This is a genomic window from Citrobacter sp. C348 (assembly GCF_047467975.1).
GTDB lineage: Bacteria > Pseudomonadota > Gammaproteobacteria > Enterobacterales > Enterobacteriaceae > Citrobacter > Citrobacter gillenii.
Genome location: NZ_JASJUJ010000008.1, coordinates 55,723 through 251,124 on the forward strand (window position 1 = coordinate 55,723; position 195,402 = coordinate 251,124).

At 51.9% G+C, this 195,402-nt stretch carries 179 protein-coding genes and 4 pseudogenes (1 of these 183 only partly in view); 99 read left to right on the forward strand and 84 right to left on the reverse strand.

Going from position 1 to position 195,402, the window contains the following annotated elements; genetic code table 11:
• On the forward strand, positions 1 to 568 hold the 3' portion of the coding sequence (locus QNN86_RS15635; protein WP_117343075.1) for a Mal regulon transcriptional regulator MalI. It extends 461 nt beyond the left edge of the window; the window shows 568 of its 1,029 coding nt (coding positions 462-1,029); its start codon lies off the left edge, out of view; the stop codon is at positions 566 to 568.
• A 68-nt stretch (positions 569 to 636) separates the two neighbouring features.
• Here the strand turns inward: QNN86_RS15635 and QNN86_RS15640 are convergent, their stop codons facing one another.
• Entirely contained in the window at positions 637 to 2,145 is a 1,509-nt protein-coding gene (locus tag QNN86_RS15640) for a YdgA family protein (RefSeq protein WP_117343123.1), read from the reverse strand.
• Positions 2,146 to 2,252: 107 nt separating this feature from the next.
• Entirely contained in the window at positions 2,253 to 3,428 is a 1,176-nt protein-coding gene (gene manA, locus QNN86_RS15645; RefSeq protein WP_414211599.1) for a mannose-6-phosphate isomerase, read from the reverse strand.
• Between the two features lie 263 nt (positions 3,429 to 3,691).
• On the opposite strand from manA, the gene fumB reads away from it, so the two are divergent.
• Positions 3,692 to 5,338, forward strand: coding sequence for a class I fumarate hydratase (fumB, locus tag QNN86_RS15650; protein WP_414211601.1), 1,647 nt, complete (start codon positions 3,692 to 3,694; stop codon positions 5,336 to 5,338).
• A 142-nt stretch (positions 5,339 to 5,480) separates the two neighbouring features.
• Positions 5,481 to 6,884 (forward strand): class II fumarate hydratase, encoded by a 1,404-nt coding sequence (fumC, locus tag QNN86_RS15655; RefSeq protein WP_414211603.1) that lies wholly within the window; start codon positions 5,481 to 5,483, stop codon positions 6,882 to 6,884.
• Here the strand turns inward: fumC and tus are convergent.
• The 4 genes from tus to QNN86_RS15675 all read right to left on the reverse strand — a co-directional run bounded on the left by tus (position 6,881) and on the right by QNN86_RS15675 (position 10,632).
• The gene (gene tus / locus QNN86_RS15660) at positions 6,881 to 7,810 is read right to left on the reverse strand and encodes a DNA replication terminus site-binding protein (protein ID WP_414211605.1); all 930 of its coding nucleotides are present in this window, start codon (positions 7,808 to 7,810) and stop codon (positions 6,881 to 6,883) included. The two genes, fumC and tus, sit on opposite strands and share 4 nt — an antisense overlap.
• Positions 7,811 to 7,883: 73 nt before the next feature.
• On the reverse strand, positions 7,884 to 9,185 hold the full coding sequence (gene rstB, locus QNN86_RS15665; protein WP_279276878.1) for a two-component system sensor histidine kinase RstB: 1,302 nt from the start codon (positions 9,183 to 9,185) through the stop codon (positions 7,884 to 7,886).
• A gap of 248 nt (positions 9,186 to 9,433) precedes the next feature.
• Entirely contained in the window at positions 9,434 to 9,913 is a 480-nt protein-coding gene (locus QNN86_RS15670; protein WP_182269861.1) for a hypothetical protein, read from the reverse strand.
• The gene (locus tag QNN86_RS15675; protein ID WP_182269860.1) at positions 9,913 to 10,632 is read right to left on the reverse strand and encodes a winged helix-turn-helix domain-containing protein; all 720 of its coding nucleotides are present in this window, start codon (positions 10,630 to 10,632) and stop codon (positions 9,913 to 9,915) included. Before QNN86_RS15675 ends, QNN86_RS15670 begins: the two co-directional genes overlap by 1 nt.
• A gap of 246 nt (positions 10,633 to 10,878) precedes the next feature.
• On the opposite strand from QNN86_RS15675, the gene QNN86_RS15680 reads away from it, so the two are divergent.
• From QNN86_RS15680 to QNN86_RS15705, 6 genes are all read left to right on the forward strand, one after another.
• Positions 10,879 to 11,559 (forward strand): EAL domain-containing protein, encoded by a 681-nt coding sequence (locus QNN86_RS15680; RefSeq protein ID WP_279276876.1) that lies wholly within the window; start codon positions 10,879 to 10,881, stop codon positions 11,557 to 11,559.
• Between the two features lie 149 nt (positions 11,560 to 11,708).
• Positions 11,709 to 14,471 carry an autotransporter outer membrane beta-barrel domain-containing protein gene (locus tag QNN86_RS15685; RefSeq protein WP_414211611.1) on the forward strand — a complete coding sequence of 921 codons (2,763 nt, stop codon included), beginning with the start codon at positions 11,709 to 11,711 and terminating at the stop codon, positions 14,469 to 14,471.
• A 57-nt stretch (positions 14,472 to 14,528) separates the two neighbouring features.
• Positions 14,529 to 15,134, forward strand: coding sequence for a hypothetical protein (locus tag QNN86_RS15690; RefSeq protein ID WP_414211613.1), 606 nt, complete (start codon positions 14,529 to 14,531; stop codon positions 15,132 to 15,134).
• Between the two features lie 342 nt (positions 15,135 to 15,476).
• Positions 15,477 to 15,929 (forward strand): SgcJ/EcaC family oxidoreductase, encoded by a 453-nt coding sequence (locus QNN86_RS15695; protein ID WP_414211615.1) that lies wholly within the window; start codon positions 15,477 to 15,479, stop codon positions 15,927 to 15,929.
• A gap of 289 nt (positions 15,930 to 16,218) precedes the next feature.
• On the forward strand, positions 16,219 to 17,049 hold the full coding sequence (locus tag QNN86_RS15700; protein WP_414211617.1) for an aminoglycoside phosphotransferase family protein: 831 nt from the start codon (positions 16,219 to 16,221) through the stop codon (positions 17,047 to 17,049).
• Between the two features lie 121 nt (positions 17,050 to 17,170).
• Positions 17,171 to 18,199, forward strand: a complete 1,029-nt coding sequence (locus QNN86_RS15705) for a HoxN/HupN/NixA family nickel/cobalt transporter (RefSeq protein WP_414211620.1) — start codon at positions 17,171 to 17,173, stop codon at positions 18,197 to 18,199.
• A 57-nt stretch (positions 18,200 to 18,256) separates the two neighbouring features.
• Here the strand turns inward: QNN86_RS15705 and QNN86_RS15710 are convergent, their stop codons facing one another.
• Both QNN86_RS15710 and rstA read right to left on the reverse strand, forming a co-directional pair.
• Positions 18,257 to 19,609: a cation:dicarboxylate symporter family transporter gene (locus QNN86_RS15710; RefSeq protein WP_414211622.1), complete on the reverse strand. Its 1,353-nt coding sequence runs from the start codon at positions 19,607 to 19,609 to the stop codon at positions 18,257 to 18,259.
• Positions 19,610 to 19,850: 241 nt separating this feature from the next.
• A complete protein-coding gene (gene rstA, locus QNN86_RS15715) occupies positions 19,851 to 20,594 on the reverse strand; it encodes a two-component system response regulator RstA (RefSeq protein WP_181619375.1) in 744 nt (247 codons plus the stop codon).
• Between the two features lie 117 nt (positions 20,595 to 20,711).
• On the opposite strand from rstA, the gene QNN86_RS15720 reads away from it, so the two are divergent.
• Positions 20,712 to 21,047, forward strand: coding sequence for a GlpM family protein (locus QNN86_RS15720; protein ID WP_182269853.1), 336 nt, complete (start codon positions 20,712 to 20,714; stop codon positions 21,045 to 21,047).
• Here the strand turns inward: QNN86_RS15720 and folM are convergent.
• From folM to ydgH, 3 genes are all read right to left on the reverse strand, one after another.
• Positions 21,044 to 21,763 carry a dihydromonapterin reductase gene (gene folM, locus QNN86_RS15725; protein WP_135912079.1) on the reverse strand — a complete coding sequence of 240 codons (720 nt, stop codon included), beginning with the start codon at positions 21,761 to 21,763 and terminating at the stop codon, positions 21,044 to 21,046. The genes QNN86_RS15720 and folM overlap by 4 nt on opposite strands.
• Before the next feature lie 37 nt (positions 21,764 to 21,800).
• A complete protein-coding gene (locus QNN86_RS15730) occupies positions 21,801 to 23,183 on the reverse strand; it encodes an amino acid permease (protein WP_414211625.1) in 1,383 nt (460 codons plus the stop codon).
• Between the two features lie 186 nt (positions 23,184 to 23,369).
• Positions 23,370 to 24,314 (reverse strand): DUF1471 family protein YdgH, encoded by a 945-nt coding sequence (gene ydgH / locus QNN86_RS15735; RefSeq protein ID WP_096757111.1) that lies wholly within the window; start codon positions 24,312 to 24,314, stop codon positions 23,370 to 23,372.
• A 525-nt stretch (positions 24,315 to 24,839) separates the two neighbouring features.
• Here ydgH and pntA point away from each other — a divergent pair.
• On the forward strand, positions 24,840 to 26,369 hold the full coding sequence (gene pntA, locus QNN86_RS15740) for a Re/Si-specific NAD(P)(+) transhydrogenase subunit alpha (RefSeq protein WP_096757110.1): 1,530 nt from the start codon (positions 24,840 to 24,842) through the stop codon (positions 26,367 to 26,369).
• A gap of 10 nt (positions 26,370 to 26,379) precedes the next feature.
• Positions 26,380 to 27,768, forward strand: a complete 1,389-nt coding sequence (gene pntB / locus QNN86_RS15745; protein ID WP_414211628.1) for a Re/Si-specific NAD(P)(+) transhydrogenase subunit beta — start codon at positions 26,380 to 26,382, stop codon at positions 27,766 to 27,768.
• 79 nt (positions 27,769 to 27,847) lie between these two features.
• On the opposite strand, the gene QNN86_RS15750 is transcribed toward pntB, so the two are convergent.
• A complete protein-coding gene (locus QNN86_RS15750) occupies positions 27,848 to 28,882 on the reverse strand; it encodes an AI-2E family transporter (protein ID WP_181619378.1) in 1,035 nt (344 codons plus the stop codon).
• Between the two features lie 415 nt (positions 28,883 to 29,297).
• On the opposite strand from QNN86_RS15750, the gene mdtJ reads away from it, so the two are divergent.
• Together mdtJ and mdtI are read left to right on the forward strand one after the other, a co-directional pair.
• Positions 29,298 to 29,660 (forward strand): multidrug/spermidine efflux SMR transporter subunit MdtJ, encoded by a 363-nt coding sequence (mdtJ, locus tag QNN86_RS15755; protein ID WP_181619478.1) that lies wholly within the window; start codon positions 29,298 to 29,300, stop codon positions 29,658 to 29,660.
• Positions 29,647 to 29,976: a multidrug/spermidine efflux SMR transporter subunit MdtI gene (mdtI, locus tag QNN86_RS15760; RefSeq protein WP_040233868.1), complete on the forward strand. Its 330-nt coding sequence runs from the start codon at positions 29,647 to 29,649 to the stop codon at positions 29,974 to 29,976. The genes mdtJ and mdtI overlap by 14 nt, the downstream gene beginning before the upstream one ends.
• Positions 29,977 to 30,011: 35 nt before the next feature.
• On the opposite strand, the gene QNN86_RS15765 is transcribed toward mdtI, so the two are convergent.
• The 3 genes from QNN86_RS15765 to QNN86_RS15775 all read right to left on the reverse strand — a co-directional run bounded on the left by QNN86_RS15765 (position 30,012) and on the right by QNN86_RS15775 (position 33,045).
• Positions 30,012 to 30,833 (reverse strand): trypsin-like serine peptidase, encoded by an 822-nt coding sequence (locus QNN86_RS15765; protein WP_414211631.1) that lies wholly within the window; start codon positions 30,831 to 30,833, stop codon positions 30,012 to 30,014.
• 269 nt (positions 30,834 to 31,102) lie between these two features.
• Entirely contained in the window at positions 31,103 to 31,423 is a 321-nt protein-coding gene (gene asr, locus QNN86_RS15770) for an acid resistance repetitive basic protein Asr (RefSeq protein ID WP_115259947.1), read from the reverse strand.
• A gap of 137 nt (positions 31,424 to 31,560) precedes the next feature.
• On the reverse strand, positions 31,561 to 33,045 hold the full coding sequence (locus QNN86_RS15775; RefSeq protein WP_414211634.1) for a carboxypeptidase M32: 1,485 nt from the start codon (positions 33,043 to 33,045) through the stop codon (positions 31,561 to 31,563).
• Between the two features lie 178 nt (positions 33,046 to 33,223).
• On the opposite strand from QNN86_RS15775, the gene QNN86_RS15780 reads away from it, so the two are divergent.
• On the forward strand, positions 33,224 to 33,913 hold the full coding sequence (locus QNN86_RS15780) for a CPBP family intramembrane glutamic endopeptidase (protein WP_181628572.1): 690 nt from the start codon (positions 33,224 to 33,226) through the stop codon (positions 33,911 to 33,913).
• 32 nt (positions 33,914 to 33,945) lie between these two features.
• On the opposite strand, the gene QNN86_RS15785 is transcribed toward QNN86_RS15780, so the two are convergent.
• Complete coding sequence (locus QNN86_RS15785) at positions 33,946 to 35,199, reverse strand: MFS transporter (protein ID WP_414211637.1); 1,254 nt, start codon at positions 35,197 to 35,199, stop codon at positions 33,946 to 33,948.
• 96 nt (positions 35,200 to 35,295) lie between these two features.
• On the opposite strand from QNN86_RS15785, the gene QNN86_RS15790 reads away from it, so the two are divergent.
• The 3 genes from QNN86_RS15790 to bioD all read left to right on the forward strand — a co-directional run bounded on the left by QNN86_RS15790 (position 35,296) and on the right by bioD (position 38,365).
• The gene (locus tag QNN86_RS15790; RefSeq protein ID WP_182269846.1) at positions 35,296 to 36,195 is read left to right on the forward strand and encodes a LysR family transcriptional regulator; all 900 of its coding nucleotides are present in this window, start codon (positions 35,296 to 35,298) and stop codon (positions 36,193 to 36,195) included.
• A gap of 128 nt (positions 36,196 to 36,323) precedes the next feature.
• Positions 36,324 to 37,544, forward strand: a complete 1,221-nt coding sequence (gene mlc / locus QNN86_RS15795; RefSeq protein WP_115259946.1) for a sugar metabolism global transcriptional regulator Mlc — start codon at positions 36,324 to 36,326, stop codon at positions 37,542 to 37,544.
• Between the two features lie 125 nt (positions 37,545 to 37,669).
• Positions 37,670 to 38,365 (forward strand): dethiobiotin synthase, encoded by a 696-nt coding sequence (bioD, locus tag QNN86_RS15800; RefSeq protein ID WP_414211640.1) that lies wholly within the window; start codon positions 37,670 to 37,672, stop codon positions 38,363 to 38,365.
• Here bioD and clcB read toward each other — a convergent pair.
• From clcB to QNN86_RS15825, 5 genes and pseudogenes are all read right to left on the reverse strand, one after another.
• The gene (clcB, locus tag QNN86_RS15805) at positions 38,321 to 39,610 is read right to left on the reverse strand and encodes a voltage-gated ClC-type chloride channel ClcB (protein ID WP_414211642.1); all 1,290 of its coding nucleotides are present in this window, start codon (positions 39,608 to 39,610) and stop codon (positions 38,321 to 38,323) included. The two genes, bioD and clcB, sit on opposite strands and share 45 nt — an antisense overlap.
• Complete coding sequence (gene dmsD, locus QNN86_RS15810) at positions 39,610 to 40,224, reverse strand: Tat proofreading chaperone DmsD (protein WP_414211644.1); 615 nt, start codon at positions 40,222 to 40,224, stop codon at positions 39,610 to 39,612. Before dmsD ends, clcB begins: the two co-directional genes overlap by 1 nt.
• Positions 40,225 to 40,266: 42 nt before the next feature.
• A pseudogene (locus QNN86_RS15815) lies at positions 40,267 to 40,692 on the reverse strand (DmsC/YnfH family molybdoenzyme membrane anchor subunit); the annotation flags it as partial.
• 72 nt (positions 40,693 to 40,764) lie between these two features.
• Positions 40,765 to 43,203: a selenate/tellurate reductase subunit YnfE gene (gene ynfE, locus QNN86_RS15820; RefSeq protein WP_414211646.1), complete on the reverse strand. Its 2,439-nt coding sequence runs from the start codon at positions 43,201 to 43,203 to the stop codon at positions 40,765 to 40,767.
• 148 nt (positions 43,204 to 43,351) lie between these two features.
• Entirely contained in the window at positions 43,352 to 43,657 is a 306-nt protein-coding gene (locus QNN86_RS15825) for a DUF1161 domain-containing protein (protein ID WP_181619385.1), read from the reverse strand.
• 106 nt (positions 43,658 to 43,763) lie between these two features.
• Between QNN86_RS15825 and QNN86_RS15830 the strand changes: the two genes are divergently transcribed.
• The gene (locus QNN86_RS15830; protein ID WP_181619479.1) at positions 43,764 to 44,474 is read left to right on the forward strand and encodes a YnfC family lipoprotein; all 711 of its coding nucleotides are present in this window, start codon (positions 43,764 to 43,766) and stop codon (positions 44,472 to 44,474) included.
• Positions 44,475 to 44,479: 5 nt separating this feature from the next.
• Here the strand turns inward: QNN86_RS15830 and speG are convergent, their stop codons facing one another.
• Positions 44,480 to 45,040 (reverse strand): spermidine N1-acetyltransferase, encoded by a 561-nt coding sequence (gene speG, locus QNN86_RS15835; protein WP_115258532.1) that lies wholly within the window; start codon positions 45,038 to 45,040, stop codon positions 44,480 to 44,482.
• Positions 45,041 to 45,077: 37 nt separating this feature from the next.
• The gene (locus QNN86_RS15840; protein ID WP_181619386.1) at positions 45,078 to 45,419 is read right to left on the reverse strand and encodes a DUF1283 family protein; all 342 of its coding nucleotides are present in this window, start codon (positions 45,417 to 45,419) and stop codon (positions 45,078 to 45,080) included.
• A 153-nt stretch (positions 45,420 to 45,572) separates the two neighbouring features.
• Here QNN86_RS15840 and QNN86_RS15845 point away from each other — a divergent pair, with 153 nt between their 5' ends.
• From QNN86_RS15845 to QNN86_RS15865, 5 genes are all read left to right on the forward strand, one after another.
• Entirely contained in the window at positions 45,573 to 45,899 is a 327-nt protein-coding gene (locus QNN86_RS15845; protein WP_181619387.1) for a YnfA family protein, read from the forward strand.
• Between the two features lie 107 nt (positions 45,900 to 46,006).
• Positions 46,007 to 47,221 carry a starvation-sensing protein RspA gene (gene rspA / locus QNN86_RS15850; RefSeq protein ID WP_096757093.1) on the forward strand — a complete coding sequence of 405 codons (1,215 nt, stop codon included), beginning with the start codon at positions 46,007 to 46,009 and terminating at the stop codon, positions 47,219 to 47,221.
• A 13-nt stretch (positions 47,222 to 47,234) separates the two neighbouring features.
• Entirely contained in the window at positions 47,235 to 48,254 is a 1,020-nt protein-coding gene (locus QNN86_RS15855) for a Zn-dependent oxidoreductase (protein WP_414211650.1), read from the forward strand.
• A 53-nt stretch (positions 48,255 to 48,307) separates the two neighbouring features.
• On the forward strand, positions 48,308 to 49,687 hold the full coding sequence (locus QNN86_RS15860; RefSeq protein ID WP_117343094.1) for an MFS transporter: 1,380 nt from the start codon (positions 48,308 to 48,310) through the stop codon (positions 49,685 to 49,687).
• Between the two features lie 155 nt (positions 49,688 to 49,842).
• Entirely contained in the window at positions 49,843 to 51,309 is a 1,467-nt protein-coding gene (locus tag QNN86_RS15865) for a mannitol dehydrogenase family protein (protein ID WP_414211652.1), read from the forward strand.
• A gap of 76 nt (positions 51,310 to 51,385) precedes the next feature.
• Here QNN86_RS15865 and ydfZ read toward each other — a convergent pair whose 3' ends face one another.
• The 3 genes from ydfZ to ydfG all read right to left on the reverse strand — a co-directional run bounded on the left by ydfZ (position 51,386) and on the right by ydfG (position 53,299).
• A complete protein-coding gene (ydfZ, locus tag QNN86_RS15870; RefSeq protein WP_096757090.1) occupies positions 51,386 to 51,589 on the reverse strand; it encodes a putative selenium delivery protein YdfZ in 204 nt (67 codons plus the stop codon).
• A gap of 190 nt (positions 51,590 to 51,779) precedes the next feature.
• Entirely contained in the window at positions 51,780 to 52,466 is a 687-nt protein-coding gene (locus QNN86_RS15875; protein WP_115258527.1) for a GntR family transcriptional regulator, read from the reverse strand.
• 86 nt (positions 52,467 to 52,552) lie between these two features.
• Positions 52,553 to 53,299: a bifunctional NADP-dependent 3-hydroxy acid dehydrogenase/3-hydroxypropionate dehydrogenase YdfG gene (gene ydfG, locus QNN86_RS15880; protein ID WP_096757088.1), complete on the reverse strand. Its 747-nt coding sequence runs from the start codon at positions 53,297 to 53,299 to the stop codon at positions 52,553 to 52,555.
• Between the two features lie 71 nt (positions 53,300 to 53,370).
• Between ydfG and dcp the strand changes: the two genes are divergently transcribed.
• Complete coding sequence (gene dcp / locus QNN86_RS15885; protein ID WP_414211655.1) at positions 53,371 to 55,416, forward strand: peptidyl-dipeptidase Dcp; 2,046 nt, start codon at positions 53,371 to 53,373, stop codon at positions 55,414 to 55,416.
• 151 nt (positions 55,417 to 55,567) lie between these two features.
• Positions 55,568 to 56,488, forward strand: a complete 921-nt coding sequence (locus tag QNN86_RS15890) for a diguanylate cyclase (protein WP_414211657.1) — start codon at positions 55,568 to 55,570, stop codon at positions 56,486 to 56,488.
• 268 nt (positions 56,489 to 56,756) lie between these two features.
• Here QNN86_RS15890 and mgtS read toward each other — a convergent pair whose 3' ends face one another.
• The gene (gene mgtS, locus QNN86_RS15895) at positions 56,757 to 56,852 is read right to left on the reverse strand and encodes a protein MgtS (protein ID WP_096757085.1); all 96 of its coding nucleotides are present in this window, start codon (positions 56,850 to 56,852) and stop codon (positions 56,757 to 56,759) included.
• 243 nt (positions 56,853 to 57,095) lie between these two features.
• Positions 57,096 to 58,283, reverse strand: a complete 1,188-nt coding sequence (ydeE, locus tag QNN86_RS15900; protein ID WP_115258524.1) for an efflux MFS transporter YdeE — start codon at positions 58,281 to 58,283, stop codon at positions 57,096 to 57,098.
• 198 nt (positions 58,284 to 58,481) lie between these two features.
• Between ydeE and eamA the strand changes: the two genes are divergently transcribed.
• Positions 58,482 to 59,381 (forward strand): O-acetylserine/cysteine exporter, encoded by a 900-nt coding sequence (gene eamA / locus QNN86_RS15905; RefSeq protein WP_096757083.1) that lies wholly within the window; start codon positions 58,482 to 58,484, stop codon positions 59,379 to 59,381.
• A 31-nt stretch (positions 59,382 to 59,412) separates the two neighbouring features.
• On the opposite strand, the gene marB is transcribed toward eamA, so the two are convergent.
• From marB to marR, 3 genes are read right to left on the reverse strand one after another with little or no spacing between them, the layout of a single operon-like run.
• Entirely contained in the window at positions 59,413 to 59,631 is a 219-nt protein-coding gene (marB, locus tag QNN86_RS15910) for a multiple antibiotic resistance protein MarB (protein WP_096757082.1), read from the reverse strand.
• 30 nt (positions 59,632 to 59,661) lie between these two features.
• Complete coding sequence (marA, locus tag QNN86_RS15915; protein WP_138140554.1) at positions 59,662 to 60,045, reverse strand: MDR efflux pump AcrAB transcriptional activator MarA; 384 nt, start codon at positions 60,043 to 60,045, stop codon at positions 59,662 to 59,664.
• Between the two features lie 18 nt (positions 60,046 to 60,063).
• The gene (gene marR, locus QNN86_RS15920) at positions 60,064 to 60,498 is read right to left on the reverse strand and encodes a multiple antibiotic resistance transcriptional regulator MarR (RefSeq protein WP_096757081.1); all 435 of its coding nucleotides are present in this window, start codon (positions 60,496 to 60,498) and stop codon (positions 60,064 to 60,066) included.
• A 256-nt stretch (positions 60,499 to 60,754) separates the two neighbouring features.
• Between marR and QNN86_RS15925 the strand changes: the two genes are divergently transcribed.
• Positions 60,755 to 61,420: a MarC family NAAT transporter gene (locus QNN86_RS15925; RefSeq protein ID WP_096757080.1), complete on the forward strand. Its 666-nt coding sequence runs from the start codon at positions 60,755 to 60,757 to the stop codon at positions 61,418 to 61,420.
• A 53-nt stretch (positions 61,421 to 61,473) separates the two neighbouring features.
• Here the strand turns inward: QNN86_RS15925 and QNN86_RS15930 are convergent, their stop codons facing one another.
• Positions 61,474 to 62,664 carry a sugar transporter gene (locus QNN86_RS15930; RefSeq protein WP_414211661.1) on the reverse strand — a complete coding sequence of 397 codons (1,191 nt, stop codon included), beginning with the start codon at positions 62,662 to 62,664 and terminating at the stop codon, positions 61,474 to 61,476.
• 150 nt (positions 62,665 to 62,814) lie between these two features.
• A complete protein-coding gene (ptrR, locus tag QNN86_RS15935) occupies positions 62,815 to 63,690 on the reverse strand; it encodes a putrescine utilization regulator PtrR (protein WP_414211663.1) in 876 nt (291 codons plus the stop codon).
• 102 nt (positions 63,691 to 63,792) lie between these two features.
• Between ptrR and sad the strand changes: the two genes are divergently transcribed.
• From sad to QNN86_RS15965, 6 genes are all read left to right on the forward strand, one after another.
• A complete protein-coding gene (sad, locus tag QNN86_RS15940; protein ID WP_414211665.1) occupies positions 63,793 to 65,181 on the forward strand; it encodes a succinate-semialdehyde dehydrogenase in 1,389 nt (462 codons plus the stop codon).
• A 117-nt stretch (positions 65,182 to 65,298) separates the two neighbouring features.
• Positions 65,299 to 66,225 carry a glutaminase B gene (gene glsB / locus QNN86_RS15945; protein WP_096757076.1) on the forward strand — a complete coding sequence of 309 codons (927 nt, stop codon included), beginning with the start codon at positions 65,299 to 65,301 and terminating at the stop codon, positions 66,223 to 66,225.
• Positions 66,225 to 66,584 carry a DUF4186 domain-containing protein gene (locus QNN86_RS15950; RefSeq protein WP_117343108.1) on the forward strand — a complete coding sequence of 120 codons (360 nt, stop codon included), beginning with the start codon at positions 66,225 to 66,227 and terminating at the stop codon, positions 66,582 to 66,584. The genes glsB and QNN86_RS15950 overlap by 1 nt, the downstream gene beginning before the upstream one ends.
• Before the next feature lie 81 nt (positions 66,585 to 66,665).
• Entirely contained in the window at positions 66,666 to 67,193 is a 528-nt protein-coding gene (locus QNN86_RS15955; RefSeq protein ID WP_117343109.1) for a GNAT family N-acetyltransferase, read from the forward strand.
• 106 nt (positions 67,194 to 67,299) lie between these two features.
• Positions 67,300 to 68,751, forward strand: coding sequence for a tagaturonate reductase (locus QNN86_RS15960; protein ID WP_414211668.1), 1,452 nt, complete (start codon positions 67,300 to 67,302; stop codon positions 68,749 to 68,751).
• Between the two features lie 215 nt (positions 68,752 to 68,966).
• Complete coding sequence (locus QNN86_RS15965; RefSeq protein ID WP_275943280.1) at positions 68,967 to 69,881, forward strand: bestrophin family protein; 915 nt, start codon at positions 68,967 to 68,969, stop codon at positions 69,879 to 69,881.
• Positions 69,882 to 69,886: 5 nt separating this feature from the next.
• Here the strand turns inward: QNN86_RS15965 and QNN86_RS15970 are convergent, their stop codons facing one another.
• Complete coding sequence (locus tag QNN86_RS15970) at positions 69,887 to 70,270, reverse strand: GFA family protein (protein ID WP_115258515.1); 384 nt, start codon at positions 70,268 to 70,270, stop codon at positions 69,887 to 69,889.
• A 325-nt stretch (positions 70,271 to 70,595) separates the two neighbouring features.
• Between QNN86_RS15970 and QNN86_RS15975 the strand changes: the two genes are divergently transcribed.
• Both QNN86_RS15975 and QNN86_RS15980 read left to right on the forward strand, forming a co-directional pair.
• The gene (locus QNN86_RS15975; protein ID WP_414211671.1) at positions 70,596 to 73,313 is read left to right on the forward strand and encodes an autotransporter outer membrane beta-barrel domain-containing protein; all 2,718 of its coding nucleotides are present in this window, start codon (positions 70,596 to 70,598) and stop codon (positions 73,311 to 73,313) included.
• Positions 73,314 to 73,681: 368 nt separating this feature from the next.
• Complete coding sequence (locus tag QNN86_RS15980) at positions 73,682 to 74,191, forward strand: CaiF/GrlA family transcriptional regulator (RefSeq protein WP_414211673.1); 510 nt, start codon at positions 73,682 to 73,684, stop codon at positions 74,189 to 74,191.
• Between the two features lie 104 nt (positions 74,192 to 74,295).
• On the opposite strand, the gene tam is transcribed toward QNN86_RS15980, so the two are convergent.
• From tam to QNN86_RS16005, 5 genes and pseudogenes are all read right to left on the reverse strand, one after another.
• A complete protein-coding gene (tam, locus tag QNN86_RS15985) occupies positions 74,296 to 75,054 on the reverse strand; it encodes a trans-aconitate 2-methyltransferase (protein WP_414211675.1) in 759 nt (252 codons plus the stop codon).
• A gap of 151 nt (positions 75,055 to 75,205) precedes the next feature.
• On the reverse strand, positions 75,206 to 75,949 hold the full coding sequence (locus QNN86_RS15990) for an SDR family oxidoreductase (RefSeq protein ID WP_279276854.1): 744 nt from the start codon (positions 75,947 to 75,949) through the stop codon (positions 75,206 to 75,208).
• 22 nt (positions 75,950 to 75,971) lie between these two features.
• On the reverse strand, positions 75,972 to 76,442 hold the full coding sequence (locus tag QNN86_RS15995; protein ID WP_414211677.1) for a YhcH/YjgK/YiaL family protein: 471 nt from the start codon (positions 76,440 to 76,442) through the stop codon (positions 75,972 to 75,974).
• A gap of 26 nt (positions 76,443 to 76,468) precedes the next feature.
• Positions 76,469 to 76,711: pseudogene (locus tag QNN86_RS16000) on the reverse strand (NAD(P)-dependent oxidoreductase); the annotation flags it as partial.
• Complete coding sequence (locus tag QNN86_RS16005; RefSeq protein WP_414211679.1) at positions 76,668 to 77,156, reverse strand: SLC13 family permease; 489 nt, start codon at positions 77,154 to 77,156, stop codon at positions 76,668 to 76,670. The pseudogene QNN86_RS16000 and the gene QNN86_RS16005, both read right to left, overlap by 44 nt.
• A 380-nt stretch (positions 77,157 to 77,536) precedes the next feature.
• On the opposite strand from QNN86_RS16005, the gene QNN86_RS16010 reads away from it, so the two are divergent.
• Positions 77,537 to 78,070, forward strand: a complete 534-nt coding sequence (locus QNN86_RS16010; protein WP_414211681.1) for a GNAT family N-acetyltransferase — start codon at positions 77,537 to 77,539, stop codon at positions 78,068 to 78,070.
• Between the two features lie 304 nt (positions 78,071 to 78,374).
• Here the strand turns inward: QNN86_RS16010 and QNN86_RS16015 are convergent, their stop codons facing one another.
• From QNN86_RS16015 to QNN86_RS16025, 3 genes are all read right to left on the reverse strand, one after another.
• Positions 78,375 to 78,674 carry a hypothetical protein gene (locus tag QNN86_RS16015; protein ID WP_249417882.1) on the reverse strand — a complete coding sequence of 100 codons (300 nt, stop codon included), beginning with the start codon at positions 78,672 to 78,674 and terminating at the stop codon, positions 78,375 to 78,377.
• Positions 78,661 to 78,789, reverse strand: a complete 129-nt coding sequence (locus QNN86_RS16020) for a hypothetical protein (RefSeq protein WP_255432753.1) — start codon at positions 78,787 to 78,789, stop codon at positions 78,661 to 78,663. Before QNN86_RS16020 ends, QNN86_RS16015 begins: the two co-directional genes overlap by 14 nt.
• 250 nt (positions 78,790 to 79,039) lie before the next feature.
• Positions 79,040 to 79,579 carry a phage baseplate protein gene (locus tag QNN86_RS16025; protein WP_414211779.1) on the reverse strand — a complete coding sequence of 180 codons (540 nt, stop codon included), beginning with the start codon at positions 79,577 to 79,579 and terminating at the stop codon, positions 79,040 to 79,042.
• Between the two features lie 106 nt (positions 79,580 to 79,685).
• Between QNN86_RS16025 and QNN86_RS16030 the strand changes: the two genes are divergently transcribed.
• Positions 79,686 to 79,940, forward strand: a complete 255-nt coding sequence (locus QNN86_RS16030; protein ID WP_117342769.1) for a hypothetical protein — start codon at positions 79,686 to 79,688, stop codon at positions 79,938 to 79,940.
• 344 nt (positions 79,941 to 80,284) lie between these two features.
• Here QNN86_RS16030 and QNN86_RS16035 read toward each other — a convergent pair whose 3' ends face one another.
• Positions 80,285 to 81,310: an alpha/beta hydrolase gene (locus tag QNN86_RS16035; RefSeq protein ID WP_249360999.1), complete on the reverse strand. Its 1,026-nt coding sequence runs from the start codon at positions 81,308 to 81,310 to the stop codon at positions 80,285 to 80,287.
• 274 nt (positions 81,311 to 81,584) lie between these two features.
• On the opposite strand from QNN86_RS16035, the gene QNN86_RS16040 reads away from it, so the two are divergent.
• The 7 genes from QNN86_RS16040 to QNN86_RS16070 all read left to right on the forward strand — a co-directional run bounded on the left by QNN86_RS16040 (position 81,585) and on the right by QNN86_RS16070 (position 86,714).
• Positions 81,585 to 81,797 (forward strand): hypothetical protein, encoded by a 213-nt coding sequence (locus tag QNN86_RS16040; RefSeq protein ID WP_249417883.1) that lies wholly within the window; start codon positions 81,585 to 81,587, stop codon positions 81,795 to 81,797.
• 11 nt (positions 81,798 to 81,808) lie between these two features.
• A complete protein-coding gene (locus QNN86_RS16045) occupies positions 81,809 to 82,060 on the forward strand; it encodes an aldo/keto reductase (protein ID WP_249417891.1) in 252 nt (83 codons plus the stop codon).
• Positions 82,061 to 82,074: 14 nt separating this feature from the next.
• Entirely contained in the window at positions 82,075 to 82,755 is a 681-nt protein-coding gene (locus tag QNN86_RS16050) for a heavy metal response regulator transcription factor (RefSeq protein ID WP_181505808.1), read from the forward strand.
• A 15-nt stretch (positions 82,756 to 82,770) separates the two neighbouring features.
• A complete protein-coding gene (locus QNN86_RS16055) occupies positions 82,771 to 84,228 on the forward strand; it encodes a heavy metal sensor histidine kinase (protein ID WP_414211685.1) in 1,458 nt (485 codons plus the stop codon).
• A gap of 64 nt (positions 84,229 to 84,292) precedes the next feature.
• Entirely contained in the window at positions 84,293 to 84,772 is a 480-nt protein-coding gene (locus QNN86_RS16060) for a cupin domain-containing protein (protein ID WP_146716819.1), read from the forward strand.
• Positions 84,750 to 85,511 carry a carboxymuconolactone decarboxylase family protein gene (locus tag QNN86_RS16065; protein WP_414211687.1) on the forward strand — a complete coding sequence of 254 codons (762 nt, stop codon included), beginning with the start codon at positions 84,750 to 84,752 and terminating at the stop codon, positions 85,509 to 85,511. The genes QNN86_RS16060 and QNN86_RS16065 overlap by 23 nt, the downstream gene beginning before the upstream one ends.
• Before the next feature lie 138 nt (positions 85,512 to 85,649).
• Positions 85,650 to 86,714: an alpha/beta hydrolase gene (locus QNN86_RS16070; RefSeq protein WP_414211689.1), complete on the forward strand. Its 1,065-nt coding sequence runs from the start codon at positions 85,650 to 85,652 to the stop codon at positions 86,712 to 86,714.
• A 52-nt stretch (positions 86,715 to 86,766) separates the two neighbouring features.
• Here QNN86_RS16070 and QNN86_RS16075 read toward each other — a convergent pair whose 3' ends face one another.
• The gene (locus QNN86_RS16075) at positions 86,767 to 87,639 is read right to left on the reverse strand and encodes an aldo/keto reductase (protein WP_117342775.1); all 873 of its coding nucleotides are present in this window, start codon (positions 87,637 to 87,639) and stop codon (positions 86,767 to 86,769) included.
• 220 nt (positions 87,640 to 87,859) lie between these two features.
• Between QNN86_RS16075 and QNN86_RS16080 the strand changes: the two genes are divergently transcribed.
• A complete protein-coding gene (locus QNN86_RS16080) occupies positions 87,860 to 88,759 on the forward strand; it encodes a LysR family transcriptional regulator (RefSeq protein WP_117342776.1) in 900 nt (299 codons plus the stop codon).
• Positions 88,760 to 88,846: 87 nt separating this feature from the next.
• On the opposite strand, the gene QNN86_RS16085 is transcribed toward QNN86_RS16080, so the two are convergent.
• The 3 genes from QNN86_RS16085 to QNN86_RS16095 all read right to left on the reverse strand — a co-directional run bounded on the left by QNN86_RS16085 (position 88,847) and on the right by QNN86_RS16095 (position 90,972).
• Complete coding sequence (locus QNN86_RS16085; RefSeq protein WP_414211692.1) at positions 88,847 to 89,638, reverse strand: carboxymuconolactone decarboxylase family protein; 792 nt, start codon at positions 89,636 to 89,638, stop codon at positions 88,847 to 88,849.
• Between the two features lie 24 nt (positions 89,639 to 89,662).
• Positions 89,663 to 89,818, reverse strand: a complete 156-nt coding sequence (locus QNN86_RS16090) for a cyclophilin-like fold protein (RefSeq protein WP_161959027.1) — start codon at positions 89,816 to 89,818, stop codon at positions 89,663 to 89,665.
• A gap of 104 nt (positions 89,819 to 89,922) precedes the next feature.
• On the reverse strand, positions 89,923 to 90,972 hold the full coding sequence (locus QNN86_RS16095; protein ID WP_137363299.1) for an NAD(P)-dependent alcohol dehydrogenase: 1,050 nt from the start codon (positions 90,970 to 90,972) through the stop codon (positions 89,923 to 89,925).
• 462 nt (positions 90,973 to 91,434) lie between these two features.
• Between QNN86_RS16095 and QNN86_RS16100 the strand changes: the two are divergent.
• Positions 91,435 to 91,707 (forward strand): annotated as a pseudogene (locus QNN86_RS16100) (aldo/keto reductase); the annotation flags it as partial.
• A gap of 34 nt (positions 91,708 to 91,741) precedes the next feature.
• Here the strand turns inward: QNN86_RS16100 and QNN86_RS16105 are convergent.
• The gene (locus QNN86_RS16105; protein ID WP_146716824.1) at positions 91,742 to 92,635 is read right to left on the reverse strand and encodes a LysR family transcriptional regulator; all 894 of its coding nucleotides are present in this window, start codon (positions 92,633 to 92,635) and stop codon (positions 91,742 to 91,744) included.
• Positions 92,636 to 92,783: 148 nt separating this feature from the next.
• Between QNN86_RS16105 and QNN86_RS16110 the strand changes: the two genes are divergently transcribed.
• Positions 92,784 to 93,575 carry an SDR family oxidoreductase gene (locus tag QNN86_RS16110; protein ID WP_414211695.1) on the forward strand — a complete coding sequence of 264 codons (792 nt, stop codon included), beginning with the start codon at positions 92,784 to 92,786 and terminating at the stop codon, positions 93,573 to 93,575.
• Between the two features lie 203 nt (positions 93,576 to 93,778).
• Here the strand turns inward: QNN86_RS16110 and QNN86_RS16115 are convergent, their stop codons facing one another.
• The 6 genes from QNN86_RS16115 to QNN86_RS16140 form a co-directional block, all read right to left on the reverse strand.
• Positions 93,779 to 94,261, reverse strand: coding sequence for a GNAT family N-acetyltransferase (locus QNN86_RS16115; protein ID WP_181619406.1), 483 nt, complete (start codon positions 94,259 to 94,261; stop codon positions 93,779 to 93,781).
• The gene (locus QNN86_RS16120; protein WP_168246960.1) at positions 94,252 to 94,548 is read right to left on the reverse strand and encodes a DUF1778 domain-containing protein; all 297 of its coding nucleotides are present in this window, start codon (positions 94,546 to 94,548) and stop codon (positions 94,252 to 94,254) included. Before QNN86_RS16120 ends, QNN86_RS16115 begins: the two co-directional genes overlap by 10 nt.
• A gap of 112 nt (positions 94,549 to 94,660) precedes the next feature.
• Positions 94,661 to 96,643, reverse strand: coding sequence for an alkyl/aryl-sulfatase (locus QNN86_RS16125; protein ID WP_414211698.1), 1,983 nt, complete (start codon positions 96,641 to 96,643; stop codon positions 94,661 to 94,663).
• A 208-nt stretch (positions 96,644 to 96,851) separates the two neighbouring features.
• The gene (locus QNN86_RS16130) at positions 96,852 to 97,469 is read right to left on the reverse strand and encodes an outer membrane beta-barrel protein (protein ID WP_181619408.1); all 618 of its coding nucleotides are present in this window, start codon (positions 97,467 to 97,469) and stop codon (positions 96,852 to 96,854) included.
• A 109-nt stretch (positions 97,470 to 97,578) separates the two neighbouring features.
• Complete coding sequence (locus tag QNN86_RS16135; RefSeq protein WP_181619409.1) at positions 97,579 to 98,208, reverse strand: winged helix-turn-helix transcriptional regulator; 630 nt, start codon at positions 98,206 to 98,208, stop codon at positions 97,579 to 97,581.
• 279 nt (positions 98,209 to 98,487) lie between these two features.
• Positions 98,488 to 99,675, reverse strand: a complete 1,188-nt coding sequence (locus QNN86_RS16140; protein WP_414211700.1) for an OmpP1/FadL family transporter — start codon at positions 99,673 to 99,675, stop codon at positions 98,488 to 98,490.
• Between the two features lie 849 nt (positions 99,676 to 100,524).
• Here QNN86_RS16140 and QNN86_RS16145 point away from each other — a divergent pair.
• The 5 genes from QNN86_RS16145 to QNN86_RS16165 all read left to right on the forward strand — a co-directional run bounded on the left by QNN86_RS16145 (position 100,525) and on the right by QNN86_RS16165 (position 110,776).
• On the forward strand, positions 100,525 to 105,864 hold the full coding sequence (locus QNN86_RS16145; RefSeq protein ID WP_414211702.1) for a peroxidase family protein: 5,340 nt from the start codon (positions 100,525 to 100,527) through the stop codon (positions 105,862 to 105,864).
• A 10-nt stretch (positions 105,865 to 105,874) separates the two neighbouring features.
• A complete protein-coding gene (locus tag QNN86_RS16150) occupies positions 105,875 to 107,614 on the forward strand; it encodes a type I secretion system permease/ATPase (protein ID WP_137400132.1) in 1,740 nt (579 codons plus the stop codon).
• Positions 107,615 to 107,616: 2 nt separating this feature from the next.
• Positions 107,617 to 108,951, forward strand: a complete 1,335-nt coding sequence (locus tag QNN86_RS16155) for an HlyD family type I secretion periplasmic adaptor subunit (protein ID WP_181619412.1) — start codon at positions 107,617 to 107,619, stop codon at positions 108,949 to 108,951.
• Positions 108,952 to 109,108: 157 nt separating this feature from the next.
• Complete coding sequence (locus QNN86_RS16160) at positions 109,109 to 109,396, forward strand: VF530 family DNA-binding protein (protein WP_096757060.1); 288 nt, start codon at positions 109,109 to 109,111, stop codon at positions 109,394 to 109,396.
• Between the two features lie 12 nt (positions 109,397 to 109,408).
• Positions 109,409 to 110,776 (forward strand): glycoside hydrolase family 10 protein, encoded by a 1,368-nt coding sequence (locus tag QNN86_RS16165; RefSeq protein ID WP_414211705.1) that lies wholly within the window; start codon positions 109,409 to 109,411, stop codon positions 110,774 to 110,776.
• Positions 110,777 to 110,794: 18 nt separating this feature from the next.
• Here the strand turns inward: QNN86_RS16165 and QNN86_RS16170 are convergent, their stop codons facing one another.
• The 3 genes from QNN86_RS16170 to QNN86_RS16180 all read right to left on the reverse strand — a co-directional run bounded on the left by QNN86_RS16170 (position 110,795) and on the right by QNN86_RS16180 (position 113,161).
• Positions 110,795 to 112,063 (reverse strand): type II toxin-antitoxin system HipA family toxin, encoded by a 1,269-nt coding sequence (locus tag QNN86_RS16170; RefSeq protein WP_181619415.1) that lies wholly within the window; start codon positions 112,061 to 112,063, stop codon positions 110,795 to 110,797.
• Positions 112,056 to 112,370, reverse strand: coding sequence for a helix-turn-helix domain-containing protein (locus tag QNN86_RS16175; protein WP_181619416.1), 315 nt, complete (start codon positions 112,368 to 112,370; stop codon positions 112,056 to 112,058). The genes QNN86_RS16170 and QNN86_RS16175 overlap by 8 nt, the downstream gene beginning before the upstream one ends.
• 152 nt (positions 112,371 to 112,522) lie before the next feature.
• A complete protein-coding gene (locus tag QNN86_RS16180; RefSeq protein WP_181619417.1) occupies positions 112,523 to 113,161 on the reverse strand; it encodes a helix-turn-helix domain-containing protein in 639 nt (212 codons plus the stop codon).
• A 198-nt stretch (positions 113,162 to 113,359) separates the two neighbouring features.
• Between QNN86_RS16180 and QNN86_RS16185 the strand changes: the two genes are divergently transcribed.
• Together QNN86_RS16185 and QNN86_RS16190 are read left to right on the forward strand one after the other, a co-directional pair.
• Positions 113,360 to 113,698, forward strand: coding sequence for a DUF3302 domain-containing protein (locus tag QNN86_RS16185; RefSeq protein ID WP_096757054.1), 339 nt, complete (start codon positions 113,360 to 113,362; stop codon positions 113,696 to 113,698).
• A gap of 2 nt (positions 113,699 to 113,700) precedes the next feature.
• Positions 113,701 to 114,840 carry an HlyD family secretion protein gene (locus tag QNN86_RS16190; RefSeq protein WP_414211708.1) on the forward strand — a complete coding sequence of 380 codons (1,140 nt, stop codon included), beginning with the start codon at positions 113,701 to 113,703 and terminating at the stop codon, positions 114,838 to 114,840.
• Between the two features lie 48 nt (positions 114,841 to 114,888).
• Here QNN86_RS16190 and QNN86_RS16195 read toward each other — a convergent pair whose 3' ends face one another.
• Positions 114,889 to 116,832: a methyl-accepting chemotaxis protein gene (locus QNN86_RS16195; protein ID WP_414211710.1), complete on the reverse strand. Its 1,944-nt coding sequence runs from the start codon at positions 116,830 to 116,832 to the stop codon at positions 114,889 to 114,891.
• A 156-nt stretch (positions 116,833 to 116,988) separates the two neighbouring features.
• Positions 116,989 to 117,318 (reverse strand): acid-activated periplasmic chaperone HdeB, encoded by a 330-nt coding sequence (gene hdeB, locus QNN86_RS16200; RefSeq protein WP_414211712.1) that lies wholly within the window; start codon positions 117,316 to 117,318, stop codon positions 116,989 to 116,991.
• 399 nt (positions 117,319 to 117,717) lie between these two features.
• Between hdeB and QNN86_RS16205 the strand changes: the two genes are divergently transcribed.
• From QNN86_RS16205 to QNN86_RS16235, 7 genes are read left to right on the forward strand one after another with little or no spacing between them, the layout of a single operon-like run.
• Positions 117,718 to 118,584 (forward strand): MurR/RpiR family transcriptional regulator, encoded by an 867-nt coding sequence (locus tag QNN86_RS16205; protein ID WP_115258497.1) that lies wholly within the window; start codon positions 117,718 to 117,720, stop codon positions 118,582 to 118,584.
• Positions 118,585 to 118,598: 14 nt separating this feature from the next.
• The gene (gene ddpX, locus QNN86_RS16210; protein ID WP_182269817.1) at positions 118,599 to 119,186 is read left to right on the forward strand and encodes a D-alanyl-D-alanine dipeptidase; all 588 of its coding nucleotides are present in this window, start codon (positions 118,599 to 118,601) and stop codon (positions 119,184 to 119,186) included.
• 16 nt (positions 119,187 to 119,202) lie between these two features.
• Positions 119,203 to 120,765 carry an ABC transporter substrate-binding protein gene (locus QNN86_RS16215; RefSeq protein WP_279278089.1) on the forward strand — a complete coding sequence of 521 codons (1,563 nt, stop codon included), beginning with the start codon at positions 119,203 to 119,205 and terminating at the stop codon, positions 120,763 to 120,765.
• Between the two features lie 48 nt (positions 120,766 to 120,813).
• Positions 120,814 to 121,836, forward strand: coding sequence for an ABC transporter permease (locus QNN86_RS16220; protein WP_181619422.1), 1,023 nt, complete (start codon positions 120,814 to 120,816; stop codon positions 121,834 to 121,836).
• Positions 121,833 to 122,729 (forward strand): D,D-dipeptide ABC transporter permease, encoded by an 897-nt coding sequence (gene ddpC, locus QNN86_RS16225; protein WP_182260347.1) that lies wholly within the window; start codon positions 121,833 to 121,835, stop codon positions 122,727 to 122,729. The genes QNN86_RS16220 and ddpC overlap by 4 nt, the downstream gene beginning before the upstream one ends.
• Positions 122,726 to 123,712, forward strand: a complete 987-nt coding sequence (locus QNN86_RS16230) for an oligopeptide/dipeptide ABC transporter ATP-binding protein (RefSeq protein ID WP_182269815.1) — start codon at positions 122,726 to 122,728, stop codon at positions 123,710 to 123,712. Before ddpC ends, QNN86_RS16230 begins: the two co-directional genes overlap by 4 nt.
• Complete coding sequence (locus tag QNN86_RS16235; RefSeq protein WP_414211716.1) at positions 123,705 to 124,643, forward strand: oligopeptide/dipeptide ABC transporter ATP-binding protein; 939 nt, start codon at positions 123,705 to 123,707, stop codon at positions 124,641 to 124,643. Before QNN86_RS16230 ends, QNN86_RS16235 begins: the two co-directional genes overlap by 8 nt.
• 27 nt (positions 124,644 to 124,670) lie before the next feature.
• Here QNN86_RS16235 and QNN86_RS16240 read toward each other — a convergent pair whose 3' ends face one another.
• Entirely contained in the window at positions 124,671 to 125,561 is an 891-nt protein-coding gene (locus QNN86_RS16240; RefSeq protein ID WP_414211718.1) for a LysR family transcriptional regulator, read from the reverse strand.
• Positions 125,562 to 125,703: 142 nt separating this feature from the next.
• Here QNN86_RS16240 and QNN86_RS16245 point away from each other — a divergent pair, with 142 nt between their 5' ends.
• From QNN86_RS16245 to QNN86_RS16270, 6 genes are read left to right on the forward strand one after another with little or no spacing between them, the layout of a single operon-like run.
• Positions 125,704 to 126,411 (forward strand): CoA transferase subunit A, encoded by a 708-nt coding sequence (locus tag QNN86_RS16245; RefSeq protein WP_182269812.1) that lies wholly within the window; start codon positions 125,704 to 125,706, stop codon positions 126,409 to 126,411.
• A gap of 2 nt (positions 126,412 to 126,413) precedes the next feature.
• Positions 126,414 to 127,070: a CoA transferase subunit B gene (locus QNN86_RS16250; protein ID WP_414211721.1), complete on the forward strand. Its 657-nt coding sequence runs from the start codon at positions 126,414 to 126,416 to the stop codon at positions 127,068 to 127,070.
• Between the two features lie 10 nt (positions 127,071 to 127,080).
• On the forward strand, positions 127,081 to 128,286 hold the full coding sequence (locus QNN86_RS16255) for an acetyl-CoA C-acetyltransferase (RefSeq protein WP_414211723.1): 1,206 nt from the start codon (positions 127,081 to 127,083) through the stop codon (positions 128,284 to 128,286).
• Positions 128,276 to 129,199: a 3-hydroxyacyl-CoA dehydrogenase family protein gene (locus QNN86_RS16260; protein ID WP_414211726.1), complete on the forward strand. Its 924-nt coding sequence runs from the start codon at positions 128,276 to 128,278 to the stop codon at positions 129,197 to 129,199. Before QNN86_RS16255 ends, QNN86_RS16260 begins: the two co-directional genes overlap by 11 nt.
• 43 nt (positions 129,200 to 129,242) lie before the next feature.
• The gene (locus QNN86_RS16265) at positions 129,243 to 130,637 is read left to right on the forward strand and encodes a GntP family permease (RefSeq protein WP_279278087.1); all 1,395 of its coding nucleotides are present in this window, start codon (positions 129,243 to 129,245) and stop codon (positions 130,635 to 130,637) included.
• A gap of 11 nt (positions 130,638 to 130,648) precedes the next feature.
• Entirely contained in the window at positions 130,649 to 131,419 is a 771-nt protein-coding gene (locus QNN86_RS16270) for a 3-hydroxybutyrate dehydrogenase (protein ID WP_279278086.1), read from the forward strand.
• 42 nt (positions 131,420 to 131,461) lie between these two features.
• Here the strand turns inward: QNN86_RS16270 and QNN86_RS16275 are convergent, their stop codons facing one another.
• Positions 131,462 to 131,893, reverse strand: coding sequence for an OsmC family protein (locus QNN86_RS16275; protein WP_096757037.1), 432 nt, complete (start codon positions 131,891 to 131,893; stop codon positions 131,462 to 131,464).
• Positions 131,894 to 132,121: 228 nt separating this feature from the next.
• Here QNN86_RS16275 and sra point away from each other — a divergent pair, with 228 nt between their 5' ends.
• The 5 genes from sra to QNN86_RS16300 all read left to right on the forward strand — a co-directional run bounded on the left by sra (position 132,122) and on the right by QNN86_RS16300 (position 136,914).
• Positions 132,122 to 132,262 (forward strand): stationary-phase-induced ribosome-associated protein, encoded by a 141-nt coding sequence (gene sra / locus QNN86_RS16280; RefSeq protein WP_181619429.1) that lies wholly within the window; start codon positions 132,122 to 132,124, stop codon positions 132,260 to 132,262.
• Positions 132,263 to 132,441: 179 nt separating this feature from the next.
• Complete coding sequence (gene maeA, locus QNN86_RS16285) at positions 132,442 to 134,139, forward strand: malate dehydrogenase (protein ID WP_181619430.1); 1,698 nt, start codon at positions 132,442 to 132,444, stop codon at positions 134,137 to 134,139.
• Positions 134,140 to 134,448: 309 nt separating this feature from the next.
• Positions 134,449 to 136,164 carry an ABC-F family ATP-binding cassette domain-containing protein gene (locus QNN86_RS16290; RefSeq protein ID WP_414211730.1) on the forward strand — a complete coding sequence of 572 codons (1,716 nt, stop codon included), beginning with the start codon at positions 134,449 to 134,451 and terminating at the stop codon, positions 136,162 to 136,164.
• Positions 136,165 to 136,351: 187 nt separating this feature from the next.
• Positions 136,352 to 136,630 (forward strand): type II toxin-antitoxin system RelE/ParE family toxin, encoded by a 279-nt coding sequence (locus QNN86_RS16295; RefSeq protein ID WP_181619432.1) that lies wholly within the window; start codon positions 136,352 to 136,354, stop codon positions 136,628 to 136,630.
• Complete coding sequence (locus QNN86_RS16300; RefSeq protein ID WP_096757032.1) at positions 136,630 to 136,914, forward strand: HigA family addiction module antitoxin; 285 nt, start codon at positions 136,630 to 136,632, stop codon at positions 136,912 to 136,914. Before QNN86_RS16295 ends, QNN86_RS16300 begins: the two co-directional genes overlap by 1 nt.
• Before the next feature lie 105 nt (positions 136,915 to 137,019).
• On the opposite strand, the gene fdnI is transcribed toward QNN86_RS16300, so the two are convergent.
• The 3 genes from fdnI to fdnG are packed head-to-tail and all read right to left on the reverse strand — an operon-like array spanning position 137,020 to position 141,614.
• Positions 137,020 to 137,676, reverse strand: coding sequence for a formate dehydrogenase-N subunit gamma (gene fdnI, locus QNN86_RS16305; RefSeq protein ID WP_096757031.1), 657 nt, complete (start codon positions 137,674 to 137,676; stop codon positions 137,020 to 137,022).
• Complete coding sequence (fdnH, locus tag QNN86_RS16310) at positions 137,669 to 138,553, reverse strand: formate dehydrogenase N subunit beta (protein ID WP_115258486.1); 885 nt, start codon at positions 138,551 to 138,553, stop codon at positions 137,669 to 137,671. The genes fdnI and fdnH overlap by 8 nt, the downstream gene beginning before the upstream one ends.
• A gap of 13 nt (positions 138,554 to 138,566) precedes the next feature.
• The gene (gene fdnG / locus QNN86_RS16315) at positions 138,567 to 141,614 is read right to left on the reverse strand and encodes a formate dehydrogenase-N subunit alpha (protein ID WP_414211734.1); all 3,048 of its coding nucleotides are present in this window, start codon (positions 141,612 to 141,614) and stop codon (positions 138,567 to 138,569) included.
• A gap of 288 nt (positions 141,615 to 141,902) precedes the next feature.
• Between fdnG and yddG the strand changes: the two genes are divergently transcribed.
• The 3 genes from yddG to QNN86_RS16330 all read left to right on the forward strand — a co-directional run bounded on the left by yddG (position 141,903) and on the right by QNN86_RS16330 (position 144,848).
• Positions 141,903 to 142,784 (forward strand): aromatic amino acid efflux DMT transporter YddG, encoded by an 882-nt coding sequence (gene yddG / locus QNN86_RS16320; RefSeq protein WP_414211736.1) that lies wholly within the window; start codon positions 141,903 to 141,905, stop codon positions 142,782 to 142,784.
• Positions 142,785 to 143,244: 460 nt separating this feature from the next.
• Positions 143,245 to 144,324, forward strand: a complete 1,080-nt coding sequence (gene ompD / locus QNN86_RS16325) for a porin OmpD (RefSeq protein ID WP_414211738.1) — start codon at positions 143,245 to 143,247, stop codon at positions 144,322 to 144,324.
• A gap of 143 nt (positions 144,325 to 144,467) precedes the next feature.
• Entirely contained in the window at positions 144,468 to 144,848 is a 381-nt protein-coding gene (locus tag QNN86_RS16330) for a GFA family protein (protein WP_096759399.1), read from the forward strand.
• Here the strand turns inward: QNN86_RS16330 and QNN86_RS16335 are convergent, their stop codons facing one another.
• Positions 144,849 to 146,336 carry an MFS transporter gene (locus tag QNN86_RS16335; protein ID WP_181616960.1) on the reverse strand — a complete coding sequence of 496 codons (1,488 nt, stop codon included), beginning with the start codon at positions 146,334 to 146,336 and terminating at the stop codon, positions 144,849 to 144,851.
• A gap of 117 nt (positions 146,337 to 146,453) precedes the next feature.
• Between QNN86_RS16335 and QNN86_RS16340 the strand changes: the two genes are divergently transcribed.
• The 7 genes from QNN86_RS16340 to QNN86_RS16370 all read left to right on the forward strand — a co-directional run bounded on the left by QNN86_RS16340 (position 146,454) and on the right by QNN86_RS16370 (position 156,338).
• Positions 146,454 to 147,032: a TetR family transcriptional regulator gene (locus QNN86_RS16340; protein ID WP_115258482.1), complete on the forward strand. Its 579-nt coding sequence runs from the start codon at positions 146,454 to 146,456 to the stop codon at positions 147,030 to 147,032.
• Positions 147,033 to 147,239: 207 nt separating this feature from the next.
• Positions 147,240 to 148,625: a NarK family nitrate/nitrite MFS transporter gene (locus QNN86_RS16345; protein ID WP_414211741.1), complete on the forward strand. Its 1,386-nt coding sequence runs from the start codon at positions 147,240 to 147,242 to the stop codon at positions 148,623 to 148,625.
• A gap of 55 nt (positions 148,626 to 148,680) precedes the next feature.
• Positions 148,681 to 152,421: a nitrate reductase subunit alpha gene (locus tag QNN86_RS16350; protein ID WP_414211743.1), complete on the forward strand. Its 3,741-nt coding sequence runs from the start codon at positions 148,681 to 148,683 to the stop codon at positions 152,419 to 152,421.
• Entirely contained in the window at positions 152,418 to 153,962 is a 1,545-nt protein-coding gene (gene narH, locus QNN86_RS16355) for a nitrate reductase subunit beta (RefSeq protein WP_181616963.1), read from the forward strand. Before QNN86_RS16350 ends, narH begins: the two co-directional genes overlap by 4 nt.
• Complete coding sequence (gene narW, locus QNN86_RS16360; protein ID WP_137363319.1) at positions 153,962 to 154,657, forward strand: nitrate reductase molybdenum cofactor assembly chaperone; 696 nt, start codon at positions 153,962 to 153,964, stop codon at positions 154,655 to 154,657. Before narH ends, narW begins: the two co-directional genes overlap by 1 nt.
• The gene (gene narI, locus QNN86_RS16365; RefSeq protein WP_096757016.1) at positions 154,654 to 155,334 is read left to right on the forward strand and encodes a respiratory nitrate reductase subunit gamma; all 681 of its coding nucleotides are present in this window, start codon (positions 154,654 to 154,656) and stop codon (positions 155,332 to 155,334) included. The genes narW and narI overlap by 4 nt, the downstream gene beginning before the upstream one ends.
• Positions 155,335 to 155,441: 107 nt before the next feature.
• Positions 155,442 to 156,338: a PhzF family isomerase gene (locus QNN86_RS16370; protein ID WP_414211746.1), complete on the forward strand. Its 897-nt coding sequence runs from the start codon at positions 155,442 to 155,444 to the stop codon at positions 156,336 to 156,338.
• 51 nt (positions 156,339 to 156,389) lie between these two features.
• On the opposite strand, the gene nhoA is transcribed toward QNN86_RS16370, so the two are convergent.
• On the reverse strand, positions 156,390 to 157,235 hold the full coding sequence (gene nhoA, locus QNN86_RS16375; RefSeq protein ID WP_137363321.1) for an N-hydroxyarylamine O-acetyltransferase: 846 nt from the start codon (positions 157,233 to 157,235) through the stop codon (positions 156,390 to 156,392).
• Positions 157,236 to 157,392: 157 nt separating this feature from the next.
• On the opposite strand from nhoA, the gene QNN86_RS16380 reads away from it, so the two are divergent.
• Both QNN86_RS16380 and QNN86_RS16385 read left to right on the forward strand, forming a co-directional pair.
• On the forward strand, positions 157,393 to 157,965 hold the full coding sequence (locus tag QNN86_RS16380) for a flavin reductase family protein (protein WP_096757013.1): 573 nt from the start codon (positions 157,393 to 157,395) through the stop codon (positions 157,963 to 157,965).
• A gap of 208 nt (positions 157,966 to 158,173) precedes the next feature.
• The gene (locus tag QNN86_RS16385; protein WP_414211749.1) at positions 158,174 to 160,150 is read left to right on the forward strand and encodes an alkyl/aryl-sulfatase; all 1,977 of its coding nucleotides are present in this window, start codon (positions 158,174 to 158,176) and stop codon (positions 160,148 to 160,150) included.
• Positions 160,151 to 160,189: 39 nt separating this feature from the next.
• Here the strand turns inward: QNN86_RS16385 and pptA are convergent, their stop codons facing one another.
• Positions 160,190 to 160,417, reverse strand: coding sequence for a tautomerase PptA (gene pptA / locus QNN86_RS16390; protein WP_414211751.1), 228 nt, complete (start codon positions 160,415 to 160,417; stop codon positions 160,190 to 160,192).
• A 22-nt stretch (positions 160,418 to 160,439) separates the two neighbouring features.
• Entirely contained in the window at positions 160,440 to 161,375 is a 936-nt protein-coding gene (locus QNN86_RS16395; protein ID WP_249418969.1) for a LacI family DNA-binding transcriptional regulator, read from the reverse strand.
• 388 nt (positions 161,376 to 161,763) lie between these two features.
• Between QNN86_RS16395 and QNN86_RS16400 the strand changes: the two genes are divergently transcribed.
• Positions 161,764 to 162,960, forward strand: a complete 1,197-nt coding sequence (locus tag QNN86_RS16400; protein WP_181491396.1) for an L-talarate/galactarate dehydratase — start codon at positions 161,764 to 161,766, stop codon at positions 162,958 to 162,960.
• A gap of 74 nt (positions 162,961 to 163,034) precedes the next feature.
• Complete coding sequence (locus QNN86_RS16405) at positions 163,035 to 164,345, forward strand: MFS transporter (RefSeq protein ID WP_117342807.1); 1,311 nt, start codon at positions 163,035 to 163,037, stop codon at positions 164,343 to 164,345.
• A gap of 148 nt (positions 164,346 to 164,493) precedes the next feature.
• Here the strand turns inward: QNN86_RS16405 and QNN86_RS16410 are convergent, their stop codons facing one another.
• From QNN86_RS16410 to QNN86_RS16435, 6 genes and pseudogenes are all read right to left on the reverse strand, one after another.
• Positions 164,494 to 165,267: an amino acid ABC transporter ATP-binding protein gene (locus QNN86_RS16410; RefSeq protein WP_414211754.1), complete on the reverse strand. Its 774-nt coding sequence runs from the start codon at positions 165,265 to 165,267 to the stop codon at positions 164,494 to 164,496.
• Positions 165,251 to 166,177 (reverse strand): amino acid ABC transporter permease, encoded by a 927-nt coding sequence (locus QNN86_RS16415; protein WP_117342809.1) that lies wholly within the window; start codon positions 166,175 to 166,177, stop codon positions 165,251 to 165,253. The genes QNN86_RS16410 and QNN86_RS16415 overlap by 17 nt, the downstream gene beginning before the upstream one ends.
• A 9-nt stretch (positions 166,178 to 166,186) precedes the next feature.
• Positions 166,187 to 166,696 (reverse strand): GNAT family N-acetyltransferase, encoded by a 510-nt coding sequence (locus QNN86_RS16420; RefSeq protein WP_096757005.1) that lies wholly within the window; start codon positions 166,694 to 166,696, stop codon positions 166,187 to 166,189.
• Between the two features lie 9 nt (positions 166,697 to 166,705).
• Positions 166,706 to 168,964, reverse strand: a pseudogene (locus QNN86_RS16425) (NtaA/DmoA family FMN-dependent monooxygenase).
• A 25-nt stretch (positions 168,965 to 168,989) separates the two neighbouring features.
• Positions 168,990 to 170,111 (reverse strand): amidohydrolase, encoded by a 1,122-nt coding sequence (locus QNN86_RS16430; protein ID WP_181616972.1) that lies wholly within the window; start codon positions 170,109 to 170,111, stop codon positions 168,990 to 168,992.
• A complete protein-coding gene (locus tag QNN86_RS16435; RefSeq protein WP_414211757.1) occupies positions 170,111 to 171,109 on the reverse strand; it encodes an MsnO8 family LLM class oxidoreductase in 999 nt (332 codons plus the stop codon). The genes QNN86_RS16430 and QNN86_RS16435 overlap by 1 nt, the downstream gene beginning before the upstream one ends.
• 496 nt (positions 171,110 to 171,605) lie before the next feature.
• Between QNN86_RS16435 and QNN86_RS16440 the strand changes: the two genes are divergently transcribed.
• Both QNN86_RS16440 and ansP read left to right on the forward strand, forming a co-directional pair.
• Positions 171,606 to 173,147 carry a methyl-accepting chemotaxis protein gene (locus QNN86_RS16440; protein ID WP_115258464.1) on the forward strand — a complete coding sequence of 514 codons (1,542 nt, stop codon included), beginning with the start codon at positions 171,606 to 171,608 and terminating at the stop codon, positions 173,145 to 173,147.
• Positions 173,148 to 173,293: 146 nt separating this feature from the next.
• Entirely contained in the window at positions 173,294 to 174,736 is a 1,443-nt protein-coding gene (ansP, locus tag QNN86_RS16445; protein WP_096756999.1) for an L-asparagine permease, read from the forward strand.
• Between the two features lie 43 nt (positions 174,737 to 174,779).
• Here the strand turns inward: ansP and QNN86_RS16450 are convergent, their stop codons facing one another.
• The 4 genes from QNN86_RS16450 to QNN86_RS16465 all read right to left on the reverse strand — a co-directional run bounded on the left by QNN86_RS16450 (position 174,780) and on the right by QNN86_RS16465 (position 178,089).
• A complete protein-coding gene (locus QNN86_RS16450; protein ID WP_096756998.1) occupies positions 174,780 to 175,001 on the reverse strand; it encodes a YgdI/YgdR family lipoprotein in 222 nt (73 codons plus the stop codon).
• A 137-nt stretch (positions 175,002 to 175,138) separates the two neighbouring features.
• Positions 175,139 to 176,200, reverse strand: coding sequence for a YncE family protein (locus QNN86_RS16455; RefSeq protein ID WP_279278072.1), 1,062 nt, complete (start codon positions 176,198 to 176,200; stop codon positions 175,139 to 175,141).
• 209 nt (positions 176,201 to 176,409) lie between these two features.
• On the reverse strand, positions 176,410 to 177,444 hold the full coding sequence (locus QNN86_RS16460; protein WP_414211762.1) for an NADP-dependent oxidoreductase: 1,035 nt from the start codon (positions 177,442 to 177,444) through the stop codon (positions 176,410 to 176,412).
• 69 nt (positions 177,445 to 177,513) lie between these two features.
• Positions 177,514 to 178,089 carry a helix-turn-helix domain-containing protein gene (locus QNN86_RS16465; RefSeq protein WP_096756995.1) on the reverse strand — a complete coding sequence of 192 codons (576 nt, stop codon included), beginning with the start codon at positions 178,087 to 178,089 and terminating at the stop codon, positions 177,514 to 177,516.
• A 37-nt stretch (positions 178,090 to 178,126) separates the two neighbouring features.
• Here QNN86_RS16465 and QNN86_RS16470 point away from each other — a divergent pair, with 37 nt between their 5' ends.
• Together QNN86_RS16470 and QNN86_RS16475 are read left to right on the forward strand one after the other, a co-directional pair.
• Positions 178,127 to 178,645: a GNAT family N-acetyltransferase gene (locus QNN86_RS16470; protein WP_181616976.1), complete on the forward strand. Its 519-nt coding sequence runs from the start codon at positions 178,127 to 178,129 to the stop codon at positions 178,643 to 178,645.
• A complete protein-coding gene (locus QNN86_RS16475; RefSeq protein ID WP_279278071.1) occupies positions 178,642 to 179,091 on the forward strand; it encodes a DMT family transporter in 450 nt (149 codons plus the stop codon). Before QNN86_RS16470 ends, QNN86_RS16475 begins: the two co-directional genes overlap by 4 nt.
• A gap of 87 nt (positions 179,092 to 179,178) precedes the next feature.
• Here the strand turns inward: QNN86_RS16475 and QNN86_RS16480 are convergent, their stop codons facing one another.
• Positions 179,179 to 179,412, reverse strand: coding sequence for a YdcY family protein (locus tag QNN86_RS16480; RefSeq protein WP_181616978.1), 234 nt, complete (start codon positions 179,410 to 179,412; stop codon positions 179,179 to 179,181).
• 17 nt (positions 179,413 to 179,429) lie between these two features.
• The gene (locus QNN86_RS16485; protein WP_414211766.1) at positions 179,430 to 181,028 is read right to left on the reverse strand and encodes an ABC transporter substrate-binding protein; all 1,599 of its coding nucleotides are present in this window, start codon (positions 181,026 to 181,028) and stop codon (positions 179,430 to 179,432) included.
• Positions 181,029 to 181,310: 282 nt separating this feature from the next.
• Here QNN86_RS16485 and QNN86_RS16490 point away from each other — a divergent pair, with 282 nt between their 5' ends.
• From QNN86_RS16490 to QNN86_RS16500, 3 genes are read left to right on the forward strand one after another with little or no spacing between them, the layout of a single operon-like run.
• Entirely contained in the window at positions 181,311 to 182,621 is a 1,311-nt protein-coding gene (locus QNN86_RS16490; RefSeq protein ID WP_181616980.1) for an SrfA family protein, read from the forward strand.
• A gap of 4 nt (positions 182,622 to 182,625) precedes the next feature.
• Positions 182,626 to 185,607 (forward strand): virulence factor SrfB, encoded by a 2,982-nt coding sequence (locus QNN86_RS16495; protein ID WP_414211768.1) that lies wholly within the window; start codon positions 182,626 to 182,628, stop codon positions 185,605 to 185,607.
• The gene (locus tag QNN86_RS16500; RefSeq protein WP_414211770.1) at positions 185,604 to 187,763 is read left to right on the forward strand and encodes a virulence factor SrfC family protein; all 2,160 of its coding nucleotides are present in this window, start codon (positions 185,604 to 185,606) and stop codon (positions 187,761 to 187,763) included. The genes QNN86_RS16495 and QNN86_RS16500 overlap by 4 nt, the downstream gene beginning before the upstream one ends.
• Before the next feature lie 8 nt (positions 187,764 to 187,771).
• On the opposite strand, the gene QNN86_RS16505 is transcribed toward QNN86_RS16500, so the two are convergent.
• Positions 187,772 to 187,945, reverse strand: coding sequence for a GhoT/OrtT family toxin (locus QNN86_RS16505; protein WP_096756988.1), 174 nt, complete (start codon positions 187,943 to 187,945; stop codon positions 187,772 to 187,774).
• A 191-nt stretch (positions 187,946 to 188,136) separates the two neighbouring features.
• Between QNN86_RS16505 and yncL the strand changes: the two genes are divergently transcribed.
• Entirely contained in the window at positions 188,137 to 188,232 is a 96-nt protein-coding gene (yncL, locus tag QNN86_RS16510) for a stress response membrane protein YncL (RefSeq protein ID WP_135321876.1), read from the forward strand.
• A 357-nt stretch (positions 188,233 to 188,589) separates the two neighbouring features.
• Positions 188,590 to 189,174: a helix-turn-helix domain-containing protein gene (locus QNN86_RS16515; protein ID WP_279278067.1), complete on the forward strand. Its 585-nt coding sequence runs from the start codon at positions 188,590 to 188,592 to the stop codon at positions 189,172 to 189,174.
• A 20-nt stretch (positions 189,175 to 189,194) separates the two neighbouring features.
• On the opposite strand, the gene QNN86_RS16520 is transcribed toward QNN86_RS16515, so the two are convergent.
• A complete protein-coding gene (locus QNN86_RS16520; RefSeq protein WP_279278066.1) occupies positions 189,195 to 189,638 on the reverse strand; it encodes an acetyltransferase in 444 nt (147 codons plus the stop codon).
• A gap of 366 nt (positions 189,639 to 190,004) precedes the next feature.
• Between QNN86_RS16520 and QNN86_RS16525 the strand changes: the two genes are divergently transcribed.
• Both QNN86_RS16525 and QNN86_RS16530 read left to right on the forward strand, forming a co-directional pair.
• The gene (locus QNN86_RS16525) at positions 190,005 to 190,229 is read left to right on the forward strand and encodes a hypothetical protein (RefSeq protein ID WP_346769877.1); all 225 of its coding nucleotides are present in this window, start codon (positions 190,005 to 190,007) and stop codon (positions 190,227 to 190,229) included.
• Positions 190,230 to 190,436: 207 nt separating this feature from the next.
• Complete coding sequence (locus QNN86_RS16530; protein WP_414211774.1) at positions 190,437 to 190,790, forward strand: hypothetical protein; 354 nt, start codon at positions 190,437 to 190,439, stop codon at positions 190,788 to 190,790.
• Positions 190,791 to 191,092: 302 nt separating this feature from the next.
• Here the strand turns inward: QNN86_RS16530 and QNN86_RS16535 are convergent, their stop codons facing one another.
• Both QNN86_RS16535 and QNN86_RS16540 read right to left on the reverse strand, forming a co-directional pair.
• Positions 191,093 to 192,823 carry a SulP family inorganic anion transporter gene (locus tag QNN86_RS16535; RefSeq protein WP_279278064.1) on the reverse strand — a complete coding sequence of 577 codons (1,731 nt, stop codon included), beginning with the start codon at positions 192,821 to 192,823 and terminating at the stop codon, positions 191,093 to 191,095.
• 389 nt (positions 192,824 to 193,212) lie between these two features.
• Positions 193,213 to 194,079: an arylamine N-acetyltransferase family protein gene (locus QNN86_RS16540; RefSeq protein ID WP_182269786.1), complete on the reverse strand. Its 867-nt coding sequence runs from the start codon at positions 194,077 to 194,079 to the stop codon at positions 193,213 to 193,215.
• Between the two features lie 243 nt (positions 194,080 to 194,322).
• Here QNN86_RS16540 and QNN86_RS16545 point away from each other — a divergent pair, with 243 nt between their 5' ends.
• On the forward strand, positions 194,323 to 195,237 hold the full coding sequence (locus QNN86_RS16545; RefSeq protein ID WP_279278063.1) for a LysR family transcriptional regulator: 915 nt from the start codon (positions 194,323 to 194,325) through the stop codon (positions 195,235 to 195,237).
• The last annotated feature ends 165 nt before the right edge of the window (positions 195,238 to 195,402 follow it).

Sequence of the window (195,402 nt, forward strand, 5' to 3'; positions counted from 1 at the left end):
CTATCTGGATGATGCTGACACCGTCAGACCCGACAATATGCAGGCTGCGCAGCTGTTAGTTGAGCATCTTGTCGGGCATGGTCATCAACGAATCGCCTGGTTAGGGGGACAGAGCTCCTCTCTGACCCGTGCAGAACGCGTGGGGGGATATTGCGCCACGCTGCTTAAATTTGGACTGCCTTTTCACAGCGATTGGGTACTGGAGTGCGCCTCAAGCCAGAAGCAGGCCGCAGACGCCGTGACGGCGCTACTACGGCATAACCCGACCATCAGTGCGGTGGTGTGCTATAACGAAACTATCGCCGTTGGGGCTTGGTTTGGCCTGATGAAAGCAGGGCGACAGAGTGGTGAAATTGGCGTTGACCGTTATTTTGAACAGCAGATCTCGCTAGCCGCCTTTGCCGATGTGGCAGAGAACGCTCTGGATGATTTACCGATTATTTGGGCCAGCACGCCTGCGCGTGAAATGGGATATACACTGGCTGAACGCGTACTCCAGCGAATCAGCAGTGATGAGGGGCATTCGCGCAATCTGACGTTATCCGCCAGACTGGTGACGCAAAAGTAATGCGCCAGAGGTAAAAAAGCCCGATAAATCGCTTTATCGGGCTGTGGCGGACATCACGCAGATGGAAATTACGGCTGCGGCATGGCCGGGGCATCTGGTGCGGAAAGTGTTGGCATACCAAACATGCCGACAAACTCATCCAGCGGCATTTTTTGGCCGTTGAGCGTCACCTGACCGTTTGCGTACTGCAGGCTGGAGCCGATGGTGTTGTCCTGTACCGTCGTGATGCGGAACATTTGACCCATCGCAGCAAGACCATTGACCTGCTGTTTCGCCATACCTGCCGCTTCTTCCTGCTGATATCCTTCCAGTTTGGCAATCTGGGTCATGAACTCAGTTGCCATATCCATCGGGATCGCCAGCTTTGCGTCCAGTGATTTCACTGAGCGATCCACTTCCTGGGCCAGCGTTTTTGGTTCTTCCTGGTTCGCATTCGGGTCTTTCAGGAACAGGGACAGATTAAAGCTGGTCTCACCCTTGGCATTTTTCCAGCTCAGTGGCGCAACGGTAATAACCGGCTCACCCTTCATCAGAATAGGCAGAGCGCTGAAGAACGCTTCGGTCACTTTCTGCTGATACAGTTCCGGGTTTTGCACTACGTCAATCTGTGACATCAATGCTTTGGTTTGGGCACTATACTGCTGGCTGAACTGATGTAATGCTTCGCCATCAATCTGGCCTACTTTCAGCGTCAGCTTACCGCTACCCAAATCTTGACCCTGCAATTTCAGGCTGTTGATCGTGTAATCCAGCTGGCTGTTGACGGTTTTACCCTCGTTAACCAGGTCTGATTTACCGTCGATGCCCATGCCTTCCAGCACCGCCAGCTCTTTGCCTTCGACGGAAATAGACAACTTATCAAGGGACAATTTCTGATCGCCAATACGCTCACCAAAGCTGGCAACCGAGCTTGAGCCATCCGTCTTCAGATTATTAAAGGTAACTTGTACTTTTTGGTCGTACTCGTTAACCGCATTGACCACGCCGCTTTGCGCTTCACCGGTCAGGGAAACCGCGTTACCGTCTTTGTCGGCGCTGAGCTGGAATTCGCCTCCGCTAAAGGCTACTTTCTCATCGCCTTTTTCGTAACTCAGCGGCTTGAGAGATATGTCAGAGCGGGTATCGCCGCTATAGCCCACGCGGGAATTGATGATGAAAGGTGACTCACCCTTGGCAATGTCAAATAACGGTTTGGTGACGTCATTATTCACCAGCGTGGTTTTGACTGCGGCCATCGCGGGTACCAGGTTGAATGACTTAAGCTGGGCTAGCGGGAAAGGGCCATGATCGACGGATTCATCCAAAATGATGCTTTGCCCTGGCTTCAGCCAGGCATTTTCCTGACCGGCAACAGGTTTCACCACCAGTTGCAGCTGGCTGCTGAACACGCCGCGCTGGTAGTTCTCATAACTCAGCTCAATGCCTGCCTCGGGCGAGAGGCGTTTGAGCTGATCGTTTGCCTGCGTCACCATCTCAGCAAGATGGGTTTCCAGTTTCTTCCCCGTGAACCAGGCGCCGCCCGTCCAGACGATTCCCAGTGCAACCACCACACCCGCAGCTACCAGCGTTTTTTTCATTTCGATATCCATAAAATAAATCCAGGCGTTTGAAGACGCCTGGAGGGGTGACATGTCTTTAACTCACTACTAGCTTAGCAAGAGTTGTTAAAAATATCAGTATCTTGCTACAGCTTGTTATAAACCCGCGCTAAACGACCGGTGCCGCTGACGTTCACCGGCGACTCATTGGCGCTGATAAAGGCTGATTCGCCTGCTTTCAGGACCAGACGTTGCTCACCCTTGCTCAGCACGGCTTCGCCCTCAACGCAGAACAAAATGGCGGCGCTGTGCTGGCTGATAGTGGCTTCACGGGCAGACAGTTCATGTAGGGAGAACGCGAAATCGTCAACCGGGATTGGGAAATCCAGTTCACTCTCTGTTTTGACTGGGGTTGTCAGCAGTTGATTCGCCGGTTTAGCGACAAACTGAACGTTTGCGACCAGTTCTGGAATATCGATGTATTTCGGCGTCAGTCCGGCGCGCAGTACGTTATCGGAGTTGGCCATGACCTCGAGCGCCACACCTTGCAAGTAGGCGTGCGGGGTTTCGGCAAACAAGAACATCGCCTCGCCTGGATTGAGCTTCACCACATTGAGCAGCAGCGGAGAGAACAGGCCGCTATCATCCGGATAGACATCCGCTATCAGACGGATAGTTTGCCACGGCTCACCCTGTTGGCTGTTAAGGGCAGATTTCAATACGGCCAGCGCACGCGATTTCTCTTCGCCCTGCATATTCAACAAGCTGGCGAAAAGGTGGCTCAGACGCTCGGCGTTGGGTTCCTGCAGGAAGTGAGCGATGGCCGGATGCGCACCAGACACTGGCTGTAGCAGTGCCACAATCTCGGAGAACTCGCGAAACGCATTCATCGCCAGGAAAGGCGTCAGGGCAAACACCAGTTCGGGTTTGTGGTTAGGATCTTTGTAATTACGCTCGGCGGCGTCCATTGGGATCCCGGCGGCGTTTTCTTTGGCAAAGCCAACCTCAGAATTGTGTTTGTTCGGGTGGACCTGAATCGAAAGAGGCTGGGCAGCGCAGAGCACTTTAAACAGGAAAGGCAGTTCACCAAAGCGTTGTGCTACGGCATCACTTAACAGTGCTGACTTATCGTGCTCGATCACGTCACGCAGGGAAACCGTCTGGCCGTCGGCGTTCTGAACTCGAGAACTGCTTTTCGGATGGGCGCCCATCCACAGCTCAGCCATCGGTTGCTGGGTCGGATTTTCAATGCCATAAAGTTCCGTTAAGGCAGTTTTGCTTCCCCAGGCATAGTTCTGCACTGAGTTGATGAGTTTTTGCATTATCAAGCCCTGTTTCAATGTGGAATTATCTCTGACTATTAAACCAAGAAACCCACGGGGAAGTAACCTGCGCATGTAAAAAGTCGTACTTGTCTCAGTTTTTGTTAAAAAATTGTGTAGGATATGGTGACTCGCTTTTAATACCCTGAGCAATTCTGGTTGCACAAAGGCCGTTGCTGGCACAACCGGACCCGCGACAGGGAAGCAGGGCAATGGAACATCTGCCCAGAGAATAACCAGACCGAGCAGTAAGTGAGAGCACAATGTCAAACAAACCCTTTCATTATCAGCATCCTTTCCCCCTCAAAAAGGATGATACCGAATACTATCTGTTGACCAGCGACCATGTTTCCGTTACCGAATTTGAAGGCCACGAAATCATTAAAGTTGATCCGCAAGCCTTAACCCTCCTTGCCCGCCAGGCATTTCATGATGCCTCATTTATGCTGCGTCCGGCGCATCAGCAGCAGGTTGCGGATATTCTTCGCGACCCGGATGCCAGCGAGAATGACAAATATGTGGCTCTGCAATTCCTGCGTAACTCCGACATCGCGGCGAAAGGCGTGTTACCGACCTGCCAGGACACCGGTACGGCGATTATTGTCGGTAAAAAAGGGCAACGTGTCTGGACCGGCGGGGGTGATGAAGCCGCTCTGGCGCGTGGGGTGTATAACACTTATATCGAAGATAACCTGCGCTATTCGCAAAACGCCGCGCTGGATATGTATAACGAGGTGAACACCGGAACCAACCTGCCTGCGCAGATAGACCTGTATACCGTGGACGGTGACGAGTACAAATTCCTCTGCATCGCTAAAGGCGGGGGATCGGCGAATAAAACCTATCTGTATCAGGAAACCAAAGCGCTGCTCACGCCGGGTAAATTGAAAAATTATCTGGTCGAGAAAATGCGTACGCTGGGAACCGCAGCCTGTCCGCCGTATCACATTGCTTTTGTGATTGGTGGAACATCGGCAGAAGCCACGTTGAAAACCGTTAAGCTGGCGTCGGCAAAATATTATGATGAATTGCCGACTGAAGGTAATGAGCATGGTCAGGCGTTCCGCGATGTCGAGCTGGAAAAAGAGCTGTTGATTGAAGCGCAAAACCTTGGACTGGGCGCGCAGTTCGGCGGGAAATACTTCGCCCACGATATTCGCGTGATCCGCCTGCCGCGCCACGGTGCGTCATGCCCGGTTGGCATGGGCGTCTCCTGTTCAGCGGATCGTAATATCAAAGCCAAGATCAACCGTAAAGGGATCTGGATAGAGAAGCTGGAAAATAATCCCGGCAAGTACATCCCGGAAGAATTGCGTCAGGCCGGTGAAGGCGAAGCGGTGCGCGTCGATCTTAACCGCCCGATGAAAGAGATCCTGGCACAGTTGTCGCAGTATCCTGTCTCCACGCGTCTGTCACTGAATGGCACAATCATCGTCGGACGTGATATTGCGCATGCAAAACTGAAAGAGCGTCTGGATAACGGCGAAAGTTTGCCGCAGTATGTTAAAGATCACCCTATCTATTACGCCGGTCCGGCGAAAACGCCGGAAGGTTATGCTTCGGGTTCGCTGGGCCCAACTACCGCTGGGCGCATGGATTCATACGTTGATCAGCTGCAGTCTGCGGGTGGCAGCATGATCATGCTGGCAAAAGGCAACCGCAGCCAGCAGGTTACTGACGCCTGCCATAAACACGGTGGCTTCTATTTAGGTAGTATCGGCGGTCCTGCGGCAGTGCTGGCGCAAGGCAGTATCAAAAGTCTGGAATGTGTGGAATACCCGGAACTGGGGATGGAAGCCATCTGGAAAATTGAAGTGGAAGATTTCCCGGCGTTTATCCTGGTGGATGACAAAGGTAACGATTTCTTCCAACAGATTCAGACGTCGCAGTGCGCACGCTGCGTTAAGTAACGTCAGCCGCCCCTCGGGGCGGTTTTTTTTACCGCACGAACCACCAAACGAGGGTTTCATCCTCGTCAATACTCATAAGACCAATAGCGACTGGGCAATGTCGAAACATAACCTAATCAATTGTTAATATAAGGAGCAGGTCATGGTAACGGTACGCCGCGAAAATGATTCAATGGGGGCGATTGAGGTTCCGGCCGATAAACTCTGGGGCGCACAAACCCAACGATCGCTGGAGCATTTTCGTATCTCTACGGAGAAAATGCCGGTCTCGCTGATCCACGCGCTGGCGCTCACTAAACGTGCTGCCGCGAAGGTAAATCAGGACCTCGGGCTGCTGGCGGCAGAAAAAGCGAACGCTATCATGCAGGCGGCAGATGAAGTGCTGGCTGATAAACACGCTGACGAGTTTCCGCTGGCTATCTGGCAGACCGGTTCCGGTACGCAAAGCAATATGAACATGAACGAGGTACTGGCGAACCGGGCCAGCGAACTGCTGGGCGGTGTGCGGGGGATGGATCGTAAAATACACCCCAACGATGACGTCAATAAAAGCCAAAGTTCAAATGACGTGTTTCCCACGGCGATGCACGTTGCCGCACTGCTGGCTCTGCGTAAGTCACTGGTCCCACAATTGAATGTATTGATTAAAACCCTCAGCGATAAATCCCACGCCTTTGCGGATATTGTCAAAATTGGTCGTACGCATCTGCAGGATGCCACGCCGTTGACGCTGGGCCAGGAGATTTCTGGCTGGGTGGCGATGCTGGAACATAACCTGAAGCACATTGAAAACAGCCTGCCGCATGTGGCCGAACTGGCTTTGGGTGGAACGGCCGTTGGCACAGGGCTGAATACACATCCGGAATATGCTCGCCGGGTTGCGGATGAACTGAGAGTGATCACCTGCGCTCCGTTTGTTACCGCGCCGAATAAATTTGAAGCGCTGGCCACCTGCGATGCGCTGGTCCACGCTCACGGCGCGTTGAAAGGTCTGGCGGCATCATTAATGAAAATTGCCAACGATGTACGTTGGCTGGCATCGGGTCCGCGCTGTGGTATCGGCGAAATAGCGATTCCTGAAAACGAGCCCGGCAGCTCCATCATGCCCGGTAAGGTCAACCCCACACAATGTGAAGCCTTAACCATGCTGTGCTGTCAGGTAATGGGCAACGATGTGGCTATCAACATTGGCGGGGCCTCTGGTAATTTTGAGCTTAACGTCTACCGACCGATGGTCATTCACAACTTCTTGCAATCGGTTCGCTTGCTGGCAGATGGCATGGAAAGTTTTAATGCGCACTGCGCGACAGGCATTGAGCCCAACCGCGAGCGGATAGACCAGTTGCTCAACGAATCCCTGATGCTGGTGACCGCGCTGAATACCCATATCGGGTACGATAAAGCGGCGGAAATTGCTAAAAAGGCCCACAAAGAGGGGCTGACGCTAAAAGCCTCCGCGCTGGCGCTGGGCTACCTGAGCGAAGCGGAGTTCGACAGTTGGGTACGTCCGGAACTGATGGTCGGCAGCATGCGGCCGGGACGTTAATCCGCCACATACAGGTGCAGTCGGGGAATAATCAGTCTTAGCGGCTGCGCCTGTGGTTTAAAGCGGTGCTGTACGTTGTCGGCATCGTAATTCAGCAACTCGCCGATGTCCGGTACACTCATACCATTATCGTTATTAATCAATGCAATCAGTGGTGTCGGACATGCATATTGCACCTGTTTTTGCTGCCCTTTGTACCAGACGCGGGCGATGGGCTGGACTTTCACCGGTCTTTTGATTTTCAGTTTCGCCTGTTGCGGCAGGGCAGCGATGTCCTGATACTCGCGCTCCAGTCGAGCCTGCCACTCTTCACGCGTCCACGGATGTACACTGCGCGGTGAATTCAGGCTCTTTTCCAGCTGTTCCAGCACCTCATCACGTTTCAAATTTTTAATAATATGCTTATTGGCCCAACCGAATCGCAGGGTGGCAGGTTCTCTGACCACCGTCAGCGTACGATAAGCATTGAGGGTGATAAGCCCAGGTAAATGGCGATGCACCCATTCGAAACGTGCGGCGGGCGGTAGCCCTGAATCTACCGTCACAATATGTTCAAAGGTTGTTTTCAGCTGGTTGATTCGCTGGATTTGCGCTTCCAGCGTCGCCTGAGAAGGGCTGTCGACCTGATAGCACAGTACGCCGGGCAGGCGCACGGCGGCTTTACTGCTACGATTCTCGGACTGCTGCTGAATAAACAGGTGGCGGTAGTGGCGCAGTGCCAGATTTTCAGCCTCTTTACCTAAATGTTGTTTAACGTCGATGGCCTCCAGTGGGGCGTGCTCCGACTCTTTTGCTATTTCCGGCAAGGAGAACACGCGGGCAATCAGCAGCGTGTGCTGCTGCAGGCTTTCAGTGAGTTGCGCCAGTTCCTGTTCCATCTGGCGAAAAGTGCTGTTCAGACGTTCAACGAGATCGTAACGGGCCATAGGGTTACCATTTTAGTTACAACATACTTTTTTATAACACAGACAACGTAACCTGACCACCGAGCTGTAGGGGTCAGGCAGCGGAAAATTCAGGAATGTTATGCCAGACGGGCCAGCTAAAGGTGAAACGTGCGCCACCCAGTTCGCTTTCGTCACACATCACCGTCCCGCCCATGGCCAACGCAATTGAGTGGACGATAGCGAGTCCGAGTCCGCAGCCGCCGGTGGCCCGGTCTCGGCTGGGGTCGAGGCGCACAAACGGTTCAAAAACTTGTGCGCGGGCGTCAAGTGGAATGCCGGGGCCATCGTCTTCGACGATCAGCATCGCCTGATTACCCTGTAGCAGCAGGCTGGCGTTAACCGTAGACTGGCAGTAGCGTAGGGCGTTGTTGAGTAAATTATCCAGGACGCGCTCCATCAGGCGCATATCCAGCGCACCGTAATCGCCGGTGGCTAGATGGCGCAGGCGCACCGAGCGTTCAGGATTTACGCTTTGCACATCGTCCAGATGGGTTGTGAGCCATGCGGGCAGGTTCGGCTCCGTGAGGTTTAACTCATTCTGCGGTCTGTCGAGTCGCGCGTAGGTGAGCAATTCTTCAATCAGCGCTTCCAGTTGACTAATATCGCGATTCAGTGCCTGGGATTCCTGCCCGGTGAGGTTATCGCTCATCTCCAGCCGGTAACGTAAACGGACCAGCGGCGTGCGCAGTTCGTGGGCGATACCATCAATCAGCTGCTTTTTACTGGCGATCAGCGCATTGATATTATCCGCCATTTGGTTAAACGCCACGCCGAGTCGCTCAAAACTGGAGCCGCTGTCAAAATGCAGTCGCTCGCTCAGGTGGCCTTCGCCAAAACGTTGTGCAGCTGCCTCCAGCCGGAGCATCTCCTGCCAGTGCGGCCGCATCCAGATAAACACAGGGAAGGCCAACGAGATGGCAATGAACGCCATCAATGCAACGTCCAGCAAGCGCATTTGATGCAGAAAATAGAGATAGGGCACCGGGCCAACGGCAAGGACATAATGGCTGCGTGGAATACGTTGAATAAAGGTGTACTGATCGTCGAGCGCCACAATATCACCTTCACGCAGGCGCTGCTGGGTGGGAGCATCCAGATGGTATTTGTTCAGCGGTTCCACGCGCAGATCAAAAGAGAGGTTTAAATCCATCTCTTTCAGGGTCTTACCCCAGTCTCGTGGTGGGATCTCGCGAAGTTCACTACGCATTAAATATAATGAACTCTTCATTAAGTCATCGAGTGACTGCCTGCCTGCGCGTTCTGCGGTGAATTTATATACCAGGCCGACCAACAGGGTCATCACCAGAAAGCAGACGAACAGCAACAGGTAAAACTGCACAAACAGTTTTTTCATGAAATACCACCGGAATTTCAATATGTTAATTAGTACGCGTTTTCCTCCGAGGGCATCAGGGGGACACTGTTTTATCCTCCGATGCGCGGGTTCAGACATTGAGTCTGACTATCGTCAAGCGCGCTTATCCCGGCAGAGTACACTGTATAAACCCTTTCTGCATTCTCATGGTCCATGAGACCCGTAATAAATGCAGCATGTCTGGAATGGGCGATGGCGGCGAACACCTGCGCGCTGGCTAAAGCCTCTCAATGAACTGCGCATATGAGGAATGGACCGGAGTTGTTCGATATAACCATGTCGCCGGTTGGCAGCTGACGAATGCCAAAAATACGTTCGATACCGGGAAGAATTGGCATCAAATACTTCTTTTCCATCGCCTCTGGTACGCTGTCGCTGCCTGCATAAGATGCCGTTAACACCTGCATACGATATTCGGTGGGGGCAATTCGCTCATAGCTATATATAATGGTGCGGTTCAGAGCATACATTTTTTCGGCATCGTGGATATTCCCTGAGATATGTACATACGCCTTTCCACTGTGGGTGAATGACACGCTTTGGGTATAATTCAAAAAAGGAACGTTGCCCTTGTTGGTGTAAAAAGACGCGGTTGATGATGAGCAGGTAAAGTTCAGGTTATGCCGGGAATACCAGTAACCCACAGCCAGAAAAATAATCAGCAGGAACGTACCAATGCAGTATAAGAATAGCGGACTCTTTTTCATCAGCGGATCCAAGTGTAGTAATAAATATTCTGACAAGTATCTCGATTGTCATCCCACTCAATGCAGCGGGTGAACATAACCCGGGCAGGTTTGTGCAGATGTAATGCTTCCTGCGCATATATATAAAAAGCGGTTGTTTTTGTGCAGATCTGATTATTCATTTCCAATGCTTTTTTTGCGACAGCGAAGCTTGAGGCATCAGCTACGTCGCTTTTTACTCCTGAAATATCGTAGACCGGGCATCCTTCTAATTCACCAATTTTACGCGGTATTATTTTATCTGGCTGATAAGTGTACAGGAATGTGCCTGCTAGTAACACCGCGAATACCATTATTCCCGCGGCATACTTGGGCCAATGAGTCACTCGCCGATGTGCGGTGATCTTTTGCGAGACGCTAATATCTTTGCTCAGATAATATCCTGCGCGCGGGACGGTAACGATAATTTCCTTATCACCAAGATACCCGGACAAGATTTTTCGGAGCAAGCTGATGTACTGATTTAACGTATTTGATGAAGAGGCAACACCTTCTTTCTCCCATATCTCATCAAACAACGTGTTGCGCGTCACTAACGCACCATGGTGTTGAACCAGATAAGAGAAAATTTTGTTTGCGATTGTCGTTAAATGGGTCGCTTCGGCTATTTTTTCGTCATTCCGTCGCAAAGTCCCGTTCAGGGCGTCATAGATGACGATGTCATCAATGAGATACAGCATCGCTCGTCTCCTTATGTAGAGCATTTCTATATGATAGACCTATATTTCCGCTTTGTGATTAGATGTCATATGTTAATCTTGATATGGATTTATAATCTATTCAATCATTATAATTCAGTTATATATGCTATAAATATATAATGCAGCGGATTATAATGTTGCCTCCAGGCGGAATCATCTGAATACTGTGCTCATCGAAACGGACGGAATTCTCGTTCCGTACAGTAATAGGACAGGGGCACAGAGATGATGAGTACCCTCACAACTTGCGCGGCTCACCGGTGGCAGGCTGATATTGAACATTTCCGCCTCGAACCGCTTATTGATTTAGTGGCAAATCGTATTGTCGGATATGAAGTTTTAAGCAAATTACGTTACGAACGTAATCCTGAAAAATGGTTTGCCAATGTCTCCGGCCGTCAGTTGGTCGAGTTATTGCTGCAGCAGATCGAGCGCGTGACCGACAGCATTGTTGATAGGTGTTTTTATAACTTATCCATTGATGGATTTATGTGTCTGAGTCAACTGGATATTGAGCGCATCGCTACGTTTAATAATATATGCATCGAGATATCTGATGCGTCTGCGCTCAAGTTTTTCGATGCTAAAACCCGCTATTTGTTTTTTAAAAAACTCCGGAGCTTACGTTCTTATGGTGTAAAAATATGGGTGGATGATTTTACTTTTGCAGATTTGGTGAGCTTGCCTGAATATAATGGTAACGTTGATGGTATTAAAATAGATAAAAGCGAAATTAACTCCCCTGTGCTGAAAAACATCATTCACTCCGTTAAGACAGTTATGGGAGATATTCCAGTGCTGATCGAAGGTGTGGCATCGGAAAACGAATTTATTACCGGTATTCAATCTGGGGCTGATATTGCTCAAGGCTACTTCTGGAAAGAAGAGAACCTAATTGCAAATTGATGCTTTTTTAATTTCATGCTGTTTTAAATGCAGTATTTCAATTTTTAACTGAAAAGGTTATAACAATGCTTCATTGTAAAATGAATCCGCTTTCTTTATTGATCGCTTCAGCACTAGCTTTTGCACCGCTGGCGCAAGCCACGGAAATAATGGCTGGCGAGAAGATTGATGTTAATGATGGAGAATTGGTTGAAGATGTGTCTGTTAATAAAAAAGGGACCTTGAACATTCTTTCTGGTGGTAAATCACAGGGGACTCAGATTAATTTTTATGGCACGGAAAATGTTCTTTCCGGGGGCATTTCTGAAAATGCATCGGTACACGAAAGTGGTACCCAGAATGTTTCAGGAATAGCCAATAATACTCAAGTGTCATCCGGAGGAATTCAATATGTTGATGACAGTGGGATTGCTAACAATACCACAGTGGGCGGAGGCAACTCGGGAGTCTACGGTGCCCAATATGTTGAAAGGGGGGGGAACACAACCGGCACGGTTGTTATTGCATTAGGTTCCCAGTACGTCAAGGATGGTGGGTACACAAGCGGCACCGTGATTAACGGTGGATTTCAGAATGTCCTGGGGGGGATTGCAGAAAATTCCCAGCTTATCGACGGTCAACTCACCGTTGAAGGCGGGGTTGCCAATAATACCGTCCAGACCGGTGGTGCTATTGCAATTCGCGAAGGGGGGACGGCGAACAATACCATTTCTCACGAAGGGACCATCCGTGTAGAGGGAACGAACAACAACAACCAACTGTTCGGCACCGCCTATGAAACGATCGTCAATGGCGGGGTCTCGGAAGGTTCTGTCCTGAATGACCATGCGACCCAGGTGGTGACGTCAAAAAGCGTCACGAATAATGCCACCCTGATCGGCGAGACGTCGAAGCAGTCTGTCATGCTGGATGGATTGGCAGTGGGGACAACGCTCAAAAATGGTACGCAGAATGTTTACGGTACCGCGCGCCAAACAACCATCTGGGGTGGTACGCAAAATATCGAAGTAAACGGGATAGCACAAGGCACGACGTTAGAAACGGAATCCGCAAGCCAGGTGGTTAAATCTAATGGGACCGCAAGCAATACGACGATTAATGGCGGTTTACAGATCGTGCAGTTTGGTGGTACGGCTAAAAATACAACGCTCAACATGGGAGCTCAGGCTGTGCGTGCCGGGGCGGTAGTGACCGATACAACTATCAACGGTGGCGAAAGTTATGTTGCGGGCGTGGCGATGCGCACTGAGATAACCGACGGTCTGATGCAGATTTATACCGGTGGTATAGCGATGGATGCCGACGTTAAGGGCGGACTTTTATCACTGGATTCAGGCGCTCAGGCAGCCGGTAAAACACAGGTAGGCAATGCGGGTCAGATGCTGATGCAGGCGGGAGCGAAGGCGACAGACATATCGTTAAATAAAGGCACTCTATCCATTGGGACACTGTCGGAAGAGGCTACCTTAACGTCTGTTCAGGTTGATTCGCTCACCATGAAAGACGGCACGGTTGCGTTCCAGCCAGGCGAAACGGCTCGTTATACGGAACTGAAAATTGGTGAATTAACGGGCACAGGTCATTTCCTGCTGAACACCTCACTGGCGGATAGCGCAGCGAACTTTGTCACTATCGAAAGGGGGAACGGTAGCTTCGGCATCGCGGTAGCCGATTCTGGTAAAGAGATTGCCGATCATACCGATCTGACCGTCAACCTGGTTAACGATAAAGGCGGCGACATCGATTTCACCCTGCAATCTTCACGCGGTGACAGCACCCGCGCTGTCGACGGCGGTACCTATATGTACGTGCTAAAGCAGGAGGCTGGAAAAGATGCCATGGCGGGCAACGTTTGGTATCTCGGCGCGATGACCGATGAAAACGGTGGTGGAAATGGTGGCGATGGTGGAGATGGCGGCAATGGTGGAGATGGTAATACTGGTGGTAATGGCGGTGATGGTAATACTGGCGGCAATGGCGGCGGCAATCTGGCGGTTACCCCATCGACGGACGCTGTACTGAGTCTGGCAAACGCGGGTCTGAACATTATGCGTGGAGAAATGGATGGCCTGCGCACATACCGCCATGGCCGCAGTCAGAGTGTTTCGCACGGTGAAGGTAGCGTGTGGGGGCATTATCTTGGCAAAAAGAGTGCCACTGAAACCAGTAATGGCGCAGCCTATAAGCTGTACCAGAATGGAATGGAGTTCGGCAGCGACGTGGTGAGCGTCTTTGGAAATGGCCGCCTCGTTACTGGTGGCGTTGTCTCCCTGACCAGCAACAATGTTAAGCATGCTCGAGGGGGCACCAGCACGGTCGACAGCTATGGTCTTGGGGCATACGGTACATGGTATGACAACAGCAGTTTCTATCTGGATGGTGTAATGAAAGCCAATCGACTGGAGAGCAAACTGAACGCGCGCATGACCAACGGTGGAACAACGTCGGGTGAATGGCATCAGTATGGCTTAAGCAGTGCCCTGGAAGCGGGATATACCTTCATGTCGATGGCGTCTGTTCGCGTAGAGCCGTTTATGCGCATGACCGGTACTTATATCAACGATGCAAACGTCACGTTGAATAATGGTATGAAGGCGAATACGGGTAAGGCACGTTCCTTAACGGCTGAAGCAGGTAGCCGCTTCGGAACGGATTTTAGCGCGGGTCATACTGCTTTTCGCCCGTATCTGAGCATCAGCGTCGAACAGGAGTTAGCGCACTCGAACGAAGCGGTGATTAACCAGGGTAATTCTTTTAAGAATAACCAGGATGGGACGTCTGGAAAATATGCCGCTGGCATGACCGTTAGCCCGGCTAAAGATGTAACGCTGTATGGTGAATTTAACTACCGTCAAGGCCGCTACATAGAGGAACCGATTCAGGGAGTCGCAGGGATCAGTATTAGTTTCTAACCTCGAAGATCTGCGCAGGGGGAGTGCTCTTCCCCCTCATTCAGAGGGTATATAAAAGTGACATATCGAATAGAAACACGAAATTGCTACTTACGGCTTGCGCTGGAACGGCTGGAAGAAATCAGTGATCACAGCGTCGATACCTGCATTATTGATCTGGCCTCTTTTCCTTCATTGACAGAGCTTATTCGCATTGTCAGTCGCAATGAGACCTGCGCCAGGTTTATTTTTATCGGTAATCGCGGGAGCTTCTCTTGTGCTCTGGCATCGCTTGTCTCCGTAGATTCGAAAGCCTCTCTGCGAGGCTACTACGAAAAGTTGCGGCATTGTCCAGGAGTGTCTTATGACATGGCAATGACGTTGCTTATCAATCTCAAAACCATGGCAAACCTGACACACAGGGACATGACTACTGTACATAGCCTGTTGCTCAACGACTCAATGAAAAGCGCAGCTGGGCAAATTGGTACCAGACCTAAGTTGTTTTATCATCGAGTCGACACGCTGGTGAAGAAGATGAATATGCTTAACCGGCTTCAGACGCAGCATTTTTTTCGTCGTGAATTTCGGCCTGATTATGTGCAGGAGAGGATTAACGAGCATGTTCGACTTTCGGTTCGGCGGCAGTTGGGTCTGGTTAACAGTCTCGTCTTAACAGAGTAATTGCTGCTGGCGGTTGTCTTTGTGCAAGGTGAGCGCGCGTTATGAGGGGAGCATCATCTAAAAAGCCCGTATTGGATGCGGGCAAAAATACTGAAAGTCATCCTTCAGCAATAATCGCTGAACTATAATTAACCAGGAAGTTGAACAGTCTCTACCCGTGGCGATAACACAAAAATCTCTTATAACTCCCTCGTATTGAATACCATTTCCCTCACGGACTCTTTATTTTTCACACACAGCGTATGTTGATGATTTCCATTGATAATGACATGTCATGCGATTTTTATAGCCTGGTTATCAATGGTTCAGCGTTGCCATACGACCACGAATGGAATGATTAAAATGAAGAAATTATTTGGTCTTATTGCTTCACTGACCTTTCTGTCTGGCCCGGTTTTTGCTGCGTCGGCGCCAGACTGCGTGAAGGTCGATAACGCTCAAATCGAAGCGCTATTTGATAAGTGGAACGCATCGTTAAAAACGGGCAACGCGAAGACGGTTTCAGAAAACTATCTCAGCGATGCGGTGTTGCTGCCAACTGTATCCAATAAAGCCCGCTTAACGGATGCTGAACGCGTTGATTATTTTGAGCATTTTCTGGCGAAGAAACCTACCGGGAAAATTGATACTCGTACTATTCGTCTGGGGTGCAACAAGGCAATAGATACCGGGACCTACACATTTACCTTCGCCGATAAATCTACCGTTTCAGCACGATATACATTCACTTACGCATGGGATGGAAAAGAGTGGAAAATCTCTACCCATCACTCTTCAGCGATGCCTGAGGGGTAAATAAAGTGCAGGGGGCGAGAATTAAGCGCTCCCTGCTTTTATCGAGGTTGTGATTTTATTTTATTCTGTAATTTACCGTTTACCTATCGAAAAAACAGGATAAACGATCTGTTTTTGAATCTGGTGTTTGGCTCTTTCTCGAGGGCTATATTTTTGAAACTAGCATAAAATTCTGTACAGGCGCAGGTGTCGCCCTGACCCGTCATCGCTATAATGCGGTAAAAATCTCGCTAACGTTCCCATCAGCGATTCACTCAGGCTGAAGAGGGTGCAATACTTTGGAAAGCATATGTTCAGTAGCTGGCTTAGCCGATGGGGCCTTATCCCTGATGGGATTCCCATTGTGACTCATACGTCGCATCTTTTACCCGTAACAACAATTCACGGTGGCAAGAAAGCCATTCTTAAACTTACTGATGATGACAGTGAGCGAACCGGCTGTCAGTTAATGGCCTGGTGGAACGGGAAGGGCGCGGCGAGGGTGCTGGCTCATGAAGATGGGGCGATTCTTTTAGAACGGGCCACCGGGACGCGATCGTTGACGGATATGTCCCGAGCGAACCAGGATGAGCGAGCCTGCCGCATCATTTGTCATACTGCCCGTCAGCTCCATGTTGTGCCAGATGCGTCTACGCCTCTGCTCACGCCACTTGAACACTGGTTTCGCGATCTTGCGCCGACAGCAGAACGTTATGGCGGGATTATGCTTCGTTGTGCGCAGGCCGCTAACATACTGTTTTCCTGCCCGCAAGATGTCGTGGTGCTGCACGGTGATGTACACCACGGTAATGTGCTTGATTTTGGTCCGTCAGGATGGCTGGCCATCGATCCGAAAGGGGTGTTGGGTGAACGTGGGTTTGATTACGCCAATATTTTCACCAATCCCGATCTTGCCGAACCCGGTATTGGCATCGCCATTGATCCATCGCGTTTCACCCAACGCGTCAACATCGTTTCAGAGGCCGCCGGACTTGACCGCGAGCGTCTTTTGCTGTGGATAGCCGCCTGGTGTGGGCTCTCTTCAGCCTGGTTTCTGCAAGACGGGGGCAGCGCGGCAATCCCCCTGCACGTGGCGGAGCTCGCGTTTGCTGAACTGGATTCAGGGTCTCTGCAACTTTGATCTACGACACGCGTCTGTAATTTTAAACCGTTATCATTAGGCTGATAAATATTTGGATTACTAATCAGTAAATGGCAGGTTATGTTGTGTCTTTAATGAATGAGTTAATGGGCCGAAAAAAATGAACGCGTTGTTTTCAGTGTGCAAAAAACGCCCGGATATTATGTTACTGGTGGCGATTTTGGTCAGTGCAAACATTGTGGCGTGGCTGTGGGCTTTCACGGTCTTTAGTCAGCATACCTCGCTTCTGGCGCTGAGCCTGGTCGCCTGGTGTTACGGTCTACGCCACGCCGTGGATGCCGATCATATCGCCGCCATCGACAGCGCAACCCGTAAGCTGATGCAGCAGAAGAAGCGCGCATTGACCACCGGAGCGTGGTTTTCGCTGGGTCATTCCACCATTGTGGTACTGGCAAGTATTGGCATAGCGCTTACTACCAGTGTGTTTAAACATCATATGGCATGGTTGCAGAATGTCGGGGGCGTGATCGGTACGGCCGTTTCTGCCGCGTTCTTGCTGGTTCTCGCGACGATCAACCTGATCATCTTCTGCCAGGTCTGGAAGGCATTCCGCCAACTGAAACGTACGGGTACCTACGACGGGACCTCGGAACATGTCACGATTTCAGGGCCCCTGAGTTGGCTCTTCCGTTCGGCCTTCAGGCTGGTGGGCAAAGACTGGCATATGTATTTTGTCGGCTTTTTGTTTGGGCTGGGTTTTGATACGGCCACAGAAATTTCGCTGTTAGGCATTTCTGCTTCAGGTGCTTCCAGTGGGATGTCCATCTGGTCCATTCTGGTGTTTCCGGCATTGTTTACCTGTGGCATGGCGTTAATTGATTGCCTCGACAGTATTCTGATGGTCGAGGCCTACGGCTGGGCCTTTAATAAGCCGCAGCGGAAGCTGTATTACAATATGACCATCACCGGAACCTCGGTGATTGTGGCGGTATTTATTGGCGGGCTGGAAGCGTTAGGATTACTGTCTGATGCGTTTTCACTTCAGGGTGGAATGTGGGATACGGTAAGCAATATGAGTGGCCACATGGGGAATGTTGGTTTTATGATTATTGCTGTATTTCTCGCCTGCTGGATCTTCTCTGCGCTGAATTATCGCTGGAAAAACTATGACAGGTTGACGCTCAGCTAACCTAAATAAAGCCTTCCTGTCAGCGGGAAGGCTGTTATCTGGCTCCGTTCTGAACGGTTATTCCGCCTCGCTGATCTGCGTTGATTGTGGCTGTCCGGCGGTTTCTTTACTCAACATGCGGTTAGCCAGCACGCCCGACATCATCGAACCGTTGACGTTTAATGCAGTCCTCGCCATATCGACAATCGGCTCAATAGCAATAAAAATCCCCACCAGCGCGACCGGGAAATTCAGCGTGGAAAGCACAATCAGTGCGGCAAACGTCCCACCACCACCGACGCCCGCCACCCCAATCGATCCCAGCGCAATCGCCGGTAGCATCGCGAGCAGAAAATGTACCGACAGCGGATCGATGCCCATTGTCGGTGCAATCATTGCCACCATAATCGCAGGGTAAATCCCGGCACAACCATTCTGGCCCATGCTGGAACCAAATGAAGCCGCAATATTGGCAATGGTATTTTGTACGCCAAATTTTTCCTGTGCGGTAATGGCCAGTGGAATAGAGGCAGCGCTGCTGCGTGAAACAAACGCAAAGGTTAAAACCGGCCACACGGTTTTAAAATAACGCACAGGATTGTTTCCGCTAAGCAGCAAAATTAGCGCATGCACGATAAACATCATCAGCACGGCAATGTAGCAGGCGGCAATAAAGCCTAACAAACTGGCAAATTGTTCAAACCGATAAGCGGAAAATACGCCAGCCATTAATGCCATCACGCCATAGGGGGTGAGGGCAATAACGATGCGCACCATTTTCATCACCCAAATCTGGATGGCGTTAATACCCGCGCTTAATTTTTCACCTTCTTGCGGTGCATCTTGTTTTACTTTTAATAATGCCACCCCGGCAAGCAGAGTGAAAATCACAATACCAATAACAGAAACGCTTCTGGCCCCGGTAAGATCGAGGAAGATATTGGTGGGGATCAGTGAGGTGACCAGTTTAGGCAGAGAGACCGCCGCTGTTTTACTCACATCTTCAGCTGTCAGTGTCGACTGCATATGGCCAAACGCGCTGGCATCCAGACCTAAAACGTGGGCGGTGAGCAGGCCAACAAATCCGGCAATCATCACCAGGCAGAGCATGCACCCTACGATGGTGAGCGACATTTTGCCAATTCCGGAGCTGTTTTCGAGCTTATTAATCGCCGAGAGGATAGAGATAAAGATGAGCGGAACCGCAACCAGCTTGAGTAAATTGACGTAACCGTTACCGATGACGTTATACCAGTCGATAATTGTTTTGCTGTTGTCAGCTGCAATAAAATGCAGGGATAAGCCAATAAGGGCACCGATAAAAATGGCAATGAAGACGCTTTTGGACAGGGAGTGACTTTTTTGGTCGATTCTGAATACAGCCAATGAACAAACCAAAAATAACGCGATATACGCGGGAGTAACGAACATAATGTAGCCTCTTGCCTCATTCAGCACCTGAAATGCCGGAAAGAGAGTGTATTTTTGAAATAAAACGCTGAGCCATAGAGTCTCAGGACCGGGACGGATTATAGGGAGGGGGGCCGCGGACAGCCACACAAAAAGTGTGGTTCAGACCGGGATAAGGTCTTTATGCTTATCCGGTAGACAATTTTCGTGACAGTGTAACGTTAGGTGACGGATTCGGCTGGTCTAAAACCAGCCTGTCGGGTTATTTGCGCGGTTCATCATCCCAGGCGTGCGGGGCGAACAGATAACCTTTATTACGGATGGTCTTGATGCGGTACGGTTCTGTGGCGTTATCCAGCAGTTTCTTACGCAGTCGGGAAATCGCCACATCGACGCTGCGATCCATCCCGTCATAACTCACGCCGCGCAGATTTTTCAGCAACGCATCGCGATCCATAATGTGTCCCGCATGGGTTGCCAGTTCCCATAGTAGTTCGAAATCGGCGGTAGACAGAGAAACGGGGTCACCGGCAAGTAGTACGGAACGATTGGTTGGATCGATAGTTAGCGTACCAAAGCGCAGCGTGGTATGCGGCGTAAGGGTGGCCGCCTGAATACCTTTCGACTGCGCCGAATGATTGTTCTGGCGTAAATGCAGGCGCAGGCGGGCCAGCAGCACCGCTGGCGGAGTTGTTTTCAGAATGTAGTCACAGGCTCCCATTTCGAGCGCCAGTATATGGTTCATATCGCTGTCGAGAGACGTCAATAGAACAATGGGACCCTGCCAGCGTCCGCGTAAATCACGGCAGATGGTCATTCCGTCTTTACCTGGCAGCATAATGTCTAACAACACCAGGTCGGGTTGAACCTGCAGGATCTTCTCTTCAGCTAAATCGCCGCGAGGTTCAAGGACGACTTCGATATCGTGGCGCGCCAGGTAGGCGGCAATCAGCGAGCCGACTTCAGGATCATCTTCAACAAATACGATGGTGTTCATATCATTCATTTTGATTATAAAGTGCCAACATACACCGCCCCTGTTTTTCCTTCCATTAATCTTTTCTAAACAAGAACGCTTCCGTTATGCTAGAGGCTGATGTTATTGATGTGTTAAGGAAAAGTAATGGGGCTACTTTTAAAAGCGGCGCTGGGTGCGCTGGTGGTGGTGTTGATTGGCGTGCTGGCTAAAACAAAGAATTACTATATTGCCGGATTAATTCCGCTGTTCCCGACATTTGCGCTGATCGCTCACTATATCGTGGCCAGCGAGCGTGGTATTGAGGCGCTGCGCACCACAATTGTCTTCAGCATGTGGTCGATCATTCCCTATTTTGTCTATCTCGTTTCCCTGTGGTACTTCACCGGATTTATGCGCCTGCCCGTCGCGCTCGGCGGGGCAGTAGTCTGCTGGGGCCTGAGCGCGTGGTTGCTGATTATTTGTTGGGTAAAACTGCACTAACGCAGGTGGCGACCGCCATCCAGGGCAAAACTACGCCCGGTGACAAAACAGCTGGTCAACAGATAATCGATTAACTCAATGACCTCTTTCTCGCCGGGCGCGGTTTTCATCAGTGACTTGTTCAGAGCCTGCTGACGATATTCGGCGTCGTCATCTTCGTTAAACAGAATAAGCGATGGGGCGATGGCGTTCACTTTGACTTCTGGTGCCAGTTTACGCGCGAATGAGCGGGTCATGTTGTCCAGTGCAGCCTTGCTGGCGGCATACGCGATATGCTTGTCGCTGCCGCGCTCGACGACGTAATCTGTAAAATGGATGATGTCGCCGGCGGCGTGGCCGTGACCGCGCAGCAGGCCCTCCAGCGCGTGGTTGAGCAGGTAGGGTGTGTTGACATGGATCTGCATCATGCTGGACAACACGTCAGACAGCGGTTTACCGGGTTTTTCTGCAACCCAGGCGCTAGCATTGTGCACGATGGCGCGTAATCCATCCGTTCGGTTTTTTACGTCGTCAGCGAAGGCCAGCACGCCGACATCGGTCGAAAAATCGGCCTGAATGCACACCGCGCCGGCTTCTTGCAGACCATCAATCGATGGATAATGCGTACGATAGCTGATAATTACCGGCTGTTTTTGATTCAAAAAATGCCATGCAATTGCGAGGCCGATGCGACGGCCTGCGCCGGTGATAAGTATTGGCAGGGGCTTTTTACCCATCGTAATCTCCATTAACATCAAACGATGGGTATGACGTTTACCCCATCAACATCCAGGTAGCCGGAACGGCGGCGACCAGCAGCAGGCCGATCAAAACCAATTCCTGGCGGTTCAGCACGTTATCGTGCGTGTGCGTTTTTCTGGCGTAAAGAAAGACCAATAATCCTGGCGCATACAGCACCACAGACAGCAGCAGGTGCATTGGGCCAGAAGCATATAATAACCATAAGCCATAAATGCAGGCACCGACACCAACAGCCTGATGAATCGGGCGGGTGGCGATTTTCAGCAAAAATGCGCCAACCAGAAAATAAGGCACCAGAATCATCTCGGAGGCAATCGTCAGCAGCGTATTATAGTCAGAGCCTGTGAGCCAGATCAGCACCAGACACACCTGTACGCAGATATTGGTGAGCCACAGCGAAGACGACGGTGCACCTTGCGCATTTTGACGTGCGAAAATGCGCGGGAACGCTTTGTGCGTCGATGCCAGAAACGGCACTTCGGCTGCCATAATCGTCCAGCTTAAATAGGCACCACAGACGGAAACTATCAGACCGGCCGCAATAATAATTTCACCCCACGGCCCCATCATTTTGACCATCAGTCCGGCCATTGACGGGTTACGGATTTCAGCCAGTTCCGGGCGAGCAACCACGCCAAGGGAAAGTAGGGTAACCAACAGATAAACACCCAGCGCGGCCAATACCGCCAGCAGCGTGGCGCGACCGACATCGCGTTTATTGCGGGCACGTGCTGACACTACGACCGCGCCTTCTACCCCGATGAACACCCACAGCGTGATGAGCATGGTGTTTTTGACCTGTTCCCAGACCGGAACACCCAGCGCAATACCGGTAAAATCCAGAGTAAAGGTATCAAGCTTAAACAGCATAAAGGCCAGCACGACAAACAGACCCAGCGGCAATAATTTCGCCAGTGTCGCTACCAGGTTAATGCTGGCGGCGGTTTGTACACCGCGTAATACCAGAAAATGGACCACCCACAGCAGCACTGAGGCCCCGACGATAGACTGCCAGGTATTTCCATCGCCAAATAAACGAAATTCAGGCGTATCGGTGAAGAAGCTGAGTGCGGAAAAAACGATCACCAGATAAGAAACGTTGGCGATAACGGCGCACAGCCAGTAACCCCATGCCGAGCAGAAACCAATCAGTTCGCCAAAACCTTCACGGGCGTAGGTAAAAATACCGCCGTCCAGATCGGGACGGATGCGCGTCAGGATGAGCATGGCAAAGGCCAGCAGGAGAATTCCCGCGCCGGTAATCGCCCAACCAATCAGTAATGCGGCCGGGCTGGCAACCGCTGCCATATTTTGTGGCAGGCTGAAAACGCCCGCGCCGAGCATTGAGCTTAAAACCAGCGCGGTCAGTGCGCTCAGACCCAATTTCTTTTCCATTTGTATCCAGTGACAAAAACGAGAGTGAGAGAATAATTATTTTGGCAAACCGCATAAAAATGGAGGAAGCCACTAAGGCGCGGAATTTTACGGAGAGAAGGGAGCGCATGCAATGGGCATGGGGAGATTTGTGACTAAAAATGCGAAAGGCGGCAAAAAGCCGCCTTATATTGTTACTCGTGACCGTTATTTATACAGATCGGCACTGATGGTCACGTTGTTACCACGTTCCTGCCACTGACGGGTAATGTGGTAGTACTTGGCGCCTTTTTTCGCGGCACGTTTAGCAACCTGATAAGAAACTTCAGTCATGTTGCCGTAGTTACCGGTGAACTTGATGCTGTCAAACGGCACCATCATGGCGGCGGTTGCTTTGTTCAGTTCTTCTACTTTCGTACCATCCGGAAGCGTGACAGTGTAACGTCCACCTTTGGTTGACTGCGTTTCGAAGAAACGACCCACTTCTGCACTCGGAGATGCGGTGGTAGCTACGCCCGGGATCTCAACTTTCTTCGCGGCTTCGCCACCGGCTGCTAATGCTGCACGTCCGGCATCAGAATCAGCTGGGATGGCGTCAGGGCTTTGTACAACACGTTTTTTCGCATCGGCTTTATAGACAAATGCGGTAATACGCTGGTTGCCGCCCTGGTTGGCGTCCACCTGACGGACGATATAGAAAGAGTAAGCCCCTTTCTCTCTCGCCGCTTTGGTGATGGCGTCATTCACTTCAGGCTGGCTGCGGTAGAAACCCTGTACCGTGACGGTATCGTACGGTTCCAGCAACACGGCCTGATCTTTGGGTAATTCTACAACACCGTTGATGACGCGATTTTTGTTAGCTTCCGCTTTTTCCGCGTCGGCTTTATAAACGTCGGCAACAACACGCCAGTTACCGCCGCTGCCAAAATCTGAGGTATCAACAACGTAAAAGGAGGCTGCACCGTCTTTATCTGCACGGCGGGATACGGCGGCAACCGCATCACCGATAGCATTAAAACGGCCGGTCACCACAATGCGGTCATAGGGTTTCAGGGCAGCCGCTTGCTCCGGCGTCAATTCTGTCGCTGCGTTTACAGAAAAAGCAGTCGCAGAAAGAAGTGCGGACGCCAGGAGAGTGTTCTTAAGCTTCATAAAAATAATCCTTCGCCTTGCGCAAACCAGGTACTGGTATTGTTATTGACTAGAAACGTGGCTGATTATTGCATTTAAATTGTGTCAGTGTCTGCGTCATTTTTCACTCATCGTGCCAGCCGTCGTAACAACATCGATAACATTTAGTGATATGTCTAAAAATTCGGCATTTCAGCGTTAAAACTGATAAATCGGTTGAATTTCATAAGTTAATTTAATGTTAATCAATTGTTCCGTGGTGGCGCTTAATCATGTTTTGCCGCTTGGCTTGAGCGATTTATCGGCCTTTGCGGGCTATTTCAAGGGCATTATCCCTGTCTGCGGGTTAATTCATCCCGGTTTTGCGAATTTCATAATAAATACTGTTTTTTGGCGCTAGATCACAGGCGTTAATTTCAGTAGGTTATACAGAGTTTGTTACTGTTTTATTTTGTTGGGGTAACACTTACCTCTTACGTAAGTGCGCGCAGGCCGCTTGCGAACATTGATAAACCATCATCAAAAATACAGATGGAAGGGGACATTATGCGAATTGGCATACCAAGAGAACGGTTAACCAATGAAACCCGCGTAGCAGCCACACCGAAGACGGTTGAGCAGCTGCTGAAGCTGGGTTTTAGCGTCGCGGTTGAAAGCGGCGCGGGTCAACTGGCAAGTTTTGACGACAAGGCGTTTGTGCAAGCGGGCGCGGAAATTGTTGACGGGGATGCGGTCTGGCAGTCAGAGATTATCCTGAAGGTCAACGCACCAGAAGAATTTGAGATTCCGTTGTTGAATCCGGGGACCACGCTGGTCAGTTTCCTCTGGCCGGCGCAAAACCCGGAGTTGCTGCAAAAACTCGCCGAGCGCAATGTCACCGTGATGGCAATGGACTCCGTACCGCGTATTTCGCGTGCGCAGTCGCTGGATGCCCTCAGTTCGATGGCCAACATCGCCGGATATCGCGCCATTGTTGAAGCGGCGCATGAGTTCGGTCGCTTCTTTACAGGACAAATTACCGCCGCGGGTAAGGTCCCGCCAGCCAAAGTGATGGTGATCGGTGCCGGGGTGGCGGGACTTGCGGCCATTGGTGCGGCCAACAGCCTGGGGGCGATTGTTCGCGCCTTCGATACGCGCCCGGAAGTGAAAGAACAAGTGCAAAGTATGGGCGCTGAATTCCTCGAGCTAGATTTCAAAGAGGAAGCGGGCAGCGGCGATGGTTACGCCAAGGTGATGTCCGAAGCGTTTATCAAAGCGGAAATGGAACTGTTCGCCGCGCAGGCGAAAGACGTCGATATTATCGTCACCACCGCGTTGATTCCGGGTAAACCGGCCCCGAAACTGATCACCCGTGAAATGGTTGACTCCATGAAAGCGGGCAGCGTGATTGTCGATCTCGCTGCGCAAAACGGCGGTAACTGCGAATACACCGTGGCGAATCAGGTGACCACAACCGAGAACGGCGTCAAGGTTATTGGTTATACCGACCTTCCGGGCCGTTTGCCGACGCAGTCTTCCCAGCTATACGGGACCAACCTCGTTAACCTACTGAAGCTGCTGTGCAAAGAGAAAGACGGCAATATCACCGTGGATTTCGACGATGTGGTGGTGCGCGGTGTGACGGTGGTTCGCGAAGGTGAAATCACCTGGCCTGCGCCGCCGATCCAGGTTTCCGCCCAGCCTCAGGCGGCAGCAAAAGCTGCACCTGCACCGGTTGAAGAGAAAAAACCAGTCTCACCGTGGCGTAAATACGCCCTGATGGCGTTGGTGGTTATTCTGTTTGGCTGGCTGGCCGATGTGGCGCCAAAAGAGTTCCTTGGCCACTTTACCGTGTTCGCGCTTTCCTGCGTGGTCGGTTACTACGTGGTCTGGAACGTGTCGCATGCGCTGCATACGCCGTTGATGTCTGTGACGAACGCCATCTCCGGGATCATCGTTGTGGGGGCATTATTGCAGATTGGCCAGGGTGGCTGGGTGAGTTTCCTGAGCTTTATCGCGGTACTTATTGCCAGCATTAATATTTTCGGTGGCTTCACCGTGACTCAGCGCATGCTGAAAATGTTCCGGAAAAACTAAGGGGTAGCACATGTCTGGAGGATTAGTTACAGCTGCATACATTGTTGCCGCGATCCTGTTTATTTTCAGCCTGGCGGGGCTTTCTAAGCATGAAACGTCCCAGCAGGGTAATAACTTCGGTATCGCCGGGATGGCGATTGCGCTGATTGCCACGATCTTTGGTCCGGATACCGGCAACGTGGCGTGGATTCTGGTTGCCATGATCATCGGTGGCGCGATTGGTATTCGTCTGGCGAAGAAAGTCGAAATGACCGAGATGCCGGAGTTGGTGGCGATCCTGCACAGCTTCGTTGGCCTGGCGGCGGTGCTGGTTGGTTTTAACAGCTACCTGTATCACGAAGCGGGTCTGGAACCGATTCTGGTGAATATTCACCTGACTGAAGTGTTCCTTGGCATCTTCATCGGTGCAGTGACCTTCACGGGTTCTATTGTGGCGTTTGGTAAACTGCGCGGCAAGATATCCTCTAAGCCGCTGATGCTGCCGAATCGCCACAAGCTGAACCTTGCGGCGCTGGTGGTTTCGTTCCTGCTGCTGGTGCTGTTCGTGCGTACTGAAAGCGTGGGTCTGCAGGTTCTGGCGTTGCTGGTGATGACCATTATCGCGCTGGCGTTTGGCTGGCATCTGGTGGCGTCTATCGGCGGGGCAGATATGCCGGTTGTGGTATCGATGCTGAACTCCTATTCAGGATGGGCGGCAGCGGCGGCGGGCTTTATGTTGAGCAACGATCTGCTGATCGTTACCGGTGCGCTGGTAGGTTCTTCGGGTGCGATCCTGTCTTACATTATGTGTAAGGCGATGAACCGCTCCTTCATCAGCGTCATTGCCGGTGGTTTTGGTACCGACGGTTCTTCTACTGGTGACGATCAGGAAGCGGGTGAGCATCGCGAGATTTCCGCGGAAGAAACGGCAGAAATGCTGAAGGATTCGCACTCGGTGATTATCACTCCAGGCTATGGCATGGCGGTGGCGCAGGCACAGTATCCGGTGGCCGAAATCACCGAGAAACTGCGTGCGCGCGGCATCAAGGTGCGTTTCGGTATCCACCCGGTTGCCGGGCGTCTGCCGGGGCATATGAACGTGCTAATGGCGGAAGCGAAGGTGCCTTACGATATCGTGCTGGAAATGGATGAAATCAACGATGATTTCGCCGATACCGACACCGTGCTGGTTATCGGCGCGAACGATACCGTTAACCCGGCGGCGCTGGACGATCCGAAAAGCCCAATTGCCGGCATGCCTGTTCTGGAAGTGTGGAAAGCGCAGAACGTTATTGTGTTTAAGCGCTCAATGAATACCGGTTACGCCGGCGTGCAGAACCCACTGTTCTTTAAAGATAACACCCATATGCTGTTTGGCGACGCCAAAGCCAGCGTGGATGCGATTCTGAAAGCGCTGTAATTATTACCAACATGTCATACGGCCTCCCAGGAGGCCGTTTTTTTATGGCACATTCCGCTTATTAGCGAGAGAGACGGCTTCACGCTTTATTGAGATCGCCCAGCAAAACGGCAATGCTTTGGCCGCCTTCAGTTTGCTCAAGTGCGATTTTAACGATGATGGTGAGTGGGACAGAAAGCAGCATGCCAACCGGCCCCAGTAACCAGCCCCAGAATATCAACGACAGAAAAACCACCAGCGTCGATAGCCCCAGTCCGCGTCCCATGATGCGCGGTTCGAGAATGTTACCGAATATCAGGTTAATCGCCAGATAGCCCGCCAGCACCACCAGGGCGTCGTAGAATCCGCTAAACACCAGTACCTGAGCAATAGGGGGGATCGCCGCCAGCACGGAGCCGATATTGGGGATATAGTTTAGCGCGAAGGCCAGCAATCCCCAGACAAACGCGAAGCGGACATCCAGCGCGGACAGCATGCCCCAGGCGACCAGTCCGGTGACCATACTGATAGCTGTTTTAAGGACTAAATAGTGCGACACGCTGTCGATTGCGCGTTGAATTGCTGCCATGCCCTCGACCGGTCTGCTCATCATTTGTTTGAGTTTGCCGGGTAACTGTGGCACTTCCAGCAGCATAAACACGACCGTCAGCAGCAGTAAAAAGATCGATGACATGGCATTGGACAACTGCGTCAGCAAATTGGTCACCAGCGTCATCGCCGCATTAGGGTCGATGTACTTCACGAGTTCGTCGACGGATACGCCAATTCCCGCGCGTTGCAGCCACGGTTCGATATTTTTCAGCGGGATAACCAGTGAAGAACGGTATTGTGGCAGCGTTCTTGCTAATTCATTTAAGGATGTACCTAAATATGCCAAAAGCAACACCATTAGCATAACAATAATAACCACCAGCAATGACACGGCTAATACCCGCGGAATGCGAAGTTTGACCATGCGCTGGACCACGGGATTAAGTACTACGGCAATAAATAACGCCAGAATAAAGGGGACAATGATATCAGCCGCGAAGCGGATGCCGGTCAGAATGATCACCAGCATGCCCAGCATAATGACTAATTTTAGACCGCTAAGCGTGATAATGGGTTTCGCCATGTTTATTCCTGAAGAGTTATCCTTACCTGGATAATAGTGTGATTTGCGTCGAAGGGTTATAACAAAAATCAAACGGATTGGGTAAAGAAGTGAAAAGTTTTTGAGTTCCCCTTGAACCTATGATACAAATTGCGTGTGTTTAACTACCGAGGACAATTATCATCCGCGATGACGAGAAGCAACACTGCGGATAATTGTAATATTATGGACAATACGTTCAGGATGTTTTTGCGTTTACCTACACTTCTTCGTACCTCTTCTACTTTCCTGCTTGCAGGTGAGCAACTCTGGCGCAACGCGCTTTAGTCCCTTCTTCTGCCTGAGCTGGCGTTATGCGCTGAGCTATCTGATTTTATTTTTTGGTTTGCTGTATGCAGTAAGCCCAAGGACTTTATTCTCAAGCAGGAGAAGCATCATGTTTTACTGGATTTTATTAGGTCTGGCCATTGCGGCTGAAATTACAGGTACGCTGTCGATGAAATGGGCAAGCGTAGGTAATGGTAATACGGGCTTTATTTTAATGCTGGTAATGATCGCCTTATCGTATATTTTCCTCAGTTTTGCTGTTAAAAAAATCGCCCTCGGCGTGGCCTACGCGTTATGGGAAGGTATCGGTATTTTATTTATTACGCTGTTTAGCGTGCTGTTATTTGACGAAACCTTGTCGGCGATGAAGGTAGCCGGATTAGTCTCGCTCGTGTTTGGTATTGTGCTGATTAAATCTGGCACACGAAAGCCTGCAAAAGCGAGGGGCGAGGTGACCCATGCAGCAGTTTGAATGGGTTCACGGCGCCTGGTTGGGGATGGCCATCGTGCTGGAAATTGTCGCTAACGTCTTTTTGAAATTTTCCGATGGTTTTCGTCGTAAAGCCTATGGCGTGCTGTCATTGGTCGCCGTGCTGGCAGCCTTTAGTGCACTGTCTCAGGCGGTAAAAGGCATCGACCTTTCCGTTGCTTATGCCCTGTGGGGGGGATTCGGGATTGCCGCCACGTTGGCCGCAGGCTGGGTGCTTTTTGGTCAGCGTCTGAATAATAAAGGCTGGATCGGCGTGGCATTGTTACTGGCCGGTATGATCATGATTAAACTCGCCTGATAAACATGCTGCCTGCCTCTGCGGGCAGCATGTTGTTATCCCTTCGCTAACGCGTCCAGTTTATCGCGAAAACCGGTGACCGAAATCGCGCGGTTATCCGCCCGCCAGCGGTCTTTCGCCGCCGGGGCGGAGCTCTGCACACCAATTAATTGCCAGCCCGCATCTGTCTTCAGCATCAATGGTGAACCGCTATCACCCGGGAGTGTGTCGCACTGATGGGACATGACGGTATTTTGCGCCCAGCCGGTTACCACACAATCCTGATGCGCATACAGATCGTCCAGATGGTCTTCCGGATAGCCTGACTGAGTGACTTTGCGATCGGCGGCTTTCAGCGCCGCGGTTAATGCGGCTTTATCGCCTTCATATAAGGGAAGCGGCGTAATTCCTGACGGGGGGTAACGCAACACCACCAGACCAAAATCCCACGGTGCCGCAGAAGGGGGCACAATCCAGCCGTCGCCATCCGCTTTTAAACGTTTGCCAAGTGAAGGATCAACCCGTCCCTCAATGCCGTGGATTTCATAGCGCCAGACGCCTTTTTTTGACACAAAGCGCAGCGCAACGGCTTTATCCGGCTTGCCTTTAGGGGGCGTTAACAGACAGTGCCCGGCGGTCAAGGCCAGATGCGGAGAAATGAGCGTGGCCGTACACAGGTTACCGCTGGCGGTTTCCAGTTGTCCGATGGCGTCCCAGGGCGATTGAGTCGGGTCTGGGATCTGTACGCGATCGTCATGACCAAAGAAGAGCGTTTTAATGTCTTCAGCTTCAGTAGCAGGCGTTGCTGGCCGATCCGCATGCGCAACGACAGGAGAAAGACAAAGAGAACCCAGTAATACCGCAATGGTTTTATGCATATCACACTCTGGTGGGGAATTATGATTATTAAAAGCAAACCCTCAACGAATACTATAGACGGGACGGCGGGAAAGTGGGAGTAAAATCAGGTAACTACACTCAGGAAAGATAAAAGTGTGTGGCGATAAGGCCGCAAATAATCAGTGTAATAAGAATGAACTCAAAGCGGTAATGGGACACCCTGTTACCCTCCGAAACGCGGCGCTGAATCGGCAAGACGTAGCGCCGTAGACGCTGGCGTGGGGGACGCCAGCGTTATTCTGACGGATTATGCAGCTGGCTGAGCAGCAGGTTTAGCTGCGTCGTGTTTTACGGCTTTTTTGCTGTGCTTTTTAGCTGCCTGTGCTTTTTGCTCTGGCGCTTTTTGTTCTGCAGCAGGCTTAGCGGTGGTTTTTTTGGTGTGTTTCTTGGCAGATTGCGCTTTCTGCGGTGCTGCTTTGTGCTGTTTTTTATGATGTGTGGTTTTTGCCGGGGCAGCTTTGGTGGTGGCAGCAGCGGCCGGAGTCGTGGTGGCCGTTGTTTCAGCAGCAAACGCAGCAGAAGACAGACCCATAGCAGCGGCAACAACCAGAGCTAATACTTTTTTCATTGTCATACCCTCGATTTGGTTTTTCATTCAACCCCACTGCGGGGCCGTTGAAATAACTATATCGCTGTAATATCAAGGCTTCCGTGAGTCATTGGTTTCGGCGTGTAACCGTTTGTACAATGACCCACGGTAAGTGATTACAGATAACGGGCTTCCAGATGTGCACGGAAATAGCGACTGCTGAGTGGTTCACCAGTGGCCTGCGTAATCAACTGTTCGGTGGTAAAACGGCTACCGTGCTGCCAGATGTTCTGGCGTAACCAGTCAAACAGTGCGCTGAAATCACCCTGAGCAATGGCCGTTTCTAACCCCGGCAACGCGCGATTTGCCGCACTAAACAACTGTGCTGCATACATGGCACCAAGGGTATAGGAAGGGAAGTAGCCAAAGCCACCGTCGGTCCAGTGGATATCCTGCATACACCCATTACGGTAATTGCCGATGGTTGACAGCCCCAGCCACGCCTGCATTTTCTCATTCCATAAGGCCGGAATATCATCGACTTCAATGTCGCCGTTAATCAGTGCTCGCTCGATTTCGTAGCGCAGGATCACGTGGGCGGGGTAGCTCACTTCATCGGCATCAACGCGGATAAAGCCCGGCTTCACCTGCTGGTTCCAGGCGATAAAATTGCTTTCTTCAAAGGCGGGTTGATCGCCAAAATGCCGCTTCACCGCCGGGATTAACCGCGTCAGGAAGGCGCTGCTTCGACCCAGCTGCATTTCAAAGAACAGGCTTTGGGATTCATGAATGGCGGTCGAGCGTGCCAGGGCGATAGGTTGACCGGACCAGTTACGCGGCAGGTTCTGCTCATAGCGGGCATGGCCGGTTTCATGGATAACGCCAAACAGTGCGCTCAGCAGTTCGTTTTCATCATACCGTGTGGTGATACGCACATCTTCCGGTACGCCGCCGCAGAATGGGTGGGCGCTAATGTCCAGCCGTCCGCCCGCAAAGTCGAATCCCAACTGCGCCATGGTCTCAAGGCCTAACTCGCGCTGCACCGCCGTCGGGAAAGGGCCAACCGGCGCTAACGATTGCCGGGACTGTTTGGCGACCACCTTGCTTAACAGGTCCGGTAGCCAGCCTTTGAGGTCGGCGAATAACACGTCCAGGCGGGCGCTGGTCATGTCTGGTTCAAACACATCCAGCAGCGCATCATACGGTGAACAACCTTTGGCCTCGGCACGCAGCCTGGCCTCTTCGCGGCTGTACTTCACCACATCCTTCAGGTTCTCAGCAAAACCTTCCCAGTCATTGGCCGGGCGCTGGCTGCGCCACGCGTGTTCACAGCGGCTGCCGGCCAGGGATTTGGCTTCAACCAGCGATTCCGGCAACAAGGATGCCTGATGATGCAGACGCGACATTTCCCGCAAATTGGCCTGCTCAATATCGTTCAGCTGTTCTTGTTGCGCGCCGGCAATCCAGGCGGCGACCTTAGGATCGGTTAACAGATGATGTTCCAGGACGTTCAGTTCCGCCAGCGCTTCGCCACGGGCCTGGCTGCCGCCAGGAGGCATCATGGTAAACATGTCCCAACTGGCGATTGCCGAGAGATGGGAGAAGCGAGAGAGCCGCTGGAAGGTGCGGGTGAGTTGTTGGTAATTCGTGCTGTGACTCATTATTTTCGTTCTCGTTCTGTTGGACCAGACCTGTGAGTCTAACGTGATTTACCGCATTTACCCATTCCTCGGCAGAGAATGCGAAATGTTGGTAGCTTGTAAGTGATAATGATACTTTTTATCATAAACAAAATTTGATGTTTTAAACTATGGCGTAAACTTTTAGCAGGGAGCCGGTATGCAACAGGAAATCAGTAGTGACTATATCGCCAGAACTCGGGCAGTATCCGGTTGTTTTTCGATGTTTATTCTGATGTTTGGCCTCACGTTTGTCCCCCTTTTTTTTGCTGAAAGCGCGCTGTTACAGGCGCAGGGATTACTGTTCCCACTGCTGTTTGCTACGGAGTTCGTTGTGCTGGTACCGCTGTATTATTTCTTCTTTAGCAAAAGAGCAGGTCTGGGAAAGGGCACGTTTAACGTGACGTGGTTTGGTATTTTATTTGTCGCACTTTTGCTGGTGCAGTTTGCCGGGCCCTGGCTGCTGGGAATAAGACAAAATGAAGAATGGGTGATAACCCAGGTATCACTACGTAGTTACGCGCTGTGGCTGTCGAGTTTGTCGCTGATATTTATTGCCCCGGTTTATGAGGAAATGATTTTCCGCGGCTGCCTGTTCAATGCCTTTCAGTACTGGTTCAAGGATAAAACCTGGTTGACGTCTGCGGTGGTGTCCGCCATTTTCGCGCTGATGCACACGCAGTATGTGGATTTTAGGACGTTATTGCTGTTGTTTATCGTGTCACTGGTTCTGATTTATGCCCGAATTAAAAGTAACGGCATACTGATGCCAATTATGCTGCATATCTTGATGAACGGGACGGTGGTGGGCATGCAAATCGCGGCTCAGGCATTCGTGCCGTCCACGTAATGCGGTGTGCCCGGCGATACCGGGCATCACAATCAGGCGTGCAATCGGTGATGTAAACGGGACCCCACCAGTAGCGCAAGGATCAGCATCAACGCAATAAACCCGCCGACGCCGTTCCAGCCGTAGTTATGCCAGAAAACGCCACCCAGCGTACCCGCAATGCTCGATCCCAGGTAATAACAGAACAGATACAACGACGAGGCCTGACCTTTGGCGCGTTTAGCGCGCGGACCAATCCAGCTGCTGGCCACCGAATGTGCGGCAAAGAAACCGGCAGAAAAGAGCAGCATCCCGGCAAAAATCAGCCACAGGGAGGTGAACAGCGTCATCAACAAGCCTACGAGCATCACGCCAGTCGAGAACAACATCACCGGACCACGACCGTAGCGGGTGGTCATTGACCCTGCTTTGGGGGAACTCCAGGTACCGGTAAGATAAGCCACGGACAGCAGGCCGACCACCGCCTGACTGAGTTCCCAGGGCGACAGCATCAGGCGGTAGCCGATGTAGTTAAACAGCGTGACAAACGATCCCATTAATAAGAATCCGACCACGAAAAGTAGCGGCAATCCGGGGTCACGCCAGTGCAGGCGGAAATTAATAAACAATGACTTAGGCCGCAGTGACGTCGGTCTGAAGTGGCGGGATTCGGGTAAGATTTTCCAGAACATCAGCGCGGAGGCCAGCGCAAAACAGCCGATAGCCGCCAGCGCAATACGCCAGTTAAAAAAGTCGGTAAATACTCCGCTGATCAACCGGCCACTCATTCCTCCAATCGAGTTACCGCTGATATACAACCCCATCGAAAAGGCGACAAAGCTAGGGTGGATCTCCTCGCTTAGATAGGTCATACCTACCGCGGCGACCCCGCTTAATGACAGGCCAATCAATGCACGCATGATCAGGATACCGTGCCAGCTGGTCATCATCGTTGAAAGTAGGGTGCAGCAGGAAGCCAGCAGGAGCGCGGTGACCATTACCGGCTTGCGGCCAATGGCGTCGGAAAGCGGGCCGGTAAACAGGAGACCGATTGCCAGCATGGCGGTGGAGATAGACAGTGAAATACTGCTGCTGGCAGGCGATACGCCAAACTCATGGGACAATACCGGCAGGATCGGTTGTACGCAATACAGCAGGGCAAATGTGGCCAGCCCGGCGGAAAACAGTGCCAGCGTGACGCGCATAAAAGAGGCGGTGCCGCGTTTTATAAACGCATCTGGCGGGGAGATACTCTGTTCATCAACATCGCGTGTCGGGGCAGTATCGACAGTAGTTGTACGGCTCACATGAAATCCATTGGGTATACAGGACCAGGCTTTAGAGTATGAAAATCACAATATTCTGTCTAATATATTAATAATCTCAAATGATATTTTAAAAATATGAATATTGAACTGCGTCACCTGCGCTACTTTGTGGCGGTTGCGGAAGAACTGCATTTTGGCCGAGCTGCGGCGCGGCTGAACATTTCCCAACCTCCGTTGAGCCAACAGATCCAAATCCTCGAGCAGCAGGTGGGTGCCAGATTGCTGGCACGAACCAACCGCAGCGTGGCGCTGACTGCTGCAGGCAGGCAGTTTCTGGCCGACAGTCGGCAGATCCTCGGGCTGGTGAATGAAGCCGCAGCAAGGGCCGAACGTCTGCATTTGGGCGAAGCGGGGGAGCTGCGTATCGGATTTACCTCCTCAGCACCGTTTATTAAGGCGGTGTCAGATACGCTGTCCTTTTTTCGCCAGGCTTACCCCGATGTGCATATGCAAACGCGCGAAATGAATACCCGCGAGCAAATTGCCCCATTGAGCGAAGGGACGCTGGATTTGGGACTGATGCGCAATACGCAACTGCCTGACAGCCTGAACCGGGAGGTGATCCTGCACGAACCGCTGATGGCGATGATTCCGCGCGCGCATCTGCTGGCGCAAAAGCCGGTTGTTACTCTGGCGGAACTGGCCCGCGAGCCGTTTGTCTTTTTTGACCCGCACGTGGGGACCGGATTGTATGACGATATTCTTGGCCTGATGCGTCGCTACGACCTGAAGCCGACTATTACTCAGGAGGTCGGGGAGGCGATGACCATTATCGGCCTGGTGGCGGCGGGGTTGGGGGTGTCTATTCTGCCAGCCTCCTTTAAACGGGTACAGCTGTATGAAATGTGTTGGGTACCGATAGCAGAAGAGGATGCTGTATCTGAAATGTGGCTGGTGTGGCCTAAACATCGCGAGCAAAGCCATGCTGCGCAACGCTTTCGCCAGCAGCTTTTAGCGGCGGTACAACGTGCTTAAATTAGTTTAAAAACCGGTGAAAATGTGCGGTAAATCACACGGCTAAGTAAAAAGTTGACGGAAACCATTGAAGTACTTCACCATAGCCTACAGATTATTTCGGAGCGCGAAAATAAAGGGAGTAAGTGGTGGTTGCTGATAGTCAGCCTGGGCATATCGATCAAATTAAGCAGACCAATGCGGGCGCGGTTTATCGCCTGATAGATCAGCTCGGACCGGTATCGCGTATTGATCTCTCTCGCCTGGCGCAATTAGCGCCTGCCAGTATTACCAAGATTGTCCGCGAAATGCTCGAAGCACATTTGGTGCAAGAACTGGAAATCAAAGAAGCCGGGAGTCGTGGGCGTCCGGCCGTTGGCCTGGTTGTCGAGACGGAAGCCTGGCACTACTTATCTATTCGTATCAGTCGTGGCGAAATTTTTCTCGCACTGCGCGATCTCAGCAGCAAACTGGTGGTTGAAGATTGCCTTGAAATGGCGCTGGTCTCCGAGATCCCGCTGCTCGATCGCGTGATTGCGCAGGTCGATCAATTCTTCATTCGTCATCAGCAAAAGCTTGAACGCTTAACGTCCATTGCCATCACCATGCCGGGCATTATCGATACCGAGAATGGCATCGTTCATCGCATGCCGTTTTACGATGACGTTAAAGAGATGCCACTGGGTGACGCGCTGGAGAGTCATACCGGGGTACCGGTATACATTCAGCACGATATCAGCGCCTGGACCATGGCTGAAGCGCTTTTTGGTGCATCGCGCGGTGCCCGCGACGTGATTCAGGTAGTGATTGACCACAACGTGGGCGCGGGGGTGATCACCGACGGCCATTTACTGCATGCGGGCAGTAGCAGTCTGGTCGAGATTGGCCATACGCAGGTGGACCCTTACGGCAAACGTTGTTATTGCGGTAATCATGGATGCCTGGAAACGATCGCCAGCGTGGACAGCGTTCTTGAACTCGCACAGGTGCGTCTGAAGCAGTCGATGAGCTCCTCACTGCATGGTCAACCGTTGACGGTGGATTCAATATGCCTGGCCGCCATGCAGGGTGATTTACTGGCGAAGGATATTATTAACGGCGTCGGTACGCATGTGGGACGCATCCTGGCCATCATGGTGAATTTATTCAACCCGCAAAAGATTTTGATCGGTTCTCCGCTCAGCAAGGCCGCAGATATTCTGTTTCCGACCATCGCTGACAGTATTCGTCAACAGGCGTTGCCGGCCTACAGTAAGCACATTGTTGTTGAGAGCACACAGTTTACCAATCAGGGAACGATGGCGGGGGCCGCCCTCGTGAAGGACGCGATGTATAACGGTTCTTTGTTGATTCGTCTATTACAGGGTTAACATTTTTTAACTGTTGTACAAAAAATTGCGCTATCTCAAGCTGATTCAGGTTCTCTTACCTTAGACTTTCTCCACTGTATTATTTTCCTGACTTATATTTTCAAAGCATAACGGTGGAGTTAGTGATGCTGAAGCGTTTCTTTATTACAGGTACAGACACTTCTGTTGGGAAGACAGTGGTTTCCCGCGCATTACTACAAGCGTTAGCGTCAGGGGGTAAATGTGTTGCGGGTTATAAACCCGTGGCTAAAGGCAGCAAAGAGACGCCGGAAGGCTTGCGCAACAAAGATGCGCTGGTGCTGCAAAGCGTTTCTTCCCTGGATTTGCCTTACGAGGCGGTCAATCCTATTGCGCTGAGCGAGGACGAAAGTAGTGTTGCGCATAGCGGACCGATCAACTACACCCTGTTGTCAAACGGACTCGCCAGCCTGAGCGAAAAAGTCGATCACGTGGTGGTCGAAGGTACCGGTGGCTGGCGCAGTTTGATGAACGATTTGCGTCCGTTGTCGGAGTGGGTGGTTCAGGAACAGTTGCCGGTGTTGATGGTGGTGGGGATTCAGGAAGGCTGCATTAATCATGCCATCCTCACGGCGCAGGCGATTGCCAGCGACGGACTGCCGCTGATCGGCTGGGTGGCGAACCGTATTAACCCCGGATTGGCGCATTACGCTGAAATCATCGACGTGCTCGGCAAGAAATTACCTGCCCCGTTGATCGGCGAGTTGCCATACCTGCCGCGCGCAGAGCAGCGAGAGCTGTCTCAGTATATCCGACTGTCAATGCTCGGCAGCGTGCTGTCGGTAGATAGAGTCATGGCGTAGCGTTCGCGACAGCACGGAAGCCACGACGCAAGCAATCAATAAGCCAGGGAGTAGCCGATACTCCCCGGTCATTTCACAGACCATCAACGTAGACATAATCGGTGCGTGCGTTGTCGCCGCCAGTAGCGTCGCCATCCCGGTTAGTCCCAGCAGCACCGCAATCTCATCTGTACCCGGAAGCCAGAATCCCCACAGGCGACCCAACAGCATTCCAACCGACAGGCCGACAAACAGGGTCGGTGTGAACACACCACCCGGCGCGCCAGAACCACTGCTGGCCAGTACCGCCAGTAATTTGCAGATAAAAATCCCGGAGATAATCGAAAGCAGCGGCGGGGAGAGTAAAAACGACTGCACTACGCTGTAGCCATTTCCCCAAACGGTTGGTGTGAATAACGACAGCACGCCAACGATCAATCCCCCCAACGCCAGCTGCCACGGTGGTGAAAGTTTCAGGCGTAAAAAACCGGTGTGGCTGGTGGTCATCAGCCACATAAAGAGAGGGCCGCAGATCCCTGCCGCCACGCCGGTACTGACAATCATCAGATAGTCCAGCGCGTGTAGCTCTCGCGACAAATGCACGGTATAAAGCAGCGCGTTGCTGTCACTGAGTAAATGAGTGGTGAGCAAGGCGACAACGGCGGAGACGACAACCGGTCCCAGCGATGCCAGAATTAACGTGCCAAACAGGACTTCAGCAATAAACAGGCTGCCGGCCAGCGGCGCATGGTACGCGCCGGCCATGCCGGCAGCAGCCCCACAGGCAATCCATAATTTCCATTCCGAGCGTGGGGTAAAGCGCTGGGCAAAACAGGATGCAGCCAGCGCCGCCAGTAAGATCATGGCGCCTTCACGCCCGATGGCGCTCCCGCTGGCGACCACCAGTAATGATGCCAGTGACTTCACCAGGCTGGTGCTAACGTCAAACTGGCCGTCAGTTTGCAACGCTTCCATGTAATCCGTGGGCGCCTGCGGGCGCTGGCGGTTAAATTTCTGCCAGCCCCACAGCAGTAATCCTGCCGCAAGACCGCCCAGAGCCGGGGTCAGCATGCGTCGCAGCGGTGACAGGCTGGATGCCGCATTGACCAGACTGCCTGTGTCGTTACTCAGGAAAAGCCACTCAAGGAGCAGCATGGCGTGGCGAAAACCGGCCACCGCCAGCGCTGCCAGGATACCAATCAGCGCGGCGAACAGCAGGCGGCGAAGCATCGCGCGCAGGTCGGGATAGGCGTGCAAATGATGCATTAACGAAATAATGGCTTCATGGCGACGGGGATCAGCAGCTGCGACTGCCAGTGTGCCAGCGTTAGTCGGGCCAGTTCGCCTAGGGCCTGGTAAAACGGATGACCGGATTTCTCGATAAAGACCTCAAGGAAACGGCCCGACCAGGGTAACAGATGCCAGGCCAGCAGTTGTTCGCACGCGTCATGACGCCCGTTTTCAGCAAGCCAGGCGGTTAACAACAGCAGAGAACCAAAGTGATCTTCGGGTTCATTTTGCTGCATATCGAACTGAATACCGTTGTCGCGCATCCACTGACGCAATGCCAGTGTTGATTCGCCAAATAAGACGTTTTCACGGTCCAGCCAGACGGAACCCCATGGCGGGGAAGGCAGTGCGTAAGGACCAATAAACAAGCGCTGCCAGGCCTGTGAGAGGGATTCATTGGCTTCAATCTGAAACTGACTAACCAGCCCGCACAGCGCATCGTCAGACAGTGGCCACTGCGCCTGCCAGCCATCGGCCCTTAGCGCACTGACGAGCGGAGCTGCTTCTGCGCTGTCTGGCGCATAGTAGAACAGCGCGCCCAGCACGCGCGCTGCGGTGGAAAAGTTGTCACGTTGAGAAAAAGAGGTCATGCAAACAATCCTGAAAAGTGCGGGCTTCCCCGCACTCGTGAGTTAACCTGCAACAGCCATACCGACTGTCATATGCAGACCGTAAAACAATCCGCGGCCAATGATTTCACCGGCAAGCACGAGAACTAAGCCGAGCGCCAGACCTGTAACATGCGGTTCTTTGCGAAGGATCAGCGGGCCACTCAGCAACACCGTCATGAAAAAGGCCACGGTGGTGTAACCATTATACCAGGTTGGTACGGTTTCTATCTGGTAAACCTGGGTTATCGCCCTGACAAATACACCCCCGAGGATCATGCTCACCAGCAGCCAGATTTTACCCAGCGCAGCCGGCATTTTACCGAGAAAAGCCACCAGCCACCAGACGCCACCGACGGCGAAAAATAACGATCCGCTGGCAATTTCGTTACTCAGCGCCGAGGCACCGACCCGGTTTAGCGAATTAAGTGCCTGCAGCGGAGAGCCAACATCGCCCGCTCACAACCGGTGCAACGGGCGGAGTCGATAAAAAATCCGTACTGCGCATTCATGAGCTATTCCTTAAACCTTCTCAATCTCAACCAGGTTAGTGTGCTGCGGGTTACCTTTGGCTAACGGTGACGGGCGCTGGGTGGTCAGCGTGTTAACACAGGCTCCATGGTCAATTTTGTCGCCAGACATATCGGCATCGTGCCAGGCACCCTGGCCCATTGCGCTAACGCCGGGGAGAATACGCGGGGTCACTTTTGCGGGAATACGCACTTCGCCACGATCGTTATAAACACGGACCATATCGCCATTGGAAATACCACGCTTTTGCGCATCCAGTGGGTTAATCCAGACCTCCTGGCGACAGGACGCTTTGAGAACGTCGATGTTGCCGTAGCTTGAGTGGGTTCGGGATTTGTAGTGGAAACCAAATAGCTGTAGTGGGAAATGACGGCGTTTGGGATCGTCCCAGCCTTCAAAGGTCGATGCGTAAACAGGCAGCGGACTGATCACGTCATCTTTCTCCAGTTCCCAGGTACGGGCAATTTTTGCCAGGCGACTCGAGTAGATTTCAATCTTGCCTGACGGTGTCTTCAGTGGATTGGCATCAGGGTCTTCGCGGAACTTCTTGTAGGCGACATAGTGTCCGTTAGGATCTTTACGTTTATAGATCCCCATTTTTTTCAGCTCGTCATAGGAAGGCAGTGCAGGGTCCTTAGCCAACATTTTGGCATACAGATACTGTAGCCATTGCTCTTGTGTACGTCCTTCGGTAAACCGTTGGTAGATGTCGTCGCCAAGACGTTTCGCGATTTCGCTCATTATCCAGTAGATGGGTTTACGTTCAAATTTCGCGGAAGTAGCGGGTTGAATAAAAATCAGGTATCCCATATTCCCGGCATAATCGTTCGGGATAATGTCTTCTTGTTCAACGGTCATCAGGTCGGGCAGCAGAATATCGGCATATTTAGCGGAGGAGGTCATGAAATTCTCAATAACCACAATCATTTCGCATTTCGAGTCATCCTGTAGGATCTCGTGCGTCTTATTGATATCCGAATGCTGATTGATAATGGTATTGCCCGCATAGTTCCAGATAAATTTAATCGGTACATCCAGCTTCTCTTTTCCGCGCACGCCGTCGCGGGTGGCAGTCATCTCGGTTCCACGTGCGATAGCGTCGGTCCAGCTAAAACAGGAAATCTGCGTTTTGACCGGATTCCCCGGCAGCGGCATGCGCTCAATCGTAATGGTATAGGTGGATTCGCGTGCGCCACTGTTACCGCCGTTGATGCCTACATTACCGGTCAGGATGGGTAACATGGCAATGGCGCGGGAAGTCAGCTCACCGTTTGCCTGGCGCTGTGGCCCCCATCCTTGACAGATGTACGCCGGTTTGGCGCTCCCAATCTCTCTGGCCAATTTAATAATGCGCGCGGCTGGGATCCCGGTGATGTGAGATGCCCATTCTGGTGTTTTTACAATGCCATCATCGCCGTCACCCATTATATAGGCTTTATAATGTCCGTTTGCGGGAGCGTCGACCGGAAGGGTTTTCTCATCATAACCAATACAGTACTTGTCGAGGAACGGTTGATCGACAAGCTTCTCAGTAATCAGCACCCAGGCAATTCCTGCAACCAGTGCGGCGTCAGTACCCGGACGAATCGGGATCCACTCATCTTCACGACCCGCTGCGGTATCGGTATAACGAGGGTCGATAACAATCATTCTGGCATTTGAGCGTTCCCGGGCTTGCTCCAGGAAGTAAGTAATACCGCCACCGCTCATACGCGTTTCGGCCGGATTATTGCCGAACATAACGACCAGTTTCGTGTTTTCGATGTCTGAAGTGCTATTGCCGTCGTTTGAGCCGTAGGTGTAGGGCATTGCGGCTGCAATTTGGGCCGTACTGTACGTCCCATAGTGGCTGAGGAAGCCGCCATAGCAGTTCATCAGGCGCGCCACTAGCGAGGCATAAGGGGAAGAACGGGTAATGTTGCCACCGACAATGCCGGAGGTGTAGTTAATGTATACCGCTTCATTGCCGTATTTCTGGATGGTATTTTTTAGACCGACGCTGATGGTGTCCAGGGCTTCCTGCCAGCTAATACGTTCAAATTTACCTTCACCACGTTTACCAACACGCTTCATAGGATAATTAAGCCTATCAGGGTGATTAATACGTCGGCGGATAGAGCGACCGCGCAGGCAGGCGCGGACCTGGTGATTACCATAGATGTCATCGCCGGTATTGTCGGTGTCTACCCAACAAACTTCGTCATCTTTGACATGTAACTGCAAAGCACAGCGACTGCCGCAGTTAACTGAGCATGCGCCCCAGACGATTTTTTCTTCAACCGGCGATACTGATTGCTGTACTGCAGCGGCAGCGGTACGTATCCCGAAAGGCAGTGACACGCCACCTGCGGCAAGCGCGAGTGTACCGATAGCCGAGGACTTCACTAACGTCCTGCGGCTAATACCTCCATATTGGTCAACGTCAGACATAACCCACTCCATTATAGTTATCGCTATATATTACGTGTCACAACGAAATTAATAGCATGCTAATGATGGGTTGGGTTTACCTATTCTGGGGTAGGGCTTATTAATGCATATCAAACCAGGAGTAACCCTCCGCGAACGGAGGGCTGGATTATTGCGGTTCGACGGGGTGACCGTCCTGAGATGGCGTACTATTGGCGGGGGCGTTGCCGCTGCTGGTCCGCGCGTAAAGGATTTTATGCGTGTCGTTGGCACAATGTCCCACGACCAGAGAATCCGGTCGATCGGCCTGGTCGTTTGGCACGATACTTAAGGTGAAGCTGTCTTGTGCAACGCCATTATTAATAATACGCTGCTCAATATCGCTCCTCACTCTCTCGCACGATTCAGGCGCTGCCAGAACCTGCGGGGAGGCGAGGATAAGCAAACCTGCGACAATTCCTGTAGAGAATTTCATCATCAACTCCTTTCATGACAGACATTCATTAAGATTAGCATTTCTGGTGTAAATAACTGTATTTGCTAATATGATTGAGAATAATCTCTTTATGCCGGTGAAAAATGTGAAGAAACAGACCTTGTTAGGTTTCCTGTGCGTCGTGTTGATCGGCTGTGATAACGGCAAGGAGTTGGTTTCCTTCACGCCGGAAATGGCCAGTTTTTCCAATGAATTCGAGTTTGATCCGCTGCGTGGTCCGGTAAAAGATTTCAGTCAGACACTGCTGAATGAGAAAGGTGAAGTGGCCAAGCGTGTGCGTGGCACTCTCTCGCAGGAAGGCTGTTTTGATACGCTGGAATTGCACGATATTGAGAGCAACAGCGGCATGGCGTTAGTGCTGGATGCTAACTATTACCTGGACGCTGAGACGCTGGAAAAAAAGATCCGTTTACAGGGGAAATGCCAGTTGGCGGAATTACCTGCTGCCGGCGTGGTGTGGGACACCGATGATAACGGCTTCGTTGTTTCAGGAACGGGGAAAGAAATGCAGGTGCAGTACCGGTACGACGCGGAGGGCTATCCGCTGGGAAAAACCACCATCAGTAAAGACAACACGTTACGTGTTAATGCGAAACCGTCAGCCGATCCGCTGAAAAAACTGGATTATACGGCAGAGAGTCTATTGAACGATCGTTCTTTGGGAAACGTCACGCAAACGTGTGAATACGATGATCATGCGAATCCGCTCAACTGCCAGCTTGTCATCGTTGATGATAGCGTGAAGCCGGCAGTTGAACACCATTACACGATTAAAAACACCATTGATTACTACTAACCGCGTTACTGTGCAGTAGCCTGCAACAGGTTGGAACCGGGTGTTTTATGTTCCGCCAGATACTGATGCTGGAAGATACACATGCGGATGGTGTTACGGTACTGTCCGTTAATAAAGAACTCGTGAATCAACTCTCCTTCCACCATAAAACCAAGTTTGCGGTAGATGTGAATGGCTTTTTCATTCTCTTTATCAACGATCAGATACAGCTTATATAAATTGAGTACGGTGAAACCGTAATCCATCGCCAGTTTTGCCGCGCGTGTGGCGAGACCTTTGCCCTGGAAATCTGGCGAAATAATGATCTGGAATTCGGCACGGCGGTGTACATGGTTAATTTCCACCAGTTCCACCAGACCGGCTTTTTCACCGTTGCACTCCACCACAAAGCGGCGTTCGCTTTGGTCATGAATATGCTTGTCATACAGGTCCGACAGCTCAACGAACGCTTCGTACGGTTCTTCGAACCAGTAACGCATCACGCTGGCATTGTTATCAAGCTGATGGACAAATCGTAAATCTTCACGCTCCAGCGGGCGCAACTTAACACTGAGGGCGCTTGTCATAACGTATCCTTTCCATTTCCTTTATTGGGCATAAAAATTATGGCGCGACGGTACGGCCGGTGCGGCGGTCAAGGCAGCGCAGGGTGTTCGGTTCCCAGTAGGCATTAATGTTGGCGCTTTGCTCGCATTTATCGCGACTGTCAAAGGCCACGTCGGCTTTATCCCACTCTTTCTCGGCACGCGTATTCACCTTCTGGCGTAACTGACGCGTATCGTTCCACTGTTCCTTTTCCATTGCCGCCTGTTGACGGCTTTGTGCGCTGTCCCCGGACTCAATGACCAGTTTGCTGGTTTCAGCAAAGGCAGAGGAGGTGTATACCACCGCCGCCAGCGTCAACATGGCCGTCAGGCACAGGCGTTTGCTCAGTGTGTTGTTCATGGTGAATTCCTTTAATGAGAAAGGCAAAAAACGATAAAACAGGGTTAAATTCTACACCATTCCTGTTCCGGGTCATACCCGCCTGGCGGATATGGATAAACTGCCCGCATTCTGTCGTATCATGTTTAAACCAAACGTCACTGAATACTGTCCATGCTTACAACGACATTACTTTTTTTCATCACCGCGCTGTGCGAAATTATCGGCTGCTTTTTACCCTGGCTCTGGTTAAAGCGAGGCGCAACGGCCTGGTTGCTTCTTCCGGCCGGGGTGTCACTGGCCTTGTTTGTCTGGTTGTTGACGCTGCACCCGACCGCGAGCGGGCGCGTATACGCGGCGTATGGCGGCGTGTATGTGGTGACCGCACTGATGTGGCTGCGCATTGTCGATGGTGTAAAACTGAGCCTGTACGACTGGTCTGGCGCGCTGATCGCGCTGTGCGGAATGTTGATCATCGTGGCTGGATGGGGGCGCGCATAGCGCCTTTTTTGTGATCAGCTAGCGATTTTACGATCATCATACTTGTATGGTAGTAGCTCAGTTGAGTAGATTTCCTGCATCAGACACAGCGATGTAAGGAATAGAGAATGAAGATTGTAGGGGCTGAAGTTTTTGTCACCTGTCCAGGGCGTAATTTCGTCACGCTGAAAATTACCACTGAGGACGGGATCACGGGGTTAGGTGATGCCACGCTGAACGGACGTGAGTTATCCGTTGCGTCCTATCTGAAGGACCATGTGTGTCCGCAACTTATTGGCCGCGACGCGCACCGCATTGAAGACATCTGGCAGTTCTTCTACAAAGGCGCGTACTGGCGTCGTGGTCCGGTCACGATGTCGGCGATATCTGCCGTTGATATGGCGCTGTGGGATATCAAAGCGAAAGCCGCGAATATGCCGCTGTATCAGCTGCTGGGTGGCGCATCCCGCGAAGGCGTGATGGTTTACTGCCATACCACTGGCCGTACCATTGATGATGTGCTGGAAGATTATGCGCGCCATCAGGAGATGGGCTTTAAAGCGATTCGCGTCCAGTGCGGCGTGCCGGGTATGAAAACCACCTACGGTATGTCAAAAGGCAAAGGCCTGGCCTATGAGCCAGCGACCAAAGGGCAGTGGCCGGAAGAGCAGTTGTGGTCGACGGAAAAGTACCTTGATTTTACCCCTCAATTATTTGACGCCGTGCGTAATAAATTCGGCTTCAACGAACACCTGCTGCACGACATGCACCATCGCCTGACGCCGATTGAAGCCGCGCGGTTTGGCAAAAGCATTGAGCAGTATCGTTTGTTCTGGATGGAAGATCCGACGCCAGCTGAAAACCAGGAATGTTTCCGACTAATTCGCCAGCACACGGTGACGCCGATTGCGGTAGGGGAAGTCTTCAACAGTATCTGGGATTGCAAACAGCTAATCGAAGAACAGCTGATCGACTACATCCGCACCACTATTACCCATGCGGGCGGCATCACCGGCATGCGTCGCATTGCGGATTTTGCGTCGCTGTACCAGGTGCGCACCGGCTCTCACGGACCTTCTGATTTGTCACCTGTCTGCATGGCTGCTGCGCTGCACTTTGACCTGTGGGTGCCAAATTTCGGCGTACAAGAATATATGGGTTATTCCGAGCAGATGCTGGAGGTCTTCCCGCATAACTGGACGTTCGATAACGGCTATATGCACCCTGGTGACAAACCGGGTCTGGGTATTGAATTCGACGAAAAACTCGCGGCGAAATATCCGTACGATCCGGCCTATTTGCCCGTCGCGCGCCTGGAAGATGGCACTTTGTGGAACTGGTAAGGAGTGGTTTGCTATGAAAAGTATTGTGATTGAAAAAGCGAATACGCTGGTGATTGAAGAAAGAGCAATTCCTACTCCAGCGTCGGGCGAAGTCAGGGTCAAGATTAAGCTGGCAGGAATTTGTGGCTCCGATAGTCATATCTATCGTGGGCATAATCCCTTCGCAAAATATCCACGCGTCATCGGCCACGAGTTTTTTGGCATTATTGATGCGGTAGGCGAGGGTGTTGATCGTTCGCGTTTAGGCGAGCGAGTATCTGTTGATCCCGTGATCAGCTGTGGACACTGTTACCCCTGCTCAATAGGTAAACCGAACGTCTGCACGTCGTTGGTGGTGCTGGGCGTCCATCGTGATGGCGGTTTCAGTGAATTTGCTGTTGTACCGGCAAAAAATGCCTGGCCGATCCCGGACTCAGTGAAAGATGAGCATGCCGTTATGGTTGAGCCTTTTACTATTGCGGCAAACGTGACCGGACAAGTTAAACCCACAGAAAACGACATCGCGCTGATTTACGGTGCGGGGCCGATGGGGCTGACGACTGTTCAGGCACTTAAACGTGTCTATAACGTAAAAACGGTAGTGATTGCCGACAGGATTGAAGAGCGTCTGGCAATGGCTAAACAGTGTGGTGCTGACTGGACCATAAATAATGGTCAGCAATCGTTACAGGATTTTCTGGCTGAAAAAAGGTTAAAACCCACAATCATCGTGGATGCAGCTTGTCATCCATCTATTTTACAGGAGGCTATTACGCTGGCGTCGCCGGCGGCACGGATTGTGTTGATGGGATTCTCCAGCGAACCTTGCCAGATTGTACAGCAGGGCATTACCGGGAAAGAACTTTCCATTTATTCATCACGGTTAAACGCGAATAAATTCCCGGTGGTTATTGATTGGCTGGTTAAAGGGCTTATCGACCCGAATAAATTGATTACCCACACTTTTGACTATCACCACGTTACAGACGCAATCGAATTGTTTGAGAAAGACCAGCAGCACTGCTGCAAAGTTTTACTCACATTCGCTGAATAATATTAATTACTGCGAGTAAGTGGTACGCATCTTACCTCTTAGAGATAGCCAATATGAATCAAGAAAAACACGAAAGATCAACGAAAGATCTGGTGAGAGCCGCCGTTTCAGGATGGTTAGGCACGGCTCTCGAATTTATGGATTTTCAGTTATATTCTTTGGGTGCCGCACTGGTATTCCATGAGATATTTTTCCCGGAACAATCAGCCGCCATGGCGCTCATTTTAGCGATGGGCACGTACGGAGCTGGTTATATTGCTCGTATCGTTGGGGCATTTATATTTGGAAAGATGGGGGACAGCATCGGGCGTAAAAAGGTGCTGTTCATTACCATCACCATGATGGGGATTTGTACCACGCTAATTGGCGTGCTGCCGACCTATGCGCAGATTGGTATCTTTGCGCCAGTGTTGCTGGTGACGCTGCGTATTGTGCAGGGATTGGGTGCAGGTGCTGAAATTTCTGGCGCGGGAACCATGCTTGCAGAGTATGCGCCAAAAGGAAAACGCGGCATTATTTCCTCCCTTGTTGCGATGGGAACAAACTGCGGGACGCTCAGCGCCACGGCCATCTGGGCGGTGATGTTCTTCGCGCTTGATCGCGAAGAGTTGTTAGCCTGGGGCTGGCGTATTCCGTTCCTGGCTAGTGTGGTGGTGATGATTTTCGCCATCTGGTTACGTATGAATCTCAAAGAAAGCCCGGTATTTGAGAAAGTAAATGATGGGGAAAATGCACCTGCATTGAATGACCCTTCAGAGAGTTCGCTGGGTGCGATGTTCAGCAGTAAATCTTTCTGGTTGGCAACCGGATTACGCTTTGGTCAGGCGGGTAACTCAGGTTTAATTCAGACCTTTCTTGCCGGTTATCTGGTACAGACGTTGTTATTTAATAAATCAATACCCACCGATGCGTTGATGATAAGTTCTGTTATTGGATTTATTACTATACCGCTTCTGGGGTGGTTGTCTGATAAATATGGTCGTCGTTTGCCTTATATCATCCTGAATATATCAGCCATCATTCTGGCTTATCCAATGTTGTCTATTGTGGTTGATAATTCGTATAGTCCTGGCGTCATCATGACCGCGCTGATTGTTATCCATAACTTTGCCGTATTGGGGTTATTTGCCCTCGAAAATATCACCATGGCTGAAATGTTCGGTGCTCGTAATCGATTTACGCGCATGGCCATTTCAAAAGAGGCTGGCGGATTAGTGGCCGTTGGTTTTGGTCCCGTGTTAGCCGGTATTTTCTGTAACATGACCCAGTCCTGGTGGCCTATTTTAGTGATGGTCATTATCTACTCACTGATCGGTTTAGTTTCAGCACTCCTGATGCCTGAAGTTAAAGATCGTGACCTGAGTGTTCTGGAAGATGCGGCTGAGGTGAGTAAAACCGAGAAGATCCGTGCCGGTGCGACTCAGGTCAGTTGATGCGCTAATCAGCATGGTCGGGAATTCGGCCATGCTGTCACATAACTTCAAATGATGTCATACCAATAGTAAAAAGTTTAATGCAAATCAAAACATACAACCATACAGGCGTTACTCTGAGACAGTCCTGATTTCATTGATAAGTAGGTCATACCATGCAAAACAAACTGTTGGCAGCTAAGGCTGCACTTCCTGACTACAATCGTAGCAAACTGGTCCCACGTATTGTTCATCTGGGGTTTGGTGCGTTTCACCGTGCGCATCAGGGCGTTTACGCGGATATCCTGGCGGCCGAGCACAACAGTGACTGGGGATATTGCGAAGTTAACCTGATCGGCGGCGAGCAGCAGATTGCCGACCTGAAACAGCAGGATAATCTGTATACCGTCGCGGAAATGTCGGCCGATGCCTGGACGGCGAGAGTGGTTGGCGTTGTCAAAAACGCGCTGCATGCGCAGGTTGATGGTCTTGAGGCTGTTTTTGCCGCCCTGTGCGAACCGCAGGTGGCTATCGTTTCTCTCACTATTACCGAGAAAGGATACTGCCACTCCCCGGCAACTGGACAACTGATGCTGGAAAACCCGCTGATCGCCGCCGATCTGCAAAATCCGCATCAGCCCAAATCTGCGCCGGGCGTCATTGTTGAAGCGCTTGCTCGCCGCAAAGCTGCCGGTCTGGCCGCATTTACCGTGATGTCCTGCGATAACATGCCTGAAAACGGTCATGTCATGCGTAACGTGGTTACTGCGTACGCGCGTGCGGTGGACGCCGGGCTGGCAGACTGGATCGAACAGCATGTGACGTTCCCGTCGACCATGGTTGACCGTATTGTTCCTGCCGTAACGCCCGATACGCTGGATAAAATTGAACAGCTTACCGGCGTGCGCGATCCGGCGGGCGTGGCGTGTGAACCGTTCCGTCAGTGGGTGATTGAAGACAACTTTGTTGCCGGTCGTCCACAATGGGAAAAAGCAGGAGCTGAGCTGGTGGCCGATGTTATCCCGTTCGAAGAGATGAAGCTGCGTATGCTTAACGGCAGCCACTCTTTCCTCGCCTATCTCGGCTATCTGGCGGGATACCAACACATTAACGACTGTATGGGGGACGACAATTATCGTGTTGTCGCCCGTGCGCTGATGTTGCAGGAGCAGGCCCCGACGCTGAAAGTGAAAGGCGTTGATTTACAGCAGTATGCCGATCGTTTGATTGAACGTTACAGCAACCCGGCACTGCGTCACCGTACCTGGCAGATAGCAATGGACGGCAGCCAAAAACTTCCGCAGCGTATGCTCGATTCCGTACGCTGGCATCTTGTGCACGGCAGCCGTTTCGACCTGCTGGCGCTGGGTGTGGCGGGTTGGATGCGCTACGTAGGTGGCGTGGATGAACAGGGCGACGCGATTGAGATTAGCGATCCGTTACTGCCGGTTATCCAGAATGCGGTGCAGAGCAGTAAAGAGGGCGAAGAACGTGTTCAGGCGCTGCTGGCAATCGATGCTATCTTTGGTCGTGAGCTGCCGCAGGTTGAGTTGTTCAGAACCCGCGTTACCGAAGCGTATCTGGCGTTACTGGCGGAAGGGGCGAAGGTGACGGTGGCGAAGTATGCCGCGAAATTGAAGTAACGACGTAAAACGTTGATGTCGCCATCCGGCTTATACTCCAGCCAGATGGCGCGTTATTTGCTGGCACTCACACCAATCAGTTCATACCCAGACGAATCAATTCCAGAGGGGCGTATTTACCTTCACAACCCTCGATTTCCACTGTTTTCCCGCGGCGAATTTGCTCTGCGGTCAGGCCATCGGAATCAATAGCCTTGATGCGGCCAGTAATGCCAGTGTCACTGATCATGACGCGGCTGCCGGTGGTGATTGCGTTACGGTTACGATCGTATGTTTTCATGGTGGTTTCTCCTCTCCAACTTACCGTCAAAGCCCGTGGGCTTTTAGACCCACGTAACGGGCGCAATATAAATACGCTTCTCGTTAAAGAATTTTTTTGTTTTCGATCAAAATCACAGCTTTTTTTTGGCGGTTCAGAGGGGGAGATAAAGGGATGCATAAACTCACCCCGGAACGAGGTGAGGGAGTGATTAATCTTCGCTAAACCAGTCGCTATTTTCCTGACGAATCAGCTGAACAGATTCACCGATTTCCTGCAGGTGCAACATCATCGCGCGCTCAACGGCATCGCTGTCATGCTTTTCCAGCGCGGCAAAAATGTCGTGATGCTGACGCAGGAGCATTTCCGGCGGGGAGACGTGATCGAGGCTCATATAGCGAACGCGATCGATGGTTGCCTTGATGTTTTCCACTGTGTCCCAGGCGAGCTGACAATCCGCTATTAACGCCAGCTTCTGATGAAACTCATCGTCCAGCAGGAAAAAATCGTTAAGCTGTTTACGATCAATAGCGATGCGCTGCTGATGCAGATTCTGCTCGAGCTGATAACACTGGTTGTCAGTGATCATCGACGCGGCGCGACGGGCAACCGCGCATTCAATTGCCTGGCGAACAAAACACCCATTTTGCACCTGCGACAGCGAAATCTTGTTCACGTAACTGCCACGCTGAGGACGGATCTGAATCAGGCCGTTCTCAGCCAGTTTGATGAATGCTTCGCGTACTGGCTGGCGTGATACATTAAAGCGGACGGAAACCTCTTTCTCTGAAAGCGGCGTACCGGGCGCAATCAGACACTGCACGATGTCGCGACGAAGAATACGATAAATCTGCTGATTTACCGGCTGTGTAGGGTTGAGTTGCGTTTCTACGGTCATTCATTCTTACTTTTTAGAGAGTTAACCCGAATACTTTATCACTTATTCGGTGGTATCTATACCCGGCACAAGGCCGGGTATAAAAATTAACCCCGGTGGACGCTCAAGCCTGCAAAAGACTGTGCAACAGGCATCATTTCAAGGGTGTTAATGTTGACATGCGCAGGTAATGACGCCACCCACCACACGGCTTCAGTGACATCTTCCGGCGTCAGCGCGGTGGTGTTTTCGTAGGCTTTGACGGCTTTATCATCGTCGCCTTTGAAACGCACGTTAGAGAACTCCGTACCGCCAACCAGGCCCGGTTCAATATCGGTCACGCGCACGGCAGTGCCATGCAGGTCGGTACGTAAGTTCAGGCTAAACTGGCGAACAAACGCTTTTGTTGCGCCATACACGTTACCTCCGGCATAGGGCCAGCTGCCGGCGGTTGAACCGATATTGATAATATGACCACGATTACGTTCGACCATACCCGGCAGTACGGCACGGGTCATATAAATCAACCCTTTGTTGTTGGTGTCGATCATGGTTTCCCAGTCGTCAACGTTAGCCTTATGGGCCGGTTCAAGACCCAGCGCCAGACCGGCGTTGTTGACCAGAATATCTATGTTGCGCCATTCGGCTGGTAGGGCGGCCAGCATCTCTTCAATTGCGGCACGGTTACGTACGTCAAGTTGTGCGGTATACAGGTTATCGCCCAGCTCGTCTTTCAGCTCTTGCAGACGCTCATGGCGGCGTCCGGTGGCAATAACTTTATGCCCATTCTCAATAAAACGACGCGTAATGCACTCACCAAAACCTGCGGTTGCTCCGGTTACTAAAACGATCATCTCACTGTTCCTCAACGCTTTTTATGTGCTATTACCATACCACGTCAATAAATCGTTTTCAGGAGTGAAAGATGTCGTTAACGAATCCTTTTTTACGTCAAAGCACTTTGCCTTATCAGGCTCCGCCATTTGATCACATAGACGTGCATCATTACCGTCCCGCGTTTGACGAAGGTGTTCGGCAAAAGCGTGCCGAAATCGACGCCATTGTGCAAAATTCACAGCCCGCAAATTTTGCTAATACGCTGCTGGCACTTGAGCAGAGCGGGGCACTGTTAACGCGCGTCACCAGCGTGTTCTTTGCCATGACGGCAGCGCATACCAACGATGAATTACAGCGTCTTGATGAAGCGTTTTCCGCTGAGCTGGCGGCGCTGGCGAATGATATTTATCTTAACGCGGCACTTTTTGCGCGCGTAGAGGCCGTCTGGCGACAGCGTGCCGTGTTGGGACTGGATGCAGAGTCCTTACGGTTGTTGGAGATTGTCTATCAGCGTTTTGTACTGGCTGGTGCCCAATTGAATGAAGAAGACAAAGCGCGTCTCAAATTGCTGAACACCGAATCAGCCACGCTGACAAGCCAGTTCAATCAGCGCCTTCTGGCGGCGAATAAATCAGGTGCCCTGGTGGTGGATAATGTCCATCAACTGGATGGATTAAGCCCTGAAGAGAAAGCCATGGCTGCTGCAATTGCCAGGGAGAAAGGGCTTCAGGACCATTGGGTTATCCCGCTGTTGAACACGACACAACAGCCTGTGCTTGCCGCGTTACATGACAGGCAGACCCGTGAGACGCTGTTTACCCGTGCATGGACGCGGGCTGAAAATAATGATGCCAACGATACGCGCGCCATCGTTCAGCGGCTGGCGGAAATCCGAATGCAGCAGGCGAAGTTACTTGGTTTTGCTCATTATGCAGCGTGGAAAATTGCCGACCAAATGGCAAAAACGTCGGAAGCAGCGCTCACTTTTATGCGCGCTATCGTTCCGGCTGCGCGTCGGAGAGTCCATGATGAACTGGCTGAAATCCAAAATGCCATAGATAAAGAGCAGGGCGATTTTAGCGTGCAGGCCTGGGACTGGGCCTATTATGCCGAACAGGTTCGCCGTGAAAAATATGCTCTTGATGAGGCACAGCTGAAACCCTATTTTGCGTTAGATACGGTGCTGAACGATGGTGTGTTCTGGACGGCAAACCAGCTCTATGGCATTACGTTTATCGAGCGTTTCGACATCCCTGTATATCACCCGGATGTACGGGTATGGGAAATTTTTGACCACGACGGCACGGGGCTGGCGTTGTTCTACGGTGATTTCTTTGCCCGGGAATCAAAAAGCGGTGGCGCATGGATGGGGAATTTTGTTGAGCAATCGATGCTTAACGAAACCAGACCGGTGATTTACAACGTCTGTAACTACCAAAAACCTGCCCAGGGTCAGCGCGCCTTGCTGCTGTGGGATGACGTCATTACGCTGTTCCATGAGTTTGGACACACGCTGCACGGCCTGTTTGCCAGTCAACGTTATGCCACACTCTCAGGAACCAATACCCCGCGTGATTTCGTTGAATTTCCTTCGCAAATTAATGAACACTGGGCGAGTCATCCACTGGTCTTTGCCCGCTACGCGCGCCATGTTGAAACCGGGGAAAGAATGCCAGAATCGCTGCAGGATAAGATGCAGCGGGCCAGCTTGTTTAACAAGGGCTACGATATGACCGAGTTGCTCAGTGCCGCATTACTGGATATGCACTGGCACACGTTGGAAAACGGCGAGAGGATATTGTCAGTAGCGGAGTTTGAGCAGTGTGCGCTGACTGCGGAAGGGCTGAATATTTCTGCTGTGCCGCCGCGTTATCGCAGCACTTATTTTGCTCATGTTTTTGGTGGTGGCTATGCCGCGGGATATTACGCCTATTTATGGACGCAAATGTTGGCCGACGATGGCTATCAGTGGTTTGTCGAAAACGGTGGATTAACCCGTGAAAACGGCCAGTATTTTCGTGAGGCAATCCTCTCTCGCGGTAATAGTGCAGATTTGCATGGTCTGTATCCCGCATGGCGTGGGCGTGAACCCGGAATTAATGCAATGCTGCGCAACCGGGGATTAGAACAGTAGCCGGGATAATACGGTCAGCTTACAATCTGACCGTATTATCGGTGGCCGAGACTGCGGCATATTAATTACTATTAATAAATTTACATAAATTTTCTTTATAGCCGCTAAACTATTGTCTATCAGCAATACTCACACAGGGAAAGGATTCGTGATGATGAGAGAAACGGCAGAAATAGATTCAATCTTGATGGAGTTGAATCACTCGATTGATGCGCACTATAAATGGCTAGTCAAAATGTTTCACTGCGTGGTGTTATCTGATGTCACTCAGGCGGATATTTCAGGTAAGAATTCGCACTGTGCCTGTCAATTCGGACAGTGGCTTACCCCGCGTCTGGTCAAGGATGACGCAGATTATAGTTATTTGAGTAAGATAAATGCGGCCCATGAAAAAATGCATTTATTAGGTAAGGACTTGCTATCGGTAATAGTAGAAGAACGCAGTCAGTCATGGCATTTCGACAGTTTTCAGGATGCGCTTCTGGCTTTTACGTCGGCGGTGATGGATTATAAAATACATTTACTGACTATCCGCAGTAATATCGATGTATTAACCGGTTTACCTGGCCGAAGAATGCTGGATGAGTCTTTTGACCAGCAGTTACTTGACGCGCAACCGCTTAATTTATATTTATTATTGCTGGATATCGACCGTTTTAAATACGTCAATGATACCTACGGCCATCTGGTTGGTGACGTCGTACTGCGCAATCTGGCATCAAATTTATTGTCATGGACTCGTTATGATGAGATCGCGTATCGCTACGGTGGCGAAGAGTTCATCATTCTGATCAGAACAAAAACGGATGAGCAGGCATCTCTCGCGGGCTTGCGCCTGTGTCATCTCATTGAACAAAAAAAGATCTGTTACCCGCAGGGGGAGATTGATATTACGGTAACGGCCGGGATCACACGAGTTCGCTCGGGCGAAACGCTGGACACGGCTCTCGGGCGTGCTGACCGAGCCATGTATGAAGGGAAGCAGACTGGCAGGAATCGCTGCATGTTTATGGATGAACATGAGCAGATCACACGGGTGGGTGCCAAAGAGTGGGTAACGACGCACGCCTGAGCGTGAGTTTTGTTGAGATGATTTGGTTTCGTTTAACGTTCATTGGGATTGTCGATGCTATGTTGGGTGACTATTCGCTATCTGTGCAGGGAATTGCCTGATAGCGTATAAAGCAAAACACAAATCTATCCATGCAAGCATTTACCGCTGGTTTATCCGGCGGTTTTTTTTACCTGTCGTTCAGGTAGTCGGCATTCAGGACAAAAAAATGGCCCCTTGAGCAGTGATGCTACAAGGGGCCGGTTCGGTGCAGGACTATCGTCGTTCATCAATCATCCCATCTGTGGCTAAAGTAGGCGGCCAGAAAACCAGAAAATAAAATAATTCCCAGAACGGCCATAAAAACATTCATATTACCCAGCATTGTCTATGCTCCTTTATTTGTGAGTTTCCTCTCTTACCTTAATTTCACCTCGTTAAGGACTATACTAGCAATTTAATCTTAAACAAAGATTGAACCAGGTGAATTATTTCGTCTGAATAGTAAAGTTATCGCGTTATTGGCAGAGAAAAATAAATAAGGATGTCAAAATATGCGGAGCAGGGAAAATATATCGGGGTTTTCTGAAAAAGCGACAGGGCAGCACATGCTCTGTCGCCAGAGAAATTAACAGACTACAGGCTGGCCCCAGGGTTTAGCTCGCATGCCTTTTAGCATCAGCGCCCAGGCCAGAATGATGGCAATCATCAGCACCACAAACAGCGACCATGACGGCAGGGTCGTCAGAATAACGCCGCTGACTAACGGGTTAAATGCCGCGCCAAGCCAGCCCAGTGACTGGGCGGAGAAATAGCTCGCTTTCATCCCCGCGGGGGCAATGTTGTCGATAAGCATATATTCGCCCGGTGCGTAAATGATTTCGCCGATGGTAAAAAACGCTGCAGAAATGCCCCACATTAGCAGACTGTTGCCGGAAAAAATAAAACCCACTAATCCCAGCACAAAGAATAATGTTCCGCCGGCCATTAACGGGCGGATGTTGGCGCTGGAAAGACGGCGCCCGACGACATATTGCAATGTAACCACCATTGCCGCGTTGACGGGCAGGACCACGGCCACCACTTTTTCTGCGAAATCACCGTCAGCAACCACCATCACGTACTGAGAAATACAGGACGCAAATGCGCCGCCCACAAACGAGGCCAAAAACGCTGACAGGGTAAACCAGCATAACGCTTTATCGCGCAGCAGTACCGAGGGGGACCAGACGGATACGTTCAGTCCCTCGGATGGCACTTCTGAACGTTTCACCCACGTCTGGATAAATACCAACGGGAAGGCTGAGCAAAGCGCTGCCAGCCAGAACGGCAGGTTGATACTTTGCATCACCAGCAGCGTGCCGAGCGGCGGACCCACGGTCCAGCCAATGTTGAGTACGGTATAGTTAAGTGAGAAAATTTTGGTCTTGTTGGTGGCAGAGAGGTTATCGGCAAACCAGGCTTTCAGCACGGTGGCAAAGACGGAGTAGGCGCAGTTGATCAGGGCAAAAAGCAACACCACTACGATAACATTATGCACCAGAGGGATCGCGATAAAGCCAGATGCAAAACCGGTAATCGCCAGCAGCATATAGCGTTTTTTATCGAACTTATCGGCCAGAATACCGAAGCCCAGGCTGAAGATAACGCCAATAGTCAGGGCGACCGTCATGGCGTAACCAATCAGATCGACGCTCAGGCCGTACTGTCGGTTGAGATAGATGGTCATAAACGGGAGCGTGGCACCCCGTCCAATCGTCAGTAATAGTGAGGAGGCGAGTAAAGCGAGGGTGGATCTTCTCAGAGTGGTATTCATTTTCTTGCCCGACAATGCATGTTGTTATGTTTTTATTAAATTTCAGACAGAAATAGCACGGCAAAAGTGTGATGTACACTCAAAAAGTTGTCTGAAAATGCCCAGTTATACCTACCTGTATTAATGATCTGTTACCCGGCAACGATTTCCGCTACTTTAACTTGTTTACAAAAATTTAATAATTTCAGGGGCGGGTGAATGTCACGTAAAGACGGGTTGTTAGCACTACTGGTCGTGGTGGTATGGGGGCTAAATTTTGTCGTCATCAAAGTGGGCCTGCACAATATGCCGCCGCTGATGCTGGCAGGGCTACGTTTCCTACTGGTGGCATTTCCGGCTATTTTCTTTGTTGCCCGCCCGAAAATCCCTCTCTCATTGCTGCTCGGTTATGGCCTGACCATCAGCTTTGGCCAGTTCGCGTTTCTGTTCAGCGCCATAAAATTTGGCATGCCCGCTGGACTGGCGTCACTGGTATTGCAGGCGCAGGCATTTTTCACCATTGTGCTGGGCGCATTCGCTTTTGGTGAGCGTTTACAGGGCAAGCAACGGGTCGGCATCGCGCTGGCAGTGTTTGGCGTGCTGGTGTTGATCGAAGCCAGCCTGAATGGACAGCACGTGACGATGCTCGGTTTTATGCTGACGCTGGCGGCAGCGCTGAGTTGGGCCTGCGGCAATATCTTCAACAAGAAAATTATGCAACATGAATCCCGCCCGCCAGTGATGTCGCTGGTGGTGTGGAGTGCCTTGATCCCTATTTTACCGTTCTTTCTGGCATCGCTCGTCCTTGATGGCCCAGGTCTCATCGTACACAGCCTTATTGCTATTGATATGACGACTATTCTCTCACTGGTCTATCTGGCATTTGTGGCGACGATTGTGGGGTACGGCATATGGGGTGCGTTGCTGGGACGCTATGAGACCTGGCGCGTGGCCCCGTTGTCTTTACTCGTGCCGGTGGTTGGGCTGGCGAGTGCGGCAGTGTTACTGGATGAAACGCTAAGTGGGCTGCAACTTATCGGCGCGCTGTTGATTATGGCGGGGCTGTACATCAACGTGTTTGGTTTTCGTTTGCGCAGGACTGCGCAGGCGAGGGGATAACAGTAGCCCCGCCGTGGCGGGGCATCATGACTTATAAACTGCGCATGTTGTAATAAGGCACACCCAGTTCGTCGGACTTGTCGCTGCCGGCACCCATATGATTAAAATCAAACGGGGACTGCTCCTGCGTAGGAGGCATAATTATCGCGTCGCGATTATTGGGTGTTATGGGCTGCGCGGTTTGTTCCGCCATGCTCTGGCCCGAAACAACAAGCAGCAGGGCCAGCATTGCAGATGACAGAAGTTTCATGATTTCCTCGGTTACGTCTTTATCAGGCGATTAGCAGTTACATTGATTCAGCGGATGCAAATACCGGGATTCGCCGTGCATATTTGTCATACGGTACTTATGGGGTGGCACATCAAAATAGTTTTTGAAGGTCCGGGTCAGCGTTTGCTGAGACTCAAAGCCATAACGCTCCGCCAGGTAGAGGATCGGTTCGTTACTTTCTTTTAATTTTTGCGCTATTTCAGTCATTTTGCGGCTGCGGATGTATTGACCCAATGAATGGCCGGTTTCTTTTTTAAACATCCGTTGCAGGTGCCATTTGGAGTAACCTGAACGCTCTGACACCTTTTCCAGTGACAGCGGTGATTCAAGGTTATTCTCGATCCAGTCCAAAATGCTATGAATAGTGATTGTGTCAGTATTGCGTCTGGACATCGTCATACCTCTTTCTGTTTACGGCAGGATTTTCTTAAGCAAATGCTCAAGTGTTGCCACTTCGTCCGCCGTTAAGTTTTTTGTTAGTTCCTGGTGCAGGTCTTGCCCGACTAATTGATGGCACTGCTCACAAATTGTCGCGCCATGCTCGGTGAGTTTCACCAGCACGCCGCGTTTGTCATGTGGATTAGGAAGTCTTTCAATCCAGCCTTTACAGGCCAGTCTGTCGAGCATACGCGTCAGCGCACCAAGATCGACAGACAGCACTTTTTTCAATTCAACAGGGGTGATGCACACCGCGCAGCGGATGGAGCAAAGCACCTTAAACTGCGATGCCGTGATATCCAGCGGTGACAGGTAGTCGTTTAGCAAACGATCTTTTTTCTGATTAACCATATAGATCAAACGGCCCAGTGGGATGATTTCGTTGAACAGATCACTGGTGTTTTTCACAATGGTTGCCCTGGCAAGTAGTTAGTCACGGCTGATATTATTGCTTAGGCAAATATAAGTCAAATGAATGGGTCGGCAAATGCCACGTTTTGCTAAAACGTCAGCACCTGGCTAACCGAACGTTCGTTTCAATATTTTGATTTCACAGGCTTATGCGTAGAGGAGAAAAATGAATCCTTACATCGCGAAAATGGCTTAAACGGGTGTTTTCACCGTATACTTGCCGTTGACGATTAACGCACAGGAAAGATGAATTATGATGGATTTGTTTAAGGCCATAGGTCTGGGACTGGTAGTCCTGTTACCGTTGGCGAACCCGTTAACCACCGTGGCGTTGTTCCTCGGCCTTGCCGGCAATATGAACAGCGCAGAGCGTAACCGTCAGTCATTAATGGCGTCTGTCTACGTGTTTGCCATCATGATGGTGGCGTACTATGCCGGGCAGGTGGTGATGAATACCTTCGGGATTTCGATTCCCGGATTGCGTATTGCGGGTGGGTTAATCGTTGCGTTTATCGGCTTTCGGATGCTGTTCCCGCAGCAGAAGGCGCACGACTCTCCGGAAGCGAGAAGTAAGTCAGAAGAACTTGTAGACGAACCGACGGCCAATATTGCCTTCGTGCCGCTGGCAATGCCCAGTACTGCCGGTCCGGGTACCATTGCGATGATCATCAGTTCGGCCTCGACCGTACGTCAAGGCTCTGAGTTTCCGGACTGGGTTATTATGGTCGCTCCACCGATCATTTTTGCGGTGATCGGGGTCATTCTGTGGGGCTGCCTGCGCAGTTCAGGCGGAATTATGCGTCTGGTCGGCAAAGGGGGCATTGAAGCGATTTCCCGTCTGATGGGCTTTTTGCTGGTTTGTATGGGCGTGCAGTTTATTATTAATGGCGTACTGGAAATTATCAAAACCTACGCATAAAACCTACGCTTAAAAAAAGGGTCCGGTATAGTCTACCGGACCCTTTTTTATGGCTAGTTAGGCTGTTCTTCCAGCGCGACCGGCCACTTGCGAAAGATAATCACGGACCATATCAGCGCAGCCAGTGCGGGTATCGCACCGATGTAACCGATTGTGGACATCGACCAGTGCAAACTGACCTGATTTCCCACCAGTGCGCCCGCGCCGATACCCAGATTAAAGATCCCGGAAAACAGCGCCATGGCGACGTCGGTGGCATCGGGTGCCAGCGCAAGCACTTTCACCTGCATCCCCAGACCTATCACCATAATGGCCACACCCCAGAAAATACTCAGTATGGCGAGGTGCATCTCGCTGTCAGCGGCTGGTAACAGCAGCACCAGGCACACCGTCAGTAACGCGATAGCCGCACTTATCAGCCCGGATGCATGCTGATTACCCAGCTTGCCAAAGATGAGGCTGCCGATAATGCCCGCCGCACCCAGAACCAGTAACAACACGGTCGCAAAATTGGCACTCAGTCCGGCAACGGTCTGAACAAAGGGTTCTATATAGCTGTAAGCCGTGTAGTGCGCGGTGACTACAATGACCGTCAATAAATAAATGCTCATCAGCGCCGGGCGGCGAAACAGCAGCGGCAGGCTTTTTAGCGAGCCTGAATGCTCACTGGGTAGTTTTGGCAGCAGTTTAATCAGACAGAGCAAGGTGACTAATGCGGCGACGCCGATAGCGAAGAAGGTTGTGCGCCAGCCAAAATACTGGCCGACGATACGGCCAATAGGCAGACCCAGCACCATCGCCAGCGCGGTCCCGGTAGCAATCAGGCTCAACGCCTGCGCACGTTTGCCGGCGGGTGCCATGCGAATCGCTAATGACGCGGTAATCGACCAGAAAATGGCGTGTGCGAAGGCAATACCAATACGGCTAATGACCAGCACGGTAAAGTTCCATGCCAGGAAAGAGAGCACATGACTGGCGATAAACAGCGCGAAAAGGGAAATCAGAAGTTTGCGTCGCTCCACCTGACTGGTAAGCAGCATAAACGGCAGTGACATCAGGGCAACGACCCAGGCATAGATGGTCAGCATGATCCCGACCTGCGCTGTTTGCATATTAAAGCTTTGCGCGATGTCGGAGAGCAAACCGACGGGAACAAACTCCGTGGTATTGAAAATAAAAGCGGCAATAGCCAGCGTAACGACCCGTAGCCACGCGACCTTGCGGGAAACAGTGTGTGTTGTCATATCAAATAAATTGGATTAGCTGCGAAAAGGTGAGGTCACGATCTTAAAACGGTTACTGGTGAAAATACAATCATTTCGTGATTCAAATCACATTTTTATGCCTAATGCCTGGAAAGGAGGGCCGGGTGAACTTGCGCCACCCGGCGTCAGCTAATCTGCATTCTGCGCCAGTTGGGGGGTCAACACCTCAATAAATGCTTCCAGTTGTCGCGTCATCGCTCCCCGACGCCAGACCAGCCATGTATTGAGCCAACGCCAGTTTTCACTCAACGGCCAGGCGTTAACTTGATGGTGTCCCGGCATACTTTCCAGCATCGATCGCGGAATCAGCGCAATTCCCGCCCCGGCAATCACGCAGGCGAGCATGCCGTGATACGACTCCATTTCATGGATGGTGCCCGGCATTGCGCGATCGGCGTGAAACCAGCTTTCAAAATGGCGGCGGTAAGAGCAGTTCGCGCGAAAGGCATAAATACTGCAGCCGTTAACGTCGCTGGCCCGCTGTATGGGGGCGTGTCCGTGAGGGGTAACGATCATCATCTCCTCAAGGTAGACCGGCATGCCTTCCAGTCCCGGGTGGGTGATCGGGCCGTCGACAAAGGCGGCGCTCAGCGTCCCCTCCAGTACACCGTCCAGCATGGTGCCTGAAGGCCCTGTAGCCAACGCAAACTGGATTTTAGGGTAGCGTCGATTATATTCAGCCAGCGTCGCGGGAATGCGTACGGCAGCGGTGCTTTCCAGCGAACCGAGAGAGAACAGTCCCTGCGGCTCATCGCCAGCAACGACCATGCGTGCTTCCTCTACCAGGGCAAGGATCCGCTGGCTATAGCGCAAAAAATTGTGCCCGGACGGGGAAAGTCGCAGGCGCTGGTTTTCACGAATAAACAGATCGACGCCAAGGTCGGCTTCAAGCTGGCGAATACGCGTGGTGAGATTGGACGGCACACGATGTACCTTCGCGGCGGCCTGCGTAATGCTGCCGGTTTCCGCCACCGCATTGAACATTTCCAGTTGCGTCAGATCCATTATTTTTCTCTATTCGTGAATGGTGTAGTTAATATTATTCATTTTTCAGAAAGAGTAAATACGCTCATGATATGACCATACCCTGCAAAAAGAGAGACAGCTATGACCATCACATCAGCAACACATGCGATTTCCGTCAATCCTGTGAACGGCGAAAGGTTAACGGCGATGCCGTGGGCTAGTCGGGATGAGATTGCCCATGAGCTTGATCTGGCCGCCAGTGGATTTAATGAATGGAAACACACCACCGTGGCGCATCGGGCGCAGATGCTGCGCAAGGTTGGGCACGCTCTGCGCCAGCGTGCGGAAGAGATGGCGCAGTGTATCTCACGGGAAATGGGGAAACCGATAAAACAGGCTCGTGCAGAAGTGGCGAAATCCGCGGCGCTGTGTGACTGGTATGCAGAGCATGGACCTTTGATGCTTAATCCTGAACCAACACAGGTGGAGAATAACCAGGCGGCGATCGAATATCGTCCTCTGGGCACTATTCTGGCCGTTATGCCGTGGAACTTCCCGCTGTGGCAGGTCATGCGCGGTGCAGTGCCTATTTTATTGGCCGGGAATGGTTACCTGTTAAAGCATGCACCGAATGTAACCGGGTGCGCCGGTATTATTGCGCAGGCGTTTGCTGATGCCGGTATCCCGCAGGGGGTATATGGCTGGGTGAATGCCGATAACTCGGGCGTTAGCCAGATGATCAACGATCCGCGTATTGCCGCCGTTACGGTAACGGGAAGTGTGCGAGCCGGGGCGGCAATTGGTGCTCAGGCGGGGGCGGCGCTGAAGAAATGCGTGCTTGAACTGGGTGGATCCGATCCGTTCATTGTCCTTAACGATGCTGACCTCGATCTGGCCGTGAAGGCGGCAGTCGCCGGTCGTTATCAGAATACCGGGCAGGTTTGTGCGGCAGCGAAACGTTTTATTGTTGAGGAAGGGATTGCGGCAGAATTTACTCAGCGTTTTGTGGCGGCGGCCAGTGCGCTAAAAATGGGCGATCCTCTGAATGAGGAAAACGATCTCGGCCCAATGGCACGCGTTGATCTGCGTGATGAACTGCATCAGCAGGTTGAGGCTTCGCTGGCTCAAGGGGCGACGTTGTTACTCGGTGGCGAAAAAATTGCCGGAAAAGGTAACTACTATGCCATCACGGTTCTTGGTGACGTGACACCTGAGATGACCGCTTTCCGCCAGGAATTGTTCGGCCCGGTAGCAGCAATTACCGTTGCGAAGAACGCAGAGCATGCGTTAGTACTGGCGAACGAGAGTGATTTTGGCTTGTCGGCAACGATTTTCACCGCTGATGAGACGCTGGCGCAGAATATGGCTGCACGCCTGGAATGTGGCGGGGTATTTATCAATGGTTATAGTGCCAGTGATGCCCGCGTTGCGTTTGGCGGGGTGAAGAAAAGCGGCTTTGGTCGGGAGCTTTCGCACTTTGGCCTGCATGAGTTTTGTAACGTGCAGACCGTCTGGAAAAACCGTATCTAATCTTCAGGGTGTCTCCACACGGGACACCCGTCCACGCATATCATCTGCATCCTGACGCGGTGCATTCAGCTCTGTTATACTCGCAGGCCTTTCAGACCTGCGAGCAAGGAGCATGTTGTGGCCAGGGCCATGGACAATTCAATCTTAGAAACCATTGTGCAGCAGGTTCGCCCGCTGATTGGTCAGGGGAAGGTCGCTGACTACATCCCCGCATTAGCCTCCGTTGATGGTTCCAAACTGGGTATTGCCATTTGTACCGTTGATGGTCAGCACTATCAGGCGGGTGATGCGCAAGAACGTTTTTCAATTCAGTCGATCTCGAAGGTGCTCAGTCTGGTGGTGGCGATGCGTCATTATCAGGAAGATGAGATCTGGCAGCGAGTAGGCAAAGATCCGTCAGGACATCCGTTTAACTCTCTGGTACAGCTGGAAATGGAGCAAGGAATACCGCGCAACCCGTTTATTAATGCCGGGGCGCTGGTGGTTTGCGACATGCTGCAGGGGCGTCTGAGTGCGCCACGTCAACGCATGCTCGAAGTCGTACGGGCGCTAAGCGGTGTGCCGGATATCGCCTATGATGCGACAGTTGCCCGCTCTGAGTTTGAGCATTCGGCACGTAATGCGGCCATTGCCTGGCTGATGAAATCCTTTGGCAATTTTCAACATGATGTAGCCACCGTTCTGCAAAACTATTTCCACTACTGTGCGCTGAAAATGAGCTGCGTGGAGCTGGCGCGTACCTTTGTCTTTCTGGCTAATCAGGGGCATGCCTTTCATCTCAATGAACCGGTGGTCACGCCGATGCAGGCCCGACAAATTAATGCGCTGATGGCGACCAGTGGTATGTACCAGAACGCCGGTGAATTTGCGTGGCGAGTGGGGCTGCCGGCAAAATCCGGGGTGGGGGGTGGTATCGTGGCGATCGTGCCGCATGAAATGGCGATAGCGGTCTGGAGCCCGGAACTGGATCCGGCAGGGAATTCACTGGCAGGTATTGCGGTGCTGGAACAGTTAACCCAACAGATGGGGCGTTCGGTTTACTGATGAACTCGCTCGAACCGTTGTTTTCCCGACTGGCGAAATCGACCTTTCGTTCACGGTTTCGCCTTGGTGACAAAGAACGACGCTATTGTATGGAGAAAGGCGCGCCGGTGATTGAGCAACATGCCGCCGATTTTATTGCCAAACGCCTGGCGCCTGCATTCCCGGCCAACGACGGTAAGCAGACGCCGATGCGCGGGCATCCGGTATTTATTGCCCAGCATGCGACGGCAACCTGCTGTCGCGGCTGCCTGGCAAAATGGCATGATATTCCTCAAGGGCAGGCGCTAAGTGCAGAACAGCAACGTTACGTTGTCACGGTAATTTATCACTGGTTAGTGCGGCAAATGAACCAGCCATAGATAACATAATCCTATGAGAAGACCCCTTGTGTTGCGAAAAAGTTAAACGCACTATCATGGGGACTATCTGAGGAGAAAAAAATGGCCACTGGTACCCCCTGCATCGTGCTGAGCGCACAACAGATTGTGTCGAGAATCGACGAGCTTTGTGACGTTCTTGAACAGTGCGTGAATGACGGTGCATCTGTAAGTTTTATACACCCCTTCAATCGCGATAAGTCACTGTCATTCTGGACGGGCGTTGCGCAAAGCGTTGCTCGTGGCGAGAGAATTGTGCTGGCGGCTGAAAACACGCAGGGTATCCTGGTGGGAACCGTCCAGCTTATTGTCGATCAACCTGAAAACCAACCGCATCGTGCCGACGTCGCCAAATTACTGGTGCATCCGTCTGCACGACGAACGGGTATCGCCCGGGAATTGATGAACGCGCTGGAAACGTGTGCGCGTCAACAGCATAAAACTACGCTGGTGCTCGACACGGCCACCGGTAGCGCTGCGGAGTTGTTCTACCACAATTGCGGCTGGCAAAAAGCGGGCATGATCCCCAACTACGCCCAAATGCCGGATGGAACGCTGACGGGCACCACACTTTTCTATAAATCATTGTAATTTGTTACCAGGGATTGATCAAAACAGGGTTTCAAGGTATTAAAGTTTGCTAACCTATTGGACCAATTCAATCAGGTTGTATGACTAATCAAAAAGGGAACCCATTGTGCAAACACTAAATCGTCGCGATTTTCCCGGTGCTCACTATCCTGAACGCATCATTCAGTTTGGTGAAGGAAACTTCCTGCGCGCCTTTGTTGACTGGCAAGTTGATTTACTGAATGAACATACCGATCTGAATTCTGGTGTGGTCATTGTTCGTCCTATCGAAAGTACATTTCCGCCATCACTGAGCACGCAGGATGGTCTCTATACCACCATCATTCGTGGTCTGAATGAAAAGGGCGAAGCCGTCAGCGACGCGCGTTTAATTCGCTCGGTTAACCGTGAAATCAGCGTCTATAGCGAATACGATGAGTTCCTGAAACTGGCGCATAACCCTGATATGCGTTTTGTTTTCTCCAATACAACGGAAGCCGGGATCAGTTATCACGCGGGCGACAAGTTCGACGATGCGCCTGCGGTAAGCTATCCGGCCAAGTTGACCCGCCTGCTGTTTGAGCGTTACAGCCATTTTGACGGCGCGCTGGATAAAGGCTGGATAATCATTCCTTGCGAACTGATTGATTACAACGGCGATGCGCTGCGTGAACTGGTGCTGCGTTATGCGCAGGAGTGGGCGTTGCCGGACGCGTTCGTGCAGTGGCTGGACAAGGCTAACGCATTTTGTTCTACGCTGGTGGACCGCATCGTTACCGGTTACCCGCGTGACGAAGTGGCCACGCTGGAAGCCGAGCTGGGTTATCACGATGCATTCCTCGATACTGCAGAGCACTTCTACCTGTTTGTGATTCAGGGGCCGAAGTCATTAGCGACTGAACTGCGTCTGGACAAATATCCGCTGAATGTACTGATTGTTGATGATATTAAGCCGTACAAAGAGCGTAAAGTTGCCATCCTTAACGGTGCGCACACCGCGCTGGTACCGGTAGCCTACCAGGCAGGGCTAGACACGGTGGGTGAGGCGATGAATGACGCAGAGATTTGCGCTTTTGTCGAAAAAGCCATTTACGAAGAGATCATTCCGGTGCTCGATTTACCGCGTGATGAGCTGGCATCATTCGCCAGCGCGGTGACCGGACGTTTCTGCAACCCGTACATCAAGCATCAGCTGTTGTCGATTGCCCTGAACGGAATGACTAAATTCCGCACGCGTATTTTGCCGCAGTTGCTGGCAGGGCAGCAGGCCAATGGTCAATTGCCGGCGCGTCTGACGTTTGCGCTGGCGGCGTTGATTGCTTTCTATCGCGGCGAGCGTAACGGTGAGTCTTATCCTGTTCAGGATAATGCCCACTGGATTGAGCGTTTCCAGCTGCTATGGAGTCAGCACCACGATCGTCAAATAAGCACGCAAGCGTTGGTCCACTCGGTACTGGCGGTCAACGAGCACTGGGAGCAGGATCTGACGCAGGTTCCCGGTCTGGTTGAACAGGTTTCTGCCGATCTGGACGCCATTCTGTCCAACGGTATGCGCGAAGCCGTGAAGCCACTGTGCTAAAATAGTCACATAATTACCCGGTTTAGGCCGGGTTTTTTATACCTGTTTATTAGTTACAACATACAGTGTGCTTCTTAAATACAGTTACCGTCTGAGACTGTAGCGCCTCATTTGTTCAGACAGGTAAAAAGGCGGGATTTAGTGCGGTGAGGTGCTTGCAACATTGATCGCGATCACGTTTAATGGCGCGGCTTTCACATTTTCCGAAGATAACTATGATTGTTCGACCTCAACAACACTGGCTGCGTCTGATATTCGTCTGGCATGGTTCAGTGTTATCGAAGATTTTCTCGCGCCTGCTGCTGAATTTTCTGCTTTCCATTGCCGTTATCATCATGCTGCCATGGTATACGATGCTGGGTATCAAATTTACCCTGGCGCCATTCAGCATCCTGGGCGTTGCTATTGCTATCTTTTTAGGCTTTCGCAACAACGCCTGTTACTCGCGCTACGTTGAGGCTCGACACCTGTGGGGACAATTAATGATTGCCTCCCGTTCGCTACTGCGTGAGGTAAAAAATACATTACCGGACGACGCTGAACTGGGGCAGTTTGTACGTCTGCAAATCGCCTTTGCCCACTGTTTACGCATGACCTTGCGTCGTAACCCGCAGGCGGAACCATTAGCGAAATATCTCAGTGCCTCAGATTTGCAAACTGTCTTTGCCTGCCAATCACCTGCCAACCGTATTCTGCTGTTGATGGGGGAGTGGTTAGCCGTACGCAGGCGTAATGGCGAGCTATCTGACATATTATTTCACAGTTTAAACAATAGATTAAATGATATGTCGGCGGTACTTGCAGGTTGTGAGCGGATTGCTAATACACCGGTGCCATTTGCCTATACCTTGATCCTGCATCGCACGGTCTATCTGTTTTGTATCATGCTGCCATTCGCATTGGTGGTCGATCTGCACTATATGACGCCGTTCATTTCCGTGCTGATTTCATATACGTTTATTTCTCTCGACACGTTGGCAGAAGAGCTTGAAGACCCGTTCGGCACGGAGAATAACGACTTGCCGCTGGATGCGATTTGTAACGCGATTGAAATTGATTTGCTGCAAATGAACGATGAAACGACTGTACCTGCTAAACATATGCCCGATAAGCACTATCAACTGACATAACCGAATCAATTTTCGCCATGTCCTTTTTGCCACCATACCGGCATCATATCGGAAAAAGAGTGAAACTGTGGCGCCAGATTCTCATCATCGGGATCGTCAAATCCCCCGGCTAACAGGGCAATAATCGGGGCGTCATCGATGGCGCCCACGGAACTACCACACTGTGGGCAAAAGGCTCGGCTGGATATTTCTGATGATCGCCAGGTAGCAGGTTGACCCGCAATGCCCGTCCATTCTACGTTTTCAGCGTTAAATTCAATCCACACTACGGTGGGCGCACCCGTATGTCTGCGGCAAATATCACAGGAGCAGGAATGTGAGTTGTTGGGATTCGTTGCGGTAAAGCGTACCGAACCACACAGGCAACCGCCAGAATAGATTTTAGACACGACGACTCTCTTCAGCGAAACGTTATCTGACACTAGCAGATGACAAGCCTCGCCACTAGAAGCACATCTTAAAAAAGCGATGGCGCGCATACACATTGAATAATGCGGAGAAAACAGATTATTAAATGAACGACAATCAGGGGTTGTCAATGTGTAGATTCATTTATCTCTCAGAGGCGGAATAACATTCACAAAATAGATAATTCACCCCATAAACCCATTGAAAGTTTATTCATGGCGTTCGTATAAAAAATCCATGTCGTCAGGAAGATCAATCTGCTGACGCTTTAAAAGGATATACGCACGATAATCAGGAGGATTATCTATGAAAAACCTTCACCGAAATTCCGCAAAGCGCCCGAGCCGATTGGCGGTCCTTCCTGGAATACTGTTAGCGTCAACGGGGCTGATTGTTCCGGTAGATGTCTTCGCTGAAGAACGGCTTTGTGAGCGCGAATCAGCAGCCTTATGCGCAGAAAATAAAGGCCGTGCATTACTGACAGCTCAACCATATATACCGGCTAATACCACCAGTGACGCAATCATCAATAATGGCGTCTATGTTGTGCTATCGAAAACAGAAAATACTGATGCCGTTTGGGAAAACTTCAGCGGCCTGACCGTCGGGAAAGAGAGCGCAGGTACACTTCTCATTGATGGTCGCACGATTTCTTCGCTCACCGGTTCAATTGGTCGGGGAAGTGCCGGCATTGTGACCCTGACCAATGGGGCAATCTGGTTACTGAGAGGGGGAAATCTTGTTTTAGGGACTAACAGCGGCAGTGGCCGCTTATTGGTGGAGCTTGGCAGCCAAATAAGCGGAATTAATGAACTCCGCATCGGCGAATTTTATGCCGGTGCCTACGGCAGCGTCGTTATTGACGGTGCGAAATCTACCGTTAAGACGAACTGGGTCGTGGTGGGCGATCAGGACACCGGCAAGCTCGATATTCTTAATGGTGGGCAACTGGTCGCGACCGAACACATGAATATCGGCTATGTCGGCAAAACCGACCGCAATAACCTGTTTGGTAACGGTACCGTCAGGGTTGATGGTGAGGATTCATTGCTCGACGTCGCTAAGCCGATTTTGCTGGGGGGATACGGAACCGGCAACAATGATGCACGCGGCGTGCTAACCGTGAGTAATGGTGGCACAGTAAAATCCGGAAAATATTTATGGTTAGGCGTCGGTAAGGGAAGTACAGGCATTGTCAACGTAGGGTCTGAAGAGGGGGACGTCGCGCAGCGCGCTGGCGTCATTAACGTTCCGTGGATCTATCTTGGCGATACTGCCGACAATACCAGCACCGTTCAACTGAATTTTAATCATAACAGTGACGATTTTTCACTCGCAGCCGATATAACCGGACGTGGTCAGGTCAATCATAATGGTCCGGGAACTACATTATTATCGGGAAATAACGCCTACACGGGCACCACGTCGCTACGCAACGGTACGCTGCGGGCTGGCAGCACGGATGCCTTTAGCCGCAACTCAGATTTCACTGTGGATGAGACGGCGACAGTCGATCTGAATGGTTTTAATCAGACTATCCGCTCGCTGTCGCTCGACGGTACGCTCAGTTTTGGCCAGCCGGGAACGGACGAGGCACTGAAACGTTCCAATAGCATCCTGACCGTTAGCGGTAATTACAGCAGCAACAATGGTCTTCTTATCCTCAATACAACAGAAGATGCCGTGCAACAAAAAGCGGTGGTGAATCAACTTCATGTGATGGGGAATACTTCAGGGACCACCCGTGTCGCTTTGCAGGCCCTGGGCAGCCAGACGGTCAGTAATCTCAATGGTGCACGGGTAGTGCGGGTAGACGGCGAATCAGGTGGTGAGTTTGTTGCAGTTGGCCGTTTGATCGCGGGCGCCTATGATTACGCGCTACTGCGGGGAAATAATACGGATGATTCCGCACTCATTCCTGATTCGAATCACTGGTATTTGACCAATACCTGGACTCCTCCTGAAGAACCGATAAGTGACCCAGAAGAGCCTGCTATTGATCCCGACACACCAGAGTTACCAGTCCAACAAGAAGAACCCGCTTCTCACGATTCGGTTTTACGCCCTGAATTAGGCGCCTACCTTGCGAATAAATCGGCGGGAAATACGCTGTTTACGACACGTTTGCACGATCGTCTGGGCGAAAGTCACTATATTGACCCTATAACAGGTGAGTCAGACGTGACCAGCATGTGGTTACGCAACGTCAGTGGGCATACCCGGTTTCGTGATAGCAGCGGGCAGTTGAAGACGCAAAGTAGCCGTTATGTTCTGCAAATAGGCGGCGATGTCGCACAATGGAGTTCAGACGAGGTTGATCGCTGGCATCTGGGCGTCATGTTCGGCTACGCAAACAGTCAAAGTAATACGCGGTCAGACATCAGCCATTACCGCGCTGACGGTTCGATATCAGGTTACAGCGCCGGACTGTACGCAACCTGGTATGCCAACAATGTGCAGAAAAGCGGGGGGTATCTTGACAGCTGGATGCTTTATAACTGGTTTGATAACACCGTTCGCGGTGAACAACTGGCGACAGAGAGATATCGCTCACGAGGGGTGACCGCCTCGCTTGAAGCAGGATATGCCTTTAAGTTGAAGGAGACGGCACGCCTGAGTTACTGGCTACAACCTCAGGCTCAGTTGACCTGGATGGACGTATCGTCTGACGATCATCAGGAGGCAAACGGCACCGTGATCAGAGATAAAGGCAAAGGGAATCTGCAAAGCCGATTGGGGGTTAAAGCGTATTTGCGAGGCTATAACCAACGTGACGAAGGAAACGACCGGCTTTTTCAGCCATTTATTGAAACTAACTGGCTTCATAATTCCCGCAATTTTTCGATATCAATGAATGAAATACAGGGTGACGTTGATGGCGCAAAAAATATCGTTGAACTCAGAGCAGGTGTTGAAGCGAAAGTAAATACGCGTCTGCACCTTTGGGGAAACGTAGGTCAACAAATTGGCGACAGTGGTTACAGTGATTCTCAGGCAATGTTCGGTGTGAAGGTGTTATTCTGACAACACCCGCATCCTAAATCAGGATGCGGGGTGTTTATGTCGCCACTATCATTCGCGCGCGGAAGAAGTATTAACTAAAAGTGTTAATTCACAAAACGCATAATAATATTACGCTGTGAAAATATACCGACAGGCGTGTTACAAGGTTATTTCATCTAACAAAAAGACAGTGCTTAAGATCAATTAACTCCTGCGTACTATCATGTAAAAAAGTAATAGCGCGTCGAATCGCTAATATCTCTATATTGTTCATCTTAAAATCAACACTGCATTAACCCATGAGATATATTTCATTCCCGTTTTTTACAATAAAGCATTTGACGTTGCTTATCCTCTTTTTATGAATAGTGAATAAACAGGTTAATTTTATGATAAATCACTCAAATAGGGCAGGTGAACAAGCCCGACAAAAGCACGATGGTCATTTTCATATTCCAGATGAGATCCGCCATCTTGGTGATATGTCGCTTTACAGGGCGGTAGCCTGGTGGGGGTTTCTGCGTAAAACTGAGTTTACTCGGGATGATGTTAGCCTGGCGTTTCAGATAGATTTGAGGCGTTCCAGTGGCATACTTAACTATATTTGTCATCGACATGAGTATGATGATATCGCATTTGAAATACGTAAAATCCCAGTACAGGGCGGTTGTTGTCAACTTGCTGTACGAATTCTCAAGGTAGCAACGTCCCCGACATTGGTAAAAAAACCAGAAAAAAGCAGCAATACCAGAAAGGACGTGAAAAAAAACAATCAACTGAACCAGCTTATGGCCCGTTGGATGTTATCAAGGCCGGCTGGTAATAATGCAACACAATTGGAAGCATGGAAAGCGGGGTGCCCAATTTATGATAATAATATCAAACCCACCGAAGAGTAATTGTTGAATAATCACCTTTCGAAATAAAATAATACCAGCTAAATACTATTTCTATTTACCCACATTAGCCTCTGCAATGAAAGGCCAATGCAGGTATAAGGGGGTTAAAAATCGCGTCTGGCAACAATAAACAAACGTGGAAATGACAGCAAGATTTTGCCGTTTTCTTGCAGCGGATATTGCTCCTGCAGAAGTTCATGGTATCGAGCCAGATACTTTCGTTGCTCACTTTCGCTCAGATCTTGCAACCAGGGACGTAAGCCTGTCGCACTGACCCAGTCGATAATCGACTGATGTGAATCCATAATGTGGTAATAGGTCGTGCGCCAAATATCAACGTCACATCCCGCTTCAGTCAAAATATCATAATAAGCATGCACGCCGGGAAGAGGCGATCGACCGCGATCGGGATAATCCTGCTCATAGGCGACTTCACGCATTAAAATATGTGTCGGCTCCAGCCAATTATCCGGCATTTGCACAGCAAGTACGCCGTTACGGTGTAACTGCGAGACAAGATATGGGAATAATTCGTAGTGATCGGGTACCCACTGTAATGAAGCATTCGCATAAAGCAGATCAAGAGGTTGCTCCGCCCGGAACTCGCTGATATCTGTTTCAACAAAATGACAGTTCGGTAAGGTTGCACGCGCCTCGTTGAGCATATTTGGCGAAGAGTCCACGCCTGTTATGTTGGCCGAAGGCCATCGTTGATACAGTAATGACGTGCTATTTCCCGGACCGCACCCCAGATCGGCGACTGAACGAACATTTTCTAACGCTACTCTGCTCAATAATTCTGCTGCGGGTCTTGAGCGTTCGCTGCCGTATTGCAGATAAAGTGCAGGGTTCCAGTCGGCCATGTAGCTATCTCCTGTGTCGTATTCAATCTTCACGTTAAGCGTACGACATTATGGGCAGATTTTGTTTATTTCTGGGATAGTTAATCAGTGGAGCAGGGTATTTATCACCCTCCCTGGACGGGAGGGCTTTTCGCTGGGGGAGGAAGAGTTATTATCCACGACCAACATACGGCATGTTGTTAGCCATAATCGTGATTTCCAACACGTTAGTCGTGATGGGCAACTGCGCCATCATTTGAATAGCAGCGGCTACATCGTCCACATTCATCATATCTTCGGCTTTAATTGAACCGTCAGCCTGATAAACACCTTTTTTCATACGGTTTGACAGCGTGGTTTCAGCATTACCGATGTTAATCTGGCCACAGGCAATATTGAACTGACGACAATCCAGGGAAATGGCTTTGGTCAGCCCGGTTACCGCATGTTTTGATGCCGTATAAGGTGCGGTATACAATCGAGGTGTCAGCGCTGAAATAGATGCATTGTTAATAATGCGTCCACCCATAGGTGTCTGGGCTTTCATGATTTTAATCGCCTCTTTGGCACACAGAAACGTAGAGTGCACGTTCGCGCTGAATACCCGAGACCACTCATCAAATGAGATCTCTTCAATCGTTTTGGCTGGGCTGTTATTACCGGCATTATTAAACAAAAGATCTAATCGACCAAATCTATCCCTAATTGCCGCAAACAGTGACTGTACGGCGGATTCACTGGTGACGTCAGCAACCATCGGAATAAAGCGTTCGGCTGCAAAGCCCTGCACACATTGCTGTAAGGTTTCTGCATTGCGCGCTGCAACAATAACTGTATAGCCAATATCGTATAATGCCTTCGCTGAGGCAAATCCGATGCCTTTACTTCCTCCAGTAACGAGCGCAATTTTTGTCATGCCAGGCTCCGTTTACAGTAAGCTAATGTCGATTTTTACGACGGTTTTTTTTGATTTTTTCAGGTTGATCAACCATGTAACAGGCACGGTGAACCTCTTCCGGGAAAACAATCACGAACTGACCGGGGGTCAGGGTAAGCACGTTATCGTTGATACGATCGTCTGCGTAGAAAGTGACGTCGCGCTCACCTGGATGGCTCTCGATAATTTCGTTTTTGCCGTCATCAAAACTGACGCAAATACGCTCCTGACCCGCGATGAGAAAATGAACATCAAGGTATTTACGATGTACTTCTGGTCGACAGGCGCCTATGGGTTTGGTGATGGGTTCAACAACGGTAAAAAAAATGGTGTCATCCTGAATATAGATTTTTTCTCCCACCGGGAAATGACTCAAATCATTTTGACTCAGATAGTGGATCACTTTCGTAATCGCCGGGTGTAATGAGCCTGTCTGGCACGGGCTGATAAGTGCAATGTCACCGTAGATCATAATCGTTAACCTTATTATTGAGTCAGTTATTTAACCGGTGTAATAACGGGTTTACCGGTGAAGAAAGCGTGTAGATTGTCGAATACCAGGTCGGCCATCGCATTAAAAGTTTCACTCGTGCCGCTGGCGATATGGGGTGTGAGTACCACGTTATCCATTTTCAGTAATGCCGCAAGGACATGTGGTTCGTTGGCGTAAACATCCAGTGCCGCACCGGCAATGACGTTATTTTCCAGGGCCTGAATAAGGTCCGTTTCGTTGACCACGGAACATAGGAAATAAGATGCCGCCCGCTCGTGCAGTATTTGATGGCGTAGCGGGTGTAATAATCATATCGCTTAAGGCAAGAGTATATCCCAGGCGTAACGAACTTCCGCCAAAGCCCCGAATGAGTAAGTAGGCAATACGTCGGCCAAGACCGGTTTTGATAAAGCCTTTTGCATAAAGAAACGCGGCGACAATTAGCCATACCGTGGTGCTACTGAAGCCTTTTAACGCTTCGGACGTTGTCATCATGCCAGTGAGCATAATAAAACTAATGGCGATTAATGCGACAGCACCTACGGGCAAAGGCTGAAGAATGAATGCCACTACGGTGGTGATAAAGATAGCGAGGATATGCCAGGTTAATTCTGTGAGACCTTCCGGTACGGGGGTAAACCAAATCGCGACCGCGACGATCGCACAAATGAGGACTTTCAGATAACGATTCATATGCAATCCCTGTAGCTGTTTCCTGCTAAGGAGAGCAGGAGGAATAATCCTGTTTTCGGTACAGCGTTTGAACCTAAAAAGCGTTCTATTGCCTGACTATGGGTTTAATTAGCCCATAAGAGTTATGTGGTTTATGGCAGTATAAAAACCGTGACGCAGGGTGACTTCGTGCATTCGTCCGAATCAATGGCGAAATTCTCACGCATATGCCCGGATGAAATTTGCGCAGATCACACGGGCCTTTGACAAATGATGTCAGAGAGGAAATTTCTGCGCGGTAGCTCGCAAACCGGCTTATTTGTTGAAGTGAGAAGGGCGCGGTAAAGTGCTTAACTTATGGATTGAGTGATGATGCCAACATGATGATAAGGAATAAAATTATGCTCGAGACATCCAGACTCATTTTAAGGCAGTGGGAAGCGAAAGATAGGGTGCCTTTTGCCTGTCTGAATGCAGACCCTGATGTGATGCGTTTCTTTCCAGCTCCGCTTTCCAGACAGGAGAGCGACAACCTGGCAGAAAGGTTCAGGGAAGGGATTGAACAACGCGGCTGGGGATTTTGGGCCGTTGAGTCCAAAGAAACACATGAATTTGTCGGTTGCGTTGGTCTACATCCGCAGCCTGATAAATTTCCATTTTCGCCGTGTACTGAAATTGGCTGGCGTCTCAGTAAATCATACTGGCACCAGGGATTAGCAACGGAGGCTGCAGAAGCCTGTCTGGAATATGCTTTTTGGGTTCTGGCGCTGGATGAAGTCGTATCGTTCACATCGGTTCTAAACAAACCGTCAGAATGCTTAATGAAACGGCTTGGCATGAACAAAGTGGAAGTGTTTCCGCATCCTGCATTACCGAGAGAGCATCGACTTTCTCAACATGTTCTGTATCGAATTCAGCAGCCAAGCCATGATTGAGAATAGAACTGTATCAACAACCTGACTAAGGATAACTGCAAAGCACCGGATTCTATCAAATCCTATGGTGGTGCGCATAATGTATATTATGTTAAATGAAAAAGAACATGTAAATATGGCGTGTTAATGCAGTCTGAATCGTGCCTGTCCGTTTGCTCCCTTCCCTGTCGTGACGCTGCGTGAATTCTGCAGATTTTCACCAGTAATCCTGCACACGATTTCACGCAGCACACCCCGCAGACATAAAAAAACCGGCCATTGTGGCCGGTTCGTCGTGACGGTTTCTGACTTAATGTATTTTTGCCTAGGCCGCTGCTTTCTCAGACTGACGCTCTGCAGCTCTGACAACGGCCATAAACGCTTTGACACCCGGATCCACATCCGGCGACAACATGCGCATAATTGATTTTGAATTCCTGCCGACCTCGTCTGAAATCGCTGGATAACCGCACGTGACCTTAATCAGCGTGCGTAGCATTCCTTTTGCGACTTCGATTTCACCGGCCAGGATTAACTCGTGGATCTCCTGGATAATCTGAACACGTGACCCGATGTCCTCTTTAAGCAGGTTTTCCCACATTTTTTCGATGTCATGCGCGGCCATGTTTTTTACTCCTCAGATAATCAGCCCGATATTTTTCGGCGGCGTCCAGGTCGTTATTTTGCCGGTCCTTGAAACCGGCACACAGTAAAATGACAATCTCGTCGCCGTCCTGCATCAGATACACCCGAATGGCAATGCAGGCAAATTATTTATCGTCTGAAATCGTTTTGCATTCACACTTGCCACCTACACTGGCAGCAGTCAGACATAATTCACCGGTTATCGGTTCGTATTTTAGCGTTGCACCTGGCATGACCTGCGCGTGTGTAACCGTGCCGCCGCCTGACCTGTTTGTTTTTGTATACGACGCCGCCGAGAACCCAAAAAGTTACAGTGTAACTTTTCCAGGATATATTTACTGAACATCAGTGACCCTGCCAGCGCGTGCGACTCTTTCGGACGTCAACATGTGTGAATGTCGGATAAATACCGATCCCGCCTGTAGGTAAAATAGTTTCGGTCGATTTTTTTCCCGATGATTCTTTCCCGCTCGCGCTTGCATCGCCGGATTTATTCTTCGCCGGTGGCGCATTTTTTGTATATGCAAACGTTACTGTTTTTACTGATTGTACGCCGAAAAGAATCCCCCGCGCCTGCATATTCGCCACGGCGGCTGCAGCGGCGACAGAATCCCACGCCCGACGCCCTGACAACCCCGTCTGATAAACGCTTGTGACGATGCCCTCGAAACTGATTTCAGGCTGATTCGTTACGATACCGTCAGCAATTTTATAACCTGTCTCCAGTGCCGCTTCCGCCACGTCGCGCGACAGCTCGTAACCCTCGCTCGTCTTGGCATCAAAGGTGATGGCAAGTCCGGATTCGGTGACAATAATTGCAGTGTTACTTTGTGAGGGTTTAACCTGCCGTTGCTGATTGCCGTCATATTTAATTAACGAATCAATTTAAATGTGTTTATATACTAGACATGATGCTTTAAAAAACATTTGCTATAGGTAGTGTGCGTAGGTGTATGATGACTGCACTTTTAATATTTCAAAGGGATTGATTATGGCTTTTAAAGAGTTTGCAACGTTTGGTACTTTAATAACACCCAAAATACTCGTCGCCGTTTACTGGGTATTAACTATTATTTATATTATCGCTGCTGTTATATTTGCATTTAACGGTAATTTTAGCGCCTGTGGTTTAAGTATTCTTGTTTTAGTTATTACTCGCATTTCATTTGAACTGATAATGATTTCGTTTAAAAATAACGAATTTCTGTTCCGCATTTGTAATGCATTAGAAAAAGACAAGCAATAAACATCAGCCCCGCATTGACGCGGGGCTTTTTTAGTCTGACACAGCGCCAGCTGTTTCTGCCAGATTAAAAGGTAGCTGCCGAACATAGAAGAAAATATACTCCCGCTGTTCCCGTCCATCTATGATTTGAAATCACTTATCACTTCACACACAAGCCACACTGCCGCCCCAACCCACATCCACCACTCTTATGAATTCCATTCATAGCGTCTATTTAAGCAGCGTAATTATCTTTAACCGCAACTTCGTTAATCTGGGTCTATCGCGTGAACACGCAAGCGGAAAGTGGCTACAGCTGATGGACACACCCCAGCCTGCAAGGCTGGGGCTTCATTAGAGGCTAACTAAATATTCTTATCGAAGAAGACGTCTAACTTTTGCATTGCCTGGTCAACGTATTTGGGCACCCAATACGTCTCGATATGGGTAGCGCCATCGATCAGGAAGAGTTCTTTGTCCTTCGTACCGGTGGCTTTCGCGAACGCATCTTCAGTCATATAGAGCGTATCCGCTTTTGTACCGGCAATCATCAGCAGCGGTTTATTAATGAGATTGATATGGTCCGTGACGTCAAAGCTCATCAAATCCAGAAGACTACTGGTGGTGTATTTAAACGTGGAGTTTGGGTGGGCGTGGGTTTTCCAGTAGTACTCGTAGCCCTGGCGATACAAGGCAAAAGGTAATTTAGCAATCTGTTCATCAGTCAGGTTGGCATCGCCGGAGTAAAGCACTTCTCCTCCGGCAGCTTCCTGAGCACGTGCATCGGAAGCCTGCTGAAGACGCTGCTGGATAGTATCCAGCTGTGAATCCTGCATACCGTTGCGGCGCACAAGGCCTGAATTAAACATGCTGATGGTGGCTATCGATTTGAACCGCTTGTCAGTTTCAGCCGCAACAAGTGAATACCCGCCGCCTCCGCAAATACCCAGCAGACCAAGGCGGGCGGTATCCACACCAGGATACTGGCTGATGTAGTCAGCCATACCGTGGATATCCTCAATGCGATTAGCGGGTTTATCCACGCTGCGCGGCATCCCACCGCTAGCGCCCTGATATGCCGCGTCGGCGGTAATTGTGATGTAACCCTGCTCGGCGAGACGCTGGGCATACAACCCGGCGACCTGTTCTTTTACGCCGCCATTAGGATGCGCGACCACCACGGCAGGGTATTTTTTGGCGGGATCGTAGTTAGCTGGGGTATAGACATTCGCAGCAATCTGGATGCCGTGCAGATCGTATTTCACGGGGTGAATGTTGACCTTGCCTTTGATGTTCTCAGTAATGGCACCGTCATAAACGAGTGTGAATGGATTTTTTTTGTAATCAGCCGCATTGACTGAGGTCACTCCAGCCATTGCCGTGAGTAGCATTGCACTGATAAGCGTGAATTTCATGGTCTCTCCCGATGAGTGTCGGCCTGGTTATTCAGGCTCGCGGAATCAAATTTGCAGGCTCAGATTAGGTGGAGAGGGCTGTCAGCATCGTGACAGGAAAATAACATTTTTGTCAGGAAACGGACTGGGATGGATAAATGTTTCTGACAGCGCTGTCAGGTAACCGTCAGCTTTATGTTGGCAATCAGAAGGCAGAATGGTCTCGCTTAAATGAGATTCACGTTCAATTTTCTGAGAAAAGGAGCGATCAATGAAAAGCCAGAATGACCCAACAATGCCAGAGCGACGCAAGCTATTAGCCGCCGGAGCGGGCATTGCCGCCGCTTCGCTGATTCCGCACGTATCAGCGGCGAGCCAATCATCTCAGGTAGATTCATCCAGACAAACCCGCCAACGCCCTGCTCCACCCAGCAAACGTAAACTGAAAATCTGCCACACAACTTACAGCTGGTTGAACTACTGAAATCCTGGGCAATAAGAAAAAATGCCGCCCCGGGACAAATTGCGCTGGCATGGCTCCTGGCGCGTAAACCCTGGATTGTTCCCATCCCTGGCACCACCAATAAAGACCATATGCTGCAAAACACAGCGGCTACCAGCGTGTCGCTGACTCTCGCCGAAATGACCGAACTCACCCGCTCACTGGACGCCATCACTATCCAGGGGCAACGTCTGCCGGATGCCGTGCAGGTTTATTCCGATGTTGAAGCACCGATGAAAAGTTAAGAGGAAGTCCCGTTATGCGCCTGTTGTTAGTCGAAGATGAAGAAAAAACGTCAACCTATCTCAACCGTGCGTTGAGCGAGTCCGGATTTACGGTAGATGTCTCTGCAGACGGCGCTGAAGGTCTTCATTACGCGCTAGAGTTCGACTACGACGCGATAATACTGGATGTGATGCTGCCGGGGATAGATGGCTACCGGGTACTTGAGGGTGTGCGAGCAGCCAAACAGACGCCGGTGCTGATGCTCTCGGCACGCGGCTCGGTCGACGAGCGAGTTAAAGGGCTTCGTCTTGGCGCGGATGATTATCTGCCCAAGCCCTTTTCGCTTATTGAACTGGTGGCGCGTATTCAGGCGCTGGTGCGTCGTCGCGCTACGGATGGCGCAGACATTACCCAACTGCAAATTCACGATCTGCATCTCGACCTGCTGGCTCGCCGGGTATTTCGCGCCGGAACACGGCTGGAGCTGACCGCGAAAGAGTTTTCCCTGTTGAGCCTTCTTGCCCGACACCAAGGAGAGATTCTGTCAAAGATGATGATAGCTGAGCAGATATGGGACATGAATTTTGACAGCGACGCCAACGTGGTTGAAGTGGCCATTAAACGACTTCGAGCCAAAGTGGATGCGCCGTTCGATATCAAGCTATTACATACCGTTCGTGGCATGGGGTATGTCCTCGAAGTCCGGTCCGAATAAATGAAGGGGATAAGCATGCCTAAACGTTCCATCTCCGTTCATCTAGCGCTGATGTTTGCCTTATCCGCGCTGCTGATTGTGTCCGTTATCGGTATCCTGCTCAGAAGCTCCTTGCATGACTCTTTGCAAAAGCAGATGCACAACGAACTGTTGTTCCGCGAATCATTAATGAGTCCGTGGATCACTGCACGAACGTCGGCTGACGGCTGGTCAACGCTTGCCAATAAATTTAGCGTATTAACCAATTCTGAAGGTGAGCGCGTTCGCTACTGGATAGTGAGCGATAACCCGCGCTTTAGCATGGGGGGAACACCGCCGGTGGGCGTTCAGTGGTCTTCTTTGCAGGAGGGCTTTAATAAAGTACCGGGCGCATCGGAAGGCGCATGCTCACTGTTTCTGTTAGTGAAAACGATCCCCGCCAACGGTGACAGACCTGAGCTGCGCTATATTGTTGCAATCGACTCCACGCCATATATGGGCACACTGAATGCCTTCACCCGGACGTTGCTAATCATTACCGCACTGGGCGTCGTGATTGTCGCCTTACTGGGATACGTCGTTTCAAGGATAGGTCTTCGTCCCGTTGAAGCACTCAGTAAAGAGGCCCAGCATCTCGCACCGGGAGACCATAGTCAGCGCCTGAATACCCGCGCATTGCCCGAAGAACTACAGCAACTGGCATCATCATTTAATGGCGTGTTAGCGCGTCAGGAAATCGCCTGGCGGCAGCTCGAAAGCTTTAATGCCGATGTTGCACATGAACTCCGTACCCCACTGACTAATCTGATTGGTCAGACGCAGTTAGGGCTATCACGCCGACGCTCGCAGGATGAACTGGAAGAGTTATTGGGCTCTAATCTGGAAGAACTGGAACGCATGACGTCTATCGTTAACGACATGCTGTTCCTGTCTCATGCTCACGCGGGTGAACATGCTTCCCAGCTTACCCAGGTGTCTCTGCGAGAAGAAACCCTGAAAACAGCGGAGTATGTTGAACCCTCATTTGCGGAAAAACAGCTTTCTCTGGATGTGGAGGGGGACGTCACCGCGCATATCGACCGGCGGCTGTTCCACCGCTCACTGGCTAATTTACTGGAAAACAGCGCAAGACACTCCCCCTCCAACAGCACGGTTACGGTGCGCTTAAGCGAAAAATGTCATCAGGCCTGTGTTGAAGTTTCAAACCCAGGCGATCCGATAGCACCAGAGCACTTAAACCGGCTTTTCGAGCGCTTTTATCGCGTTGACACCTCCCGGCCCAGAAGTGATACCCATCATGGGCTGGGCCTGTCAATTGTACGCGCCGTCGCCATTATGCACCGGGGAGATGCCTTTGCCCGTAGTGAAAGTGGCATCAATACTTTCGGCCTCACCTTTGCGATACAAGCGGATAAAGCGGCGGGCAATGCTCAATCCGACGCTGAACCGGGACCAGGGTTAACTGACAGAATTGTCAGGGGGGCGTCAGTCTGACGTCATCATACTCTCGATAAAATCATCGCAGGCAATCCCCTCTTCATTGATAAGGACGCTTTGTATGATTAGACATTTACGTTACCTCGGGCTGTTACTGCCCCTCTTCACATTTTCATCCTGGGCAGCGGAGCAAAATCCCGCAGTCCATATCGCCCCCGCAGGAAGTCAGAATGCGGTGTTCGGGCCAGCCGATAACTTTACCGGTCGCGTCAGGGTTGATCCTCTCTTCAAGCCGGATAACGACATCCCTGTTTCCGGGGCTTATGTCACGTTTGAACCCGGTGCGCGTTCCGCCTGGCATACGCATCCGGCAGGCCAGCGGCTGATTGTGACCTCTGGTGTGGGGCTCACCCAACAAGAAGGCCAGCCGGTGCAGGTTATCCGCGCCGGTGATGTTGTCTCTTGCCCGGAGGGAGTTAAACACTGGCACGGGGCGGCACCCGGCAGCGCGATGACGCATCTGGCGATAACCGGGATTGTGGATGGCAAAAGCGTTAACTGGATGGAGAAAGTGACAGATGAACAATACCACGCCCATTAAGGCATTAACAGCAGCGGTACTGCTGACCTTTGGTTTTGGTCTCGCAGCGCATGCTGCGCCCGGCAACAAAGGAGCCTCAGAAATGAACCACGAACAAACGGTTTCAGATACGCTGTCAGCCAGCCAACAGGCCATCCCGTTGATTGCGGCATCGATGGCCAGCAGTCAGATGGATAAGCTGAATGCAGCCCTGAATCAGGGTCTTGACGCAGGACTCACGATAAACGAAACCAAAGAGATTCTCATCCAGCTTTATGCCTATACGGGCTTCCCCCGCAGCCTGAATGCACTTAATGAACTGATGAAGGTCGTCGAAGCACGTAAACAACGTGGTATCAAAGACGTTGAGGGTAAAGAACCGGTTGCCCCGATCCCTGTCGGGGATGAACTTCGCCGTGTCGGTACAGCAAACCAGACAAAAATCTCAGGCGCTCCCGTCCAGGGCCCGCTGTTTGATTTTGCCCCAGTGATTAACCAGTTCCTGCAAACGCATCTGTTTGGCGATATTTTCGCCCGCGATAACCTCGACTGGCAAAGCCGCGAGCTGGCAACGGTTGGCGCATTAGCGGCCACACCAGGCGTGGAATCACAGCTGCTGTCGCATACGCGAGCCAGCATGCGGGTCGGCCTGACGGCAGCTCAGTTGCGCCAACTGGCACAGGTGCTGCGTGAACATGGCGAAAGTGATGCAGCAACGCGAGCTGAAAAGGCGCTGCAACAGGCGCTCGATAGCAAATAAGTTAAGTTGGTTAGAGACGATACGCAGCTAATCGTCCGCATTCATGAGTCTGCCAAATAAGGGCAATCAGGGGTGCTAAATAATTAACGCTGACAACTCAGATATGATTGAACGGCAAACATAACAGAGGATGTAATATTGAAGACAATCTTAAAAACGCTGGCCATCTGCATCATGGCGGGTGGCCTTGTGGCTCAGACGGTCTATGCCGAGCCGCTGGTCATTCAGGAACAGGGAAGCTTTTCTGCAGGTGGCACTATCATCACCGCGCCTGGAACATTTGACGCGAAAAAGCCGCTGGATTCTGCTGGCCAAACCTATCATGGCGATCATGCCTCTGTGTTCTACCAAATTCCGGAAAATCCGCATAAATACCCTATCGTCATGCTGCACGGCGCAGGTCAGTTCTCCCGTACCTGGGAAAGTACCCCGGATGGTCGCGAAGGGTTCCAGAACATCTTCCTGCGTCGCGGGTTCTCAACTTATCTTGTCGATCAGCCACGCCGGGGCAGCGCCGGTCGCACGACTGTAGAAGGTACTGTTACGCCAAAACCGGATGAACAGATGTGGTTCAACCAGTTCCGCGTTGGCGTGTGGCCAGAGTATTTTAAAGGCGTTCAGTTCTCTCACGACAAAGAAGCACTGAATCAGTATTTCCGTCAGATGACCCCAAATACCGGGCCGTTTGATATCAATGTCATCACTGATGCGATGTCCGCCGTCGTGGATAAATCCGGCCCCGCTATCCTCTTCACCCACTCTCAGGGTGGCGGACCAGGCTGGTACACGGCGATGAAAAATGACAAGGTCAAAGCCATTGTCGCCTTCGAGCCAGGCAGCAGCTTTGTCTTCCCGGAAAAAGAACTCCCTGCCCCTATGCCAAGCGCATTCGACACGCTGAAGGGTGAGCCTGTGCCAATGGCGCAGTTTATGGCACTGACCAAAATCCCGATTCTGATTATTTACGGCGATAACATACCGGATAAACCTGTCGCCATGCCCGCGCAGGACAGTTGGCGCGTACGTCTGGCAATGGCTCGCGAGTGGCGTGACGTGGTGAACAAACATGGCGGGGATGTGACGGTGACGCATCTGCCAGAAGTGGGAATCAAAGGGAATACCCACTTCCCGTTCTCTGATTTAAATAATGTGCAGATTGCTGATTTGGTGAGTCAGTTTTTGAAAGAGAAAAATCTGCAATAGAAAGAAGTCGTATTGAGCCTTCATTATTGAAGGCTCAATACTAATATCAGCATTAACGATCGTGAATTTTTACACCAAGACAGCCACGCACAAATTCAGGATTAAAGTGTTTCACAGCATCACCAACGTAGCCTAAATCGAGTGAGCTGATTTGCGCCATTTCGCTCTCAGTCAATGAGAAATCCCAGATGGCAAAGTTCTCTTCAATACGTTCCTGACGGGTGGATTTAGGGATGACAGTGACACCACGCTGTACATTCCAGCGCAGGACAACCTGAGCAACCGTTTTTTTGTGGGCATCGGCAATTTGTTGCAGCATTTCATTCTCATAGGGCTTATGTCTTCCGCCACCTAAGGGCGCCCATGCTTCCGGCTGAACGTTGTAATACTTCATAGTTTCAAGTGCAGCAGGCTGAGCAAAGTAAGGATGCAATTCAACCTGATTCACCATTGGCTTGATTCTGACGGTTTCGCAGAAGTTTGCTAATACATGAGCATAGAAATTGGACACCCCAATTGCCTTAAGCTTACCGGCATCATAGGCATCTTCCAGTGCACGCCACGCGCTGAAATAATCACGCATGGCCTGATGCAGTAAATAAAGGTCAAAATATTCCAGCCCAGATTTTTCTAACGACGCTTCAATCCCTGCTTTGGCCATATCGTAATTGGCCATGTCCTGTACCCACAGTTTTGAGGTAATAAATAGCTCTGCGCGGCTACATAACCCTTCGGCAATGGCCTCGCGCACTGCGTCACCAACGGCATCTTCATTACCGTAAACTGCTGCGGTATCGATAAGGCGATAGCCAGCACGAATAGCAGTCAATACAGACTGTTTACATTCTTCTTTATCTGTTACCTGAAAAACACCAAAGCCAGCCATCGGCATTTTCAGGTTGTTGTTTAATAATGAATAATCCACTATTGAATTCCTCTGTTATACCTAATCAATCATTCTAGAATAAAAAGACAGACATGAGTAAGGCGCGAAATCTGATATGACTTATGCACGATTTTCATAAATTACGCCCTCTGAAGCCAACCCGGTTAAAATCAGTAAATTGCCCATCCATTAAGTGCCCCTTCGCTATGCATTACGCTACACTACCCCTTCACTCTCTTTTGGCAGTAAGGGGCACAGGTTGGCACGGGAAAACCTTAATGATTTAATGGCGTTTATAGTCGTCGCGCGTGAAAAGAGCTTTACCAAAGCAGCGGCGCATTTAGGCGTTTCACAATCAGCCCTCAGCCATACCATTCGAACCCTCGAATCCCGTCTTGGGATGAAACTTCTGACCCGCACCACGCGCAGTATTTCGTTGACCGATATAGGGCAATCCATGTTGGATGACCTCGGCCCTTATATCGATGGGATCCAGGGGCGATTACAGTCACTGAAGGATCTCAACAGTAAAGCCGCCGGTACGGTACGTATATCAACGTCAGATTATGCGATCGGCTCTGTTATCTGGCCCAAGCTTGAGCCGCTACTCAAGGAATACCCGGATATTACTCTGGAGCTGATTGATGACTATGCGCTGACGGATATTGTCTCCGGCCGCTTTGATGCAGGAACGCGGCTCGGAGAGCAAATATCTAATGGCATGATCTCAGTGCGTATCGGCCCGGATGTACGCTTTGCCGTCGTGGGTTCTCCTGACTATTTTTCCCGTCACCCTTACCCGCAGCATCCTAACGATCTTATTGATCACAACTGCATCAACCTTCGGTTTCCAACTCACGGTAATTTGTATGTCTGGGAGTTCGAAAAAGAGGGTAAGAGCCTGAACGTCAAAGTTAGCGGTCAGCTTGTGTTTAGCCGTATCTATCAGAATCTACAGGCTGCCATAGAAGGATACGGACTGGCATATGTTCCCCGTGATATCGCTGAGAAACAGCTCGCCCACGGCGAACTGATTAGCGTCCTTGAAGACTGGTGTCCTTACTGGGATGGTTATTACATTTACTACCCGGAAAACAGAAATCACTCGAAAGCTTTCCAGCTCGTTATTGACGCGCTGCGCCACTACAAACATCCCTGAATAGGCCCCGACAGATTCACGCCCCACTTTTCTGCGCAAAAAAAGCCAGCACCTGTTCAGGTCCTGGCTTTTGCTCATCGTCATCCGTCAGGCGTGATTTCTGCCTGTAAATACCTCTTTAAATACGGGTAATGCCGAGAAAATGTTTGGCCAGCCCGCCACAAAGGCCAGCTGTGTCAAGACCTCTGAGGCCTGAGTCTGGGTCAAACCATTATCCATCGCCCGATTAAGATGATACGGCACTTGCGCCACTTGTCCGGCGGTAACCAGTGCGCTGACGGTTATCAAGCTTCGGTCCCGTGGTGCCAGACCCGGCCGCAGCCACAGGTCAAGGAATAGCGCATCCGTGGTGTATTTCACTACACCTGGTGATACCTTGCCAAAGTTTAACTCAACCATCGTGGCACGTTGGTTTTCCGACGCTTTATCAAGAGGCAGGAAATCCACTTTATCCCCTGACAATGACGCCGTATCGATATGGCGTTGCGCAAAGACGTTGCGGGCAACCAGCGCCGCAGAGGTGGCATTTGGCCAGCCAGCATAAAATGCCAGATGGGTAATTACTTCAGAGATTTCAGCAGGCTTAACGCCGCTATCCAGCGCCACATTAAGGTAGTGCGGAAGCTCAGCCGTATCATTGCGGCTGATGAGTGCAGCAACTGTGACAAGGCTGCGGTCGCGACGCGACAACTCCGGACGCTTCCAGAGATCCTTTTCAATAAATCGTTCAGCATACGCAGCCATAGCGGGTGCGACTTCAACGACAGCGTCATGTGTATCTTCTGGTGTCATTTTCAAACTCCTGTTTTGCGTGGTTTGGGAAACGCATCCGCTCATCAATAACAGAGAAACAATCGCCAGGAATGCCCTGTTTATCATTCATGTTCTCCCGCCGAGTGACGATTATTCTGTCATCAGTTCAAATCTGGCGCTGTAGGCATCAGGGGGGACGGGCAATGCGTCAGGCTCATCTAATTGCCCCAGTTTAATTAAGCCAGACACATAACTATGGGATTTATAAAAAATAGCCAGATTTCCCCATGGGGCATAAATCGTTATATCCCTTTTTTTGCTGTCGTTCCTTCGGGTGAACCTTCGGGTGAACCTTCGGTGGTCAACCGGGAAGGTAAGTCACTTATTTTCTCCTCCCCTGCAGTATCTGCTTACTCTGCGCTCAGCGAGGCCATATCAATGACGAAACGGTGGGCCATGTCTCCCTGTGCAAGGCGGGTGAAAGCATCGTTTATCTGATCGATACTAATCATTTCGCACTCAGGATAGATATCATGCTTCGCGCAGAAATCCAGGACTTCCTGAGTTTCCGCAATGCCGCCGATCAGCGAACCCGCAACGCGACGGCGTCCCATGATCAGAGGTACCGTGAGCGGTTCATCCATCAGACCAACCTGGCCGACAATGACTAACGAGCCATCAATATCTAATAATGGGGTATAGATATTCAGGTCATGCTTAACGGGCGCAGTATCAATAATTAAATCGAATGCGCAGGCTGAATCCTGCAATGACTGTGGATCAGAAGAAGGCAGAATTCCTTTCGCACCCAGTGCTTTTGCCTCTTCCTCTTTGTTCTTATTGCGGCTGATGACGGTCACCTCGGCTCCCATCGCCACGGCCAGCTTAACCGCCATATGACCCAGGCCACCTAATCCGATCACGCCAACGCGACTTCCCAAACCCACGTTCCAGGTACGCAGCGGAGAGAAGGTGGTGATACCAGCGCAAAGGATCGGTGCGGTCTTTGCCAGGTCCATATTTTCCGGTACGCGCAGTACAAACTCTTCGCGGACGACAATATGTTTGGCGTATCCACCCTGAGTGATTTCACCGCTCAAGCGGTCCGGTGCGCCATAGGTAGGCGTCATCCCGTTACGACAGAATTGCTCTTCGCCATGCTCACACTGATCGCAGTGCATACAGCTATCCACCATGCAGCCAACGGCGACATGGTCGCCTACATGATATTTTTTGACGCGCGGTCCCACGGACGTGACGACACCCACAATTTCGTGGCCCGGGATCAAAGGATAAGGCTGCGGGCCCCAGTCCCCATTGACCGTATGCAAGTCTGAGTGACAGACGCCGCAGTAAAGTATTTCAATGGCGACATCGTTTTCACGTAAATCGCGACGCTCAAAATGATAAGGAACCAGTTTCGCGTCATCAGTGTGCGCTGCATAACCAACCGTTTTCATAACTACCTCATATCGTGACGGAAAAATGGCGTTGTTTTAATATGCAATCAGATAATTATGACAGATGAAGCCGTATCGCCTGTTAACGATTGTTAATAACAACGCCCTTTTTCAATTTCAGAATCAGTAAAGCCTCTGGTTAGCGCGTGCAGTTATCTGGCAAGAGACGCGCCAATTAATGAATTGGTGCCATTTTGATGCGAAGATTATTCGTCAAAACGTTCATAAAGGTAACAACAACGACTTTCTCCGCACAACAGCACAATTGTGATATCAATAATGAACATAATTAATAAATCGCAGAGATCATCATAAACGTCCACGAGATTCACCGCTCTGTACTTAACAGTGGGTTGCTGGTTTTTATCACACCGTTGTGGCTATCAGAAAATCGATCAACGCGTTCACTGTTTTGGTTTTACCCGCGTTTTTATCCTCATCGCAACGTCTCCCCTTGATTAAGCCAATGAAAAGCTGGTCTCATTGCTGGGTGAACTGGCGGCAGAGAAAAGTGTGACGTCTGCACAAATCGCGCTGGCATGGCTGCTGGCACAAAAGCCGTGGATTGTTCCTATCCCTGGTACCACCAAGCTACACCGGCTGGAAGAAAACCTGGCGGCTGCCGACATTGTTCTTTCACAGGATGACTCACGGCAGATAACCCAGGCGCTTGAAACGATTAAAATCGTCGGTGAACGTTATTCTCCTGAACACCAGGTACGCGTAGGCCGTTAATACCCAAACGGGTCCACAGCAAAATGCGGGCCCGTTACTCTGAATAGCGAAGTGCATCGATCAACAGCGCAAAAGCCGGCGGATGCTGCTTACGGCTCGGGTAGTAGAGGTAATATCCGGGGAAAGATGGGCACCAGTCCTGCAAAACCTGAATAAGCTCTCCTGACTTGATATAATCCTGCACCCTGTCTTCAGGTATACAGGCGATGCCAAAACCGGATAACGCCGCATCAATCCTTTCTGCCTGCAGATTAAATGTGACCTGCCCTTCCACTCTGACCCGTAACGGTTTCCCTTCCTTCTCAAACTCCCAGTGGTAAAGCCCACCGGCTGTCGGCAGGCGCATATTGATACACCGATGATTTTGTAGCTCGTGCGGCGTTTCAGGTGCAGGGTTTGTAGCGAAATAAGATGGGGCTCCCACTACGGCCATTCTCATGTCCGGCCCAATTCTTACCGCAACCATGTCCTTATCCACGCTTTCACCCAGTCGGATCCCGGCATCAAAACGCCCCTCGACGATATCAACAAAGCCGTTATCAACCACCAGCTCGAGATTAATTTCCGGATATTCCCTGAGGAAGGGTTTTAGCTTGGGCCAGACCAGACTTCGCGCGGCATGCTCCCCGGCAGATAAACGGATATTGCCGGAGGCAGTACCGTTCAGTTGAACCAGCGATTCCAGCTCCTGTTCAAGATCGGCAATACGCGGTTCAAGGCAGGCAATAATTCTCTCACCGGCCTCTGTAGGGGCAACGCTTCGAGTCGTGCGGGTCAGAAGGCGGATATTCAGCCTTTCCTCCAGGGCCTTCATCGCGTGGCTGAGTGCAGACTGAGAAACGCCCAGTTTACCCGCTGCTTTGGTAAAACTTCGCTCCCTCGCTACCACAAGAAAGATTTGCAGTTCGTTGAAGTTTTCTTTGAGCATAGGCGATTTCCTTATGGAGGCATTCCCTTCATCGCACACTCATGAAGGGTGTTCATAGACACAATCATTTTAGCCCTATTACTGACAATAATGATAATTGATATTCTGGCTGTATCGAAAATAAGTCTGCATTATCAGAAGGTTTATCATGAAAATACTCGTTGCCGGGGCGACAGGAAGTATTGGTCTTCATGTCGTCAATACCGCTATTGAAATGGGTCATCAGCCCATGGCGCTGGTCAGAAATAAACGCAAAGTAAAATTGCTTCCTCGGGGAACGGATATTTTTTACGGCGATGTTTCAATGCCTGAAACACTCACCGAATTACCGAAAGATATTGATGCCATCATCTTCACACTCGGTTCTGATGGTCAGGGTCGAATTGGTGCCCGCGCTATCGATTACGGCGGAGTACGCAATATTTTACGAATATTCAAGGGTGTACCTGTTCGTATCTGCCTGATGACCACGATTGGCGTGACTGAACGGCTCAGCACCTGGAATCAGCGCACTGAGGTTCATGACTGGAAAAGACGTGCCGAGCGTCTGGTCAGGGCCAGCGGTCATCCCTATACCATCGTCAGGCCCGGCTGGTTTGATTACAACAATGATGATGAGCACAGAATCGTGATGTTCCAGGGAGATCGTCGCCATGCGGGAACGCCGGAAGACGGTGTGATATCTCGAGAGCAAATCGCCCAGGTCCTGGTCAGTGCCCTGACCAACGACGAGGCAAAAAATAAAACATTCGAGTTGGTGGCTGAACGAGGCGAAGCACAGCAGGATCTTACGCCACTGTTTGCAGACCTGCAGGCTGATGATCCACATAAAAATGATGGGGTTTTAGACATAGACAATATGCCTCTCAGGGAAGAACCGGAGTGCATTATTAACGAGCTGAACCTGTATTCAAAAAAATCAACCAATCTACAACCCTGACAATTTTGTCAAATAGCGGTCAGTCTCATGACAGCTTAGGCCTGTATATTTGAATGTACAGAGGGGGATAGTTCCCCTGATATGAGTCCAGTTTCAAACATAGATTTTAGAGGAGGTTATACCCTGCCGTTTTGACTTTCAGGACTTTCATTTGTAGTGGTCAAGTAATACGCATTCTGGCGATTCGGGAACAATACGGTTGCTTAAATTTTGTAGAACAACGTATTTGCCGCTATTGGGGACTGAACGAAACCAAAATATTCATAGAACGCTCTGGCCTTGCCATCAATAGCATGTACCATGATGGCTTTGATACCCACTTGATCGGCTAAGTTAGAAATGCGCAGTACAGCGTCATTAAGCAGCCATTTTCCGAAACTATGACCTTGCGTACTAGCATCAACAGCAAGACGGCCCAACAGAACAACCGGAACAGGATCGGGCATATTCTGACGTAAGCTACGCCCTAAGTCAGCGTGGCTCACGGATCCAGTTGCAATGGAATAGTAACCCACTACGCGCTGAGTAGACTCCAGACAAATGACGAATGTGCGCGATGCGTTGATGTACTGATTTTTAATCGCCCGGCGACGTAGCCAATCATTTAACACCTCATTACCGCAATCGAATGGCTGGAGCTCATGCCCTTCGGTCAGCAACGCCGGCGCCGTGACGTTTATTTCCATTCTGGCTTCACATCCATCAGGCGTTGACGCCCCTCAACATTTTGTACAGGTGCTTCAAGCTGCTCAATGAAAGACTGATATCGGGCATCGTCCAGGACGAACACACGCTGATCCAGAATGATATTCTGGGCCTCATGCACGGCCTTCTCAATGATAAAGTCAGTGCGGTTTTTATTAACCAAACTTGCGGCATAATCAATCACTGCGCGTTCCTCATCAGTCGCGCGGATATTAATTTGTTTATCGCGAGTTGGCTTACGAGCGCTGGTTTGCATGAGTTTCTCCATATGGTAACAAATTGCTATACACAAACCTTAGCCCAATTGGTAGCAGATTGCTATACGAAACTTGAGTTGCACCCGCCTGATTCGGCGGGTTTTAACTTCACCTTCTACATAATCAAGGTGTTACAATATTAAACCAGAAGTCGAAGCTGTCTAAATAGCCGAGAAATTCGTCAAGTTTTGCGTGATTACCGCTGACGTGTAACTCGCCCTTTTCTTCTGCTTGTTTTAGCGACTCCTCTTTGAGGATGATTTTGTTCAGGGTCGCGCGGTTCAATACAATTGAAGCATCAGCGTTACTGGCCTGCACGTTAGCACTATGATTAAGCACGCCATTTTCCAGCTCCAGCTTATAGTTGCCACCGTCATTGCCTAAATCGACATTAAAGACCGCTTTTGCATTTGCTGCCTTTTCGCCATTGATGTGCACCGCCAAATAATCAAAGAACATCTCCGGTGACATAGCTTTAACCGTATCTGGGCTGGCCGTATTTGGTGTCGCACCTTTCACCACGCCGTTGCGTAACTCCTGGGCACCGGTCAGATAAAAATTCCGCCACGGACCTGATTCAGCCTGATATCCCATTTGCTCCAGGGCATCGGCCTCGAGGTTGCGTGCCTCTTTGTTGTTAGGATCGGCAAAGACGATATTGTTCGTAACTTGCGCCACCCAGCGATAATTGCCCTGGGCATAATCTGCTTTTGCTTTTTGCATAATGACATCAGGGCCGCCCATGTAATCAACATATTTCTTTGCCGCTTCGACGGGTGGCAATTCATCGAGGGTTGCCGGGTTGCCGTTGAACCAGCCGAGGTAAAAAACATAGGTTGCTTTCACGTCATGGCTGACAGAACCGTAATAACCACGGCTGGCCCATGATTTTGCCAGACCGGGCGGCAACGTGAAGTTCGCCGCGATTTCATCACGGGTCAGTCCCTGGTTAGCCATGCGTAAAGTCTGATCATTAATGTAGCGATACATATCGCGCTGGCTCTTCATTAGCGTTACGACATTTTCATTGCCCCATGTTGGCCAGTGGTGTTGAGCAATAATAATGTTTGCTTTACCACCCCAGCGGCCAATCACGTCGTTGATATATTTTGACCAGGCCAACGGATCGCGAATTTTCGCACCGCGTAACGAATAGGTATTGTGCAGCGTGTGAGTCACATCTTCTGCCGCTTCAATCATGCCCTTCTCTTCTACATACCACAGCATTTCTGATGGCGCTTCCGAACCTGGAGCCATCATAAAATCGTAGGTCAGCCCGTCGATAACTTCTTTCTGCCCGGTGTGGGTGATGTAGTTGGTAGGTTCAATCAGCGTCACCGTCCCGGCGGAGGTTGTCGTCCCAAGCCCCGCCCCAACCTGTCCTTTCGCATCGGGCTGTAATAAGTTGCCATACATATAACTGGCACGGCGACTCATGGCATTACCTGCCATAATATTTTCTGATACCGCTTCTTTCATAAAACCAGCCGGTGCATATACCTTCACTTTCCCGGATTTTACGTCGGATTCATCAACGACGCCGCGAACACCACCATAATGGTCAACATGGCTGTGAGTATAAATGACCGCCACGACGGGTCTCTTTCCACGATGTTGATAATAGAGATCCATCCCCACTTTTGCGGTCTCAGCGGATACCAGAGGATCAACCACCGTAATACCCTCTTTACCTTCCATTATGGTCATATTTGAAAGGTCCAGATTTCGGATCTGATAAACCCCTTCGGTTACTTCAAAAAGCCCACCGATATTGATCAGTTGTGACTGACGCCACAGGCTTGGGTTCACTGTATCGGGCGCTTTTTCACCTTCTTTAATAAACGCATACTGCTGCGGATTCCAGACTATATTGCCTTGTTTTCCTTTAATCAGGTCAGCCGGAAGCGGAGCAATAAATCCTTTGTGAGCATTAGAAAAATCAGTTTTATCATTGAAAGGTAACTGCCCGTACAACGCATCGTTTGCACTTTTCGTTTGTACCGTGGCATCTTTCGCTCCCTCTTGCGCCATAACTGGCAGCGACATTAATGATGTGGAACACACACCTGCGATGATCATATAACCCACTATTTTATTAAGTAGCATAAATCCTCGGCTAATAAAATTTATGAGCAGGAACGCCCCACTCTTTTGAATGTAGAAAAGTTGTATAAGGGTAAAAATGTAAGCCTGTATGGTTCAATAATAAAAGACTAACACCAGCAACCAGGGGACCTAATTAGAATGATGTTCAATTATAAATTTTCATTTATCTTTCATTAAACTCCATAGCAATAAAAAGGCATTCGCTATATCAGTCATGTTGACCAAAACGGTATGACACCCCTGCGGTGACTGAACTGATATCACTGGTGGCGCCAATCTGATTTTCGTTGCCCACGTTGCTTACCCACTGATATTCAAGTCGTCCAGCCCAGTTTTTATTGAAGGCATACTCTGTACCGACAGCGACTACCGGACGCACACCGGTGTCAAAACGGTTATTGCCTTTAATATCAGACTCCGCGCGATACGCCATCGCCCCCGCCCGACCATATACATCCCAGGCGTCGGTCAGGCCATAACTTGCTTTCAGGGTCAATTGAATGCCCTGACTTTTCATTTGGGAACCTGATGCGCCGTTTTTACCATTAAACTGCATATTGCCTAAATAATCGTAACCACCTTCTACAGCAAGCCACGGCGTAATTTGGTAGCCGGTAAAGACACCGCCTCCCACATTATCGCTATCAAAGCCGACATCACCGTATTTATTTCCATGGTCATTCATCTGTTGCGTCGTACTGCTATCAAAATAGTGTGACCACCCGAATTTTCCACCCGCATACCAGGTTCCTGTATCGGCTGCTGCAAAAGCAGTTGTGGCGGTAAAAGCGTTAACGATAATGAGTGTGAGAATTGTCTTTTTCATATCTTACCTATTGTTGAAATACAGCTATGTTTGACGAATATAACGTACCCCCACAATAGAATGTTCAAGCTGTGTTGATAATCTATATTTTATTTATTTTTGGATTTACTCAAAACCTCTCAGGCAATCTGCTGATTGATGTCAGATACCCCCCGCGTTCGAAATCAATATAACCCCCTTTTTTTAACGCGGAGACGACATTCAAAATGCTGCTACGCGATAAGTGCGTACGCTCTTGAATATAATCTAAAATAGCGACTCGCTGGCGTGTTTCCTCGGGTAAAAGCATCATCTCCTCCAGATGATTACGTATTACTGAGTAGGTACGCTGCTGTACCACTAAATCATCACGATAGAAGAGATAACCTGTATGGTAGGAAACTATGGAGGCAACGTCTTCCCATAAACCATTTTTATGAAACAGCTCTCGCGCTTTATGCGCATCGACGCGTAGTATTGTTGACTCTGTTTCTGCACGTAATAAATGACCGTGAATCGGTTGGAGCATCTCCGCGAGACCGAACAGATGGGGTTCATAGACCGTGACGATCAGTAGGCCATCCGACGAACGCAAAATAGAAAGCTCTCCTTGCAGAAAAAGATACAACTGAGGCTGATTTTTGTGCATCCAAAGGATACGCCGACGTGGCACAACATTGAGTTTTTCGGCTATGGGTTCAAGCGCTTGCGTCAAGCGTTGGATACTTTGTTCAGGACGTACCGGTGGTAAAATTTGCATGATAAAACCCGTACTCTTTCAATTGAGCTAACGATGTAAACCAAGATAACTTCAATGAAGATAGACCATATTCCAGCCATAGGGTTCCTATTAATAAAAGAACAAATTTATTTTTATTAGGATATGTCATATGGAAAAGGCCACCAGCAGGTAGCGACAGACGATTAATTATGCCGCTGCACGCTCCCTGTATGACACGGGAACAGATGTTGTGAATTCAATAGTCCACAACCGTTACTATTAGCATCATTCTAAAGCCGGGTTTATTAAAATGTTGCGCTAAAATTGATAGCTGTAATTAACGCTGGCAAACCAAAGCCACGGTTTTTTATATTCGCCCGCAAAAGTATCTGATTTAACCTGAGAAGACTGCATATGCAAGTACTCCACGGCAAACCCAATATTACTGGCAGGTGTAATCTGGTATTGTGCCCCGGTGCCAAATCGCCATTCGTCGCCGGTAGGTAACGACAGAGAAACATCACTTTGTGTTTTGTACGGCGAGCTGTCAAACGCAACTCCCGCATTAATTCGCCACTGCTCATCAGGGCGATACTGTACACCTAACGCGGTATGCCATGTATCTCTCATACGATTGACGTGTTCGTTCGATTGACCATTAACGGTTACTTGTGGGCTACCAAACTGACTCCAGTCCTGCCAGCCAAGATCGCCCATCACCGACCACTGCGTGTTGATATCGTGAACCAGACTCAACATCACCTGCTGAGGTGCACGAACTTGTGCGGAGATCGGCAGGTCATACTCAACATTTGGCAGGTTTGGGAAACGCGCTTTTCCATCGATATTGAAATGATAATCGGTCTTACTGGTCCAGGTAATACCTGCTCGAGTGCGTTCGGTTAAATCCATTAGCAAGCCAAGACGGTAATTCGTCGCCCAGTCATGATCGTTTTGTTTCTCATCATTACCCCCGACATTTCGGGTTAGCGACAGAAAGCCATAGTTTAGCCCCACAGCCGCACCCACTGAGACTTTATCATTCAACTTCCAGGCCATCCCAGGGCTGAGGGTCATTGCTACCATCGTACTTTTTTTAATTAACCGATCACCTGCCCAGTTGCCAAAATCGATACCCAGTCCATAGTTGCCATATAATCCAATCCCCGCCGAAACGGAATCACTGAGTTGCTGTGTATAAAACAGACTGGCATTAGGAAAAATTGTCATGACGTTGCCGGGGCTTTGTCGATCCGCCGATTCGTTATTCAACGAATAGGGAATATCTCCCCCCATTGCCTGCAATCCTGTGGTAACCATGTGGTCAGGTAAGCGAGTCATGCCTGCGGGGTTAGTGAATAGCGTTGACGCATCCTGGGCCCGGGCGGCCTGCCCGGCTCCCGCTAGCGCGGTATCTTCCGTACCTATTTCGTAAAAATAGAGCGCACTTGCATGACTGAGCGTTGAAAATAGCATCCCGGAGATGAGAATGATTTTTTTCTTCATTTGGTTACCTGCATTGATGGATAATCTTTTTGTGTAAGGAGTATGGCTAACAACGTGCCTGTCTCTCTAAAAACTATAGAGTTACCCCACTGTTTCGCAAAGATTGTCTTATTGTTTTCGGCAACATCATAATCAGGGGACTGGAGTGGTGTCGTGACAAAATCGATCCAATATTAAATTTTCAAATTCAGTACTACGACTTCACTATTACAAAACACATTTAAATCATCTGTTTTACGTAGAGTATTAAGAATAAGACTACGTTGACGATCGTCACAGGGTTTGCATACCCTCAGTGGCTTAGTTTGTTAAATAATGACCAAAATGCTTAAAGAATCATAGGTCCTCATACCTTACCACTCCTCAATACATATTGGTCTCTGAAGCATTATTTAATGGTGGGCGCCAGCACCGCGCGGTGATAATTAACTCAAGTGTAAAGAAATGAAAATTTAATATTTTCATTATAAAGTATGAGTGAAGTCGCCACAGGAAAATCCATAGTTATGATCATAACAAAAATGTCATGTGAGATAAAAACGCCACTTTTAACCCTTGCGAAGACGTCGTCTTCGCAAAACTGTGTGCCTTGAGTATGTGATTAGATTCAATGGGTTAAAAATACTTCCATTTTTTCAAACCTGATCAATAAGTGAGGTGAATATATTAGCACGCAAACCAGGAGAATAACTTTAATAATGACGCCAGTATTTTAACTATTTGAAGAATGGAATCTGTACACGTAATAGCACACGAGAATCAAATAAGACTCATTCTCATATCTGTTTTGGTTAGTAACAGATATGACTGATGATAGCTAATCCAAAGTAAAGATAGGGGTAATTAGTTATGGCCTCACAATATGACTTTACTGTCACACTCCACGATCTCGCTTTTATTCTTAAGCAGATCAAAATATCTGAAGCAGCAACTAATCCGGATGGTTCGATCAATGGCGATGCCCTTAGGGATTTAGTATCCAGCCCATTGTTGCCCTATGGGCTACGCACGGTAGATGGTTCGTGGAATAGCCTTTTGCCCGGCCAGGAGTTATACGGCTCTGCCGACCAGACAATGCCAAGGTTAACCGCATTGAATTGGCAGGATGCTGACGCGATGACCAGCTACATTCAACTCGGTGGCACGGTTATTGATGCAGACCCTCGTATTATCAGTAATTTAATATCCGATCAAACCGCCTCTAACCCAGCTGCGCAGGAGGTGTTTGACGCATTATCAGGCGTGCCAGGCGGTGGTACCATCACCGGGGAAGGCAATACCTTAACCATCCCAAACCAGTCACCGGATGTGGGGCTCTCCCCTGCTTTTAACGGCTGGATGACGTTCTTTGGTCAGTTTTTTGACCACGGTCTGGATCTTATCCCTAAAGGCGGAAACGGTATTGTCTTTATTCCCTTGCAACCCGATGACCCTTTATATGTGGAAGGATCACAAACTAATTTTATGATCTTAACCCGGGCCACGGTTGATGAAAACCGTGAAACGGTCAACACAACGACGCCTTTCATTGATCAAAACCAAACCTATACCTCCCACCCTTCACACCAGATTTTCATCCGTGAATACGTATTAATAGACGGCAAACCAGAGCCGACCGGAAATTTGTTGGGCGGTGCTAACGGCGGTCTGGCAACCTGGTCTGACGTTAAACATCAGGCTGAAACGCTGCTTGGCATTAAACTCACCGATCAGGATGTCTTTAATGTTCCACTGCTGGCGACCGACCGTTACGGTAATTTGATATTAAGTGACAATGGCAAAGTACAAATTGTTACCACCGGCGGATTAGTCGAGGCTAACGGAGGCCCCTTACCTGAGGGCACGTTCCGTACCGGACACGCCTTTCTGGATGACATTGCCCACACGGCTGCGCCAAAAGCGGGCCTGGTTGCAGATAGTGATGGTGCCGTTGGCAACGGTAACGCAACCGAGCAACCAGCAGGTACTTACGACAACGAACTGCTCGATCGCCACTTTATCACCGGCGACGGGCGCGGTAATGAAAACATTGGCCTGACTGCCGTCCATGCGGTGTTCCACAGTGAACATAACCGCCTGGTGGAACAATATAAAACCACCCTGCTGGAAACCGGCGATGTTGACCTCATCAATCAGTGGTTGATGCCGAACCATCAAATAACTGAGTTGCCAGCAGATACCAGTACCCTGGTCTGGAATGGAGAGTACTTATTCCAGGCAGGACGTTTCTCCACGGAAATGCAGTACCAGCACCTGGTGTTCGAGGAATTTGCCCGCACAGTGCAGCCTGCCGTCGACCCGTTTGTCTTCTCTAACACGGCGGATATTAACCCGCTGATCTTTGCCGAGTTTGCGCATGTGGTTTATCGCTTTGGCCACTCGATGCTCACAGAAACCGTAGCGCGTACCGATATCGACAAAGAAAACGGCGATCTCGATTTAATTACTGCGTTCCTCAACCCGGTGGCATTTAATCAAATCAACGGTGTGGGTGTTTCTGATGATGTGGCCATCGGTGCGATTGTCCGCGGCATGACGCGTCAGGTCGGCAACGAGATTGATGAGTTTATTACCGATGCGCTGCGTAATAACCTCATCGGGTTGCCGCTGGACCTGGGTGCACTTAATATTGCCCGCGGTCGCGATACCGCAATGCCGACGCTGAACCAGGCTCGCGAGCAGTTCTTTGAACTCAGCGGTGATTCGCAGTTGCGCCCCTATACCAGTTGGGCCGATTTCACCACCTACCTGAAAAACCCGGCGTCCATTATTAACTTTATGGCCGCCTACGGTCAGCATGAGCTGATTCTTAATGCCACCACGCTTGAAGGTAAACGCGCAGCGGTTAACTTCCTGTTGTTTGGCGATAAAAACAATGCGCCACCCGCTGATGCGCTCGATTTCTTCAACAGTACCGGCGCATGGGCTACCAAAGAAACCGGCCTGAATATGGTCGACTTCTGGATTGGCGGTCTGGCAGAGCGTAAAAACGAATTCGGCGGCATGCTGGGTTCGACCTTCAACTTTGTATTTGAAACGCAGATGGAAATGCTGCAGGACGGCGACCGGTTCTACTATCTGAGCCGTGTTCAGGGGCTGAACTTACTCAACGAACTGGAGGCAAACTCGTTCTCCGCACTGGTGATGCGTAACAGCGACCTTGGCGAAGCGAATTCCTCTCACCTGCCCGCTAACCTGTTCCAGACGCCGGATCATATCTTCGAAGTCAACACCGTGTTGCAAATGGAAAGTGATCCAACATGGGGGAATCCGCTGAAAGACCTGCTGACACCTCTACTGGTGCGACGGGCTCCGGGGAATGATGTTGATGGTGATAACCATGCCGACGGCGGCTACCTGAAATACATCGGCGATGGACACGTGGTACTCGGCGGCACTGCCGGAAACGACACGTTAATTGGCGGTAAAGGTATTGATAGCCTGTGGGGCGACGGCGGTGATGATCGTCTGGACGGTGGCGACGAAGCTGATGTGGTCCACGGTGGTGACGGCAATGACATTATTACCGACACCGGGACACCGGTTGGCGATGCTGATTTCCTGCACGGCGATGCCGGGCATGATGTCATCTTCTCCGGTAACGGTAACGACCTGGTCTTTGGCGGCAGCGGTAGCGACTTCGTGGTGGTTGGCGAAGATGCACAGGAGGTCTTCGGCGGGCAGGATAACGACTTTGCACTGGGCGGATCGGGTGCTGATACCCTGATGGGTAACGAAGGTGACGACTGGCTGGAAGGCGGCGACGGGTTCGATACGTTGGCCGGTGATAACTCTGAGCTGTTCTTCAACAGTACCATTATTGGTCATGATGTGCTGAACGGTCAGGGCAACGATACCGACTACGATGGTGAAGCTGGCGACGATATTATGGTTCAGGGCGCGGGTATTCAACGCAACAATGGTATGGCCGGTTTCGACTGGGCAATCCACAAAGGCGACCCGAACGGTGCGAACTCTGATCTCGGGATCCCGATTTTCGTTAATCAGCAGGAATTCATTCTGCGTGACCGCTTTGACCTGGTCGAGGGGCTTTCAGGATGGAAGCACAACGACATTTTGACCGGCACGGAACAGCCGATCGGTACCGCGCCAGTTCAGGGCACCCCGCTCTCCAATAACCTGACGCAGGAAGGTGCGGACAGGATCAACGGCCTACAGTCCATTCTCGGCGTCGAGCGCTCCTCTAACCCGAATGCGGTGTTGCTGAATCCGGATGACGGCAGCGACATCATCCTCGGTGGTGGCGGCAGCGACCGTATTATGGGTAAAGCGGGTAACGACATCATTGATGGCGATGCCTGGCTGAACGTGCGTATTGCCGTCACCGGCATGGCCGGACTCACCAGCGCAGAGAGCATGGCTGAGCTGAAGTCGTACATGCTGGCCGGCACCCTGAAACCGAACCAGCTGTCGATCGTGCGTGAGATCTTGCGTGAAGGTGACGGCACCGAAACTGACGTTGCGGTGTATCGCGATATCAGCACTAACTATGCCTTTACCCGTATGGCGGACGGTAGCCTTCGGGTTGACCATGCAACGCCGAATGCTGCCCTGAACCTGGATGACGGCACTGACCGCCTGCTCAACATTGAAAAACTGGAGTTTGGCGACGGTCAACAGCTGTGGGTCACCGCACAAAAAGCGACGGGTAACGTCAACATTAGCAGCGCGACGCCTTCGGTCGGTGACTTGCTGCGCGTTAACGTGGCCAACTTGCTGGATGGTAACGGACTCGCGGCAAATACGGTGATCACCATGACCTGGCAGGCTCTGGTCAACGGACAATGGCGCGATCAGGCAACCGGCGTAGAGTTCAGAGTACCGGGCTCTATTCAGGGCGCTCCGCTGCGCGTGGTCGCCAGTTTTAACGACCAAATGGGCGATGCGGAAACCTTAGTCTCAGCACAAACCCAGGCCATTATGCCACGCAATCAGGCGACCACCGGCGCACCGGTGATTAACGACCTGACGCCGACTGAAAGCCTGACGCTGACCGCAGTGGTCTCCGGTATTGCCGACGCTGACGGTCTGAGTGGCGGCAACTTCAGCTACCAATGGCGAATGAGTTCTCCAACCGGGTTCATCAACATTGCGGGTGCCACATCAGCAACCTACACGCCTGGTCAGGCCGCTGTAGGACGCACGTTGCAGGTGGTGGTCACCGTTGTTGATGACGAAGGCAACCCCCCAGTTGTTCTGACATCAACCACCACCCAACCAGTGGGTGATCTGATTGTCGGTACCAACGGAAACAACACGCTGAACGGTACCGCATGGAGTGACATTCTGCGCGGTGAAAACGGCAATGACAATTTGTTTGGTGGTGCGGGTGATGACCTGCTGGTCGGAGGGGCCGGAAACGACAGCCTGTCTGGTGACGCGGGACAAGACACGCTGCAGGGCGATGCCGGCGATGACACCCTCGACGGCGGTTTAGGGGCAGATAGCATGACCGGCGGTGTCGGCAATGATACCTACATCGTGAATGACGTTGGTGATGTGGTGATCGAAGGTCTGAACGGCGGGACGGATGTGGTTCGCACCAGTCTTGGCAGCTACGACCTGACCGCTAACGTTGAAGAACTGGTGTTCACCGGCAACGGCAACTTTATCGGTACCGGTAATGGGCTTGCCAACATCATTACTGGTGGTGCGGGCAACGATCAGCTGTTTGGTATGGGAGGCAACGATCAGCTGTTCGGTGGGATCGGGAATGACTTCCTGGATGGCGGAGACGGCAATGATAACCTGCAAGGTGGCAACGGCAACGACGTCATGATTGGTGGCGCGGGCGTCGATACCCTCACTGGCGGTAACGGTGACGACATCCTCAATGGTCAGGAAGGCAATGACAATCTGGATGGCGGTACCGGGAATGACATCTTCGCCTTTGCCGCCAACTTTGGGCGAGACCGCATCACCGGTTTTGACAGTAATCCTAATGGTGGTCAGGACTATCTTGACCTGGTTCAGTTGGGCATTAATGCGGGGAATTTTGCCAGCAGCGTGTCTATCACCGGCAGCAACGGCAATACCATCGTCACTATCGGGGCTGACAACATCACGTTGGTTGGCGTCAATTCAAGCACCGTCACGATAGGTGATTTTTATCTGGAAACGCCGAACACCCTTGCCAGTAATAACGGCAACGGTTCATTGATCGTATAAGGAGAAGACTATGTCGCGCCAGCATACGCCAACAGAACTGAATGATGCATTAAAAGGAACGAAACCTACTTTTCTTATCCTGTTATTTTTTAGTTGTGTGATTAATATGCTTATGCTGGCGCCGGCAATTTATATGCTACAGGTTTATGACCGCGTTCTGGTGAGTAAAAACACCACCACGCTGTTAATGTTAACCTTACTTATTGTCGGTTTATATACTGTCATTGCCATGATTGAATCAGCCCGTGCTAAGGTCATGGTTCGTCTGGGAAATCGGCTGGATGTGAAGTTAAGCCAGCTGATTTTTAACTCGGCGTTTAAAAGAAAGATTGCCACCGGAGAGAACAATCCCGCGCAGTCAATAGCAGAACTTGATCAAGTTCGTCAGTTTCTTTCTGGCAATAGCCTGTTTGCTCTGCTGGATATTCCGTGGACCCCCATTTATTTATTCATCGCCTTTCTTGTCCACCCTTTATTGGGATATCTCTCCCTCGGCGGGATATCCATACTGTTTATTCTCACCATAGTGTCTGAATTATCGACGAAACGACCTATTCAACAAGCCCATGCGTTAACCATCAACAATGCCACCAAACTCAATAAGCAGTTGCAAAACTCCGATGCCATTGAAGCGATGGGGATGCTCTCAACCCTCAAGTCCAACTGGCAAACCCAGCATGACAAGGTGCTGGTATTACAAACGCAGATCGCCGACAAAACGGCAGGATTAAGCAGCCTGAGCCGCTTCGTGCGAGTGTTATTGCAGTCCATCGCGCTGGGCGCCGGTGCGCTACTGGTGATCGGGGGACAAATTACCCCCGGCCTGATGATTGCCGCCTCGATTATTCTGGGGCGCGTTCTGAACCCGGTTGAACAGGTGATCGGCAGCTGGAAGCAGTTTGTGCAATTTCGCAGCGCGTGGCACCAGTTATCAAACCTGCTGAAGGAGTACCCGGCACCGAAAGATGTCCTGACCCTGCCAAAACCCAAAGGCAATATCAGCGTCGAAGCCGTCTTTGCGGCCGCCCCCGGTCAGCATACTCCGCTGCTACGCAATATTTCATTTCAGCTTGAACAAGGCGAAGTACTGGGGATTATTGGCCCGTCAGCCTCAGGCAAAACGTCGTTGGCTAAAGTACTGGTCGGCGTGTGGAAACCGTTATCGGGTAAAGTCAGGCTCGACGGCGCGGATATTTGTCAGTGGGATAAAGAACTGCTGGGTCCGTCCATCGGCTACCTTCCGCAGGATGTCGAACTGTTTGACGGCACCATCGCGCAAAATATCGCCCGCTTTACGAAAAATGACAGTGAACTTATCGTGGCGGCCGCGCTGCTTGCGGGTGTGCACGAGATGATCCTGCGCCTGCCGCAGGGGTATGACACTTTACTGGGTTCAGGTGGATATCAACTATCAGGTGGTCAGCGTCAGCGTATCGGGCTGGCGCGCGCGGTGTATAACAACCCTGCATTTCTGGTCCTTGATGAGCCAAATGCTAACCTGGATGATGCCGGTGAATTTGCCCTCATCAAGGCGATTAATACCCTCAGAACCCAGGGGCAAACCACCGTGATCATCTCCCATCGCCCCACGCTGCTTGGTGTGGTGAACAAGGTTTTACTGCTCAATGAAGGGGCTATCCAGGAGTTTGGTACCCGTGATCAGGTCTTTACCACGTTACGCCAGGCCAATGTATTAAAACCAGTGGCGACAGCGTCTTCATCCAACAATGAACAAAAACGCGAGGCATGAAGATGAAAAAGAATACAAAAGGTTCTGGAAACCCGGGTTCTTCAGGTGTGGATACCAATATCTGGGCGCCGATTGTTCGGGGGATCGTCGTCATCGTGCTCGGCGTAGGCGGCTTTCTGCTCTGGGCGGTACAGGCGCCGTTGGATGCCGGGGTGGTCGCGGATGGCACGGTGACGGTATCAAGCAACCGGAAAACAATTCAACATCTGAGCGGCGGACGTGTAACGGATATCTTCGTTAAAGAAGGTGACCAGGTCAAAAAAAATCAGGTACTCGTCCGTCTGGATAAAATGCAGCTCGATATGCGTTTCAGTGCCTTAAACGCGCAGTATATTTCAGCAAAAAGTATTGAAGACCGGTTGATGGCAGAGCGAGACGGCCTGGAGGAGATTGCCTTCAATAGCGCGCTGACTCAGCAATTTTCCGGGAATAAACGTCTGACGGAGGTCAGGAGCTTGCAGGCCAAACTCTTTGATACCCGGCGGAAAACGATTCAGGACGAATTGTCGATGATTCAGGAAACGCTCGATGGACTAATAGGGCAGACGGAAAATCTCAACAAAATAAAAGGTTATCGCGATCATCAGTTCACGCTGATTAACCGCGAGCTCGGCGCAATTCGTGCATTGAGTGAAAAAAACTACTACCCGAAAGCGCAATTACTGGTGCTTGAACGTGAGGCCGCTGAAATCTCCAGCAGTGTCTCAGAAGATATTCTGAATATTGCCAAACTCAAATCTCAGCAAAATGAGTTGAAAATCAAAGCGTATCAGGCGCGTCACCAATACCTGCGCGAGGTAGAGTCTGAACTGACCGAAAACCAAAAAGAAGTCGCCATGCTGGAAGATGAACTGGTATCTACCCGCCATGAGCTGGACAACACGGAAATTCGCTCCCCCATTAACGGTGTGGTGCTGGACGTTAAGGTCAGTACCGTTGGCGGTGTAATTCAGCCGGGCGAACATCTGATGGATATTGTTGCCGCCGGACAACCGATGCAAATCGATGCCAAAATACCGGTACATGCCATTGATAAACTGGCGCCAGGGTTAACTGTGGACGTCCTGTTCCCGGCCCTTAACCACGCGTTGCTGCCGTCAGTACCTGCGCATGTATTAACCGTCTCCGCTGACCGGTTAATTGATGAAGCCACCCAACAGCCCTATTATCTCGCCGAAGTGCAGGTTTCCTCTGAAGGTGCGCGCTTGCTGGGTGATTACAAGATTAAAGCCGGGATGCCCGCCAGCGTAACGATAAAAACCGGCGAGCGGACATTTTTAAGCTACCTGTTTAAACCCTTACTCGCCCGTCTGGAACTGGCGTTTAAAGAATACTGATCGTCAATTCATTACCCTGACAGGAACCCTGGTGCTCATTCGCGAGCATCAGGGCTGTTTATGCCATTGCTGGTCGCCCTGCTTTCTTGTAACCTTCCTCTTCGCAAGCCTACTGCGTGCGTGAATGATTAATTTGCACCCCTGAACTGGACTTCATATGAATGCTCATACTTCGAAAGACCCTTTACACGGCGTAACGCTTGAAATGCAGGTCACTGCGCTGGTTGACCGCTTTGGTTGGGCTGAGCTGAGCCAACTCATCAACATCAACTGTTTTAAAAACGATCCCAGCGTTAAATCCAGTTTAAAATTTCTGCGCCGCACGCCCTGGGCGCGCGCTGAAGTAGAAGCGTTGTATCTTGATTCCCTGAATGATGACGCCCCGGAAAATACCGAATCACCGGACTTCGATCCCTGGGCTAATAGTCGCGCTAATAAGAAATAAGAGCCCTTTCAGATGTCTGCACCCGGTTTTATTTCAGGTCATTACCAGAAAAAGCTGACGAATCTCGTCGCCCGTTCTCGCAACATACTGCCAATAACCAACCTGAAATGGTTCGCCGTGCTTGTTGGCAGCATGCTCTTACTTGGTAGCTGCTCTTCCGAGCCGCCAGCGCCGAAAATATCTCCGCAGCCACCGTTGACCAAAGCGCAGCGTAGCCAGGAGCCGATGCGTGGTATCTGGCTGGCAACGGTTTCTCGTCTGGACTGGCCGCCGATCTCCTCGGTTAACATCAGTTCATCCGCCATCCGCATTAGCCAGCAGAAAAAAGCGCTGACGGACAAGCTGGATAATCTTAAGCGTCTCGGGATCAACACCGTGTTTTTCCAGGTCAAGCCAGATGCCACCGCGCTATGGCAATCCAAAATTTTGCCGTGGTCAGATACCCTGACGGGCAAAATTGGTGAAGATCCGGGTTACGATCCGCTGCAGTTTATGCTCGACGAAGCCCATAAGCGTGGGATGAGAGTCCATGCCTGGTTTAATCCGTATCGCGTTTCCGTCAATACCAAACCCGGAACGGTAACGGAATTAAATTCTACCTTGACCCAGAATACATCGAGCGTCTTCGTTCTGCATCGGGACTGGATCCGCACGGCGGGTGATCGTTTTGTCCTTGACCCGGGCATTCCCGAAGTCAGGGACTGGGTAACCAGCATCGTGGCGGAAGTGGTTGAGAATTATCCCGTCGACGGCGTGCAGTTTGATGACTACTTCTATACCGAATCACCAGGTTCTGCGCTTAACGACAGTCAGACCTTCAGAAAATATGGTCAGGGATTTGCCTCAAAAGCGGACTGGCGACGCCATAACACAGAAAAACTCATTGCGCAGGTCTCGCAGACTATCAAGAAACTGAATCCTGAAGTGGAGTTCGGCGTCAGCCCGGCAGGCGTATGGCGTAACCGTTCGCACGACCCGGCGGGTTCCGACACGCGCGGTGCGGCGGCGTATGATGAATCCTATGCCGATACCCGGCGCTGGGTACAACTGGGTCTGCTGGATTACATCGCCCCGCAGCTTTACTGGCCTTTTGCCCGGGATGCCGCGCGTTATGATGTGCTGGCAAAATGGTGGGCGAACGTGGTCAAGTCAACCAACACGCGTCTGTATATCGGGGTTGCGCTGTATAAGGTTGGTGAGCCGTCAAGAAAAGAGCCCGACTGGGCGGTTAACGGTGGTGTTCCGGAACTGAAAAAACAGCTCGATATGAACGAGACTGAACCCCACATCAACGGTACGATCCTGTTTAGAGAGGATTACCTTAATCAACCCCAAACCCAGGATGCGGTAACCTATATCCGCAACCGCTGGGGGCAGTAATGTTGCCACTGTCCGCCGCTACGGCATCAAGCGGCGGACATTTTCATTCAATTGTTTCTGTATCGCGTTCAGCGTGGCAGACGTAATTTGCTCAGGATACCGGTCTTGGGCTATCTGGCTGAATTTCGCCGCAACGGTGCACACTCTCTCGATTATCTCTGCGACAAGAGCCGCAGATAATTCAGCTTCCAGCTCACCCAGTCCGGCAAGATGTTTTCTTTCAATATCCAACGCTTCTCCCAGCACATCCATTTGATGATACCCGCCAGGCCCGTCGCAGTAGGTAACATCATAAGCTGGCGCGAGGGTCCAGTGACCTTCTGCCGACATTAGGTAGGCGAAGTTTTTCGGATGGTCATCCCGGTTATTGAAGGCCACATTAAAAACAACACGCTCAAATGCCTTCGCTTTTTCTCTGACATCATTGGTGCAAATTTGCGTCGCACGCAAAAAGTCCCGGTAATCCAGCGCACCCGGCACCTGATAATTGGCACCAGTGAGTGCCGCCAGACTTTGCATGGGAATACGCATCTCATGCGAACGATCGAACCTGCGGGACGCAAAGGCGGCCTGTCCACCTGGCAGGCTAAAATAGGCCGTATCCGGCGTGCTGATTACGCACTGGCGTAAGCACTCGGCATAAACGGCTTCGATTGCGCACACTTCAGCGTGTTCATCTCTGGCCGGAAATTTAATCAGCCAACTCTCTGCCCCAGGGAACGGTGATGTGGTAAAACATTTAGTGACAGTGTCACGATATAATAACGCCTTTGGCCTCGCCCCCTGAGGTGAACCGCCCATCTGCAGCAGTTTTTGCAAAAATGCCCCACCTTCGCCGCTGAGCACTTCCTGAACTTCAGCAGCCAGTTTCTCGAGAGGAACGTCTTCTTTTACGTTTTGCTGTGCATCAGGTTGTACCGGCTGGAACGTCATGGCGCCCATTGCGCTGTTACCCACCCAGGTTAACCGTTCCAAAGGACCAATACGTGCCGGATTTACGCCGCGACGTTTAAACAAGCGGTCCATCAACAGCATTCCCCAACCATCGGGTAATGCATCATAAATCGGACCGGGTAACCCCAGTTGATGGGAGGGAAAATCTCTGCGTAAACGTGGGCCGTTCAACGGTAACGTTAATCGGGACAGTTCCAGCCCTTTGCGTATGGCTTCTTCGCTGTATTCAAATGCGATCAACGGTCGCCCGGTTAGTGCGGTAGAAGAAACCAGTCTTCCCCACAACCACCTTTCACCCCATCCTGCATAAAAAATATCGACTTGCTCAGGCATCAGAATTTTTCCGTTTCACACGCTGACGCGCGGCGCTGCGCTCATAACGCAAGATATCATCCAGTGTATCAATTTTAGGTTTGAACAACGCCGCAAGCGCATCGCCATACCCCAACACCATGGCCACTTTTACCAGATTCTCGAATCCTACATTTTTACCCGCTTCCAGATTAGATACTGTGTTGACACCAATCCCGGAACGGGCAGCCACATCGGCTTGCGTCATCTGCTGTGCCAGTCTCTCTTTACGCAACCGATCGCAGAGCTGTTTGACGATATCCGCAGGTGTTTGAAGGGATAAATCCATAATATTGGCCCTTATCAGGAAAAATTGACCTTTACACACAATATTATAGAGTTAAATGATGCGAGATACAAAATATCATAAGACACATTAAAAGGGATTTAACGCCACTTACACGAGATAACAACCGCTATCATGGATTTACGTCAGGGCCGTTAGTCTATACAGATACACACCAGATGACCGCGCTGAAGCTGGATTACCCCCTGCCGTTTGAGCCTGGCAAGGGTGTCCATAACCGTGCTGCGTGAAAGTCCGGTTCGTTCCCGGATGTATTGTGCTGCAGAGATCCTTTTTCTGATCTCCTCTGGTTCTTGTTGCAGCAGCTCGAGGTGTCCCCAGACCATATCTGTGGCACTCCGGCTGGTGATAAGGCGATCGCGCTGGCTCATCACCTGGATAATATAGGCTTCAACTACCGCTACCGATTCCCATAACTGGTCGCGATTCACGACCGTCATAAAATCTGTTTTCTTGATAACGTGTGTCGTACAAGGACTGATAGCCTCAATATCATAAAAATTTTGCCCGGTAGGAAGAAAAAATTCGGCCATCCCCAGCATTATCGGCGCCTGCTGGCTTGCCAGAATAAGACCATCACTGCGACGTCTTATCACGATTCTCCCCTCTGTCAGCAGCCAAATTCCGTTCTCTCCCTGCGAGTCCATAATAAAAGACCCACTGCGATATAAAGATTGTGGCTCGGAGAGTGGTAATAATGCATTGAAAAGTCTGGAAATATTTATCGCCAGAAGTTCTTCACTGCGGCCAGATTGTTCGGAGAGATTGGTCATAGCGTTCTCAAGATTATTTATATTGCCTCTCTTCAATAATTATCCTTCTAAACGGAAAAAGCAAATGAGGAAAATCCAATTTTGGATTGGCTTATATCGGATAATTTGCGAGATAGTCTTATTTTATACTTTTAACATATTAACACGCTTTGCCATTATAAATATGGCGATAATGTATCGCTAACAACGGGAGTTTTTATGGTACTCAATTATATTGCATTAGCGATGCTCATTTTCGTGTTCTTAGTTATTTTTTATGGCGTACTGATTTTGCATGACATTCCCTATGAAATTGCCAAAAAGAGAAATCACCCACATCTGGATGCGATCCATGTAGCCGGTTGGGTAAGCCTGTTTACGCTACATGCGCTCTGGCCATTTCTGTGGATATGGGCAACGTTATACAGTGATAAACAGGGTTGGCATGGTCATGTCTCGCGTAATGACACGCAGGAACTTACCGCGCGGATCGCATCACTGGAGAAAACACTCGAAAAAATAGCACCCGGTAATGTGCAGGAATCGAAGGTGAATTGATCGTGGAAACATTATTAGTATTAAGTTACACCGCTATTGTTTATGCTATTTTTAAAATATTTAAAGTACCATTAAATAAATGGACCGTGCCGACAGCAGTTCTCGGCGGGATAGTCATGCTGGGTGCATTAATTCTCACCATGAATTACAACCATCCCTATACCGAGGATGCGCAAAAGCTGGTAGTGGGTATTCCTGTTGTCCCACAGGTTACGGGCGTGGTGTCTGAAGTCACGGATAAAATTAATACACCGATCAAAAAAGGTGAGGTTCTGTTTAAAATTGACCCTACCCGCTACAAAGCCAAACTGGAAAAACTGGAAGCGGACATTGTCACGGAAAAACATGACGTTATGGCGCTGGAAGAAAAACGCAACAGCGCGCGTCTTCAGTTTGAGCAGGCGAAAGCAGAGCGTGATAAGTATTACAAAAATTATCAGCGCTACCAGCAAGGAAGTCGGGCTAAGGTAAATCCCTTTACTGCCAATGATATTGATACCGCGCGTCAGGATTATCTGGCGCAGGATGCGGCGATGGATGCCGCCCATGCTGAATTGAACAGCATTCAAAAAGAACTCGACAGCAGTATTAATGGTCAAAATTCACAGATTGCCAGTTTACAGGCACAAATTGATGAGGCGCGATTCAATTATGAACAAACGATTGTTCGTGCTCCAGGTGACGGTTATATCAGCCAACTCCTGGTGCGGCCCGGAACCTATGCCTCGAGGCTCCCTTTTAAACCCGTGATGGTATTTATTCCTGCCCACAAGAATCAAATTGTGGCGGCTTTCCGTCAGAACGCTATTTTACGTCTTAATGTAGGTGACGACGCAGAGATTGTTTTTAACGGGTTGCCGGGACAGGTAATCGAAGGAAAAGTGGTGAACGTGGCTCCGGTAATCCCTACCGGAGCCTATTACGCCCAGGGCACGTTACAATCGCTGAATATGGCGTCAGGAAGCAACAAAGTGCTAGTGAGCATTGATGTCGGTGAGAATCAGGCAGAACAGCAGTTGCCAGATGGCGTGGCCGCGCAGGTTGCGGTCTATTCCGCACACCATTTTGAAGCCTTGTCGTTGCTGCGAAAAATACTGTTGCGTATGACCAGTTGGATGCACTACCTGTATCTGGATCACTAATGGCGTATCCGGGCGCAGACGTTGCGCCCGGATACCGGTTTTGCGGAATCAGGCCGCTGCTGGTTCAGGCAATTTGAACGTCGAAACCAGCAGCGCTAACTGCTCAGCCTCTTCTTTAAGCACCTGGGTACGTGCGGCAGCGTCATCGATTAATGACGCATTCTGCTGCACGGTGCTGTCCATTTCAGTTACCGCCAACGTGACTTCTGAAACACCTTTGCGTTGTTCTTCCCCCGCTACGCGAATTTCGCCCATCAACTGGCGTACCTGGCGCACATTGCCGACCAGTTCTTCCAGCCGTTCGCCGGCCGTGTGAATTTGCTGACTGCTGCTGCCCACATGAGACACCGACTCATCAATCAACGCTTTGATTTCCTGAGCGGCCGTAGCGCTGCGCTGTGCCAGCGTACGCACTTCAGAGGCGACAACGGCAAATCCTCTCCCCGCATCGCCCGCGCGGGCGGCCTCAACGGCAGCGTTCAGGGCCAGAATATTGGTCTGGAAGGCAATGCTGTCGATCACCGCGACAATTTCTACCATTCTACCGGATGAGCCGCTGACGTTATCCATGGTGGAGATCACCCCCTGCATCACATCGCCGCAGCGGTTGGCCGTTTGCGCGGTATTATCGGATAACTCATCTGCCAGCTGCGTATTGCTCGCATTTTGATGAACGGTCGCATTTAACTGTTCCATTGCTGCTGAACTTTCTTCCAGCGCCGCTGCCTGCTGCGTCACCCGTGAAGAGAGCTCCATATTGCTGTCTGCCAGGCTGACCGCGTTATTGGCGACCACCACGCTGCTGCTTCTGACGGTAATCAGGATGGCCGCGATTTTATCGACAAACAGATTGAACGCCTCCGCGATGGCTGAAATCTCATCTTTGCCGCGGACATCGAGACGACGGGTCAAATCACCTTCGCCCTGCGCAATATCATCCAGAGCGCGACGTGTATCGTCCAGACGCGAGATCAGTCTGCGCACTACCAGCCAGGAGCCCGCCAGCAGAACCGTCATAATCGGGATCAACACTTCCAGGACGTCCTGCATCATCACTTTTGCAAGGCCAACAATGCGTGATTCTGGCGTGACCAGGCCCACCACCCAGCCGGTGTCCGCCATCGGGAACAGCATCACTCGCGACGGCGCATTCAGCACGCCATCGTTTTCCAGCGTAATGGTTTTCACCCCGTCGGCAACGCGAAGCGACTTCAGGCCATTTTCGACCGGAGCCAGCCATTGCGCACTGCGGGACAGATCGCTAAATGTTTTCTGTTTTGCGTTATCGGCCTGCGGGAAGTACAGGATTTGTCCCTGTTTATCGACCACAAACGCATAGCCACCGGTGCTGTTACCCTGCTGCTGCATAAAGGTGGCGACGTTATCCAGACGAATATCGGTGGTCGCTACCCCGGCGAACGAGCCCGAGTGCAGGTATGGGATACTGCAGGTCACCATATTGACGCCAGAACTGGCATCCTGATAAACATCAGACCACAAACAGCTGTTCTGCGAATGCCCTTTGGCATGCTGATACCAGCTTTCATTGTGATAACCACTTGAACCATCGGCGTTATAATCGTTGGAAAAATCCAGTTTTCCCTCCGAGTTACGCGCCCAGAAAAAGCTGCGCTTCTCCACGCCCGGAGTGAAGGCATTTGGCTCCGGCCAGATCCCGCCGCCGGTAATAATCGAATTCTTATCCTCGCCAATCAGATGCGGCACTACGCTTTGGTACAGAGATTCATCGTTAGGTAATACTTCAGCCAGACGTGACAGGCTGACGGTCTCGCCTTCAATACGCGATAACACGGTACTCAGTTGGCGGGTTAACCCTTGCCCCGTCTCTTCTATCAGGGCGGTATTGATCTCAACGACCCGAGGCTGACCGCGCCAGAGCATAATCGCGACAATCACTAGGGTGGTGACCGCAAGCAGCAGAATGCCGCCAATGGTGAGACGCGTGGAAATACGAGTAGGATACCAGGCCATACAAACTCCTTCTGCAAAAGGCTAACTTTTAAGCAGTATCGGCACTGGCGTTAATATCTTTATGATTATTTTTCAGATGATTTGAAAATATATATGTGACACTGTCACGTATAGCAAAACCCAGCTACAGTGCTGGGTTTTAATAAGTGTTTAATCTTATTTAGATAATTCTTTTTTGATCTCGGCTTTTATTTTGCTTAATGCACTCTGCGGATTTTTTTTGCACATTTCAATAGTCAGGGGAACCGCAGTGGTGATCGTTTCGTTATAGTCTACGAAGTCACCGCCTTTGAAGTCTTCATCCTCGTTCAGCACCCAGAAGGCAACCGGGGCCATAGTTTGCGGGTTCAAATCAATAAATTCCTGGCAGCTCATCCCTTTAGGTGTCACTTCCGTTTTTGTGGTCTCAGTTGCTGCATTGACGCTGACACTGGTTAACAACGCGGCAACCAGAATACCTGCAGTAGAAAGGGAGAATTTATTCATTGTAGTACTCCATTTATAATCTAGATAATATCTACACTTGCGCTTTAAACCGTTAATGTAGCTCGGGAAAATAATACCCCTACTATTAAAAGAATAAAGATGATGGTCGTTGATATGGCTGAAATTTATATTTCGGGTTACCAATCCTGATGTCAGTGGGGAAAATATCGCTCACAATGTGATCGTCCCGACGAAATCCACCGATTCATACCCCGCTTCCCCTACCGTTGCACCAAAACTGAACTACGCTGCACAAATGTTGATCATTAGTTAATTAAATTGCGCGAATTTTAACAAATAAAGCCAGTAAACCGGGGGCGCAGACATGGCACGCGTCCTGCATTGTTAATCCAGTAACAACGACACGGTATCTGACAGACAACTAACAGCGAGACGGTAATGACATCAAAACCTGAATTATTCGCCCGCGTAGAACATACCTTCAGCCAGCTTACGCCGAGTGAAAAGCGTGTTGCCGGTTGGCTGTTAGCACACGCTGCACAGATCCCGTTTGAAACCGCAGACGGCATTGCTAAGGCCACGGGAACCAGCGGTATTACCGTTGGACGCTATCTGCGCAAACTGGGTTTTCGCAATCTGGAAGACGCCAAAGCCAGCCTGCGCGAACTGCCTGTTATCCCCTATCAGCCGTGGGGAATGAATGAACGGCTTGATTCCTGGCACCAGCAGCAACGTCTGCCGGACCGGGCGCAGCAGTCGCTGCTGCTGGAAATTGATGCCATTACCCATGTTTATCAACTGGCGCAAAGCGACACATTTTTACGCATTGCGCAACAGCTGGCACACGCCGAGGCCGTGTATATCCTCGGCATTCAGTCGACCCGCGGGATTGCCAACGCCTTTTTCAGCCATCTGGAATACCTGCGACCCAAAGTCAGTTACTCCGAGGGCTTGTCCGGAAGCTGGGTTGAGTCACTGAATTCAGGGTTTGACCAGCCGTATGTGGTGATAACCGATATGCGCGCCTACTCTGCAACATCACGACAATATTGCCGGGTCGCCCGCGACCGCCACATTCCGCTGGCGCTGATAACCGATGTCTGGTGTCCGTGGGCCAGAGACTACGGTATTGATTTACTCCAGGTGAAAACCGACACCGGGCATTTCTGGGACTCCCTTGCCCCCGTCAGCTGTCTGTTCAACTTATTACTCTCCGCGGTGGTGGCGCAACTGGGCGACGCTCTCGCCGGGCGCCTGCAAACCAATCGCCAACTCCAACAGCAGTTTGGTCAATTCGAACAATAAACAGGAATCGTGCTATGCCAGAAACCTCTGTTCTGGTCGATCTGTCGGTGATCTTTCCGTCACTGCATATCGATCTCAAATACGCTACCCGCGATAACATTACCGGCGCACCTGTCTACCGGGAAGCGCGCTGCCTGTTACACACCGATGCGGTCACGGGACTGGCCAAAAGCATCAGCATTGCGAAACTGGCGGGCCTGAATCTGGTGGTGTACGACGCTTATCGTCCGCAGCAGGCGCAGGCGATGCTATGGAATGCCTGCCCGGACCCGCAGTACGTTGTCGATGTCGCGATTGGCTCCAATCACAGCCGCGGTACGGCCATTGACGTCACGCTGATGGACGAACGCGGTAATGTCCTCGATATGGGGGCTGCTTTTGATGAAATGCACGATCGTTCCCACGCCTGGCATCCTTCCGTTGCGCCAACCGCGCAGCGTAATCGACTGATGCTGAACGCCATTATGTCCGGTGGCGGTTTTGTCGGGATCAGCAGCGAATGGTGGCATTTTGAATTACCAGACGCAGCTCGTTACCCCCTGCTTGATGACTGTATTGCGTGTTTTCCTGCACCCCAAATAACAACACCACACCCCCTTTAATTCCTGGAGCCTGGTTATGAAGACAACACACACCTTAACATCGCTGTTTCGCCCCGCTCTGATTGCTTTAGCATTAGCGGCAGCCCTGCCCGCAGCGCAGGCCGCTGTACCTAAAGATATGTTGGTAATCGGTAAAGCCGCCGATCCACAAACGCTCGATCCTGCCGTCACAATTGATAACAACGACTGGACGGTGACCTATCCGTCTTATCAGCGTCTGGTGCAGTACAAAACTGAAGGTGATAAAGGCTCCACGGAAGTAGAAGGCGATTTAGCCAGCGGCTGGAAGGCGTCTGACGATCAAAAAGAATGGACCTTCACCCTGAAAAGCGAGGCCAAATTTGCCGATGGCACGCCGGTAACCGCTGAGGCGGTGAAGCAATCTTTTGAACGCCTGATCAAAATTGGTCAGGGACCTGCCGAAGCGTTCCCGAAAGATTTGAAGGTAGAGGCCATTGATGCCAGTACGGTGAAATTTACCCTCAGCCAGCCGTTCGCGCCTTTCCTGTACACGCTGGCGAATGACGGGGCGTCGATAATCAACCCGGCGGTGTTAAAAGAACATGCCGCCGACGATGCGCGCGGTTTCCTTGCCCAGAATACGGCGGGCTCGGGTCCCTTTATGTTAAAGAGCTGGCAAAAAGGACAGCAGCTGGTTCTGGTGCCGAACCCGCATTGGGCGGGCACCAAGCCGGTGTTTAAGCGGGTATCGGTGAAAATCATCGGTGAAAGCGCCTCCCGCCGTCTGCAGCTGTCGCGCGGCGATATCGACATTGCCGATGCGCTGCCCGTCGACCAGCTTGCCGCCTTAAAGCAGGAAGGCAAAGTCAAAGTAGCGGATTACCCGTCACTGCGCGTGACCTACCTGTATCTGAACAACAGTAAAGCGCCGCTCAATCAGGTGGATTTACGCCGCGCTATTTCGTGGTCAACGGATTATAAGGGCATGGTGAACGGGATCCTCAGCGGCAACGGTAAGCAGATGCGCGGCCCGATCCCCGAAGGCATGTGGGGCTTTGATGAAAAAGCCATGCAATACAGTTTTGATGAAGCGAAAGCTAAAGCCGAGTGGGACAAAGTCGCAAACAAGCCAGACAGCCTGAGCTTCCTGTACTCGGATAACGACCCGAACTGGGAGCCGATTGCCCTCGCCACCCAGGCCAGTCTTGGCAAGCTGGGGATCAAGGTCAAGCTGGAAAAACTGGCCAATGCCACCATGCGTGACCGCGTCGGTAAAGGTGATTACGACATCGCCATCGGCAACTGGAGCCCGGACTTCGCCGACCCGTACATGTTTATGAACTACTGGTTTGAGTCGGATAAAAAAGGCTTACCAGGCAACCGTTCATTCTATGAAAACAGTGAGGTTGATAAGCTGCTGCGCAGCGCGTTGTCAACCACCGACCCGGTGGCCAGAACCAACGATTACCAGCAGGCGCAAACCATCGTGATTGATGAAGCGGCCTACGTCTATTTATTCCAGAAAAACTACCAGTTGGCGATGAACAAAGACGTCAAAGGATTTGTATTTAACCCAATGCTGGAACAGGTCTTCAACATCTCCACCATGAGTAAATAATCTCACCACGTTTATGCGGAGCCGCATTGGCTCCGCAAGGGGAAGCCAATGACTTTCTGGAGCATTTTACGCCAGCGCTGCTGGGGACTTATCCTGGTGGTGGCCGGTGTTTGCGTCATCACCTTTATTATTTCGCACCTGATCCCGGGCGACCCCGCGCGGCTGCTGGCGGGCGATCGCGCCAGTGATGAAATTGTTGAGAATATTCGCCAACAGCTGGGTCTTAATCAGCCGCTGTACGTGCAATTTTTTCGCTACGTCAGCGATGTGTTTCAGGGCGATTTAGGCACTTCGATTCGTACCGGACGTCCGGTGATGGATGAGCTGCGCGTGTTCTTCCCCGCCACGCTTGAGCTGGCCTTTTGCTCCCTGCTGCTGGCGTTGATTATCGGGATCCCGCTGGGGATTTTATCCGCAGTCTGGCGTAATCGCTGGCTCGACCACCTTGTGCGCCTGATGGCGATCACCGGGATTTCGACGCCAGCATTCTGGCTCGGTCTCGGGGTGATCGTGCTATTTTACGGCCATTGGCAAATCTTGCCCGGCGGCGGACGCCTGGACGACTGGCTGGATCCGCCGACGCACGTTACCGGTTTTTACCTGATAGATGCGCTGCTGGAAGGCAATGGCGAGGTGTTTTTCAATGCGCTCCAGCATCTGATCTTACCATCCCTGACGCTGGCCTTTGTGCATCTGGGCATTGTCGCCCGCCAGATCCGCTCCGCCATGCTCGAACAGCTTAGCGAGGATTACATCCGTACCGCCCGCGCCAGTGGCTTACCGGGCTGGTACATCATTTTGTGTTATGCGCTACCTAACGCGCTGATCCCCTCCATTACCGTACTCGGCCTGGCGCTGGGCGATCTGCTCTACGGCGCGGTACTTACCGAAACTGTATTCGCGTGGCCAGGCATGGGGGCATGGGTCGTCACCTCCATACAGGCGCTCGACTTCCCGGCCGTCATGGGGTTTGCCGTGGTGGTGTCATTTGCCTATGTGCTGGTCAACCTGGTGGTGGATTTACTCTACCTGTGGATTGACCCGCGCATCGGACGCGGAGGTACACAATGATGCTCTCACAAGAAACGCCCGCCACCTCGCCGAGCGCTCACCGTCGCCGCGACTGGGCCAAACTGTTCTGGATGATGAAAAGCAGCCCGCTGACGCTGATTGGCGGAGCGATCATCGTGCTGATGTTGTTGATGATGGTGCTGTCACCGTGGATAACGCCTTACGATCCCAATGCGATCGACCTCACCGCACGTCTGCTCCCCCCGTCAACTACTCACTGGTTTGGTACTGATGAAGTGGGACGCGATCTGTTTAGCCGTGTACTGGTCGGCAGCCAGCAGTCGATCGTAGCAGGACTGGTGGTAGTGGGTATCGCCGGTGGGATTGGTTCACTGTTGGGCTGCCTGTCCGGCGTGATGGGCGGACGGGCGGACGCGATTATTATGCGCGTGATGGACGTGATGCTGTCGATCCCCTCGCTGGTGCTGACCATGGCGCTGGCCGCCGCGCTGGGGCCCAGCCTGTTTAACGCCATGCTGGCCATTGCGATTGTGCGCATTCCTTTCTACGTACGCCTGGCCCGGGGACAAACCCTGGTAGTCCGCCAGTTTACCTACGTACAGGCTGCCCGTACGTACGGCGCATCCCGCTGGCATCTGATTAGCTGGCATATCTTACGTAATTCGCTGCCGCCGCTGATCGTGCAGGCCTCGCTGGACATCGGCAGTGCGATCCTGATGGCCGCCACGCTGGGGTTTATCGGGCTGGGTGCGCAGCAACCGAGCGCGGAATGGGGAGCCATGGTGGCAATTGGCCGCAACTACGTGCTTGACCAGTGGTGGTACTGTGCGTTTCCCGGTGCTGCCATTCTGATCACCGCCGTGGGTTTCAATCTCTTTGGCGACGGTATTCGTGACCTGCTGGACCCGAAAGCCGGAGGAAAACAGTCATGAGCCAACCCGTCCTGGAAATTGAAAATTTGCACCTGAGCTTCCCCGGCTATAAAGCTGACGTGCATGCGTTGAACCATGTCTCGTTGCACATCAACCGGGGTGAGATTGTCGGCGTGGTCGGCGAGTCCGGCTCCGGGAAATCCGTTACCGCCATGCTTGCCATGCGCCTGCTGCCGGAGGGCAGTTATCGCATTCACCAGGGGCGCGTGTCGCTGCTCGGTGAAGATGTGCTGAACGCCAGCGAGAAGCAAATGCGCAAATGGCGCGGGGCGCGCGTGGCAATGATTTTTCAGGAGCCGATGACGGCCCTAAACCCGACCCGGCGCATTGGCCAGCAAATGGTAGAGGTGATCCGCCATCATCAATTACTCAGCCGCACGGATGCGCGACAAAAAGCCATCGCCTTACTGGAGGAGATGCAAATCCCGGACGCCGCCGAAGTCATGTCGCGCTTCCCGTTTGAGCTTTCCGGCGGTATGCGCCAGCGGGTGATGATCGCGCTGGCTTTTTCCTGCGAGCCGGAGCTGATTATTGCTGATGAACCGACGACCGCGCTGGATGTGACGGTGCAACTGCAGGTACTGCGCTTGCTGAAGCATAAAGCGCGGGCCAGCGGCACGGCGGTGCTGTTTATCAGCCATGATATGGCGGTGGTTTCGCAACTGTGCGACCGGGTGTATGTCATGTATGCCGGAAGCGTGATAGAAAGCGGCCCGACGCAGACGGTGATTCAGCACCCGACGCATCCCTACTCCATTGGTTTGCTGAAATGCGCGCCGGAACACGGAGAGCCCCGCGCGACGCTGCCCGCAATCCCGGGTACCGTGCCGAACTTAACCCAATTACCTGCCGGATGTGCATTCCGCGAACGCTGTTATGCGGCCGGGACACAGTGTGACGCGGTCCCGGCATTACGTAGTCAGGGGCATGCGGATCAGCAGTCCGCCTGCTGGTATCCCCAACTGGAGACTCGTCATGACTGACATTTTGCTGTCGCTTCAGGATGTACATGTCAACTTCACGGCCCGGAAAAACTGGCTTGGCAAGGTCACCGAGCGTGTGCATGCGCTCAACGGGTTAGATTTACAGATCCGCCAGGGAGAAACGCTGGGTATCGTTGGTGAGTCTGGTTGCGGCAAAAGTACGCTGGCGCAGCTGCTGATGGGGATGCTCAGGCCTAGCCAGGGGCAATTCGCTCGTAGTGCAGAAAAACACAGCGGCATGCAAATGGTCTTTCAGGACCCGCTCTCATCGCTGGATCCGCGCTTACCGGTGTGGCGGATCATTACCGAACCCGTGTGGATCCAAAAGCGCAGCGCCGAACGTCACCGCCGTGCGCTGGCAGAAGAACTGGCGTTACAGGTAGGTATCCGCCCGGAATACCTTGATCGCCTGCCGCACGCGTTTTCCGGCGGGCAGCGCCAGCGCATTGCCATTGCCCGCGCGTTGTCCTCTGAGCCGGATGTGATTGTGCTTGATGAACCCACCTCGGCGCTGGATATTTCCGTACAGGCGCAAATCCTCAACCTGCTGGTGGCGCTACAGGCCCGCAGAAACCTTACCTATGTGCTGATCTCACATAACGTGTCGGTCGTGCGGCATATGAGCGACCGGGTGGCGGTAATGTACCTCGGGCAAATCGTCGAACTGGGTGACACGCAGCAGGTATTAACCTCTCCCGCGCACCCCTATACACGTCTGTTGCTGGACTCGGTCCCTAAAACCGGTGCACCGCTGGCGGAAGATCTGGTGTTACGTAAAACCGAGTTGCCGGGGAATCGAACCCTACCGCAGGGATGTTATTTCCGCGATCGCTGCCCGCTGGCGACTCAGGGATGTGAGAAGAAACAGGCATTATTGAAAAACGAGACCGGGAGTGAAGTCCGCTGCTGGCGGGCAGTTAGCGAAATCTGACCACACGGGCATAGTGTACCTGGTGTATCAGGCGCAATATGCCTTTTTCAGCGCATCCACCAACATTTCGGATGCAGTCGACAACTTATGATGCGAGGAACGTAGGATCCCAATGCGACGCTGGATAACCGGGCCGTCCAGCTCAATACAGGTTGCGCCAAGTTCGGTCATCTGGGTGCGGCACAATGCAGGCACGGCACTGCCGCCTAAACCATTCGCCACCAGGCGTCCAATGGTCACCAACTGGTGACTCTCCAGCGCCACTTCCAGCGCATGGCCGCTTTGTACCAGCTGTTCTTCCAGCATCAGACGTACGGCCGATGGTCGCTGCAGCGTAATGAAATCCAGCGTCAGTAACTCCTTCCATGCGATGCGCTCCCGGCCAGCCAGACGACTGGTCGGTGGGACGATGGCGATAAAACGATCCATCCCGAGCGGGGTAAAATGCAGGTGTCCGGAGTAGTCCGGCTCAAAGGCAATCCCCATCTCGACCCGCCCTTCGCTGACCATTTCAATCACCTGCTCGTTAATCACATCGTGCACCGTGACATTGACACCGGCATAGCTGTCGCGAAAAGTCTTGAGCACCGGCGGCAGCACGTTCGCGGCGAATGACGGCATCGCTGCAATCGAAATTTTGCCGCGTTGCAGCGTAAAGCGCTGACGCATGGCTTCTTCGGTATTTTCCCAGTCGGCCAGCAGCTGTCGCCCCATGGTCAGCAGCGTTTCGCCTTCCTGCGTCAGGGTCACCTTGCGGGTGGTTCTCAACAGTAAAGCGCCTCCTAACGACTCTTCCAGCCCTTTGATTGCCAGGCTTAAGGCGGGTTGCGACATATTCAGCCGTTCACTGGCATGAGCAAAATTCAGAGTGTGAGCTACCGCTAAAAACGCGCGTAACTGTTTGATGCTCATTCTCATTACTCATTCCTTTAACTTGTTGAATACCTTTAATTAACATTAAATTGATAAAAAAACCCAATGAGTGAGTCACAAATTTAAAATTAACAAATCATTTTTCACCCCCAATGATGTCGCCAGGAACAACTGGAGGGGCAAGTGTATGGCTGGACTGGATAAACGGGTCGCCACGTATAAACAGGCGCTGGAGGGACTGACCGATAACATGACGCTGCTGGCGGGCGGTTTTGGCTTATGCGGTATTCCTGAGAATCTGATTGCAGAAGTGCGCCGTCGGGAGGTTCAGGGACTGACCGTGGTGTCGAACAACTGCGGCGTGGACGGGTTTGGTCTCGGCGTGCTGCTGGAAGCACGCCAGGTACGCAAAGTGGTGGCGTCCTATGTTGGTGAAAATGCCCTGTTCGAAAAACAGGTGCTGAGCGGAGAGCTGGAAGCCATTCTGACGCCGCAGGGCACGCTGGCAGAGCAGCTACGAGCCGGTGGTGCGGGCATTCCCGCCTTCTTCACCGCCACCGGGTACGGTACCCCCGTCGCCGAAGGCAAAGAGGTGCGCGAGTTTGCCGGTCGGCCTTATATCATGGAGCAGGCGATTACCGGTGATTTCGCGCTGGTCAAAGGCTGGAAAGCCGACTGGTACGGCAACGTCATCTACCGCCATACCGCACAAAACTTTAACCCACTGATGGCAGCAGCCGGACGCATCACGGTAGTCGAAGTGGAAGAAATTGTCCCTCCCGGCGAGCTGGATCCCGCCGCTATTCACACCCCCGGAATTTTCGTCAATCGCATTATTCAGGGGCAGTTCGAAAAACGTATTGAACAACGCACCCTACGCCATCAAGGAGCCTGACCATGTTAACGCGTGAACAAATGGCGATGCGTGTCGCTCGCGAGCTGCGCGACGGTTATTACGTCAACCTCGGTATCGGTATCCCGACCCTGGTGGCCAATTATATCCCCGACGGCATGGACGTGATGCTGCAATCAGAGAACGGCTTGCTTGGTATGGGGCCGTTCCCTAGCGAGGACGACATTGATGCCGACATGATCAACGCCGGCAAGCAAACTGTGACGGCGCGTAAAGGCGCGGCAATTTTCGACTCCGCACAATCCTTCGCCATGATCCGCGGTGGCCACGTTGACCTGACGGTGCTTGGCGCATTTGAGGTGGATACCCATGGCAATATCGCCTCGTGGATGATCCCCGGGAAAATGGTGAAAGGTATGGGCGGCGCGATGGATCTGGTCGCTGGTGCTGAAAACATCATTGTGGTGATGACCCATGCCTCAAAAAGCGGTGAGTCCAAGCTGCTTCCCACCTGCACTCTGCCGTTGACCGGCGTGGCCTGTATCAAACGCGTGCTGACCGACCTGGCGCTGCTGGAAATCGCCGACGGCGCGTTCATTTTGCGTGAACGGGCACCGGGCGTCAGCGTGGACGACATTGTTGCCAGAACAGCCGGCAAGCTGATCGTTCCTGATTATGTCCCCGAAATGCACTTCAACTAAGGATCTGACCATGATGGATGTTGTTATTGTCGCAGCAACGCGCACGCCAATTGGCAGTTTTCATGGCGCCCTTGCCCCGCTTTCTGCTGTTGAATTAGGCACGACGGTCATCCGCGCTCTGCTGGAAAAGACCGGCGTCGAGCCAGAACAGATAGACGAGGTAATTTTAGGCCAGGTCCTGACGACCGGCTGTGGTCAGAATCCGGCCAGACAGACCGCAATTCGTGCCGGTTTGCCGGTAACCACCCCGGCGATAACCCTCAATTTACTGTGCGGTTCAGGGCTAAAAGCGGTTCATCAGGCGGTGCAGGTCATTCGCTGCGGCGATGCGGAGATCGTGATTGCCGGAGGTCAGGAAAGCATGAGCAATGCGCCCTATTTTCTCGACGGCGCCCGCGCAGGATTACGTCTGGGCCACGCCAGCCTGAAAGACAGCGTGGTGCATGACGGGCTATGGGATGCGTTTAACGATTACCATATGGGTATTACCGCCGAGAATCTGGCGGATAAATTCGCCATCAGTCGCGAGCAACAGGATGCCTTCGCCCTGCACTCCCAGCAAAAAGCGGCCGCGGCCCTCGAAGCCGGCCGGTTTAGCGCAGAAATCACCCCGGTTAGCGTCCCGCAGGGGAAAAAAGCACCGCGCGTGGTGGACTGCGATGAGCAACCCCGTCCGGACACCCAGGCAGAAAAACTGGCGCAGTTGAAACCGGCCTTTCGTCCCGGCAACGGCACGGTGACGGCGGGTAATGCCTCTTCTTTAAACGATGGTGCTGCTGCGGTAATGGTGATGAGTGCCGCCAAAGCCGCTGAATTAAACCTTCCGGTGCTGGCAAAAATCACCGGATACGCTGTCTCGGGCGTTGATCCGGCCATTATGGGGATCGGCCCGGTGGAAGCCTCGCTGAAGTGCCTGAAGCGCGCCGGGTGGACGCTGGATGACGTTGACCTGATCGAAGCCAACGAAGCCTTTGCCGCCCAGGCGCTGGCGGTCGGCGAATCGCTGAACTGGGACAGCAGCAAGGTTAACGTTAATGGCGGTGCAATTGCGCTGGGTCACCCAATCGGGACCTCCGGTTGCCGCATTCTGGTCACCCTGCTGCATGAAATGGCGCAGCGTAATGTGGCTAAAGGGCTGGCCACGCTGTGCGTGGGTGGCGGACATGGTGTGGCGCTGACGGTGGAACGCCCGACAGGAGCACACCATGCAGACTAATCACATTAGCGTCCTGGGGGCCGGGTTAATGGGGGTTGGCATTGCGACCCACTTCGCCCGTTTTGGTCATGATGTCTGGTTGTTTGATACCGAAAGCAACCGTATTGCCGAGATAACGGCTGTCGCCAGCAGTATTCTGGACGAGCTGATTGCCACCGACCAGTTTGCCGCCGCAGATAAAGCATCGGTTCTCGCGCGACTACACGGCACAACCTCGCTGGCGGATATCGCCGCGTCTGGATTATTAATCGAAGCGATCCCGGAACGGCTAGAGCTGAAGCACGCGCTGTACGCACAGCTGGAAGCCGTTATCTCACCCGAAGCGATTATCGCCAGCAACACCAGTGGCCTGCCGCCGGATGCGTTGGCGGAAAAACTCGCGCACCCGGAGCGGTTGCTGATCGCACATTTCTGGAATCCACCGCACTTTATTCCGCTGGTTGAAATCGTGCCGGGCACAGCAACCAAACCTGAATATCTCAGTGAATTGCAGCAATGGCTGGTCGCGATGCAGCTTGAGGCGGTGGTGCTCGATCGCGCCGCACCGGGCTTTGTCGGCAACCGCCTGCAGTTTGCCCTGCTGCGTGAAGCGCTGCATATCGTCAAAAGCGGTATTGCCAGCGCCGAGGTGGTAGACCAGGTGATGCGTGCGTCGCTGGGCCGCCGTTACGCGATGGTCGGCCCGCTGGAAGCGGCGGACATGACCGGGCTTGCTACCGTGCAGGATATTTGTCGCCATCTGCTTCCAACACTCGCCACCGGCAGCGACATGATGTCGCTGGTCGCCGACAAGGTTGCTCGCGGTGAAACCGGTTTACGCAGTGGTCAGGGGTTTTATCACTGGGATGATTCGCGCAAGGAATACATCCAGCAACGCAGAGAGCATCAGCTGCGTTTTGCCCTGAAACCGTAACTTCTCTTTCTGTACCCCACTATAACAATGATATTGAGGAGTCATGATGAGTGTATTAATCGCCCTGGCCGCGCTGGGCCTGCTGATGCTGGCAGCCTATCGCGGATACAGCGTCATCCTGTTTGCCCCCATCGCGGCATTAGGTGCTGTTTTGCTGACTGAACCCAGCGCCGTAGGTCCTGCCTTTACCGGCCTGTTTATGGAAAAAATGGTCGGTTTTGTGAAGCTGTACTTCCCGGTGTTCTTACTGGGTGCAGTGTTTGGCAAGTTAATCGAATTATCCGGTTTTTCCCGTTCAATCGTCGCCGCCGCTATCAATATCCTAGGACGGCGTCACGCCATTCCGGTGATCGTGCTGGTGTGCGCGCTGCTGACTTACGGCGGTGTGTCACTGTTTGTGGTCGCGTTTGCGGTGTATCCGTTTGCCGCTGAGCTGTTCCGTCAGAGCAACATTCCGAAGCGACTGATCCCGGCAACCGTAGCGCTGGGCGCCTTCTCTTTCACCATGGATGCACTGCCCGGTACACCGCAGATCCAGAACATTATCCCGACCAGCTTCTTTGGCACCAACGCCTGGGCCGCGCCCTGGCTGGGGCTGATAGGCTCGCTGTTTATTATCTTTGTCGGCCTGATTTACCTTGAGCGTCAGCGCCGAAAAGCGCAGGCAAAGAACGAGGGCTATGGCACCGAACTGCTTAACGAACCGGAAACGCCGGATAATATTAATCTGCCAAACCCGATTATTGCGATTTCGCCGCTGATTCTGGTGGGGGTGTTTAACCTGTTATTCACCCGCTGGATCCCGGTGTTTTATGGATCAACACATCAACTTGAGTTGCCGGGTCTTGCCAAACCGATAACCACAGAAGTCGGCAAAATTACCGCTATCTGGGCAGTGGAAGCCGCGCTGATTGCCGGGATCCTGCTGGTGGTGATTTTTGGTTTTCGCAATATAAAAGGTCGCCTGGCGGAAGGCAGCCGAACGGCGGTGGGCGGTGCGATCCTCGCGGCAATGAATACCGCTTCAGAATACGGTTTTGGCGCAGTGATCGCCGCGTTGCCGGGCTTCCTGGTGCTGTCAAAAGCGCTGGCGGCCATTCCCGACCCGTTGCTCAACGAAGCCATCAGCATCACCACTCTGGCCGGGATCACCGGTTCAGCATCCGGCGGGATGAGTATTGCACTCGCGGCAATGTCCGACACCTTTATCGCCGCCGCCCATGCCGCCAACATTCCACTGGAAGTCTTTCACCGCGTGGCCTCGATGGCCAGTGGTGGCATGGATACTCTGCCGCATAACGGCGCGGTTATCACGCTGCTGGCCATCACCGGTCTCAGCCACCGTCAGGCGTACGGCGGGATCTTCGCCATTACCGTGATCAAAAGTCTGGCCGTTCTGTTTGTGATCGGCGTCTTCTACACCACCGGCATTGTTTAAGGAGAATCATCATGAACTTAACGGGAAAAGTGGCCCTGGTTACCGGCTCTACCAGCGGCATTGGATTAGGTATTGCGCAGGTGCTGGCGAAAGCTGGCGCCACACTGATTCTTAACGGCTTTGGTGATGCTGAGGCGGCAAAAGATGCCGTGGCGAAGTATGGCAAAACACCGGGGTATCATGGGGCGGATCTCAGCGATGCAGCGCAAATTACCGAGATGATGCGCTACGCCGACAGCGAGCTCGGCGGCGTGGATATTCTGGTCAATAACGCCGGGATCCAGCATGTTTCACCGCTGGAGACGTTCCCGGTCGATAAATGGAATGCGATCATCGCGATTAATCTGTCCTCCGTTTTTCACACTACCCGTCTGGCGCTGCCCGGCATGCGTCAGCGCAACTGGGGCCGCATCATTAATATTGCCTCGGTGCATGGGCTGGTGGCGTCAAAAGAAAAATCGGCCTATGTCGCGGCTAAACACGGCGTGGTGGGGCTAACCAAGACTACTGCGCTGGAGACGGCGCAGACCGGCATAACCTGCAACGCGCTGTGTCCCGGCTGGGTACTGACGCCGCTGGTACAGCAGCAGATCGACAAGCGCATTGCCGAGGGTACCGCGCCGGATGTCGCGCGCGATGCTCTGCTCGCGGAGAAGCAGCCGTCACGTGAGTTTGTCACCCCGGAGCAACTGGGAGAACTGGCGCTGTTCTTATGTTCAGACGGTGCAGCGCAGGTGCGCGGTGTGGCGTGGAATATGGACGGCGGTTGGGTGGCGCAGTAAGTTTTATCAGCCGGATGCGCGTTCGCATCCGGCACACCATCGTTAAGACTTCAGCTGGTAATCCAGCGTAATTTCCGCGTTCAGAACCTGCGACACCGGACATCCGGCTTTCGCTTTCTGGATAATACCGTCAAAGGTTGCGGCATCAATGCCGGGCACGGAAACGTCACTGTGCAGCGCCACTTTGGTGATGGCAAAACCCGCATCCACCTTATCCAGAGAAACATCAGCAGTGGTATCAATGGCGTCTGGCGTGAAGCCCGCCTCACCCAGCATTAACGAAAGCGCCATCGAGAAGCATGCCGCATGAGCCGCGCCAATCAACTCTTCAGGATTGGTGCCCTTCGCCCCTTCAAATCGCGTATTAAACCCATACGGCTGCTGGTTCAACACGCCACTTTCGGTCGACACGGTCCCTTTACCGCGTTTAATGTCGCCTTCCCAGTGTGCCTGACCTTTCTTATGGATAGTCATTACCGCTCTCCTGTGTTGTCGTCGGAACAACAAGTATAGGACGCTGAGGGAAACGCATAACGCATATTGGATAGTTCTGTATTAACTGCTTAAGCATTGACCTTTCAGATGAAATGACCGACCATCCAGAGAGCCGTTAGTGAAGACATCGGCTGTTAATCAGGTTGTATTTCGTCCGCGCTTACGCGGGCTCGCCCTTGAAACCAGTAACAGGATTAAGGAGTTAGAATGAAATCGAACCGTCAGGCCCGTCATATTCTTGGACTGGACCACAAAATCTCCAATCAACGTAAAGCCGTGACCGAAGGCGACAAAACCAGCGTGGTCAATAATCCTACCGGAAGAAAACGCCGCGCTGACGCGAAGTAGTTCTCCGTACGCCATACTGAATAACGATGACCGACACCATTGCCACCGCAGTGGTGTTTTTGCTTATAAAACCCCTTAACCCATTCACAATGCTTTATACTTCGGCCGTTTCCCTGGCGGAAGGCAACCTACGATCATAAACAGTGCCAGGGAGGGTTATTCAAAAAAGAGTGAGTGACATGGAAAACGAAACTAACAAACTGCGTTCCCTTTACATCCCTTACGCTGGCCCGGTACTGCTGGAATTTCCCTTACTGAACAAAGGGAGTGCTTTCAGTGTGGAAGAACGCCGTAACTTCAACCTGCTGGGGTTACTGCCGGAAGTGGTCGAGACGATTGAAGAGCAGGCCGAACGCGCCTGGATCCAATATCAGGGATTCAAAACGGAAATCGACAAACATATCTACCTGCGCAACATCCAGGATACCAACGAAACCCTGTTTTACCGACTGGTGCAAAATCATCTTGATGAGATGATGCCGGTTATCTATACCCCGACGGTGGGTGCTGCCTGTGAGCGTTTCTCCGAGATCTACCGTCGCGCGCGCGGCGTGTTTATCTCCTATCAGAACCGCCATAACATGGACGATATCCTGCAAAACGTCCCGAATCACAATATCAAAGTCATTGTCGTGACCGACGGTGAACGAATTCTGGGTCTTGGCGACCAGGGGATCGGCGGGATGGGTATTCCTATCGGCAAACTGTCGCTGTACACCGCCTGTGGCGGTATCAGCCCGGCCTACACCCTGCCGGTGGTGCTGGATGTCGGTACCAACAATCAGCAGTTGCTGAACGATCCGCTGTATATGGGGTGGCGTCACCCGCGCATCACCGACGATGAGTACTACGAATTTGTTGATGAGTTCATCCAGGCTGTGAAACATCGCTGGCCGGAAGTGCTGCTGCAGTTTGAAGACTTCGCGCAGAAAAATGCCATGCCGTTGCTGACCCGCTATCGCGATGAAATTTGCTCGTTTAATGACGACATTCAGGGCACGGCGGCGGTTACCGTCGGGACCCTGATTGCGGCCAGCCGCGCGGCGGGCAGCCAGTTGAGCGAACAAAAAATTGTCTTCCTCGGTGCAGGCTCCGCCGGTTGTGGGATCGCCGAGCAGATCATCGCGCAAATTCAGCGTGAAGGATTAAGTGAAGAAGCCGCGCGTCAGCGCGTATTTATGGTCGACCGCTTTGGCCTGCTAACCGACAAAATGCCTAACCTGCTGTCGTTCCAGACCAAACTGGTGCAAAAACGCGAAAACCTGCAGCACTGGGATACGCAGGAAGATGTGCTGTCTCTGCTCGACGTGGTTCGCAACGTTAAGCCGGACATTCTGATCGGTGTTTCTGGCCAGACGGGCCTGTTTACCGAAGAAATTATTCGTGAGATGCACAAGCACTGTCCGCGCCCAATCGTCATGCCGCTGTCTAACCCGACGTCGCGCGTGGAAGCCACGCCGCAGGATATTATTGCCTGGACTGAAGGCAATGCGCTGGTGGCCACCGGTAGCCCGTTCGCCCCGGTCGCCTGGAAAGATAAAATCTACCCGATTGCCCAGTGTAACAACGCCTATATTTTCCCGGGTATCGGCCTTGGCGTAATCGCCTCAGGCGCCAGGCGCATCACCGATGAAATGCTGATGTCAGCCAGCGAAACGCTGGCACAGTATTCACCGCTGGTGCTGAACGGCGAAGGGCTGGTATTGCCGGAACTGAAAGATATTCAGACCGTTTCCCGCGCCATTGCCTTTGCCGTCGGTAAAATGGCCCAGCAGCAAGGTATGGCGGTGAAAACCTCCGCCGAAGCCCTGCAGCAGGCGATTGACGAGAATTTCTGGCAAGCAGAATATCGTGACTACCGTCGTACCTCTATCTGACGGTTTACCCGGCGGCGCCCTGCCGCCGGGTGTTCAACACTTGCACAATCCAGCCGCTTGCGATTACACTTTCACCATCGATTAACATTCGGGAAAAACTAAGGAGGATACTTATGCTGTACTGTGAACGTTTGATCGTTTCACATGCTTTTGGCGATCGCCAGTGCTCAAGCGTTATCGGTATCGTGCTGCGATAACTTCTGCTTGAGCGAAGCTAACTTCTAAATCCCCTTCTCTCGGGCTTACCGGGTTATCGTCAGCGATGTTTGACGAGGCGTTTTTACGTCTGTAACTCTTGAGTAAGCAACAATGAGCACATTACTAACCGCACAATCCTTACACGTTGATACGGCATTCGGTACGCTATTCGACGATCTCACTTTTACCCTGAAAAAAGGCGACCGCATTGGGCTTATCGGCTACAACGGCTGTGGCAAAAGCACGCTGTTAAAGCTGCTCGATGGCACGATTTCTCCCACCAGCGGATCCATCGCCCAGGCACATCACTGTCACCTGGCTCGCGTAGAGCAACATTTACCGGATGACATCCTGCCGCTAACGCTCCAGGACGCCGTACTGGCGCAACTTCCCGAGCATGAACGCGCGGGTCAGCAATGGCGGGTTGAGTCGCTGCTCGCTGAAATGGGTTTTACGCCGGAGAATTTGCACCTCACCGCACAAACGCTGAGCGGCGGACAGCACACACGTCTGCTGTTGGCTCGGGCGCTGATGCGCAATCCCGATCTGTTGCTGTTGGATGAACCGGGTAACCATCTGGATTTGCCCACATTGCTGTGGCTGGAGCAGTTTTTGCAGCGCTGGCCCGGCAGTTTTGTGGTGGTGTCTCACGACCCGCAGTTGCTGGATGCGGTGACGCACGGAACGTGGATCCTGCGCGATCGCACGCTGCATGCGTTTGATCTTCCCTGTAGCGAAGCGCGTCAGGCGCTGGTGGACAGAGATGCCAGCGATGCCCTGCGCCATAAGGCAGAGCAAAAGGAAATCGATCGCATCACCGCCAGCGCCAAACGGCTGGCTATCTGGGGACGGGTCTACGACAACGAAGATTTGTCCCGCAAGGCCAAGCAGATGGAGAAACAGCTGCTGCGCCTGAAGGATGACCAGACGGACGTCACCGCGGGAAGTCAGTGGTCACTAACATTGCACGGTGATGCCCTGCGTGCCGACCGTTTGCTGGAAATGACGGACCTCTCCGTTTCTCCGGCAGCAGATGCGGCAACGCTGTTTTCCATTGCGGGCATTCGCATCAAAAGCGGCGATCGCGTGGCGATTGTCGGGCGTAACGGCTGTGGAAAATCATCGCTATTAAAGCGTATCTGGCAGCAATATCAGACGCAAATGACCTCGACATCGCTGGTGCTGCACCCGCGGGTGACGCTGGGGTATTACGACCAGTCGCTCAACCAGCTTGCGGATGACGATTCGTTGTTTGATGCCCTCGAGCCATTTGCCCCGCAGCCGGACGTGCGCAAGATGGCGCTGATTAGCGCGGGTTTTCCGTGGATCCGCCACGCACAACGGGTCAGCACCTTAAGCGGCGGCGAGCGTTCGCGCCTGCTGTTTATTGGGCTGACGCTGGCGCGCTATAGCCTGCTGATGCTTGATGAGCCGACCAACCATCTGGATATGGAAGGCAAAGAGGCGTTGGCGCACACGCTGCAACACTTCAGCGGCGGCGTGCTGCTGGTCAGTCATGACCGTCAGCTTATCCGCCAAAGCTGTAATCGCTTTTGGTTTATCGACAATGGCGAACTTAGCGAATGGCACGACCTGGAAGCGATTAACGCCCGCATTCAGGAAACCGCCGGTGAGCTAGCGGCGAGCAAAACGGTGGCAGAGGTTGTTTCTGATCCGCATCGTCATGGCGACGAAATACTGGAGAAACTTCTCGAGCTGGAGCAGCGGCTGTCTGATGACCTGGCACGCAAAACCAAACATCAAAAACCGCAGTTGCAGGCACAATGGCGCAAGGAGATTGAGCATCTGAATTCACTACTGGAGTAAAACGGTTGCCGGATGGCGGCGTAACGCCGCCATCCGGCGAATCTTGCGTACCCCTTTCCATTTATCCTCCTACCCGCTTTTCCTTTTACCGCACTCGCTGCACACTTTGGCAAAATTCGGCGATTAATGTTGCGCTCAGCGGAACATTAATGATAGTGTTCCTCTTGAGGGAACAAGGACGGTATGGATGATCATGAACTTCAGACATAAAGGGTTGCGCGACTTGTTTCTTCATGGGCGAACATCAGGCGTGACGGCGAAGCATGTTCGGCGATTGCGGCACCGACTTGCCGTTATTGATGCAGCAAGCCATGTAACAGATATCAATATGCCCGGTTATAAACTGCATGCGTTAACGGGCGATCGTGACGGCATTTGGTCGATTTCTGTTTCAGGCAACTGGCGGATTACGTTTGAATTCGTCAATGGCGATGCATACATTCTGGATTACGAGGACTATCATTGATGAAAATGGCTAATCATCCCCGTCCGGGGGATATTATTCAGGAAGCGCTGGATGAGTTAAACGTCAGTTTGCGCGAATTTGCCAGAGCAATGGAAATTGCCCCCTCAACCGCGAGCCGACTGTTAACGGGCAAGGCAGCATTAACCCCGGAAATGGCGATCAAACTTTCAGTGGTGATCGGCAGTTCGCCCGAAATGTGGCTGAATCTGCAGAATGCCTGGAGTCTGGCAGAAGCGCAAAAAAGCGTGGATATCTCACGTCTGCGCAAACTGGTAGCACAGTAACGGGTATTGTAGGCCGAATAAGCTTACGCCATCCGGCAGGTCTTAATGGGCAAAAAAATGGCGCTACCGATGTAGCGCCATTTTTATCAGCAGAACGTCAATGGGTTATTGCAGCCCTTGCTCGTTCTCTTTTTTGGCTTCGGCTTTTTCGACTTCGCGATACCAGCGTGGGTGATGCTTCTTCGCCCAGCGGCGGCTGACTTTCCCTTCGACCATGCCTTTAATCGATCCTTTCACCCAAAATGCCATGTACATATGGATGAGGATGGCGTGCATCAAAATAATGCCTGCCGCAGCGTGGATCAGCAGGCTGTAACGCACAACCTGCATTGGGAAGAACTGCGCAAAGTACGGACGCCAGATAATCACCCCGGTAATCAACAGCACAAAAATCATGCTCATGATCGACCAGAACATCATTTTTTGTCCGGCGTTGTACTTACCGACGTCCGCTACCTTGTGTTCATTACCCTTCAGCACTTCCACAATGTTTTTCAGCCACGGAATATCTTTCTTATCTGGGATGTTGTGGTGCACAAAGCGCACAAACATAAACATCAGCGCGACGAAAATCAGCAGTCCGAAGAACGGGTGCAAAATACGCCCCATCTGCGGTGTACCGAAGGTCTGCGTCAGCCATTGCAGCGTCGGGAAGAAAAACGAAATCCCCGACAGCGACACCAGAAAGAAGCAGATCACCACCGTCCAGTGACAGGCGCGATCGATAAACTTCGTGCGCACAATCATTTTCGACTTACTCATGATGATCCTCCTCGTCGTCGTCCACTTCCTTGTTCGGGCCAATACCAATGTAGTGGTAAATCAGCCCGGCGAAGGTGGCGATAAATCCGGCGGCGGCCAGCGGTTTCAGCGCCCCTTTCCACAGATTGATAGACGTATCTATCTGCGGATCTTTTGGCAAACCGTGGTACAACTCCGGCTGGTTGGCGTGATGCAGGACGTACATAACGTGCGTTCCACCCACACCCTGCGGGTTGTAGACACCGGCATGTTCGTAGCCGCGCGATTTCAGTTTCTCCACGCGCTGCTCGGCCATTTCCAGCATCTCTTGCTTAGTGCCGAAATGTATCGCCCCGGTCGGACACGTTTTCACGCAGGCAGGTTCCTGCCCGACGCTCACGCGATCCACACACAGCGTACATTTATACACGCGGTTATCCTCTTTATTGAGGCGCGGAATATTAAATGGACACCCGGCAATACAATAACCGCAGCCAATGCAATGCTCAGACTGGAAATCGACAATCCCGTTGGCGTACTGGATGATGGCTCCGGCAGACGGGCACGCCTTCAGGCAGCCCGGATCTTCACAGTGCATACAGCCGTCTTTACGAATCAGCCATTCCAGCTTGCCATTCTGTTCGGTTTCGGTAAAACGCATCACCGTCCAGGATTTGGCGCTGAGATCGGCCGGGTTGTCGTACACCCCGACGCAATGGCCGACTTCATCACGGATATCGTTCCACTCTGAACACGCCACCTGACAGGCCTTACAGCCAATACAGGTGGAAACGTCGATCAGCTTCGCGACTTCTGCTTTGTAATCACGTGCCTGAGGAGGCGGCGTGATGGAGTTGGTAGCGGACCTTTTGATGATGTCCTGCGTTTCCATAGACATATGATCGCCTCCCTTACGCCTTCTCGATGTTAACTAAAAACGCTTTGTATTCCGGCGTTTGCGAGTTTGCATCACCGACATTTGGCGTCAGGGTGTTGGCGATAAAGCCTTTACGCGCGACTCCTTCAAAGCCCCAGTGAATCGGGATCCCCACCGTCTCTACCTGCTGACCGTTGACGTTCAGCGAGCGCAGACGACGCGTCACCACCGCAACCGCACGAATGAACCCGCGCTTGCTGCTGACTTTCACGTGATCGCCGTTGGCAATCCCTTTCGCCGCCGCCAGCGTTTCGCTGATTTCCACAAACTGCTCTGGCTGGGCAATCGCATTCAACAACGCGTGCTTGGTCCAGGTGTGGAAATGTTCGGTCAGACGATAGGTCGTACCAACATATGGGAAGTCATTCTTGTTCCCCATACGTAACGCATCCGCTTCGTACAGACGTGCTGCCGGGTTAGAGATGACGTTCGGGTGCAGCGGGTTGGTGCCCAGCGGCGTTTCCATCGGCTCGTAGTGTTCCGGGAACGGCCCTTCCGCCAGCTTGTCGATGGCGAACAGACGACCCAGACCTTCCGGTTGCATGATAAACGGATTGGTCGCGCTGCCCGGCGGTGCGTTGTTGAAGTCCGGGATATCGTTACCCGTCCATTTCGTTCCGTTCCACTTGATCAGCATGCGCTTCGGATCCCACGGTTTACCCTGCGGATCGACCGATGCGCGGTTATACAGCACGCGGCGGTTCAGTGGCCATGCCCAGGCCCAACCCAGCGTATTCCCCAGTCCCGACGGATCAGAGTTATCGCGGTTAGCCATCTGGTTGCCCTGTTCGGTCCAGCTACCGGTGTAAATCCAGCAGGAGGATGCCGTGGTACCGTCATCACGCAGCAGCGCAAAGCTGTTCAGCAACTGGCCTTTCTTCGCCACCAGCACGCCGTTGGCATCATAGAGATCTTCCAGCGCATAGCCGTTATTCTCTTTCGCCACTTCTTCTGAATGCGGTTCGTCCGGCTGCTTGTAGCTCCAGCTCATTTTCAGTACCGGTTCTACGCCTTTACCGCCTTCGGTGCGATACATATTGCGCAGACGATGGTAAATACCGGCCAAAATTTCGCCGTCATTGCGCGCTTCGCCCGGTGCATCCTGACCTTTCCAGTGCCACTGCAGCCAGCGTCCGGAGTTGGCAATCGAGCCGTCCTCTTCCGCAAAGCAGGTTGATGGCAGACGGAATACTTCAGTCTGGATAGTCGATGGATCGACATCGTTCGATTCGCCGTGGTTTTGCCAGAACGTGGAGGTTTCGGTCACCAGCGGATCGATAACCACCAGATACTTCAGCTTGCTCAGAGACTGCACCACTTTGTTTTTGTCCGGGAAGGACGCAACCGGGTTAAAGCCCTGACAGATGTAGCCGGTGACTTTCCCGCTATCCATCATGTTGAAGTATTTAATGACGTCGTAGGACTGATCCCACTTCGGCAGCCAGTTAAAGCCCCAGTCGTTGTCTTTCTGCGCCGCATCGCCGTAGAAAGATTTCATCAGGCTAACGAAGAACTTAGGATAGTTACCCCAGTAGTTCACCTGATCGGCCAGCGTGGCTTTTGGCGTATTCGCTGCCAGATACGTTTGCAGATCGGTCTGTTTCTCCGACGGCAGCGTCAGGTAGCCCGGCAGGCTGGTCGACAGCAGACCTAAGTCGGTTAACCCCTGAATGTTGGAGTGACCGCGCAAGGCATTCACACCGCCACCGGCCATCCCCATGTTACCGAGCAGCAACTGGATCATCGCCATGGTACGGATGTTCTGCGCGCCGACGGTATGCTGAGTCCAGCCCAGTGCGTACAGGAAGGTGGTGGTACGGTCGGCCGCGCTGGTGGAGGCCAGCACTTCGCACACTTTCAGGAAGTCGGCTTTTGGCGTACCGCAGATGTTTTCCACCACGTCCGGCGTATAGCGGGAAACGTGCTGTTTCAGCAAGTTCCAGACACAACGCGGATGGGACAGCGTTTCATCGCGTTTGGCGTAGCCGTTTTCATCGAACTGGTAGTTCCACGACGATTTATCGTATTGACGTTTTTCTGCGTCGTAGCCGCTGAACAGACCGTCTTCAAAAGCAAAATCATCCCGCACCAGCAAGCTGGCGTTAGTGTAGTGCTTAACGTATTCAGCGTTAATTTTGTTGTTTTCAATCAGGTACAGCAGCACACCGGCAAGGAACGTAATGTCCGTACCGGAACGAATCGGCGCGTAAATGTCCGCGACGGAGGCTGTACGTGTAAAACGGGGATCGACAACAATCAGCGTGGCATCATTGTTGTTCTTGGCTTCCATCGCCCAGCGGAATCCCACCGGATGCGCTTCAGCGGCGTTACCGCCCATCACCATCACGACGTTAGCGTTTTTGATATCAACCCAGTGGTTGGTCATTGCACCGCGACCAAATGTTGGAGCAAGACTTGCTACCGTTGGTCCGTGTCAGACGCGCGCCTGGTTGTCTACCGCCAGCATGCCGAGTGAGCGCACAAATTTTTGCGTCAGCATGCCGGTTTCATTACTTGCCGCAGATGCGCACAGCATCCCGGTTGAAAGCCAGCGGTTTACCGTTACGCCCTGCTCGTTCTTCTCAATGAAGTTGGCGTCACGGTCGGCTTTCATTAATTTTGCAATGCGGGTGAATGCTTCATCCCAGCTAATGCGCTGCCATTTATCGGAACCCGGAGCGCGATATTCAGGATAACGTAAACGGTTTTCACTGTGTACGTAGTCCAGTAATCCTGCGCCCTTCGGACATAATGCCCCACGGCTCACCGGATGATCCGGATCCCCCTCGATATGGTAAATCGATTCTTTGGCATTTTTTGCTCCATCACCCAGGCTATACATTAATAGCCCGCAACCTACGGAACAGTATGTGCAGGTGTTTCGGATCTCTTTCGCGCGTATCAGCTTGTAATTTCGCGCCTGAGCCAGAGCCATCTTGGGTGCAAAACCCAGTGCGGCTACTGTTGTTCCCGCCATACCGCCCGCGCAGATTTTAAAGAATTGTCTGCGGCTGACGTCCATTGCTTTCCTCTTTTTTGCAGGGATGCGTACACTGGCACCTTCTCGTTGCACTAAAGCGGCAGCTTGAAAGGTGATGTGTACAACTTCGCGACGAAACTAACAGCTATATCCATAAATTTTTTGCGTCAAATCAATAACGAAACGGTTCCGCTACTAAATAGTGCAGTTTGTTTAACCCTCATACCCACAAGGGGTTAGCCAAAAGCTAATTCGTTAGCGTGCTACGCCCCAAAAGTGCTATACATTTCAGCTCCATTTTTTTGCCAGTACTATGGACAGACAAATCGAATGACAAAACAAAAAGCAACGTTGATTGGGCTTATCGCCATCATACTCTGGAGCACCATGGTTGGGCTTATCCGTGGTGTTAGCGAAGGACTGGGGCCTGCGGGCGGCGCTGCCATGATCTTTTCTTTAAGCGGTCTGCTACTAATATTCACCGCTGGCTTCCCGAATATCCGTAAGTTTCCCGTTCGCTATTTAATCGCCGGCAGCGTACTGTTCGTTAGCTATGAAATATGTTTAGCGTTAGCGCTGGGCTATGCCGCCACCCGCCACCAGGCGATTGAGGTCGGTATGGTTAATTATCTCTGGCCCAGCCTGACCATATTGTTTGCGATATTATTTAATGGTCAAAAAACAACCTGGCTGGTTATCCCCGGATTAATCGTGGCATTGACCGGCGTTTGCTGGGTATTAGGTGGAGATAATGGACTTAACCTAAGTGAAATTATCAGCAACGTTGCCAGTAGCCCGCTCAGTTATTTTCTCGCTTTTCTTGGCGCATTTATCTGGGCGACCTATTGCACGGTGACCAATAAATATGCAAAAGGCTTTAACGGCATCACCGTGTTCGTTTTACTGACGGCCACCAGTTTGTGGATTTATTATTTTATTACGCCACAACCTGAGATGGTGTTCAGCACACCGGTGACCATTAAACTGTTTACCGCCGCATTAACCTTAGGATTTGCCTATGCAGCGTGGAATATCGGTATCCTGCACGGGAACGTCACGGTTATGGCCGTTGGCTCTTATTTCACACCGGTCCTCTCTTCAGCACTTGCCGCCGTGCTGCTGAGCGCCCCGCTGTCATTTTCGTTCTGGCAAGGTGCACTGATGGTCTGCGCCGGCTCGTTGCTGTGCTGGCTGGCAACACGCCGCGCCTGAATGATTAGCCGGGTTTGAGCATAAAATCAAAACCCGGCTACACTGGAGTCAAATTAATGGCGAAATGTTGCCCATTTTACTTGCGTTTTATGTTTTATTTTGTTTAATTAAATGTTAAATATCTGGTAATTGATTAACCACCGAAAATATTGCGTGGTTATCTATAACCCTCCGAATGCATATATTATACAAGCGAAATTAACGCTAATTAAACCATAGACACCACAATAGTCCCCTACGTAAATATACCCATCCAGATAAGTTACCTATTACGACTAATACAATCAGTTGTATTAAGTAGATCTAGATCACACAACTTCAAATATTCTGCAATAATATGAAACTTATTATTGAACTCATACCACAAGGTCATTTAAAAATAGTTCGCCATTGACGAACCCCTTCGTTTAGCAATGGTTTAGGAATCACACCAAGAAGAAAATTATAAGGATTATTAAGAATGAAACTTAAATTAGTTGCAGTGGCAGTGACTTCCCTGTTGGCAGCAGGTGCGGTAAACGCAGCTGAGGTATATAACAAAGACGGCAACAAACTGGATCTGTACGGTAAAGTTCACGCTCAGCATCACTTCTCTGACGACACCAGCAGCGATGGCGACAAAACTTACGCACGTATGGGCTTCAAAGGCGAAACCCAGATCAACGACCAGCTGGTTGGTTATGGCCAGTGGGAATATGAATTCAAAGGTAACCGTTCTGAAGATCAGGGCGCCGAAGCAGACAAAACCCGTCTGGCATTCGCTGGCCTGAAATTCGCTGAATACGGTTCTTTCGACTACGGCCGTAACTACGGCGTAGCCTACGACATCGGCGCATGGACCGACGTTCTGCCTGAGTTCGGCGGTGATACCTGGACCCAGACTGACGTGTTCATGACCCAGCGTGCTACCGGCGTTGCAACCTACCGTAACACCGACTTCTTCGGTCTGGTTGAAGGTCTGAACTTTGCTGCTCAGTATCAGGGCAAAAACGATCGCAGCACAGACATTGAAGCAAATGGCGACGGTTTCGGTCTGTCTACTACTTATGAATACGAAGGCTTCGGCATCGGTGCAACCTATGCGAAATCTGACCGTACTGATGACCAGATGCGTAATGGCAATAACGAATTCTACGCTTCCGGTAAAAACGCAGAAGTATGGGCTGCTGGCCTGAAATATGATGCGAACAACATCTACCTGGCAACCACCTACTCTGAAACTCGTAACATGACCACGTTCGGTAAAGTTGACGGTATCGCTAACAAAGCTCAGAACTTTGAAGCTGTTGCTCAGTACCAGTTCGACTTCGGTCTGCGTCCGTCCATCGCTTACCTGAAATCCAAAGGTAAAGATCTGGGTGTTTACGGCGACCAGGACCTGGTTGAATACGTAGATCTGGGTGCGACCTACTACTTCAACAAAAACATGTCCACCTTCGTTGATTACAAAATCAACCTGCTGGACGACAACAAATTCACTTCTGACGCACGTGTTAGCACTGACAACATCGTGGCAGTTGGTCTGAACTACCAGTTCTAATTTTGTTGTAAGTGAAATACAAAGCCAGTCCATCCAGGGCTGGCTTTTTCTCTTGAAGTAGACTCGGTCATAAGGAGTATGCCGTGCAGACGTTCACAGGTCGTTGTCTTTGCGGACAAAGTCATTTTACCGTTAACGTCGACATGCTTGATGTCTATGCCTGCCACTGCACGCTGTGCCAGAAGTGGTCTGGTGGCATCGCCATGTACCTGGAAGCCAGCGGTCATCCGCTGATGTCACCAGAATCTGCGGAGCCTTCGCACTTTCCTTCTTCAAATCGTGGTGAACGTTTCTTCTGTTCCGGTTGCGGATGCCCGCTGTGGTTTACGCTGACCGACAGCGAACGCTACTTTATTCCGTGGACATTGCTGGAACTGAACGAAGTAGACCGCCGCCGCCTGATTTTAGCGGCAGAGATCTACACTGAAACACAGCCTGCGTTCTGGCGACTGACGGGGCAATATGCTCGACTGAGTGGAAAGGAAGTCGAAGAGATGGATTACCCCTGCCATTTAGCCCACTAGTTATTGCTGTTTCACTTTTGCCAGACTGAACCACATTCCTACCGCCAGGACGATCAGCATGCTGCCCGCGCTGCTCAATGCCACGCTATGCGACCAGGTAAAGGCGTCTCTGGCGGCCGTCAACAGCGCCTCACTGAGTGAGGGCGGAAGCGAGTGCGCCAGCTGTACCGCTTCCCCCATCGATGATGAGGCGCGCTCAAGCTCCTGTGGGTTAAGTCCTGCAGGCGGCAGAATTGACGCGGAAAAACTGCGGCTCAGCAGTAAACCGAAAATCGCGATCCCCAGACCCGCACCCAACTCGTAGGCCATGGTTTCGATAGCCCCAGCAGCGGCGGCTTTTTCTGCGGGCGCTGCCGCCATAATGGCCGCCGTGGAGGCTAACAGCGCGCTGGCGGCACTGAAGCCCAACAGGGCCATTAATATCCAGGCCTGGATCTGCTGGGTGCTAAAATCGGTCATCGCCAGCCCGTAGAAGCTGACGGCGCTCAGCGCCATGCCTGCGGTAGCCACACAGCGTAGTCCCAGACGCGACACCAGCATCCCGGCAATCGGTCCGCTGAATCCGCTCGCCAGCATCACCGGCAGCATAAACAGACCCGCCTGATACGGGGTTAATCCGTGCACAAACTGCAGCTCCTGAGCCATTAATAGTTCAAAGCCCACCAGGGTTATCATCGCGGTCATTGCCATCACCACGCCGCTTAAAATAATGCGATGGGTAAACAGTCGCATATCGATCATCGGGCGCGATGCAGCAAGCTGGATGCGCACGAACTGCCCCAGCAACAAACCACCTACCAACAGCGTCAGCACAATCACGCCCGTCGCGATGTGTCCCTTCAGCGCCGTTTTCGCGCTATACACCAGCAGCAGAATGGCGACAATCAGCATAATCGCATGACCGAAATTTAATGACTGATCGCGACGACCGGTTTGGCGCGGAACGTAACGCGCGGTCAATGCCATCACCACTAACACAATCGGCACATTGATTAAGAATACAGAACCCCAATAGAAGTGCTCCAGCAGCATACCGCCAACCAGCGGACCAAATGCTGCCCCGCCGGAACCGACCGCCGCCCAGACGCCAAGCGCCATATTACGGTGGCGCTGTTCAGCAAAGGTCGCACGAATACCGGCCAGCGTCGCCGGGACGATCATTGCCGCACCAATTGCCAACACGGCGCGCGTGGCGATAAGCCATCCGGCGGTATGTGCAAAGGCTGCAGCCAGCGAGGCCAGACCAAACAGGCCTCCGCCCAGCAGCAGCAGGCGTTTAAAGCCAATGCGATCGCCCAGTGCCCCCATCGGCAGCACCATCCCTGCCATCACCAGGGAATAAATATCAATGATCCACAGCAGCTCGTTACCACTGGCACCCAGCGTCATACTCAGCGTGGGCGCGGCAACGTGCAGCACCGTTGCATCAATCGCAACAGGGATGTAGACCAGCACAATAATCACTAACGTTAACCACTGACGAAACATAAAACTCCCTACAAAACTCAAACTGGACACATGTCCAGCTTTGACGATCCTACGGAAAATTGAACATATGTCCAACTTTTTGTTAGACTGCCTTCAACACGGGTAGATGGGGGATGTATGAGCTATTTGAATCGGGATGAACGTCGGGAAGTGATCCTGCAGGCGGCCATGCGCGTCGCGCTGGAAGAAGGGTTTAGCGCCATGACGGTACGACGCATTGCCACCGAGGCGAAAGTGGCGACCGGCCAACTGCATCACCATTTCACGTCAGCCGGTGAGCTTAAGTCTCAGGCGTTTGTTCGTCTGATTCGTACCCTGCTTGATGCGGAACAGGTCAGCGAAGGTGCGACCTTCCGCGAGCAACTCCACGCTATGCTTGGCAGTGATGACGGCGGGTTTGAGCCGTACATTAAACTCTGGCGAGAAGCGCAGATCCTGGCTGACAAAGACCCCGAAATCAAAAGCGCCTACCTACTGACCATGCGCATGTGGCATGAAGAAACAACGGCGATCATTCTTCGCGGCCAGCAAGAAGGTGAGTTTTTGGCCGAACCGGATGCCGCCGACGTCGCCTGGCGCTTGATCGGTCTCGTGTGTGGCCTCGACGGTATGTATGCGCTGGGGATGTCAGAAATGGCGGATCCGGCCTTTACACGGCATCTGGATCGAATGATTCGTCTGGAGCTGTTTAGTTAATGTTATTGATACATTAACAATGTATCTTTTATATTTACAATTAGTAACACATAAGCAACGCTTAATTCTCCACTCACTCCGCACTATTGCGCTTTTTTATCTATCCTTTCATTCAATATTCTTAACGCTTTTCAATAATTTCTAATCAGGGCCAGTACGGCTCTGTATGCGTTTATTTCTTGAACGACGTGCGCATGTGAGGATAATATGTCACCTTCAAATGAGAAAAATAATCGTTATCTTTTAACCGACTGGAAACCAGAAAATGCCGCCTTTTGGGAAAATAAAGGTAAGCATATTGCCCGAAGAAACCTCTGGATATCAGTCAGTTGTCTCCTTCTTGCGTTCTGTGTCTGGATGCTATTTAGCGCCGTAGCAGTAAACTTAAATAAAATTGGTTTTAATTTCACCACCGATCAACTTTTTTTATTAACCGCATTACCGTCCCTTTCTGGTGCAATATTACGTGTCCCCTACTCCTTTATGGTGCCTATATTTGGCGGCCGCCGCTGGACGGTTTTTAGCACTGCAATTCTTGTTATCCCGTGCCTGTGGCTCGGATTTGCGGTGCAAAATACGTCTACTCCGTTTGGCGTATTTATCGTTATTGCGCTGATGTGTGGTTTTGCTGGCGCCAACTTTGCCTCCAGCATGGGCAATATCAGCTTCTTCTTCCCGAAAGCGAAGCAAGGCAGCGCGCTCGGCGTTAACGGCGGTCTCGGCAATCTGGGCGTCAGCGTGATGCAATTGATCGCCCCGCTGGTGATTTTTCTGCCTATTTTTACCTTCCTCGGCGTCCAGGGCGTGCCGCAACCTGATGGTTCGTTACTGTCATTGACCAACGCCGCCTGGATTTGGGTGCCATTGCTGCTGCTCTCCACTCTGGCAGCGGGCATCGGCATGAACGATATCGCCAGTTCCAAAGCCTCTATCGCCTCGCAGCTGCCGGTACTGAAGCGTTTTCATCTGTGGCTGTTAAGCCTGTTGTATCTCGCCACCTTCGGTTCATTTATCGGTTTTTCCGCCGGGTTTGCCATGCTGGCCAAAACCCAGTTTCCTGACGTGAATATTCTGCAACTGGCGTTCTTCGGACCGTTTATCGGCGCACTGGCGCGCTCTGCAGGCGGCGTTATCTCCGACAAGTTTGGTGGCGTACGCGTAACGTTAATCAACTTTATGTTCATGGCGCTGTTTAGCGGCCTGCTGTTCCTCACCTTGCCGGGTTCGGGGTCGGGAAACTTCACCGCCTTCTACCTGGTGTTTATGGGGCTGTTCCTGACCGCCGGTCTGGGCAGCGGCTCAACCTTCCAGATGATTGCGGTGATCTTTCGCAAAATCACCATTTACCGCGTGAAGCTGCACGGGGGTACAGAAGAACAGGCCCAGCGCGAAGCGGTAACCGACACCGCAGCGGCCCTTGGTTTTATCTCGGCCATTGGCGCAGTAGGTGGTTTCTTTATCCCGAAAGCCTTCGGCACCTCGCTGGCAATGACTGGCTCCCCGGTAGGCGCCATGAAAATATTTTTAGTGTTTTACATCGTCTGCGTGCTGGTGACCTGGCTGGTCTATGGCCGCAAATCGCAAAAAAAATAACAACTATTTGGCCTGCAGATCGTAGGCAGCGTCCATTAGGAGCAGGAGAAATGTCATGAGTAAACTGTTGGATCGCTTTCGTTACTTTAAACAAAAGGGCGATACGTTTGCCGACGGGCACGGGCAAGTCATGCACACCAATAGGGATTGGGAAGACAGCTATCGTCAGCGCTGGCAGTTCGATAAAATTGTCCGCTCGACCCACGGCGTCAACTGTACCGGCTCATGCAGCTGGAAAATCTACGTTAAAAACGGCCTGGTCACCTGGGAAACCCAGCAAACTGACTATCCGCGCACCCGCCCGGACCTGCCTAATCATGAACCCCGCGGATGCCCGCGCGGTGCCAGCTATTCCTGGTATCTTTACAGCGCCAACCGCCTGAAATACCCGCTGGTGCGTAAACGCCTGATCGAACTGTGGCGCGACGCCCTTTCCCGTCAGCCCGACCCGGTGCTGGCGTGGGAATCTATTATGCACGATCCGCAAAAGTGCCAGAGCTACAAACAGGTTCGCGGACGCGGCGGATTTATCCGTTCCAACTGGAAAGAGTTAAATCAGCTGATCGCCGCCGCCAACGTCTGGACGGTGAAAACCTACGGCCCGGATCGCGTAACCGGATTCTCCCCCATCCCCGCCATGTCGATGGTTTCCTACGCGGCGGGGACACGCTATCTCTCGCTGATTGGCGGCACCTGCCTGAGCTTCTATGACTGGTACTGCGACCTGCCTCCGGCCTCACCGATGACCTGGGGCGAGCAGACCGACGTGCCGGAATCCGCCGACTGGTATAACTCCAGCTACATCATCGCCTGGGGCTCTAACGTCCCGCAGACTCGTACACCGGATGCCCACTTCTTTACCGAAGTCCGCTACAAAGGCACCAAGACCATCGCCATTACGCCGGACTACTCGGAGGTCGCCAAACTGTGCGACCAGTGGCTGGCACCGAAGCAAGGCACCGACAGCGCGCTGGCGATGGCTATGGGCCACGTAATTCTCAAAGAATTCCACCTTGATAAGCCCAGCGACTACTTCATCAACTATTGCCGTCGTTATACTGATATGCCGATGCTGGTGCTGCTGGATGCCCGCGATGACGGCAGCTTCGAGCCAGGACGGATGATGCGAGCCTCAGATCTCGTCGACGGACTGGGTGAAAGCAACAATCCTGAATGGAAAACCGTCGCGTTCAACAGCGCCGGTGAACTGGTGGTGCCGAACGGCTCTATCGGCTTTCGCTGGGGCGAAAAAGGCAAGTGGAACCTCGAGTCGCTGGCAGACGGCACGGAAACCGAACTGTCCCTGTCATTACTCGGTCAGCATGACGAAATAGCCGGGGTGGCATTCCCCTATTTTGGCGGTAACGAAAACCCGCATTTCCGCAGCGTGAAGCAGGAGCCAGTGCTGGTGCGTAAGCTACCGGTTAAGCACCTGACCCTCGCCGACGGTCGTCGTTGCCCGGTGGTCAGCGTGTACGATTTAGTGCTGGCGAACTACGGACTCGATCGCGGACTCGATGATGACCTCGCGGCCCATGATTACAGTGAGATTAAAGCCTACACCCCGGCCTGGGGCGAACACATCACTGGTGTACCTCGTCGTCATATCGAACAAATTGCCCGTGAATTTGCCGACACCGCGCACAAAACCCATGGTCGCTCGATGATCATCCTCGGCGCGGGCGTCAACCACTGGTACCACATGGACATGAACTACCGTGGGATGATTAACATCCTGGTGTTCTGCGGCTGTGTTGGTCAGAGCGGCGGCGGCTGGGCGCACTATGTCGGGCAGGAAAAACTACGTCCACAAACCGGCTGGCTGCCGCTGGCCTTTGCACTGGACTGGAATCGTCCCCCGCGTCAGATGAACAGCACCTCGTTTTTCTACAACCACTCCAGCCAGTGGCGCTATGAAAAAGTGACCGCTCAGGAGCTGCTCTCTCCGCTGGCGGACGCGTCGAAATTTACCGGGCATCTGATTGATTTCAACGTCCGCGCCGAGCGTATGGGCTGGCTGCCTTCTGCCCCACAGCTCAACCTCAACCCATTAACCGTTAAAGCCCGAGCGGAACAGGCGGGATTATCTCCAGCGGAATACACCGCGCAGGCGCTGAAGTCCGGTGATATCCGCATGGCCTGTGAGCAACCGGACAACGGCAGTAACCACCCGCGTAACCTGTTTGTCTGGCGTTCGAACCTGCTTGGCTCCTCCGGCAAAGGGCATGAATACATGCTCAAATATTTGCTGGGTACCGAAAGCGGTATTCAGGGTGAAGCGCTGGGCGAAAGCGAGGGCATTAAACCTGAAGAGGTGGAATGGCAAACGGCGGCCATCGAAGGCAAGCTTGACCTGCTGGTCACGCTTGATTTCCGTATGTCCAGCACCTGCCTGTTCTCCGACATCGTGCTGCCGACTGCCACCTGGTATGAAAAAGACGACATGAATACCTCGGACATGCATCCGTTTATTCACCCCCTGTCGGCGGCGGTTGACCCGGCCTGGGAATCCAAAAGCGACTGGGAGATTTATAAGGGCATTGCCAAAGTGTTCTCCGAGGTCTGCGTGGGGCATCTGGGCCAGGAAACCGATGTGGTGCTGCAACCGCTCCAGCATGACTCGCCGGCAGAACTGTCGCAGCCGTTTGATATTCAGGACTGGCGCAAGGGTGAATGTGACCTCATTGCCGGTAAAACGGCCCCCAATATAACCGTTGTGGAACGCGACTACCCCGCCACTTACGAACGCTTTACCTCGCTCGGTCCGCTAATGGACAAACTGGGTAACGGTGGGAAAGGCATTTCGTGGAACACCCAGGCTGAAGTCGATTTCCTCGGTAAGCTGAACTACACCAAGCGCGAAGGCCCGGCGAAAGGCCGACCGCTGATCGACACCGCGCTGGACGCCTCTGAAGTGATCCTCGCGCTGGCACCGGAAACCAACGGTCAGGTAGCGGTCAAAGCCTGGCAAGCTCTGGGGGCAATGACCGGTCGTGACCATACGCATCTGGCCCTGAATAAAGAAGACGAGAAGATTCGTTTTCGCGACATTCAGGCGCAGCCGCGCAAGATTATTTCCAGCCCAACCTGGTCGGGTCTTGAAAGCGAGCATGTCTCCTATAACGCCGGTTATACCAACGTGCACGAACTGATCCCATGGCGCACCCTGTCCGGTCGCCAGCAGCTGTATCAGGATCACGCGTGGATGCGAGCCTTTGGCGAAAGCCTGGTGGCCTATCGACCGCCAATCGATACCCGCAGCGTGACGGAAATGCGTGAGGTTCCACCGAACGGCTTCCCGGAAAAAGCGCTGAACTTCCTGACGCCGCACCAGAAATGGGGCATTCACTCCACGTACAGCGAAAACCTGCTGATGCTGACGCTGTCGCGCGGCGGACCGATTGTCTGGATCAGCGAAACCGACGCCAAAGAGCTGGGGATCGAGGATAACGACTGGATCGAAGCCTTCAACGCCAACGGCGCGCTGACCGCCCGTGCGGTGGTCAGCCAGCGTGTACCGCCGGGAATGACCATGATGTACCACGCGCAGGAGCGAATCATGAATATCCCCGGTTCTGAAGTTACCGGTATGCGCGGTGGTATTCATAACTCCGTGACCCGCGTGTGTCCGAAACCGACCCACATGATTGGCGGTTATGCGCAGCTGGCCTACAGCTTTAACTACTACGGTACCGTCGGCTCGAACCGCGATGAGTTCATCATGATTAGAAAAATGAAAAATATTGACTGGCTGGATGATGAAGGTCGCGATCAGGTACAGGAGGCGAAAAAATGAAAATACGCTCACAGGTAGGCATGGTTCTTAATCTGGATAAGTGCATCGGCTGCCACACCTGCTCCGTCACCTGTAAAAACGTCTGGACCGGACGTGAAGGTATGGAATACGCCTGGTTTAACAACGTCGAGACTAAACCGGGGATTGGTTACCCCAAAAACTGGGAAGATCAGGAAGAATGGCAAGGTGGCTGGGTTCGCGACGTTAACGGCAAAATCAGACCGCGACTGGGCGGCAAGATGGGCGTGATCACCAAAATTTTTGCCAACCCGGTGATCCCGCAAATCGATGATTACTACGAGCCGTTCACCTACGATTACCAGCATCTGCATAGCGCGCCGGAAGGTAAACATCAGCCCACCGCCCGTCCGCGTTCGCTGATTGATGGCAAGCGGATGGATAAGATTATCTGGGGGCCGAACTGGGAAGAACTGCTCGGCGGCGAGTTTTCTAAACGCGCGCGAGACCGTAACTTCGAGAAGATGCAAAAGGAGATGTACGGCCAGTTCGAAAACACCTTCATGATGTATCTGCCGCGCCTGTGTGAACACTGCCTGAACCCAAGCTGCGTCGCCACCTGCCCGAGCGGCGCCATCTACAAGCGTGAAGAAGACGGCATTGTGTTGATCGACCAGGATAAATGCCGCGGCTGGCGGTTGTGTATCAGTGGTTGTCCGTATAAGAAAATCTACTTTAACTGGAAGAGCGGCAAGTCGGAAAAATGTATTTTCTGCTATCCGCGTATTGAATCCGGCCAGCCGACGGTATGTTCAGAAACCTGCGTCGGGCGCATTCGCTATCTCGGCGTCCTGCTGTACGACGCCGACCGCATTGAAGAAGCGGCCAGCACCGAGCATGAAACCGATCTCTACGAGCGCCAGTGCGACGTGTTCCTCAACCCAAACGATCCAGCGGTCATTGAAGAAGCGCTGAAACAGGGTATTCCGCAAAACGTGATTGACGCCGCCCAGCGCTCGCCGGTCTATAAAATGGCGATGGACTGGAAGCTGGCGCTGCCGCTGCACCCGGAGTATCGCACCCTGCCGATGGTCTGGTATGTGCCGCCGTTGTCACCAATTCAGTCTTACGCCGATGCCGGCGGCCTGCCGCAGACCGACAGCATTCTGCCTGCCGTCGAAAGCTTGCGTATCCCAATCCAGTACCTTGCCAATATGCTCAGCGCGGGCGATACCGGCCCGGTGCTGCGCGCGCTGAAACGTATGATGGCGATGCGTCACTACATGCGCTCGCAAACCGTTGAAGGTGTCACCGATACCCGCGCCATCGATGAAGTCGGGTTGAGCGTGGAGCAGGTCGAAGAGATGTATCGCTATCTGGCGATTGCCAACTACGAAGACCGCTTCGTGATCCCGACCAGCCACCGCGAAATGGCCCGTGATGCCTTCCCGGAGAAAAACGGCTGCGGCTTTACCTTCGGCGATGGCTGCCACGGTTCAGATACCAAATTCAACCTGTTCAACAGCAGCCGCATTGATGCTATCGACATCACCGAAGTGCGCGATAAAGCGGAGGGTGAATAATGCAGATCCTCAAGGTTATCGGGCTGTTGATGGAGTATCCGGATGAATTGCTGTGGGAATGTAAGGACGATGCGCTGGCGCTGGTCGCCAGCGACGCGCCGATGCTGAGCGAATTCACCCGAGAACTGTTAAATGCCCCGCTGCTGGATAAGCAAGCCGAATGGTGCGAGGTGTTTGACCGGGGGCGCGCCACCTCGCTGCTGCTGTTTGAACATGTTCATGCAGAATCACGCGATCGCGGTCAGGCAATGGTCGACCTGCTGGCACAGTACGAAAAGGTCGGGTTACAGCTCGCCTGCCGTGAGCTGCCGGATCACCTGCCGCTGTATCTGGAGTATTTGAGCGTGCTGCCGGAGGCAGAGGCTAAAGAGGGATTGCAAAATGTCGCGCCGATCCTGGCGCTGCTTGGCGGGCGCTTAAAGCAGCGTGATACCCCATGGTATCAGCTGTTTGACGCCCTTCTCATGCTGGCGGGCAGTCCGCTTTCAAGTGACAGTGTCACGAAGCAGGTCGGCGCAGAAACCCGTGACGATACCCGCCAGGCGCTCGACGCTGTATGGGAAGAGGAACAGGTGAAGTTCATTGAGGATAACGCCACCGCCTGTGACAGTTCACCGTTGCAAAGCTACCAACGGCGCTTTAGCCAGGACGTGGCGCCACAGTATGTTGACGTCAGCTCGGGAGGCCCGAAATGATACAGTACCTGAACGTCTTTTTTTACGACATCTACCCGTATCTGTGCGGGACAGTGTTTATCCTCGGCAGCTGGCTACGCTACGACTACGGCCAGTACACCTGGCGCGCCTCCTCCAGCCAGATGCTGGACAAACGCGGCATGGTGTTGTGGTCAAACCTGTTCCACATCGGCATTTTGGGGATTTTCTTCGGCCATCTGTTTGGCATGTTAACCCCGCACTGGATGTACGCCTGGTTCCTACCTATCGCAGTGAAGCAGCAAATGGCGATGATTGCGGGCGGGATTTGCGGCGTGCTGACGCTGGTAGGCGGCGCGGGTTTGCTGGTTCGTCGTCTGACGAATTCGCGAATTCGCGCGACATCCTCTACCGCTGATATTCTGATCCTGTGTGTTCTGCTGGTTCAGTGTATCCTCGGCCTGACCACCATTCCGTTCTCAGCGCAGCATCCGGACGGCAGTGAAATGCTGAAACTGGTGGGCTGGGCGCAGTCGGTGGTGACCTTCCAGGGCGGCGCGTCCGCGCATCTCGACGGCGTGGCGCTAATTTTCCGCGTCCATCTGGTACTGGGGATGACCATCTTCCTGTTATTCCCGTTCACCCGTCTGGTCCACGTGTGGAGCGCGCCGGTCGAATACTTTACCCGTCGCAACCAGATTGTGCGTTCCCGCCGATAAATTCGCGTTGCATTGCTGGATCCGGCCTACAGGGATATTCCGTAGGCCGGAATCGCCATCCGGCATTTTGCACGTTATGATGCTTCTCCACTCCAGGGAGAACGCCAATGAAACCACAGGTTTACCATGTCGATGCCTTTACTTCACACCCGTTTCGCGGCAATTCCGCAGGCGTCGTGCTGAATGCGGACGGGCTGAGCGAGGCGCAGATGCAGCTGATTGCGCGTGAACTGCGTCATTCTGAAACCGCCTTTCTGCTCACCAGCAATGACAGCGACGTGCGTATTCGCTACTTCACGCCAACGGTCGAAGTACCTATCTGTGGGCACGCCACCGTCGCCGCACACTATGTTCGCGCCTGTGTGCTTGGGCTGGGCGCTACCACCGTCTGGCAAACGTCATTGGCGGGTCGTCATCGGGTTGATATTCATGATGAAGATAACGACTATCGCATCAGCCTGGAACAGGGTATGCCGACGTTTGAGCCACCGCTGGAAGGGGCCACGCGTGCGGCCATCATCGCCGCTCTGCACCTGAATGAGGACGATATACTGCCGGGACTGCCGCTCCAGATTGCCTCGACCGGACATTCGAAAGTGATGATCCCGTTGAAACCGGAGGTCGACCTCGACGCCCTGTCCCCGGACCTGTCGGCATTAATCGCGATCAGCCAGCACATTGGCTGCAACGGCTTCTTCCCGTTTCAGATTCGACCAGGGGAAAATGCCACCGATGGCCGGATGTTTTCACCGGCGATTGGCATTGTGGAGGATCCGGTCACCGGCAATGCCAATGGTCCAATGGGCGCATGGCTGGTGCACCACAACCTAATGGCGCATGACGGAAAAATCTTGCATGTTCAGGGGCATCAAGGCCGCGCGCTGGGACGCGACGGCATTGTCGAGGTGACGGTGGCAATCCAGGACAATCAGCCGCAAAAAGTGACGATTACCGGTGCGGCGGTGATCCTGTTTCATGCCGAATGGGCGATAGATTTTAATTGAGTCGGTAGGCCGGATAAGACGCATCGCGTCGCTATCCGGCAAATCATCACCCTATTTACCCGCCTCCGGATGCGTATCAAACGCCGCCATCACCGTTGCCAGTTCCGCCTCGGTAAAGCCGTGTTTGGCATCATCAACTCCCAGACCAAAGCGGTCCTGTAACAGGGCATACAGGCTCGCGACGTCAGGTAAGTTAATCTGCTCTACCGCATGTCCCGCTTCATAGTGCGTAAAATGGAAGTTGGTCAGGGTCAGCTTACCGCCGTCTGGCAGATGACGACACATCAGCAGGTGATGGCGAAAATGCGACTGTGGCCAATGCGCGGACCAGAAGTTACCTATCAGATGATCGCTCTGATGCTGAGTGACCAGATCGAAGTGGTACATCGATTGCCAGTGCTCATGATGACGGAACTGCAGGATCCAGTCCTCGTCTTCCCGAATCAGCCGATATTCACCGTGCGGTGTCTGCTGTTCAATGTCGGCCTGCAGACGAATCGGCGCGGTTAGCGTTTGTCCGCCAAAACCAACATCGGCAATCCACGCTTCACCTTGCAATTCGACCAGTAACAGTCGATGCGTGCGCGGCGGCAAGCTGGGCGGATTTGCCAGCACCACCCGCCCAAGTAAACTGCGCACGGTAAAGCCAATCTCCCGCAGCGCACGCTCAAATACCCCATTCTGCTCAAAGCAATAGCCGCCGCGACGCGCGCCCACCAGTTTCTCTTCCAGCGACTGCTCGTCGAGCTGCATTTCTCGCGGCAGCAGCACATCGAGATTTTCAAACGGAATCGCACCGTTGTGCAGTAAATGCAGCGCCTGCAAAGTGTCAATGTTGACGTTAGCCGTACCTGACCAGCCAATACGGGAAAAATAAGCGGTTAAAAAAGGCGTCATACCGGATCCCTGTGCGTTGAATGTTGTACTTATAACGCATTTTTCATTTTCCGCCGTCGATTTTGTGCGCTCTCGCCGTATGCCGGGCGACAAAATCGCTAATCCCGTTAATATCTATATTAATTGTGCGCATAATCCACTCAACTGAGGATCCACCATGAGTCATTTCCGTCCGGTTGAATTACACCATGCCAGCCGACTGTTAAATCACGGTCCAACGGTCTTGATAACCAGTCGTGATGAAAATACCCAGCGGCGAAATGTGATGGCGGCGGCGTGGTCCATGCCCGTTGAGTTTGACCCGCCGCGTATTGCCATTGTGGTGGATAAGACCGCCTGGTCGCGTGAACTCATTGAACGTAGCGGCATGTTTGGCATTGTCATTCCCGGCGTGGCGGCAACTAACTGGACCTACGCGGTGGGCAGCGTTTCTGGTCGGGTGGAAGATAAATTCAACTGCTACGGTATTCCGGTAGTCAAAGGTCCGGTGCTGGGCTTACCGCTGATAGAAGCGAAATGCCTGGCGTGGATGGAATGCCGCCTGCTGCCTGCGACATCTGCGCAGGAGAAATATGACACCTTGTTCGGCCAGGTTGTTTCCGCTGCAGCGGACGATCGCGTCTTTGTCGACGGACGCTGGCAGTTCGATGATGACAAACTCAACACCCTGCATCATCTCGGTGCGGGCACCTTTATCACCAGCGGAAAACGCATTACTGCAGGTGAGTGATCGGAACGGATGACAGCCCCCCTGTCATCCACGTTTTTTTATTCTACTTTTTCTTAAAACTTCCAAAAAAAACAATTGGATAAAACAGCCACCGTGACCTTGCCGATTCATTCATGTGAATTATAGTTAAGTTTGCTCTAATTCAAATATTTAACCAAAACGCTATCCGTAGACACCGCACGTCCTGAAGTCTCTGAGAGGATTTACGATGCAACTTAATAGAATCGCACAAAGTTTACTCCTGGCTGGGTTATTAACATCGTTTGCCGTCCCTGTTATGGCTGCTGAAGCGCCAAAAGACGCCACTGCCGCCACGCAACAGGCCAACAATGCGCTATACAATCAACTGCCCTTCTCTGATAACACCGACTTTACTGACGCCCATAAAGGCTTTATCGCCCCGATTCCTCAGGAGGTGATTAAAGGTGAGCAAGGTAACGTGGTCTGGAACCCGCAACAGTACGCCTTTATTAAAGAAGGTGATAAATCACCGGATTCGGTTAACCCAAGCCTGTGGCGACAGGCTCAGCTAATCAACATCAGCGGACTGTTTGAGGTGACGGATGGCGTTTACCAGATCCGTAACCTCGATTTGTCGAACATGACGATTATCGAAGGTAAAGAAGGCATCACCGTGGTTGATCCGCTGGTCTCTGCTGAAACAGCTAAAGTAGGGATGGATCTTTACTTTAAAAACCGGGGTAACAAACCGGTTGTGGCGGTGATTTACACCCACAGCCACGTTGACCATTACGGCGGCGTGCGCGGCGTTGTTGATGAAGCCGACGTAAAAGCGGGCAAAGTTAAGATTTATGCGCCAGCCGGATTTATGGAAGCCGCGGTGGCTGAAAACATTATGGCCGGTAACGTCATGAGCCGTCGCGCCAGCTATATGTACGGCAACCTGCTAAAACCGGACGCCAAAGGCCAGGTCGGCGCAGGGCTCGGCACCACCACCTCTGCGGGCACGGTGACTCTGATTGCGCCCACCAACATCATTGAGAAAGATGGGCAAAAAGAGGTTATTGACGGTCTGACCTATGACTTCATGCTGGCACCAGGTTCAGAAGCACCATCAGAAATGCTGTGGTACATCGAAGAGAAAAAGCTGATTGAATCTGCCGAAGATGTCACCCATACCCTGCACAACACCTACTCGCTGCGCGGTGCCAAAATCCGTGAACCGCTGCCGTGGTCCAAATACATTAACGAAGCGATTGTGCGCTGGGGGGATAAAGCAGAAATCCTGATGGCGCAGCACCACTGGCCGACCTGGGGTAACGACAAGGTCGTAACGCTGCTGAAAAGTCAGCGTGATCTGTATCGTTACATCAACGATCAGACGCTACGTATGGCCAACGAAGGTCTGACCCGTGACGAGATCGCCGCGAACTTCAAACTGCCGGACTCGCTGGCACATACCTGGGCCAACCGGGGTTACTATGGATCTGTTAGCCACGATGTGAAAGCCACCTACGTGCTGTATCTCGGCTGGTTTGACGGCAACCCGGCCACGCTGGATGAACTGCCGCCAGAAGAAGCTGCGAAGAAATTCGTCGACTATATGGGCGGCGCCGATGCTATTTTGCAAAAAGCAAAGGCTGACTATGACCAGGGTAACTACCGCTGGGTCGCACAGGTTGTGAGCAAAGTGGTGTTTGCCGATCCGAACAACCAGGCCGCGCGTAATCTGGAAGCCGATGCGCTGGAGCAATTAGGCTACCAGGCTGAGTCCGGACCGTGGCGTAACTTCTACCTCACCGGCGCACAAGAGTTGCGTAACGGCGTGGTCAAAGGGCCAACCCCGAATACCGCCAGCCCGGATACCGTCCGCGCGATGACGCCAGAAATGTTCTTTGACTATCTGGCGGTGCATATTAACGGGCAAAAAGCGGGCGACGCGAAATCGGTATTCAACATCGACCTCGGTAGCGACGGCGGTAAATACAAGCTGGAGCTGGAAAACGGCGTGCTAAACCACACCGCCAATTCTGAAGCCAAAGACGCAGACGCAACTATCACGCTCAACCGTGACACGTTGAACAAAATCATCCTTAAGGAAGTGACGCTGAAACAAGCTGAACAGAGTGGCGATGTGAAGGTGACCGGTGACGGCGCTAAACTTGATTCTATGCTGGGCTACATGGATAAATTCGAGTTCTGGTTCAATATCGTTACGCCTTAAACCTAACGTACAACGGGCGGATTATCCGCCCGTTTTTTCTCACATACTGTAACCCGGCTTTTTAATCAGCGTATCCATGTGCGGTGCGATATCCGCATCCCACACGCCCTGCCACGCCTCTGGCTCAATTTCATTCAGCGCAACGCTTACCGAGCTGTCTTTGCTTTGCAGATGGCGAACGATCACCTCGGTAATCTCCGCCGCCAGCGCGGATTTTTGTTCGTCATTCAAATCGCGGGGAAAACATTTAATATCAACGTGCGGCATAGCAGGTTCCTTATTATTGTCTTTACGCGGACTCGCGTACGATAAGATGAAATCCGACATCAATAATATCGTCTTCACGAGGAATATGCTCAATTCTGTCGGCGAGCAGCGAGGCGGCCCGCTGTCCAATGGCGCGTCGGTCTACGCTGACGGTGGTAATTGCCGGGCGATTGCTGGCGGCAAAATCAAGATCGCCAAAGCCCACCACCGCTAAATCGTGTGGTACCGCCAAACCACGGCTTTCCGCCTCCATAATTGCCCCCTGCGCGAGGGTATCCGAGCTACAGACAATCACATCAAGTTCGCTGTCGGCAAAAAGCTGCGTCAAGCCACTGCGTCCCAACGCCAGCGAAGCCGGAAGCGGCACATCCACCTGCGGCACCGTGGTAATGCCATGGCGACTCAACACATCACAGAGTCCGTGTTTACGCTGACCAGCGCGGCGATCGGCGGTCCATAACAGGCCCGGGCGACGATAACCTTTTGCAAGGAGATAGTCAGCCACCGCCTGCCCAACTTTTTCGTGCGAGAACCCCACCAGCATATCGATGGGGGTTGGCGTCAAATCCCAGATTTCCACCACCGGGATGGCGGCGTTGAGGATCACTTTTTTCAGCTCAACGGTGTGGTGGATACCCGTGAGCACCACGCCGTCCGGTCGACGAGAAAGCAGCGTCGCCACCAGCTCGGCTTCGGTTTGCTGCGTATACCCAGCCACGCATAGCAAGATGTGATACCCACGTTCAGCCAGTTCGTCGCTCAACGACTGAATGGTATCGACAAACATATTGTTGTTAATTTGTGGGACCACTACCGCAATCAGTTTGCTGCGACGTGAGGCCAACCCCCCCGCCAGTGCGTTGGGAATATACCCAGTGGCGCGAACGGCCTGCATCACCTTTTCTACTGTTTTCGGGCGCACCATTTGCGGAGTATTCAGCGCCCTGCTTACGGTCATTGGCGATAATCCCGCGGTGCGGGCAACATCTTCCAGCGTTGGTGCGCGCGGAGGTCTGGAATTATTCACGGTTGATGCCTTTGTAAAAATCGCCGATGGATTTGTGCATTATTCATCATGATTTCGGCCATTGCCAGCATCCCTGGTGCATAACTCAGAGAAAACAGCAGCTTAGTGAAATAACACCTTGTAAAATGTTAGCGCCATCATAATGATTTGTGCATTTTCACACAATGCATTGGATTGTGATGCTGTTTATAAAAACAGCCCCTGTTATCTCCACATTTGTGATCGATTGTTCAAATCGGCAGCAATTTACTGGCGTAATGATTGCGCCACCATTAAAAATGTTAGCGCAATCATTTTATAGTTACCAGGAGAGAACAAGATGTCACTAAGTGCGAATTCCGATGCCGTAACTTATGCCAAAACGGCCAACGCAAAAACAGCGGCTGAAACAGGCGACCGTATTGAGTGGGTAAAACTGTCTTTGGCCTTTCTGCCGCTGGCAACGCCAGTCAGCGATGCTAAAGTGCTCACCGGTCGCCAGAAACCGTTAACTGAAGTCGCTATTATCATCGCTGAGATCCGTAGCCGTGACGGATTTGAAGGGGTGGGATTTAGCTACTCGAAGCGCGCAGGCGGTCAGGGTATTTATGCGCATGCCAAAGAGATCGCCGATAATCTGCTTGGCGAAGATCCGAACGATATAGACAAGATCTACACCAAATTGCTGTGGGCTGGAGCTTCCGTTGGCCGCAGCGGGATGGCGGTCCAGGCCATCTCCCCTCTCGACATCGCCCTGTGGGATATGAAGGCCAAGCGCGCGGGCCTGCCGCTGGCAAAACTGCTGGGCGCACATCGCGACTCCGTTCAGTGCTATAACACCTCCGGAGGATTCCTGCATACGCCGCTGGATCAGGTGCTGAAAAACGTGGTTATCTCCCGCGAAAACGGCATTGGCGGCATCAAACTGAAAGTCGGTCAGCCAAACTGCGCCGAAGATATTCGTCGCTTAACCGCGGTGCGTGAAGCGCTGGGCGATGACTTCCCGCTGATGGTTGACGCCAATCAGCAGTGGGATCGGGAAACCGCCATTCGCATGGGCCGCAAAATGGAACAGTTCAATCTGATCTGGATTGAAGAGCCGCTGGATGCCTATGACATTGAAGGCCACGCTCAACTGGCTGCTGCGCTTGATACACCGATTGCCACCGGCGAAATGCTGACCAGTTTCCGCGAGCACGAGCAGTTGATCCTCGGTAACGCCAGTGATTTTGTGCAGCCCGACGCCCCACGCGTGGGCGGTATTTCTCCATTCCTTAAAATTATGGACCTGGCGGCAAAACACGGGCGCAAGCTGGCTCCACACTTTGCCATGGAAGTGCACCTGCATCTGTCCGCCGCTTACCCACTTGAACCGTGGCTGGAGCATTTTGAATGGCTGAACCCGTTATTCAATGAACAACTGGAACTGCGCGATGGTCGGATGTGGGTTTCAGATCGCCATGGTCTGGGATTCAGTATTAGCGAACAGGCACGCCGCTGGACGCAGTTAAGCTGTGAATTTGGCACGCGCCCTTAACGTATCTGGCGGGGAATAATACCCGCCCTCTTTCCCTACAGAAACGCTCTCAAACCTAATAACAGGAGTGGGTGATGAACACAATAATAAAGCGCACTAAAGTGCGTTACAGTATTTTGATATTTCTGTTTCTGGCCACCGTATTTAATTATGCCGATCGTGCAACGTTATCCGTTGTCGCACCGATTATGAGTAAAGAGTTGGGTTTTGACCCTGAAGCAATGGGGCTGGCCTTTTCTGCATTTGGTATTTCATACGTCATTATGCAATTGCCAGGCGGCTGGTTACTGGACCGCTACGGCTCTCGCCTGGTGTACGGCTGCGCGCTGATCGGCTGGTCGCTGGTGACCATGTTTCAGGGCACCATTTATCTGTATGCCAGTCCGCTGATCGTATTGATTATCTTACGTCTGATGATGGGCGCTATCGAAGCCCCCGCCTTCCCCGCCAACAGTCGCCTGAGTGTACAGTGGTTTCCTAATAACGAGCGCGGGTTTGTCACCTCAGTTTATCAGGCAGCGCAATATATCTCGCTAGGCATTATTACGCCGCTGATGACCATCATATTGCATAATTTGAGCTGGCATTTTGTCTTTTATTATATCGGGGCAATTGGCGTTATTCTGGGTATATTCTGGCTGGTTAAGATCAGAGATCCGATGCATCACCCGAAAGTTAACCAGCAGGAACTTGATTATATTCGTAATGGCGGTGGCGAACCCTCGTTGGGAAATAAGAAAGAACCACAAAAAATCACCTTTGCGCAGATTAAAAGCGTTTGCGTCAACAGGATGATGATCGGTGTTTATATCGGGCAGTTCTGTGTCACATCCATTACCTGGTTCTTCCTGACCTGGTTTCCGACTTATCTGTACCAGGCTAAGGGAATGTCGATTCTCAAGGTCGGGTTTGTCGCCAGTATTCCTGCGATTGCCGGTTTTATCGGTGGATTGTTAGGTGGCGTATTCTCTGACTGGTTATTGAAACGCGGCTACAGTCTGACGGTTGCCCGCAAGCTGCCGGTCATCTGCGGGATGCTGCTTTCCTGCGTGATTGTTATCGCCAACTACACCTCTTCAGAATTTGTGGTGATTGCCGCCATGAGCCTGGCATTTTTCGCCAAAGGTTTTGGCAATCTGGGCTGGTGCGTACTCAGCGATACCTCACCAAAAGAAGTGTTGGGCATTGCCGGAGGTGTGTTCAATATGTGCGGCAACATGGCCAGTATCATCACCCCACTGGTTATCGGCGTCATCCTTGCCAATACCCAGTCGTTTGATTACGCCATTTTATACGTCGGCTCGATGGGGCTAATTGGGCTGTGTTCGTATCTGTTTGTCGTCGGACCGTTGGATCGTATTACCCTGACGCCGTCCGTCGCGTGATTTAACCGTATGGCGATATTTCGCCCGCTGTTCCGGGACTTGCACTCCTGCGGAACAGCGTTTTTTTACGCCAACGATTTGCTCTGCACACGCTGCGTCGAGGTAAGTGAGGTTAGCCATTTTCCCGCGGCACATAGCGCGCCCCGGTTCACAGAACTTTCGACAAAAACTGCTGCGTGCGCGTATGACGCGGATGATTGAGTACCTGCTCGCTGCTACCCTGCTCGACGATTTTACCATCGACCATAAACACCACCTGATCCGCCACCTCCCGGGCAAAACCAATCTCGTGCGTCACCACCACTAACGTGGTACCGGACTTTGCCAGGCCTTTAATGACATCCAGCACTTCGCCCACCAGTTCAGGATCAAGCGCGGATGTCGGTTCATCAAACAGCATCACACGCGGGTTCAACGCCAGCGCACGAGCGATGGCGATACGCTGCTGCTGCCCGCCAGATAAATGGCGTGACCAGGCATCGGCTTTATGCCGCAAGCCTACCGCATCCAGCAGGGTTAATGCCCGCTCGGTAGCGGATTTCCGTGACGCGAGTCCGTGAGCCACTGGTGCTTCAATCAGGTTCTCCAGTACCGTTAAGTGCGGGAAGAGATTAAAGTTCTGAAACACATAGCCCACGTTAATGCGCTGGCGCAGAATATCCGCCTCTTTCAGTTCATACAGTTTGTCTCCCTGTCGGCGATAACCTATATAGTCGCCGTCGATCTGAATGAAGCCTTCATCGACGCGCTCCAGATGGTTGATGGTCCGCAGTAACGTGGATTTTCCCGAACCCGATGGCCCGAGAATAACCGTTACCGTACCAGGCGGGATCTCCAGCGACACGTCATCCAGCGCTTTATGGCGGCCGAAGGACTTGCTGACGCCAGTAATGGAAATATGGCCTTCAGGCGAGTGGGACATGGACGACCTCCTGAGGCGTAAGTTGACGGCGACCTTTAACTGCGCGGCTGACGCGGGTGGTATTGATGGCTGAGCGCCGTTCGCTGCGGGCCAGCGCGCGTTCAACCAGGTGTTGAATCAGCGACAGAACGCTGGTGATCGCCAGATACCACACCGCCCCAACCATCAGCAACGGGATCACCTCCTGGGTACGGTTGTAGATCATCTGGATGGTGTAAAACAGCTCCGGCATCGCCAGCACGTAAACCATCGCCGTGCCTTTCGCCAGGCTAATAATTTCATTGAAGCCGGCAGGCAAAATGGTGCGCAGCGCCTGCGGCAGGATAATGCGCAGCGTGCGTCGCCAGGCAGGTAAACCCAGCGCTGCCGCAGCCTCATACTGGCCGTGATCGACACCGAGAAATCCGCCACGAATAATCTCGGCGGTATAGGCGCTTTGCACCAGCGTCAAACCCACTACCGCGGTAGAAAACTGACCCAGTACATTGATGGTCGCGAAGCTGCCCCACTGAACGTGGGTGAAAGGAATGCCAATCGTCAGCGTGTCGTACAGATACGAGAAGTTGTATAAGATTATCAGCACCACGATCAGCGGCAGCGAGCGAAACAGCCAGATGTATCCCCAGGCCAGGCTATTCAGCAGCCACGATGATGAGAGACGTGCCAGTGCCAGCAATCCACCGAACACCACACTCAACAATGTGCCGATAAGGGTCAGCAGCAGCGTTTGCCCCAGACCAGACAAAATCACCGGATCGAAGAACCAGCGGGCAAACACGCCCCACTCCCAACGCGGATTAAACGCCACCGACTGGATAATCACCGCCAGCACAAACAGCGCGACTATCGCACCTGCCGTGCGCATCGGATAGCGTGCCGGGACGACTTTGATGGTTTCCGTCGTTTTCATTTTTTCTCCTCAGGCAATTTTTGCCTGACCTGCGATGGTCAACAGTTTGGTAAAGCGCAGCCGACCGTCAAACGGTGGCAGGCTGTACTCTTCCGGGTTACGTGCAATATCAAATTGTGGATCGTACCCCTGACGCAAATAGAGCTGAACGGCCTCCGGTTGGCGAAACCCTGTCGTCAGGTAGATACGGCTGTAGCCCGCCAGTAGCGCCCGTCGTTCCAGTTCCTGTACCACGCGCGCCGCCAGCCCCTGCTTACGCAGGGTGCTTTGGGTCCAGATGCGTTTAATCTCAGCCGTGTCTTTGTCGTAAGGTTTGTAGGCCCCGGTGGCGATAATCTCGCCGTCGCGCTCCAGCACCACAAAGATCCCCTGCGGCGCCAGATACCATTCAGTCAATTCAACTTCAGCATCACGGGAAAAATAATCGCCATAGCGCGCGGCATATTCAGCAAACAGACCGTTCAGAATCGGCTGCAGTTCTGCCGCCTCCGGCGAGACCACGCGGAATTGATCGCTCACGTTACCTCCTTAGTCGCCTAAACCGGCCGGGTTGATTTCAGATTGTGGAATGCGTTCTACCCCCTCTCCCCAGCGATTCAAGACTTTGTCGTAGTCACCGTTGGCGATCACACCGTTAAGCGCGGTTTGCACCGGCTGTACCAATCCGCTGTCTTTTTTCAGCGTTACGGCGATATGCGCGGCCTTTGGCCAGCCACCGTCGACGCTACCCACGAGTTGCGTTTTTCCATTGAGCGCTGCTTTCCACGCGCCGATAACGTTAGGGCCAAAATAGGCATCGGCGCGGCCTGACTGTAGCGCCAGCGTCTGGGCGGCATCATCCTTGGTATAGACTGGCGTAAACGCCGGTAACCCTTTCTTCAGGTTCTCTTCATTCCATGCCAGAAGAATGGCTTCCTGGTTGGTCCCGGAGCCGACAATAATGCGCAGCCCGGCGATATCTTTTGCCTGTTCAATTTTGCTCAACTTACTGCCGGTTTTGACGTAAAAACCGAGTGAATCTTTACGATACGTGGCGAAGTCGAACTTTTCTTTGCGCGCTTTGGTGACGGTAATATTGCTGATCGCAGCATCATATTTGCCGGAAGCTACGCCCAACGGCCAGTCTTCCCATGACGTTGGCACCACGTTCAACTCCAGCCCCAGACTGTCGGCCACCAGACGGGCGATATCCGCCTCGCTGCCGATCAGCGTTTTATTGTCATCTGCAAACACCGTCAGCGGCGGCTGGCTCAGTCCGGCAATCGCCACCGTGAATTTACCCGGTACGGCCAGCTGCAGCCTGGCGGGCAACTGCGCGATCGCCTGGGCGTTTTTCACCGTGTTAATCGGCGTTTTATTGGCCTCCAGGCTTACGCCCGTGCCGTTGATGGTGACATCGTTTGCCCAGACGGAAGCGCTGAAAGCCAGGGACAGCGCCAAAAGTAATGATTTTTTCTGCATCGTATTTGTCTCTTATTGTGTGAATTGATTGGCAGGTGTCGCTAAGCCAAGGCTGGCACGCAAAGTCGTGCCGGGGTAGTCAAGACGGAACAGACCGCGCGCCTGAAGTAACGGGATCACCTGTTCAACAAAGCGTGGGAAGGTGTCCGGCGTGCCGCCCTGAATGATAAATCCGTCGGCGGCTCTCTCATCGAACCACTGCTGCAGGCCGTCAGCCACCTGTTCCGGCGTACCGCTAAAGCGGGGGCGTGGGCTGGCCGCTTCCAGCGCTGCCTGGCGCAGGGTTAACCCGCGCTCACGTGCATTGCGCTTGATTTCATCGGTGGTGCTGCGAAAACTGTTTTGCCCGAGATCGCCGAGTTCCGGGAACGGCGCATCAAGGGAATATTGCGCGAAATCGTGATGTTCAAAATAGCGGCCGAGGTAATTCAGCGCGTCGTTAATGGAAACCAGCGCTGCGGTGGTTTGATATTGCTGTTCAGCATCCTGCTCGTTGTCACCCACAATGACGCTGATGCCCTGGAAAATATGCAGATCATCGTCACCCCGCCCCGCTATTTCCAGCTGGCTTTTCACATCCTGATAAAAAACTTTGGCCTCTGCCAGTGATTCCTGATGGGTGAAAATGGCGTCAGCGTGTGTTGCTGCTAATTTCTTGCCATCCTCAGAAGCGCCAGCCTGAAATATAATCGGCCGTCCTTGTGGTGTACGGGCAATATTTAAAGGGCCGGCAACCTGGAAATAATCGCCATGATGATTGAGCGTATGCAGTTTCTGCGGATTAAAGAATTCACCGCTCGTTTTATTGCGGGTAAACGCATCCTCCTCCCACGAATCCCACAACCCTTTGACCACCTGCAAATATTCATCGGCAATACGGTAGCGCTGAGCATGTTCCGGATGCTGTGCGCGAGAATAGTTCTTTGCTGAACCTTCCAGGGGCGATGTCACCACATTCCATCCAGCGCGCCCCTGGCTGAGATGATCGAGGCTGGCAAACTGCCGCGCGGTGGTAAACGGCTCGCTGTATGACGTTGAAACTGTACCCACCAGTCCCAGATTGTTGGTGATGCTCGCCAGTGCCGACAATACCGTTAGCGGTTCAAAGCGATTTAAAAAATGCGGGATAGATTTCTCATTGATATACAAACCATCGGCAACAAAAATAAAATCCAGTTTACCTTGCTCGGCAATTAATGCAGTGTCTTTGACAAACTCAAAATTAATACTGGCATCGGCAAGTGCTGCCGGATGACGCCATGCTGACATATTCCCGGAGGCACCATGCAGAATAGTGCCCAACCGTAATTGCCTTTTTTTAGCCATAGTACCCCCTACCCAACAGGTAAAATTAAAGGTGTGTGAATGCCGTTTTCGCTAAATGCGTAAAGTACTGCGCGGCGGGTTCAATTAATCGTTCGTCAGGATTAAATCCCGGATGGTGTAATCCGTATTCGCTGGCGCTGCCAATACTGACAAATGCCCCGGGCGTATTTTGCAGATAGACGGCAAAATCCTCTCCCCCCATATGCAGATCGGCATAATGCGTCGTGTACCCGGAGGTTTTTGCCACCTCGGTGGCGATCTCTGCCCAGCGCGAATCGTTGACCAACGCTGTGGGGCCTGCGTGCCAGATAACATCAATTTGTACGCCAAAGGCGTGGGCAAATCCGGCAGCGATGTCATTCACCCGTGATTTGACCTGCTGCTGAACGACTGTGCGATGGGTTCTGAGCGTCCCTTCCAGCTCAACGGATTCTGGCAGCACGTTCCACGTGTTGCCGCCCTGAATACGGGTCACGCTCAGCACCACCGAATCCAGCGTGTTAACCTCCCGGCTGGCCACGCCTTGCAACACCGTCACCAGTTGGCTGGCAAGCAGAATGACATCTTTGCCTTCATGTGGCCTAGCGGCATGTGCGCCTTTGCCATGGATACGCAGCACGACACGATCAACGTTGGCATAAAATGCGCCGCCACGCGTGGCAAACTCACCCACCGGTAACCCCGGCTCGTTGTGCATACCGAAAATCGCCGCTACGTTTTGTAGCGCCCCGGCGCGGATTAACGCTTTCGCGCCACCAAAGTTTTCTTCCGCAGGCTGAAACAGGATACGAACCCGCCCCGGTAATGCGCTTTCTTGCTGTTTCAACAACAGCGCCGCACCGAGCATGACGCTGGTATGCACGTCGTGTCCGCAGGCGTGCATGACCCCCGGCGTTACGGAGCGAAACGCCACATCGGCATTCTCTTCTATCGGCAAGGCGTCGATATCGGCCCGCAGGGCGATAACATCATCTCCTCGCCCAACCTCGGCCACCAGACCGGTGTTGAGTTCAAAGGGCAAAATGTTGACGTCGGCAGCACGCAACCAGTCGCGAATACGCGCCGTAGTCGCTACCTCCTGTAAGGACAACTCCGGGTGCTGGTGCAGTTCACGGCGCCAGCCGATAAGCGTCGAGGCCAGTGACATCAGACGACCTCCACTGCGGAATGGGCCTGCGCCAACAAATACAGCGATGTCAGACGCGCATGACCTTCTGCTAGCGGGGTATCGATAATAAATTCATCAATGCCGTACTGCGCGTGCAGGCTGTTCAGCTTTGCGACCACATCCTCGGCCGTTCCATGCAACAACACCTGCGCTCGACGGGCAATTTTTCGTGGCACGCTGCCCGCCTGTGCGGCGAATGCCAACGCCTGCTCTTCACTGGCCACCGTCACGCGTTGACCATCTTCCAGCTCAACGCCCCATATTTGTACGCTCTCCGCCAATTGCGCGGCAGTCTCCGGATTGTTCGCCACAATCACCTGCACGGCGACAATCGTCGGGCGCACACTGTTGGCTTGCCAGTAAGTCAGAACATCGCGTAGCAGCGCCGGATCACCGTTCAGGTGCGCGGCAAAGATGAAATTCCAGTCAGACTCGGCCGCCAACTGTGCGCTTGGCACGCTGGCCCCCAACACGAATCTTTGCGGCGGAGAGGGAGGGATCGGCGTCGGAAATACCGCGTGCCCGGTTTCCGTCCCGGTCAATGCCAGCCAGGCATCGAGCTGCGAAAGCTGCTCGGCAAAGCTGCCCTTTTCACTCTGATGTAGCCCTTGCTGGAGCGCCTGCGTTGACAGCGGTAGACCGCCTGGGGCTTTCCCCACGCCGAGATCAACGCGCCCTGGGGCCAGTGATGCCAGTAAATTGAAGTTTTCCGCTACTTTATACGGGCTGTAATGTTGCAGCATAACGCCACCAGAGCCAACGCGGATACGTTGTGTTTGGCCAAGGATCCAGGCGATCACCAACTCCGGTGACGGACTGGCTAGCTGCGGCGTATTGTGATGCTCCGCTATCCAAAAGCGGTGGTATCCCCACGCCTCTGCCTGCTGTGCCAGCTGTAGCGTACGGGCAAGCGCAATGGCAGCAGTTTCGGTTTCCCCTACGGGGCTTTTATCGAGAATACTCAGGCGATATGACATGTTACAGGCTCACGATTGTTAACATGTCGTCATTATTAAATTATCAAACAACCATTCAGAAACATTTAATTCACATTTACTCAGCTAAAAAATCGCTAACCAACCTTACTTCTACTACGGGTAAGGTCTCTCCTGGGCAGGTATAAGAAGCAGAAAAAACATACCCTACAAAATATAATAGGGTTACTGTTTATGCCAGAAACCCAACAATATCATTTTGCGGTAGTTTTATTTTTGCGCACTATATTTATGCTGAATTTAATTTAAGTCAGCTGAAGTATCTTTTTAGGTTATACACTTGTATTTATTGTTTCATATTTATGACCATTAACAAACTGCATACAACAAAAATTTTATTTGAAATACTTTCGTCAGGCTAATGATTAGTAGAGAATGCAGCGTTTCTTATTAAAAATGGTTTAAAACAGCTTTTTAATATCCACTGGTATTATTCCGGGGATTTTTGTATGACTTGAACATACCACCAGGGACCGCTATGAAAAGTAACATGCCCGTTACACAAGTTGAGCACACACTTAACGCGAAAGCGACGCTGCTGTCGACGACGGATAAAGAAAGCCACATTACCTATGCCAACACGGCTTTTATTGAAGCCAGCGGCTTTAATGAAACCCAGCTCATGGGCGAACCCCACAATATTATTCGCCATCCCGATATGCCCTCTGCCGCCTTCGCCGACATGTGGCACACTCTCCAGCAGGGTGACAGCTGGACCGGGATGGTGAAAAATCGCCGGGAAAATGGTGACCATTACTGGGTTCGCGCCAATGTCACCCCCGTCTGGCACCGCGAAAAATTAACCGGCTACATCTCTGTGCGTACCGTTCCATCACGAGAAGAAATAGCCCAGAGTGAGCAGCTGTATGAAAAAATAAATAGCCAGCAATTTAAAGGTTTCCGACTTTTTAAAGGCATTATTATTCGTCGTGGCATACTGGCATGGACCTCTGCGTTTAAATGGTTAAGCATAAGTCAGCGCGTCAATTATGCTTTAGGGGTAGTAGCCCTGCTCTGCGTATTATTAACCCTCGCACCGGTGAATTCATTTATTCAGGCTGGCGGAATGATCGTGCTATTTCTGCTATTTGGTATTTACCTTAAGTGCCAAATTTGTCAGCCAGTTAATACGCTGCTCAGTCAAATGAAAAAGGTTGTCTCCGGCCGTAAACCCGATAACTGTCATTTAAATCGCGTAGATGAAATCGGGATGCTGATGCGACTGGTTAATCAATCCGGGCTGAATCTAAACTCCCTGGTGGATGATGTCAGTACACAAATCGCCGGGATCCGCGAAATCAGTCAACGGGTATCAAAAGAAGGCGTTGCACTGCATACACGTTCCGAAGAAACCTCCGCTGACCTGCAGCAAACCGCTGCCGCCATTGAAGAAATTGGCAGCGCGGTGCAACAAACCGCCGATACCGCCGCACAAACGATGACCATGGCCGATAAAACCAGCGTCAACGCGACGGAAGGCGGCGATATCATGAAACAGACCATCGGCATGATGCAGGCTATCTCGCGTGATAACAGTCAGATCGTCGATATCATCGGTGTTATCGACAGTATCGCCTTTCAGACCAATATTCTGGCGCTGAATGCTGCCGTCGAGGCCGCACGCGCCGGGGAGTCCGGGCGCGGTTTTGCCGTTGTGGCGGCGGAAGTCCGCAATCTGGCTCAGCACTCCGCCTCGGCCGCCAAAGAGATCAAGCAGCTAATTGAGAAGAACGTCGCGAACGTCAACTCCGGCGTAAAAATGGTGGAGCAGACGGAAACGCATCTCACGGGCATGATCGGTGACGTATTGCAGATGTCGATGATGATTAAAGACATCAGCCTCGCAACGCGGGAACAAACCCAGGCGCTGGATCTGATCAATGACTCGATTTCACGCGTCGGCACCATGACCCACACTAACGCCGAGATGGTGGAACGTGTCACTGATGCCACCGCCGATTTAACTCAGCGTTCCTCACGACTGCAGCAGGCCGTGCAGGTCTTTGGCGTGTCGGCATAATCCAGGCTTTGCGTCACTGATTAATTGACTGTAGGATGCTCGGCCGACAGTTTTCCCCTCTAACACCATGATGGGTAACGCTGTTTTCGCCGCTGCATCGGCGGCAAAAAGGATTTTGTTAATTTGTCAGGCCAACAGGAAACGCAATGAACACACACAACACGCAAGCCGCAGAACAACATGCGGCGAAACGACGCTGGCTGAATGCTCACGAAGAGGGGTATCACAAAGCGATGGGCAACCGACAGGTACAGATGATCGCCATCGGCGGCGCGATTGGTACCGGGTTGTTTTTAGGGGCCGGGGCACGTTTACAAATGGCTGGACCCGCTTTAGCGCTGGTGTATCTGGTATGCGGTATTTTTTCATTCTTTATTCTTCGTGCGCTCGGAGAACTGGTTCTGCACCGCCCTTCCAGCGGCAGTTTTGTCTCCTACGCCCGTGAGTTCCTGGGAGAGAAAGCGGCCTACGTGGCTGGCTGGATGTACTTTATCAACTGGGCGATGACCGGGATCGTCGATATCACCGCTGTCGCGCTGTACATGCACTACTGGGGGGCGTTTGGCGATGTGCCACAGTGGGTATTTGCCCTTGGTGCGCTGGCGATTGTTGGTACCATGAACATGATTGGCGTGAAATGGTTCGCCGAAATGGAGTTCTGGTTTGCGCTGGTCAAAGTGTTGGCAATCGTGATTTTTCTGGTGGTTGGTACGGTCTTTTTAGGTACCGGACAACCACTGGACGGTAACACCACCGGGTTTCATCTGATCACCGATAACGGTGGCTTCTTCCCGCACGGTCTGTTACCCGCGCTGGTGCTGGTACAAGGTGTGGTCTTTGCTTTTGCCTCTATTGAACTGGTGGGTACGGCCGCCGGAGAATGCAAAGATCCGCAAACCATGGTGCCAAAAGCGATCAACAGCGTGATTTGGCGCATTGGCCTTTTCTACGTTGGCTCAGTCGTACTGCTGGTGCTGCTGCTGCCATGGAACGCCTATCAAGCGGGCCAAAGTCCGTTTGTGACCTTCTTCTCGAAACTCGGCGTGCCGTATATCGGCAGTATCATGAACATTGTGGTGCTGACCGCCGCCCTTTCCAGCCTCAACTCGGGGTTGTATTGCACCGGGCGAATTTTACGTTCGATGTCGATGGGCGGTTCAGCCCCCAAATTTATGGCGAAAATGAGCCGTCAGCAGGTCCCATGGGCTGGGATCCTCGCCACACTGGTGGTGTATGTGGTCGGCGTTTTCCTCAACTATCTGGTGCCTTCGCAGGTGTTTGAGATCGTGCTGAACTTCGCGTCGTTAGGAATTATTGCGTCGTGGGGATTTATCGTGGTGTGCCAGATGCGTTTGCGTCAGGCCATTAAAGACGGCAAAGCGGCAGATGTCAGCTTCAAGCTCCCGGGCGCGCCGTTTACCTCATGGTTAACGTTGCTGTTCCTGCTAAGCGTGCTGGTGCTGATGGCCTTTGATTATCCGAACGGCACCTACACCATCGCGTCGTTACCGTTGATTGCTATTCTGCTGGTTGCCGGATGGTTTGGCGTGCGTAAACGCGTGGCGGAAATCCAGCGCACCGCGCCGTAATCGCATTCAGGCCTGACAGCGTATCCCCGTCAGGCCTGCTTTCTTAGTTGGCTTCGATTAACTGCGCAACATCATTGCTGTTAATTTCCCGCGCGTTGCCATCCTGATCGGTATAGCTGGTCATCCCGGTGTCTTTATCCAACTGCGGTTTGCCCTGGGTGACGATAGTTTGCCCACTTTTCGTGGTCATGACGTAATCCGTTGAACAACCTGCCAGAGTAAACAGCATTACGCCTGCGCAAAGGCAGATAAATGGCTTTTTCATGATATTCCTGTGTTATGCAATGAGCCGATAAGGACCTAGTGTAAGTCCCTGATGTTTATCAGGCCAGCGATGGGGTGTAACGAGGCGTATCGTGGGGTATGGATAAATAACAGGAGGGGTTTCCCCCTCCGGGTAAATTACAGCGCGATGCGAATCACATCATCCGGCTGTGTGGCTTCCTGCTCACGTGAAGATTTTTGTTTCACGCTAACATACAGGGTTTTGCCATCAGCGGAGAGCGCCAGGCTGTTCGGGAACGTCGGGGTGTCGAATGTTTTGACGACTTTATAGCTTTTCGCGTCAATCACGCTGACCTTACCGGCCTGACGATGCGTCACGTAGGCTTCATTGCGCGCAGGGTTGAACAGCACAGCCAGAGATTCCGGCGCGGCGACTTTCGCCAGTACTTTTCCGTCACGGGTATCAATCACCAGCACTTCTGCCGCTTTAGAATCGGTAATAAACGCGCGGTTACCAGCGGTATCCAGGCTCAGGTTGATAAAGAAATGCTCTTTGCCGTCATCCAGCAGCTTTTTGCGGCTGAGAATTTTATTGTCTGCGGTATCAATGGTAATGAACTCACCGTCGGCATTGGTGGTGTACAGGCGTTTAGCCTTGCTGTCGACGGCCAGACCGGTGCTCATTTTACCGGTATTGGCAATGGTGGTTTTCAGTTTGATGGTCTCACCGTCGACCACCCAGATCACGCTCTCTTTACCGATACCGCTGATGTAGACCGTGTTGGTAGCGTCATCGGCAACCAGCTGACGTGGCTGCAGCGGGCGAACATCTTCCGAACGTTTACGCGCATCCAGGACCAGGCGACCTTTTACGTCGCCGGTTTTAGCGTCCATTGCAGTGACCGCACTGTTGACGGTATTACCAAACCACAGGGTCTGCGTTGCATTGTTGATGGTGGCGCCAAACGGTTTCAGATCGTTATGAATCGCCTGAGTCACTTCCAGCGTGACCGGGTCGAGACGGTAAACCACCCCACCCTTATCCAGCTTACGACTCTGGGAGGTGGCAAGCCACAGCGCGTTTTCCTGTTGGCTGTACGCCATTTCGTAGGCGCCTTTGCCTACCGCTTTGCGCAGCAGTTCTTCCGCAGCCTGCGTACTAAAAGAGGATGCAACAAGCAGTGAACCTAACAGTAAAGAACCACGCAGACGCGGTGAAAACAGATGACGTAAAGACATGACGACTCCCTTTGATAAATTCATTTGTTACTGCTTCACAATGCTTCAATCAGCAAAATCATGGTTTTGCCTTTTTAAGAATGAGAATAGTAATCATTATTTATCTCAAAGTGGAGTGTTTATTCGCTTTCTGGCAACAACCTTCTTATTTTCTCCATAAATGCTTAACGTGCCGCTCACAAACAGAGCGGCACAGCGGATTTTCGCGATTAATCTTCAGCGAGCCGGATCACAACCTTGCCAAAGTTTTTCCCGGTCAGCAGACCAATAAAGGCTGCCGGAGCATTCTCCAGCCCCTCCGTAATCTGTTCCCGGTACTGGATTTTGCCTTCTTTGACCCAGCGTCCCATCTCCTGCTGGAACTCATGAATGCGATGACCGTAATCCTGACCAATAATAAAGCCCTGCATCCGGATGCGCTTTTTCAGTATGGTGGCCATCAGCAGCGGTAAGCGGTCGGGACCTGCCGGTAACGCCGTGGCGTTATAACCGCTGACCAGGCCGCATACGGGAATTCGCGCAGAGGTGTTGAGCAACGGCAGCACCGCGTCGAAGACTTTGCCGCCAACGTTTTCATAATAGATGTCGATCCCCTGCGGACACGCCTGCGCCAGCTGCTGCGCAAAATCTTGCGCATGGTGATCGAGGCAAAGATCGAAGCCAAGTACCTCGGTGGCATGACGGCATTTTTCCGGCCCACCGGCCACGCCGATCACCCGACATCCTTTGAGTTTGCCAATTTGCCCGACGGTTGCACCTACCGGCCCGGTGGCTGCTGCCACCACCAACGTCTCTCCGGCTTTAGGCTGGCCAATATCCAGCAGCCCCATATACGCGGTAAAGCCCGGCATGCCCAGCAGACCTAACGCCCAGGATGGATGTTCAGGGTTATCGCCTAATCTTACCAGCCCGCTGCCATCGGAGATGTCGAAATCCTGCCAGCCGCTGTAGCTCAACACCCATTCACCAACGTGATAATCAGGATGATTTGATGCCATCACCCGGCTGACGGTACCGCCGACCATCACCGCGCCAATCTCCACCGGCGGAGAATATGACGGCTCATCGCTCATGCGACCGCGCATGTAGGGATCGAGTGACAGATACACGTTGCGCAGTAAAACTTGCCCTTCCCCAGGAGTGGCGACAGCACCCTCTTCCAGACGGAAATTACTGAGTACCGGGGCGCCATGCGGGCGTGACGCCAGTACCCAGCGGCGATTGCGTTGCAGTTGTTGACTCATTGATGTTCTCCTCTGCTTTTGGCATGAATCCATCAATAGTAGACGCCCCGCGCTGGCGATGCTTTCACATTAATTGCCGACGGCGTTTAACCGCACAACCAGATAAACACAGGGTTGTGCGGTTTCATTAATAAATCGGCAGTCATTCGGCGGGCCGAGTTCCAGACAATCACCGGCCTTCATTTCGTGGCGCGTGTCCCCTTCGACAAACACTAACTCCCCCTGCTGCAGCCAGATAAGCTGTCTGGCCTGCACGTAGGACGAAGCGGGCATGGGAATGTCGCTCCCGGCTGGCAGTTCTATCTGCACCAGATCGATGGGCAGATCGCTGCGCGGGGAGACGTGGCGGCGCAGATAATGGCTTTGCGGATCGTGCCAGACTGGCTGGTTGGCGAAGCGCAGCAGCTTGCCCTCCTGCATTTCAGCCCGTGCCATCAGCGTTGACATGCTGATGCCAAATGCCCCGGAAAGCCGCCCCAGCAGCGTTGCCGTTGGACTACTCTCGCCACGCTCAATTTTATGGATCATGGCCCGCGACACGCCCGCGCGCTCGGCAAGTTCCGTCAGCGACCAGCCGCGAGATTCCCGTTCTATGCGAATTCTTGCACCGATCCGTTGATTTATGCTGTCTTCAATAGTATTCATATTGTAATACTATAGTGAACAATACCTGAGGTTCAACATGTCTATCCGCTTTGCCAGTAAAGATGACTGCGCCGCTATTGCAGAAATCTACAATCACGCGGTGCTGCATACGGCGGCTATCTGGAACGATCAAACGGTCGATGCCGAAAACCGTATTGCCTGGTACGAAGCCCGGCAAATACTGGGGTATCCGGTGCTGGTGAGTGAAGAGAATGACGTGGTCACCGGGTATGCGTCTTTCGGCGACTGGCGTAATTTTGATGGTTTTCGTCATACCGTTGAGCATTCGGTGTATGTGCATCCGGATCATCAAGGCAAAGGCCTGGGGCGCGCATTACTCAGCCGGTTGATTGATGAGGCCCGCAGGTGCGGTAAGCATGTGATGGTCGCGGGCATTGAGTCGCAGAATCAGGCATCATTGCACCTGCACAGCACGCTGGGTTTTGTCTTAACCGCGCAAATGCCGCAGGTCGGGACGAAATTTGGCCGCTGGCTGGATCTGACCTTTATGCAACTGCAGCTGGACGATCGTCGCGATCCGGACGTGCGCGAATGAACCAGACGCTGACCCTCTCCTTTCTGATTGCCGCCGGCATTGGCCTGGTGGTGCAGAACACCTTGATGGTGCGTATTACCCAGACCTCCTCAACCATCCTGATTGCCATGTTGCTCAACTCGCTGGTGGGAATTGTGCTGTTTGTCAGCATTCTGTGGTTTAAGCAAGGTGTGGCGGGGTTTGGCGAACTGTTCTCCAGCGTGCGCTGGTGGACGTTAATTCCCGGCTTGCTGGGGTCGTTCTTTGTCTTCGCCAGTATTAGCGGCTATCAAAACGTGGGGGCTGCCACTACCATTGCGGTGCTGGTTGCCAGTCAGCTGATTGGCGGTCTGGTACTGGATATTTTGCGTAGTCACGGCGTACCGCTGCGTGCGTTGGTGGGACCGGTATGTGGCGCGGTGTTGCTGGTGATCGGCGCCTGGCTGGTGGCCAGACGCGCGTTTTAACTGCCTGATGGCGCTTTGCTTATCAGGCCTGCGGAATGTGCCTGTAGGCCGGATAAGGTGTGAGCACCGCTATCCGGCAAGGAAATATCAAAGGATCGTGCCACCTTTGGTGAGCTGCTCACGGCGGGCTTCCATATCCTCTTTATACTGACGACCATGATGCGCGATTGCCGTGCGCAGACGCTGTTGCTGGGCGTAGCGATCTTCCCGGCTCAGCTCTGCATCATCGCTGAGCGCAATCAGCAGTTCGTTCATATGCGTAATGACGCTCTCTTCAATGGCGGCGTCGACGCGGGCGCTGACCTCATCCAGGTGCGACATACTTTCTCCTTAACTGATTAATTTAATTTAGCTTTTGAAAAATCACTTCCCATCAGGCTCACGCTATATCCGCTGACGTTACTGCGTGTGGCATAGAACGTTTTGCCGTTTGCCAGTGCGATCCACGGGGCCTGCTGGTAGAAAATCTCTTGCGACTGATGGTAAAGCGCGGCGCGCTCTTGCGGCTTGCTCACCTGTTTCGCCTTTTGCACCAGCGCATTATACGCTTTATCGCACCAGCGTGCGGCGTTGGATCCGGTTTTAATGCTGTTGCAGCCCAGCAGGACATCAGCGAAGTTATCCGGATCGCCGTTGTCAGACATCCAGCCAAACAGCGCGGTGTCGTGCTCGCCCTTACGCATTCCGGAGAGATATTCGCCCCACTCGTACGACACGATTTTCGCCTTCACCCCAACCTGCGCCCAGTCGCTTTGGATCATCTCAGCGATCCGCCGGGAGTTCGGGTTGTACGGCCGTTGAACCGGCATCGACCACAGCGTCGCCTCAAACCCATTCTCCAGCCCTGCTTTCTTCAGCAGTTCTTTCGCTTTTTGCGGGTCGTAATCGTAGTCTTTCAGATCGTTGTTAAAGCCCAGCATATTCGGCGGAATCGGTGATTTTGCCACCGAACCCGACCCTAAAAAGACGGCGTTAATGATCGCTTTTTTATCGGTCGCGTAGTTCAGCGCCTGGCGGACCAGCACGTTATCAAACGGTTTTTTCTCGGTATTAAACGCCAGATAACCGACGTTCAGTGCGTCGACCGAATGCAGCGTCAGGTCGCTGTTTTTCTTAATTTCTTCAAACTGCACCGGCGCAGGCGCGGGAATTATCTGGCACTCGTTGGTTTGCAGTTTTGCCAGTCGCGTTTGCACGTTTGGCGTAATGGCGAAGATCAGGTGTTTGGTTGGAACGTCACCATCCCAGTAGTTCGGGTTGGCCAGATAGCGGATTTGTGAATCCTGCTTGTACTGTTGCAGCACGTAAGGTCCAGTACCAATCGGCCAGGTATCGACGTTTTCCGGCGTGCCTTTTTTCAGCATCTGGTCGGCATATTCCGCAGAGAGAATGGACGCGAAGTCCATCCCCCAGTCGGCCAGAAACGCCGCATTAGGTTCGTTCAGCACAAACTGGACATGATAATCATCAACCTTCTTCACCTCTTTGATCAGCTTGTCCAACCCGACATCGTTGAAGTACTCATAGTTACCCTGCGAGACGTTATGGTACGGATGATCGGCATCTTTCTGACGTAATACCGAGAACAGCACGTCATCCGCGTTGAAATCACGGGTCGGTTTGAAGAATTTATTGCTGTTGAACTTCACGCCCTGACGCAGGGTAAAGGTATACGTCAAGCCATCCGGGGATATCGTCCAGTCGGTAGCCAGAGACGGCACCGGGGTGTTTTTCACCGGATCAAAGTTAATCAGTCGGTTATACAGCACCTGAGAACTGGCCACAAATGATGGGCCGGAGCTGGCGATTTGCGGGTTAAAGGATTCGGGAGACGCTTCAGAGCAGTAGATAAGGGTGTCGGTATTGGCAGCAAATGCAGCACCGGTTGGTAATCCCGCGCTGAGCGCCAGCACGAGCAACGTTTTCCTTGCAATCATTGTTGTATGCCTTCTTATTTTATTATTCAGCTCATTATCAGAGCATAGCTGACAAAAACTGACTAATAACAAATCACTATCAGGTTATTCTTATCCGGTGGTTTTCGCTGATTAATTCGACAGCACCGGTGAAATAATTTCCCTTAAGTCTTTTTCAAAACGTCAAGATTTTTCCCCACGCTCTATGCCATGAAAATTCGCCCCTTTTTGCCTCTCTTCCACCGTTTGCTCGCGTTTATAAGCCGTAAAGTAGATGTGTGAAGAAGTCTAAGGGATAACAACGTGGCAAAAACTCTCTTGCGCAGCGGCAATTTGGATGACTATCAGGCCGTGGGCGGCGGTGGTCAGGCCGTTTTTGATTCAGCATTGCAAATTCGTGAAACGCTTCGTCTGCGAAAACAGCAGGCCATGGCCGATTGTCTGGCGATCCCGCAAGTCAATGATAATGGCGATCGGGTTGACTGGTATTCCCCGATTGAAGGACAAGCCGTCGCCTGGAAAGCCGCTGATGAAGACGCGCGCTTTCGGGCATTACGCTATCTGGCCAGCACGCTGGACAGCGCGGCGACTCTCAGTCGTAAAAGCCTGCAATCGGGTAAAACCTCGCTGCAATTGTTTGGATCTCTGCTGGAAAAGGCCGTTCAGTTTCCTGGGGAAAATCACGTTTTTCTGGTTGATGGCAAACCGGTGATAACGTTCTGGGGATTCGTCAATCTGAACGAAAACACGCGTGACGATGTGCTCGACTGCTTGCGGATTGCCGATGTTCCTCCGGTCATGCCCGCACCGCAAGCCGAACCTGAAGAAGATATGGTCGTCCCGGAAATCACCTTTGCCGAAGCCGATGCACCTTTACTGACTCCGGTCGTGGAAACACCCAAGCCCGCAGAACCTGAACCGCAGCCCCCGGTCATCGAGAATGAACCCGAGGCCTTGCCACCTCCCGTATTGCCAACACCTGCGCGTAAACTGCCGCTGTGGAGCCTGCCGGTTGCCGCGGTCATCATTGCCGCCATCGTGGGTCCGCTGCTGTGGAAACAGCAGGCGACACGCCCTGCGCCCGCACCGCAGCCGGTTGAGGTTGCGAAGATTGACGTCAAACCGCTGCCCGCGCTGGTGCCTTCGCTGCCGCTGCATCGCGCGGAAGTTGTCCCGGTGGTAAAAAAAGAGATGCCTGCCGAGGGGCCGGTGGTGATTGCCGCGATCCCGAAAGATGCGCTGGTCATGGACGCGAACCAGATGAAGGTCGGCACCACACGTTTCCTCAACGGCAACTGGCGCGTGATGGTCGACATCAAAGATCCGGTCAGCGGTAAAGCGCCATCGCTGCGTTATCAGATCCAGACCAATAAAGGCACTGCGCGGGTCGTCCATGGCGACAATGTGGTGTGCCGCGCGGAGATTTTCTCCGGCCTGCATCAGTCGGGGGAATTAATGATTAAAAGTCGCGGGAACGCGCGTTGTACCGACGGCTCGCGTTATCCGATGCCGGAAATCACCTGTAAAGCAGGAACCAACGACGTAGCCGCCTGTACCGCACGTTATGACGATCACGCGGAGATCCCCATGACCATCAAAAAGATAGGTGCCTGATTTTATGTTGGTGAACCTGTGTGATTACAAACAGAGCGTGACGCTCATTGCCAATAGCGGTGTACAGTTTCTGGATTTTGGCCTGACGCCACAGGAATCCGCGCATCACGGGCGCTTTGTGCGAAAAACGGCCAACGGCCCACTGCTGCGACTGGATTTCGACCTGACAACGGGCCGCTATACGTTACCGGGCAGCACCGGCGGGCAACCTGAAGTGGTCAAGCCAGAAAGCACCCAGACATTACATTATTCACTGGACGTGCTCGACGGCGTCTGGCTGCCGCTGCCGTTCCTGCGCTTTAATCCACCGCGCACGTTCGTCGAAGGTCCGGATAACTGGGCGCGCGTACAGGTGCGCAAGCTGACACAGCCGGACAGCGCGGGCAACACGCACCGCGTGACCGTGGCGCTGGACAGCCAGTTGACCGAGCATGCCCCCGCCGTATTGACGCCAAATGAAAACGACCTGCTCAACGGCACGCGCTTTGCGCTGGCCTGGCACGATAAAGAAATCGCTGATTTCCTCGACCAGACGTGGATTGACGGCTGGCTGCGTGAATCCTTTTTGCATCACGTGACGCAACAAGAAAACCGTGCCGAACAGGAGATCCAGCTCGCGCTGCGAAATTTCGAATATCAGGCGCACTGGCTGAATGTCTTAACCCTGTTAGGCGAGCAGCTTGCCATTCCGGAAGTGAAGCTGGTGACGCACACCCTCAGCACGCCGGCTATTCCCGTCGATCTGATTTTAGATATCGGCAATACCCATACCTGCGGCGTATTGATTGAAGATCACGGTGACGCTAACGACGGCCTGCGCCAGACGGCAGAATTACAGGTACGTTCATTAAGCGAGCCGCAATACCTTAACGATCCGCTGTTCACCAGCCGACTGGAGTTTTCCGAGGCGCGTTTTGGCAAGCAGCACTTTTCCGTGGAGAGCGGTCGTGACGATGCCTTCATCTGGCCGTCGATCGTTCGTGTCGGCGATGAAGCGCGCAAGCTGGCCATGCAGCGTGTCGGCACCGAAGGCAGCAGTGGGATCTCCAGCCCGCGTCGTTATCTGTGGGATGAAACGCCGGTGTTGCACGACTGGCGCTTTAGCCAGATGAATGGCAAAACTCAGCGCGAACCGCTGGCAACCGCCTTCCCGCTGATGAATCTGATGAACGATGACGGGCAGCCGCTGTTTAGCCTGCCGCAGGATGACCGGCTGCCGGTATTCTCGCCGCAGTACAGCCGCAGCACGCTGATGACGCATATGCTGTGCGAAATTCTGGCGCAGGCGCTGGGGCAAATTAACAGCGTGGCGACGCGCCTGCGCCTCGGTTTTCCGGCCTCGCCCCGCCAGCTGCGTACGCTAATCCTTACCCTGCCATCAGCGATGCCGAAACAAGAACGCGAGATCTTCCGCCTGCGCATGTTCGAAGCCATTGCGTTGGTGTGGAAAGCGATGGGCTGGCATCCGCAGGACGACGACTTTACCACCCGCAAACAGCAGGAAAAAAGCGTGGTTCCTGTCCCTGAGATCCAGATGGAATGGGATGAAGCCAGCTGCGGGCAACTGGTTTGGCTATACAACGAGGCGATCTCGAACTACGACGGGCACACCGAATCGTTCTTCAACGCCCTCGCCCGTCCGGACCGCCTGCCGGAACCGGATGAAGTCAATGGTCGCGCCCTGCGCGTAGCCTCGATCGATATTGGCGGCGGTACTACGGATATGGCCGTGGTCCATTATCAGTTAGATGATGGCGTGGGGGCGAATGTCAAAATTACGCCGCATCTGCTGTTTCGTGAAGGATTCAAGGTTGCCGGGGATGACATGCTGCTCGATGTGATTCAGCGCTGCGTACTCCCCGCCCTGCAAACCCGTTTACAACAGGCAGGGGTTACCGACGCCGCCGCCCTGCTGGCCACGCTGTTTGGCGACTCCGGGCGCATCGACACCCAGGCGATTTTACGCCAGCAAACGGCGCTCCAGCTGTTTATGCCGCTCGGGCATGCTGTGCTTTCAGCGTGGGAACAAAGCGACGTTAACGATCCGGTAGCGGGACTGCATGCCACCTTTGGTGAACTGCTGGTTCAGCCGCCAACGCGCAACGTGATGAACTATATCCAGCAGGCCATCGATCATGCATTGCCAGCGGGCTCTCCGGTCTTTGACCTGTTGAGCGTGCCGCTGCAGGTGCAATTCAGGCCGTTACAGGAAGCCTTGCTGGCCGGGCAGTTTACCCTGACCTCTCCGCTGCACGCCGTGTGTGAAGCCATCTCGCACTATCGTTGTGACATTTTACTGGTCACTGGCAGACCGGCGTGTTTACCAGGCGTACAGGCGCTGATTCGCCACCTGCAGCCCGTTCCGGTTAATCGTATGATTTGGATGGACAGCTACCGCGTGCATGAGTGGTATCCGTTTAGCCAGCAAGGGCGTATTGGCAATCCGAAGTCCACCGCCGCCGTGGGCGCCATGCTGTGCAGCCTGGCGCTGGATTTGCGTCTGCCGCGTTTTAACTTTAAAGCCGCCGATATCGGCGCGTACTCGACGGTACGCTATCTCGGCGTGTTAGATAACACGGTTAATACCCTGCGCGATGAGAATATCTGGTATCACGATATCGACCTCGACAAGCCTGGCGCAAAGCTGGACGCGCGCCTGAATTTCCCGCTGCGTGGCAATGTGACGTTAGGTTTCCGCCAACTGGAGAACAGCCGCTGGCCCGCCACCCCGCTGTATACGCTCAGTATCAACTCTGCCGAACTGGCGAAAACCATCGCCGGTGATGGCGTATTAAATGTGCGTCTGCAATTACGTGGCGGTAGCAAAGAGGCCGGCCCGGAATACTTCGTCCTCAGCGATGCCTGGCTGCAGGATGGCACACCCGTTGCCGCTAACGCCTTAACCTTAAAACTGAATACGCTGGCAGACCGCCGCCACAGCGGTAGCCATTACTGGATTGATAGCGGGAGTGTGTACCTGAAATGAGCAAGACGTTAAACACCACACAGGCCGCCATCGAATGGGTAACGGACGTGCGTACACGCGCGGCACGCCTGGATGATGAAGCAGATTCCCTGCTTGCTCAGCTCACGTTAGCCGCCGTCAATGAAGCCGCGCTCAATGAGACATTCGCCGCGCCGGGTTGTGTGGGATTGTACGGCCACTCACAGGCGGCGAAAGCGCATTTGCTCTGCGCATTGTGCAGCAATACGGGTGGCAAACTGAATATCACCACGCCGGAGCGCAGCGTCGATTACTTTACGCACATTAACCCCGGCCATGCGCCAACCAACATGGCTATTCGCTTTACCCGCGACGAAACCCCATTGGACAGCGCATGGCCGCTGCGCCTGCGGTTGATGAGCGAGGCGGAGCTGGTTCAGCTGTTTATCGCCCAGTTCTGTGCGTTACCTGACAACCGTCAGGTTGAAAAAGCGATTATTGAGACGCGGTTAGAAAAATGGCAGACGCTGCGCCAGCGTCATCCGGTGCCGGGGATCTGCGCACTAGACGTGGCCACTATCGCGCGTTTCTGGCGATCCCGCGTTCCCTCTAACCAGCAGCAAATTGACGATACGCTGTGGCACCAGTTTGCCATGCTGCTTCCGGCACTGGATCTCACCACCCGGGCACATGCCTGGGCATTACTGTGGGGGGAGCAACCGGAACTCACGCAGCAGTTTCTGACACTGGCGCATACGCTGCAACAGACCGGACATGCCAACGAATTAGCCGCGCCGCTTAGCCTGCTGGTCGACCATTTCGGTTTGCCCGCCGAAAGCTTTCTCACTCAGGCAGCGCTGACCGGGAACGACGCATCAGGTGATGTGGTGGTGCATCCTCTTGCCGACAATCAATTACTTAATGCGGTCAGTCTGTCTCTGGAATCACTGGCGCTGTTGACCCGCGAACTGGTACTGACGGTAGAAGACGCGGTGCTGGAGAGCACCGATCTGCTGGATATCCCCCTGGCACCGGATGCGCATCCACACCCGCTATGGCAAGCAAAATTAGGCTGGATGCTGGAGCATTACCGCCAGTGTCTGCAACCCGATGTGTTAGTCATCTGCAACGCGGTATCCACCCGTTCGCAGACGCCGACCGTCACCCGCACACTACTCGGTTGGATCAACGATACCCAACCGCTGCACGATGCCGCGTTACCGGGCGTGGTGTGGGCCATTACCCCACAGGATGCACGTTTTAGCACCCAGCAGAACCTCGATGAAGCCGTTCAGCAATTACTGGGCAAACCTGGACTGCACTGGGGTACGCTGCAGGCACTGGATAAGCACAGCTTACAGCGCCTGGTTGAATGGTTGTCGCAGGCGACATCGCCCGCTCAGCGTCAGGCTCGGTTTATCTCTCTGTACGAGCAACACCAGCAGCGAATTCGCTCCACGTTGATGAGCTGGTTCCACACGGATGATGAACCGACCGGGACGAGTGAATCACTTATTCGCCAGTTGCAGGCTCAGGCGGCCAAACATGGCGAACTGCTGGAGGGGCTACTGCCGCCGATGCGCAGCGTGGAGTCGTTGTTACGTATTCAACAACCGCGTGAAGAGCAGGTTAGCGGCTTATTTAATGATGCGATCGACCTGTTTGCTGACGCGCGGGATATCTCTCACCCGCAAGAGAGAGAAGAGACCGGATACCTGGCGCATAAAATGTGGATCAACCATGTGCGGCAGTGGTGTCGTGATGAGAATAACGCACGTCGCCTGCACCTGGAGCCGCAGACCTTAAGACAGGTTGCTGACATCCTGGTGACCACCAGTTACCGGCTGGAGATGCCGCAACGCCTGCACGCGATTATGCAGCGCGAGAACGTCTGCGCAGCGCAGTTGCACGCGGATATCGGTGATTTTATTACCTGGCTTGGGTTTGCTCATGTTGCCGAGGAACAGCGCCCTGCCAGCAGGATCCAAAAAGGTGCCGTTATCTTTAGCGCCCCACCGCAACAGCCGATGCGCCGACTGGCAAAACTGGACGAGCAACCCCGGCATGGTGCCAGCCGATACGTTTATGACTGGCTGGTTGCCCTGTACACCCGCGCCAATGAAAACGTAGGTTATCAGCATCCGATGGACGTGACTGACGCTGACAGGTCGCGACTAATCGCGCTGCTAAAGACCTGACGCTATCATCAGAAAAGAGAAAACAGGAGTGCGACGGGAAAGCTCATCGGCCACGTCGCCCCGACTAATACCGCGCTGAGAAAGCGAATACGCTTTTTATCGCGCGATAGAAACCAGGTGATGATAGCCGCGATGGCGGCCATTACCGCATAAAAAACCAGCATGTTTTGGTACAAAGACATTTAGGGCATCCGGGCCAGAAGGGAAAATCGCGCGCAATATGCTCTTTTTTATGACACACATCAAGTTTTATTCATTTTTTAAGAAAACCGGCGAGAAAACAACCGTTCTCCGTAATGTTCAGATTTCGTACTATTGCGGATAGTTTTAACCCGTACTATACCCATAAGGGTTAAATCGAAAGGTGGCAAAAATGAATGTTTCCAGTAAAACCGTGATACTGATAAATATCTTTGCTGCTGTAGGACTTTTCAGCCTGATATCCGCAAGGTTTGGCTGGTTTGCTTGATGTGACTCTTGTTGATTAATTGCAGCGTCTGCTGGCAGAGAGAACATTCTCTCTGCCATTGATGCGCGATCTTCCCACTGCTTCACCTGCCAGTAAATTATCCTTAGTGTGTAATAGCCCTAACCTTTCTGCGGTAATGAAATCGCGAAGCCCCGGCATGCTTTGCCCCCTAAGCTGCTCCGCAACCAAATTTTATATTCCGTTGCGTTCTGACTTCACGCGCTTCCCTGTCTCATCAATAAGTTATTCGCACTGATCTCAACGCTTAGGAAGCCTGAATTTTTAGACTTACAAAATCATTTATTTCAGCCCAATTTATGTAATGGCATAATCAGGCAGGCTAAAGTGAGGGCGAAAATGGATAAAACATCTCAAAATCAGATAGTAGATAGCGACATTGCGCGTTTATTGCTTAAACACAGAAAGGCTCGAAATTTGACTGTAACAGAACTTGCCCAACGATCGGGCGTCAGTCAGGCCATGATTAGCAAAGTTGAACGAGGCACCTCCAGTCCCAGTGCCACGATACTGAGTCGTTTAGCCAACGCCATGAATATAACGCTATCAAAACTTTTTGCGGAGCTTGAGCAGCATCAGAACTCACTGGTTCGTTTCGCGGATCAGCAGCAGCATTGGACAGATGAACAATCAGGCATTACCCGCTGGTCACTCTCCCCTGCAGGGGCATGCCCGGAGCTTATAAAAGTTGAAATTCCTGCTATGGGTCAACTGACGATTCCCGCCTCTGCGAATGAGCATCTTTCCGGGCAAACACTGTGGATGTTGAGCGGCAGCCTTGATTTTCGGGTTAATCATCAGACCCATCACTTACAAGCCGGTGACTGTCTTGCCCTTACCTTTGCAAGCGAGTGCCAAATGAGCAATCCTGATAGCGAACAGAGTTGTTCTTACATCGTCGCTTTTAGTCAAAAAAATCAATGATATTGCCCCTACTTAAGGGGTTACATCACATTAGACTTGCTTAGATGTAACAGGGGATAAGGCCTTCCCTGATTGTCCTGCTCGGAACGGCCTGTAACCTGAAAGCCCATATGCTGATAAAACTCTATAGCCTGCTGATTTTGTTCATTTACATCGACGCTTAAATCAGGATGCAGCGCCAGTGCATGTGAGATCAACCGTTTTCCCACGCCAAGTCCGCGAGCAGAAGCATCGACAAAAAGTGCCTCCAGATGGCCCTCATGTAGAAACATAAATCCTAGCGGTTGGTCTTCCTGATTTGTTGCAACCCATACAGGGGTTTCTGAAAAAAAACTGACAACGTCTTTTTCGATCTCTTGTCGGTCGTGGGCTGTCAGAAAATCGTGCGTAGCATCTACAGAATTTTTCCAGATTTGGATAATTTCTGACGCTTCAGAGGGTCGTGACATTCTTATTTTTAACATTTCCTCTACCTTAAGTGGTCATTACTTTGGGTATTTATATACAAAATGAGCTGACTTAAATTTACTATAGTGAAATTAAATTCACAATAGTGTTTTTTATTTTTATGCCTTATCATTCCCCATGAGAAGTGCTAACACGCCGGTTAGTCTGATCCTCATCATCGTCTGCGACTATGATCCTGGGCTTTTTCAAATCGACTTTTCGCTCCTCGCTCACAGCCAGCAGCGGACATTCCACACTTCTGCTAATGTGGCCAAAATAGGTATACCACTGCAAAGTCACCTTACCCCTACATTTAGTGGTGGATACGTAAAGGTTGTTCACTTATTCTGCCTCTATCAGCGAGCAGGCCGGAGCCATTCTTTGTGGACAATCCCATTCTTCAGAAAACCATCATTATCTTTATTCTGGTCCTGTGGGTAATAAATGAAGTCAGGACAAAGAAAAGAAAACGTTCCGACCCCGCTATTGAAAACGCTGATGCCAGAGAGCGCCATGAATGGCGCCATCTCAGATGGGGATTCCGGGCAATACAAGTGGCAACGACAGTGTATATCGTTGTTCGACTGATTCAGTTTCTACTGAGATGAATGCCGACCTGAAAGCAACATCTAACTGTCCAGGCTGACAGTCGTTGAGCCTCGGTAGTCGCCGTTATGAATGTCCACTGAGTGCCAGTAGAGGACCAGCAAATACCCAGCATATTGCTTTTCATTGACCCTTCTCCTAAAAAATGTAATAAAATCAATGTTTCTTCACTTCACTGACTCATGTTAATGATGAATATGCATTATCGTATGGTTGTTTTACTTGCTGGAATTGTTAATTTAACTGGCTGCCTGGTCACCCCCGGAGATGCCTCTGATTTCACTTATGTCACATGGATTCAGTTATTCCAGAAAGTAGATTCTACGGGATGGACTAACATTCGCGAACGCAAGGAAGCGCTCTACAGCTGTGGTGTCGATCGCAAAGAAAATCTGGATGACAAGAATTGGGGGCTAAACATCATGCATCGCAATCAAACACTTCAGGAGATATCTACACGGAATAAGAAAATTTACGCATGCATGATAAGCAAAGGCTATAAAGTCTATAACTTCAGAGAGTGCGGGCCACTAAAAAGACCTACTGGTCTCTGCCCTAACTAGCGAAAATTTATGGCTTATACTTTACCTTCAAACAGGCTAGCTAAATGAACTCGACTTACTGACGAGTGAAGCGACCCATTGAACACACAGCCAGAAGCGGACCTCCCTGATTATTGTCTGCCTGGACTGACCCCACGTCTTCTGTCATATTATCCGGAATAGCAATGTCGTAAAGCCGGGAGAATTTTCGTTCCGTCAGGTCTGCACGGAATACAAGCCAGCGAACACCTTCACGCTTGATCCCAATATGTCGTCCAAAAACATTGTAGATAAGCACTATTGGACCCCTTTCAAGAATTGTGTCACTGGGATGGTACATCACCGTCTGATTCGCCCTCACCCGCACTCTCTTTGCTTTGAATGAACCGGAGTGCCAAATAGAGGTCTGGTGCCAGAAGCATGTCATCATCATTCATTGTTGGCCGGCTTTCTTTAAACCAGCGTGTTAATTCCGTTTTCCGGCCCGCAAGGATTAACGTAATCTGTCGACTTTTCAGGTCACGCTTTAACTCATTAATGGTGGCCAGGACACTTATATCTGAATAGGTGAAGCAGGCAACGGCATCAATAACCACCCATTTAGGTTGTAATGTTGTACCATCAACTAAGTTCAATACCCGACGTTTAAAATAAGCCACATTAAAATAGGTCAACGGGGAGTTAAATCGATACATCAACACGCCCGGAACCATTTTAATATCGGTTGAATTACCTAATGAGTGAATCATTCCATTTTCGTCAGTTCCCAGTAAGTGCTCAGAAGGACGAAAGACTGTACGCAGGAACTGTAACAGACCGAGCAACACGGCAAGCCCGATCCCCTGGATTACACCGATAATTAACACACAGCCAAAGGTGAAGAAGGCCAAACGAAATGCCTGTTTATTTCTTCGCCTCAGGTTCCATAGCCCACGTAAATCAATCAATGACCACGAGGCATACATTAGAACAATACCTAATGCAGAAACCGGAATAAACTGTAATGGCTGCGTAAAAAATACGACTATGATACCGATGAGTAAGGCTGCGACCACGGAAACCAGCTGACTTTTCCCCCCAGTTGAATCATTAACAGCGGTTCGGGAATCGGCTCCACTGATAGCAAACCCCTGAGATAATCCAGACATGAGATTCGCAATACCCAGAGCTCTAAACTCAGCATCAGCATTAATGTCATAGCCATTTTTCGCGGCGAAACTACGGGCGGTCAGCATAAGACTGACAAAACTGACCAAAGCCAGGTTCAGCGCCGGGATCACTAAATCACGCATCAGACCTGGCTGGAACGCCGCCCAGTTAACGACGGGTAAACCAGGCTGAAAACCGTCTCCCCCAATAGTGGCAATCCCATGATTTTGTGCTGATGTTCCCCATACCAGCGCCGTTGTTATCACAATGGCAATCAACGGTGCTGGCCAGTGGCTGCGATACGTTTTGATAACCATTAAAATAACTAACGTTAAAAGTGATAGTCCTAAGGTTAATAAATGGCTGTCTGCGATTCGGCCTGGCAAGGCAATTATTTTTTCAATAACCTGCGCCTCATCAAGTGTGATCCCTAAAACCTTGCCTAATTGCCCGACAATAATCGTCACGGCTACGCCATTAAGCAAACCAGTAAGAATGGGATGAGAAAGCAGATCGGCAAGTGCGCCAAGGCGAAATTTACTGGCAAGCAGGCACCATCCGCCCATCATCAATGTCATGATGATCGTCAGTTGCCAGTGCAGTTCGGGATTACCTGCAGAGAGGGGAAACACGACGGCCGCAATCACCGCGCAAGTTGTTGCATCAGGGCCAACAATAAGCTGACGTGAAGAACCAAACAGTGCATAAGCGATCATCGGTAAAACGCAGGAATACAGCCCTACGATTGCCCCAACACCCGCCAACTCAGCGTAAGCAATAGCAACGGGTAGTGCGACAGCCGCAACAGATAACCCGGCTTTAACATCATGTTTTAGCCAGCTTTTATCGTAGGCTAATAAATTTTGTAAACCAGGCATGTAATTTAAAAAAAATTTCCCGAACACTTTATTCTCCGGATATTGTTCTTACCCACGCAATGTTGGCACACTTCTGAGTGAGGTTCTGGTTATCTAATGCTCCCGGAATGAGGCCGCCACCGTTCAGGCCCTAATAACCTCAACCATCTTATTATTCTGACTGGTGTTAAACATAGTTCAAAACCGACCGTGCCTTCTGACCCCAAAAATTGTCCGCTGAGTGCCAGCAGCGGACATTAAGTATGGATTTATGTAGGGGAAAGTGCGATTAGGGCAGTTGTAATATTAATAAGATTTCGCTCGCTGCCGAATAATGAGCAAATCCAGTATACGATTGTTGGTACTCCGCTCAATGATACTGCTCCGGCCGATAGCATCAACGTATGTATCGGGCCGGTCGTCAACAACTTGCTGTTTTACGTACTTTCGCGAGTCTGGACCCATTCTTCATGGATCTTCTGTACTTTAACCCACAGTTTTTTAAGCGATATCTCAGGAACGTTTTCGAAAGTCAGACCGAATTCTTCATCAAGCACTTCCTGCCACTCTGGTAAAGACGTTGAGATGTGAGTCGTAACGACTTCGCCATCGGTTTTTGTTAAAACGCAACCTCGCAGTATCGTTTTGCCGTGTGGCTTCCGGAGTTGTGCAGTAACAACTTTTGCATATCCGGATTCAGGGGAATGCATATTAAAGTGATGACGGTCTACGAAATCACTCATAGAAGCGGGTTGCTCTGCCATATTCACGCCTGCGATCCAGCACGATGGATCGGCAATGAGATGCCAATCGCCCACGCCGTCCTTGCCCACGGCTTCCATGCCAAACTGCATCGAATCCTGGCAAACGGTCGTATTCATCAGAGGCATTTGTTCATGGAGCGCATCACCAAGGCCGACATCCACCCACCATCTCCCGTTAGGATTAGTTTCACTCGGCAGCCCCTCAGCGATGATAGCTGCATGGTTTTCCAGTTTTATATGCTCAGGGCCTTCTGCGCCGTGGACGTTTGCTGGGTGAAGACTCACACGATAACCAAGGTGGGTGAGTAGCGTATGTAAGCCGCCATTCAACTGAAAACAATAACCCCCTCGTCGGGTTGTTGCCGCTCTTCTGAAACTTTCCATGGCGTCAATTCCCCAATCCTGCCCAAGGTGGATCCAGAATGTTTCGTAAGGGATCCGCTCTACATGCGCTTGATGTAAACGGGTAAGAGCCTCAATGGAGGGTTTTTCTGCGTCAAGGCCAAGGCGGGCCAGATAGGCTTTTACTAAATCGTTCATGTTAATGTCATATTCCTAAGTCTGAGCATGTTGCATTTTCATTTTTGAGAGTTTATCAGAGGGAAGGTTTGGAGCTTTAAAAAGGACTGATGGCGTCAGATAGATTCTAAATCTGCTCCAGGCAATACATTTTCTCTATAATTACGGGCATTGCTAACTGAAAGTGGCTGTATTTTAATATCCACATTCAGTACTGTGTAGCGTCTAAATTGAGAATAATGTTTTCATATTTGAGAGGATTCGATGGACTTAAATGCCTTAAAGATGTTTGTTCTGACAGCCCGCTGCGGTAGCCTTTCTGCAGCAGCGCGGGAAAACAACATACCTCTTCCGACGCTAAGCCGTAGGATCGCTGAACTTGAGCATGAGCTGGATGTTGTTCTGCTAGAACGAACAGTGAAAGGTTGCAGAGCAACAGAGGCGGGTAAAAAATTGCTGGATCAGGCCAGTTCGGCTATTGATACGCTTAATGATGCCGAGCAGTTCCTCACAACTGCCGATTCCCGCATTACAGGCCGATTACGCCTGACAATGCCTCAATCACTTGAACCATGGTGGGAAATCATCAGGCAGTTTCAGCGTATATATCCGGGTATTGCCATTAACGTTTATACGACTGAACGTCGAGTGGATTTAGTTTCTGAAGGTATTGATGTCGCGCTGAGAGTTGGAAGCATCTCTGATGATGATGTCGTTGCGAGCCATCTCATGGATTTCAGGCATATTCTGGTCGCCAGCCCGGCGCTTTTTCAGGGCAGTGAGCCCCCCAAAGAGCCATCAGACCTGATGAAGTATCCCTGTGCCGCCTGGGGTTCGGTGATAGGCGCGCGTCCGGTGTGGATGCTCGGTGAACATACCTACGATGTTCCAGCGACCTTCATCGTCAATGATTATCTTCATTTGCGCTCTGGAGCCCTTGCTGGTGACTACATTACTGAGTTACCCGCTTTTTTTGCTGCGGAATACATTAATAGTGGAAAACTGATTGAGGTTTTACCCCAGACACGTTTGCCCTACTCATCATTGCATCTGGTTTATAAAAAACACCGACATGTTTCCACGGCGGCCAGAGCCTACATAGAATTCTGTAAGGCTAATGTACACATACTAAAAGATAAAAGCCGCGTACCCTCAGATGATGAAAGTATGTATCCATGAATGTGAATTATCAGTCAAACCGATAGCGTATGTAGGTAAGGCTGTGGCCGATTCACGCTGTGAGTTCAAGGAGTAGATGCAACGCTATCCTTAATCGAAGGGATGTTGCCATGAAACCCAGAACCCGGGCATCAGCGAAGTGATGTTCATTAAGTGAACGGAACG

Excerpts from the sequence above, each read along its gene's own strand:
- QNN86_RS16415 (WP_117342809.1), bottom strand. The coding sequence starts at position 166,177 with ATGAAAACGACGGAAACCATCAAAGTCGTCCCGGCACGCTATCCGATG.
- QNN86_RS16010 (WP_414211681.1), top strand. The coding sequence starts at position 77,537 with ATGCTCGAGACATCCAGACTCATTTTAAGGCAGTGGGAAGCGAAAGAT.
- QNN86_RS16115 (WP_181619406.1), bottom strand. The coding sequence starts at position 94,261 with ATGGAAATAAACGTCACGGCGCCGGCGTTGCTGACCGAAGGGCATGAG.
- ydfG (WP_096757088.1), bottom strand. The coding sequence starts at position 53,299 with ATGATCGTTTTAGTAACCGGAGCAACCGCAGGTTTTGGTGAGTGCATT.
- QNN86_RS16480 (WP_181616978.1), bottom strand. The coding sequence starts at position 179,412 with ATGTCGCACCTGGATGAGGTCAGCGCCCGCGTCGACGCCGCCATTGAA.
- QNN86_RS15965 (WP_275943280.1), top strand. The coding sequence starts at position 68,967 with ATGATTGTTCGACCTCAACAACACTGGCTGCGTCTGATATTCGTCTGG.
- ompD (WP_414211738.1), top strand. The coding sequence starts at position 143,245 with ATGAAACTTAAATTAGTTGCAGTGGCAGTGACTTCCCTGTTGGCAGCA.
- QNN86_RS16470 (WP_181616976.1), top strand. The coding sequence starts at position 178,127 with ATGTCTATCCGCTTTGCCAGTAAAGATGACTGCGCCGCTATTGCAGAA.
- QNN86_RS15990 (WP_279276854.1), bottom strand. The coding sequence starts at position 75,949 with ATGACAAAAATTGCGCTCGTTACTGGAGGAAGTAAAGGCATCGGATTT.
- QNN86_RS16270 (WP_279278086.1), top strand. The coding sequence starts at position 130,649 with ATGAACTTAACGGGAAAAGTGGCCCTGGTTACCGGCTCTACCAGCGGC.
- QNN86_RS16345 (WP_414211741.1), top strand. The coding sequence starts at position 147,240 with ATGTCACCTTCAAATGAGAAAAATAATCGTTATCTTTTAACCGACTGG.
- QNN86_RS16240 (WP_414211718.1), bottom strand. The coding sequence starts at position 125,561 with ATGAGAATGAGCATCAAACAGTTACGCGCGTTTTTAGCGGTAGCTCAC.
- QNN86_RS15790 (WP_182269846.1), top strand. The coding sequence starts at position 35,296 with ATGAATATTGAACTGCGTCACCTGCGCTACTTTGTGGCGGTTGCGGAA.
- QNN86_RS16095 (WP_137363299.1), bottom strand. The coding sequence starts at position 90,972 with ATGAAAACGGTTGGTTATGCAGCGCACACTGATGACGCGAAACTGGTT.
- QNN86_RS16255 (WP_414211723.1), top strand. The coding sequence starts at position 127,081 with ATGATGGATGTTGTTATTGTCGCAGCAACGCGCACGCCAATTGGCAGT.
- QNN86_RS16520 (WP_279278066.1), bottom strand. The coding sequence starts at position 189,638 with ATGTTAAAAATAAGAATGTCACGACCCTCTGAAGCGTCAGAAATTATC.
- QNN86_RS15925 (WP_096757080.1), top strand. The coding sequence starts at position 60,755 with ATGATGGATTTGTTTAAGGCCATAGGTCTGGGACTGGTAGTCCTGTTA.
- QNN86_RS16380 (WP_096757013.1), top strand. The coding sequence starts at position 157,393 with ATGAGTCATTTCCGTCCGGTTGAATTACACCATGCCAGCCGACTGTTA.
- QNN86_RS16245 (WP_182269812.1), top strand. The coding sequence starts at position 125,704 with ATGGCTGGACTGGATAAACGGGTCGCCACGTATAAACAGGCGCTGGAG.
- ddpC (WP_182260347.1), top strand. The coding sequence starts at position 121,833 with ATGATGCTCTCACAAGAAACGCCCGCCACCTCGCCGAGCGCTCACCGT.
- QNN86_RS15675 (WP_182269860.1), bottom strand. The coding sequence starts at position 10,632 with ATGCTGTATCTCATTGATGACATCGTCATCTATGACGCCCTGAACGGG.
- QNN86_RS15955 (WP_117343109.1), top strand. The coding sequence starts at position 66,666 with ATGGCCACTGGTACCCCCTGCATCGTGCTGAGCGCACAACAGATTGTG.
- folM (WP_135912079.1), bottom strand. The coding sequence starts at position 21,763 with ATGGGTAAAAAGCCCCTGCCAATACTTATCACCGGCGCAGGCCGTCGC.
- rstB (WP_279276878.1), bottom strand. The coding sequence starts at position 9,185 with ATGAAAAAACTGTTTGTGCAGTTTTACCTGTTGCTGTTCGTCTGCTTT.
- QNN86_RS16370 (WP_414211746.1), top strand. The coding sequence starts at position 155,442 with ATGAAACCACAGGTTTACCATGTCGATGCCTTTACTTCACACCCGTTT.
- QNN86_RS16455 (WP_279278072.1), bottom strand. The coding sequence starts at position 176,200 with ATGTCTTTACGTCATCTGTTTTCACCGCGTCTGCGTGGTTCTTTACTG.
- marA (WP_138140554.1), bottom strand. The coding sequence starts at position 60,045 with ATGTCCAGACGCAATACTGACACAATCACTATTCATAGCATTTTGGAC.
- QNN86_RS16430 (WP_181616972.1), bottom strand. The coding sequence starts at position 170,111 with ATGTCACTGGCCTCGACGCTTATCGGCTGGCGCCGTGAACTGCACCAG.
- yncL (WP_135321876.1), top strand. The coding sequence starts at position 188,137 with ATGAATGTTTCCAGTAAAACCGTGATACTGATAAATATCTTTGCTGCT.
- QNN86_RS16290 (WP_414211730.1), top strand. The coding sequence starts at position 134,449 with ATGAGCACATTACTAACCGCACAATCCTTACACGTTGATACGGCATTC.
- rstA (WP_181619375.1), bottom strand. The coding sequence starts at position 20,594 with ATGAATGATATGAACACCATCGTATTTGTTGAAGATGATCCTGAAGTC.
- QNN86_RS15995 (WP_414211677.1), bottom strand. The coding sequence starts at position 76,442 with ATGATCTACGGTGACATTGCACTTATCAGCCCGTGCCAGACAGGCTCA.
- QNN86_RS16400 (WP_181491396.1), top strand. The coding sequence starts at position 161,764 with ATGTCACTAAGTGCGAATTCCGATGCCGTAACTTATGCCAAAACGGCC.
- QNN86_RS16170 (WP_181619415.1), bottom strand. The coding sequence starts at position 112,063 with ATGCCTGAGCAAGTCGATATTTTTTATGCAGGATGGGGTGAAAGGTGG.
- QNN86_RS16540 (WP_182269786.1), bottom strand. The coding sequence starts at position 194,079 with ATGAACGATTTAGTAAAAGCCTATCTGGCCCGCCTTGGCCTTGACGCA.
- QNN86_RS16215 (WP_279278089.1), top strand. The coding sequence starts at position 119,203 with ATGAAGACAACACACACCTTAACATCGCTGTTTCGCCCCGCTCTGATT.
- QNN86_RS16385 (WP_414211749.1), top strand. The coding sequence starts at position 158,174 with ATGCAACTTAATAGAATCGCACAAAGTTTACTCCTGGCTGGGTTATTA.
- QNN86_RS16145 (WP_414211702.1), top strand. The coding sequence starts at position 100,525 with ATGGCCTCACAATATGACTTTACTGTCACACTCCACGATCTCGCTTTT.
- clcB (WP_414211642.1), bottom strand. The coding sequence starts at position 39,610 with ATGCATCATTTGCACGCCTATCCCGACCTGCGCGCGATGCTTCGCCGC.
- tus (WP_414211605.1), bottom strand. The coding sequence starts at position 7,810 with ATGGCCCGTTACGATCTCGTTGAACGTCTGAACAGCACTTTTCGCCAG.
- bioD (WP_414211640.1), top strand. The coding sequence starts at position 37,670 with ATGCTGAAGCGTTTCTTTATTACAGGTACAGACACTTCTGTTGGGAAG.
- fumB (WP_414211601.1), top strand. The coding sequence starts at position 3,692 with ATGTCAAACAAACCCTTTCATTATCAGCATCCTTTCCCCCTCAAAAAG.
- QNN86_RS15840 (WP_181619386.1), bottom strand. The coding sequence starts at position 45,419 with ATGAACAACACACTGAGCAAACGCCTGTGCCTGACGGCCATGTTGACG.
- QNN86_RS16030 (WP_117342769.1), top strand. The coding sequence starts at position 79,686 with ATGGCTTTTAAAGAGTTTGCAACGTTTGGTACTTTAATAACACCCAAA.
- QNN86_RS16015 (WP_249417882.1), bottom strand. The coding sequence starts at position 78,674 with ATGGCCGCGCATGACATCGAAAAAATGTGGGAAAACCTGCTTAAAGAG.
- QNN86_RS16530 (WP_414211774.1), top strand. The coding sequence starts at position 190,437 with ATGGTTGTTTTACTTGCTGGAATTGTTAATTTAACTGGCTGCCTGGTC.
- fdnI (WP_096757031.1), bottom strand. The coding sequence starts at position 137,676 with ATGAGTAAGTCGAAAATGATTGTGCGCACGAAGTTTATCGATCGCGCC.
- pptA (WP_414211751.1), bottom strand. The coding sequence starts at position 160,417 with ATGCCGCACGTTGATATTAAATGTTTTCCCCGCGATTTGAATGACGAA.
- QNN86_RS16500 (WP_414211770.1), top strand. The coding sequence starts at position 185,604 with ATGAGCAAGACGTTAAACACCACACAGGCCGCCATCGAATGGGTAACG.
- QNN86_RS16435 (WP_414211757.1), bottom strand. The coding sequence starts at position 171,109 with ATGTCATATCGCCTGAGTATTCTCGATAAAAGCCCCGTAGGGGAAACC.
- QNN86_RS16405 (WP_117342807.1), top strand. The coding sequence starts at position 163,035 with ATGAACACAATAATAAAGCGCACTAAAGTGCGTTACAGTATTTTGATA.
- QNN86_RS15640 (WP_117343123.1), bottom strand. The coding sequence starts at position 2,145 with ATGAAAAAAACGCTGGTAGCTGCGGGTGTGGTGGTTGCACTGGGAATC.
- QNN86_RS15670 (WP_182269861.1), bottom strand. The coding sequence starts at position 9,913 with ATGAAAAAGAGTCCGCTATTCTTATACTGCATTGGTACGTTCCTGCTG.
- QNN86_RS16035 (WP_249360999.1), bottom strand. The coding sequence starts at position 81,310 with ATGCTACTCACGGCAATGGCTGGAGTGACCTCAGTCAATGCGGCTGAT.
- QNN86_RS16410 (WP_414211754.1), bottom strand. The coding sequence starts at position 165,267 with ATGTCCCACTCGCCTGAAGGCCATATTTCCATTACTGGCGTCAGCAAG.
- QNN86_RS16120 (WP_168246960.1), bottom strand. The coding sequence starts at position 94,548 with ATGGAGAAACTCATGCAAACCAGCGCTCGTAAGCCAACTCGCGATAAA.
- QNN86_RS16335 (WP_181616960.1), bottom strand. The coding sequence starts at position 146,336 with ATGTTTCGTCAGTGGTTAACGTTAGTGATTATTGTGCTGGTCTACATC.
- narW (WP_137363319.1), top strand. The coding sequence starts at position 153,962 with ATGCAGATCCTCAAGGTTATCGGGCTGTTGATGGAGTATCCGGATGAA.
- QNN86_RS16275 (WP_096757037.1), bottom strand. The coding sequence starts at position 131,893 with ATGACTATCCATAAGAAAGGTCAGGCACACTGGGAAGGCGACATTAAA.
- QNN86_RS15730 (WP_414211625.1), bottom strand. The coding sequence starts at position 23,183 with ATGGAAAAGAAATTGGGTCTGAGCGCACTGACCGCGCTGGTTTTAAGC.
- ydfZ (WP_096757090.1), bottom strand. The coding sequence starts at position 51,589 with ATGAAAACATACGATCGTAACCGTAACGCAATCACCACCGGCAGCCGC.
- QNN86_RS15825 (WP_181619385.1), bottom strand. The coding sequence starts at position 43,657 with ATGAAATTCTCTACAGGAATTGTCGCAGGTTTGCTTATCCTCGCCTCC.
- fumC (WP_414211603.1), top strand. The coding sequence starts at position 5,481 with ATGGTAACGGTACGCCGCGAAAATGATTCAATGGGGGCGATTGAGGTT.
- QNN86_RS15855 (WP_414211650.1), top strand. The coding sequence starts at position 47,235 with ATGAAAAGTATTGTGATTGAAAAAGCGAATACGCTGGTGATTGAAGAA.
- QNN86_RS16295 (WP_181619432.1), top strand. The coding sequence starts at position 136,352 with ATGATCATGAACTTCAGACATAAAGGGTTGCGCGACTTGTTTCTTCAT.
- QNN86_RS15685 (WP_414211611.1), top strand. The coding sequence starts at position 11,709 with ATGGCTGGCGAGAAGATTGATGTTAATGATGGAGAATTGGTTGAAGAT.
- dmsD (WP_414211644.1), bottom strand. The coding sequence starts at position 40,224 with ATGACCTCTTTTTCTCAACGTGACAACTTTTCCACCGCAGCGCGCGTG.
- ydeE (WP_115258524.1), bottom strand. The coding sequence starts at position 58,283 with ATGAATACCACTCTGAGAAGATCCACCCTCGCTTTACTCGCCTCCTCA.
- fdnH (WP_115258486.1), bottom strand. The coding sequence starts at position 138,553 with ATGTCTATGGAAACGCAGGACATCATCAAAAGGTCCGCTACCAACTCC.
- QNN86_RS15780 (WP_181628572.1), top strand. The coding sequence starts at position 33,224 with ATGCAACAGGAAATCAGTAGTGACTATATCGCCAGAACTCGGGCAGTA.
- QNN86_RS16485 (WP_414211766.1), bottom strand. The coding sequence starts at position 181,028 with ATGATTGCAAGGAAAACGTTGCTCGTGCTGGCGCTCAGCGCGGGATTA.
- QNN86_RS16350 (WP_414211743.1), top strand. The coding sequence starts at position 148,681 with ATGAGTAAACTGTTGGATCGCTTTCGTTACTTTAAACAAAAGGGCGAT.
- QNN86_RS16450 (WP_096756998.1), bottom strand. The coding sequence starts at position 175,001 with ATGAAAAAGCCATTTATCTGCCTTTGCGCAGGCGTAATGCTGTTTACT.
- QNN86_RS16050 (WP_181505808.1), top strand. The coding sequence starts at position 82,075 with ATGCGCCTGTTGTTAGTCGAAGATGAAGAAAAAACGTCAACCTATCTC.
- ydgH (WP_096757111.1), bottom strand. The coding sequence starts at position 24,314 with ATGAAGCTTAAGAACACTCTCCTGGCGTCCGCACTTCTTTCTGCGACT.
- QNN86_RS16040 (WP_249417883.1), top strand. The coding sequence starts at position 81,585 with ATGAAAAGCCAGAATGACCCAACAATGCCAGAGCGACGCAAGCTATTA.
- QNN86_RS15950 (WP_117343108.1), top strand. The coding sequence starts at position 66,225 with ATGAACTCGCTCGAACCGTTGTTTTCCCGACTGGCGAAATCGACCTTT.
- mdtI (WP_040233868.1), top strand. The coding sequence starts at position 29,647 with ATGCAGCAGTTTGAATGGGTTCACGGCGCCTGGTTGGGGATGGCCATC.
- QNN86_RS15680 (WP_279276876.1), top strand. The coding sequence starts at position 10,879 with ATGATGAGTACCCTCACAACTTGCGCGGCTCACCGGTGGCAGGCTGAT.
- QNN86_RS16340 (WP_115258482.1), top strand. The coding sequence starts at position 146,454 with ATGAGCTATTTGAATCGGGATGAACGTCGGGAAGTGATCCTGCAGGCG.
- QNN86_RS16465 (WP_096756995.1), bottom strand. The coding sequence starts at position 178,089 with ATGAATACTATTGAAGACAGCATAAATCAACGGATCGGTGCAAGAATT.
- QNN86_RS15705 (WP_414211620.1), top strand. The coding sequence starts at position 17,171 with ATGAACGCGTTGTTTTCAGTGTGCAAAAAACGCCCGGATATTATGTTA.
- QNN86_RS16260 (WP_414211726.1), top strand. The coding sequence starts at position 128,276 with ATGCAGACTAATCACATTAGCGTCCTGGGGGCCGGGTTAATGGGGGTT.
- QNN86_RS16175 (WP_181619416.1), bottom strand. The coding sequence starts at position 112,370 with ATGGATTTATCCCTTCAAACACCTGCGGATATCGTCAAACAGCTCTGC.
- QNN86_RS16205 (WP_115258497.1), top strand. The coding sequence starts at position 117,718 with ATGACATCAAAACCTGAATTATTCGCCCGCGTAGAACATACCTTCAGC.
- mdtJ (WP_181619478.1), top strand. The coding sequence starts at position 29,298 with ATGTTTTACTGGATTTTATTAGGTCTGGCCATTGCGGCTGAAATTACA.
- QNN86_RS15865 (WP_414211652.1), top strand. The coding sequence starts at position 49,843 with ATGCAAAACAAACTGTTGGCAGCTAAGGCTGCACTTCCTGACTACAAT.
- QNN86_RS16395 (WP_249418969.1), bottom strand. The coding sequence starts at position 161,375 with ATGACCGTAAGCAGGGCGCTGAATACTCCGCAAATGGTGCGCCCGAAA.
- nhoA (WP_137363321.1), bottom strand. The coding sequence starts at position 157,235 with ATGACGCCTTTTTTAACCGCTTATTTTTCCCGTATTGGCTGGTCAGGT.
- sad (WP_414211665.1), top strand. The coding sequence starts at position 63,793 with ATGACCATCACATCAGCAACACATGCGATTTCCGTCAATCCTGTGAAC.
- narH (WP_181616963.1), top strand. The coding sequence starts at position 152,418 with ATGAAAATACGCTCACAGGTAGGCATGGTTCTTAATCTGGATAAGTGC.
- QNN86_RS16495 (WP_414211768.1), top strand. The coding sequence starts at position 182,626 with ATGTTGGTGAACCTGTGTGATTACAAACAGAGCGTGACGCTCATTGCC.
- maeA (WP_181619430.1), top strand. The coding sequence starts at position 132,442 with ATGGAAAACGAAACTAACAAACTGCGTTCCCTTTACATCCCTTACGCT.
- QNN86_RS15975 (WP_414211671.1), top strand. The coding sequence starts at position 70,596 with ATGAAAAACCTTCACCGAAATTCCGCAAAGCGCCCGAGCCGATTGGCG.
- QNN86_RS15710 (WP_414211622.1), bottom strand. The coding sequence starts at position 19,609 with ATGTTCGTTACTCCCGCGTATATCGCGTTATTTTTGGTTTGTTCATTG.
- QNN86_RS16330 (WP_096759399.1), top strand. The coding sequence starts at position 144,468 with ATGCTTGATGTCTATGCCTGCCACTGCACGCTGTGCCAGAAGTGGTCT.
- QNN86_RS16235 (WP_414211716.1), top strand. The coding sequence starts at position 123,705 with ATGACTGACATTTTGCTGTCGCTTCAGGATGTACATGTCAACTTCACG.
- QNN86_RS16165 (WP_414211705.1), top strand. The coding sequence starts at position 109,409 with ATGTCTGCACCCGGTTTTATTTCAGGTCATTACCAGAAAAAGCTGACG.
- QNN86_RS15695 (WP_414211615.1), top strand. The coding sequence starts at position 15,477 with ATGAAGAAATTATTTGGTCTTATTGCTTCACTGACCTTTCTGTCTGGC.
- QNN86_RS16135 (WP_181619409.1), bottom strand. The coding sequence starts at position 98,208 with ATGCAAATTTTACCACCGGTACGTCCTGAACAAAGTATCCAACGCTTG.
- QNN86_RS15765 (WP_414211631.1), bottom strand. The coding sequence starts at position 30,833 with ATGCATAAAACCATTGCGGTATTACTGGGTTCTCTTTGTCTTTCTCCT.
- QNN86_RS16195 (WP_414211710.1), bottom strand. The coding sequence starts at position 116,832 with ATGGCCTGGTATCCTACTCGTATTTCCACGCGTCTCACCATTGGCGGC.
- QNN86_RS15980 (WP_414211673.1), top strand. The coding sequence starts at position 73,682 with ATGATAAATCACTCAAATAGGGCAGGTGAACAAGCCCGACAAAAGCAC.
- QNN86_RS16140 (WP_414211700.1), bottom strand. The coding sequence starts at position 99,675 with ATGAAGAAAAAAATCATTCTCATCTCCGGGATGCTATTTTCAACGCTC.
- QNN86_RS16150 (WP_137400132.1), top strand. The coding sequence starts at position 105,875 with ATGTCGCGCCAGCATACGCCAACAGAACTGAATGATGCATTAAAAGGA.
- QNN86_RS15700 (WP_414211617.1), top strand. The coding sequence starts at position 16,219 with ATGTTCAGTAGCTGGCTTAGCCGATGGGGCCTTATCCCTGATGGGATT.
- QNN86_RS16220 (WP_181619422.1), top strand. The coding sequence starts at position 120,814 with ATGACTTTCTGGAGCATTTTACGCCAGCGCTGCTGGGGACTTATCCTG.
- QNN86_RS15845 (WP_181619387.1), top strand. The coding sequence starts at position 45,573 with ATGCTTACAACGACATTACTTTTTTTCATCACCGCGCTGTGCGAAATT.
- dcp (WP_414211655.1), top strand. The coding sequence starts at position 53,371 with ATGTCGTTAACGAATCCTTTTTTACGTCAAAGCACTTTGCCTTATCAG.
- tam (WP_414211675.1), bottom strand. The coding sequence starts at position 75,054 with ATGGCCGACTGGAACCCTGCACTTTATCTGCAATACGGCAGCGAACGC.
- QNN86_RS16475 (WP_279278071.1), top strand. The coding sequence starts at position 178,642 with ATGAACCAGACGCTGACCCTCTCCTTTCTGATTGCCGCCGGCATTGGC.
- eamA (WP_096757083.1), top strand. The coding sequence starts at position 58,482 with ATGTCACGTAAAGACGGGTTGTTAGCACTACTGGTCGTGGTGGTATGG.
- asr (WP_115259947.1), bottom strand. The coding sequence starts at position 31,423 with ATGAAAAAAGTATTAGCTCTGGTTGTTGCCGCTGCTATGGGTCTGTCT.
- sra (WP_181619429.1), top strand. The coding sequence starts at position 132,122 with ATGAAATCGAACCGTCAGGCCCGTCATATTCTTGGACTGGACCACAAA.
- QNN86_RS16020 (WP_255432753.1), bottom strand. The coding sequence starts at position 78,789 with ATGCAGGACGGCGACGAGATTGTCATTTTACTGTGTGCCGGTTTCAAG.
- QNN86_RS15775 (WP_414211634.1), bottom strand. The coding sequence starts at position 33,045 with ATGAGTCACAGCACGAATTACCAACAACTCACCCGCACCTTCCAGCGG.
- QNN86_RS15720 (WP_182269853.1), top strand. The coding sequence starts at position 20,712 with ATGGGGCTACTTTTAAAAGCGGCGCTGGGTGCGCTGGTGGTGGTGTTG.
- QNN86_RS16300 (WP_096757032.1), top strand. The coding sequence starts at position 136,630 with ATGAAAATGGCTAATCATCCCCGTCCGGGGGATATTATTCAGGAAGCG.
- QNN86_RS16085 (WP_414211692.1), bottom strand. The coding sequence starts at position 89,638 with ATGATAAACAGGGCATTCCTGGCGATTGTTTCTCTGTTATTGATGAGC.
- pntA (WP_096757110.1), top strand. The coding sequence starts at position 24,840 with ATGCGAATTGGCATACCAAGAGAACGGTTAACCAATGAAACCCGCGTA.
- QNN86_RS16250 (WP_414211721.1), top strand. The coding sequence starts at position 126,414 with ATGTTAACGCGTGAACAAATGGCGATGCGTGTCGCTCGCGAGCTGCGC.
- yddG (WP_414211736.1), top strand. The coding sequence starts at position 141,903 with ATGACAAAACAAAAAGCAACGTTGATTGGGCTTATCGCCATCATACTC.
- rspA (WP_096757093.1), top strand. The coding sequence starts at position 46,007 with ATGAAGATTGTAGGGGCTGAAGTTTTTGTCACCTGTCCAGGGCGTAAT.
- QNN86_RS16125 (WP_414211698.1), bottom strand. The coding sequence starts at position 96,643 with ATGCTACTTAATAAAATAGTGGGTTATATGATCATCGCAGGTGTGTGT.
- QNN86_RS16155 (WP_181619412.1), top strand. The coding sequence starts at position 107,617 with ATGAAAAAGAATACAAAAGGTTCTGGAAACCCGGGTTCTTCAGGTGTG.
- pntB (WP_414211628.1), top strand. The coding sequence starts at position 26,380 with ATGTCTGGAGGATTAGTTACAGCTGCATACATTGTTGCCGCGATCCTG.
- QNN86_RS16105 (WP_146716824.1), bottom strand. The coding sequence starts at position 92,635 with ATGCTCAAAGAAAACTTCAACGAACTGCAAATCTTTCTTGTGGTAGCG.
- ptrR (WP_414211663.1), bottom strand. The coding sequence starts at position 63,690 with ATGGATCTGACGCAACTGGAAATGTTCAATGCGGTGGCGGAAACCGGC.
- QNN86_RS16460 (WP_414211762.1), bottom strand. The coding sequence starts at position 177,444 with ATGAGTCAACAACTGCAACGCAATCGCCGCTGGGTACTGGCGTCACGC.
- speG (WP_115258532.1), bottom strand. The coding sequence starts at position 45,040 with ATGACAAGCGCCCTCAGTGTTAAGTTGCGCCCGCTGGAGCGTGAAGAT.
- narI (WP_096757016.1), top strand. The coding sequence starts at position 154,654 with ATGATACAGTACCTGAACGTCTTTTTTTACGACATCTACCCGTATCTG.
- QNN86_RS16110 (WP_414211695.1), top strand. The coding sequence starts at position 92,784 with ATGAAAATACTCGTTGCCGGGGCGACAGGAAGTATTGGTCTTCATGTC.
- QNN86_RS15930 (WP_414211661.1), bottom strand. The coding sequence starts at position 62,664 with ATGACAACACACACTGTTTCCCGCAAGGTCGCGTGGCTACGGGTCGTT.
- hdeB (WP_414211712.1), bottom strand. The coding sequence starts at position 117,318 with ATGAATAAATTCTCCCTTTCTACTGCAGGTATTCTGGTTGCCGCGTTG.
- QNN86_RS16180 (WP_181619417.1), bottom strand. The coding sequence starts at position 113,161 with ATGACCAATCTCTCCGAACAATCTGGCCGCAGTGAAGAACTTCTGGCG.
- QNN86_RS15750 (WP_181619378.1), bottom strand. The coding sequence starts at position 28,882 with ATGGCGAAACCCATTATCACGCTTAGCGGTCTAAAATTAGTCATTATG.
- QNN86_RS16055 (WP_414211685.1), top strand. The coding sequence starts at position 82,771 with ATGCCTAAACGTTCCATCTCCGTTCATCTAGCGCTGATGTTTGCCTTA.
- QNN86_RS16505 (WP_096756988.1), bottom strand. The coding sequence starts at position 187,945 with ATGTCTTTGTACCAAAACATGCTGGTTTTTTATGCGGTAATGGCCGCC.
- QNN86_RS15875 (WP_115258527.1), bottom strand. The coding sequence starts at position 52,466 with ATGACCGTAGAAACGCAACTCAACCCTACACAGCCGGTAAATCAGCAG.
- QNN86_RS16515 (WP_279278067.1), top strand. The coding sequence starts at position 188,590 with ATGGATAAAACATCTCAAAATCAGATAGTAGATAGCGACATTGCGCGT.
- QNN86_RS16265 (WP_279278087.1), top strand. The coding sequence starts at position 129,243 with ATGATGAGTGTATTAATCGCCCTGGCCGCGCTGGGCCTGCTGATGCTG.
- QNN86_RS15860 (WP_117343094.1), top strand. The coding sequence starts at position 48,308 with ATGAATCAAGAAAAACACGAAAGATCAACGAAAGATCTGGTGAGAGCC.
- manA (WP_414211599.1), bottom strand. The coding sequence starts at position 3,428 with ATGCAAAAACTCATCAACTCAGTGCAGAACTATGCCTGGGGAAGCAAA.
- ansP (WP_096756999.1), top strand. The coding sequence starts at position 173,294 with ATGAACACACACAACACGCAAGCCGCAGAACAACATGCGGCGAAACGA.
- marB (WP_096757082.1), bottom strand. The coding sequence starts at position 59,631 with ATGAAACTTCTGTCATCTGCAATGCTGGCCCTGCTGCTTGTTGTTTCG.
- QNN86_RS16230 (WP_182269815.1), top strand. The coding sequence starts at position 122,726 with ATGAGCCAACCCGTCCTGGAAATTGAAAATTTGCACCTGAGCTTCCCC.
- QNN86_RS16440 (WP_115258464.1), top strand. The coding sequence starts at position 171,606 with ATGAAAAGTAACATGCCCGTTACACAAGTTGAGCACACACTTAACGCG.
- QNN86_RS16545 (WP_279278063.1), top strand. The coding sequence starts at position 194,323 with ATGGACTTAAATGCCTTAAAGATGTTTGTTCTGACAGCCCGCTGCGGT.
- QNN86_RS16065 (WP_414211687.1), top strand. The coding sequence starts at position 84,750 with ATGAACAATACCACGCCCATTAAGGCATTAACAGCAGCGGTACTGCTG.
- mgtS (WP_096757085.1), bottom strand. The coding sequence starts at position 56,852 with ATGCTGGGTAATATGAATGTTTTTATGGCCGTTCTGGGAATTATTTTA.
- QNN86_RS16160 (WP_096757060.1), top strand. The coding sequence starts at position 109,109 with ATGAATGCTCATACTTCGAAAGACCCTTTACACGGCGTAACGCTTGAA.
- QNN86_RS16130 (WP_181619408.1), bottom strand. The coding sequence starts at position 97,469 with ATGAAAAAGACAATTCTCACACTCATTATCGTTAACGCTTTTACCGCC.
- QNN86_RS15890 (WP_414211657.1), top strand. The coding sequence starts at position 55,568 with ATGATGAGAGAAACGGCAGAAATAGATTCAATCTTGATGGAGTTGAAT.
- QNN86_RS16185 (WP_096757054.1), top strand. The coding sequence starts at position 113,360 with ATGGTACTCAATTATATTGCATTAGCGATGCTCATTTTCGTGTTCTTA.
- ynfE (WP_414211646.1), bottom strand. The coding sequence starts at position 43,203 with ATGTCTGACGTTGACCAATATGGAGGTATTAGCCGCAGGACGTTAGTG.
- ddpX (WP_182269817.1), top strand. The coding sequence starts at position 118,599 with ATGCCAGAAACCTCTGTTCTGGTCGATCTGTCGGTGATCTTTCCGTCA.
- QNN86_RS16005 (WP_414211679.1), bottom strand. The coding sequence starts at position 77,156 with ATGAATCGTTATCTGAAAGTCCTCATTTGTGCGATCGTCGCGGTCGCG.
- QNN86_RS16060 (WP_146716819.1), top strand. The coding sequence starts at position 84,293 with ATGATTAGACATTTACGTTACCTCGGGCTGTTACTGCCCCTCTTCACA.